Origin of the sequence: Thalassotalea piscium, assembly GCF_030295935.1 — a bacterium.
In the GTDB taxonomy this organism is placed as follows: Bacteria; Pseudomonadota; Gammaproteobacteria; order Enterobacterales; family Alteromonadaceae; genus Thalassotalea_B; species Thalassotalea_B piscium.
The window spans coordinates 1,845,484-2,076,169 of sequence record NZ_AP027362.1 but is presented as its reverse complement, the minus strand read 5'-3'; the positions used below and the strand labels follow the sequence as shown (position 1 = coordinate 2,076,169).

General features: G+C 36.5%; 192 protein-coding genes, 12 tRNA genes and 1 pseudogene (2 of these 205 running past the window's edge). 109 read left to right on the top strand and 96 right to left on the bottom strand.

What is annotated here, in order from left to right; genetic code table 11:
* Nucleotides 1–209, top strand: partial view of an aminodeoxychorismate lyase gene (gene pabC, locus QUD79_RS08985; RefSeq protein WP_184422429.1) — the 3' portion only. Its footprint begins 592 nt before the window's first position; the window shows 209 of its 801 coding nt (coding positions 593–801); its start codon lies off the left edge, out of view; it ends in the stop codon at nucleotides 207–209.
* Nucleotides 202–1,212, top strand: a complete 1,011-nt coding sequence (gene mltG, locus QUD79_RS08980; RefSeq protein WP_286287755.1) for an endolytic transglycosylase MltG — start codon at nucleotides 202–204, stop codon at nucleotides 1,210–1,212. The genes pabC and mltG overlap by 8 nt, the downstream gene beginning before the upstream one ends.
* Nucleotides 1,213–1,292: 80 nt before the next feature.
* Here the strand turns inward: mltG and QUD79_RS08975 are convergent, their stop codons facing one another.
* Nucleotides 1,293–1,508, bottom strand: a complete 216-nt coding sequence (locus QUD79_RS08975; protein ID WP_184422427.1) for a DUF1653 domain-containing protein — start codon at nucleotides 1,506–1,508, stop codon at nucleotides 1,293–1,295.
* Between the two features lie 263 nt (nucleotides 1,509–1,771).
* Here QUD79_RS08975 and QUD79_RS08970 point away from each other — a divergent pair, with 263 nt between their 5' ends.
* Both QUD79_RS08970 and QUD79_RS08965 read left to right on the top strand, forming a co-directional pair.
* Entirely contained in the window at nucleotides 1,772–2,023 is a 252-nt protein-coding gene (locus tag QUD79_RS08970) for a hypothetical protein (protein WP_184422425.1), read from the top strand.
* Between the two features lie 97 nt (nucleotides 2,024–2,120).
* Complete coding sequence (locus QUD79_RS08965; RefSeq protein ID WP_184422423.1) at nucleotides 2,121–3,152, top strand: CNNM domain-containing protein; 1,032 nt, start codon at nucleotides 2,121–2,123, stop codon at nucleotides 3,150–3,152.
* Nucleotides 3,153–3,723: 571 nt separating this feature from the next.
* Here the strand turns inward: QUD79_RS08965 and QUD79_RS08960 are convergent.
* From QUD79_RS08960 to QUD79_RS08945, 4 genes are all read right to left on the bottom strand, one after another.
* Nucleotides 3,724–3,800, bottom strand: a tRNA-Met gene (locus QUD79_RS08960).
* A gap of 157 nt (nucleotides 3,801–3,957) precedes the next feature.
* Nucleotides 3,958–4,034 (bottom strand) — tRNA-Met (locus tag QUD79_RS08955).
* A gap of 254 nt (nucleotides 4,035–4,288) precedes the next feature.
* A tRNA-Met gene (locus tag QUD79_RS08950) sits at nucleotides 4,289–4,365 on the bottom strand.
* A 235-nt stretch (nucleotides 4,366–4,600) separates the two neighbouring features.
* A protein-coding gene (locus tag QUD79_RS08945; protein WP_425506909.1) for an IS3 family transposase occupies nucleotides 4,601–5,769 on the bottom strand; the annotation gives its coding sequence in 2 pieces (ribosomal slippage) (nucleotides 4,601–5,520 and nucleotides 5,520–5,769; 1,170 coding nt in all).
* Between the two features lie 165 nt (nucleotides 5,770–5,934).
* Here QUD79_RS08945 and rlmKL point away from each other — a divergent pair.
* Genes rlmKL through QUD79_RS08925 form a run of 4 tightly spaced genes read left to right on the top strand, consistent with a single transcriptional unit; the run spans nucleotide 5,935 to nucleotide 11,982 of the window.
* On the top strand, nucleotides 5,935–8,058 hold the full coding sequence (gene rlmKL, locus QUD79_RS08940) for a bifunctional 23S rRNA (guanine(2069)-N(7))-methyltransferase RlmK/23S rRNA (guanine(2445)-N(2))-methyltransferase RlmL (protein ID WP_286287736.1): 2,124 nt from the start codon (nucleotides 5,935–5,937) through the stop codon (nucleotides 8,056–8,058).
* A 5-nt stretch (nucleotides 8,059–8,063) separates the two neighbouring features.
* A complete protein-coding gene (locus QUD79_RS08935) occupies nucleotides 8,064–8,294 on the top strand; it encodes a glutaredoxin family protein (RefSeq protein ID WP_184424110.1) in 231 nt (76 codons plus the stop codon).
* 2 nt (nucleotides 8,295–8,296) lie between these two features.
* Nucleotides 8,297–10,201, top strand: coding sequence for an ATP-binding cassette ATPase Uup (gene uup, locus QUD79_RS08930; protein ID WP_184424109.1), 1,905 nt, complete (start codon nucleotides 8,297–8,299; stop codon nucleotides 10,199–10,201).
* A 26-nt stretch (nucleotides 10,202–10,227) separates the two neighbouring features.
* On the top strand, nucleotides 10,228–11,982 hold the full coding sequence (locus QUD79_RS08925; RefSeq protein ID WP_184424108.1) for a DUF3466 family protein: 1,755 nt from the start codon (nucleotides 10,228–10,230) through the stop codon (nucleotides 11,980–11,982).
* 73 nt (nucleotides 11,983–12,055) lie between these two features.
* Here QUD79_RS08925 and fabA read toward each other — a convergent pair whose 3' ends face one another.
* Entirely contained in the window at nucleotides 12,056–12,571 is a 516-nt protein-coding gene (gene fabA, locus QUD79_RS08920; RefSeq protein WP_184424107.1) for a bifunctional 3-hydroxydecanoyl-ACP dehydratase/trans-2-decenoyl-ACP isomerase, read from the bottom strand.
* A 168-nt stretch (nucleotides 12,572–12,739) separates the two neighbouring features.
* Between fabA and QUD79_RS08915 the strand changes: the two genes are divergently transcribed.
* From QUD79_RS08915 to QUD79_RS08865, 11 genes are all read left to right on the top strand, one after another.
* On the top strand, nucleotides 12,740–13,012 hold the full coding sequence (locus tag QUD79_RS08915) for a hypothetical protein (protein ID WP_184424106.1): 273 nt from the start codon (nucleotides 12,740–12,742) through the stop codon (nucleotides 13,010–13,012).
* A gap of 110 nt (nucleotides 13,013–13,122) precedes the next feature.
* Nucleotides 13,123–13,767: a UvrY/SirA/GacA family response regulator transcription factor gene (uvrY, locus tag QUD79_RS08910; protein ID WP_184424105.1), complete on the top strand. Its 645-nt coding sequence runs from the start codon at nucleotides 13,123–13,125 to the stop codon at nucleotides 13,765–13,767.
* A 2-nt stretch (nucleotides 13,768–13,769) separates the two neighbouring features.
* The gene (gene uvrC, locus QUD79_RS08905) at nucleotides 13,770–15,602 is read left to right on the top strand and encodes an excinuclease ABC subunit UvrC (RefSeq protein ID WP_184424104.1); all 1,833 of its coding nucleotides are present in this window, start codon (nucleotides 13,770–13,772) and stop codon (nucleotides 15,600–15,602) included.
* Nucleotides 15,603–15,727: 125 nt separating this feature from the next.
* Nucleotides 15,728–16,306, top strand: coding sequence for a CDP-diacylglycerol--glycerol-3-phosphate 3-phosphatidyltransferase (gene pgsA / locus QUD79_RS08900; RefSeq protein WP_184424103.1), 579 nt, complete (start codon nucleotides 15,728–15,730; stop codon nucleotides 16,304–16,306).
* Nucleotides 16,307–16,476: 170 nt separating this feature from the next.
* Nucleotides 16,477–16,552: transfer RNA gene (locus tag QUD79_RS08895), tRNA-Gly, on the top strand.
* Nucleotides 16,553–16,607: 55 nt separating this feature from the next.
* A tRNA-Cys gene (locus tag QUD79_RS08890) sits at nucleotides 16,608–16,681 on the top strand.
* A gap of 4 nt (nucleotides 16,682–16,685) precedes the next feature.
* Nucleotides 16,686–16,772: transfer RNA gene (locus QUD79_RS08885), tRNA-Leu, on the top strand.
* An 84-nt stretch (nucleotides 16,773–16,856) separates the two neighbouring features.
* A tRNA-Gly gene (locus QUD79_RS08880) sits at nucleotides 16,857–16,932 on the top strand.
* Nucleotides 16,933–16,994: 62 nt separating this feature from the next.
* Nucleotides 16,995–17,070: transfer RNA gene (locus tag QUD79_RS08875), tRNA-Gly, on the top strand.
* A 63-nt stretch (nucleotides 17,071–17,133) separates the two neighbouring features.
* A tRNA-Leu gene (locus QUD79_RS08870) sits at nucleotides 17,134–17,220 on the top strand.
* Nucleotides 17,221–17,426: 206 nt separating this feature from the next.
* On the top strand, nucleotides 17,427–18,041 hold the full coding sequence (locus tag QUD79_RS08865) for a hypothetical protein (protein WP_184424102.1): 615 nt from the start codon (nucleotides 17,427–17,429) through the stop codon (nucleotides 18,039–18,041).
* A 345-nt stretch (nucleotides 18,042–18,386) separates the two neighbouring features.
* Here the strand turns inward: QUD79_RS08865 and QUD79_RS08860 are convergent, their stop codons facing one another.
* The 3 genes from QUD79_RS08860 to QUD79_RS08850 all read right to left on the bottom strand — a co-directional run bounded on the left by QUD79_RS08860 (nucleotide 18,387) and on the right by QUD79_RS08850 (nucleotide 22,686).
* Nucleotides 18,387–20,015, bottom strand: a complete 1,629-nt coding sequence (locus QUD79_RS08860) for a di-heme oxidoredictase family protein (RefSeq protein ID WP_184424101.1) — start codon at nucleotides 20,013–20,015, stop codon at nucleotides 18,387–18,389.
* Between the two features lie 154 nt (nucleotides 20,016–20,169).
* On the bottom strand, nucleotides 20,170–21,330 hold the full coding sequence (locus QUD79_RS08855) for an imelysin family protein (protein WP_184424100.1): 1,161 nt from the start codon (nucleotides 21,328–21,330) through the stop codon (nucleotides 20,170–20,172).
* A gap of 18 nt (nucleotides 21,331–21,348) precedes the next feature.
* Nucleotides 21,349–22,686: a hypothetical protein gene (locus QUD79_RS08850; RefSeq protein WP_184424099.1), complete on the bottom strand. Its 1,338-nt coding sequence runs from the start codon at nucleotides 22,684–22,686 to the stop codon at nucleotides 21,349–21,351.
* 227 nt (nucleotides 22,687–22,913) lie between these two features.
* Here QUD79_RS08850 and QUD79_RS08845 point away from each other — a divergent pair, with 227 nt between their 5' ends.
* From QUD79_RS08845 to QUD79_RS08835, 3 genes are all read left to right on the top strand, one after another.
* Complete coding sequence (locus QUD79_RS08845; protein WP_184424098.1) at nucleotides 22,914–23,948, top strand: extracellular solute-binding protein; 1,035 nt, start codon at nucleotides 22,914–22,916, stop codon at nucleotides 23,946–23,948.
* A gap of 14 nt (nucleotides 23,949–23,962) precedes the next feature.
* On the top strand, nucleotides 23,963–25,588 hold the full coding sequence (locus QUD79_RS08840; RefSeq protein WP_286287712.1) for an ABC transporter permease: 1,626 nt from the start codon (nucleotides 23,963–23,965) through the stop codon (nucleotides 25,586–25,588).
* 69 nt (nucleotides 25,589–25,657) lie between these two features.
* On the top strand, nucleotides 25,658–26,719 hold the full coding sequence (locus QUD79_RS08835) for an ABC transporter ATP-binding protein (protein ID WP_184424097.1): 1,062 nt from the start codon (nucleotides 25,658–25,660) through the stop codon (nucleotides 26,717–26,719).
* Between the two features lie 21 nt (nucleotides 26,720–26,740).
* On the opposite strand, the gene QUD79_RS08830 is transcribed toward QUD79_RS08835, so the two are convergent.
* Nucleotides 26,741–27,562, bottom strand: a complete 822-nt coding sequence (locus QUD79_RS08830) for an RMD1 family protein (protein ID WP_184424096.1) — start codon at nucleotides 27,560–27,562, stop codon at nucleotides 26,741–26,743.
* 198 nt (nucleotides 27,563–27,760) lie between these two features.
* Between QUD79_RS08830 and QUD79_RS08825 the strand changes: the two genes are divergently transcribed.
* Entirely contained in the window at nucleotides 27,761–27,961 is a 201-nt protein-coding gene (locus QUD79_RS08825; RefSeq protein ID WP_184424095.1) for a hypothetical protein, read from the top strand.
* 22 nt (nucleotides 27,962–27,983) lie between these two features.
* Entirely contained in the window at nucleotides 27,984–28,493 is a 510-nt protein-coding gene (locus tag QUD79_RS08820) for an MgtC/SapB family protein (RefSeq protein ID WP_184424118.1), read from the top strand.
* Nucleotides 28,494–28,547: 54 nt separating this feature from the next.
* Here the strand turns inward: QUD79_RS08820 and QUD79_RS08815 are convergent, their stop codons facing one another.
* The 3 genes from QUD79_RS08815 to QUD79_RS08805 are packed head-to-tail and all read right to left on the bottom strand — an operon-like array spanning nucleotide 28,548 to nucleotide 31,781.
* Nucleotides 28,548–29,876: an alkaline phosphatase gene (locus QUD79_RS08815; protein WP_184424094.1), complete on the bottom strand. Its 1,329-nt coding sequence runs from the start codon at nucleotides 29,874–29,876 to the stop codon at nucleotides 28,548–28,550.
* Nucleotides 29,877–29,917: 41 nt separating this feature from the next.
* Nucleotides 29,918–31,117, bottom strand: coding sequence for an endonuclease/exonuclease/phosphatase family protein (locus QUD79_RS08810; protein WP_184424093.1), 1,200 nt, complete (start codon nucleotides 31,115–31,117; stop codon nucleotides 29,918–29,920).
* A gap of 10 nt (nucleotides 31,118–31,127) precedes the next feature.
* Complete coding sequence (locus QUD79_RS08805) at nucleotides 31,128–31,781, bottom strand: TetR/AcrR family transcriptional regulator (RefSeq protein WP_246454935.1); 654 nt, start codon at nucleotides 31,779–31,781, stop codon at nucleotides 31,128–31,130.
* 690 nt (nucleotides 31,782–32,471) lie between these two features.
* Between QUD79_RS08805 and QUD79_RS08800 the strand changes: the two genes are divergently transcribed.
* The 3 genes from QUD79_RS08800 (at nucleotide 32,472) to deoA (QUD79_RS08790) (ending at nucleotide 37,755) form a co-directional block, all read left to right on the top strand.
* Entirely contained in the window at nucleotides 32,472–35,612 is a 3,141-nt protein-coding gene (locus QUD79_RS08800; protein ID WP_184424092.1) for a TonB-dependent receptor, read from the top strand.
* A 412-nt stretch (nucleotides 35,613–36,024) separates the two neighbouring features.
* On the top strand, nucleotides 36,025–36,432 hold the full coding sequence (locus QUD79_RS08795) for a cytidine deaminase (protein WP_184424091.1): 408 nt from the start codon (nucleotides 36,025–36,027) through the stop codon (nucleotides 36,430–36,432).
* A 9-nt stretch (nucleotides 36,433–36,441) separates the two neighbouring features.
* Nucleotides 36,442–37,755 (top strand): thymidine phosphorylase, encoded by a 1,314-nt coding sequence (deoA, locus tag QUD79_RS08790; RefSeq protein ID WP_184424090.1) that lies wholly within the window; start codon nucleotides 36,442–36,444, stop codon nucleotides 37,753–37,755.
* Between the two features lie 215 nt (nucleotides 37,756–37,970).
* Here the strand turns inward: deoA (QUD79_RS08790) and upp are convergent, their stop codons facing one another.
* The 5 genes from upp to udk form a co-directional block, all read right to left on the bottom strand.
* A complete protein-coding gene (upp, locus tag QUD79_RS08785) occupies nucleotides 37,971–38,600 on the bottom strand; it encodes a uracil phosphoribosyltransferase (protein ID WP_184424089.1) in 630 nt (209 codons plus the stop codon).
* Between the two features lie 47 nt (nucleotides 38,601–38,647).
* Complete coding sequence (locus QUD79_RS08780) at nucleotides 38,648–39,226, bottom strand: thymidine kinase (RefSeq protein ID WP_184424088.1); 579 nt, start codon at nucleotides 39,224–39,226, stop codon at nucleotides 38,648–38,650.
* A 5-nt stretch (nucleotides 39,227–39,231) separates the two neighbouring features.
* Nucleotides 39,232–40,011 carry a deoxyribose-phosphate aldolase gene (deoC, locus tag QUD79_RS08775; RefSeq protein ID WP_184424087.1) on the bottom strand — a complete coding sequence of 260 codons (780 nt, stop codon included), beginning with the start codon at nucleotides 40,009–40,011 and terminating at the stop codon, nucleotides 39,232–39,234.
* Nucleotides 40,012–40,033: 22 nt separating this feature from the next.
* On the bottom strand, nucleotides 40,034–41,275 hold the full coding sequence (locus tag QUD79_RS08770) for a NupC/NupG family nucleoside CNT transporter (protein WP_184424086.1): 1,242 nt from the start codon (nucleotides 41,273–41,275) through the stop codon (nucleotides 40,034–40,036).
* A 66-nt stretch (nucleotides 41,276–41,341) separates the two neighbouring features.
* Entirely contained in the window at nucleotides 41,342–41,980 is a 639-nt protein-coding gene (gene udk / locus QUD79_RS08765) for a uridine kinase (protein ID WP_184424085.1), read from the bottom strand.
* A 206-nt stretch (nucleotides 41,981–42,186) separates the two neighbouring features.
* Here udk and QUD79_RS08760 point away from each other — a divergent pair, with 206 nt between their 5' ends.
* Nucleotides 42,187–43,404, top strand: a complete 1,218-nt coding sequence (locus QUD79_RS08760; protein ID WP_184424084.1) for a phosphopentomutase — start codon at nucleotides 42,187–42,189, stop codon at nucleotides 43,402–43,404.
* Nucleotides 43,405–43,528: 124 nt separating this feature from the next.
* Nucleotides 43,529–45,751 (top strand): TonB-dependent receptor, encoded by a 2,223-nt coding sequence (locus tag QUD79_RS08755; RefSeq protein WP_184424083.1) that lies wholly within the window; start codon nucleotides 43,529–43,531, stop codon nucleotides 45,749–45,751.
* A 136-nt stretch (nucleotides 45,752–45,887) separates the two neighbouring features.
* On the opposite strand, the gene deoD is transcribed toward QUD79_RS08755, so the two are convergent.
* Together deoD and add (QUD79_RS08745) are read right to left on the bottom strand one after the other, a co-directional pair.
* Nucleotides 45,888–46,592: a purine-nucleoside phosphorylase gene (deoD, locus tag QUD79_RS08750; RefSeq protein ID WP_184424082.1), complete on the bottom strand. Its 705-nt coding sequence runs from the start codon at nucleotides 46,590–46,592 to the stop codon at nucleotides 45,888–45,890.
* A gap of 202 nt (nucleotides 46,593–46,794) precedes the next feature.
* Nucleotides 46,795–47,793, bottom strand: coding sequence for an adenosine deaminase (gene add, locus QUD79_RS08745; protein WP_184424081.1), 999 nt, complete (start codon nucleotides 47,791–47,793; stop codon nucleotides 46,795–46,797).
* Between the two features lie 356 nt (nucleotides 47,794–48,149).
* Between add (QUD79_RS08745) and aroG the strand changes: the two genes are divergently transcribed.
* Nucleotides 48,150–49,202 carry a 3-deoxy-7-phosphoheptulonate synthase AroG gene (aroG, locus tag QUD79_RS08740; protein ID WP_184424080.1) on the top strand — a complete coding sequence of 351 codons (1,053 nt, stop codon included), beginning with the start codon at nucleotides 48,150–48,152 and terminating at the stop codon, nucleotides 49,200–49,202.
* Nucleotides 49,203–49,671: 469 nt separating this feature from the next.
* On the top strand, nucleotides 49,672–50,061 hold the full coding sequence (locus tag QUD79_RS08735) for a hypothetical protein (RefSeq protein WP_184424079.1): 390 nt from the start codon (nucleotides 49,672–49,674) through the stop codon (nucleotides 50,059–50,061).
* Between the two features lie 53 nt (nucleotides 50,062–50,114).
* On the opposite strand, the gene QUD79_RS08730 is transcribed toward QUD79_RS08735, so the two are convergent.
* Nucleotides 50,115–52,697, bottom strand: a complete 2,583-nt coding sequence (locus tag QUD79_RS08730; protein ID WP_184424078.1) for an EAL domain-containing protein — start codon at nucleotides 52,695–52,697, stop codon at nucleotides 50,115–50,117.
* Nucleotides 52,698–53,607: 910 nt separating this feature from the next.
* Here QUD79_RS08730 and blaOXA point away from each other — a divergent pair.
* The 3 genes from blaOXA to QUD79_RS08715 all read left to right on the top strand — a co-directional run bounded on the left by blaOXA (nucleotide 53,608) and on the right by QUD79_RS08715 (nucleotide 55,524).
* On the top strand, nucleotides 53,608–54,399 hold the full coding sequence (blaOXA, locus tag QUD79_RS08725) for a class D beta-lactamase (protein WP_385957277.1): 792 nt from the start codon (nucleotides 53,608–53,610) through the stop codon (nucleotides 54,397–54,399).
* A gap of 202 nt (nucleotides 54,400–54,601) precedes the next feature.
* A complete protein-coding gene (locus QUD79_RS08720; protein ID WP_246454934.1) occupies nucleotides 54,602–54,904 on the top strand; it encodes a hypothetical protein in 303 nt (100 codons plus the stop codon).
* A gap of 137 nt (nucleotides 54,905–55,041) precedes the next feature.
* A complete protein-coding gene (locus QUD79_RS08715) occupies nucleotides 55,042–55,524 on the top strand; it encodes a low molecular weight protein-tyrosine-phosphatase (RefSeq protein WP_286287669.1) in 483 nt (160 codons plus the stop codon).
* 93 nt (nucleotides 55,525–55,617) lie between these two features.
* Here QUD79_RS08715 and QUD79_RS08710 read toward each other — a convergent pair whose 3' ends face one another.
* Together QUD79_RS08710 and ppsR are read right to left on the bottom strand one after the other, a co-directional pair.
* On the bottom strand, nucleotides 55,618–56,679 hold the full coding sequence (locus QUD79_RS08710) for a 3-deoxy-7-phosphoheptulonate synthase (protein WP_184424076.1): 1,062 nt from the start codon (nucleotides 56,677–56,679) through the stop codon (nucleotides 55,618–55,620).
* Nucleotides 56,680–56,816: 137 nt separating this feature from the next.
* Nucleotides 56,817–57,626, bottom strand: a complete 810-nt coding sequence (gene ppsR / locus QUD79_RS08705; protein WP_184424075.1) for a posphoenolpyruvate synthetase regulatory kinase/phosphorylase PpsR — start codon at nucleotides 57,624–57,626, stop codon at nucleotides 56,817–56,819.
* A gap of 142 nt (nucleotides 57,627–57,768) precedes the next feature.
* Here ppsR and ppsA point away from each other — a divergent pair, with 142 nt between their 5' ends.
* The 5 genes from ppsA (at nucleotide 57,769) to QUD79_RS08675 (ending at nucleotide 68,258) form a co-directional block, all read left to right on the top strand.
* Nucleotides 57,769–60,144, top strand: coding sequence for a phosphoenolpyruvate synthase (gene ppsA, locus QUD79_RS08700; RefSeq protein WP_184424074.1), 2,376 nt, complete (start codon nucleotides 57,769–57,771; stop codon nucleotides 60,142–60,144).
* A 507-nt stretch (nucleotides 60,145–60,651) separates the two neighbouring features.
* Nucleotides 60,652–62,478 (top strand): thiamine pyrophosphate-dependent enzyme, encoded by a 1,827-nt coding sequence (locus tag QUD79_RS08690; protein WP_246454933.1) that lies wholly within the window; start codon nucleotides 60,652–60,654, stop codon nucleotides 62,476–62,478.
* Nucleotides 62,479–62,614: 136 nt separating this feature from the next.
* A complete protein-coding gene (locus QUD79_RS08685) occupies nucleotides 62,615–63,802 on the top strand; it encodes an iron-containing alcohol dehydrogenase (RefSeq protein ID WP_184424073.1) in 1,188 nt (395 codons plus the stop codon).
* Nucleotides 63,803–64,000: 198 nt separating this feature from the next.
* Nucleotides 64,001–67,054 carry a D-2-hydroxyglutarate dehydrogenase YdiJ gene (gene ydiJ, locus QUD79_RS08680; RefSeq protein WP_184424072.1) on the top strand — a complete coding sequence of 1,018 codons (3,054 nt, stop codon included), beginning with the start codon at nucleotides 64,001–64,003 and terminating at the stop codon, nucleotides 67,052–67,054.
* 142 nt (nucleotides 67,055–67,196) lie between these two features.
* Complete coding sequence (locus QUD79_RS08675; RefSeq protein ID WP_184424071.1) at nucleotides 67,197–68,258, top strand: ABC transporter substrate-binding protein; 1,062 nt, start codon at nucleotides 67,197–67,199, stop codon at nucleotides 68,256–68,258.
* Between the two features lie 109 nt (nucleotides 68,259–68,367).
* Here QUD79_RS08675 and QUD79_RS08670 read toward each other — a convergent pair whose 3' ends face one another.
* The 9 genes and pseudogenes from QUD79_RS08670 to QUD79_RS08630 all read right to left on the bottom strand — a co-directional run bounded on the left by QUD79_RS08670 (nucleotide 68,368) and on the right by QUD79_RS08630 (nucleotide 76,278).
* Entirely contained in the window at nucleotides 68,368–69,411 is a 1,044-nt protein-coding gene (locus QUD79_RS08670; protein WP_184424070.1) for a Glu/Leu/Phe/Val family dehydrogenase, read from the bottom strand.
* Between the two features lie 236 nt (nucleotides 69,412–69,647).
* Nucleotides 69,648–70,109, bottom strand: a complete 462-nt coding sequence (locus tag QUD79_RS08665) for a GNAT family N-acetyltransferase (RefSeq protein ID WP_184424069.1) — start codon at nucleotides 70,107–70,109, stop codon at nucleotides 69,648–69,650.
* Between the two features lie 154 nt (nucleotides 70,110–70,263).
* Nucleotides 70,264–71,421, bottom strand: coding sequence for a cupin domain-containing protein (locus tag QUD79_RS08660; RefSeq protein ID WP_184424068.1), 1,158 nt, complete (start codon nucleotides 71,419–71,421; stop codon nucleotides 70,264–70,266).
* Between the two features lie 299 nt (nucleotides 71,422–71,720).
* On the bottom strand, nucleotides 71,721–73,091 hold the full coding sequence (gene purB, locus QUD79_RS08655; protein ID WP_184424067.1) for an adenylosuccinate lyase: 1,371 nt from the start codon (nucleotides 73,089–73,091) through the stop codon (nucleotides 71,721–71,723).
* A gap of 37 nt (nucleotides 73,092–73,128) precedes the next feature.
* On the bottom strand, nucleotides 73,129–73,752 hold the full coding sequence (hflD, locus tag QUD79_RS08650; protein ID WP_184424066.1) for a high frequency lysogenization protein HflD: 624 nt from the start codon (nucleotides 73,750–73,752) through the stop codon (nucleotides 73,129–73,131).
* Nucleotides 73,753–73,778: 26 nt separating this feature from the next.
* On the bottom strand, nucleotides 73,779–74,933 hold the full coding sequence (gene mnmA, locus QUD79_RS08645; RefSeq protein ID WP_184424065.1) for a tRNA 2-thiouridine(34) synthase MnmA: 1,155 nt from the start codon (nucleotides 74,931–74,933) through the stop codon (nucleotides 73,779–73,781).
* Nucleotides 74,934–74,996: 63 nt separating this feature from the next.
* Nucleotides 74,997–75,332: pseudogene (locus QUD79_RS08640) on the bottom strand (NUDIX domain-containing protein); the annotation flags it as partial.
* A gap of 136 nt (nucleotides 75,333–75,468) precedes the next feature.
* A complete protein-coding gene (locus tag QUD79_RS08635) occupies nucleotides 75,469–75,645 on the bottom strand; it encodes a hypothetical protein (RefSeq protein WP_184424064.1) in 177 nt (58 codons plus the stop codon).
* 9 nt (nucleotides 75,646–75,654) lie between these two features.
* Nucleotides 75,655–76,278 (bottom strand): pseudouridine synthase, encoded by a 624-nt coding sequence (locus QUD79_RS08630; RefSeq protein ID WP_286287621.1) that lies wholly within the window; start codon nucleotides 76,276–76,278, stop codon nucleotides 75,655–75,657.
* A 155-nt stretch (nucleotides 76,279–76,433) separates the two neighbouring features.
* Between QUD79_RS08630 and QUD79_RS08625 the strand changes: the two genes are divergently transcribed.
* Together QUD79_RS08625 and QUD79_RS08620 are read left to right on the top strand one after the other, a co-directional pair.
* Complete coding sequence (locus tag QUD79_RS08625; protein WP_184424063.1) at nucleotides 76,434–78,665, top strand: NADP-dependent isocitrate dehydrogenase; 2,232 nt, start codon at nucleotides 76,434–76,436, stop codon at nucleotides 78,663–78,665.
* Nucleotides 78,666–78,872: 207 nt separating this feature from the next.
* Nucleotides 78,873–78,963 (top strand) — tRNA-Ser (locus QUD79_RS08620).
* A gap of 927 nt (nucleotides 78,964–79,890) precedes the next feature.
* Here QUD79_RS08620 and QUD79_RS08615 read toward each other — a convergent pair.
* From QUD79_RS08615 to QUD79_RS08605, 3 genes are read right to left on the bottom strand one after another with little or no spacing between them, the layout of a single operon-like run.
* Complete coding sequence (locus tag QUD79_RS08615; protein ID WP_184424062.1) at nucleotides 79,891–80,232, bottom strand: YdbL family probable chaperone protein; 342 nt, start codon at nucleotides 80,230–80,232, stop codon at nucleotides 79,891–79,893.
* A gap of 8 nt (nucleotides 80,233–80,240) precedes the next feature.
* Entirely contained in the window at nucleotides 80,241–80,423 is a 183-nt protein-coding gene (locus QUD79_RS08610) for a YnbE family lipoprotein (RefSeq protein ID WP_184424061.1), read from the bottom strand.
* A gap of 9 nt (nucleotides 80,424–80,432) precedes the next feature.
* Entirely contained in the window at nucleotides 80,433–83,033 is a 2,601-nt protein-coding gene (locus QUD79_RS08605) for an intermembrane phospholipid transport protein YdbH family protein (protein ID WP_184424060.1), read from the bottom strand.
* A 202-nt stretch (nucleotides 83,034–83,235) separates the two neighbouring features.
* Between QUD79_RS08605 and QUD79_RS08600 the strand changes: the two genes are divergently transcribed.
* Genes QUD79_RS08600 through QUD79_RS08590 form a run of 3 tightly spaced genes read left to right on the top strand, consistent with a single transcriptional unit; the run spans nucleotide 83,236 to nucleotide 84,827 of the window.
* Entirely contained in the window at nucleotides 83,236–83,727 is a 492-nt protein-coding gene (locus QUD79_RS08600) for a DUF2878 domain-containing protein (protein ID WP_184424059.1), read from the top strand.
* Nucleotides 83,720–84,280, top strand: a complete 561-nt coding sequence (locus QUD79_RS08595) for a chalcone isomerase family protein (protein WP_184424058.1) — start codon at nucleotides 83,720–83,722, stop codon at nucleotides 84,278–84,280. Before QUD79_RS08600 ends, QUD79_RS08595 begins: the two co-directional genes overlap by 8 nt.
* Nucleotides 84,273–84,827 (top strand): DUF3833 domain-containing protein, encoded by a 555-nt coding sequence (locus tag QUD79_RS08590; RefSeq protein WP_184424057.1) that lies wholly within the window; start codon nucleotides 84,273–84,275, stop codon nucleotides 84,825–84,827. The genes QUD79_RS08595 and QUD79_RS08590 overlap by 8 nt, the downstream gene beginning before the upstream one ends.
* 1 nt (nucleotide 84,828) lies before the next feature.
* Here QUD79_RS08590 and QUD79_RS08585 read toward each other — a convergent pair whose 3' ends face one another.
* Nucleotides 84,829–85,734 (bottom strand): TIGR01777 family oxidoreductase, encoded by a 906-nt coding sequence (locus tag QUD79_RS08585; RefSeq protein ID WP_184424056.1) that lies wholly within the window; start codon nucleotides 85,732–85,734, stop codon nucleotides 84,829–84,831.
* A 166-nt stretch (nucleotides 85,735–85,900) separates the two neighbouring features.
* Between QUD79_RS08585 and QUD79_RS08580 the strand changes: the two genes are divergently transcribed.
* From QUD79_RS08580 to QUD79_RS08510, 15 genes are all read left to right on the top strand, one after another.
* Entirely contained in the window at nucleotides 85,901–86,470 is a 570-nt protein-coding gene (locus tag QUD79_RS08580; RefSeq protein WP_184424055.1) for an LON peptidase substrate-binding domain-containing protein, read from the top strand.
* Between the two features lie 79 nt (nucleotides 86,471–86,549).
* Complete coding sequence (locus tag QUD79_RS08575) at nucleotides 86,550–87,167, top strand: sigma-70 family RNA polymerase sigma factor (protein ID WP_184424054.1); 618 nt, start codon at nucleotides 86,550–86,552, stop codon at nucleotides 87,165–87,167.
* On the top strand, nucleotides 87,160–87,846 hold the full coding sequence (locus QUD79_RS08570; protein ID WP_184424053.1) for a ChrR family anti-sigma-E factor: 687 nt from the start codon (nucleotides 87,160–87,162) through the stop codon (nucleotides 87,844–87,846). Before QUD79_RS08575 ends, QUD79_RS08570 begins: the two co-directional genes overlap by 8 nt.
* 25 nt (nucleotides 87,847–87,871) lie before the next feature.
* Nucleotides 87,872–88,831: a YbgA family protein gene (locus QUD79_RS08565; RefSeq protein ID WP_184424052.1), complete on the top strand. Its 960-nt coding sequence runs from the start codon at nucleotides 87,872–87,874 to the stop codon at nucleotides 88,829–88,831.
* Between the two features lie 62 nt (nucleotides 88,832–88,893).
* Nucleotides 88,894–90,267: a deoxyribodipyrimidine photo-lyase gene (gene phrB, locus QUD79_RS08560; protein WP_184424051.1), complete on the top strand. Its 1,374-nt coding sequence runs from the start codon at nucleotides 88,894–88,896 to the stop codon at nucleotides 90,265–90,267.
* 73 nt (nucleotides 90,268–90,340) lie between these two features.
* Complete coding sequence (locus QUD79_RS08555; protein WP_184424050.1) at nucleotides 90,341–90,802, top strand: nuclear transport factor 2 family protein; 462 nt, start codon at nucleotides 90,341–90,343, stop codon at nucleotides 90,800–90,802.
* Entirely contained in the window at nucleotides 90,802–91,527 is a 726-nt protein-coding gene (locus QUD79_RS08550; protein WP_184424049.1) for an SDR family NAD(P)-dependent oxidoreductase, read from the top strand. The genes QUD79_RS08555 and QUD79_RS08550 overlap by 1 nt, the downstream gene beginning before the upstream one ends.
* Nucleotides 91,524–92,810 (top strand): NAD(P)/FAD-dependent oxidoreductase, encoded by a 1,287-nt coding sequence (locus tag QUD79_RS08545; protein WP_184424048.1) that lies wholly within the window; start codon nucleotides 91,524–91,526, stop codon nucleotides 92,808–92,810. Before QUD79_RS08550 ends, QUD79_RS08545 begins: the two co-directional genes overlap by 4 nt.
* A 5-nt stretch (nucleotides 92,811–92,815) precedes the next feature.
* Nucleotides 92,816–93,640, top strand: coding sequence for a DUF1365 domain-containing protein (locus QUD79_RS08540; RefSeq protein ID WP_184424047.1), 825 nt, complete (start codon nucleotides 92,816–92,818; stop codon nucleotides 93,638–93,640).
* A gap of 37 nt (nucleotides 93,641–93,677) precedes the next feature.
* The gene (locus QUD79_RS08535; protein WP_184424046.1) at nucleotides 93,678–94,904 is read left to right on the top strand and encodes a class I SAM-dependent methyltransferase; all 1,227 of its coding nucleotides are present in this window, start codon (nucleotides 93,678–93,680) and stop codon (nucleotides 94,902–94,904) included.
* An 82-nt stretch (nucleotides 94,905–94,986) separates the two neighbouring features.
* Nucleotides 94,987–96,183, top strand: a complete 1,197-nt coding sequence (locus QUD79_RS08530) for a tetratricopeptide repeat protein (protein WP_184424045.1) — start codon at nucleotides 94,987–94,989, stop codon at nucleotides 96,181–96,183.
* Nucleotides 96,184–96,301: 118 nt separating this feature from the next.
* Nucleotides 96,302–96,859 (top strand): phosphoribosyltransferase, encoded by a 558-nt coding sequence (locus QUD79_RS08525; protein ID WP_184424044.1) that lies wholly within the window; start codon nucleotides 96,302–96,304, stop codon nucleotides 96,857–96,859.
* Between the two features lie 105 nt (nucleotides 96,860–96,964).
* Complete coding sequence (locus tag QUD79_RS08520) at nucleotides 96,965–98,185, top strand: alkaline phosphatase family protein (protein WP_184424043.1); 1,221 nt, start codon at nucleotides 96,965–96,967, stop codon at nucleotides 98,183–98,185.
* Nucleotides 98,186–98,397: 212 nt separating this feature from the next.
* Entirely contained in the window at nucleotides 98,398–99,612 is a 1,215-nt protein-coding gene (locus QUD79_RS08515) for an EAL and HDOD domain-containing protein (RefSeq protein WP_184424042.1), read from the top strand.
* Between the two features lie 61 nt (nucleotides 99,613–99,673).
* The gene (locus QUD79_RS08510) at nucleotides 99,674–99,913 is read left to right on the top strand and encodes a hypothetical protein (RefSeq protein WP_184424041.1); all 240 of its coding nucleotides are present in this window, start codon (nucleotides 99,674–99,676) and stop codon (nucleotides 99,911–99,913) included.
* Nucleotides 99,914–99,955: 42 nt separating this feature from the next.
* On the opposite strand, the gene QUD79_RS08505 is transcribed toward QUD79_RS08510, so the two are convergent.
* The gene (locus QUD79_RS08505; RefSeq protein WP_184424040.1) at nucleotides 99,956–100,594 is read right to left on the bottom strand and encodes a TetR/AcrR family transcriptional regulator; all 639 of its coding nucleotides are present in this window, start codon (nucleotides 100,592–100,594) and stop codon (nucleotides 99,956–99,958) included.
* A 351-nt stretch (nucleotides 100,595–100,945) separates the two neighbouring features.
* On the opposite strand from QUD79_RS08505, the gene add (QUD79_RS08500) reads away from it, so the two are divergent.
* The 4 genes from add (QUD79_RS08500) to QUD79_RS08485 all read left to right on the top strand — a co-directional run bounded on the left by add (QUD79_RS08500) (nucleotide 100,946) and on the right by QUD79_RS08485 (nucleotide 108,026).
* Nucleotides 100,946–101,947 (top strand): adenosine deaminase, encoded by a 1,002-nt coding sequence (gene add / locus QUD79_RS08500; protein WP_184424039.1) that lies wholly within the window; start codon nucleotides 100,946–100,948, stop codon nucleotides 101,945–101,947.
* A gap of 141 nt (nucleotides 101,948–102,088) precedes the next feature.
* Nucleotides 102,089–103,060, top strand: a complete 972-nt coding sequence (gene tal / locus QUD79_RS08495) for a transaldolase (protein WP_184424038.1) — start codon at nucleotides 102,089–102,091, stop codon at nucleotides 103,058–103,060.
* A gap of 334 nt (nucleotides 103,061–103,394) precedes the next feature.
* Complete coding sequence (locus tag QUD79_RS08490) at nucleotides 103,395–107,387, top strand: ExeM/NucH family extracellular endonuclease (RefSeq protein ID WP_184424037.1); 3,993 nt, start codon at nucleotides 103,395–103,397, stop codon at nucleotides 107,385–107,387.
* Nucleotides 107,388–107,459: 72 nt separating this feature from the next.
* Entirely contained in the window at nucleotides 107,460–108,026 is a 567-nt protein-coding gene (locus tag QUD79_RS08485) for a PEP-CTERM sorting domain-containing protein (protein WP_184424036.1), read from the top strand.
* 475 nt (nucleotides 108,027–108,501) lie between these two features.
* On the opposite strand, the gene deoA (QUD79_RS08480) is transcribed toward QUD79_RS08485, so the two are convergent.
* Both deoA (QUD79_RS08480) and QUD79_RS08475 read right to left on the bottom strand, forming a co-directional pair.
* Nucleotides 108,502–109,818, bottom strand: coding sequence for a thymidine phosphorylase (gene deoA / locus QUD79_RS08480; RefSeq protein ID WP_184423017.1), 1,317 nt, complete (start codon nucleotides 109,816–109,818; stop codon nucleotides 108,502–108,504).
* A gap of 8 nt (nucleotides 109,819–109,826) precedes the next feature.
* Nucleotides 109,827–110,267 carry a cytidine deaminase gene (locus QUD79_RS08475; RefSeq protein WP_484600389.1) on the bottom strand — a complete coding sequence of 147 codons (441 nt, stop codon included), beginning with the start codon at nucleotides 110,265–110,267 and terminating at the stop codon, nucleotides 109,827–109,829.
* 354 nt (nucleotides 110,268–110,621) lie between these two features.
* On the opposite strand from QUD79_RS08475, the gene QUD79_RS08470 reads away from it, so the two are divergent.
* Complete coding sequence (locus QUD79_RS08470; RefSeq protein WP_184423014.1) at nucleotides 110,622–111,092, top strand: Dps family protein; 471 nt, start codon at nucleotides 110,622–110,624, stop codon at nucleotides 111,090–111,092.
* 94 nt (nucleotides 111,093–111,186) lie between these two features.
* On the opposite strand, the gene QUD79_RS08465 is transcribed toward QUD79_RS08470, so the two are convergent.
* Nucleotides 111,187–111,321, bottom strand: coding sequence for a hypothetical protein (locus QUD79_RS08465; protein ID WP_281401802.1), 135 nt, complete (start codon nucleotides 111,319–111,321; stop codon nucleotides 111,187–111,189).
* Nucleotides 111,322–111,542: 221 nt separating this feature from the next.
* Between QUD79_RS08465 and QUD79_RS08460 the strand changes: the two genes are divergently transcribed.
* Nucleotides 111,543–112,217 (top strand): phosphatase PAP2 family protein, encoded by a 675-nt coding sequence (locus QUD79_RS08460; protein WP_184423012.1) that lies wholly within the window; start codon nucleotides 111,543–111,545, stop codon nucleotides 112,215–112,217.
* Nucleotides 112,218–112,621: 404 nt separating this feature from the next.
* Here QUD79_RS08460 and QUD79_RS08455 read toward each other — a convergent pair whose 3' ends face one another.
* Nucleotides 112,622–113,368, bottom strand: a complete 747-nt coding sequence (locus QUD79_RS08455; protein WP_184423009.1) for an MFS transporter — start codon at nucleotides 113,366–113,368, stop codon at nucleotides 112,622–112,624.
* A 25-nt stretch (nucleotides 113,369–113,393) separates the two neighbouring features.
* Between QUD79_RS08455 and QUD79_RS08450 the strand changes: the two genes are divergently transcribed.
* Nucleotides 113,394–114,866 (top strand): phospholipase D family protein, encoded by a 1,473-nt coding sequence (locus QUD79_RS08450; RefSeq protein WP_221435136.1) that lies wholly within the window; start codon nucleotides 113,394–113,396, stop codon nucleotides 114,864–114,866.
* An 87-nt stretch (nucleotides 114,867–114,953) separates the two neighbouring features.
* Here QUD79_RS08450 and QUD79_RS08445 read toward each other — a convergent pair whose 3' ends face one another.
* Nucleotides 114,954–115,574: a MarC family NAAT transporter gene (locus QUD79_RS08445; RefSeq protein ID WP_286290789.1), complete on the bottom strand. Its 621-nt coding sequence runs from the start codon at nucleotides 115,572–115,574 to the stop codon at nucleotides 114,954–114,956.
* A gap of 627 nt (nucleotides 115,575–116,201) precedes the next feature.
* On the opposite strand from QUD79_RS08445, the gene acnA reads away from it, so the two are divergent.
* The 13 genes from acnA (at nucleotide 116,202) to QUD79_RS08380 (ending at nucleotide 137,193) form a co-directional block, all read left to right on the top strand.
* Nucleotides 116,202–118,937: an aconitate hydratase AcnA gene (gene acnA, locus QUD79_RS08440; protein WP_184423002.1), complete on the top strand. Its 2,736-nt coding sequence runs from the start codon at nucleotides 116,202–116,204 to the stop codon at nucleotides 118,935–118,937.
* 261 nt (nucleotides 118,938–119,198) lie between these two features.
* Nucleotides 119,199–120,107 carry a BrxR family transcriptional regulator gene (locus QUD79_RS08435; protein WP_184423038.1) on the top strand — a complete coding sequence of 303 codons (909 nt, stop codon included), beginning with the start codon at nucleotides 119,199–119,201 and terminating at the stop codon, nucleotides 120,105–120,107.
* 36 nt (nucleotides 120,108–120,143) lie between these two features.
* The gene (locus QUD79_RS08430) at nucleotides 120,144–120,320 is read left to right on the top strand and encodes a hypothetical protein (RefSeq protein ID WP_184423000.1); all 177 of its coding nucleotides are present in this window, start codon (nucleotides 120,144–120,146) and stop codon (nucleotides 120,318–120,320) included.
* 27 nt (nucleotides 120,321–120,347) lie between these two features.
* Entirely contained in the window at nucleotides 120,348–122,813 is a 2,466-nt protein-coding gene (locus QUD79_RS08425; RefSeq protein ID WP_184422998.1) for a type I restriction-modification system subunit M, read from the top strand.
* A gap of 2 nt (nucleotides 122,814–122,815) precedes the next feature.
* Nucleotides 122,816–124,132, top strand: coding sequence for a restriction endonuclease subunit S (locus QUD79_RS08420; RefSeq protein ID WP_184422996.1), 1,317 nt, complete (start codon nucleotides 122,816–122,818; stop codon nucleotides 124,130–124,132).
* A 12-nt stretch (nucleotides 124,133–124,144) separates the two neighbouring features.
* Entirely contained in the window at nucleotides 124,145–125,605 is a 1,461-nt protein-coding gene (locus QUD79_RS08415; RefSeq protein WP_184422994.1) for a DUF262 domain-containing protein, read from the top strand.
* 8 nt (nucleotides 125,606–125,613) lie between these two features.
* Entirely contained in the window at nucleotides 125,614–127,602 is a 1,989-nt protein-coding gene (locus QUD79_RS08410; protein ID WP_184423036.1) for a DUF262 domain-containing protein, read from the top strand.
* A 2-nt stretch (nucleotides 127,603–127,604) separates the two neighbouring features.
* Nucleotides 127,605–130,697 (top strand): type I restriction endonuclease subunit R, encoded by a 3,093-nt coding sequence (locus QUD79_RS08405; RefSeq protein ID WP_184422992.1) that lies wholly within the window; start codon nucleotides 127,605–127,607, stop codon nucleotides 130,695–130,697.
* Complete coding sequence (locus tag QUD79_RS08400) at nucleotides 130,697–131,248, top strand: hypothetical protein (RefSeq protein ID WP_184422990.1); 552 nt, start codon at nucleotides 130,697–130,699, stop codon at nucleotides 131,246–131,248. The genes QUD79_RS08405 and QUD79_RS08400 overlap by 1 nt, the downstream gene beginning before the upstream one ends.
* Before the next feature lie 29 nt (nucleotides 131,249–131,277).
* Entirely contained in the window at nucleotides 131,278–131,841 is a 564-nt protein-coding gene (locus QUD79_RS08395; protein WP_184422988.1) for a P-loop NTPase family protein, read from the top strand.
* A 1-nt stretch (nucleotide 131,842) separates the two neighbouring features.
* A complete protein-coding gene (locus tag QUD79_RS08390) occupies nucleotides 131,843–133,549 on the top strand; it encodes a YtxH domain-containing protein (RefSeq protein WP_184422986.1) in 1,707 nt (568 codons plus the stop codon).
* On the top strand, nucleotides 133,527–135,278 hold the full coding sequence (locus tag QUD79_RS08385) for a LeoA/HP0731 family dynamin-like GTPase (protein ID WP_184422984.1): 1,752 nt from the start codon (nucleotides 133,527–133,529) through the stop codon (nucleotides 135,276–135,278). The genes QUD79_RS08390 and QUD79_RS08385 overlap by 23 nt, the downstream gene beginning before the upstream one ends.
* A 673-nt stretch (nucleotides 135,279–135,951) precedes the next feature.
* Nucleotides 135,952–137,193, top strand: a complete 1,242-nt coding sequence (locus QUD79_RS08380; protein WP_184422982.1) for a tyrosine-type recombinase/integrase — start codon at nucleotides 135,952–135,954, stop codon at nucleotides 137,191–137,193.
* A 111-nt stretch (nucleotides 137,194–137,304) separates the two neighbouring features.
* Here the strand turns inward: QUD79_RS08380 and QUD79_RS08375 are convergent, their stop codons facing one another.
* From QUD79_RS08375 to QUD79_RS08355, 5 genes are all read right to left on the bottom strand, one after another.
* Nucleotides 137,305–138,864, bottom strand: coding sequence for a methyl-accepting chemotaxis protein (locus QUD79_RS08375; protein WP_184422980.1), 1,560 nt, complete (start codon nucleotides 138,862–138,864; stop codon nucleotides 137,305–137,307).
* A 374-nt stretch (nucleotides 138,865–139,238) separates the two neighbouring features.
* Complete coding sequence (locus tag QUD79_RS08370; protein WP_184422978.1) at nucleotides 139,239–140,279, bottom strand: FUSC family protein; 1,041 nt, start codon at nucleotides 140,277–140,279, stop codon at nucleotides 139,239–139,241.
* 10 nt (nucleotides 140,280–140,289) lie between these two features.
* The gene (locus QUD79_RS08365; RefSeq protein WP_221435135.1) at nucleotides 140,290–141,246 is read right to left on the bottom strand and encodes an HlyD family secretion protein; all 957 of its coding nucleotides are present in this window, start codon (nucleotides 141,244–141,246) and stop codon (nucleotides 140,290–140,292) included.
* 260 nt (nucleotides 141,247–141,506) lie between these two features.
* On the bottom strand, nucleotides 141,507–142,784 hold the full coding sequence (locus QUD79_RS08360) for a mechanosensitive ion channel family protein (RefSeq protein WP_184422976.1): 1,278 nt from the start codon (nucleotides 142,782–142,784) through the stop codon (nucleotides 141,507–141,509).
* A 214-nt stretch (nucleotides 142,785–142,998) separates the two neighbouring features.
* The gene (locus tag QUD79_RS08355) at nucleotides 142,999–144,771 is read right to left on the bottom strand and encodes a SulP family inorganic anion transporter (protein WP_184422974.1); all 1,773 of its coding nucleotides are present in this window, start codon (nucleotides 144,769–144,771) and stop codon (nucleotides 142,999–143,001) included.
* A gap of 419 nt (nucleotides 144,772–145,190) precedes the next feature.
* Here QUD79_RS08355 and QUD79_RS08350 point away from each other — a divergent pair, with 419 nt between their 5' ends.
* Both QUD79_RS08350 and QUD79_RS08345 read left to right on the top strand, forming a co-directional pair.
* Nucleotides 145,191–146,240 carry a phospholipase A gene (locus QUD79_RS08350; RefSeq protein ID WP_184422972.1) on the top strand — a complete coding sequence of 350 codons (1,050 nt, stop codon included), beginning with the start codon at nucleotides 145,191–145,193 and terminating at the stop codon, nucleotides 146,238–146,240.
* 490 nt (nucleotides 146,241–146,730) lie between these two features.
* Nucleotides 146,731–148,530, top strand: coding sequence for an alpha/beta hydrolase (locus QUD79_RS08345; RefSeq protein WP_184422970.1), 1,800 nt, complete (start codon nucleotides 146,731–146,733; stop codon nucleotides 148,528–148,530).
* A 21-nt stretch (nucleotides 148,531–148,551) separates the two neighbouring features.
* On the opposite strand, the gene QUD79_RS08340 is transcribed toward QUD79_RS08345, so the two are convergent.
* The 5 genes from QUD79_RS08340 to yejK all read right to left on the bottom strand — a co-directional run bounded on the left by QUD79_RS08340 (nucleotide 148,552) and on the right by yejK (nucleotide 153,309).
* The gene (locus QUD79_RS08340; RefSeq protein ID WP_184422968.1) at nucleotides 148,552–149,355 is read right to left on the bottom strand and encodes a substrate-binding periplasmic protein; all 804 of its coding nucleotides are present in this window, start codon (nucleotides 149,353–149,355) and stop codon (nucleotides 148,552–148,554) included.
* Nucleotides 149,356–149,391: 36 nt separating this feature from the next.
* Nucleotides 149,392–150,222, bottom strand: coding sequence for a M23 family metallopeptidase (locus QUD79_RS08335; RefSeq protein ID WP_184422966.1), 831 nt, complete (start codon nucleotides 150,220–150,222; stop codon nucleotides 149,392–149,394).
* Nucleotides 150,215–151,096: a 6-carboxytetrahydropterin synthase gene (locus QUD79_RS08330; RefSeq protein ID WP_184422964.1), complete on the bottom strand. Its 882-nt coding sequence runs from the start codon at nucleotides 151,094–151,096 to the stop codon at nucleotides 150,215–150,217. The genes QUD79_RS08335 and QUD79_RS08330 overlap by 8 nt, the downstream gene beginning before the upstream one ends.
* Before the next feature lie 9 nt (nucleotides 151,097–151,105).
* Entirely contained in the window at nucleotides 151,106–152,134 is a 1,029-nt protein-coding gene (gene pyrC, locus QUD79_RS08325; RefSeq protein WP_184422962.1) for a dihydroorotase, read from the bottom strand.
* A 125-nt stretch (nucleotides 152,135–152,259) separates the two neighbouring features.
* A complete protein-coding gene (yejK, locus tag QUD79_RS08320; protein ID WP_184422960.1) occupies nucleotides 152,260–153,309 on the bottom strand; it encodes a nucleoid-associated protein YejK in 1,050 nt (349 codons plus the stop codon).
* A 77-nt stretch (nucleotides 153,310–153,386) separates the two neighbouring features.
* On the opposite strand from yejK, the gene QUD79_RS08315 reads away from it, so the two are divergent.
* From QUD79_RS08315 to QUD79_RS08305, 3 genes are all read left to right on the top strand, one after another.
* Nucleotides 153,387–153,599 (top strand): YejL family protein, encoded by a 213-nt coding sequence (locus QUD79_RS08315; protein WP_184422958.1) that lies wholly within the window; start codon nucleotides 153,387–153,389, stop codon nucleotides 153,597–153,599.
* Nucleotides 153,600–153,940: 341 nt separating this feature from the next.
* Nucleotides 153,941–155,617, top strand: a complete 1,677-nt coding sequence (locus tag QUD79_RS08310; RefSeq protein ID WP_184422956.1) for a DUF3413 domain-containing protein — start codon at nucleotides 153,941–153,943, stop codon at nucleotides 155,615–155,617.
* 95 nt (nucleotides 155,618–155,712) lie between these two features.
* A tRNA-Pro gene (locus tag QUD79_RS08305) sits at nucleotides 155,713–155,789 on the top strand.
* A 347-nt stretch (nucleotides 155,790–156,136) separates the two neighbouring features.
* Here QUD79_RS08305 and QUD79_RS08300 read toward each other — a convergent pair.
* Nucleotides 156,137–156,775, bottom strand: a complete 639-nt coding sequence (locus tag QUD79_RS08300) for a TetR family transcriptional regulator (RefSeq protein WP_184422954.1) — start codon at nucleotides 156,773–156,775, stop codon at nucleotides 156,137–156,139.
* Nucleotides 156,776–157,042: 267 nt separating this feature from the next.
* Between QUD79_RS08300 and QUD79_RS08295 the strand changes: the two genes are divergently transcribed.
* The 4 genes from QUD79_RS08295 to pepE all read left to right on the top strand — a co-directional run bounded on the left by QUD79_RS08295 (nucleotide 157,043) and on the right by pepE (nucleotide 163,043).
* On the top strand, nucleotides 157,043–158,176 hold the full coding sequence (locus tag QUD79_RS08295; RefSeq protein ID WP_184422952.1) for an efflux RND transporter periplasmic adaptor subunit: 1,134 nt from the start codon (nucleotides 157,043–157,045) through the stop codon (nucleotides 158,174–158,176).
* Nucleotides 158,177–158,179: 3 nt separating this feature from the next.
* Nucleotides 158,180–161,311: an efflux RND transporter permease subunit gene (locus QUD79_RS08290; RefSeq protein WP_184422950.1), complete on the top strand. Its 3,132-nt coding sequence runs from the start codon at nucleotides 158,180–158,182 to the stop codon at nucleotides 161,309–161,311.
* Between the two features lie 538 nt (nucleotides 161,312–161,849).
* Entirely contained in the window at nucleotides 161,850–162,320 is a 471-nt protein-coding gene (locus QUD79_RS08285; RefSeq protein WP_246454885.1) for a type II toxin-antitoxin system HicB family antitoxin, read from the top strand.
* A gap of 15 nt (nucleotides 162,321–162,335) precedes the next feature.
* Nucleotides 162,336–163,043: a dipeptidase PepE gene (gene pepE, locus QUD79_RS08280; protein ID WP_184422948.1), complete on the top strand. Its 708-nt coding sequence runs from the start codon at nucleotides 162,336–162,338 to the stop codon at nucleotides 163,041–163,043.
* Between the two features lie 62 nt (nucleotides 163,044–163,105).
* Here pepE and bioD read toward each other — a convergent pair whose 3' ends face one another.
* From bioD to bioB, 4 genes are read right to left on the bottom strand one after another with little or no spacing between them, the layout of a single operon-like run.
* Nucleotides 163,106–163,777 (bottom strand): dethiobiotin synthase, encoded by a 672-nt coding sequence (bioD, locus tag QUD79_RS08275; protein WP_184422946.1) that lies wholly within the window; start codon nucleotides 163,775–163,777, stop codon nucleotides 163,106–163,108.
* A complete protein-coding gene (gene bioC, locus QUD79_RS08270) occupies nucleotides 163,774–164,559 on the bottom strand; it encodes a malonyl-ACP O-methyltransferase BioC (protein WP_184422944.1) in 786 nt (261 codons plus the stop codon). The genes bioD and bioC overlap by 4 nt, the downstream gene beginning before the upstream one ends.
* Nucleotides 164,559–165,698, bottom strand: coding sequence for an aminotransferase class I/II-fold pyridoxal phosphate-dependent enzyme (locus QUD79_RS08265; protein ID WP_184422942.1), 1,140 nt, complete (start codon nucleotides 165,696–165,698; stop codon nucleotides 164,559–164,561). Before QUD79_RS08265 ends, bioC begins: the two co-directional genes overlap by 1 nt.
* A gap of 7 nt (nucleotides 165,699–165,705) precedes the next feature.
* Nucleotides 165,706–166,782 (bottom strand): biotin synthase BioB, encoded by a 1,077-nt coding sequence (bioB, locus tag QUD79_RS08260; protein ID WP_184422940.1) that lies wholly within the window; start codon nucleotides 166,780–166,782, stop codon nucleotides 165,706–165,708.
* A 101-nt stretch (nucleotides 166,783–166,883) separates the two neighbouring features.
* On the opposite strand from bioB, the gene bioA reads away from it, so the two are divergent.
* Nucleotides 166,884–168,191: an adenosylmethionine--8-amino-7-oxononanoate transaminase gene (gene bioA, locus QUD79_RS08255; RefSeq protein ID WP_184422938.1), complete on the top strand. Its 1,308-nt coding sequence runs from the start codon at nucleotides 166,884–166,886 to the stop codon at nucleotides 168,189–168,191.
* 52 nt (nucleotides 168,192–168,243) lie between these two features.
* Here bioA and QUD79_RS08250 read toward each other — a convergent pair whose 3' ends face one another.
* Entirely contained in the window at nucleotides 168,244–169,122 is an 879-nt protein-coding gene (locus QUD79_RS08250) for a tetratricopeptide repeat protein (protein WP_184422936.1), read from the bottom strand.
* A 51-nt stretch (nucleotides 169,123–169,173) separates the two neighbouring features.
* Nucleotides 169,174–169,545: a hypothetical protein gene (locus QUD79_RS08245; protein ID WP_184422934.1), complete on the bottom strand. Its 372-nt coding sequence runs from the start codon at nucleotides 169,543–169,545 to the stop codon at nucleotides 169,174–169,176.
* Between the two features lie 153 nt (nucleotides 169,546–169,698).
* On the opposite strand from QUD79_RS08245, the gene asnS reads away from it, so the two are divergent.
* A complete protein-coding gene (gene asnS / locus QUD79_RS08240; protein ID WP_184422932.1) occupies nucleotides 169,699–171,099 on the top strand; it encodes an asparagine--tRNA ligase in 1,401 nt (466 codons plus the stop codon).
* Nucleotides 171,100–171,181: 82 nt separating this feature from the next.
* Here the strand turns inward: asnS and QUD79_RS08235 are convergent, their stop codons facing one another.
* Entirely contained in the window at nucleotides 171,182–171,733 is a 552-nt protein-coding gene (locus QUD79_RS08235) for an NAD(P)H nitroreductase (protein ID WP_184422930.1), read from the bottom strand.
* Nucleotides 171,734–171,962: 229 nt separating this feature from the next.
* Here QUD79_RS08235 and sppA point away from each other — a divergent pair, with 229 nt between their 5' ends.
* Entirely contained in the window at nucleotides 171,963–173,840 is a 1,878-nt protein-coding gene (gene sppA, locus QUD79_RS08230; RefSeq protein WP_184422928.1) for a signal peptide peptidase SppA, read from the top strand.
* Between the two features lie 7 nt (nucleotides 173,841–173,847).
* The gene (ansA, locus tag QUD79_RS08225; RefSeq protein WP_184422926.1) at nucleotides 173,848–174,855 is read left to right on the top strand and encodes an asparaginase; all 1,008 of its coding nucleotides are present in this window, start codon (nucleotides 173,848–173,850) and stop codon (nucleotides 174,853–174,855) included.
* 53 nt (nucleotides 174,856–174,908) lie between these two features.
* Here the strand turns inward: ansA and QUD79_RS08220 are convergent, their stop codons facing one another.
* The 12 genes from QUD79_RS08220 to lrp form a co-directional block, all read right to left on the bottom strand.
* The gene (locus tag QUD79_RS08220) at nucleotides 174,909–177,710 is read right to left on the bottom strand and encodes a DUF349 domain-containing protein (RefSeq protein ID WP_184422924.1); all 2,802 of its coding nucleotides are present in this window, start codon (nucleotides 177,708–177,710) and stop codon (nucleotides 174,909–174,911) included.
* Entirely contained in the window at nucleotides 177,707–177,985 is a 279-nt protein-coding gene (locus QUD79_RS08215; RefSeq protein WP_184422922.1) for a YeaC family protein, read from the bottom strand. Before QUD79_RS08215 ends, QUD79_RS08220 begins: the two co-directional genes overlap by 4 nt.
* A gap of 1 nt (nucleotide 177,986) precedes the next feature.
* Nucleotides 177,987–178,316, bottom strand: coding sequence for a hypothetical protein (locus tag QUD79_RS08210; RefSeq protein WP_184422920.1), 330 nt, complete (start codon nucleotides 178,314–178,316; stop codon nucleotides 177,987–177,989).
* Nucleotides 178,317–178,455: 139 nt separating this feature from the next.
* The gene (locus tag QUD79_RS08205) at nucleotides 178,456–179,949 is read right to left on the bottom strand and encodes an alanine/glycine:cation symporter family protein (RefSeq protein WP_184422918.1); all 1,494 of its coding nucleotides are present in this window, start codon (nucleotides 179,947–179,949) and stop codon (nucleotides 178,456–178,458) included.
* A 38-nt stretch (nucleotides 179,950–179,987) separates the two neighbouring features.
* The gene (locus QUD79_RS08200) at nucleotides 179,988–181,115 is read right to left on the bottom strand and encodes a M14 family metallopeptidase (RefSeq protein ID WP_184422916.1); all 1,128 of its coding nucleotides are present in this window, start codon (nucleotides 181,113–181,115) and stop codon (nucleotides 179,988–179,990) included.
* 66 nt (nucleotides 181,116–181,181) lie between these two features.
* Nucleotides 181,182–181,664 (bottom strand): TlpA disulfide reductase family protein, encoded by a 483-nt coding sequence (locus QUD79_RS08195; RefSeq protein WP_184422914.1) that lies wholly within the window; start codon nucleotides 181,662–181,664, stop codon nucleotides 181,182–181,184.
* Nucleotides 181,665–181,900: 236 nt separating this feature from the next.
* Complete coding sequence (gene serS, locus QUD79_RS08190) at nucleotides 181,901–183,181, bottom strand: serine--tRNA ligase (RefSeq protein WP_184422912.1); 1,281 nt, start codon at nucleotides 183,179–183,181, stop codon at nucleotides 181,901–181,903.
* Nucleotides 183,182–183,499: 318 nt separating this feature from the next.
* Nucleotides 183,500–183,901, bottom strand: a complete 402-nt coding sequence (gene crcB, locus QUD79_RS08185) for a fluoride efflux transporter CrcB (protein WP_184422910.1) — start codon at nucleotides 183,899–183,901, stop codon at nucleotides 183,500–183,502.
* A complete protein-coding gene (locus tag QUD79_RS08180) occupies nucleotides 183,882–185,267 on the bottom strand; it encodes a replication-associated recombination protein A (protein WP_184422908.1) in 1,386 nt (461 codons plus the stop codon). The genes crcB and QUD79_RS08180 overlap by 20 nt, the downstream gene beginning before the upstream one ends.
* Nucleotides 185,254–185,943 carry an outer membrane lipoprotein periplasmic chaperone LolA gene (lolA, locus tag QUD79_RS08175; RefSeq protein ID WP_184422906.1) on the bottom strand — a complete coding sequence of 230 codons (690 nt, stop codon included), beginning with the start codon at nucleotides 185,941–185,943 and terminating at the stop codon, nucleotides 185,254–185,256. Before lolA ends, QUD79_RS08180 begins: the two co-directional genes overlap by 14 nt.
* Before the next feature lie 5 nt (nucleotides 185,944–185,948).
* Nucleotides 185,949–188,363, bottom strand: coding sequence for a DNA translocase FtsK (locus QUD79_RS08170; RefSeq protein ID WP_184423032.1), 2,415 nt, complete (start codon nucleotides 188,361–188,363; stop codon nucleotides 185,949–185,951).
* A 177-nt stretch (nucleotides 188,364–188,540) separates the two neighbouring features.
* Complete coding sequence (gene lrp, locus QUD79_RS08165) at nucleotides 188,541–189,023, bottom strand: leucine-responsive transcriptional regulator Lrp (RefSeq protein WP_286290680.1); 483 nt, start codon at nucleotides 189,021–189,023, stop codon at nucleotides 188,541–188,543.
* Between the two features lie 131 nt (nucleotides 189,024–189,154).
* Here lrp and ald point away from each other — a divergent pair, with 131 nt between their 5' ends.
* From ald to infA, 5 genes are all read left to right on the top strand, one after another.
* Nucleotides 189,155–190,276: an alanine dehydrogenase gene (ald, locus tag QUD79_RS08160; protein WP_184422902.1), complete on the top strand. Its 1,122-nt coding sequence runs from the start codon at nucleotides 189,155–189,157 to the stop codon at nucleotides 190,274–190,276.
* Between the two features lie 530 nt (nucleotides 190,277–190,806).
* Entirely contained in the window at nucleotides 190,807–191,763 is a 957-nt protein-coding gene (gene trxB / locus QUD79_RS08155; protein ID WP_184422900.1) for a thioredoxin-disulfide reductase, read from the top strand.
* Nucleotides 191,764–191,767: 4 nt separating this feature from the next.
* On the top strand, nucleotides 191,768–192,478 hold the full coding sequence (gene aat, locus QUD79_RS08150; protein ID WP_184422898.1) for a leucyl/phenylalanyl-tRNA--protein transferase: 711 nt from the start codon (nucleotides 191,768–191,770) through the stop codon (nucleotides 192,476–192,478).
* A gap of 31 nt (nucleotides 192,479–192,509) precedes the next feature.
* On the top strand, nucleotides 192,510–193,211 hold the full coding sequence (locus tag QUD79_RS08145; protein ID WP_184422896.1) for an arginyltransferase: 702 nt from the start codon (nucleotides 192,510–192,512) through the stop codon (nucleotides 193,209–193,211).
* A gap of 393 nt (nucleotides 193,212–193,604) precedes the next feature.
* Nucleotides 193,605–193,823 carry a translation initiation factor IF-1 gene (gene infA, locus QUD79_RS08140; protein WP_011043571.1) on the top strand — a complete coding sequence of 73 codons (219 nt, stop codon included), beginning with the start codon at nucleotides 193,605–193,607 and terminating at the stop codon, nucleotides 193,821–193,823.
* Between the two features lie 59 nt (nucleotides 193,824–193,882).
* Here infA and clpA read toward each other — a convergent pair whose 3' ends face one another.
* Nucleotides 193,883–196,138 carry an ATP-dependent Clp protease ATP-binding subunit ClpA gene (gene clpA, locus QUD79_RS08135; protein ID WP_184422894.1) on the bottom strand — a complete coding sequence of 752 codons (2,256 nt, stop codon included), beginning with the start codon at nucleotides 196,136–196,138 and terminating at the stop codon, nucleotides 193,883–193,885.
* 29 nt (nucleotides 196,139–196,167) lie between these two features.
* The gene (gene clpS, locus QUD79_RS08130) at nucleotides 196,168–196,488 is read right to left on the bottom strand and encodes an ATP-dependent Clp protease adapter ClpS (RefSeq protein WP_184422892.1); all 321 of its coding nucleotides are present in this window, start codon (nucleotides 196,486–196,488) and stop codon (nucleotides 196,168–196,170) included.
* A gap of 212 nt (nucleotides 196,489–196,700) precedes the next feature.
* Here clpS and cspD point away from each other — a divergent pair, with 212 nt between their 5' ends.
* On the top strand, nucleotides 196,701–196,922 hold the full coding sequence (gene cspD / locus QUD79_RS08125; RefSeq protein ID WP_184422890.1) for a cold shock domain-containing protein CspD: 222 nt from the start codon (nucleotides 196,701–196,703) through the stop codon (nucleotides 196,920–196,922).
* Nucleotides 196,923–197,464: 542 nt separating this feature from the next.
* Here cspD and icd read toward each other — a convergent pair.
* The 3 genes from icd to QUD79_RS08110 form a co-directional block, all read right to left on the bottom strand.
* On the bottom strand, nucleotides 197,465–198,715 hold the full coding sequence (icd, locus tag QUD79_RS08120; RefSeq protein WP_221435134.1) for an NADP-dependent isocitrate dehydrogenase: 1,251 nt from the start codon (nucleotides 198,713–198,715) through the stop codon (nucleotides 197,465–197,467).
* 279 nt (nucleotides 198,716–198,994) lie between these two features.
* A complete protein-coding gene (locus QUD79_RS08115) occupies nucleotides 198,995–199,432 on the bottom strand; it encodes a universal stress protein (protein ID WP_184422887.1) in 438 nt (145 codons plus the stop codon).
* Nucleotides 199,433–199,853: 421 nt separating this feature from the next.
* Nucleotides 199,854–200,693, bottom strand: a complete 840-nt coding sequence (locus QUD79_RS08110) for a hypothetical protein (protein ID WP_184422886.1) — start codon at nucleotides 200,691–200,693, stop codon at nucleotides 199,854–199,856.
* 284 nt (nucleotides 200,694–200,977) lie between these two features.
* Between QUD79_RS08110 and QUD79_RS08105 the strand changes: the two genes are divergently transcribed.
* Nucleotides 200,978–202,099 (top strand): pyridoxal-phosphate-dependent aminotransferase family protein, encoded by a 1,122-nt coding sequence (locus QUD79_RS08105; protein WP_184422884.1) that lies wholly within the window; start codon nucleotides 200,978–200,980, stop codon nucleotides 202,097–202,099.
* Nucleotides 202,100–202,158: 59 nt separating this feature from the next.
* The gene (gene hpt, locus QUD79_RS08100; protein ID WP_184422882.1) at nucleotides 202,159–202,716 is read left to right on the top strand and encodes a hypoxanthine phosphoribosyltransferase; all 558 of its coding nucleotides are present in this window, start codon (nucleotides 202,159–202,161) and stop codon (nucleotides 202,714–202,716) included.
* Between the two features lie 193 nt (nucleotides 202,717–202,909).
* On the opposite strand, the gene QUD79_RS08095 is transcribed toward hpt, so the two are convergent.
* Entirely contained in the window at nucleotides 202,910–204,334 is a 1,425-nt protein-coding gene (locus tag QUD79_RS08095) for an NCS2 family permease (RefSeq protein ID WP_184422880.1), read from the bottom strand.
* A gap of 500 nt (nucleotides 204,335–204,834) precedes the next feature.
* Here QUD79_RS08095 and QUD79_RS08090 point away from each other — a divergent pair, with 500 nt between their 5' ends.
* Nucleotides 204,835–206,439, top strand: a complete 1,605-nt coding sequence (locus tag QUD79_RS08090) for a SulP family inorganic anion transporter (protein WP_184422878.1) — start codon at nucleotides 204,835–204,837, stop codon at nucleotides 206,437–206,439.
* Between the two features lie 154 nt (nucleotides 206,440–206,593).
* On the opposite strand, the gene QUD79_RS08085 is transcribed toward QUD79_RS08090, so the two are convergent.
* The 10 genes from QUD79_RS08085 to xdhA form a co-directional block, all read right to left on the bottom strand.
* Nucleotides 206,594–207,367, bottom strand: a complete 774-nt coding sequence (locus QUD79_RS08085) for an IclR family transcriptional regulator (RefSeq protein ID WP_184422876.1) — start codon at nucleotides 207,365–207,367, stop codon at nucleotides 206,594–206,596.
* A gap of 502 nt (nucleotides 207,368–207,869) precedes the next feature.
* A complete protein-coding gene (locus QUD79_RS08080) occupies nucleotides 207,870–209,066 on the bottom strand; it encodes a urate hydroxylase PuuD (protein ID WP_184422874.1) in 1,197 nt (398 codons plus the stop codon).
* A gap of 76 nt (nucleotides 209,067–209,142) precedes the next feature.
* Nucleotides 209,143–210,429, bottom strand: coding sequence for a guanine deaminase (gene guaD / locus QUD79_RS08075; RefSeq protein ID WP_246454884.1), 1,287 nt, complete (start codon nucleotides 210,427–210,429; stop codon nucleotides 209,143–209,145).
* A 102-nt stretch (nucleotides 210,430–210,531) separates the two neighbouring features.
* Nucleotides 210,532–211,038 carry an ureidoglycolate lyase gene (locus QUD79_RS08070; RefSeq protein WP_184422870.1) on the bottom strand — a complete coding sequence of 169 codons (507 nt, stop codon included), beginning with the start codon at nucleotides 211,036–211,038 and terminating at the stop codon, nucleotides 210,532–210,534.
* Between the two features lie 33 nt (nucleotides 211,039–211,071).
* Nucleotides 211,072–211,425, bottom strand: a complete 354-nt coding sequence (gene uraH / locus QUD79_RS08065) for a hydroxyisourate hydrolase (protein WP_184422869.1) — start codon at nucleotides 211,423–211,425, stop codon at nucleotides 211,072–211,074.
* Nucleotides 211,425–211,922 (bottom strand): 2-oxo-4-hydroxy-4-carboxy-5-ureidoimidazoline decarboxylase, encoded by a 498-nt coding sequence (uraD, locus tag QUD79_RS08060; protein ID WP_184422861.1) that lies wholly within the window; start codon nucleotides 211,920–211,922, stop codon nucleotides 211,425–211,427. The genes uraH and uraD overlap by 1 nt, the downstream gene beginning before the upstream one ends.
* A 38-nt stretch (nucleotides 211,923–211,960) precedes the next feature.
* The gene (gene allB / locus QUD79_RS08055; RefSeq protein WP_184422859.1) at nucleotides 211,961–213,316 is read right to left on the bottom strand and encodes an allantoinase AllB; all 1,356 of its coding nucleotides are present in this window, start codon (nucleotides 213,314–213,316) and stop codon (nucleotides 211,961–211,963) included.
* Nucleotides 213,313–214,293 carry a xanthine dehydrogenase accessory protein XdhC gene (xdhC, locus tag QUD79_RS08050; protein WP_246454883.1) on the bottom strand — a complete coding sequence of 327 codons (981 nt, stop codon included), beginning with the start codon at nucleotides 214,291–214,293 and terminating at the stop codon, nucleotides 213,313–213,315. The genes allB and xdhC overlap by 4 nt, the downstream gene beginning before the upstream one ends.
* 1 nt (nucleotide 214,294) lies before the next feature.
* A complete protein-coding gene (xdhB, locus tag QUD79_RS08045; protein WP_184422857.1) occupies nucleotides 214,295–216,679 on the bottom strand; it encodes a xanthine dehydrogenase molybdopterin binding subunit in 2,385 nt (794 codons plus the stop codon).
* Nucleotides 216,672–218,156, bottom strand: coding sequence for a xanthine dehydrogenase small subunit (gene xdhA, locus QUD79_RS08040; protein ID WP_184422855.1), 1,485 nt, complete (start codon nucleotides 218,154–218,156; stop codon nucleotides 216,672–216,674). Before xdhA ends, xdhB begins: the two co-directional genes overlap by 8 nt.
* Nucleotides 218,157–218,493: 337 nt before the next feature.
* Between xdhA and QUD79_RS08035 the strand changes: the two genes are divergently transcribed.
* The gene (locus tag QUD79_RS08035; RefSeq protein ID WP_286290662.1) at nucleotides 218,494–218,622 is read left to right on the top strand and encodes a hypothetical protein; all 129 of its coding nucleotides are present in this window, start codon (nucleotides 218,494–218,496) and stop codon (nucleotides 218,620–218,622) included.
* Between the two features lie 388 nt (nucleotides 218,623–219,010).
* On the opposite strand, the gene QUD79_RS08030 is transcribed toward QUD79_RS08035, so the two are convergent.
* Entirely contained in the window at nucleotides 219,011–219,724 is a 714-nt protein-coding gene (locus tag QUD79_RS08030; protein WP_184422853.1) for an NYN domain-containing protein, read from the bottom strand.
* Between the two features lie 713 nt (nucleotides 219,725–220,437).
* Nucleotides 220,438–220,528 (bottom strand) — tRNA-Ser (locus QUD79_RS08025).
* Between the two features lie 142 nt (nucleotides 220,529–220,670).
* Here QUD79_RS08025 and QUD79_RS08020 point away from each other — a divergent pair.
* From QUD79_RS08020 to QUD79_RS07995, 6 genes are all read left to right on the top strand, one after another.
* Nucleotides 220,671–221,267: a DNA-3-methyladenine glycosylase I gene (locus QUD79_RS08020; RefSeq protein WP_184422851.1), complete on the top strand. Its 597-nt coding sequence runs from the start codon at nucleotides 220,671–220,673 to the stop codon at nucleotides 221,265–221,267.
* A gap of 128 nt (nucleotides 221,268–221,395) precedes the next feature.
* On the top strand, nucleotides 221,396–222,064 hold the full coding sequence (locus QUD79_RS08015; RefSeq protein WP_184422849.1) for a Bax inhibitor-1/YccA family protein: 669 nt from the start codon (nucleotides 221,396–221,398) through the stop codon (nucleotides 222,062–222,064).
* An 84-nt stretch (nucleotides 222,065–222,148) separates the two neighbouring features.
* A complete protein-coding gene (gene tusD / locus QUD79_RS08010; protein ID WP_184422847.1) occupies nucleotides 222,149–222,520 on the top strand; it encodes a sulfurtransferase complex subunit TusD in 372 nt (123 codons plus the stop codon).
* The gene (tusC, locus tag QUD79_RS08005; protein WP_184422845.1) at nucleotides 222,520–222,888 is read left to right on the top strand and encodes a sulfurtransferase complex subunit TusC; all 369 of its coding nucleotides are present in this window, start codon (nucleotides 222,520–222,522) and stop codon (nucleotides 222,886–222,888) included. Before tusD ends, tusC begins: the two co-directional genes overlap by 1 nt.
* Nucleotides 222,889–222,896: 8 nt before the next feature.
* On the top strand, nucleotides 222,897–223,187 hold the full coding sequence (gene tusB / locus QUD79_RS08000; RefSeq protein WP_184422842.1) for a sulfurtransferase complex subunit TusB: 291 nt from the start codon (nucleotides 222,897–222,899) through the stop codon (nucleotides 223,185–223,187).
* On the top strand, nucleotides 223,187–223,516 hold the full coding sequence (locus QUD79_RS07995) for a TusE/DsrC/DsvC family sulfur relay protein (RefSeq protein ID WP_184422840.1): 330 nt from the start codon (nucleotides 223,187–223,189) through the stop codon (nucleotides 223,514–223,516). The genes tusB and QUD79_RS07995 overlap by 1 nt, the downstream gene beginning before the upstream one ends.
* A gap of 10 nt (nucleotides 223,517–223,526) precedes the next feature.
* On the opposite strand, the gene QUD79_RS07990 is transcribed toward QUD79_RS07995, so the two are convergent.
* The 4 genes from QUD79_RS07990 to gnd form a co-directional block, all read right to left on the bottom strand.
* Complete coding sequence (locus QUD79_RS07990; RefSeq protein WP_246454882.1) at nucleotides 223,527–223,715, bottom strand: cytoplasmic protein; 189 nt, start codon at nucleotides 223,713–223,715, stop codon at nucleotides 223,527–223,529.
* Between the two features lie 363 nt (nucleotides 223,716–224,078).
* Nucleotides 224,079–225,527: a glyceraldehyde-3-phosphate dehydrogenase gene (locus QUD79_RS07985; protein ID WP_184422837.1), complete on the bottom strand. Its 1,449-nt coding sequence runs from the start codon at nucleotides 225,525–225,527 to the stop codon at nucleotides 224,079–224,081.
* 238 nt (nucleotides 225,528–225,765) lie between these two features.
* Nucleotides 225,766–226,140 (bottom strand): peptide-methionine (R)-S-oxide reductase MsrB, encoded by a 375-nt coding sequence (gene msrB, locus QUD79_RS07980; protein ID WP_184422835.1) that lies wholly within the window; start codon nucleotides 226,138–226,140, stop codon nucleotides 225,766–225,768.
* 3 nt (nucleotides 226,141–226,143) lie between these two features.
* On the bottom strand, nucleotides 226,144–227,673 hold the full coding sequence (gene gnd / locus QUD79_RS07975) for an NADP-dependent phosphogluconate dehydrogenase (RefSeq protein WP_184422833.1): 1,530 nt from the start codon (nucleotides 227,671–227,673) through the stop codon (nucleotides 226,144–226,146).
* Between the two features lie 223 nt (nucleotides 227,674–227,896).
* Between gnd and gap the strand changes: the two genes are divergently transcribed.
* Nucleotides 227,897–228,892 (top strand): type I glyceraldehyde-3-phosphate dehydrogenase, encoded by a 996-nt coding sequence (gene gap, locus QUD79_RS07970; protein ID WP_184422831.1) that lies wholly within the window; start codon nucleotides 227,897–227,899, stop codon nucleotides 228,890–228,892.
* Nucleotides 228,893–229,256: 364 nt separating this feature from the next.
* Here gap and QUD79_RS07965 read toward each other — a convergent pair whose 3' ends face one another.
* Both QUD79_RS07965 and edd read right to left on the bottom strand, forming a co-directional pair.
* Nucleotides 229,257–229,904, bottom strand: coding sequence for a bifunctional 4-hydroxy-2-oxoglutarate aldolase/2-dehydro-3-deoxy-phosphogluconate aldolase (locus QUD79_RS07965; protein WP_184422823.1), 648 nt, complete (start codon nucleotides 229,902–229,904; stop codon nucleotides 229,257–229,259).
* A 160-nt stretch (nucleotides 229,905–230,064) separates the two neighbouring features.
* A protein-coding gene (gene edd, locus QUD79_RS07960) for a phosphogluconate dehydratase (RefSeq protein ID WP_184422821.1) crosses the window boundary here: on the bottom strand, nucleotides 230,065–230,686 show its final stretch. The gene runs 1,193 nt beyond the window's last position; only the last 622 of its 1,815 coding nucleotides appear in the window; its start codon lies off the right edge, out of view; its stop codon occupies nucleotides 230,065–230,067.

The window sequence follows — 230,686 nt, the reverse complement described above, 5'->3', positions numbered from 1 at the left end:
GTGTTAATGGAGTGATTAGACAACAAATTTTAGCTTTGTTTCCAGATGTTAAAGTTGTAAGTTCACCGGTAAACATTTTAGATGAGGCTTCGACAATGTTTGTCTGTAATTCGGTTATGGGAATAGTCCCTATTCGCTCGTTTAATCAACGACGGTTAATAGATGATAGCCAGATATTTATTCAGCGTTTAAGGACAGCTTGTGATTAACGGATACTCATATAAAAAAGTAATTTTTTCACTGTGCATTATTCTTGGTTTAGGTTGTGTCGGGCTAGTGACAAACGTTCAATATAAGATGGGACAGCAGCTTAATTTATCGAAAAATCAACTATTTACTATAGCGCCAGGCACCAATTTCGGTCAGTTTACCCAGCAACTTTTGCAAATAGGTGCAATAGAGTCGAGTATTTGGCTAAAAATATATGTAAGGTTTTTTCCTAAAGAAGGATTAATTAAAGCGGGGACATATCAATTAACCCCTAAGATGAACTCCAAACAATTGCTCTCTATATTACAATCAGGTAGAGAGCACCAGTTTAGTATCACATTTATTGAAGGCTCGACTTTTAAGGAATGGTTACACATTTTAAGAAGCCACCCTAATGTTTCTCAAACATTAACATCTTCTGATTACACAAAGGTGACTAAACAGTTAGCAATTAAAGAACAACACCCAGAAGGGCTTTTTTTTCCTGATACCTATTTATTTACTGCTAATACAAGCGATGTAGACATTCTTAAAAGAGCTTATCGTGAAATGAAAAGTTTACTGATGAAAGAGTGGGAGAGCAGAGATGAAAACCTACCTTATGATACACCTTATCAAGCATTGATTATGGCTTCTATCATTGAAAAAGAAAGTGGATATATGGCCGAGCATCAAATAATTTCATCGGTATTTGTTAACCGTTTATATAAAAAGATGCGTTTACAAACCGATCCTACTGTTATATATGGATTAGGAGATCGTTATAAAGGAGATATAAAGCGTACTCATTTAAAAGAAAAAACAGCTTATAACACATACAGGATTAACGGATTACCGCCAACACCTATTGCGATGCCTGGAAAGTCAGCCATATATGCCACTATGCACCCTGAGTTAACAGACTATTATTATTTTGTTAGCCAAGGCAATGGTAAACATGTTTTTTCAGCTACGTTAAAAGAACACAATCAGGCTGTCGCTAAGTATATTTTAAACAAATAATATTCTACCTTTTGCTTTTTAAGCTATAAGCATAATTACTACAATTTTTAAATGAAGTTCGTTACGTTTGCTTAAGGTGTTTAATCATTTACTTTTTTAAATCGTTGGAATTTTTTACCGTCACGGGTGATTTTTTCAGTAAACATAGTTAATGGTCTTATCCATATTTCACGATCACCATACTCTGGCTGATATACAACGAAGAACTCCTCTGTTTCACTATCTCTTGCTAGGTGCAAAACTTGATAATAATTGCCTTTGAAATGTTGGTACCGACCTAACTTAAAATCTTCCACGACGTTATCCTATTCATTTAATGATTGTTTATTAATCTATAGTTCTAACAATAGGATAAAGATCCTATAAGTTTATTATTCTAATACAATTAATATTCATTTTAAGCTTAAAGCGTATTTTTATTTGTATCATAGTAGGTATAAAAATTGCTTACTGATGAGTTCTATAAAAACGAGTTATTTAATTGACAAAAATTTGCCAGTTAAATTGATATTTAGTCTTAGCCGGGCAAAATATTACCGATTCATGATAAAGGATTAATATGACAACGTTTGCGCCATCACTTCCTAGTAAATCAAATAGTAAACATAAACTTCCAAACACCCTGAATGAACTTATTACTCAAACAAACATGACCAATGTAATAGGGTTTGGTAAAACGAAACGTCAACAGTTAGAAAGTGTATTAAATAATTTACTACAAAATAAGAGTGATGAATTTATTGAATTGTTTAAACAAGAGTTAACTAAGTATTATTCTGAATTAAACTATGATTTAACTAAAATAGGGTAAAAGAGTTAATTTACAAAATAAGTAGCACTCGATATTTTCTATAGATTATGGTTAAATCTTGTTGTTTACATTTATAAAAATGGTTAAGTCTACCTAAATGAATTTACTAATTGCATTTGTTGTTTTATCAATTGTAGTATCTTTTATCTGTTCCATTCTTGAAGCTGCACTTTTATCAATTACACCAAGCTATATTGCTCAGCAAAAGCTGACACACCCCAAGCTTTATAACAAACTTAAAATGCTTAAAGATAAAATAGATCAGCCATTAGCTGCTATTTTGACAGTAAACACTGTCGCACACACAGTAGGCGCTACAGGAGTAGGTGCTCAGGTAACAATTGTTTTTGGCGATGGCTTCCTTGGTATCGCTTCGGGCGTGATGACCATGCTAATTTTGGTGTTTTCTGAAATATTACCCAAAACAATTGGTGCAAGGTATTGGCCTAGTATCGCACCAGCTTTACCAGCAATACTTAATGTAATGATTTTTACGCTTAAGCCTTTTATTTGGCTATCTGATCAAGTGATGAAGTTATTTGGCGGAGAAGGGCATGATCATGACTTAAGGCAAGAAATAAAAGCGCTAACTATATTGGCTTGCGAATTAAATAAATTGCATGAAGGGGAGCAGCGGGTAATTTCTAATATTTTAGAATTACATGAAATTAAGGTCCGCGATATTATGACTCCAAGAACGGTTTGTGAATCGATAAAACCCTGCGAGGAGTTGTCATCAGTTGTAGAGCGTATAAAAGAACATAGATTGTCTCGCTACCCTGTAATAGATAAAAACGAAGATCCATTAGGATTAGTTTTTCGTTATGACATGCTAGATTTTGATGAAAATCAAACAGCTGCAGATATTATGAGGCCAGTTACTGTTGTTTCGGATAAGCTAAGCGCTGAACAGTTAATGTCTCAATTTATAAATGAAAGACAACATATGGCAGTAGTTTATGATGAATATGGCAGTTGGTTAGGCATAGTAACTATGGAAGATGTTATAGAGTCAATTCTTGGTCAGCCTATAATGGATGAAACAGATGATGTTCCAAATATGCGTAGGTTTGCAAAAAGGCGCTGGGAGCAAAAGCAAAAACAAATGTTAAAGAATCAAGCCGAATAATTACTGTGATCAAATAGCGCTACAAAGTTACTGTAAGCCAGTTTAGGGTTAGATTAATTCACCATATCACTACTTTTGATATAAGAAACAATTTATTGTGTCTTTGTTTAATAATTATATCAACTTATTGTGAAAAGATATGCCTCGTGTTTTATTGTTTTCTGAGTATAAAGTTGTTCCCTAATTAAAGAAATGCGTATAAGAACAAACCGATAGATTAATAGCAAAATTGTATATCCAGATAAGCTTATTTTCTAATTGGATTAAGTAGAGAATTGGTTGCGGGAGCCACTTTTTTGAAGAGAGTGAACTGACGACCTAAGGTCGTACATCCCAGTAAAGCTTTGTTTTTATTTTAAACTTACTAAAGAATTGGTTGCGGGAGCCACTTTTTTTGAAGAGAGCGAACTGACGACCTAAGGTCGTACATCCCAGTAAAGCTTTATTTTAATTCTAAACTTACCAAAGAATTGGTTGCGGGAGCCACTTTTTTGAAGAGAGCGAACTGACGACCTAAGGTCGTAAATCATAGCTAACTAGCTTAATTATATTATTTAATTTAGTAGAGAATTGGTTGCGGGAGCCAGATTTGAACTGACGACCTTCGGGTTATGAGCCCGACGAGCTACCAGGCTGCTCCATCCCGCGTCCGAATGACTTGATATAACATCAAGAAAGCCAAGTTGTTTTAATTCCAACTTAAGAATTGGTTGCGGGAGCCACTTTTTTTGAAGAGAGCGAACTGACGACCTAAGGTCGTACATCCCAGTAAAGCTTTATTTTAATTCTAAACTTACTAAAGAATTGGTTGCGGGAGCCAGATTTGAACTGACGACCTTCGGGTTATGAGCCCGACGAGCTACCAGGCTGCTCCATCCCGCGTCCGAATGACTTGACATAATATCAAGAAAGCCAAGCTGTTTTAATTCAAACTTAAGAATTGGTTGCGGGAGCCACTTTTTTGAAGAGAGCGAACTGACGACCTAAGGTCGTACATCCCAGTTAAGCTTTATTTTAATTCTAAACTTAGTAAAGAATTGGTTGCGGGAGCCACTTTTTTTGAAGAGAGTGAACTGACGACCTAAGGTTGTACATCCCAGTTAAGCTTTATTTTAATTCTAAACTTAGTAAAGAATTGGTTGCGGGAGCCAGATTTGAACTGACGACCTTCGGGTTATGAGCCCGACGAGCTACCAGGCTGCTCCATCCCGCGTCCGAATGACTTGACATAATATCAAGAAAGCCAAGCTGTTTTAATTCAAACTTAAGAATTGCTTCCTAAGTGAAAGCGAGGCGTATCTTAAGGATTGTTCTTAAAAATTGCAACCTGTTTTATAGATTTTTTTTATATTGGTAGAATAATTGCACTAAATGCTGATATTACGAACAATGCACATGTGCAACAATACAATAAAGGTGACCTGGTCAACTAAATTCAGTCACCTCAGTTAAGCAACCATTTCTAAGTCTTCTGTCGCCCGTTCAAAATCACTCGGACTTTGGTAACCCAGGTAAGAATGCAAACGACGACTGTTGTACCACATCGTTATGTAATTCAAGACATCTTGCTGTGCACCATAGCGTGTTTCATAGTTACGCCAATGAACTCGCTCTTGCTTCAAACTGCCAAAGAAGCTTTCAGCAACAGCATTATCCCAACAGCACCCCTTTTTGCTCATACTGCCAATAAAGCTATGGTCCTTTAATAACCGCCGATATTGGTGGCTTGCATATTGAACGCCTTGATCTGAATGCACGATTAACCCAGCCTTCGGCTGACGTTGCCAAATGGCCATGGTCAATGCATCACAAACCAGCTGAGCCTTCATTCTCGACCCCATACTCCAGCCCACGACTTTACGAGAGTATAAATCAATGACAACCGCTAAATATAACCAGCCTTCAGATGTCCAAATATAGCTGATGTCTTGCACCCAAACTTGGTTCGGTGCTGCTACGGTAAAATCTTGTTGAAGCTCATTGTCGTAAACGGGCTTATTATGATCACTATTCGTTGTTACTTTGTATTTCTTTTTATAGCGAACCCACACGCCCGCTTCTTTCATAAGCTTCGCTGTTTTTTGTCGACTTACAGGATAGCTAAGCGCATTAAGCACTTTTTGAATACGACGTTCGCCATAAGTATTATCGCTGAACTTTGCTATATCTTTGACCCAATCAAGCATTTCTTCATGCGTCGGATCTTCCTGTTTGTCGAGGTTACGTTTTTGATAACTATAATAATTATTGCTTTTAACACCCAGTACGTGGCACATGAGCACCACTGGCCAGATCTTCTTATGTAGGGCGATAAACGAATATTTTACTTCGTTTCTTTGGCAAAGAAGACCGTCGCTTTTTTTAACACTTCTCGCTCCATTTCGAGGCGTTTTACTTGTGCTTTTAACTGACGAATTTCTTCTTGCTCAGGTGTTAATTTACCGTTTCCTCTGAAAGCCTGACCATCATCATTTTCAGCTTCCTTGATCCACCGGCCAAGCATGTTGGGATTAATGCCCAAATTTCTCGAAGCTTCCGCCTGACTATAGTTTTGTTCAATAACTAATGCGATAGCATCGAGTTTAAATTCTTTAGAATACTTTTTACGTTTTGTCATGTTGATCTCCAGTTAAGTTTATTATCTCTTAACTGGGGTAGTCGAATCCATTAAACCACGTCAAGGGAATTTAAATGAGAGTTAATTGCAAAATGGCTATCGAGCAAAGCGCTATTTGTTTATAATCGCGTCCATTATGAAATAAAAGCTTTATTGGGATTTATAGTGCATCAATTTTTAGCGTTAACGTCGCCCGGCATTGAAATTTTACTTGCCGAAGAAATATCTACTTTAGGTGCTGAAGAAGTTGTTCAAAAACCTGAAGGGGTTTATTTTTCGGCTTCTCTAGCGTTAGGCTATCAAGTTTGTTTATACACACGTTTTGCTACGCGTGTTCTAATTAAAATTGGTGAAGGTGTATCTAATAATAAAGATGAGTTGTATCAAAGTGCATCTACAATAAATTGGAGTGAACAGTTTGATCCTAGTAACACCTTTTCAATAGATTTTGTTGGAAAAAGTGAAGAGATCAGAAATAGTCAATTTGGTGGCCTTACTGTTAAAGATGCCTTAGTTGACCATTTTAGAAACCAAGGCGTTGATCGCCCATCAGTAGATAAAACCAATCCTCATATTCGCTTTCAAGCTCGGTTATTAAGACAACAAGTTGTTTTTTATGTCGATTTTTCAGGTCGTGGTTTATTTCAACGCGGGTATCGAGAACATTCAGGTGCCGCACCGTTAAAAGAGCACTTGGCTGCCGCTATTATTAAACGATCTGGCTGGTTAGATGACATATCTAAACCTTTACTCGATCCTATGTGTGGTTCAGGAACAGTTTTAATTGAAGCGTGCTTTATGGCCGCTAAATACGCACCAGGAATCGATCGTAAACAATGGGGTTTTGAGTATTGGTTAAAACATAGTGAACAATTGTTTAATGAAGAACTTGCAAAAGCTTCAGTTGCGTCAACTAAAGGCTTGTCATCGTTGTCTTTAACGCTATTAGGCAAAGACATTGATGAAGGAGTATTAAAAACAGCTAAGCAGAATGCCAAAAATGCTGGTGTAGAGCAACATATATCCTTTGAGCATGCAGATATTAATGCGCTAACTAACCAGTTGGGTGAGAGTGGCACCATGCTATTTAACCCACCCTATGGCGAGCGTATTGGTGAGTTACCAGAGCTCGTTGAAAACTTTGTTTTACTTGGTCAAACACTTAAACGTGAATTTCAACAGTGGTGTGTCGCTATTTTTACTGGCAACACTGAACTGTTGACGATGTTAAAATTGGCTAGCTTTAAACGCTATAAATTCAAAAATGGTCCAATAGACTGTCAATTAGCTCTTTACAATATTGATGATTTACAAAAAGCAAAAGATAAAGATGCGCCTCAATTTGATCAAAAAAATTCTGACTTTGCAAATCGCTTGTTAAAAAATAAGAAAAATTTAAAAAACTGGCTCAAAAAGGAAGAAATTGAATGTTATCGTTTATACGATGCAGATATTCCTGAATATAATGTTGCTATAGATGTCTATGGTGAATATATCGTCATTCAAGAATATACAGCCCCAGCAAATATTGAAACGAGTAAAGTTGCTAAACGTTTACAAGAAGTGCTTTATTTTGCTCCAAAAATTCTTGAGGTTCCAACAGATAAAGTCGTATTGAAAACACGCTCAAAACAAAAAGGGAGCAATCAATATGAAAAGTTTAATAAAAGTAAACAATTTATTATTTTAAAAGAGTATGGCGCAAAATTTAAAATTAATTTATGGGATTATTTAGATACAGGCCTATTCTTAGACCATCGTAAAACACGACAAATTGTAGCTCAAAAAGCGAAAGGAAGGTCTTTACTGAATTTATTCGCTTATACAGGTTCTGTTTCGCTTCAAGCTGCGTTACATGGTGCAAGTTCAGTAACTACAGTTGATATGTCTAATACCTATTTAAGCTGGGGCCAAGATAATTTTGAATTGAATAATTTAACCGGTCATAAATACCCATTTATTCAAGCTGACTGTTTAAAGTGGCTGAAAGAGTGTAAACAAAAATTTGATATCATATTCGTTGACCCACCGACATTCTCTAACTCTAAACGTATGGAGGATAGTTTCGACGTTCAACGTGATCACGTATCGTTAATTGCAGATGCGTTAAAGTGTTTAGCAGAAAATGGCGAGTTAATATTTACCAATAATAAACGTAACTTTAAAATCGACGCTGAGGCAATGGACACACTCGGAGTCAAAGCTAAATCAATTACTGAATTAACGCGAGATAAAGACTTTCTACGTAACAAACATATCCACAATAGCTGGTTAATTACACGGAAATAAATAAAATGACAGCTCATTATCATTTATACAGCAGTGAAGGATGCCATCTCTGTGAACAAGCAATTGAACTATGTAGCACGGTGCTTGATATCAACAGTATTAAGGTTGTTGATATTGTTGAGGACGAAAGCTTAGTTGAACAATATGGCATTCATATTCCTGTATTAGAACGATTATCAGATCACACAAAACTATTTTGGCCATTTAGCCAACAAGATATAGAGAAACTAGAGTAACAATGGAATTAATTAGAATTACCGAAGGCGAACTTGCGTTTGGCGAAGATAAAATATTAGATAGTGCCGAGTTGCGAATAAAGCAGGGCGAGCGTGTATGTTTAGTAGGGAGAAATGGTGCAGGTAAATCTTCATTATTAAAAGTGCTAACAGGTCAACAGAATTTAGATGATGGCCAGCTTGTTATTTCAAATAATGTTCAGCTAGCAATGCTGCAGCAAGATCCGCCAGAGTCTTGTGATCTTTCTATCTTCGATTATGTTGCCCAAGGTGTAAAAGAAAATGCTGCTCTGATCAAGCGTTACCATGACCTGATTACTATTATTGGAGAGGATCCTAGCGAAAGTAATCTAAATAAGTTATCAAAAGTTCAAGAGCAGTTAGATCAAGCTAATGCTTGGCATGATGAGCAACGCATCGAAAGAGTATTGTCAACGCTTGAATTAACTGCAGACAAAAGAGTCAATGAGTTATCAGGGGGGTGGCTACGTAAGCTTGCTTTAGCTAAAGCATTAGTATCTAACCCTGATGTGCTATTACTTGATGAGCCAACTAACCATTTAGACATAAAAAGTGTGTTGTGGCTGGAACAATTTCTTAAAGACTTTAGTGGCACTATTGTATTCATTAGTCATGATAGGGCCTTTATTCGTGGGTTATCAACGCGTATTCTTGATTTAGACAGAGGTAGGTTAACGAGTTACCCTGGTGATTACGACCTTTACATCGAACAAAAACAACATGATTTACAGGTAGAAGCAAGCCAAAATGCACTATTTGATAAAAAGCTTGCCGAAGAAGAGGTGTGGATAAGACAAGGCATAAAAGCTCGTAGAACACGCAACGAAGGAAGGGTAAGATCGCTAGAAAAGTTAAGGGCTGAACGTCAACAACGCAGAGAAGTTAAGCACCAAGGTGATATAAATATTTCAACTGGTGATCGTTCTGGCAAGTTAGTCTTTGAATGTGAAAACTTGGGTGTTTCTTTTGACGATAAATCCGTGATTAAAGATCTTAATTTATTAATTACGCGTGGAGATCGACTAGCGTTAATTGGTGCTAATGGCACCGGAAAGTCTACTTTAATAAAGTTAATAATGGAACAACTGCAACCTACTAGCGGTACTTTGCGCATAGGTGTTAATTTAGATACAGCGTATTTTGATCAGCATAGAGAGCAACTAGATCCTAAAAAAACGGTACAAGATACAGTAGCAGATGGTAAACAAGATATTACCGTTAATGGCAAAACACGCCATGTACTTGGATACTTACAAGACTTTCTTTTTAGTCCTAAAAGAGCAAGAACACCGGTAAGAGCACTATCAGGTGGAGAGAAAAATCGACTATTACTGGCACGACTATTTTTGCGCCCGAGTAATTTACTTATTCTCGATGAACCAACTAATGATTTAGACATAGAAACTTTAGAGTTATTGGAAGAAGTCGTTGCAAATTATTCAGGAACCGTTATTTTAGTTAGCCACGATCGTGATTTTGTTAATAACTGTGTTAATTCATGTTTATATTTTGATGGTAGTGGCTATATTAACCAAATTTTTGGCGGCTACGACGACGTTGATGCTTATTTAGCATCAAAAGAAGAACAACGGAAATTAATAAAAGAAGATCTTCCAGTTAAAAAAGCTGAGAAAATAAGTAATACGACTAAACCGGTCGCACCACAGCGTAAACTTTCTTATAAAGAAATGAGAGAGTTAGAAAGTTTACCTGGTGAAATTGATGCATTAGAAACTGAAATCGCATTAATACAAGAGCAAGTAAATCAAGCCGACTTTTTTAATCAAGATAGCGATGCTAGTTTAAAAATATTGAACCAGCTGCAAGAATTGGAGTCGAAACTCGAGTCTTGTTATGCGAGATGGCAAGAATTAGACGAAACATAATACGTATATGAGAGTACTATAGTTACATGAAAAAATTTGCAACATCGATGTTAGCGCTTAGCTTAACAAGTGCATTCGGGTTATCTTTAGCGCAAGCAGCAACTTATCAAGTGATTGATAAAGGCGAAGCTGCCTCTTTAGAGTACACCTATGGCAAACAAGAGAACAATTCGGGACAAATGGTTATAGCAGGAACAACTATATATAATTTTCCTGTTCAATTTCAGTACTTAACAGAAGCTATGCTTAACAATATTATTACCTACGCTAATAATAACCATGAGCTTGTTTTTGACCTAAAAGATATTGAAGACGAAGCGTCTTTACGAGCAGGGGATCCTACAGCAAATGACCTTGCCTGGACAATTAAATATTTACAAAGTAACTCGAGTAATTCATTGTTCCAAAAAATTGGTAACGTAGTTGCCATGATAAACAACGGTAACGAAACGAAAGAAATTGTAGTATTTGATCAGTTTGTTACTGACACACAGGTATATACCCGCTCAACGACAGATTATGTTAATGGTATAACCGATCAAGGTTGGGTATATGGTAATGCTTCAGCGCCATTTTTGCCGATTGCTTTCACCAAAGAAGATGGCGAAGCAGTAACCCATTGGGTAAGAGATTTTAGCAACAGAGGTTATTATTCACCAGACAGTGGCGAAACAATCATTCCTCTTATGCCACCAGAAGCAACTTATGGTGGCGAATCCGCAATTCTGGATATAAGTGATAATAACATTGCTGTTGGTTATGCAAGCACTAGTGTTGATCAAGAAGCACTAGACTTTATTGCTAATGAAGATGGAGGGTGTGCTGATCCAGATAGGCTATTAACAATACCTATCGAAGTATGTATTCAGCAGATTTCAGAAGGGATGTACAATGCAGAAGCATTTAAATGGCAATTAGATGCCTCAGGTATAGTTACATCTGAAGCCTTAGGCAAGTTAGTTACACCGCACGAAGATGACCCGCGTGAATATGTCAGTTATGCTCAAGCTGTAAATATTCATGGTGTTGCTGTGGGCTATTCACATGGCTGGTGGAATGATGATGTAACAGTCCCGTCTGATAGAGAGCAGCGTAATATCTATGCTGTGGTATTTAAAAATGGTGAAGTTAAAGACTTTACCGCCGACCATAAAGAGCACTTTAATTCTCGTGCAAATGATATAAACAACAATGGTATTGCAACAGGGCATGTTGAAACTTATATCAATGGTTCTTTAAGACAAAAATTTTATTATGTTGATACCACAGTCGACGACATGAAAATGGTGTTTCCAACTGATTTCTTTACTGGTTCGTCTAGTACAGCATACTCAATTAATGAAAATAATTTTATTGTGGGTAGTGGCGAAGTAGAAACTCATAATGATACAGGTCAGAACCCTAGACGTAGACATGGTTTTATATATGACATTACTAATGATCTATTCTCTGACTTAAATACTTTTTTACCTTGTGATTCCGGTTATACCATCATTGAAGCACGTTCTATTAATGAAAATAACGAAATATCTGCAACTGCAGTAGTCAAAGCTCCACTTAGAGATGCAAAAGGTGAACTGTATTATGATGAGAATGGCACACAAGTTTTTGAAGATGTACTGCGTGCAATAAAATTAGCACCTATCGCTGGTGGTAGTGTAGAAGATTGTACTGAAACAGAAGAAAAAGTAGAGCGTCAAGGCGCTGGTACAGGTGCGATTGGATTAATTGCTTTATTAATTGCTGGCGTTAGTAGACGCTTGTTCGTAAAAAGTAAATGAGCTAATCAAACAAACCATAATTAATAAAAAAGCACTCAATGAGTGCTTTTTTTATCAGTAGGCTATTTGTTGACTAAAACTTACTTGTATCAGTAAATAACCCAACCTTCAAGTCAGTAGCTGTGTATATTACACGACCATCTACTGATACTGTGCCATCGGCAATACCCATAAATAATTTACGCTTAATTACACGCTTTAAGGTGATGGTATAAGTGACTTTTTTTGCTGTTGGTAATATTTGACCAGTAAACTTAACTTCACCAACTCCTAAAGCTCTGCCATGACCAGGCCCTCCTGACCATGCTAAGTAAAAGCCAACGAGTTGCCACATAGCATCTAAGCCTAAACAGCCAGGCATTACGGGGTCACCCTTGAAGTGACAATCGAAAAACCATAAATCAGGGCTAATATCTAATTCTGCAATAATTTCACCTTTGCCATATTCGCCACCGTCATCATTAATTGTAATGATACGATCCATCATCAGCATATTATCTGCAGGTAATTTACTATTACCTTCACCAAAATAATCAGTTGTGCCAGCTAATATTAATTCTTCTTTAGAGAATGAGTTTTTCTGTGTCATAGTAAGTGTTATTCCACTAAATATAAATTTTAAGGCGCTACTTTAGCGAACACCTGTACACTAAACAACTCCGAACAGTTAGTTTTCTTAAAAAAAACTTCATTTATTTGATATAACTCCTTATAATTAGTTACGCGTAACTTATCTTGGGGCGGGAGTAAATACTAAATGAACAATGAAAACAAAGACAAAGAGGCCAAAAGGGCATTTACTAATGCAGAAAAACAAAAACGTTACAGAGAGCGGCAAAAACTAAAAGGTAAACAGGAGCTACGGGGGTATTTATCACCAGAAGCTAAAAAATGCTATCAATTAATTGCTGAACAAACGGAGTGGTCCGATTCAATTATTCTAAGCAATGCTCTACGTTTAACTTACGCTGCTTATAAAAACGGGCAAATTAATCTATTAAATAATTGGTTAACTAAAAATAAGCTATAGTTCACACTTAGGTGAGGCTTTTCTGATTGTGTTAATCGATATTTAACTATATTCTATTGTGCGGTTACACATGAATTCAAAATATAATAAAATTGATAAGGTGAATTTCGTTGATAAATGTACTGTTAGTTGATGATCACGAGCTAGTTCGTACAGGTATAAAAAAAATACTTGACGAAGTTAAAGGGCTTAAGGTTATTGGTGAGGCAAAAACTGGAGAGGAAGCCGTACAGTTTTGCCGAAAAACTGAACCTAACGTTGTGCTTATGGATATGAATATGCCTGGTATTGGTGGTTTAGAAGCGACTAAAAAAATCATTAGATATTCTCCTGATATTAAAGTTATTGTATTAACCGTATATTGTGAAGACCCTATCCCAACAAAAGTGATGCAAATAGGTGCTGCAGGCTACCTAACTAAAGGTGCGTGCTCTGATGAAATGGTAAATGCGATTCGAGCGGTCAATAGCGGGCAACGCTATATAACCCCTGAAATTGCACAACAAATGGCCCTAAGTCAATTTAAGTCTGCGGATGAAAACCCATTCAATTGTTTATCTGAGCGTGAATTGCAAATAATGTTAATGATCACTCGTGGTGAAAGAGTACCTGACATTTCAGAACAATTAGTACTTAGCACTAAAACTATTAACAGTTACCGATATAGAATGTTCGAAAAGCTTAATGTGGGTAATGACGTTGAATTAACTCATTTAGCTATTCGTCACGGAATGTTAAAAACCGAAAAATTATAACCTTGTCTGAATTATTGCCTTTCGATCATAATGCATTTCTTGCGTCCGTCACCAATCAACCGGGTGTTTACCGAATGTATAACAGTGAGCGTACTGTTATTTACGTTGGTAAGGCTAAGCAGTTAAAAAAGCGGTTAGCGAGTTATTTTCGTAAAGATGTTGGTAGCAACAAAACCAAAGCGCTGGTCAAACAAATTACGGCCATAGACGTAACTGTCACTCACACTGAAGGTGAGGCATTATTATTAGAAAATAATTTTATTAAAAAGTACCAGCCTAAATACAATATTTTACTACGCGATGATAAATCATATCCCTACTTATTAATAACAGACCACCGCCACCCAAAGCTTGGCTTACATCGTGGAGGAAAAAAGGTTAAAGGGGAGTATTTTGGTCCATACCCAACCGTAGGAGCCGTGTGGGAGAGCTTACGCTTAATGCAAAAACTATTCCCGTTAAGGCAGTGTGAAGACAGTTATTACCGAGCAAGAAGCAGGCCTTGCCTACAATACCAGCTTAATCGCTGCTCTGCTCCTTGTGTTGATAAAATATCTGATACCGACTATCTCGAGCAAGTTCAACTTGCTAAACTTTTTTTACGAGGTAAAAACTCACAAGTAATAGAAGTGCTAGTTGGCCAAATGGAGCTTGCAAGCAATAAACTTGCTTTTGAGAAAGCCGCAAAATTACGCGATCAAATAACCACATTAAGAAAAGTTCAGCAGCAACAATTTGTAAGCGGTATTGCTTCTGATATGGATGTTATTGGTATTTACTGCCATAAAAATCAAGCATGTGTTCATGTATTATTTATCCGTGAACAGAAGGTGCTAGGTAGTAAAAGCTACTTCCCCAGTGTGCCTGAAAAAACAAATGAAAATGAAATCGCAGAAGCTTTTATTTGTCAGCATTATTTAGGTAGCGATATAAATACAGCTAAAATACCAAAAGAGTTAGTAATTAAACATGAGCTTGCTGCAAAAGAAGACTTAGTCGAACTCCTTAAAAAGCAAGCGGGTCATGAGGTCAAGATATCAACTCGTGTCAGAGTAGAAAGAGCCCAGTATTTGAAATTAGCAGAAACTAATGCTCAAAACGCCTTATTAACAAAAAATAGTCATAAAGAATCAATGCAAGCCCGTTTTCGAGAGCTGAATGAAGTATTTGAGTTGCCTCAAGGAATTAATCGAATTGAATGTTTTGATATTAGTCATACCATGGGCCAGCAAACTGTAGCTTCTAATGTGGTTTTTAACACGGAAGGCCCATTAAAAAGCGATTATCGACGCTATAATGTTGTGGGCATTACACCCGGTGATGATTATGCAGCAATGGATTTTGCTTTAAATAAACGCTACAAAAAAGCATCAACGGAAAATATGCCAGACATCATCTTTATTGATGGAGGAAAAGGCCAGCTAGGTCGAGCTGAACAGGTGTTTAGCCAGCTCAATATTGAGCCAACCCCTTTATTAGTTGGTGTTGCAAAAGGAGAATCTAGAAAACCGGGGCTAGAAACACTTATTCTTGCAGGTAGTCATCAACTTCTCTCGTTACCAAGTACTTCGCCAGCACTTCACCTTATTCAGCATATAAGAGATGAGTCGCATCGTTTTGCTATAGCAGGGCATAGAGCAAAGCGGCAAAAAGCCAGTAAAAAGTCTGTACTAGAAACAATACCAGGAATAGGGGCTAAAAAGCGGCAAGCATTGTTAAAGTATTTAGGGGGCATACAAGAGGTATTAGCAGCAGATATATCTACATTATCACAAGTTCCAGGTATTAGTGTTGTGCTTGCCAAAACTATTTATGATGCGCTGCATGACAAGTAAGCAGCTAATTGTGTAGAATAGTCTTTATAAGCTCTGCACGTCCTATTGTTTGTTTATTACCATTACTTGGTTAGTACTTGAGCAATTACTATTAATAATTTTAATAAAAGCTAAATGTGAAACCTATGTGGACTATTCCAAATCAAATTACCTTATTTCGAATTATTTTAATTCCTGTTTTTATCATTGTATTTTACTTACCTATTTCGTGGAGCCACTTTGGTGCATTTGCTGTTTTTTGGGTAGCAGCGGTAAGTGATGCATTAGATGGCTACCTAGCAAGAAAGCTTAATCAGTCTTCTTCATTCGGGGCCTTTATCGACCCGGTTGCCGATAAGCTAATGGTAGCAGCGGCGTTAATCATGATAGTTGAAGACTATCAATCTTGGTGGATAGCTATTCCTGCAATGATCATGATTTCACGTGAGATATTTATCAGCGCTTTACGCGAGTTTATGTCATCGCGAGATAAACGAGATTTAGTTGCAGTTTCAACCCTTGGTAAATACAAAACCGCTGCACAAATGTTAGGTATTATGGGATTAATATGGCAACCTACGTACGATATTCCATTAATTTTATTTGAATTTCCTCAGCAAATACTTATGTTCGCTGCTTATGGGTTTTATTTTATAGCCACTATTTTGAGTTTTTGGACAATGTTAATTTATTTCAAAGCCGCTTGGCCTGAATTAAAAGGCTAAAAAAATAAAGGAGTTGGTTGTTTTTTGTCAAGTTTTAATGTTGATTTAGTTAAAAAAACACCGTTTTAGCCGCTTTTTAACCACTTAAAATAAAATTGAAATTAAATTGTTGACTCATGAAAATATCAATGTAGAATGCGGTTCCAGTTGACAGGGAGTCAATTGATGAAGCGGCTGTAGCTCAGCTGGTAGAGCATCACGTTGCCAACGTGAATGTCACGAGTTCGAGTCTCGTTAGCCGCTCCAATTTTCTTTAATTAGAAATTCCAAAGGAATACTACTCAACTCGTAGTTTTGAAAAGGCGGGTTGGCAGAGTGGCTATGCAGCGGATTGCAAATCCGTGGACCTCGGTTCGACTCCGGGACCCGCCTCCATAATGCCCGGGTGGTGGAATTGGTAGACACAAGGGATTTAAAATCCCTCGCTTGTAAGAGTGTGCCGGTTCAAGTCCGGCCCCGGGTACCATTTCATTATTGCAGGTTGGGTTGTATAGAGTGTGTAGTGGCGTACACAGAGAGTGAAAGTCTTACGATAGTGTAAGCAAATGAAGCGGCTGTAGCTCAGCTGGTAGAGCATCACGTTGCCAACGTGAATGTCACGAGTTCGAGTCTCGTTAGCCGCTCCAATCTCTCTATTTAGGTAGAGAGTAGTAAACCAGACAAGTCTTACAATGTGTAAGCATGCGAAGCGGCTGTAGCTCAGCTGGTAGAGCATCACGTTGCCAACGTGAATGTCACGAGTTCGAGTCTCGTTAGCCGCTCCAAATTCATTTCATTTGAAATGAAAGTAGGGAACCAATCTCTACTATAAAAAGTACTTCCCTTATGCCCGGGTGGTGGAATTGGTAGACACAAGGGATTTAAAATCCCTCGCTTGTAAGAGTGTGCCGGTTCAAGTCCGGCCCCGGGTACCATCTTTTATATTTCTTTATCTGAGTTTTATTTTATCTATAGTGTTTTAGATAACTTTCAAAGAATGTTTGTTTTTCCTATTCATTACGCTTTCATTAATCCCATTATAAACCTAATTTAGATTGTTAATACTCCAGCCTTACTTGACCTTGTTAGTATTTACACTTATGGTTTACGGCGGTTAATTATTGGAATTAAATAAAATATTATGAATAAAATTAAAAGCTTATTAAAACTAACGGTTATCAGTTCAGTTATTGTTTCTACAAAATTACTGGCACAAGTCACTCCTGCACCGCTAGCTTCTATTCCCAGTCAAGATGCTTTTTTTAATAATTTAAAATCACTTTGTGGCAAATCTTTTGAAGGTAAAGTTGCTGTAGACAATGCGCCACCAAGTAGCTTCAATACGAGTAAATTAGTGATGCATGTAAGAAAGTGCTCAGATACCGAGTTACAAATACCATTTCATGTCGGAGATGATGCATCTAGAACTTGGATCATTACAAAAACGGGCAGTGGTTTGAGCTTAAAGCATGATCATAGACATAAAGATGGAAGTAATGATGAATCAACTATGTATGGCGGTCATACCGTTGATGCCGGTTGGGCACAGGTTCAATCGTTTCCTGCGGATCAATATTCAAAAGAGTTGTTTGTTAATTTACAAATGGCTCAGTCTATTACTAATACTTGGCAAATGTATATTTATCCTGATAAGTTTACCTACAGACTTACCCGTGAAGGAAGAGAGTTTCGTGTAGATTTTGACTTAACTAAAACAACGGAACAACCTGTTACCCCTTGGGGATATAAAGATTAATTATCGGTATATAAGTAGACAAATAAGTATTTATAGGTTGGGCCTTAAGAAAAAGTACATATTTGTAGGTTGGACTTTGCCGCCAAGGATGGCGGTAGTATGGTAATGCAGGAACAATTACCGATAAGCCCATCAGTTACTCTCACTATATAAGGATAGCTATTTGACGGCATAAATGCCGACCTACAATTAAAAAGGTGATGATAATCAAGTATCATGCACCGGTGGCTTTTTGATGTCTAACTTATAAGTAAGTCTTAGTTTAACGAATAAAAAATATAAGCACTTATACCACTTTTTAAAAAGGTGTAAGTGCTTTAAATTAGAGTCTTTAATACTAAATATCTATAAAGATTTAACAAAAGCAATAAGGCTGTTTCTATCAGTTTCAGTTAATGCCATAAAGCTATTTTTACTTTGTTCTGCCTCGCCACCATGCCATAAAATTGCCTCTTCTATGGTTGCGGCACGTCCATCATGTAAAAAACCTGCCGCAGGGTTTACCGCTTTAGTTAAGCCTATGCCCCATAACGGTCGTGTTTTCCATTCTTTTCCAGTTGCCATATAGTCGCGACGGTTATCAGCAAGCCCTTCACCCATATCGTGTAATAACATATCAGTAAAAGGATAAATGTGCTGGCCCTTTAGAGCTTCAGGCGCAGCAATACCACCAAGTGTTACGTTATCAGTGGCTGTTATAAAGTCTGGATGGTGGCATGAACTACATTGACTTTGCTCGAATAATTGCGCACCCTTCATAACATTGGGCGCTTCAATATTACGGCGTGCAGGGACAGCTAAAGTTTCAGCATAAAAAACTACGTCATCTGAAAACTCTTGGCTTGCTTCTGGCAAGCCATCTACACCTGTGCCTGTATCAATAAAGCCTGTACGTGTAAGGTAGCTCTGATGAAAGGCGCTGTTAGCGATACTTTCTTGTGGAAATAATGGGTTCGTTACTCCCATATCTCCTTGTAATGCCCCTAATGCTTGCACCCGAACGCTTGGAGTATTTGCTTTCCAACCAAACCGACCTAATGACACAGGCACTAGCTCGCCACTTTTGGCTTTTATTGGATCGAAGACCCAATTGGCACGACCTGAAATACCATCGTTATTAGAATCATGTTCGTCGCTTAGTGCTACAATATCTTTTTCGGGTATTAGTTCTAGTAAACCTAAACCAAATACAGGCATGCCATTTCTAGGGCTAAAATTAACGTTAGCTTGCAAAATTGCACTGTTTTGAACGTTATTGCTGCTAACGTCATGGGGCTGTTCAATGGTAAAAACAGGCTTTTTTAGGGTTACTTGCTTATTGTCACTGTAAGTAATTGTTTTATATTCATAAGCTAGGTAAACATTTGCTTGACCGATAAAAGGCATTTCTTGCCAATTTTCTCGTGCTTTAAGTACCCCACGGTGAAAAAGTTGTAAACCAAAACCGTTTACAGGTGTATTGGCACAAAAGTTATTGCTAGCGAGTGGCTCTTTACATTCGCCATCTTCTATACTCATACGTAAAAATATACCCGCCTCAGAGCCTAATAATTTTCTACTCTGTGCATCAGCTAAACTGATAGTAGATGGGCGACCGTCGCGTTGGTGACAAGAATTGCAGTTTTGATTATTAAATACTGGTCCTAAGCCGTCCAATTCTGGATGCTCATTATTAGGGGCAGTAGTGAACGATGTTTCAAAGTGTGTATCACCGTTTAAATGTTGAGTTAGTTGATTTTCTGTCAGTGTTGGTATTGGGGTTGAAAATCCATGGCCAGAGTCACTTACATTTTGAGCGGTAGTCGTGTCGGCTAAATTTTTAATATAAGCATAATCAGGGTATATCTGGGGTGAGGTATTATCATCGGTGCTATTTTTTTCAGCTGTATTACAGCCATTTATTAATAATGTACATACTAAAGTTAACGCATAGCTAGCTATTTTTTGAGGTGGAAGAGGCTTTACTCGGTTCATTTGGTTATTACTCAGGCTTTTAATTAAAGTGTTTTTGCTTATGTTTTTGCTTATGTTTTGGCTAAACTTATAATTTGGCTAAATATGCAGGGCTAAAAAGATAAGGCTAAAACACCTAAAGGCTAGTTTTAGGTGTTTTAGCCAGAGAGCAATATTATTTGCCTTGCCATTGATTTAATAGTGGAATAACTTCGCCTTCTAGTGATGTTTGTAAGTTTGATAGTGCATCAATAGATGCTTGAATTCTAATACGTGCATCGGCGTTGTTAATTGCTTGTCTAAAAGGGAGGTTATCACTACCAGCGATAGCTTTGATTGCATTAATTGCGGTAATAATTTCTTCGTCTACTCGTGTTGCTAAGTTTGAATCAGCGGCGTTTACGAAGTCAATTATCCCTATTTTGTCAGCTTGATTAGGAAACTCGCCACGATAAACGTTCTGCACACCTTGTATATTATCGGTAAAATCAGCAAGAGAGTTCCAGCTGTATTGTGATTCAACTAAAGAGGTGTCAGTTGTATTGATACTGGTGCCAAAAGGTTCAGCTATTTTGCCATTGCCTACTTCGTCTATAATGCCGATCATGCCGTTAATTAGTTCTTGAATTACACCTAATTGAGAAGAATAAACGTCATTGTTTGGTGTTAATAGTAGTTCTTGGTAGGGAGCAGAGTTAGCATCGTTTGCATCAGCTCTTACCGTCCATGCATCGTATAATGCTTGTGTATAACCTCTAAAAACTTCTGCGGTTGCACTTAAGTACTCACGTTCTAGAGCGGTCATTTCATCAATGCTAATGCTGTTGTCAGTTACACCATCACCAAAGAGTAAAAACTCCATAGTATGAAAACCTTGCACATCATCATTCCAAGTACGTATTTTATCTGCGCTAAATCCTGATTCAGACGTTAATAAAGCTTCTAAGTCGTTGGTATTAAGTGGCCATGTATCTAGGTGAGGATCGATAGAAAGTGCATCTACCGGTCCAAAAATATGCGCCTCACCTTGTTCCCAAGGAATACGTACATCTTGCCAAGCTTGTTTAGTAATAGCTAAATTTTCGGCTGTGGGTGTATTAAGTAGCGTGAGAGTTGCTAAGTGAAATGTTTCAGCTTTATTATTTAAGTTTTGGTAGCCAGCAACAATAACATCTTTAGTGATGTTAGTGATCATCTCGGTAGCTTCAAAGCTAAACCCTGTTGTAGGTGTTTCGTCAGGAATAACAACTTCTGATGAGCCGTTGCTGCTGCCGCCACAACCGGCTATTAAAATTGCACCACAAGTAAGGGCGATTAGTGTTTTATTAAATATCATATTTCTTCCTAAAAATGATTAAATTGAAAAGTAGTAGCCAAAAGATAGGCTGAAAGAGTGGGTATTAGATAAATTTTGCTGTGCGTAGTTTTGCTCTGCTAACTGTGCTTTAAATATTAAGTTTGAAGTTGGCAGGTAATTTAACCCAAAAGAGTACTCTTGTGTGTCAAAGCGAGACATAGCGTTACCGCTTTCTGTTTCTTTAACTGGGTTTGCATACTCATAAGCACCAAACAGGTATAGTGGGTGGCTTAGATTGAACATATGTTGACTGTTAAAGGCAACTTCTACGAAAGCAGACTCAGCAACGCTGCCTAATTGTGCAAAGTTTCCTGGTTTTAGTCCTGGAGTAGTTTTATTCGCTAGTGTTATTGCTTGACTGTCTTCTAATTCGCCATAGAGATATTGTCCAATAGCTGTCCAATTCCCTTGTCGCCACGCCCCACTTAAACCAATAATACTTAAGTTACCATCTGCATCAATTTTGTTAGTGTTATTTCTATTGCCTGAGGTATCGCCGTTATAGTAACTAATACCAATGCCTGTACCATTTTTAATGTCGCCATAATCTAGTCTTAAGGTAAAAGCTAGATCATCTGCATTTACACTTTCAAAACGTCTTTGATGACCAGTAGATACCCAATTATATGTTCTAAAAAATTCTGAATTTAAGCCTGTAGTAATTAAAGTTTGGGCAGTAAAGTTTTGCCACTTGGTAATAACGTTTACGCCCGTTTCATGCCAGACTTGGGGCAGCATAGAGGCTTCACTCCAATGGCGTTGAGCTGTAAAGTATTGTGAGGGTTTATGTAAGTTTGTACCTAACCCCACTGGCACAAAAATATGACCTAATTTTATAGCTAAGTATTTATTATGCGTGTATTTTGCTTGAAGCTTTTCTACTATAATTTCGCCACCCGCCTCAATTTCACTTTCAAATTCACCAAACTCTTCAAAACCATCGTATTCAAGAGCGGCACCTACACCACCATGTTCATATTCTAATTCTATTTCTACTTCCCACGTAGGATCGAAGTTATACACAAACTCAAAAACTACGCGTTCTAAATCTGTTTTTGCCCGCCTTTTGGGGTTAATGTCTTGTGTATTCCTGAAGAAATTTTCACTCTTATAGACAAGGCTGCCGTAGGAGTTTATTTGCCAATTTTTTGTAGAAACTTCTGTCGGTGTAGTTAGTTTTTGCGAAGACTTTAGTTGTTCTAGTTGTAACTCAATGTGTTGTATTTGTTCAGCTAGTTTTCTTTCAGTTGCTTTGCCATCACTCGCTATTGATAGATTAGCATTTAGCAAAAATGCAAAGCCGGAAAGTAAACAAAGTTGTTTATTTAATTTCATAGATGTCCAGATAATTTTACTGATAAGTAGATAGGTATAAATTATTTTAATTGCAACAAATGATAAAAGCAATACAAATGATAATGATTACTATTAACTTTGTCTTTATTGTTGACTGAGTCACGTTTGTTGATTAAAATCATTGCGATTCTAACTAATAGTTTTTCAGGTAATGCAGTCTGTATTGGTTCCAAACCAGCATTTTAACAAATCTAACGAGTATATATATGTCTTTACAAGCGACAAAAATTGTTAGCAATATTCATATTGTTAACGCATTATTACTGTCTTTAATATTTTCTTTTAATGTAAATGCCAATTCAGACGAGGTTAATGTATATTCTTACAGACAACCGTTTTTAGTAAAACCCTTATTTGATCAGTTTACCGATGATACAGGCATTAAAGTTAATGTTGTATTTTCGAAAAAGGGCATGTCGGAAAGGCTTGCAAGAGAAGGTAAATATAGCCCCGCAGATATTTTATTAACAACAGATATTAGCCGTTTAATAGAGTTAAAAGACCGCGATCTTATTCAGGTCAATAACTCAGAGGTATTATCGCAAGCAATACCTTCTCAATATCGTTCTTCAGATCATACATGGTTTGCATTAACTACTCGCGTTCGTAATATTTATTCTTCAAAACGGCTAGGTGACATCGCCATCAATTATGAAGATTTAGCCGATCCTAAATATAAAGGTCGTATTTGTACTAGAAGTGGAAAACATGCCTATAACGTAGCGTTAGTTGCTTCAATGATAGCAGAGCATGGTGAAGCATATACGCAACAATGGTTAGAAAAATTTAAAGCAAACCTAGCGCGCAAGCCACAAGGTGGTGATCGTAATCAAGTACAAGCAATACATCAAAACCTTTGTGATATAGCGCTTGGTAATAGTTACTACTTTGGCCAAATGTTAAAAGACGAAAATCAGAAGGCCTGGACAGACGCGGTTAACATTAACTTCCCAAATCAAAGTGATCGTGGTGCCCATGTCAATGTTTCTGGAATGGCATTAGCTAAACACTCTCCGAATGTTAACAATGCTAAAGCATTAATGGCATTTTTAGTCTCAAAACCTGCTCAACAACTTTATGCTGAAATAAACATGGAATACCCAGTGCGATCTGATGTTGCTCCATCAAAGTTAGTTGCATCATGGGGTTCGTTCAAAGCTGATAAATTACCATTAGAAACTATTGCTAAAAATAGAGCTTTAGCGTTAAAGCTTATTGATAAAGCACTCTTTGATCTTTAGATTAACGTTTTGAAGTGATAGCCAAGTCACAAAATAGCTTTTGGCGAGCTATTTGTTATCTAATTGCAATAACACTACTAACTCCGTTAGTGGTGTTATTAATTCAGGGTGGGCGTGCATCTACTTCTTTATTCTCACATTTATGGCAAACTGTTTTACCTGACTATATAGCTAATACCTTAATTTTAGGTGTAGGTGTAGTGTTATTGTCGTTAGTATTTGGTGTAATAAGTGCCGCGCTTATTGTTTATACCAATGTTAAATGGAAAAACACTCTCCGTTGGCTGCTAATGTTACCTTTAGCTATGCCAGCCTACATAGTTGCTTATTTATATACTGACTTTTTTGATTATGCTGGCCCGGTTCAACGTGCGCTTAGAACGTTATTTGAATGGAATTCACCTGCAGATTATATGTTTTTTGATTTAAGAACATTGGGTGGGGCGGTTATTATTATTACCTTTGTTCTCTATCCTTATATCTACATGCTTGCCCGCACAGCGTTTGAAGAGCAAGACCAAAATCTTCTCCGTGCAAGCAGAACATTAGGCTATTCTACTTTTCAAAGTCTCATTAAAGTGGCTTTACCACTTGCAAGGCCGGCAATTGCTGTTGCAGCAAGCCTAGTTTTAATGGAAGCCTTAGCTGACTTTGCTACAGTTCAATACTTTGCTGTTAATACCTTAACAACAGCAATTTACGACACTTGGTTAGGTTACAGCGATTTAGCTGCAGCTAATGCGTTGGCAAGTGTATTAATGCTATTTATATTTTTTGTTATCGTAATTGAGCGTAGAGCAAGAGCAGGGCAACTGCACCAGTCAAATCGTGTAAACAAAAATCAACAATTAATAATATTACCAAAATTTTGGCAAATAATAGCGAGTACATTTTGTTGGTTTTTAGTCATTGCGGGCTTTATTTTACCTTTTAGTTTATTGGTGATAATGGTATGGGAGTATGGCTCTTACGAACAATTGTTATCATTAATCCCCATGGGATCCAATAGCATTAAAATTGCTATTTGGGCCGCAAGTTTAACGGTTGTTGTCGCGTTAATCATCAGCTTGTTCAAGCGGTTAAGCAACGATAGATTTTCAGCGTTACCGTTACATATTACAGGCATGGGGTATGCTATCCCTGGTACAGTATTAGCTATGGCGATGATGTCTACATTTGCGCCCATTGATTATATGATTAATGATATTGCCGCATACTTTAACCAACCAGAACCAGGCTTACTTCTTTCTGGTTCTATCTTTGCTATTATTTTTTCTTATATTGTACGCTTTTCAGCTATTGCTAATGGTACGATTGATAGTGGTATAAGCCAAATATCTAAGTCACTTGATAATGCACCTTCAAGTTTAGGTGTGGGTTTACCTAAAATGCTGACTAAAGTACATTTACCATTATTAAAGCCTTCTATATTAGTTGCTTGGCTGTTGGTATTTGTTGAAACAATGAAAGAGCTACCCACAGTATTGTTATTAAGGCCGTTTAACTTTGAGACGTTAAGTACTCAAATTTATCAATTAATTTCAGATGAAATGTTAGAACAAGGAGCCCTTGGCGCAATATTTATTGTGATATTAGGCTTGTTACCAATTATGTGGTTAAACCGAGATCCAAAAGCGTAATGAGCCATAAAAATTTACGTACTTGTTGATGATGAAAATTGACAATGTTGAAGTTAATTAGGAAATTCTGTGATTGATGTATTAAGTATTCGTAACTTGTCTGTTGAGCTTCAAGGCAAAACAATTCTTTCTAAAATAGCGCTTAACTTGGCCGCAGGAGATATTCTTGGCTTAGTTGGACCTAGTGGTTGCGGTAAAACAACGTTACTGAATACCGTTGCAGGCTTTGTTGAGGTTAATAAAGGAGAGTTAATCATTAACAATAGTACGGTTATCACACCTGAAAATACACTCCCCCCTGAACAACGTAATGTTGGTATGATCTTTCAAGATTATGCACTTTTTCCACACTTAACGGCAGAGCAGAATATCCTTTTTGGCATAGAGCACTTACCTAAAATTGAGCGAGTTGAACGCTTAGAAGAATTACTGGAGTTACTTGCCTTAAAAGGTTTAGAAAAAAGGTTTCCACATCAAATATCTGGCGGACAACAACAACGTGTTGCCATAGCAAGGGCCTTGGCTCCACAACCACAGTTGTTATTACTCGATGAACCCTTTTCTAATATTGATGCGCGTTTGCGAAATGAACTAATGGTTGAGCTTCGTACTTTATTAAAGAAATTAAAAATTTCGGCGGTGTTTGTTACCCATAATAAAGATGAGGTATTTAGCTTTGCTGATAAAATAGCTGTTATGCACGAAGGTGAAATATTACAAGTAGGTACCCCTGTAGAGGTTTGTAAACAGCCAAAGAGTTGGCAAGTAGCTGACTTTTTACAATTAGGCAGTTGGCTAGCTATAAAGCGATTAGATTTCGATGCAATTGAGACAGCACTTGGTAAAATCGCAGTAAGTAATGATTTACAGAAGAAACTAAATGATCAGGCTCAACACACTTTTCTATTGCTTAAACCTCAGAATATTAAGGTTGTTGATGCGCTTGAGCCTAATGTGAAAATAGATCATATCTCTATAAATGAACAAGGTTATTACTATGTGTGCTCTAGTTTAGCCCAAACAGACGATAGCTTGTCATTTACCCAACTTAGATTTTATAGCGACCAATTGTTTTTACTCAATCAAAAGGTCGCTTTACAAATTAAGCCTCATGAACCGGTGATTTTTTGAATTAACCTCAACAACCTTTTGTTACTGCGCTAATTTTTTGATTTCTTCTACAAAAAATATAACAATTTCAATAGCAATTAATATAATAATAATCCATTCTAAAAAAGAAGAGTGTTGATGTTTTTGCTCATCCGCTAACATCTCAAAAAGCTCATGGATAGTTTCAAGTTTCTTCGAAAGCAATTCAACACGTTGATGAATCTCCATATAACGTGCAACTTGATTATAAACATTTTCATATTCAGGATGTGCCCAAATAAAATCGGGTGTATCAAGTAAGCCGTAATGTAATATAATCGCGCTTTTCGTACCAAATAATCGCCCTCTGATTTTTGCTACTTCTTTTCTTGTAATAGAAATTTTGCCTTTATTTGCGAGTTCCTCAGGTAAGTGAGAGTAATTAATAATTGTATTTTGCGCTTGCAACTCAAATTCAGAAAGCTTGCTTGACTGCGCTAATGCATGGCTTACAGCTAAACGAGAAAGCGTATCTGCTTTAGGTACACACACGACATCTTTATTAATTTTAACATCATCTGTAAATGTAAAGCGCAGATGCTCCTCTGCTCTTTGAATGGACTGAGTGTTTTCTTTGACTATACGATGAATAAGCGCTTGACGCTCGTCTTCATCTACGCCCCAAAAGACAACAACACCGTAGTCAAATAACCAGTACTCACCTGTTGGAACAATTATTTGTACGGCATCTCTATGGCGTATACCGTTTTCTAGTAATTTTTTATCGATGCTTGAACTTTCAGAAAGAAAATCATCTCCAAAGTTATATATTGATAATCGATCATGACTAAAAACTACATTGTCTAACAATTTTGTATTTTCCATTATGGATAAATTTATTACGTAAAGAGTTGGCTGTGAATTGTGAGGCTTTCGAAATAAAACGCTATATCATTTTTTTAATCATATCGATAAAAATTTTTCGCTTTCCTTTCAATATGAAAATGGGGACCATGCAAAATATTGTATTGGCTCAATGCCATTAATAATTTCAGTTTAATTGATATAGTTAACGAGAGAGCAATGAATACCAACTTACCATCAAACCCAAACGATGATATTGAGTTTGAATTAGCAAAAATGAGTGAACATGCTAATTCTAAACGCTTTCGTGATAGAAATAATTTGAGCTTTGCTAAAAAGCATACCGATAGAAAAGATAGAAAAAAATCACGAGATATTTTTAACGATGATCACGATGAGTATTATGACGAGTGGAATTAAGTAAGGCGTTAAGGAATTTACTATTTTTTATTATATAGATATTACGCCGTATGACTGGACAGCAGTTCTTACGGCTATTTTTTGTGGTTCCGTTATTGGCTTAGAAAGGCAATTTAGAGGAAAACCTGTTGGCATAAGAACTTCGTCACTGGTTGTATTGGGTACCTATATTTTTATGGCAACAGCAACCAGTGTTAGTACTGAAATAACCGATCCGTCGAGGATTATTGGTCAGGTAATTACAGGGGTTGGCTTTTTAGGTGCTGGTGTAATGTTGGCAAAAGACGGGGCTGTTGTTGGTGTTACCTCTGCGGCGACAATTTGGATATTATCAGCCATAGGAATTAGCATTTCTCATGCTAATTACTTTGCTGCAATTGTTTTCTCAGGCTTAGTGGTTTCGATTTTATTTGGTGTTGATTTACTTGAAGAGTATTCTCAAATGTTAACGCGAGGGGTTCATAGTAAATATCAAAGGTGGAAAGCTAAACCAAGCCGATTTATTGATAAAAAAATTAACTCTAAAGAATAAAAATGAAAAAAGCACTTCTAGAAGTGCTTTTTGACTTTATTACTAAAAGTGTATTTAAAGTAATTTGAATATTTTTTTAGCGATATCAGTGTTATCGATTTTTTTACTGAATATAGAATGCCCTTTACCGAACGCAAATACGGGTACGTCTATCCCTGTATGTCCACCTGTAGTCCATCCGGTGTAACTTTTCTCACTAATAAACTGATTTATTTTTGTATATAGCTGGCGAGTTAACTGATAGGTTTTAATATCATCCGCTTTATTTTCTTTTATCACTTGTAACTGGCTAAACTGTTCATCGGTTAAAGCAAAAGTAAGCATTTGAGCTAATTGTTCAGCTGTAATGTCTTTTTCAGCTATCGCTTGGGCAATTGAATGGCTAGATTGCTTCATACCTTTAAACACTGATGGCTCCCATTTATATTCACCATCAACACCTAAGGTAAGTCCACCAGTGCTATGATCCGCAGTTAAAACAACTAAAGTATCAGGGTGCTCTTTTACGTATTGCTCTAAATAAATAAGTGTTTCTGCTAAGTCATCCATTTCAGCCATTGCTGAAGCAATGTCATTACTATGTCCGCCCCAATCAACTTGACTTGCTTCTATTAACATAAAGTAACCATTATTATTTTCTAAGTGCGCGGTTGCAGCCTTGGTCATTGCTGAAAGTCTGTATTTGTTACTGTCATCTAATGCCCAGGGTAAGCCAATAGGCGCGAATAGCCCAATAACTGATTTGTCACTACGGATAGTATTTAGCTGATCGTAACTTTCGATATAGTCAAAACCTTTTGCTTTAAATTCGTCAATCAGGTTTCTATCTTCACGTACAAAATAGTTGGTACCACCACCAAGTAGTAAATCTATATTAATTCCATTGTCGATATAACTATCTGCTATTGCGTTGTAGTTTCTACGGCTTTCATTATGACTAATATATGACGCTGGTGTAGCATGGTTAACCTGTGAAGTAACCACTACCCCTGTTTTTTTTCCATTCTTTTTGGCTTGTTGTAATACTGTTTTTAAAGGCTTTTTGTTTACATCAACACTAATGGCACCATTATAACTTTTAACACCTGTTGCAAGCGCTGTTGCACCAGCAGCAGAGTCAGTTACATAGCCAGAAACAGGCGCAGGGTAAGTTGAACTCATGCCAACTAAATGTCGATCAAAGACTGTTTCTTCAATCTCTGGTGTATTTGGGTCGTCATTATAATAACGGTAAGCGGTAGTGTAGGCTGGGCCCATTCCATCGCTAACAATCATAATAATGTTTTTAGGTTTAATTTTATTTACTGTGGGTTGTTCATTAGCTTGTACAGCAAATGAGAAACTTAAACTTGAACACAAGAACAGCGTAAGTATTTTTTTCATATTTAATTAACTCTTAGTGATTGAATTAGTAACCATGTTATTTATTTGGTCAGTAGTAGGTCTACCCAAACTAAGCGATGATCTGACGATGCGCTTCTGTCTTTTATAAGGGAATAGGTGGTTTCCGTTTTATTTGGCCAAAAAACACCAGAGTTTTTTACTTTCCACCCATGTGCAGAGGGTAAGGTGTAATCTGCTCGCATTCGCCAATAAGCGGTGTGATTTTTTGCATGTTCGTTATCAAGAGAATGAGAGGCTCCACCCTCACTTGCAGGCACAGGGTCTTGGATTAAAGTATTTTGTAAAAGCGCACCTATACCACTGTTAATTGCATCACCGTCGACAATTGACGCATTTAAATCACCCAAAATAATAAAGCGACTGTTGTCAGCCAAACCACCATAAACATTCTTGTCATCATAAATGTAGGTAGATTTTTCTTTGTTTATATAGTCAACCCAAAAGCGAATTTCATCATGATTTCTTTTACCATTTCTATCTTCTGGTCCATCAAATACTGGAGGAGTAGGGTGGCTCGCTAGCACATGAATAATTTCGCCGTTTACATTAATAGGTAGATCCCAGTGAGACTTCGATGATAAGCGTAAATCATTCCAAGCATCTTCACTATACCAAGAAGAGTTAGTATTGGGATCAACTGGTTTTAATGCGTTGGGCATATCTTTCCATTTAAATAATTGAAAAGTACGCACAGTATCTAAGTCAATCGGATATTTAGAAAGAATTGCCATACCATATTGCCCAGGAAAGTGCCCAAAGCCATGTGTATCGCCAGGTAACGATATTTTACCGTCGTTATTCAAGTCAAATGATGTTTTAACACCAGTATTGACATTATTTTGATAAAAATACGGAAAATTAATTGGAGATTGATTGTTTTGTGATTTTTGTAAGTATTGGTTAATGAATTTGGTTAACGCTTTATCCGTAGGTCCAAGATAATCAAACTCATTAAGTAAAATAATATCAGGGTTCACACGTTGAATGATTTCAGCAATATTTTTAATCTGCGGATGTTGTGAATCAAGTGCCTGGTTAAGAGCTGAGCTTTTTAACTGTGTTGCATTATCAGGTTTACTGACTACATAATTAGACGCATCCATACTCACATTGAAGGTCGCAATTCTGAGGGTATCTTTAGTCATTGCATAAGTTGTCGTCGTTAAAATAGAAGCTAAGGTACATATTATAGCAGATCGAATCGTTATATTTTTTAGCATAAGTGAAACCTTATTTGATCCCTGTACCACGTAAAACAAACTCAGTTAAAAACTGCGTTACTTGTTCCTGGTCTTCTTCTTCGTAGTCAGCCCTATTCATTACAGATAAAATTTGCGTTTCAAAATCTGCGTAGTGTTGTGTACTAGACCAGATTAAAAAGATCAATTTTACTGGATCAATATCTTCCATTTTCCCTTCATCTATCCATTGCTGAAAAATTTTAGCTTTTTCTTTTACCCACTTTCTAAGATAAGTACGGGCAAACTCTTTTAAGTGTAAAGCACCTTGAATTATCTCCATGGCATAGATTTTTGATGCACTTGGGTGTTGGAAAGACATTTTAACCTTAGCAGCTATAAACTTTTCGATAGCAAGCTTAGGCCCATCTTCATATACTATGTCACCAATGCCTTGGTCCCACATATCAAGGGTTTCTTCAAGCACTGCATGATATATATTTTCCTTGTTTTTAAAATAATAAAGCACATTCGCTTTCGGTAAGTTGGCTCTATCAGCAATAGATTGGACTGTTGCGCCTTTATAGCCTTGTAAAATAAACTCATCAGAAGCAGCAGCTAAGATTATAGATTGACTCTTAACTCTGATCTTCCCTTGCTTTTTGTTTATTGCCTTATCAGCTTTTTTATCAAACATAATTGTCATTTTATTAGTCTTAAATTAATTACTTTTTAACAGGCAAAAGCATTTTTGTCATTAAAATGTTGGTATTTCATATAACCAAAAGGTCAATATTGATTATATTTTAATCTCAAATAACATTGGGTTTTAGCCATAGCATAGTACTTATGATACAAAACATAAATAGAAAAAGTGCTCTTTATAACTGTTTAACCAGTTTACGGTGTAAATGTTAACCTTTTGTTAGATTTATATTGGTTGTTATTATTATTTCTCATAAGTATTAAAATATTCTGTTCATAAGGTTATGTTATATGCTTTAAGGACCTTTGTTTATATATGGATATTTAGGAGTCTATAAAATTGTCTTAACCAAGTGGTCAGTATTTATTGGTTTTTATTTGCAAATTGTGTTTTAGTAAGAAAGTTCAATTTTTTTGGAATTTATTTTAAAGAGGTTGTTTCGAGTTAACGTGTTGAATTAAAATTAAAATAATAAATTTTATATGTTTTTTGCTACAAGATTTGAAGTAAGCGAACTTGTATTTTTTACTGTTCTAAAATATTGTAATAAAATTGTAAGATAAATTTGCTTTAATTTTGCTGTTGATAGAATTTTATCTGCTAAAATTAAGGTTGAATAAACAGTTATTGAACACTAATTGAACACTGAAAATATAAATATATAATACTTACACACAAGGGAAAAAAAAGATGAAAACCCATCGTCTCTCTCAACTTACTAGTGCTGTAGTTCTGGCACTTGGTTTAACCACCTCTGCTATGGCGGCTGATACCTCTTCTTCTGTAAGAGGTACAATTGTTGGACCTAACGGTCAAGCAGCACCTAATACAAAAATTATGCTAATCCATCAGCCTTCAGGTACAGTGACTGAAGTTGTTACTAACGAAACAGGCTCATTTAGTGCAGCTGGTTTACGTGTTGGTGGTCCATACCAGATTTTTATTGACTCTGATAAGTTTCAAGATATTGCTAAAGGCGATATCTTTTTGCAATTAGGTCAAACATTTCGCTTGAATGAACAGTTAGGCGAAGAGCAAAATGTTGAAAGAATTACTATTACTGGTAGTCAAAACTCATTTACTCAAAATGCGGGTAGTTCAAGCTCTTTTGGTTCAGATTCCATCGAAAACTCACCTTCTTTTGACCGTGACTTGAAAGATATCCTAAGACAAAACCCACTAGCGACATCGCTAGGTGGTCGTGACAATGGCTTTTCGGTAGCAGGTTCTAACCCTCGCTTTAACAGCCTTAACGTTGATGGTGTTGGCCTTAATGACGATTTTGGTTTAAATGGTAATGGTTATCCAACACAACGTTCACCAATTTCATTAGATGCTATTGATCAGATCTCAATTGATACTAACCCATATAATGCTAAATTTGGTGGCTTTAGTGGTGCGCGAATTAATGCGGTAACTAAATCAGGTACGAATGAATTTCATGGCGGTGTCTTCTACGAGAAAACTTCAGACAGCTGGGCTGGCGATTATGACACTAGCTATTCAGAAGATAATGAAGTTGAAGGTGTTAAAAGTGATACTTGGGGTGTGCACATAGGTGGCCCAATCATCAAAGATAAGTTGTTTTTCTTTGCTAACTATGAAAATTTTGAAAAACCAACAGTGTCAGACTATGGTCCAGAAGGTAGTAATAAACCACTTGCAACTCAATTAACTTTAGAAGAGTTTAATCAAATTGCTCAAATCGCTAAAGACCGTTATGGCATTGATGATATCGGTGGCTGGGATGGCGATCCTCAAGAGCTAGATGAAAAAGTGTTAATCAAATTAGACTGGAACATTAATGCTGATCACCGTGCTTCATTTACTTACAACAGAGATGAAAGTAATAGCATTCGTAATATTACTGGGAACAAGTACACATTAAATACGTCTACTAACTGGTATGATTATCAGCAAAATATGAATTCATACGCAATGCATCTATATTCGGACTGGAGTTCAGATTTTACTACAGAATTTGCGGTTTCGTATAAAGATGTTGAGTCTATTTCAGGCGTAGCAACACGTGATTACGGTAAAGTTACTATAGACCGTGCTATTAACTTTGGTCCAGATAATTACCGTCATGCAAACGCCTTAGAAACTAAAACTTGGCGAGCAAATTTAGACGCTGAGTATTTAGTGGGTGATCATAAGTTAGCTTTTGGTATGCAATATGAAAGAAACGATATTTTTAACATGTTCGCAGAAGCAACTTTAGGGGCTTGGTCGTTTGATAGTATTGAAGATTTTTCTGCTGGTAACGGTGAGCTATATTACGGTAACGCACCATCTAATAACCAAGACGATACAGCCGCTTCACTTGTTATGGGTACATACTCTCTATATGTTCAAGATGATTGGGCACTAAGTGCTGATATCGACCTAACGTTTGGTTTACGTTATGAGCGAATTTTCTCGAATGATAAGCCTGGATATAACCCTAAATTTGAAGAGCGTTACGGCTACGATAACCAAGAGAACCTTGACGGCACAGATATCTGGTTACCGCGCGTAGGAATGACTTGGTATGCAAGTGATGATTTAACCGTACGCGGCGGCGTTGGTTTATTCAGTGGTGGTAAGCCAAATGTATGGATTTCAAACTCATATAGCAAAAGTGGTATTAATTACGTAACAAATGAAGAAGATTATACTGGTTTAACTTCACTTGAAGTTCCTCAATCAATGAAAGATTCATTAGCAAATGTAACAGCAGATGGCGAAACAGATATAATCGATTCTAACTTTAAAACACCATCAGAGTGGCGTTATAGCGTTGGTTTTGATTATTTATTCGAAATTCCATCTTTAGGCGAAGACTGGAAATGGTCAGCTGAATATATTTACGTTGATAAGCAAGACTCTTTAGCGTGGCGTGATCTAAATCGTCAGCCAAGTGGTGAAGTGACTCAAGATGGTCGTATTATTTATGAGCCAGTAGATGCGTCAAGCCCAGATCATTATGATATTTTGTTAACAAATGCTGATAGAGATGGCTACTCTAACGTTATTACGACAAGTTTAAGTAAAACTTGGGATAGCGGCTTTGATATGACAATGTCTTATACTAACCAAGATGTTGTTGATGGTAACACTGGCACTAGCTCGCAAGCTGCTTCAAACTATAAGTATAATGTTTATGATACCGGTCGTAATATCGATACGCTAGGCGCAGGTAATTATGAAATAGAGCATAGTTTAAAAATTGCTTTAGGTTATAAAAAAGAGTTTTTCGAAGGATATAACACGCGTATTAACTTATTCTTTGAACGTAGATCTGGCCGCCCGTATGGTTGGGTAATGGGTACTTATAAAGATGGTTCATTAGGTGACCCTTACTACATGTCAAAATATAATGCTAAGACACCTTATATACCTTCTGGCGCAGATGATCCAAATGTAGCTTATGATCGTGGTATGACGTATGAACAGCTTATGGCTGAATATGTTATCCCTGCAGGCTTAGAAGGTTTTGCCGGTGGTTACGTGGACAAAAATGCTTCTAATCGTCCTTGGCTAACTACGATGGACTTGTCAATTCAGCAAGATATCCCAGGTTTGATGAAAGATCATAAAGGTACGTTAACCTTTACGGTTAAAAATCTAGCTAACTTGCTAAATAAAGACTGGGGCCATGTATATGTTCCAGAGGGTGGCTATAACAAAGAGTTTGCAAACGCTACATGGAATGATGCAGGTCAGTTAGTGTATAGCCCTAATAGCCGCAGCAGTATTGGTCCTATTGGCGCTGAGAATAGCTCTTATAGCATCGAAGGTGAAGACTCAGTTTGGTATATTAAAGTAGGTGTTAAATATACATTCTAATTTTCTATAATTAATCTGTATTTTAAAGCCGCACTATAATGTGCGGTTTTTTATTTTATACGGTTAATATACTTGTATAACACATAGATTACGGTACATTTAATACCAATTGAAATAACTATTTGACCAATTCAGAGCATCGTCAGGGAAGTTAGCACAAAGCAAATTGATGAAGGTGTAGTATTCTCCATCCAATCAATTTGTAAAGTTATCACTTTTCTGACGAGCTCCCAAGGGCGAGTTTAAAAGGCTTATACGCAGCGTTACTGATTTTGATAAGGGGATAAACCATTATCTGTAATCAGTGCCTTGCCTCTAAGCCTTTTAATTCTCGCTGAATGAACAAATATTTTTTTCAATTAGTATAATAACTATCTGGTATAAATCGACCAAACGGTCAGGAATTGATATAATGACAGAGCAATATGCCGATATACTGGCTGAAAGTGCCAAATTAGCATTTGAAAATGCTTATGCGCCTTATAGTAACTTTCATGTTGGAGCTGCGGCATTAACAGAAAGTAATACCATTGTTAGTGGTTGCAATGTAGAAAATGCCTCCTATGGTTTAACCGTTTGTGCCGAACGTAATTGTATCGCACAAGCTATTATATCGGGTCAAACCTCTTTTAAAACACTGGTTATTTATACGGAACAAGACACATTAGTACCGCCGTGTGGTGCATGTAGACAGGTGATTGCTGAATTTTTTGAGCCTAACGCTCAAATTACTGCAATCAATCATTTAGGTAAAAAAATGCACTGGTCGGTAGCTGAATTACTACCGAACGCATTTACACCTAAGTTTTTAAATAAGTAAGGAATATAAATGTTTTTGCCTCAGGAAATTATTAGGTCTAAGCGTAATGGTGAAAATTTATCACTACAACAAATTCAAGACTTCGTTAGTGGACTAGTCACAGGTGACTTTAGTGATGCTCAAGTTGGCTCTATGGCGATGGCAGTTTATTTACAGGGAATGAATACTGATGAGATTGTTAATTTAACTATGGCAATGAAAAACTCAGGTGATGTATTGGCTTGGCCTGAGCTTGACGGTCCTGTTGTTGATAAACATTCAACAGGTGGTGTTGGAGATAAAGTAAGCTTTATGTTGGCAGCTATTGTTGGCGCCTGCGGCGCTTATGTTCCAATGATTTCAGGTCGTGGTTTAGGGCATACAGGTGGTACTTCTGATAAATTAGAGAGTATCGCAGGGTTTAATCTTCAACCGAGTATTGCGTTGTTCAAAAAAACGGTTAAAGAACTTGGTATGGCGATTATCTCGCAAACAGATAATTTGGCACCAGCAGATAAGCGTTTGTATTCAATTCGAGATGTAACGGCTACTGTTGAGTCAATTCCATTAATTACTGCGTCAATTCTATCAAAAAAATTATCTGCCGGTTTAGATACTTTAGTGATGGATGTTAAAGTAGGTAATGGTGCAATGATGGCATCTATGACAGATGCGCAAGCACTTGCACAAAGCATTGTAAATGTTGCAAATAATGCAGGAGTTAACACTCAAGCCATTATTACCGACATGAACCAAGTATTAGGTACTAGCGCGGGTAACGCTTTAGAGATTTACGAAACAGTTAAGTACCTTAATAGAAAACAAAGAGAGCCGCGCTTGCATGCGGTTGTTGTTTCTTTAGCAACGGCTATGTTAATAACTGCCAAAATTGCTAAAGATAAAGATGACGCGTTAATAAGAATTAATCATGTTCTTGATACAGGTAAAGCGGCTGAGTTATTTGAAAAGATGATTTACACTTTAGGTGGCCCAATAGATTTATTGGAAAACCCATGGAATGCAATGAAAAAAGCTGATCAAATTGTTGAAATACTAGCGCCTCAGCATGGTTATATCTCTGCAATGCAGACACGTAATATTGGTATGGCGATAGTAGCAATGAAAGGTGGACGTTTAACCAATGGACAGCCTATTGATCATAGTGTTGGCTTTGATAGAGTTTTACCTGTAGGCACTTTAGTTAATAGAGGCGATGTACTTGCAAGAGTTCATGCTAATAGTGACACTGATGTGCAGTTAGCGAGTAAAACCTATATAGACGCTATAACGATCACTGATAAAGCACCTGAAGAAGCGCCTGTAATTTATCAAACAATTTCTTAAGCATGGCTTAAGCTATATTTGTTAATTCTACTTGGTTAATGAATATAGTTTTATTAGTGGGTGGATAATTTAACTTATTGTGAAAGTATGATCTTGGAATAAGTAAATTACCTTACAGATCGTTTTGTCATGTGGAAGGAAGGCTAAGCGCTTTTGCTTTATCAATATAACTTGCAAGCCAAGTTAATAAATTCTTGGCTTGCAAGTTTTTAAGCTTATTGAAGTGTACCAAATATTTTATCACCGGCATCACCCAATCCTGGAATAATGTAGCCTTTATCATTTAAGCGCTCATCTTTGGCGCCAATAATCAATTCAACGTCTGGGTGAGCTTTTACTAATGCATCTATTCCCTCTGGCGCAGCAACTAAAAATAATGCTTTAATTTCAGTACAACCACTTTCTTTTAGTAAGTCAATAGTTGCGATCGCTGTTCCACCAGTAGCAAGCATAGGATCAATTATAATCGCTAAGCGTTGATCAATATCATTAACAATATTTTGGTAATAATAATCAGCTTCTAATGTTTCTTCATTACGTTTAAAACCTACAATACTTACTTTTGCACAAGGTAGAATAGACAAAGCGCCATCAAGCATACCAAGACCAGCTCGTAAAATAGGCACTAATGTTGGTTGGTTATGCTCAAGAGTCGGCCCTGAAATTTCGCCAGCCCAACATTCAATAGTTTTCTCAACAAGTGTAAGCGACTTTGTTGCATCTACCATTAAAAGCTGTGTTAGTTCATTAGTTAGCTCTCTAAAGCTTTTTATCGAGATGTGTTTCTCTCGTAAGAGTGTTGTTTTGTGTTTTACTAATGGGTGCTCACTAATGTGGACGGTCATGATTTTTTCCTTTGTACAAGTTCGATACGACTATTAAATGAATAGGTTTATACCCAAATAAGCGCTTTAAAATGTTGTCTACATAATGACTCATATCGCTCATTACCGCCAACTTCAATTTGTTCTCCGTGTGTTACAGCATTTTCACTTGCATCTCTTCTAATGACAAAATTAGCTTTGCGACCACAATGGCATATTGTTTTAAGCTCAATAAGTTTATCGGCCCAGGCTAATAACGCAGCACTGCCTTCAAAAGTTTCACCTAGAAAATCTGTTCGTATGCCATAAGCAAGCACCGGAATATTTAAGGTGTCGACAACATCGGTCAGTTGTTTAACTTGGTGTTTAGTTAAAAATTGTGCCTCATCTATCAATACACAGTCAATATTGGTAGTTGTATGTGCTTTGACTATTTGATCAAGTAATTGAGTTTCTGAGTCAAATAGCTCGGCATGCTGTGCTAACCCTATGCGTGAACTAATTTTGCCTTGTTCAAAGCGATCATCTATTTTCGCAGTGTAAAGTAGGGTAGTTAAGTGACGTTCTTGATAGTTATAAGACGACTGCAATAGATGAGTAGACTTACCTGCATTCATGGTTGAGTAATAAAAATAAAGTTGTGCCATTGAAATTAGTAGCTTGATTTAGTTGAAGTTACGTTAGTATTTACGCCTAATGTGGTTAGGAGGTTTTCTAATAAACTGCTAGCCCCGAAGCGGAAATGATTTTTATCTGCCCAATTGGGGCCAAGTATATTGGCTGCTAGCGCTAAATATAGAGCTGCGTCCTCTACATTTTTTACGCCTCCAGCTGCTTTAAAGCCAACGTTAGTATTTAGCTCATGAATTGTTTCTAGCATTATTTTGGCTGCTTCAGGAGTGGCGTTAACTTCAACTTTTCCTGTTGATGTTTTTATAAAGTCAGCCCCCGCGTTTATTGAAATTTCACTCGCTTTTTTTATTAATACGGGTGTTTTTAAAACCCCTGACTCGATAATAACTTTTAATAATACGTTTTGTCGAGAACAGGCAAGCTTACATGCCTTGACTAATTCATAACCTACAGATTCATCACCATTAATAAGTGCTTGGTAAGGGAAAACAACATCTACTTCATCAGCTCCTAACAAAATAGCCTCTTCGGTTTGTTTTACAGCCATAGCAACATCGGCGTTGCCATGTGGAAAATTGGTTACAGTTGCAATGTTTATGTTAGGTGTATTTTGCAATGCTAACTGTTTTTTTGCTATTGGAATATAACTAGGATAAATACATATAGCAGCAGTATTACCTGCTGCTGATGCCGCTTGTTTACATAAATTAATAATGTCTTGCTCAGACTCATTATTGGTCAAACTTGTTAAGTCCATTAACGATATTGCAAGCGTTGCGGTTTGTTGCGAGGAGTTCATTTTGAGTCCTTATAGAAATTTATTATAAACTAACAAAGATACCAGCAATTGCGGCACTCATTAAGTTGGCAAGTGTGGCTGCAAACATTGCTTTCATACCTAAACGTGCAATATCTTTTCTACGCGTAGGAGCAATTGAGCCAATACCACCTAATAAAATTGCAATAGATGAAAGGTTAGCAAATCCACATAAGGCGAATGTAATTATTGCTTGGGTACCGTCTGATAAAGTGTCTTTTACTTGCATGAAATTTACATAAGCAAAAAACTCGTTTACAGCAATCTTTTGGCCAATAAAGCTTCCTGCTTGCAACATTTCATTTACCGGTACACCAATAATAAAAGCTACTGGCGCAAATATATAACCCAATAGCAGTTCAATGGTTATATTTTCGAAACCAAGTAACGAAGCCGTACCTCCAACTAAAATATTAAGTAAGGCTATAAGTGCGATAAATGCCAGTAACATTGCCCCCACATTAACAGCAAGTTTAAGTCCAGAGGCGGCACCTGTTGCTGCCGCATCAATTACATTTGCAGGTTTTTCATGTTCTTCTTCATCTATGTCATTTTCATTAAACTGCGTTTGCTCTGTTTCTGGAAGAATTATCTTCGCCATTAATAAGCCTCCAGGTGCTGCCATAAATGAAGCCGCGATAAGGTATTTTAACTCTACACCTAAGCCTGCATAACCGACTAATACACTGCCAGCGACTGATGCTAGACCGCCTACCATAATGGCAAACAGCTCTGATTGCGTCATTCTAGAAATGTAAGGTTTTATTACTAAAGGGGCTTCTGTTTGACCAACAAATATATTAGCGGTTGCTGATAATGATTCTGGCTTAGAGGTTTGTAAAAGCTTTTGTAATGCTCCACCAATAATTCTTACAACCCACTGCATAATATTTAGGTAATATAAAACAGCAATTAAAGAGGAAAAGAAGATAATAACGGGTAAAACACGAATGGCGAAAACAAAGCCAACACCATTACTAAACATAGCATCTGTGCCTAAACCACCAAACAAAAAGGCTATACCCACTTGAGCGCTGTCAATAACCTGTTGAACACCATTTGAAACTGACGTTAGTACATCTTTACCAAAGGGAATATATAAAACAAATGCGCCAAGTAATAATTGAATGGCAAAAGCAAATGAGATTGTTCGCCAGTTTATGGCCTTTCGATGATGAGAGAATAAAATAGCTACGGCAATTAACGCCACTATACCTAATATTCCTCTAATTACTGTTAAGTCCATAAATTCCTCTTATTATTGTTATGAAATTATTTAATTCATATTGTTATTAAATTTGTTGGTAGATTGCTATGAGATAATTAGCTGGCGTATTTTTGCTTTTAATAATTCTATTGCCATTCTATTTTTCCCACCTTTAGTAATAACAACATCTGCGAAGGCTTTAGCTGGCTCTATATGTTGGTAATACATTGGTCTAACCATGGTGATATATTGCTGAATAATTGATTCTATTGTTCTTTCTCGTTCAACAGTATCTCTTTCTATACGTCTTAATAAGCAAATATCGAGAGGGGTATCCATATATACCTTTATGTCAAATTGCTCTCTTAATTCGGGGTTAGAAAACAATAAAATACCTTCAACAAGTACTATAGGCGTAGGTTTTATAGTAATAGCATCTGTTGTTCTAGTGTGGGTTTTATAACAATACACAGGGCATTCGATCGGTTTTTTGTCAACTAATTGCTTAAGATGTTCGGTTAGCAATGAATGTTCAAAAGCATCTGGGTGGTCGTAGTTGTTGCGTATCCGTTGTTCCATACTTAAATGGGACTGCTCTCGATAATAAGCATCCTCTTTAATAATAGAAATACCATGCTCACCAATTTCTGAGACTAATTCTTTATATATTGTGTGTGAAAATAAAGATTTTCCAGACGCTGAAGCACCGGTTATTGCGATAATTGTTGGCTTGCTATTTTGCAAAAGATACTACCTATCTAAATATGGCTATATTGTAATAAAGTACGATTTTAGCACGCACTTCATTTTATATTTTACAACAATTTTGCTATTACGGGGCTATAATAACGACAAATTACAGAATTAGTTATTGTTGTTTTAATTAATGGTGTTAAATTATCACAACTTGACCACTTGGTCATGAAATTTATTTCAAATAAGGTAAAAAAATGGCAAGAGTAATAATTTTAGTGTTAGATAGCTTCGGTATTGGTGCTAGCCCTGATGCTGAAAAGTTTGGTGATGTAGGAGCCAATACATTCGCACATATAGCTCAACGGTATTTTGAACAAAATAATAAACAAATTTCGTTACCACACTTAACTGAGCTTGGCTTGGTCAGTGCTAGTATGTCAGCCGGCAAAGAAAAGTTTCCTACGGCATTCACTCATGCTGTTAAAGGTGGTTATGGATATGCTAAAGAAATTAGCTCAGGTAAAGATACACCAAGCGGACATTGGGAAATGGCGGGAGTTCCAGTGTTATTTGATTGGGGATATTTTCACGATAAGACCAATAGCTTTCCTAACGAGTTAATCAGTAGCATTAACCAAGCGACGGGCTTTAGTGGTATTTTAGGCAATTGTCATGCTTCTGGAACTGAGATCATCGCTCGTTTAGGTGAAGAGCATATTAAAACGGGTATGCCTATTTGCTATACCTCAGGAGATAGTGTTTTTCAGGTTGCTGCACATGAAGAGCATTTCGGGCTCGATAACCTCTATAAATATTGTGAAATAGTAAGAGAACTGCTTGAAGACTATAATATAGGCCGTGTAATTGCGCGCCCATTTATTGGTAATGATAAAAGTGACTTTACACGTACTGGTAACAGAAAAGACTATTCTTTATTACCACCTGCGCCAACAGTGCTTGATAAGTTCACAGAAAAGGGAGGGCATGTTATTAGTGTTGGTAAAATAGCTGATATATTTGCACACCAAGGGATTAGTGAAAAAACAAAAGCAACAGGCATTGATGCACTCGTTGATGCGACTATTTCGCACTTAAAATCAGCAAATGATAATAGTCTGATATTTACAAACTTAGTTAATTTTGATCAAGACTTCGGACATAGACGTGATCCTATTGGCTATGCACAGGCACTAGAAGCTTTTGATAAACGATTACCTGAAATTTATCGTGCGATGAATGATGATGATCTGCTATTGATGACAGCTGATCATGGTTGTGATCCCACTTGGCCTGGTAGCGATCACACAAGAGAATATGTTCCTGTTCTTGCTTATCATCATAATATCGCGTCTGTTGATTTAGGTGAAAGACAGTCGTTTGCAGATTTAGGGCAAACTATAGCAGATATTTTTACCCTTGAACCAATGACTTATGGTGAGAGCTTCTTAGCTAAATTAAACTTTAAAAAATAAATGTCAGATTTTTAATACTGACTATAATTGGTCTTATATAGACTCCCAGTTGATGTCAAAAAGAAAAGCAACGATTACATACTTAACGAAGTTAGTATTTTTACATGAAGCTCAAGGAAAACTAATGAAACTATTCGGAAAAAACATACTAGTGCTGAGTATTCAAGCAGCACTTCTAACAAGTTTAAGCTCATTCGCCTATGCAGAAGATGCTGGCGAAGAAGCTAAAGGACTTGAAACAATTACCGTAACGGCTCAAAAGAGGATTCAAACGGTAAAAGAAGTACCTGCAACAGTTACTGCTATTTCAAGTGATAACATTAAGGATTATTTAGGAGCAGGGGAAAATATACGTGCATTAGCTGGGCGAGTTCCTAGCTTACAAATTGAGTCTTCTAATGGTCGTCAATCTCCTCGTTTTTATATTCGTGGATTAGGCAACACTGACTTCGATGTAAATGCGAACCAGCCTGTGTCATTAGTACTAGACGAAGTTGCTCTTGAAAACTCAGTATTAAAAGGTATACCTTTGTTTGATATTGAGCGAGTAGAAGTGCTTAATGGCCCACAAGGTACGCTTTTTGGTCGTAATACGCCTGCAGGAATAGTTAAAGTTGAAACTGTAGCACCAGATTTTAATAATGACGGCTATACTCGCTTTGGTTTTGGTAACCGTGGCACTATGTTTGCTGAAGGTGCTATTAACGCTGAGTTAAGTGATACAGTAGCAGCACGTATTTCAGTTAAACACCAAGAGCGTGATGCATGGGTAACAAACCCAGTGCGCAATGAAGAGGTTGGCGGATACGAAGAACTGGCATATCGTTTACAATTTTTATTTGATAATGGTAGTGGCACTAAAGCGTTATTTAAAATTCACGGTTTTGATCAAGACGGTGATATGGCTCAGATATTTTATGGAAATGCACTAAAACTTGGCTCTGAAGGTTTAAGAGAAGGGTTTGACGAAGCAGTTATGTACCATGATAGCCCTGGCGGCTTTAATATGGAGCATAATGGCGCGAGCTTGAAAATAGATCATGAGTTTGATGAAGTTACTTTAACCTCTGTTACGGCTTATGATGCTGTAAAAAGCTGGAGCTATGCTGATATAGATGGTGCAAATACAGACTTTTCAGGTGTTCCAAACCAGTTAGGGAAGCAGTTATGGTTTAATGTTGCTTCAGGAGATGGGCTTTCAGATCACTATCAATTTACTCAAGAGTTAAGAATTTCAGGTGAATTGAACAATTTGTATTACCAAACAGGTTTATATTTCTTTAAAGAAGACTACACAGTTGATAATAAAGATCTTGATACTAACGGCGAAACTACTAATTTTTATCAAATAGATCAGGTAACCACTTCAAGTGCTATTTTTGGTCAAATTGAGTATAAAACGTCTAAGCAATTTGCGATCACTGCAGGTCTTCGTTATACCCAAGATGACAAAGAGCTTGATATAAGAAATGGTGGTTCAAGTACTATTTTATTTGAAATTGATAAAGACGACAGTTATGTAAACTGGGATTTATCAGCACGTTACATATTTAATGACGATTGGACTGGTTTTGCTCGTGTAGGAAACGCATCAAGAGGCCCCGTTACAATTGGCCGATTTGGTTTCCCAAGTGAAGCTGATACCGAAACATTAACTTCATACGAAATAGGCTTAAAAAGTGATTTATTCGATGGCAATGCCCGTTGGAATGTTACCGCTTATACCTACGATATTGAAGATCACCAGTTAACCGCAACAGGTGGTGAAGCTAACACTAACTCGCTAATTAATGCAGATAATACCTTTGGTGCAGGTGTTGAAACTTCGCTAGAAGCAATAATTACCGATAATTTTAGAGTTAATATGAATTTAAGTTATAACAAAACTGAAATTCAAGATAAAACATTGAAAACGGAACGTTGTTCATCAACACCTATTTGTACAACGTCAGATCCAATTGCTAACACTGTTCCAGGTCCGTTTGGCGATGTAACCACGGTGTACATTAATGGTAACCCGTTACCTAGAGCACCAGAATGGCTAGCAAATATTAACTTAAATTATGAAATACCCGTTGAAACAGGTTTAATTGTTTTACAAACTGACTGGAATTACCGCAGCGACTCAAATATTTTCTTATATGAATCTACTGAATTTGTTGCAGAAGCCCGTTGGATAGGTGGTATTAGAATTGCTTATCAAAACGACAGTGGTTTTGAATTGGCAGTGGTAGGAAGAAACGTTACCGATAAAGTTGTAGTAGACGGCGCGGTCGACTTTCTTAACCTGTCAGCATTTGTTAATGAACCAAGCTACTGGGGTGTTGAAGCACTGTTTGAATTTTAATACTAAAAAACCGTTAACTCGTTCGATTACGAGTTAACGGTTTTTACTGTTTTCTTAATTAAATTTTTCTTATAAGCTAAGTTTAATTGGTAAAAAGCTTGTATAAAAACTCAGCGTAGCTTATCTTTTTAAAGACTTATAGAACACTTTCTAAAGTCAGCTCCATCATATCCTTAAAAGTGTTTTCTCTTTCATCTGCAGTTGTTTGCTCACCTGTTTTAATATGGTCGCTAACGGTAAAAACGGCTAATGCTTTTTTACCTAACTCTGCGGCAACACCGTATAAACCTGCGGCTTCCATTTCAACGGCTAAAATGCCATGACCTTCCATTGTTTTAAACATTTCAGGTTGCGGTGTATAAAATAAGTCTGCAGTAAATACATTACCTACATGCACAGGTTTGTTTAAACGTTCTGCTGTATCTACCACTTTTTTCAATAAACCAAAATCTGCGCATGCGGCAAAATCAAAGTTATTGAAACGTTGTCTGTTCACATTTGAATCTGTACTTGCTGCCATACCAATAATAACATCTCGAATTTTTACATCATCTCGTACTGCTCCGCATGAACCAATACGAATTATGTTCTCAACACCATAATCTTTATACAGCTCTGTTGCATATATTGAAATAGATGGTATACCCATGCCTGAGCCCATTACTGATACTGGCTTACCTTTATATGTACCAGTGTAGCCCAGCATGTTACGCACGCGTGTTATACATTTAGCATCGTCTAAAAAGTTTTCAGCAATAAATTTTGCACGAAGTGGATCGCCAGGCATTAATACCGTTTTTGCGAATTCATTTTTTTTTGCTTCTATATGGGGTGTAGCCATGAGAGATAACCTTATAATTACTTATATTTTTATTTCCCAGTAAGTTTCTAGCCAGAGAAAAAAGCACTCGTTCTGCTATCAAGGGTTTTTTACTGAAGTTAATTAATGCACTCTGTATCGTTACAGGTGTTAATAGAGTTAAATTGTACTCTAAGTGCAATACATTTTAACTGAAAAAGTGCTCTTTAATCCAGTTAAAGCATTAGCTAACACTATTTTTTAATGCTTGCTTTTCGCTAGGTGATAAGAAGCTGGCAGTTAACGCGTTCAATTGTAATTGGTGGATCTGGTTATCGGTTAACCTAACAATTTCTTTTGCTATATTAAATTCAGTGTTAAGTTCTGTATTTTCAACTGCAGGGTCGTCGGTATTTAAACAAACAATCAACTCATTAGCTAAAAATGTTTGTATAGGATGCTGTGCTAAATTAGTAATAGTGCCTGTTTGAAAATTGGACGTAAGGCAAGACTCAATGGCTATTTCATGCTTTGCCATGTAGTCCATTAGTTTCTGGTCGTGTGCACATGCAACACCATGACCAATACGCTTAGCGTTTAATTCAGTTATTGCTTGCCATACACTGCTACTACCAGCGGCTTCACCTGCATGAACAGTTACTTGTAGGCCCGCTTTATTAACCTGCTTAAAGTGTTCAGTAAACAGCTCGCCAGGAAAGTTATATTCATCACCCGCTAGGTCAATGGCAACTAAATGTTGTTTATGCTCTAGTAGGGCATTTAATTCTATTTGGCAGTTATCAACGCCAAAGGTACGACTTAAAATTCCTATTAGGTTAATCTTAATATTAAATTTATTAGTACCTTGTTTTACCCCATCAATAACAGCTGCAACCACATCATTTATTGGTAATTGATGAGCCTTTGCCATATATAAAGGTGAAAAGCGTAACTCTGCGTAGTTAATACCTGCATTGTAAGCATCTTCGACGTTTTCAAAAGCAACGCGCTGACAATTGTCTAAACTTGATAATACATTTACACCCCAATCCAATTTTTTTAAAAAATCAATTAAATTAGCTTCGCTATTTTGTACTTGAACCAGTGGAATAAATTGTTCAAAGTTTTCTACAGGAAGTGTTATGCCATTTTCATGCGCTAGTTGCCAAATAGAAAGCGGTCTAATGTTTCCATCCAAATGTCTGTGTAAATCAATCAGGGGTAATTTATTAAATGTGGTCATCTTCTTGCTCTCAATGAAAAGTATTTAAGTAAAGCATAGGGTGTAGTAATGCTTGAAATACAAGTTTTGTACGGGTTAAACGTATCTAAAACAGCGTAAGTTGATTTTTCTACTGCTACTGTATTTGCACTCATTCATAGGTAGTAACCTCATTATATCAGTTGAGCCTGGTATGAATGGCAAATGCTCGGCTGATAAAATATACAGTAAAATTCAACCCGCTCTATTATTCATATAATTATAGGTGTTTTTTTATGTTTTATGTTGGTATTAGTATTTAACACTGATAAATTAACGACGGGATTATTCATCTAGGTGTATAGACGTACATTAATTAAGTATAAAGAGAAGCAAATATGTTTTACCAAACTGACGACGTTAGAATTGAAAAAATTAAAGAACTATTACCTCCAGTTGCTTTATTAGAGCGATTTCCTGCAACTGCTATTGCGTCAAAAACAGTTTATTCAGGTAGAACTGCAATCAGTAATATTCTCAATAATAAAGACGACCGGGTATTAGTTATTATCGGGCCATGCTCTATTCATGACCCCAAAGCAGCGCTAGAGTATGGCGAAAAGCTTAATGTCTTACGTGAAAAGTATAAAGATACGCTTGAAGTAGTGATGCGAGTTTATTTTGAAAAACCAAGAACTACTGTGGGTTGGAAAGGGCTTATAAATGACCCTTACATGGATAATAGCTTTTGTTTAAATGATGGCCTGCGAATTGGTCGTCAATTGTTGCTTGATTTGAATTCTATGGGCTTACCAACAGCTGGTGAGTTTTTAGATATGATCACCCCCCAATACATGGCTGACTTTATGTGCTGGGGTGCTATTGGCGCACGCACTACAGAAAGCCAAGTACATAGAGAGTTAGCATCTGGACTTTCTTGTCCGGTAGGTTTTAAAAATGGTACTGACGGCACCATTAAAGTCGCTATAGATGCTATTGGTGCGGCTAGTGCTTCACACCATTTTCTCTCTGTTACAAAGTTTGGTCATTCGGCTATTGTTCAGACCACAGGTAATTCTGACTGTCATATCATTCTTCGTGGTGGCAAAAAAACAAATTTTGATGAACAGAGTGTAAAGTCTGTTACTGAGCAATTAGCAAAGTCTAAGTTAAATACTAAAATTATGATTGATTTTAGCCATGCAAACTCTAGTAAGAAGTTTGAAAATCAAATGTTAGTTTGTAAGGACGTTTGCCAACAAATTGCCGGCGGCAATAATAATATTTCTGGAGTTATGGTTGAGAGTCACTTAGTTGAAGGCCGCCAAGATCTAATAGAAGGGCAGCCTTTAACCTATGGACAAAGTGTTACTGATGCATGTATTGGCTGGCAAGATACTGAAACATTACTGGCACAGCTAAGTGACGCCGTTATATCTAAACGTAGTTAGTTAAGATGAGCTAAATTACAGTTGTTAGCTTGTTTAATACATAGATTTACTGTGCTCTACCTTCATCGAGATATAAATGATAGTAGGGCATGTTGATCTTTAGAGTGCAAAGTTTGCACTAATTAAACATGATTTAATTGGGCGTAGCGAACGAAGTATAGTTTTCTATAAGAATAAGCTACAACATAAAGTAAATTATGTTGTAGTTTCTTATGGTAAGTAACCCAATTATTTAGGCTTAGCCTTGTATAAATATCACATTGTCTACTGCAAAAACTTTCAGCAAAAATCAACCTACTAACAAAACTTCTTAAATAATTGCATTGAAATTTAAGGGATTAGGTTATAATGTTATAAAAATGTGAAATCTTATAAAGTGTAACAGGAGATGCAGCCTTATTGTCTAAAGCAATTTATTTAACACAGTTGTTTAAATTCAGGTTTTAGCATTTTGTTGTCAGGAAAATATATGCAAGAACATGGTTCATTTGAGCTCGAAATAAAAAATAAAACCCTGCTTATTAAAGCGTTTGATTCGTGGAATGTTGAAACGGCCATTAGGTTTTTTAAAGAAACAAGAGCTCTAGTATGTGCGCATAAACTAAAAAATGAGCCTTGGGCTTGCTTAGTTGATTTAACACAGTGGGAATTAGGTACACCAGATATCTGGCCTGTTGTTGATGAGCTAAATACCTGGGCGAATAAAAACAACCAAAAATATGAAGCGGTTATTTGTAGTAGTTCATTACAAAAGCTGATGATCGAACGTTCACAAGAAAACCTATTTACAGTTGAAATCAACTTCTTTGATACAGTAGAACAAGCCAGAGATTGGTTGGAACAATTAAGTTTACTTTAAATTGTCGTAATACGAACATGTAAAGGCTTATTGCTTTGGTGTGCACTAATGTCTTAATTCATTTTGTCTACCGGAATGAATTCACCTTCAATACCGTTAATAATTCGACCGTGATCTAATCGATTTAACCAGTCAATATAATCTTCAAAAGCCATAGGTTTTGCGTAAAAGTAGCCTTGACCAATATCGCAACCAAATCGCCTTAAAATGTCTTCATCTTCTTTGCTATTAATGCCTTCAGCAACGACTTCAAGCCCCAAACCTTTAGCCATTTCAACTGTTGATTTAGTAATAACTTTACGCCTATGATCTGCTCCAATATTTTCTACAAATTGTCGGTCAATTTTTAATTCTTGAAAAGGGAGCTTATTAATTTGCGACATTGAAGAGTAACCAGTACCAAAGTCGTCTATGCTGATCGTTATACCTATATCCTTCAGTTTTTCTATTTGTTCAATTGTTTTAGTATTAGATGAAAAAGAAATAGACTCTGTTAATTCAAAAATAATTTTATCAGTAGGAATTCCTGACGCTTCTATAATTGATATTACATCAAGAAAAAACTGGTCTTGTGCCACGTCTTTGCCACTAATATTTATTGAAACCATATGGTTATAACCATACTCATCGATAAGATGTTTTTGCTGTTTTAATGCGGTTTTAATAACCCATAGTGTAATGCTATTAATTAAGCCAATATCTTCCGCTAAAGGGATAAATACAGTTGGCGGAATAAATTCATTATTACTACCTTTCCAACGTATCAAGCATTCACTACTGCAAACCCTTAATGTTTTTAGGTCAATTTGAGGTTGGTGGTAGAGCATTAACTCTTCATTTGCGAGTGCCTCTTTTAATCCCACAGCCATTTTCATCGCGTCGTGTTCATTTTGTACCGATTCGTTATGATATAAAGCCCATTTTTGCGAAGAGTTTTCTGCAATTTTTAACGCGATTTGTGCATTATTAATAAGCTGATGTGAAGACATTCCATCTGTTGGATAACTGGCGATACCTGTAATGCCCGTAAGTGGTAGGTGTAAATCTTTTATAAGAAAGTTTTCAGTTATCACATGTTGGCTTGATGCAATTAACTGTTCAATAGGTTGCTGGCTACGTTTGTTATCAACAAGGAATGCTAGGCATTGATTATTTAAAAAACATAATTTTTCATTATGATCAGTTAAAGAGAGAACTGCATCGTTGATAAAATACAAAGACGATAATTTATTGTAAAGATTTATAAATAGCTCGGTGTTAGTTTTATCATCAATATATAAAGCAATTCGCTCTATATATTCAGGTTTGATCACAACAACAGAAAAATCTGTATTACTGCTAATGCAATTGTTAATTGCTGTTTCTAAGTTTGATTTGCGAGGCAGGCCACTTGCACTATGATAGCGAATGTTATGCAAGCGCTCTAGTTCATTTCTTCGCATGCGCTCAGCTAAGGCAAATGCCATTAAAATAATTTCAACCATAACTGCAAATAAGAAGGCATTTCTCGTGTAAAAGCTATGACCAATAATATTCAGTAATGACAAGGGCTGAATTGCCGCTCCAATAAGTAATGGGATCCATGAAAGGATATAGTAACGCGCCCAAGAAAAATCAGTTCTTATTCGCTTTATTACTAAAAGGATACATAATAAATAAAATAAAGGTTGGATAGAAAAAAATACTTTAGCTTGGAGTGTATGAGTAAAAAATATCGCGACCAAAGCAGTGATTATTGCTATACCTAAAAAAGCGATAGATACCTTAAATAGGGGCTCTTTACGATTATTATATTGTAAAAAATAGAGTGTAAACAGTATTAAACTAACAGCTAAAGCATAATGGAATGTCAGGGTATATTCATTGAACCATTCATGGAGCGAATACGGAAAAATGTAACGACCAAAACCATTGATACTTGCCAGCACAATTAATGTTGATACTAAATAACTAAGGTATAATAAATACACTTTATCTTTAACTGAAAAATATATAATTAAGTTATATAAAGACATTAAAAAAATAACGGCAACAAAAGCAGTTGAAATAACAATAGTGAGTAAGGTTAATTTATTAAATGCTTCTGGCCCTAAAAATAAAATGGGTACCTTAGGTGCTGCATTACTCTTTATGTTAAGTAAAAAAGTACTTTTTTGCTGTGGATTAATTGTTATCGCAGTATTGGGATAAATGCTAGACATCACGTTTTGTTGATTTAATTGATATATTAGCGTTGGAGAATTAGCTGTATTTATTGGTACTTTATAAACAGTAAAAGTGTCTAAAATAAAGTTATCAGTAAATAAAACAAGGGAACGTTTACTGTTTGTATTATTAATTAAGTTAACTAATACCCAGTAACTTTGCTCGCCCACAGTAAACGGAACTTGGTTATTTGGCGCAGAAGTAAACGAAGCTATATTTTGTTCAACCCACTTTAGAGAAAGGTTATTTTTTTCATCAACCAAGTAACTAACGCTTTTGTTTATAGCTAAGGGGGGTGATTGCTGTAAAGGCCCTATAGCACCTTCTTTATAAGTATAAAGGCTATAACCAGCGAAGAACAATGCTATCAGGGTAATTAATACACTAGTATTGATAAAGCGATGTTTAATCACCGAAGAAGATAGTTGCATATGTTGATGTGTTTATTGGTGATAGATACTTTAACTCTAGCAAAATTATAGGAATAGATAAAAATTTCTTATAAATGAAGGTTAATTAAAATCGTTTAGTAAACGTTGCTCTTTAGGTTTAATCATGAAAATCGGCTAACAATAAGGCAGCTTACTATAAACTATTTTACATACAGTAGGGCATAAGATATCGGCTGTCGTAAACCTTAAGCGTTTGTTATATTTATCAACAATACATCACTGTGATGAGCATTATGGCTATTCACATAACTCTTATTAACCTAAACTCGGGTTAAGCAAAGTTACTCAGTAAGCTATTTTTAAGCCTATCTACGTTGAATTTTTTTCTAATAGCCCGCTATTGGATCAACAAATTCGCCTTGATATTCACAAAACTATCAATACTGATAAATTAAACTATTGAAAAAATAAAGTTTTATGTGAGAAAATCAACATTCATTAACCGAGTTCAGGTTAATTAGATGCTACTTTATATACTGGAAAAACAGCTCATAACAAGATAATTACATTAAGCGCTGTTGAACTTTCAGTTTATTGCTCTGTTACCGTTGAGAAAGGTTGCACTCGTAGTGGTTAATGTAATATTAGATTGTTTCAAATGCACATTAATCACATATTTTAAGCTCCATAAAAGTTCTCAGACCTACCACCTTGCAAACAACAACGAGTGACGATTTATCTAATCAAGCCAAAGGACTAGGGCAGAAGCTAAGATCATAAACCCACAGACCCTGGTTATTTGATGAGTTAATAGATAATGCTGTACTGGTTTGATTAGCAAATAAAAGATGGCACATCATTACTTAGATTGTTAATGTGCCTAATGCCATAATGATCAACTAATTAGATGACCAAACTACGAACAATGAAGCATAACTATTTACGTAAAATATTCATAAAGGTGACTACATTAACTTTAGCTATTATTGCTTTTAACGCATCTAGCGATAAAATTACAGAGCGTACCGATTGGGGACAATACTTTGAATGTTATAGTGCCAAAGGTACAATCGTTATTTTAGATGCTAGAAACAATGTGCGACAGACATATGTGTATAATAAAGATCGTGCAAACGAACAGTTTTCACCTGCATCTACATTTAAAATCCCACATACACTTTTTGCTTTAGACGCTGGCGTTGTTGAAGATGAATTTCAAGTGTTTGCTTGGGATGGCGTTAAACGAAACTTTGCAGCACATAATCAAGATCAAACATTACGTTCTGCAATGCAAAATTCAGCGGTATGGGTGTATAATATTTTTTCTAAAAAACTTGGTGAAGAAAAAGCAAGAAACTATCTTAAAAAAACCATTTATGGTAACGCTGATCCTAGTTCAGACAACGGTAGTTATTGGCTTGATGGTAAACTTGGTATCTCATCATTTGAACAAATTAGTTTTCTTGAGAAGCTCTACAGAAATACATTACCTTTTCGGTTTGACCATCAGCGTTTAGTAAAAGATATTATTATTGTAGAAGCTGGAAAAAATTGGATCTTACGCGCAAAGTCAGGCTGGCAAGGGCATTTTGGTTGGTGGGTAGGTTGGGTAGAAACATCTAATGGACCAGTATTTTTTGCCTTGAATATAGATACACCAAACCGTTTGAAAGACTTACATAAAAGAGAAGCAATAGTGCGAGATATACTCTATTCACTTAATGCATTGATAAAACGGTAGTGTCACTAAAGTTGGTCATTATAAAGATGAGATTTAATCAAAGTTTTGTTAATACCCTTTTTACTCTATTTAACGGCGTTACTCACCGTTGCCCAAATGGGGTTGATACATAACCAAAGCCTTAAGGGGAAGCCTTAATGTGTGTTTTCAATAACTAAAACTTATGCCAGATACCAACCTTCAAATACAATAGAGCTATAAAATGAAATATCAACAGAGCCACCATAACGTTCTGGGTCGAAAATCTAAAAAAAAGTGGATTTTAATTATATTGGCTATCAGTTTCTTACAAGGGTGCAGTAATATTCCAGGATATTACCGCTCGCCACCAAAGACATGTGATGGCGCGCCAGGTTGCGCAGTTTCTGCAATTTTTGATGGTGCTATTCATACAAAGAGGCCATCAACTAAATGCGCCGACATGGCAGGGAAACAAAAAGAACGATGTGATGTGCAAGTTAGCGCAATTAAAAGTGCAATAAAAAAACACAAAAAAACGAATTAAGGTGTTTAATTATTAAAAGTTATTTGTAATTATGTAGATGATGAATTCTCGTATATACGCCCAAGTGACTTGTGGCAATTATAGCTGTAACAGGGGGTTTAACTATTTAAATTTGTTTATGAAACAAGGAAAAGTAAGTGATTGATACTGAAGAATTAAAAAACATTAAAAGTATTCTTTTTGTCTGTATGGGCAATATATGTCGCTCACCTTCTGCCGAAGCGGTATTTAGACATAAAGCAGAGCAGCGCTCGATAAACTTATTTATAGATTCTGCTGGTACTACAGGTTCACATGCGAAACAAAAGCCTGACGCAAGGGCACAAAAAGTGGGGAGCGCAAGAGGCTATTCATTTGATAATATTAAAGCACGTAAAGTTACTATAGAAGATTTTGAAAACTTTGATCTTATTCTTGCAATGGATAAACACAATGTGAGTGAGCTACTTACCATTTGCCCTAGCCATTTAACAGGTAAAATAAAGTTGTTTTTAGATTATGCTAATAACTTTGAAGAAAATGAAGTGCCTGATCCATATTATGGTGGTGCAGGGGGCTTTAAGCTAGTATTAGATATGGTTGAGGATGCGAGTGATGGCTTATTGTCAAAAATTACTTAGTTACTCGTTCTGACATTTATCGTTATTAAATCGATAATACATATTGTTGGCTGATAAAGACTAACCTGTATTTTTCAACCAACAATAACACTTTTATTTATGTCTTTGACGTGACGTTGTTATCGCATCTGCAAGTGTTTTAAGCATTTTATCGCTAGTTGCTAAGTCTACACAAGCATCAGTAATACTTTGCCCGTAAACCAAGGCTTGATTTTCTATCACCTTTTGGTTACCCGGAACAATAAAGCTTTCGATCATCACACCTGAAATTTTATTTTCGCCTTCGCTAATTTGTTTAGCAATATCAGTAGCAACATCCATTTGTTTATTATGATCTTTTAAGCTATTGCCATGGCTGCAATCAATCATTATTCCTGCATTAATGTTGGCACTAGCAAGTTTTGCTTTTGTATCAATAACGTTCTCACGATAATAATTAGGTGTATTACCGCCACGAAGAATTACATGAGCGTGTGGATTACCATGAGTTTGATAAATACACATTTGACCGCTTTTATCGGGTGAGTACAACACATGTGGGACACTTGAAGCTTTTATAGCATCTAATGCTATTTGAATATTACCGTCGGTTCCATTTTTAAAACCAACCGGACACGACAATGCCGATGCTAACTCACGATGCACTTGACTCTCTGTAGTGCGTGCACCAATAGCCCCCCAACTAATAAGATCTGAGATATACTGGCCTGTAACCATATCAAGAAATTCGGTGCCTGCAGGCAAGCCAATATTATTAATTTCAAGCAGTAAATTACGGGCTAAATTTAACCCTTTGGCCACTTTAAATGATTTATCAAGATCAGGGTCGCTAATCAAACCTTTCCAACCTACCGTTGTACGAGGTTTTTCAAAGTAAACTCTCATAATAATCAACAGTTCGTTTTGATATTTTTCATGCAAAGGTTTTAATTGCTTTGCATAATCGATAGCTGCCGCAGTGTCGTGAATCGAGCAAGGGCCAATAACTACCAATAACCTGTCATCGTCACCATTTATTATTGCTTCAATTTCTTGACGACTTTTAATTATAAAATTTGCGGTGTTATCCGTTAAAGGAATTTGTTGTGCTAATTCAGCCGGTGTCACTAAATTTTCAATTAGCGTGGTTCTAAACTCATCTGTTTTTATGGTCATGACTGTCCAAATTCGTCATTAATACCCGAGATTCAATAATTACGGGAAAATTTATCGCGCTAACATAGCGAAAAAGCGGCGTTATGTGAACCGCTTTATTAAACTAACCCTAATTATTTTGATATAAAACGCTTAAATTAGTACTTATGACGATGCAAACCTGTAACTGAAAGTATTTTTGCAGTTATCTCTTCAACAGAAAACTTAGTGGTATTTAGAAAAGGTATTTTCTCTTTTTTATATAAATTTTCAACCGACTTTATTTCCATACGACATTGTCTAGCTGACGAATATTTACTGTTAGCCATGCGTCCATCCCGAATATCCATCAACCGTTGAGGATCAATGGTAAGGCCAAATAACTTCTTTTTATGAGGAATTAAAAATTTAGGAAGTTTCATATCATCCATATCGTCATCAATAAACGGATAATTTGCTGCTTTTATGCCATATTGTAGCGCTAGATAGAGTGAAGTAGGCGTTTTACCACTGCGAGATACGCCAACTAAAATAACGTCAGCATGTTCATAATTCGCAATGTTACTACCGTCATCATTTGCTAATGCATAATTAACTGCATCTATACGATAATCATAGGTGTTTTCGTGAATACTATGGGTTCTATGTGCTTTGGGCTTAGCTTTTATACCCAATTGCTGCTCAATTGGTGCTATAAATTGTTCCAAAAAGTTATAAATAACGCCATCACAGCTATCAATAATTTCTCTTATCTCATGATTAACAAAGGTATGAAAAACTAAGGGGGGTTGGCCAGAGCTCTTTGCTACCTTATTAATTATCTCTTTGGTTTCTTTCGCTTTTTTTAACGTTTCAACAAATGCAATCGTTTGATGTTCGAACTCCATGGGGAAAAGGGAAAGTAGGGCATGCCCAAAAACTTCAGAGGTAATTGCGGTGCCATCTGAGATATAAAAAGCCGTTCTCATTAAATTTAATCCTTTTTATTGCTGTAACTCTTGCTGAAAGGTTTTATAATTATCAACATCTCTAAATTTATAACAGTTTATAAAGTCTTAAGCACTAAATAAAGGCGAATCACTTTTTAAAATACATAATGAGGAAGTTGTTGTGCAAGAAAATGTACTTTGGTATGAAAATCTAGGAATGAACGATGTTGAGCGTGTAGGTGGTAAAAATGCATCTCTCGGAGAAATGATCTCAAATCTTGCTAATGTAGGCGTACAAGTACCAGGCGGCTTCGCAACCACTGCCTATGCTTTTAATGAATTCTTAGAACAAAGTGGCTTAAATAATAAAATTTATGAGCTTCTTGATACACTTGACGTGAGCGATGTTAATGCGCTTTCTGTTTGTGGTAGCACCATTAGACAATGGATTATCGATACGCCATTTTTACCAAACATGCAAACTGACATAGAAAAAGCCTACGCGCAACTTGCTGGTGAATTTTCTGCTGATGCTTCATTCGCTGTTCGCTCATCTGCCACTGCTGAAGATATGCCAGATGCCTCTTTCGCTGGGCAACAAGAAACATTTCTTAATGTCCGTGGTTTAGATGCCGTAATGATCGCTATTAAGCATGTCTTCGCCTCTTTATTTAATGACCGTGCTATCTCTTATCGTGTTCATCAAGGCTATGATCATCGCGGTGTTGCATTATCTGCGGGTATTCAGCGTATGGTGAGAAGTGACATTGCGTCATCTGGTGTTATGTTCTCAATCGATACTGAATCAGGCTTCGAAGATGTTGTTTTTGTTACATCCAGTGTGGGTTTAGGTGAGATGGTTGTGCAAGGTGCAGTTAACCCAGACGAGTTTTATGTACATAAACCAACCTTAGCGAAAGGTAATCCTGCTGTTGTAAGACGTAATATTGGTAGTAAAGCAATTAAAATGATTTACGCTGAGAACCAAGAACACGGCAAACAAGTTGAGATAGTAGATGTTGAACCAGAAGTTTCGAACAAATTTTCGTTAACTGACGATGAAGTAATGGAACTTGCTAAACAAGCCGTTATTATTGAAAAACACTATCAACGTCCTATGGATATTGAATGGGCTAAAGATGGCTTAGACGGTAAGCTTTATATTGTTCAAGCACGTCCAGAAACTGTGCGTAGCCGTGAAAATGCTAATGTAATGGAGCAATTTCAACTTCAAACGACTGCAGATGTTATTTGTGAAGGGCGCTCTATTGGCCATAAAATAGGCAGTGGTGTTGCAAAAGTATTAAGTTCGTTAGATGAAATGGATAAAATTCAGCCTGGCGATGTATTAGTTACTGATATGACAGATCCCGATTGGGAGCCTATCATGAAAAAAGCATCGGCTATTGTCACGAACCGTGGTGGTAGAACTTGTCATGCTGCTATTATCGCTCGAGAAATGGGAATTCCAGCAGTAGTTGGTTGTGGCGATGCTACTAAACTAATTGCTAATGGCGATAAAGTAACAGTTTCTTGTGCAGAGGGTGATACGGGGTTTATCTACAAAGGTATGCTTGATTTTACAGTAACAACATCAGAAATTGATTCAATGCCTGAGTTACCTCTTAAAATAATGATGAATGTTGGTAACCCTGATCGCGCATTTGCATTTGCCAAGCTTCCGCATGCAGGCATTGGCTTAGCTCGCTTAGAATTTATTATTAATAAAATGATCGGTGTTCATCCAAAAGCGTTAATTAATTTTGATCAACAATCCGAAGATCTTAAAGAAGAAATTCGCGACTACATGGCCGGTTACGCAGATCCTGTTGAGTTCTATATTGCAAAACTCACTGAAGGTGTATCAACGCTTGCAGCAGCTTATGCGCCAGAAAAAGTTATTGTTCGTATGTCTGATTTCAAATCAAACGAATATGCTAATTTAGTGGGTGGTGAGGAGTATGAGCCACACGAAGAAAACCCAATGATTGGTTATCGCGGTGCAGCTCGTTATATTTCAGAAGACTTCAGAGAGTGTTTTGCACTTGAATGCGAAGCAATAAAACGCGTTCGTAATGATATGGGTTTAACCAACGTTGAAGTGATGATACCTTTTGTTCGTACACTCGACGAGGCTAAGCAGGTTATTGATATTCTTGCTGAAAATGGACTGAAACGTGGTGAAAACGGTTTGCGTGTTATTATGATGTGTGAATTACCATCGAATGCCTTATTAGCGGATCAATTTTTAGACTATTTTGACGGTTTCTCAATTGGCTCAAATGATTTAACTCAATTAACCCTTGGTTTAGACCGAGATTCAGGTTTAATTGCGCATTTATTTGACGAACGTGATCCTGCTATTAAAATTTTACTATCAATGGCAATTAAAGCCTGTAAAGCGCGTGGAAAATATGTAGGTATTTGTGGTCAAGGACCATCAGATCACGCTGATTTTGCTGCATGGTTAGTTGAACAAGGAATCGATAGTGTGTCGTTAAACCCAGACACTGTATTACCTACTTGGTTATACTTAGCAGAGCAACACGCTAAATAACACTAGGGCGTGTTGATCTTTCGAGTACAAATTTTGTACGAATTAAACATGATTTAATTGAGGCGTAGCGAATAAAGTGTAGTATTCTACATAAATGAGCTAGAACGAAAAGTAAGTCATGTTTAAACGTATCCGTAGGACAGCGTCTCTTTGGTTTTTCTACGGCGTTTTCACTTATTTATGGGGAACAACCCCATTACATAAGTTCAGCCTTGTATAAACACCAAATAAATCGCTGCAAAAATGTACAGCAAAGAATAACACGCCCTAGCGTATTACATTAAAGCTTTTAGATAAGCTCGAACGCCTCAATACTTAGTTTAATTACACAGTGTTGGGGCGTTTTTTGTTTATAAATGATAATCATCCACTTTACAGCAGTTGTACATTTTTAATGACGGGTTTAAAGGCTTTATGAAAAGCTTGTCGCTAAAATGATGATCTCGATCATAACTAAGGCTCAACACTATCCTTATGGTAAGACATTTCACCCCATAAGGTTAAACAATGTCTACTTCATATGAACTTAATTTTGGCAATAAATATAATGAAAGCTTACCTACATTAGGTGAGGTGATGGGCGATGTTATACAGTTTTTTGGTGGCGAAAAAGTTTATGGCGTTGGGGGGGACTTTGCTGCAAATTTAATCGCAGCACTTGATACCAAGTTAAATGTCTTACCATCAAGTAATGAAATGCACGCAGGGTTTTCTGCCTGTGCTCAAGCTGAAGTTTCTGGCATGGGCTTTTGTCTAACTACTTACATGGTAGGCAGTTTACCTTGTGTAACGGCAGCCGGTTTGGCTGTTACCGAAAGTTTACCTGTTGTTTTTATTTCAGGTGCTCCAGCAGAATCAGAAATTAGTAATCAGGCTATTCACCATACAATTCACCCTAATGCTTCATGGAAAACGCAATATGATAACGCTTTGAATGCATATACTGCTTTAGGTATTAAAGTTGAACGCTTGCAAGGCGATAGAGCAAGTAGTCAACCTAATATTGCTGGTAACCGCTTTTATCATCTTGTGGCTCATGCTTATAAAACTAAGCAACCTGTTTTTATAGAAGTACCGCGAGACTTGGTATTTGCTAAAACACAACTACTAAAGCTTCCTGCTACAATTAACGATATTCGATGGGGTGAAAATGTACTATGTGGTAGTCAACTTATTGTTGAGAGTATTGTAAGTAAATTAAGAAATGCCAAAGCACCAATGCTCTATTTAGGTGATAAATTAAAACATAATCAAGTGTTAAAAAAGTTGATTATAGACTTCGCTGAGAAGTTCTCAATCCCGTTTGCTACCAGTTGGTTTGCTAAAGGAATATTTGATGAATATCATCCTTTATCTCTAGGAGCTTACAATGGTATTTTTACCCAAACCCAAGGGCGAGAATATATTGAAACCAAAGTTGATTATGTTTTAGATGTCGCAACAAGTATTTTTGCACAAGATACTAATACAGCCTTTGCAACAGGCACTCATAAAATAGAAAACTTCACAAATAAAACCTTACTAAAAGGTGGCTCAGTGTTAGAAAGGGATATTATTGAAGTCTTTGAACTGCTGATCGACCTTGATATCTCACCGTTTAGTTTTCAACCGTTAAACAACACACAATCATCAGTAAATGCAGCAAAAATCAATACATATAAAAATGTACATGAAGCGATCGATTTTAATAATTTAGCGCAAGTATTAAATGAGTTACAACAAGAAGACCAAACGCCTTACGTGTATTTACCAGAAGTTGGAAACTCATATTTTTGTAGCTATGGCTTAAGAGTACGTAAAAGTAATATTGGCAGAGGCTGGTTAACTAATCCTTGGTATGGCGCAATGGGCACAGCATTACCTTACGCAAGAACAGTTACGCAACAAATAAAAGAGCAGGGTAATAAAGACAGAGCAGTGGTCATTATTGGCGATGGTGGTTTTCACTTTCAGTCAAATGAGTTAATTCATTTTTTAAAAGATCAAACAGATGTCACAATTATTTATATGAGAAACAACGTGTTTCATCTAGGTAAGAGTGGTGACGGATTGATTTATCACTGTAATCATAGCGATTTTGATGTTCATAATTTAGTTAAAGCCTATCAGGGCATGTCATATGTGTGTCAAAGCATTTTAGACTTTAAAAAATCATTTAAAGAAGCGCTTAACCATAAAGGTATTCAATTAATTGAAATACTCGCTAAGCCTACAGAAGATAGGCAATGCAATGAGCTAAAACTATTAAATTTATATATCAAAGCAAACAATGGAAATAGTGAGGCTAAGCGTGAGTGGGCGTTATTAACGACTTACCATAAAGATAATGAGTAAGCGGTGTTGAGTAATTTCTCTTAGTGATTTATTTACTCATAGGTTAAATGAACTGTTTGTTGGTTAGACCAGTTGACCTTGAGATAAGTTTAATGCTTTACTTATGGTTTAATACTTATGGCGAACTATAAACACAATGCTGCATACTCTGATCATAAAAATACGTGCGCAGGTCAATAAATTACTTGATATTCCTTTTCCTACCTTAATATCGGGAGAGGGAAGCATTAAACAGTCGCCAACCCAGTTAATTCAACTTAAAGCGCATAAGCCGTTTATTGTGACAGATGCTGTTTTAGTAAAGCTTGGTATTGTCAAAATGCTCACTGATGCTTTAACTGAAGCTCGTATTGATTATTATATATTTGATCAAGTGACCCCAGACCCTACAACTGAAATTGTTAATAACGGCTTAACACACTATCGCGATAATCATTGCGATAGTTTTATCGCGTTAGGTGGCGGATCTGTAATGGATTGCGCCAAAGGCATTGCTGCTTCAATAACAAAAAATAAAGATATAAAACAATTGAAAGGCTTATTTCGTATTAGAGCATCGTTGCCACCGTTTATTGCTATTCCTACTACAGCGGGGACCGGCTCGGAAGCTACTCTTGTTGCTGTGATTACAGAGTCTATAAAGAAGCAAAAGTTTACAATTATCGACCCTGTGTTAGTACCTGATATTGCGATTGTAGATCCATTATTAATGGTTGGTTTACCGCCTAAAATAACAGCTGAAACTGGTATCGATGCACTGACACATGCAATTGAATCTTATAGCGGCCTTCATTCAACTGAGCTTACTAAAGCGTATAGCTGCGATGCTGTGTATAGAATTTTTAATTACTTACCGCTTGCTTATACAAATGGGAAAGATTTAGATGCGCGCAGAGAAATGTCTATTGCGAGCTTTAATGCAGGCGTAGCCTTTACACGCACTTCTATTGGGTATGTGCACGCTATCGCTCACCAGTTAGGTGGTTATTACCACATACCTCATGGGCTGGCGAATGCTGTTCTTCTACCTCATATTATGGAGTTCTCGTTTAATCACTCTATCTACAGTTATGCAGATCTTGCAATTAGTGCAGGATTAGCAACAACGACAGATACAAAGCTTTCAGCGGCTAAAAAATTAGTTAATGGAGTTAAAATGTTAAATGAACAACTCAATATACAAACGGGATTTAAAGAATTAAAAGCTGAAGATATAACTATTTTAGCTAAGCGGGCAATTAAAGAGGCTTATTGTGAATACCCTGTGCCAAGACAGATGACAGTTTCACAATGTGAAGAAATATTATCTAAACTACTCGTTTAATCAGTGTCATTTCATTATATTTGGGCGATAAAGTGTTTATTTATAATGTATTGCATAGAATACATGAGTCTATTATTTACATTGATTTTGTCTCATTAGTTTCAAAAAGTTATTAGTCTTTTTGCTTTCTACCGTCAATTTTAAAAATGAGCGTGATATACTTAACTTACTTATCATTTTTAACGCTTTTATAACTCTATGTTGCCTCGGTTAGACTCTCAAGAGCTACTCGCTCCTTTATATCAAAAGTATGCAAAAACTTTATCTTCTAGTCACTATACTGGCGAAATTAGTACAAGTTATGGTGCGCGCCTATCAGTGGCAACCGATAATAGTATTTATCAGCAATTACCCCAGTTAGTTTTACACCCAAAGTCAGTAGGTGATATTCAAATAATTTCTTCATTGGCCAGTGAAAAGAGTTATGAATCAATAAAGTTTAGTGCAAGAGGCGGTGGTACTGGAACGAATGGGCAAAGTTTAACGCCTGGGATAGTTATCGATTTATCAAAATACATGAATCGTATTTTAGAGATAAACATAGCAGAAAACTGGGTTCGCGTTGAAGCAGGTGTTGTTAAAGATCAGCTAAATGATTATCTGCGACCTTATGGTTATTTTTTCTCACCTGATTTATCAACCAGTAATAGAGCAACTATTGGTGGCATGGTAAATACAGACGCCTCAGGACAGGGGTCATTAGTTTATGGAAAAACTTCTGATCATGTTTTAGGGTTAACCTCTGTACTTGCTAATGGTGAACTATTACAAACGCAACCAATTACTGTATTAGAAGCGCAAAAAATAGCTGCTGGAAATTGCAGCTATGGCAATATACTTAAACAAGTAGTTGCAACTAGTATTGATAAGAGAGAAAAAATATTAGCTAAATTTCCACGGTTAAATCGATTTTTAACAGGGTATGACCTTGAGCATGCGGTTTCAGATGACTTACAAACGATAGATGTTTCTCGCTTAATTACCGGTTCAGAAGGTTCTTTAGCTATTGTATGTGAAGCTAAATTAAATTTAACGCCTATATCTAAAGCGAAAACTTTGATCAACATAAAGTACGACAGTTTTGATTCAGCATTACGACATTCGCCAACTTTAGTAAAAGCAAATGCTACCTCAGTAGAAACAATTGACTCAAAAGTCCTTAATTTAGCGAAACAAGACATTATTTGGCATTCCGTTAGCAATTTGATTACTGACGTTAAAGACAAAGAAATGGATGGTATCAACATTGTTGAATACAACGGTAAAGATATTGAATCGCTGGCCGAACAGGTAAGAGAGCTAACAGTACAACTTGATCACGATATTGACAATAATACTGGTGTAATTGGTTATCAAGTAACTTCTGATCCAAGCAGTATTAGTAAACTTTATGCAATGCGTAAAAAGGCCGTTGGTTTATTAGGTAATACTAAAGGCCGCCAAAAACCATTAGCATTTGCCGAAGATACAGCAGTGCCTCCTGAGCATTTAGCTGACTTTATTGCTGAGTTTCGCCAACTACTTGATAGCTACCAATTACATTACGGTATGTTTGGACATGTTGATGCAGGCGTTTTACACGTTAGACCAGCATTAGATATGTGTGACCCAGAGCAAGAAAAACTGCTCAGAATAATTTCTGACAAAGTAGTTGCGTTAACCGCCAAATATGGAGGATTAATGTGGGGTGAACATGGCAAAGGCTACCGAAGTGAATATGGGCCAGAGTTTTTTGGTGAAGAATTATTTACTGAATTGAGAAAGATTAAAACGGTATTCGATCCAAATAATAAAATGAATCCTGGAAAAATTTGCACCCCGATAGATTCTAGTGATCGTTTAGTGTCAGTTGACGATACCAAACGTGGCACCTTTGACCGTACTATTAATATAAAAGTTAAAGACTCTTTTACTTCAGTCATGGATTGTAATGGTAACGGTTTATGTTTTAATTATGACGTTGATAGCCCTATGTGCCCGTCAAGCAAGGTTACGCGTGACCGAAGGCATTCACCGAAAGGTAGAGCAGGGTTGATGCGAGAGTGGTTGCGTCTGCTGGAACAAAAAGGCGTTAACGTTTTAAATTTAGAACAAAATATTAATGGTTGGTCGGTAAAACAACTCATAGACAAAGTAAAAAATCGTTTTACTAGCACCAATGAAGATGACTTTTCTCATGAAGTCATGGAAGCTATGTCTGGTTGCTTAGCCTGTAAGGCATGTGCAAGTCAGTGTCCAATTAAAGTTGATGTACCAGACTTTAGAGCGCGCTTTGTAAACTTATATCACTCGCGATACTTTAGGCCGCTTAAAGATCATCTTGTTGCTAATGTCGAATTACTAACGCCATTAATGGCTAAATCACCAAAGCTGGTAAACAAAGTATTATCTTCTTCAATATACGACAAGCTTTCACAAGCAACTATTGGCTATGTTGATACACCGTTACTTTCTGTGCCAACATTAATCGAGCAAGTTAAACAATTAGGGTTTGAATCTTTTGAGCTAGCTAAGTTTACTGCGATGACGCCACAGCAACGAGAAAATTATGTGTTTATTGTTCAAGACCCCTTTACTTCATTTTACGATGCAGATGTTGTAGCAAATATGATGAAACTAGTTGCTAAACTTGGGGTTAAGCCTGTGTTGCTGCCATTTAAACCAAACGGTAAGCCACAGCATGTTAAAGGGTTTTTAAAACGTTTTGCGAACACAGCCACTAACACAAGTCAGTTCTTTAATAAGTTAAGTCAGCTGTCTATTCCTATGATAGGCTTAGATGCTTCACTAGTGTTATGTTATCGAGACGAGTACAAACAAATCCTTAAAGGCAACAGAGGGGACTTTGAAATCCTACTTGCACACGAATGGTTAATTACTTTACTCGATCATCAAAATGTTAAATCAATAAAGGCTAATAGCAATATTGAGTTTAAACTATTTGCCCATTGCACAGAAAAAACAGCTTTAGCCGGAAGTGAAAACCAATGGCAGCAAATCTTTAATGCCTTTGGCTTATCGTTAACAAGTGTTGCCGTAGGGTGTTGCGGAATGGCCGGAACTTATGGCCACGAAAAGGTTAATTTAGATAACTCTACTGAGCTTTATAAAATGAGTTGGCAAGATAAAATTTCACTATTACAGCCTGAACAAATTGTAGCTACCGGGTACTCATGTCGTAGCCAAGTTAAGCGCTTAGGTAATGTGCAAACTCGCCACCCGATTGAAGTTATTTTGCATCATATTGAATAATGCTTGTATCGCCCCCTTGATGTTTTACAAATTATCAAGGGGGAATCCATGGACAGCTTCGTTATTTTACCTACTTCTTTTGTATGACTGTACAATATATATGTGTTAAATTAATGGTTTTATAAGGCTAAAGATATTCGCTTTGAAATTTTTCTTTTTATTCGTATTGTTTTTCGTTTCAATACCCGCCCAATCAGCTAAATTTAAAGTGGTTTTTATTAACCCTGGTAATCCTGATCAGAATACCACGGGTGACTTTTGGTCAAACGTGACACTTTTTATGTCAGCTGCTGCGTCAGATTTAGACATAGAATTAGTGACATACTATGCTTATCGTGATCATATTTTTATGAAGTCGATAGCAGAACAAGTGCTCATTGAAAAGCCTGAATTTGTTATTTTAGTTAATGAAAAAGATCAAGCGTTACCGCTAATTAAACGCTTAACTTCAGCTAACGTCAAAATATTTTCATTACTTAATAGAATCAGTAAAAGCGACTATGCACAATTATCTAAGCAACAACAATCTAATATAAAAGGCAGTGTTGTACCAGATAACTTCGGTGTGGGTAAAAAACTGCTTAATGGCTTATTATCTACCTATAATCAAGCTTCTAACATAACCAAACCTATAAATTTATTAGCACTGCAAGGTGACTACTCTACTCCTGCATCTATCGCCCGCGAGCAAGGTTTGCTAAGTGCACTTTCAGCTAACAACAATATTAATTTGATTGATAGTACAGTTGCTAATTGGTCTAGCGAGCAGGCTTATAATAAAGTGAAGGGTATTATCAAGCGAACGCCTATTGATATAATTTGGGCTGCAAATGATCCAATGGCTTTTGGTGCTAAAAAAGCTATTTCTGAATTAGCGCTGTCATACCCAGTAGTTATTGGTGGGATTAATTGGGATGTAGAAAACCCGAAGTATCCTATCGCACTCTCTTTTGGTGGTCATGTCACGCTAGGTGCTCAAGCAATAATAATGCTAGAGGGGATACATACTAATAACCTACCCGTAGAGCAAACTAATCAAAAGCTTGATATATTTGAGTCAAGTATTTCAAGTCATCATGCTAAGTTCAGCGAACTTTTAGCCACGAAAAGTATTGATGAATACGATTTTTCACAATTTAGTTACTCTACAGATAAACCGTTAATTTTTACTATTGGAAACTTACTGAGTACCTATGGGCTTTAATACCAATTGAAATAAATATTTGACTGTAAATAAAGTAAAGCCAGCGATATAACAGATTATATCGCTGGCTTTATAATTATTTTATCACATAAGCTAAACGTGGCTTATATTACTTGTTACCTTTAGCGATAATAGCTCGTGCCATTTCATCTGCAACAATACCTGTAGGTTTGTCTTGCTGTTTAGCCGTTTCAAAAACATTCATCAGGGTATCGTAAATACGTTCTACCATCTTAGTTGCTTTATCAGCACAGTAAGTTTCAGCTTGTATTTCTAAAGATACGTTAATAATACCACCTGCGTTAATGACATAGTCTGGTACATAAAGTATTGATTTATCCTTCAACAATTGGTCATGCTTTGGTTCAGCGAGTTGGTTGTTGGCACAACCAGCAATAATTGAAGCTTTAAGTCGCGAGATGGTACCGTCGTTAATTGAAGCACCTAGAGCACATGGAGAATATACATCAACATCTTGATCGTAAATATCGTCTAAGCCAACAACCTCAGCATTAAACTCTGTAGCAGCCTTTTCTAGTGCAACAGGATTAATATCAGTAACAATAAGTTTAGCACCAGCTGCATGTAGTCGTTGACATAAACTGTAACCAACACTACCTAAACCTTGCACAGCAACCTTTATACCTGTTAAGTCATCAGTACCTAGTTTAAATTTAACCGCAGCCTTAAGGCCTAAGAAAGTACCTAATGCAGTAAATGGCGCAGGGTTACCACTTTTACCATCAAGCCCAGCAACATAATCTGTAATTTGATTAACAATGCCCATATCATCAGTATTAATATTGACATCTTCTGCGGTGTAATAACGACCAGCAAGATTATTAACTGCTTTACCAAAAGCTTTGAACAACTCAGGAGACTTTAATGACTTAGGGTCACCGATTATAACGGCTTTACCACCACCTAGTTTTAAGCCCGCCATCGCATTTTTATATGTCATGCCACGTGAAAGTCTTAATACATCGGTCAATGCTGATTCATCGTTTGCATAATCCCAAAAGCGACACCCACCAGCTGCAGGGCCTAATGCGGTACTATGTACTGCAATAATAGCTTTTAAACCAGTTTTTTTATCACTACAGTAAACAACTTGCTCGTGATCATCAAAATCTACTAAATTAAAAAATGACACTATTTATACTCCACACGTAATTTGGCTACAATTTAACTAATAATTAGGTAACGATTATACCGGTTTGGCTAGATGGTATTATTGCGGCGCAAGATATCACTTAGCGCCCTAGATATCTAGTCTTGAGAGAAAAAACTGTTGATTTACTGTAAAGCTTTCAAGGCACTGTTAATTGTTTATATTTTGAAGTTTTTGGTTTGTAATAATAGTGTGACAATGGTGTAATTTTGCCTTACTTAATGACTAAGGTATACTTTTGTGTCGGTAATATCTTCAAGCGAGCAAACCACTCTTTGTTTTGGCATACCCGCTTCCATAAAGACCGCTCCTGATGGGATAAAATTGTTATCTCTAAAATGCTGCACAGCATCTAATGGACTATATATAAAAACTTCATTTAGGTTGTGCTCTTTTGCAATGATCAGTAACGCGTTTAATATTAATTTATCAACTTTATGCTTTCTAAAGCTCGGTATTACCGCAATTCGGCTAATTTCTCCAGTAGAAAATATTCTTCCAGTAGCAATAGGCTCCTGACTATAATCGTCGCAAACAAGTATATGTGTTGCGTGGTGATCTCTGCGGTCAAATTCTACTTGTTTGGGAATGCGTCGTTCACAAACAAAGACTCTTTCTCTGATGATCTTTAAAAGAGGGGCTGCTTGCTCCCATTGCACTCTGCTAACGCTGAAGGTCATAAATAAATACCCGATTAAATTTAATCAAAAATATGTGAAACAAAAAGTATATTATTAGTTGATTCACTGTTTAAAAGGGTAAAAGTAAAGAAAGATATACCCTAGAATAATTACTTAATCGTAGATATTCGCTTCTTATACGTGATGTATTTTATTAATCTATATACCAATAACCCTTATTTAAAACATTAGTTAACAATTGATTGCTTTTCAAACAATTAATAAAAGTTTTTGCTATTAACATTGAAATGGGTTGCTTACCAGTTAATAGTTTTGCAACTTCTAACGTGTTTTCAGTAAGTTGGAACATATCACCATTGATAAATAATACTTGTTCAGGTTCAACAATTATTAACGATTTTACTCCTGATACTGGCACAAATTGGATACTGTCGTCGTCGGTAAAGGCTTTTACTTGATCATTTGTAAACGCTTCCATAGGAATAAGAAGCTCTAAAGTATGATGACTTTGCGTTAAATACTTACCAATAAATTGGTTAAAGAACGATTCATTCTGTAGTTGAGATTGCATAAACATTTTAATCTCTGAAATGTCTTTACCGCTTAGTAACTCTGGTGATAACGATAATGATCGTGTTGGATCAGCAAAACGCTGAACGCCCAAATTATCATCAATAAGTCTATCTGCAAAACCTGACCATAAATCTTGTTTACTAGGTGCTTGGAAACCAATGGAAAAATTTAAAGAATTTTCAATGGAAACACCGTTATGTGGATGGTTCGGTGGAATATAAAGTAAATCACCGGCTTCGGTTATTTCATCAATAATTGGAGTGAAGTTAGATACTTGTTTAAGATCAGGGTGTGGTAGTAATTCTGTTAAGTTTGGGTCTGGCGCACCTACTTGCCAACGTCTTTTTCCTTCTCCTTGTAAAATAAAAACATCGTACTGATCTAAATGAGCACCAACCCCTCCATTTGGCGTAGAAAAACTCACCATTACATCATCAATGCGCCAGCGTGGAATAAAATTAAATAAATCAATTAGCGCATCAGTATCTTTAGACCAGTTATTTACAGCTTGCACTAATAAGGTCCAATTTTTTTCACCAAATTGTTCAAAGTCCTCAAAAGGTCCATGGTTAACTTGCCAATTATTATCACTGTCATTAGATATAATCCGTGATTCAATTTCTTGTTCCATTGCTAAGCCGGCTAATTCATTGGCATCAATAGTTCCGTTAAAGCCTGGCAAAGCTTGCTTAATTAACAATGGTTTTTTCTGCCAATATTCGTTAAGAAATTTTTCAGGCGTTAACTCGCCCCAATTTATAGCTTGAATAGTTTGCATATTGATTAGTTCCAAAAAATCTTTTATTAATTATACCAGTTTCATTAAATAAGTGATCTATTTTATACGCAGTGAAAACGGTCAAATACAAGGCATTTATTTTCATAACTAGTTGTTCTAATTATAAAATAAATAACGCAGTAGTTGATTGTTTTAACCAGTAGAAATGATCACATAATTAGTGAGATTGGTATTATTAATAGCTGTTGGGTTTTCAGTTTACTGCGCTATTGCAATTGAAAAAGGGGAGCCGTATGGTTCCCCTTATTATGCATTATAGTGGTCGAAACAGGTTTACTTTAGTCAAGCTCAGCTATAAAAGATACTGCACGACCAATATAAGATGCTGGCGTTAATTGGCAAAGCTCGGCTTTAACTGACTCAGGTAATTCGAGAGTCATAATAAACTCCCTCATAGAATCGCCATTAACACGTTTACCACGGGTTAATTCTTTCAGCTTCTCGTAAGGCTTCTCTATTCCGTAACGACGCATTACTGTTTGAACCGGTTCTGCTAAAACTTCCCAATTTTTGTCTAGCTCTGCGAGTAAGGCTTCTTCGTTAACTTCTAATTTGCTCATACCTTTTAATGTTGCTTGATAAGCAATTAATGAATGAGCAAAACCTACGCCCAAATTTCTTAAAACGGTAGAGTCTGTTAAGTCACGTTGCCAGCGAGAAACGGGAAGTTTTTGTGCTAAATGACTAAATAAAGCATTTGCGATCCCTAAGTTACCTTCTGAATTTTCAAAATCAATAGGGTTAACTTTATGAGGCATTGTTGAAGAGCCTATTTCGCCAGCAACCGTTTTTTGTTTAAAATGACCTAGGGCGATATAACCCCATACATCGCGATCAAAATCGATAATTATAGTATTCAATCGTGCAATTGCATCAAATAGCTCGGCAATATAGTCGTGTGGTTCAATTTGTGTGGTAAATGCATTCCATGATAAGCCTAATGAGGTGACAAACTCTTCAGAAAAACCATGCCAATCTACTTCAGGGTATGCAGATATGTGTGCGTTATAGTTACCAACGGCACCATTAATTTTGCCTAAAAACTCCACGTTAGCAATTTGGTCGCGTTGACGTTTAACCCGCATATATACATTAGCAAATTCTTTACCCATTGTGCTTGGTGATGCAGGTTGACCATGTGTACGGCACATCATTGGAATTGATTTATATTCATTCGCCAACACTTTTAATTGGGCTAGAATTTCATCTACCATTGGCAGTAATACGTTTTCACGACAATCTTTTAGCATTAAGCCATGAGATAAGTTGTTAATATCTTCAGAAGTACAAGCGAAATGGATAAATTCGGTTACCGCATTAAGTTCTTCGTTAGCCGCTACTTTTTCTTTCAAAAAATACTCAACCGCTTTAACATCGTGATTTGTTGTTGCTTCTATTGTTTTAACGCGTAAAGCGTCTTCTTCACAAAAGTTTTCAACAATAGCATTTAATAGCTGATTAGCTTGCTCAGAAAACATTGGAACTTCATTAATTTCTGCTGTTGCAGCGAGCTTTTGTAACCATCTTACTTCAACAGTGACTCTATATTTAATTAAGCCATATTCACTAAAAATAGGGCGTAATGCGGTTACTTTACTGCCATAACGACCATCTACTGGTGATATTGCGCTTAACGCTGAAAGTTCCATAGTAATTTCCTGAGTTTAAAAGTTATAAGTTAATAAATTAAATTCTTTTGAGTAAGTCTTGTGCACAATTAACAATTTTGGCACGAGAGAATAATATTGTTCTGCGTTTGCCGCCAACTTGACGCCAAAGTACGGCACTTCTAATGCCTGCTAATAACAATGATCGTATTTTATGCTGGTTGATCGATTGCTTTAGAATTTCTGGATTACCAGCCACTTGAATAGGCGTGCCTAGTGGGCTGATAATATCGCTATATATACTGGCGATACTGGAAATTAGCGTTTCACTATTAATGTCATAATGGGCAAGTTGACGCTGACATTGAACAATTCGTTCACCTAGCTCTTGTAATTTTTTTGGGTGTTTGTTTAAACGCCTTTCAAGGCTCAACAAACTAACGACATAACGTGTTATTTCCGGATCTTTTTGTTTAGCATTATTACCTAGATGCAAACTGAGTGTTTCTAATCCAACTTTTATATTGGCATATTCGCCGCCATACACCTCTAGTGTATTTTCAGGCGAAGTTACCATAATACTTTTTAGTAGAAGGGTAAGTTCATCATCATTAATTTGCCCATGACGTGATAAACGCTGAACATAATGTGAAACTTGGCAAATAGCCGCTAAGGTAAGAGTTTGTTCAATAAGAGGTTGCATATAAAAATATAAATTCCGTAAATCGATTAACGTATTAGCGTATTAATAATGCCGCCACCTAAACAGGTATCACCTTGGTAAAATACAACAGACTGCCCAGGAGTAACCGAACTTTGTGCTTGTTCAAACATAACCTTGTATTCACCTTCATTCTCTGTAGGGCTTACTATACAAGCTACGTCTTGCTGGCGATATCGTGTTTTAACAGTACAAGGGAAAGGTTCAGAAATTAATTCGCGATCAACTAAATGTAATTGATCGGCTATTAAACCTTTAGAAAAAAGGCGAGGGTGGTTATCGCCTTGACCAACGATCAATACGTTACGCGTAAGGTCTTTATCTACCACATACCATGGTGCTTCTCCGGCATTAGCTAAACCACCAATTCGCAACCCTTTGCGTTGTCCTAAAGTGTGGTACATAAGACCATCATGTTCACCAATTGCTTCACCTTCGGCAGATTCAATAATACCGGGTTTTGCGGGTAAGTATTGCTGTAAAAAATCTTTAAACTTGCGCTCGCCGATAAAACAAATGCCAGTACTATCTTTCTTACTCGCGGTGACTAAATTTGCTTTCTCAGCAATGGTACGAACTTCTGGTTTTTCAATATGCCCTACTGGAAATAAGGTTTTACCTACTTGTTCATGACTGAGTGTATACAAAAAGTAACTTTGATCTTTATTACTATCTAAACCACGTAACATCGACCACTTACCGTTGATAAACTCTCGCTGAACATAATGTCCAGTAGCGATATAGTCGGCGCCCAGGTCTTCACAGGCAAACTCTAAAAAGGCTTTAAATTTAATTTCTTTATTACACATAATATCAGGGTTTGGTGTACGGCCTGCTTTATATTCCGCCAGAAAATACTCAAAAACGTTATCCCAATATTCAGTTGCAAAGTTAATCGTGTGTAGTTTTATTCCTAATTTATCGCAGACTTTTTGAGCATCAATTAAATCTTCAGCTGCGGCACAATACTCATCAGTATCGTCTTCTTCCCAGTTTTTCATGAACAACCCTTCAACTTGATAGCCTTGTTCAATTAATAAATAAGCAGAAACTGAAGAGTCAACGCCACCAGACATTCCAACGATAACCTTTTTTTCACTCGGTACTTCGCTAGGTGCTTTGGTTGACGACGGTGGTTTAGTATGTAAATTTATAGCTGACATTAAAAACGTTTAGTCTAGGAAAATGGCGCAAAATTATAACATGCTAGCTTTAGCGGGCATAGGCTAAAGATTCGATTTTACTAATGAAAGATTGATTTTATTACCTTTTAAGTACTCTTCAATGCATTCAAGCACCATAGGGCTTCTTAGTTGTTCAGACTTTTCACGGACTTCAGCCAAGCTTAACCAATGCGTTGCAATTATTTCGTTGTCTTGTGGATCGCTTTTAAGCTGTTGTGTTAATTCAATAACAAAACAAAAGCGTAAAAAGTAGAGCGAAAGTTCTGGTCGGTGATAATAATAAATACCGCTGCAGTAATTGGGCGTTACCGCTAAACCTGTTTCTTCAAACACTTCTCGTTGACAGGCTGTAATTAAATTTTCATTTGCTTCAAGATGCCCGGCAGGTTGGTTATACCAGTTTCATTAATTAAGTGATCTATTTTATACACAGTGAAAACAGCCAAATACAAGGCATTTATTTTCATAACTAGTTGTTCTAATTATAAAATAAATAACGCAGTAGTTGACTGTTTTAGCCAGTAGAAATGATCACATAGTTAGTGAGATTGGTATTATATACCGTTTTGCCATACTCTTGCTCTTCAACAAGTAAAAATTTGTTGTTACAGACAATAACAGCAGCTACGGTGGTATTTGGTTTGAATTGTTCATCTGCATGTTTATTAGCACCTTGCTGCTGGTTTTTCATTATTATTCGTTACCTTTTATTGTCTGAAATTTCACGATATTCACCATTGGCGATATTATCTATGGTGTAAGCACCAATGCTATAGCGAATTAATCTCAATGTTGGAAAACCAATATGAGCTGTCATCCGTCTAACTTGTCTATTTCTACCCTCGGTAATGCTAACACTGATCCAGGTTGTTGGGATATTAGCCCGCTCTCTTATTGGAGGCGTTCTTGGCCAAATACAGGGTTCGCTAATTACCGCAACTTTAGCAGGAAGTGTTAAACCATCTTTTAATACAACGCCTTGGCGTAATTTGGCTAAATCTGCATCGCTTGGTATACCTTCAACTTGTACCCAATATGTTTTAGCTGTTTTATGTTTTGGGTTGGCGAGCTTATGTTGCAATTTACCATCATTAGTAAGTAATAATAGGCCTTCACTGTCACGATCAAGTCGGCCGGCAGCATAAACGTCTTTTATCGGAATGTAATCTTTTAAGGTGTTGCGATTGTCGTCATCAGTAAATTGGCTAAGTACATTGAAAGGTTTATTAAAAAGGACCAACTTTTGTTCTTGCTTAACTGGTCGTACCTTTTGTTGGTTGTTTAGCTTACTGCTTGAATTATAGCGTGTTCGTTTGATTACCACGTTTATTTACCTTTAAATATTGAGACTTGTTTTGTGCTGCCTATTTTAAAACTCGGCGATTTCCTATAATATGCGCCCGCAAATAATTTTTATGATGAAATGAATTTTCATTCGTTTTATCACCAGTCCGCCTAATATTAGTAGCAGGAAAAAAAATGACTACAGAATCGTCTAAAATCATTTATACCATTACAGATGAAGCGCCAGCGCTGGCAACTCATTCTTTATTACCGATCATTCAAGCATTCACTGCATCTTCAGGTATAGATGTAGATACCCGTGATATTTCTTTAGCGGGACGTATTATAGCTAACTTTCCTAAATATTTAACCGAAGAACAACGTATTGGTGACGATTTAGCTGAATTAGGTGATTTAGCGAAAACACCAGAAGCCAATATTATTAAATTACCTAATATTTCGGCATCTATTCCTCAATTACAGGCAACAATCAAAGAATTACAAGCGAAAGGTTATAACTTGCCTGATTACCCTGAAGAGCCACAAAACGAAGCGGAAGAGTCAATCAAACTTACTTACGCAAAAGTATTAGGTTCAGCCGTAAACCCTGTTTTACGTGAAGGTAACTCTGACCGTCGCGCGCCTGCTTCTGTAAAGCAATATGCACGTAAAAACCCACACTCAATGGGCGCTTGGTCGAAAGCATCTAAGTCTCATGTTGCTAACATGAGTTCTGGTGATTTTTATGGTAGTGAAAAATCAGTCACTGTTAATGGTGACACTAGCGTTAAAATTGAATTTGTAAACGCAAATGGTGAAGTTAAAGTTCTTAAAGAAAACCTAAACTTACTAGACAAAGAAGTGATTGATGCTTCTGTAATGAGCAAGTCTGCATTGGTTGAATTTTTCGAAACCGAAATTGATAAAGCTAAAGAGCAAGACGTTTTATTGTCGTTACATTTAAAAGCAACCATGATGAAAGTGTCAGATCCGATCATGTTTGGCCATGCAGTAAAAGTATTTTATAAAGACGTGTTTACCAAGCACGCTGCAACATTTGAGCAATTAGGTGTTGATGTAAATAACGGTATCGGTGACGTTTACGCGAAAATAGGGCGTTTATCAGCAGAGAAAAAAGCTGAAATTGAAGCCGATATACAAGCTGTATATGCAACACGTCCAGAAATGGCCATGGTTGACTCAGATAAAGGTATTACTAATTTACACGTGCCAAGCGATGTAATTATTGATGCGTCAATGCCTGCAGCGCTCAGAGCTTCTGGGCAAATGTGGGGACCAGACGGCAAACAAAAAGATACCAAATTCATGATACCAGATCGTAACTACGCGGGAGTATTCTCTGCTGTAGTAGATTTTTGTCGTGAAAATGGTGCCTTTAACCCAACAACAATGGGTTCAGTACCAAACGTAGGTCTAATGGCCCAAAAAGCAGAAGAATATGGTTCACATGATAAAACATTTACCATGCCTGCTAAGGGTACAGTTAATGTTATTGACGGCAATGGAAAGACCTTACTATCGCACAATGTAGATCAAGGCGATATTTGGAGAATGTGCCAAGCTAAAGACGCGCCAATTCAAGACTGGGTTAAATTAGCGGTTACACGAGCTAAAGCAAGCAATACACCTGCAGTTTTTTGGTTAGATGAAAACCGCGGCCACGATGCCCAAATGATCAAAAAGGTGAACACCTACTTAGCTGATCATGATACCACTGGATTAGAAATTCAAATTCTTGAACCGGTTAAAGCTTGTCAATATACCCTTGAGCGCTGTGCACAAGGCCTTGATACTATTTCGGTAACAGGTAACGTACTGCGTGATTACTTAACTGATTTATTTCCAATTCTAGAACTAGGTACTAGTGCTAAAATGCTTTCAATTGTTCCACTAATGAATGGCGGTGGATTATTTGAAACTGGGGCAGGTGGTTCTGCGCCTAAGCACGTTCAACAGTTCGAAAAAGAAAACCATTTACGTTGGGATTCTTTAGGCGAATTTTTAGCGCTTGCTGCCTCGTTAGAGCATGTAGCTGTAAATAAAGGCAATGCTAAAGCACAAGTACTAGCAGACACCTTAGACTCAGCAACAGGCAAGTTTTTAGATAATAATAAATCACCATCACGTAAAGTAGGTGAGTTAGACAATCGTGGTAGTCACTTTTATCTAGCAATGTATTGGGCACAAGCGTTAGCTGAACAAACAGCTGATGACGAACTCAAAACCGCATTTACTGCAGTTGCTCAAGCATTGACTAAGCAAGAAACTAAAATTATTGAAGAATTAAACGGAGCTCAAGGTCCAGCAGTTAACATAGGTGGTTATTATTTCCCTAACCCAGAGCTAGCTTCTAAAGCCATGCGTCCTAGTGAAACACTTAATACGATTTTAACTAGCCTGTTATAAATCTTTTTTTAGAAAAAATAAAAAGGGTTAAGTACATTGTACTTAACCCTTTTTTGTTGATAGTTGTTTGTTTTATATTCGTTAAAGTACAAAACACCATCGAATTCAGCATTTACATAAAAAAAATGATGAAAAGTTCAATTATTACTTTACAAATAAGGCACTACTCTTTAATATTCGCAGCGCTTGGACAACGTACAAGCAATTGGTGAGATGGCTGAGTGGTCGAAAGCACCGGTCTTGAAAACCGGCAAGGGTTTGTAGCCCTTCTAGAGTTCAAATCTCTATCTCACCGCCACATTCTAAGAAACCGCTAATTTATTAGCGGTTTTTTTCGTTTAAAGTTTATAAAATAGTGTGGGTTTGTAGCGCTAAACCTTCGAGTAGAGTTCAAATCTCTATCTCACCGCCACATTCTAAGAAACCGCTAATTTATTAGCGGTTTTTTTCGTTTAAAGTTTATAAAATAGTGTGGGTTTGTAGCGCTAAACCTTCGAGTAGAACCAAAATAATTGTTTGCCTAAAGGCCAGCATACATCGCAATTTGTAGGTCGGTATTTATGCCGACAGAATAGTTTGTGATAAGTGATGGCCTAAAGGCCAACCTACGAGGCAATTGCCTAAAGGCCAGCATACATCGCAATATGTAGGTCGGTATTTATGCCGACAGAATAGTTTATGGTAAGTGATGGCCTAAAGGCCAACCTACAAGGCAATTGCTTAAAGGCCAGCATACATCGCAATTTGTAGGTCGGTATTTATGCCGACAGAATAATTTGTGATAAGCGATGGCCTAAAGGCAATTGCTTAAAGGCCAGCATACATCGCAATATGTAGGTCGGTATTTATGCCGACAGAATAGTTTATGGTAAGTGATGGCCTAAAGGCCAACCTACAAGGCAATTGCTTAAAGGCCAGCATACATCGCAATTTGTAGGTCGGTATTTATGCCGACAGAATAATTTGTGATAAGCGATGGCCTAAAGGCAATTGCTTAAAGGCCAGCATACATCGCAATATGTAGGTCGGTATTTATGCCGACAGAATAGTTTGTGATAAGTGATGGCCTAAAGGCCAACCTACAAGGCAATTGCTTAAAGGCCAGCATACATCGCAATATGTAGGTCGGTATTTATGCCGACAGAATAGTTTGTGATAAGTGATGGGCTAAAGGCCAACCTACAAGGCAATATGTAGGTTGGTATTATGCCAAGCATACTAAGGTTTATTTTTTAACCCAATTACCGGCGGCATTTTTAATAAAATGGCCAGATTGTGTTTTTTCAATCGCTTTTGCCCCTGCTAATGCAGTCACTTGTTGCATTGTTAATTTATTTTCGCGTGCTAAGTCAATATAGATACTTTTTCGCTTTTTGTTGATACTCTCAACTAAGCTTTGCGCTTCAGCACTATTTACTACTACACCTAGGTATCCATTTGGCATTTCACCAACTAGTCCTTGCTGTTTAGCATCATCTAAAGAGATTGCCCAAGCAGAAAAAGCCATTGCTGAAACTAAAATTGCATAGGTAATGTTTTTTAAAATGCTATTTTTAAAATTATTCATGAGTTCTCCTAAAATATGTCACTATCTTCACTAAATATGCTATCTAACTCTTTATCTACTTTTACTTTTATTTCATGATCAATTTTTAAGTTTAAATTGATAGTGATTGGCTCTTTAGCACTCACTTCCACTCTATGAGTGCAGCCGCTAACAATAAAAATAGCTAACACTAGGGTTAGTATTTTATACATAAGTACTCCTTAATGTGGTTTAAAACCTTTGAGAATGTTTTTTTCAAAACGCTCTGTTATTGATAGTGATTCAAGTAACCCTGGTAAGTCGTAACTTAAATTTAAATTTAAGTTCACATCATTATCAATATCCGGATTACGACCTTTAATTACGGTTTCTAACAGCATGTAACCGTCATCTGTCATAGAAACTTCAGAAGACAGTTGATGATAGTGTAAGTTTTGTAATGCATCAAATGCCAGTTGTAATTGAGTGTTACTTTTTTTTAGCTCTATTACAGCAGGGTTATCAATAACTTGTATTAGTCCGTTGTTAATATTATATAGTTTACCTTTTCCTATCGTATATCTTTTTCCGTCAAAGGTGATAGGTAGCATACCAGAGATATTACCGGTAACTACTATTCCTTGTTTTTTGTCTAATGCTAACACTTGTTCTAAGTCTATCGCAGTTAGCTGAACGTCAACTGAATGATTTTTTTGTATTGGCCATTGCAAGCTTGGTACTGCAAAACTTCCACCTAATACATCTGCTTTTAGCCTACTTGCATTTATCGTTATGTTTTCACTAAAACTACCGCCAATATTAACTGATAGGTTAGTCATTGGTGTAGGTGTGTCTATTAACGCAAGCGTTAAATTATTTTTAGTATTTGGTAATGAGGTTAATTTCCCAGAACTAAGTAACAGTTGTTGTTGCCAATTTAGATCTTGTATCCAAGTACCGTCTATATCCCCACTTAGTGATGAAATTGAAACATTAGCATTTAGTTGATTATTCAATAGGTTATTAAAGTCTGTTATTTTTCCGCTAACGTCATACGTGAGCAATCCATCTATTAGAGATATATCTATCGGTAGTTTAAGTTTGAGTGCGAATATATCAGTTAGCTGTAAATTATTGCGAGATAACCTTATGAATGGTGACTGTATTGATCCACTTAAGTTTAGTTCACCTAAGGTTACTTGATCTGCCATCGCGGTTGATGCCACTTCTATATTGCTTAATTCACCTGTGACTTTAGTATTTGTAGTGAAAGAGTTAAGTTGGACCATTGTTGGTATGTTTATTTGAGTTGCATTGCTATCTATGTATAACTCCAGCTTTGGTTCTTTATCACCATTGATAGTTATATTACCGTTAATGTGGTTTGTTAATGAACTAATTGCGATTAAAGGAGCTGCTTTTTTTGTCTTTATATTATTCTGATGATCAGACACCAAAATATTGTTAACTGTAATAGAAGAGGGGGCATTTAAAGTAAGTGTTGTTGACTCATTGGTTTTGATTATCGATCCCGATAATTGAACCCTTACCGGAGCCGTTGTAAATGAATTAAGCTCAGCTAATTTTAGTGAGCTATCAAAACTAAAGTTTTCTATTGAAAATTTAACCTCATTTGCAACAGACTTTAGCGACGGGACATATACCAAATTGTTCAGTGTTACTGTATGTGTTTTATCCTCATGTGCTGCGTGTAACTCTATTTTACTAAGGCTTAGTCTTTGACCAGTTGAGTTAACTATAGCGCCAGTCGGTAATGTTAGAGATAATTGTGACACAGTATTGTTTTTAAATAGCGTAACAACGTCTTTAGGTACGTTATTTTCGTCTAGTAAATTAATAAAATGAGTTGGACTAAAGTTAAGTGTAAGGGTATTGGTATTATTAGTTATTAGCTTTAACAACTTGTTGTTATCTAATGGGGTCAAAGTAAAGTCGAGTTCGCCAGTAATACTAAATGGACCGCTTTTATTTATCCCGTCTAGTGAAGCTATCGAAAGGTTCTTAAATGAATTATCTATGGCTAAACTACTATTAGTAAACTCTATCATGGCCTTTAAACTACCCGCAATATCTACTTTGCTTAGCATTTGAGTATAATTAGCTGACAGTGACAAATTGTGCCTATCTAAAAGCGTTTTTAATTGTTCAAGTTGAGTGACTGTTTCAAGCACAAAGCTGTTTTTAGTGAAGATAAGCTCAGTGTTGATAAATGTTTGATTATTAGAATCTTGCAAATCAAAAGTAAGACGATTATTTAGTAGTGTTAATGAACCCGAGTAAGGGGTTTTTGTTTGATTGTTGTTATCCGTACTATTGTGTGTTTTGTCAATTGTATTGCTAGCAGGTGGTACGTACGTTAATGAATCTATATTTACTGTTTTAGGTAAACGTAATAAAGATATTTCATCAAGGAAAGTGTTCAATTTATTAACTATGAATTGGCTATCGGTGGCAAGAGTGTCATTATTTGTTTGAGTGGTTTGGTTACTGCCAATAAACATATTGTCTGTAGCAGCAACATCTATATTATTAATGTTAATAGAACTGATCCAGGGTGTTGGTGTAAGTTGCCACTGAATAGCGGCTTTATTAATTTGAACATTACCCTTAAGGCTCTTTAAACAGAGCTTATCAATAATAATCGAATTGTCTTTAGCTATGTGAAAGTCTAAACACGTTACTTCAGCGTTAAAGCTTGTTAGTTGTGTTGCAGCGATATTATTTACAATGCTTAAACGCTGAGTAAATGCAATGAATAAAATAGCACTGAGCAAAGCAACAATTACTAAAAGAGCTATTAAACTAATCTTCAGAAAACGCACATTAACTCCATTATTTGAAATTAAGAAGAATGAGAAAATACATATTTGTTAGCTAAATTATCACATAGTAGTGGGTTATGCTTTCTTAATCCTCAAGCTAACTTATATAGCGGTTGAATTATTAAAAAATAAACAGCTGCTTATTAATCCATATGCGGCTTCTATTCGTATAGTAAAACAAATACTTTTACGTTTATGGCAAATGATAAATATTATCGGATTCAATTTTGTTTGGTTTGGCCTAGTATTTTGGGGCAATACTTTTATCCCTTTTGCTTTATTAATACTGTTTTTGCACCTTGCGTGTATTTCAAAAATAAAAAATGAAGGGGTAATTATTATCAGTATTACGCTCATTGGCGTATTTACTGACTTAATGTTGGCATATGTTGGTGTATTTATATTCGAAGAAAGTAATCAAATTCCACTGTGGTTAATTGTTTTATGGAGTTGTTTTGCTGCAACAATTTGTCATGGCTTGAGCTTTCTTAAAGAGTCAAAACTCTATCAGGCACTTGCCGGTGGTTTTATTGCACCCTTAAGTTACTTAGCTGGATATCACCTACAGGTGGTTGATTTTAGTTACTCATTAATCGCTACCTATGTAACGTTAAGTATTATTTGGGCTGGGTTATTTATTTTGTTTTTCTACTTCAGTGCTTATTTTATAAAAATTGGTGACAGCAATGATTAAAGTAATTGTGTTTGTATTATTAAACATTACTTTTATTAATTCGTCATATTGTGCGCAGTTGAAAGAGCCACAGTTAAGTACTGACAGGTTAAGTAAAGTAATAAAAAAGTATCAGTTTGTAACCATAGGTGAAGCTAGATTTACTATCTTGTTTTGGAAACTTTATCGCAGCAAGTTATTAACTACATCTGGTAACTACCCGGTTAATTTTAATGATGAGAAGTTAATCTATGAAATTAACTATTTAGCAAGCATTTCAAGTAGTGAATTAATAAATCGAACTGTTGAACAGTGGCAACATTTAAAAATACCAAAAGTTAAGTATCAGGGCTATTTATCAAGTTTAGCTAGTATTTGGCCAGACATTTCTAAAGGCGATAAATTGGCATTGTTTATCGACAAAGGCCGTAGTTTATTTTACTTCAATGATAATTATATTGGTGAAATTGATTCACCTGAATTTGGCCAAATATTTCTTGATATATGGTTATCAGAAAACACCAGCGAACCGTCATTAAGACGTGATCTATTAGGGATAAACAACAATGAATAAATTAGCGTATACCGTATGTAGTTTGTTACTGAGCTTTTTACTATCAGGTTGTTCTACTGAGTTAAAAGATTATGAACCCATTGAAAAGCCTTTTGACATCAAAGAATATTTCGACGGGAAAGTAACAGCATGGGGTGTGGTGCAAAACTTTTCTAGTAAAGTACAGCGTCGTTTTTGTGTCGAAATTATAGGCACTTGGGAAAAAAATAGAGGTACGCTGGCTGAAAAATTCTATTTTGATGATGGTGAAGTTTCATATCGAAATTGGCAGTTAATCAAACAAGCTAACGGTAATTACACTGGAACAGCTGAAGATGTTGCTGGTACAGCGATAGGTAAACATCAAGGATTTGCGTTTCAGTTTCAATATGACCTTCTGCTTACGTTAGACAACAATACCTATTCAGTATCAATGGATGACTGGATGTATCAAATCGACAGCCTGCGTGTAATGAATAAAACGGTAATGTCGAAGTTTGGTATTGAAGTGGCCGAAATTACCCTGTTTTTTGATAAAACACTCCCGATTAAAGGTTGCCAACCATAACCTATTTTGTATTCAGCAAGTTGTCTAATGCTAACTCTAGGGTTGGGTAATTAAAGTTATAACCATTTTGAACTAATTTATTTGGCACAACATTTTGTCCATAAACGATAAGCCCAGCCATTTCACCCAGTAATAAGTTTAATAATGGCGCCGGTGTTGTTAACAAGCACGGCCTATTAATAGCTTTAGCAAGATCTGCGCTAAAACTGCTATTTGAAACCGGATTGGGAGCAGTTATATTTATCGGCCCACTTAATGCATTATTTTGTTGAATGTGAACAATTGCAGCTACCATGTCTTCTATGTGGATCCAAGACATCATTTGCCTTCCATTGCCAATCTTACCGCCTAAACACAGTTTAAATGGTAGTAACATTTTAGCTAGGGCTCCTTTGTTTTTATCTAAAACAATTCCTGTACGCAAAAGTGCAACACGCGTTTTGTTTGATTTAGCTTGGTTAGCGATAGCCTCCCATTTGGCACATACATGATGAGTAAACTCTTCATGAAAATTATTAAATGTTTCATCAATTTCAGTACTGTTTTGTCTGCCATAAATACCTACCGCGCTACCAGAAATAAAAAGTGAGGGTGGCTTATTGGCAGCTTGTATAAATTCGACTAGTTGCTCTGTTAAGTTCCATCTGCTACTACATATTTTATCTTTTTGAATTTTTGACCAACGCTTATCAGCGATAGGCTCACCAGCTAAATTTATTACAGTGTCTTGATTCTCAATGTTTTCAATCGACAGACTATTGATAAAGGTAACGTTGGAGCCTAAGCCTAAGTTAAGTGCTGCTTTGGGTGAGCGTGTCAGTACAGTAATTGCTGATGCATGTTTTGCTAATTCTTTAGTTAGCGCTTTACCTATAAGCCCTGTACCGCCTGTGATTAAATAATTCATTAAGAACTCCTACTGTAAATCAACTTATTAGATACGAAGTATGTATCCATACAGATCAGTCTATTGTAAGTTTTCATAAAATAGTAAGCTTATTGATCAATTATCACTTTATATTCGTATAAATAAGCATTGAACGTAATATGTTAAACTAACTAAGTGAAAATTAATGAGTCGTACCATAGTTAACTTACCTATTTTTCCACTACCAGTATATTTGTTACCCGAAGGGATCACGCGTTTAAGAATATTTGAAGCGCGCTATATAAAGATGGTAAAAGTTGCTGTTAAAGGCCAAGGTTTTGTCATTTTCTCAACCAGTAAAAATACTCAAGTACAAAAATTAGGTTGGGGCAGTTGGGTAGAAATCATCAATTTTGATCAAGGCAAAGATGGCGTCTTAGAAATTGATGTTAAGTGCAAATCGTTAGTCGATATATTATCAATAAAACCTGATAATGATAACTTACATTTTGGCGACATCACCTTACTTGAACACTGGCCTGACAGCCAAGATAATTTACCGCTAGGAAACTTATCAACTACCTTAGAAAGTATTCTGAGTAACAATGAGCTACTCAATGAACTTTATCACAATAAGCTGTTAAATAATTTAAGTTGGGTAGTTGCTCGTTGGTTGGAGCTATTGCCAATTAGCGTTGAAACTAAAAATACTTTCATCGATAAAAATAGTTACGAAGCGGCAAAAACCTTTGTTAAATCAATTATCGAAAAATAAATTTATGATAAAGTGATCTAAATTATCTGTGTAACTGTATTACTTACTACAAACATAATTTGAACGTGGTGATGTAAGTATGCAAACACACTTGCTAGGCAAAGTAACTAATGCTAAATCTACTCGTATGAGCGATAAAATAGATCACCCCCAGCTTTGTCAGTGGCTTAGTGCAGTGGCAAACAAAAGAGATAAAAAGGCATTTACCGAGCTTTTTAAATTCTTTGCACCTAAAATTCAACGTATTGCACGGGGCAAGTTCCCTAATGAAGCGCAAGCATGTGAAGTTGTACAAGAAACTATGACAAATGTGTGGCGTAAAGCACACCTTTTTGATGAAAACAAAGGCGCTGCAACTACATGGGTTTATACCGTTATGCGTAATGTTACCTTTGATATTTTACGTAAAATTAAAGGCAACAAAGAAGATAATTTAAGTGACGATATTTGGCCAATGGCGGAAAATATGGTGAGTGATGATGAATGTTACACAGATCATCTGCAAAATAAGCAGTTATTAACGGTAATTAGCACGTTACCCGAAGCACAACAGCAAATAGTTAAAGGTTTCTATTTTATGGAAATGTCACAAGAGCAACTTGCGACCCACTTGAACCTTCCGCTTGGCACAATAAAATCTCGATTGCGTTTAGCACTCGCAAAACTCAAAGTACAATTAGGAGAAAGTAATGATTAAGCATCACCCTAAATTTGAGTTAATACAACTATTTGTTAAGGGCGATTTACCTGCATCATTATCTGCCGGTATAGCAATGCATGCAGAAATGTGCCCAAAGTGCCAAGAAAAAATTGCACAACTTACAGAACATGTAGCTGAAAACAGTTTTGAAGATGAGTCGATTAATTTTAAGGTTGATAATACTAAGAATACGCTAGAAGTAAATGAAAGCCTGAACTTTGAAGACATGATCAACACGATTACTGCATCTGATAAAATAGATACCCTCAAGCCTCAAGTTGAGAAAACTGTCGTATTTAAAAACAAAAGCTATACTTTACCAGCAGCATTACACAATATTGAATCTGGTAAAACAGCTAATATAGGTAAACTTTCACGCGCGCGATTACAGTTAAACGAAGGTGAAATACATACTACCTTGTTACACATAGAACCTGGTGGTGGCGTGCCTGAACATACACATAAAGGGTTTGAACTTACGTTACTACTCGATGGTTCATTTCATGATGATGAGGGCGAATATGTTAAGGGCGACTTTATTATGCGCGACAGCTCACATCAACATCAGCCAATATCTAAAAACGGTTGTCTTTGTTACACAGTGTCTAATGCACCATTGCACTTTACCCAGGGAATAAACAAATTACTTAACCCTATTGGTGCCTTTATTTATTGATAGTTTGTAAACTTGAGGAAAAAATATGATCCACTCTGTTAAAAAAGAAGATTTGTTGATTGGGATCAGTGCTTGCTTAATAGGTGAAAAAGTCCGTTTCGACGCAAGTAATAAGCCGTCTAATTTCTGTATTCACGAGTTAGGGCAACATGTTACTTATAAAGCTTATTGTCCTGAAGTTGCTATTGGTTTACCCATTCCTCGCCCAACGATAAGACAAATTAAACATGACGATGTTATTCGTGTTTCACGTCCAGATGGTAGTGGCGATGTAACAGATGCTTTGAAAGCGTATGGACAGAAAATAGCTAAAGTTACCGGAGAATTAAGCGGATATGTTTTCTGTGCTAAAAGCCCAAGTTGCGGCATGGAAAGAGTTAAAGTTTACAGCCCTGAAGGTCACGCGTTACCATCTCATGGTGTTGGAGCGTTCACTAAAGAAATTATGGAAGCCAATCCACTATTGCCTTGCGAAGAAAATGGCCGGTTAAACGACGCACTTATTCGTGAAAATTTTGTTGCGCGTGTTTATGCTTATAAACATTGGCAAAACCTTGAGAAATCGGGGTTAACCAAACATAAATTAACAACCTTTCACAGCCAATACAAATATACGGTAATGAGCCACGACCTTATTGCTTATAAAGCATTAGGTCAATTATTAGCACGTGCTGATTTACCACTTGAAGAAATGGCACAGCAGTATATTTTGGGGTTAATGAATGCATTAAAGAAAATCGCTACGCGTAAAAAACATGCTAATACGTTAGCGCACATACAAGGGTACTTTTCTAAGCACTTGCAACCTAACGAACGCCAAGAACTTTGTGCACAAATTAATGCCTACCGAGAGGGGCTTGTACCACTAATGGCACCATTAACCTTGATTAATCATTATCTATTGCAATACCCTAAAGACTACCTAACAAACCAGTCTTATTTAGCACCGTATCCAGACGCCTTAAGGCTTAGATACGCATACTAATACTTGTTATTTTTCATTTACAAATTGTTTAACATCGCTATATTTTCTATTAAGGATGACTTTTGATACTTTGGTTTCGTAATGATCTAAGAACACACGATAACCCCGCCTTACATTACTTTCTGAATAACACAGATTCAGACATGCCACGTAAGGCGTTTTTTTTTATTTCTGAAAAACAGTGGCAGATACACCATTGGTCAGCAATTAAAATTGACTTTGTTAAACGTCATGCCGATGCGCTAGTACAAGAGCTTTCATCGCTCAATATTGAATTAGAGCTTGTTACTGTTGATGATTTCTCTGAACAAGTTGGCTATCTAACTCAATTCTGTCGAGAGAATAAGATAAGCCAGGTTGTTGCCAATAGTGAACTTGAATTCAACGAGCAACAACGTGATCAGCAATTAATTAATGAGGGCATTGCGTTAACCTTATTTGAAGCTGATGTTATTGTGGCTAAAGGAAAAGTACTTAACCAATCAGGAAAAATGTTTAAGGTATTTACACCCTTTAAAAAAGCATGGTTGCAATATGTTCGACACAATGGTTTTGAATACCTAGGTAAACTCGCACCATCTAATGAAAAAAAAATTCAGAAAGAGTCCACAAATAAAAGTGCCTCCAGTGCATGGCCATTAGCCCAAGAATATGAAACTAATGCATTAACACGTTTTTACCAAAATAAGTTATCAACGTACGGACAAGAAAGAGATATCCCTTCAATTAAAGGCACATCAGGTATATCGCCTTATTTAGCGGCGGGTGTAATTAGCCCAAGATTTGTTTTGTTTTCTTTACTCAACCGTTATCCAGATTTGTTGCTTGCCATTGATAGCCCAGAGTTTACATGGTTAAACGAAATAATTTGGCGAGAGTTTTATCGACACCTCATGTTTCACGAACAGCGATTATGTAAAAATCAATGCTTTAATGAAAAGTATCAATCGGTACATTGGCATAATAACCAACTACTTTTTAATGCTTGGTGCGAAGGTAAAACCGGTTACCCTTTAGTTGACGCGGCAATGCGGCAACTCAATCAAACAGGCTGGATGCATAATCGTTTAAGAATGGTGGTTGCTAGCTTTCTAACCAAACATTTATTAATTGATTGGCGGTTAGGTGAGAAGTACTTTATGCAACACCTTATTGATGGTGACTTAGCATCAAATAATGGCGGTTGGCAGTGGGCAGCAAGTACCGGATGTGATGCTCAGCCTTACTTTAGAATTTTTAATCCGATCAGACAAAGTGAACGCTTTGATCCTAATGGTGATTTCATCCGTAAGTACATACCAGAGCTGAAAAGTGTTAGTGGTAAGGCTATACACTTTCCACATGAGTACATTAAAAACAACAACCTTGGTGTTTATTGGCCTGCGATAGTTGACCATAAAGAAGCAAGAGTTAAAGCCTTAGCTTTTTATAAATAACAGCTTAATTACAGGCTTGTTAAATACACTATAGCTAATGGGTTGTATGAAAACTAAAGGGTTAAGGATAAAAATGTCGAGTACTTCAGTTGAACAGTTAACATTGCAATCACCGTTATGGCTCAAGCAATTTATTGAAGGCTATCAGACACTCTCAACGGCTAATTTGGATATTCTCTCCGCTATTTATCACAAAGATGTGACTTTTATAGATCCAATTCATAAGCTCGAAGGTCTTGAGCAGCTACATTCATATTTTCAAGGTTTGTATCAAAACTTGTCTAGCTGTAAGTTTGATATTGAACGAGTAATTGCTCAAGACCACGAGGCGGCCATTTATTGGCAAATGCGTTATCAGCACCCCAAATTAAATAAAGGAAAGGTAGTAACAGTATCAGGTAATTCTCATATCAAAGGTAATGATGACAAAATTGTATACCACCGTGATTATTTAGATTTAGGCGCCATGTTATACGAGCAAATTCCCGTTTTTGGTAGATTAACTAAATGGATAAAAACAAGAGCGAGTAACTAATGACAGCTAAAAAAGTGCTCATTACCGGAGCTACATCAGGCATTGGCTTGGCGTTAGTTAACCAATATAGCAATAATGGACATCAAGTTATCGCCTGTGGCAGAAATAAAGCTAAGTTGGCTGAAATTTCTGATCAAACACATACAAATTGTATATTCGACATTACATCACCGCAGGATATCAAACAAGCAACGCACAATATTGAGAATATTGACACCTTAATTTTAAATGCTGGTGACTGCCGCTACATAGATGATGCACAACATTTTGACGGGGCGCTTTTTGCTGACATTATTGCAACTAACCTTTCATCTTTAGGTTGGTTGTTACATTATTTGTTACCTAAAGTTAAGCGTGGTGGGCAAGTGGTTTTTGTTAGTTCCAGTGCTACTATTTTACCCTTTCCCCGAAGCGAAGCTTATGGTGCATCTAAAGCTGGCGTTGATTATTTAGCCAAGAGTTTACGCCTTGATCTAATCAATGCCAATATTGCGGTAACACTTATTCATCCAGGCTTTGTTAAAACACCGTTAACAGACAAAAACACCTTTAACATGCCTTTTTTAATGACCAGTGAAGAAGCGGCTAAGCGCATGTTTAAAGGTATTGAACAACGAAAAAGCTACTTACACTTTCCAAAACGATTGACTTATATAATGAAAATATTTTCTCTTTTACCTTTACCATTATGGCAAAAAATAATAACAAGGAAGCATAACCCATGAAACATTTTGCAATTATAGGTTCTGGAATTTCTGGGTTATCTGCGGCTTATTTATTAGCTAAAAAACATAAGGTTACTGTGTTTGAAAAAAACGACAGAGTAGGTGGGCATACTGCCACCGTTGATATAGAAAAAGACAATGAGTTACATGCTATCGATACAGGTTTTATTGTATTTAATGATAAAACTTACCCTAATTTTTTAGCGCTATTATCAGAAATAGGTGTTGGTAAACAAGCCACTGAAATGAGTTTTTCGGTGCACAATTGCCATACCGGTTTAGAGTATAATGGCCACAATCTCAATACCTTATTTGCACAACGTCGTAATTTGTTTAAGCCCAAATTCTGGGGGCTGGTGAAAGAAATACTCAGGTTTAATAAACGCTGTAAAGCGATATATAACCAACAAGATTACAAAAGTGGCTATACACTTGGGCAATTCCTTAATGATAATAACTTTAGCACGTTCTTTTCTGAGCATTACATTTTGCCAATGGGCGCCGCGATATGGTCAAGTTCACTCGCACAAATGGAAGAATTTGAATTTAAATTTTTTGTCCAATTCTTTCACAACCATGGCTTATTAAACATTGCTGATAGACCTCAATGGTTTGTCATACCAAAAGGCTCTCGCAGTTATCTAGCCCCTTTATGCGAGCCATTTAAAGAGCAAATAAACTTAAATGTTAATATTACTGGTATCACACGTAGTAATAACAAAGTTCATTTACACTTTAGTGACTCACCAAGTGAAACCTTTGATGAGGTTGTTATTGCCTGCCATTCAGACGAAGCACTAGCATTACTTAATGATGCAACAGATGAAGAGAAAATGGTTTTATCAGCCATGCCATATAGTGAAAATTCAGTAGTGTTACACACTGATACAGCGCTATTACCTGATCGTGAAAACGCATGGGCTAGTTGGAATTACCAGTTGAGTCATGACCGTGAAAAACCTGCCAGTGTTACTTATAATATGAATATATTACAAGGGCTTACAAGTAAAAATACTTTCTGCGTAACGTTAAACCAAAAAGAAGCAATAGATCCAAATAAAATATTGAAAGAGTTTATTTATCATCACCCCATATTTTCATCAGAGTCGATAAATGCACAACAGCAACGTTCACTAATTTGTGGTCAACAGCATACGCATTTTGCAGGGGCTTATTGGCATAGTGGTTTTCATGAAGACGGTATTAGAAGTGCCGTAGAAGTCGCTAAACGTTTTAACTGCTATTTAAATGATTCACCTTCACATAATAAAATGAATGGTTAGCAGCTATGCCTGACGCATTTACTAACAGCAGTATTTATCTGGGTACTATATCACATAGGCGTTTTAGTCCGAAAAAACATAGCTTTAATTATCAATTGTTCATGTTAGCACTTGATGTAGCAGATGTTGAGCAAGCTAATACTAGTAAAGGTATATTTGGTTTTTCGTGGTTTCACCCACTGCGTTTTGTTGAAAGTGATTATGTGAATAATCTAGAAAATATTGATGCTAAGAATGAACCTAATTCGTTATCTCACCGTATTATCAATAAAGTGCGCTCATTAGATGGGCATAACAGTATAGAAAAAATAATTATGTTGGTGCAAGTAAGATGTTTTGGTATTTACTTTAGCCCAGCTAATTTCTATTTTTGTTATGACCAAGATAACAACTGCACTCAAATGTTAGCTGAAGTCAGTAATACCCCTTGGAATGAACGACATTATTATTTAGTTGATTTGTTAACCAAAGAGAGTGATATAACCACAGAAAAGACATTTCAAGTATCACCTTTCATGGATCTAGCAATGACCTATTATTGGTATGTTAAGCCGCCTACAACTAATAGCGATAAGTTGGTGGTAAAAATAGAAAATAAAAAGCTGAATAAACAAGCGGATAAGGCAAGTAAGAGCCAAAATGTTGATAGTGATAAAATATTTGATGCAAGCTTAATCATGCACAAACAACCATTTACTAATAAGCATTTATTCCGTATTTGGTGCCAGTTGCCAGTAATGACTATTAAAGTAGTTGTTGCAATTTATTGGCAAGCATTAAGACTTTTTATTAAACGTGTTCCATTTCTTGGGTATCAGAAAAAAAGCTAATTTTACGACAAAAAGTACAAAATTTCAGGAGTGGTAAATGGAACAAATAGAAGTTGTAGGTGTATTAACACCGGCTAACTGGCTTGATAAACGCTGTCGCGCTTTGGTTCATTCTGTATTTAACAAACTTACCTATGGCCAATTAGAAATTGTTGAGGGAGCAAGTCATCATGTATTTCCAGAAGGCTCTGCTGATATATCTCTTAAGGGTAAAATTCATATACATGACGTAAGTGTTTATCGTGATTTCGTTAAAGGTGGCAGTATTGGTGCGGCTGAAGCATTTGTCGACGGAAAATGGAGCAGTCCAAACCTTACTCAAGTGATCAGAATATTTGCCAAAGCTCAGCAGCAAACGGATACTTTAGAAGCGAATAAGTCTTGGCTAAATAAAGTTAAAAATGCGCTTACTCATTGGCAAAATAGAAATACACAGTCTGGTTCCAAACGTAACATACTTGCTCACTATGATTTAGGTAATGAATTATATACCCGTTTTTTAGATCCCGAAATGATGTACTCTTCAGCGATTTACCCGACAGAGTCTTCAACATTAGCTCAAGCACAACTACATAAGCTAGCAACTATTTGTAACCGACTCGATCTCAATGAAAGTGATCATTTGCTCGAAATAGGTACAGGTTGGGGCGGTCTTGCAATATATGCAGCACAAAAATATGGTTGTAAAGTTACCACTACCACTATTTCAGATGAACAATATAACTATGCTCAAGCCCGCATAGAGCTTCTAGGTTTAACTGATCAAATTACCTTGTTAAAAAAAGATTACCGTGATCTCAGTGGAAGCTACGACAAAGTCGTTTCAATTGAAATGATAGAAGCCGTTGGCTATAAGTATTTGCCGAGTTTTTTCAAACAATGTAATGATCGTTTAAAAAAAGGTGGCAAGTTACTCATTCAGTCAATCACTATTGCCGACCAACGTTTCAAATATTACAAAAATAACGTTGATTTTATACAGCGTTACATTTTTCCTGGCGGATTTTTACCCTCGGTGAATATTTTAACGGAACACTTAACAGAGCATAGTAATTTAGTGGTTGAACGCCTTGATGATATTGGCTTAGATTATGCCAAAACATTGGCAGACTGGCGTTCGAAATTTTTAAATGCATGGCCTGAACTTGCAACACTTGGCTACGATGATACATTCAAACGTTTATGGCTATATTACTTTGCTTATTGTGAAGGTGCATTTTTAGAACGCTCAACCAGCACAGTACATTTGGTTGCTCGAAAATAGGTGTTTTTATCATTTTATTACGCATATACGACAGTTTTAGTATATGCTTAATTTATGATCAATTAAACTTGTCGAGCTAACTATGAAGTCATTTACTTTTTGGATACTTTCTTGTTTGATCCTCTGTTCATGTACCTCTACACCGTTAATATCAAGTAAACTGCTACTTGAAAGAGAAACCTTATACTTAGATCATCGTTTTAGTGGTTTTTCTGAAATAGACATTGAATCTGAAGGTGATATTTTTAGTATCGATGACAAAATGAAAGAAATGGTACGTACCGAGTTATCATCTGAGGAAACGTCTTATAAACGCGCTAAAAAATTACTCTTACATTTATTTGATCAAAATAATATAAACTTAAGTTACGATAATCTTGCCAACTTAACTGCTACACAATCGTATTACTCTAAAAAAGCTAATTGTTTGTCTTTAACTATTATGGCCTATTCGCTGGCGAAAGAAGCCGGGCTTAATGTAGTATTTCAAAATGTGGAAGTGCCAGAGTACTGGGTAAGAAATAACGAATTTAATATGTTAACTGGGCATATCAACTTATTGGTTAAGCCTTCTGGAAATAATAACTCTTCTTTAATTTGGCGCAGCAACTCTTTACAAATAGACTTTGATCCTTTTATTCAGAAAAAACAATTTCCTGCTAAAGTAATCGATAAAAATACCATAATGGCAATGTTTTACACTAACATTGGTGCGCAGGCTATTGTAGATGAAGACTTTATAAAAGCTTATGCATATTTAAAGCAAGCGACAAAAGTATCACCGACATTTGCATCAAGCTGGAGTAATTTAGGTGTGTTATACCGTATGGTGGGCGACTTTAATTTAGCAGATAAAACTTATCGCTATGCTTTAGCACTTTCACCAGAGAACTTATCTACATTAAATAACTTAGCTGTACTTATGCACAAAATGGGAGAAGTAGAAGAAGCGGTCACTCTCGAGAAACTATTACATAAAAAAAGGCTAAATAATCCTTATTACCATGCGTTATTGGCCGATGAAGCGTATTACCGCCAAGACTATGATAGAGCAAAATTACATTATAAAAACGCCATAAAATTAAATGGTTCTCTACACGAGTTATATTTTGGCTTAGCTAAAGTATACTATCAAGTAAAAGAGTTTGAACGGGCAGAATTTGCATTAACAAAAGCAATTAGACTCAATAATAACAAGGAAAAAGATAATCAATATATTGCTAAACTCAATTGGTTAAAAGACGATGAAAATACTGTACTCCACAGTATTCATCAATAATTAAACTTATTATTAATTACTTTTCACAGGCCATAGTAAAATTTGTCTTAATGTCTAATTTCACAAACTAGGTTCTTAATGTATAATCCCTTTTTTGAATCAGACATAGAATACGACTATGCAAAAGAAATTTATTACCGCTCAAGAATTAATAGAAGATTCTTTCCGTCTTGCTGCCCAAGTTTACCAAAGTGGCTTTCGTCCTGATTATATTATTGGTATTTGGCGTGGTGGCGCACCAATTGGTATTGCAGTTCAAGAATATTTTGACTTTAAAAAAGTTGAAACTGACCATATTGCCGTTCGTACCTCTTCTTACTATGGCGTTAACAAGCAAAGTAAAGAAATAAAAGTACACGGATTACATTATATTATCGAAAATGCTAACGCTGAAGATAGCTTATTAATTGTTGATGACGTATTTGACTCAGGTAGAAGCGTGGATGCTTTAATTCAACAACTTAAGCAACTTTCACGTAACAATATGCCAGCAGATGTTAGAATTGCTTGCCCTTGGTACAAACCTCAAAATAGCAAAGTAGACATTGTACCTAACTACTATTTACATGAGTCAGATGAATGGTTAGTTTTCCCGCACGAAATATCAGGATTAACTCAAGAAGAAATAGTAAAAGGCAAAAGTGAACTTGCAAATATTATTGATTTATTTAAGTAATAACAAAATATAGCGCAAAATACTCAATTAGTTTTTATCCATTAATGATAAATCACTAATTGAGTTTAATTTTTTAAAGGCTGCTATTTTTTTACTAGGACTTGTATGAAATTTTTTATTATAATTTTTTGTTGCTTAGCCTTACACGCTAATGCTCAAACTCCTACTATCTTAATTTCAATAGATGGCTTTGCGGCACACTATTTAAACGAATATAAACCTAAACATTTACTTTCTTTAGCAAACAAAGGGGTAGTTACTGAAGGGTTAATTCCCTCATACCCAACCAAAACATTTCCTAATCATCTTACGCTTGTTACAGGAAAAGCGCCTTTTGAGCACGGTATAGTACTGAATCGATTTTACGATAAAGAAATTGATGATATTTATGCCTATGGCAGTAGTAAGAAAAATCATCAATGGTTAAAGTATCCGCCAATTTGGACCTTGCTAGAACAACAAAATATACCAACGGCAATTTATTTTTGGCCAGAGTCTGATAAAAGCTTTCAACATGTATTACCAAGTTATTATAAAAAGTATGACGGTAGTGTTTCTAATGAAACTCGCTTTAAACAGTTAATACAATGGCTTAAAATTTCTGACGAAACTAAACCTCAATTATTGATCAGCTACTTTTCAACAATAGACAGTATAGGGCACAAGTATGGACGAAATTCACCAGAATTAGCGGATGCTATAACCAAGCTCGATCAGCAATTAGGCGACTTTTTATCCGAAATATCAACGGGTAAAATAGGACCAGTAAATCTTGTAATAGTGTCAGATCATGGCATGGTAAAAACAGGTAAAGAAAACGCCTTGCTTAAAAGTACAATAATACCTTCGTGGATGGATAACTCGTTTAAGATTATACAAGACGGTACACAAATTTTTATCTACGATATTAACGGTGATCAAAGGCTTGTAGATGCCGCTTTCCAAAAACTTTTCGATGAAAATTCTAACAATACGGCTAAACGCTATGATGTGTTCAAAAAGGGAAATTACCCTAACTACTGGAAAGTAAATAATAATAAATCATTCGTACCTGATATAATTTTATCGGCGATACCACCCACTACTTTTACAACCAACCTAAACTCAGTTATTGCCGAAACACATGGCTTTGAAACTAAGTATACCAAAGATCTTAATGGTATTTTTATTGCCACAGGTCCAGATTTTAATCAGGAAATTACATTAGAGGCATTTGAAAACACCGAAGTATTTACCATTTTATCTTCTCTTCTTTCCCTAAGTGGGGCTAACAACACGCCAGTAAAAAGTGAAGTAACTGAAAAAGTATTAAGAATAAAACATTAACAAGGATCGCGCCCTCACGTTAGGGCGTTTTTAACTTTTTAAAAAATTTGTACTAACTAACCTCATTACGGGTAAACGAGTTTTATAACCATCTACCGAGCTAATAATCGTTAAAGTGAAAGCAGGTTAGTTACTCTAAAGCCTTTCTTTTTAGTAAATAAGCAGGTATGTTTTAACTTATCTAATTCATTTAACAAATTAATTACAATACAATGTATATAACTTATATTGCTCGACAAGCTATTTTAGACAGGAATTCTAAAACTATTGGTTATGAATTGTTATTTAGGGACAGCCCAGATAATAAATTTCCTGAAATAGACCCTGATGTTGCCAGCTCAAAATTAATTATTCAAAATCACCTACAAGGTGATATTCAGTCTGTTTGTCTTGGTAAACTTGCATTTATTAACTTTACTGAAAAGTGCTTAATTAATAAATACCCATTAATGTTTGACAAAAAATCAATCGTCATTGAATTGGTAGGGCATTCATCGCCGACTGACAAACTACTTAAAATTGTTAGCTTTTACTGTGAGCAAGGTTATAAAATTGCATTAACTCAGTATGATTTAAACCCCAAATGGGATTTGTTATTTCCTTTTATCTCGATGATAAAAGTAAACATTGAAGAAATTAATCCAAAACGCCTGCTACCAATCGTTAACCGCATTAAACCGTTTAATATAAAGCTTGCAGCTGAAAAAGTGGAAACTAACTTTCAATTACAAGCGTTAGCTGAAGTTGGCTTTAATTACTATCAAGGCTTTTTTTATCATGAGCCTGAAATGATAGAAGGGCAAACACTTGCGCCAATGAAAACGCAAATGTTAAACCTAATAAGTGAAACATTTAACGTACCACTTAATTATTCAGCCATTGCAGATATAATTAGCCACGACGTTAACCTAACGGTTGGCTTGCTTAAAATGGTTAATAATGTTGCTACTAGTACACGCGTTGAAATAACATCGTTAAAACAAGCTGCAGCCTACTTAGGTGAGGAAAAGTTAAAACAGTTTGTAACTATTTTAGCCTTGTCAAAATTAACTTCAGACAAATCTGATGAAGTGTCAAAACAAGCATTAATTACTGCGAAGTTAATGTCTGTAATTTCTAAACATCAAGCCTTTAGTGAAGTCAGTGATTATGCGTTTATTACCGGATTACTCAGCGCAATAGAAGTAATATTGTGTATGCCGATTGAAACTATTGTTAAAACCATGCCATTAGCCGATCCTATTGTAAAAGCCTTAGTTAAGCATGAAGGTTTATTGGGTGATTTATTAGTACTAACATCAAATTATATTGTTGGTGAAGGGCACAGCATAACGAAATTAACAGAGGTTTATGGGGTTGACGCCAATTATATTCACACAGAATTTGTTGCCGCAAGCCGCTGGTGTAAAGAGTTAGGTATATTTTAAAAAGTATTAACTCACACTTTACTCTAGGGTGTGGGTTTAGCTTTAATATTTAAGGATGAATATGAAGTATGTGTTATTACTTGCGCTTATTAGCGTACTTTCAAATGTCAGTTTTGCTAAGTCTAAGCAAATTACAATTACTAAAAAAAGTTGCGCTACAGTTACAACAAAAATCAATACGATCAATAAAAAAATGCGCAACCAGTATAGCGCTAAGCAGGGAGAGAGCTATCGTAAAAAGTTACGCAAGCTCTATAAAAAAGAGAATCAATGCCATAAAAAGCGATTTAAAACGAAGTAGCCTGAAATGTATAAATTTTCAGTGATTATCAACACGCCCTTGCTATTTAATTCCACACCCTTTTAAAATGATATGTGTTAACGTTTTAGCGGCTTGTTCAAAGTCATTATCTGTTAGCTTTTCTTTACCCATGGCGGTTGTTACTTGTGGTGCAAAATCAGCATAATGTTGTGTCGCCCCCCAAATTGTAAAAAGTAGGTGTAAGGGATCAATATCGTCCATTTTACCTTGTATAATCCATTGGTTAATGGTTTCTTTAACTTCATTTACCCATGGTTTAAAGTTGGATTTTAAGTAGTTTTGAAGCCTTGGCGCACCTTGAACAAACTCTCCTGCAAAGATACGAGAAGCCTCTGGATTGGTATTTGAATACATTACTTTCGCATAAATGTAATCACCTAACACTTTAGCTGGTTCATCGTCGCACGTTAAAATAGATGAGTCCCATAATTCTATAATTTCTGAAAGTATATCTACGTAAATAGCGTCTTTATTTTTATAGTAATAATGAACATTTGCACGAGGAATACCAGCGCGCTCTGCAATACTTTTAATTGAAGCACCTTTGAATCCATGCTCTAAAAAATCTTGCTCTGCTGCTTTCAATATTAACGTTTGATTCTTTCTTCTAACACGCCCAACAGGAGTAGGCTTTTGTTTATTGCTTTTAACTTCTGCCATATTAACCAAATGTTTATATTTTTAAAGGTTAAATATAAGCTATTTTGCTCTAAAAGTTAATACTGTCTCTGAATTACAGCAACAATCAAAACTCGTCTATCGGTTTACGTTGGTTATGTTATATATCGTCAATTTTACTATTCTAAGTCTCTAAAGCTTACTGGCTAATAACGCTGTGGTTAACATTTTTAATTCTTGCTTAGCACTTAATACAATTAATTTGCTTTTGTGCTTGTCACTCCTGTCAAGTTGTGCTTAAAATAACAACCATTCTGACCGCATGGTCAGCTTTTATTGTGTTAACAACAAGCAATAACGTTCAGCTAATTAATTTTAATAATAAGGCTCAGTATGATCGCTACAAACATTCCTTTTGTAGACTTGCACCGGCATTTAGACGGAAATATAAGGCCAAGTACCGTACTTGCTTTAGCTCAACAGCACAATATCCCATTGCCTGCAGATAATTTGAATGAGTTATTACCTCATGTACAAATTCAGGGTAAGGAAAGCAATTTAGTTTCTTTTCTTCAAAAACTTGATTATGGCGTGAGTGTATTAGCAAGCCTAGACGCTTGTAAAAGAGTTGCCTATGAAAATGTACAAGACGCTTATCTTCAAGGCCTACACTACGCCGAATTGCGTTTTTCACCTTATTACATGGCGATGACACACAAACTATCTATGAAAGATGTTGTTGCAGCTGTTATAGATGGTGTTCAACTTGCTACACAAGAGTTCCCTGTACAAATAAATTTAATTGGCATATTAAGCCGTACTTTTGGCGTTCAAGCATGTTTTTCGGAATTACAAGCGCTCCTTTATTTTAAAGATGATTTAGTTGGCATAGACCTAGCTGGTGATGAACTTGGTAAGCCGGGCACTTTATTTGTTGATCATTTTAAACAAGTTTACGACTCAGGTTTACATATAACCATTCATGCAGGTGAAGCTGATGGCGTCGCCAGTATTTATCAAGCTATCGATCAATTACATGCAACTCGTATTGGCCATGGTACGAATGCTATTAACGATGAAAGACTAATGGATTACATGCTAGATAAAAATATTGCTATTGAATCTTGCCTTACCTCGAACTATCAAACAGGCACGATCACTGATATTAGCCAACATCCGGTAAAAACATTTCTCAGTAAAGGTTTGCTTGTTTGTTTAAACAGTGATGATCCGGCGGTGCAGGGCTGTGACATTAAATATGAATATCAACATGCGGCGTTAGCTGCAGGGCTGAGCGCTGCTCAATGTCGAAAGCTACAAGAAAATGCACTAGATATGGCTTTTATTTCAAATGCCAAAAAAGTGATGTTAAAACAACAGTGTAGGGAAAAATAACCTTAATAATCTGGCGTACATCGCGTAGCTAGCAGAGTAGTTATTAAAGAAAAACTGCGCTTTAAACAGGTAAATTATTTTACCTATATTTATCCGAATTTTATTTATCTTGATAATTAGCATGATTTAACAGGAATTATAATGCAAACACAACCTTCTCAACTTGACCAACTTAAAACAATGACTACTGTAGTTGCCGATACTGGTGATATTGAAGCAATAGCAAAATTCTCACCAATGGATGCAACAACCAATCCGTCATTATTATTAAAAGCGGCTTCACTTAATGCGTATCAACCTCTTTTAATACAAGCCGTTAATTGGTCGAAAGCGCAAACACCAAGTATTAAGGAGCAAGTGAGTCTTGCGGCTGACAAGTTATCAGTATTAATTGGTTTAGAAGTGTTGAAAATTATTCCTGGACGTATTTCTACTGAAGTTGATGCACGCTTATCGTTTGATAAAGAGCAAAGTATCGCTAAAGCGCGATCATTGATTAACATGTATGAAGAAGCAGGGATCAATAAAGATCGCATTCTTATAAAACTTGCTTCTACTTGGGAAGGTATTCAAGCCGCTAAACAGCTTGAGCTAGAGGGTATTCAATGTAATTTAACTTTATTGTTTAATTTTGCTCAAGCTAAAGCCTGCGCCGATGCTGAAGTATTTCTAATTTCTCCGTTTGTGGGGCGCATTCTGGATTGGTACAAAAAAGATACTGGCATTGAACATTATAAGGCTAAAGAAGATCCAGGCGTTATTTCTGTTACTGAAATTTATAATTACTATAAACAACACGGTTATAACACGGTAGTTATGGGGGCAAGCTTTCGTAATCTTAATGAAATTATTGAACTAGCGGGCTGTGACCGTTTAACTATTAGTCCACAACTTATGGCAGAGCTTGCTGAAAATAGTGGCAAAATCACTCAAAAATTAACTCCTGCAACCAATATTCAAGTCAAACCACAGAGCATTACTGAAGCAGAGTTTCGTTGGCAAATGAACGAAGACCCAATGGCAACTGAAAAGCTTTCGGAAGGGATCCGTAATTTTGCTATTGACCAAGTTAAGCTTGAAAAACAACTTGGCTTACTTTTTAACGATAAATAAGAAAGTCTAATACCAGTTTCATTAATTAAGTGATCTATTTTATACGCAGTAAAAACAGTCAAATACAAGGCATTTATTTTCATAACTAGTTGTTCTAATTATAAAATAAATAACGCAGTAGTTGACTGTTTTAGCCAGTAGAAATGATCACATAGTTAATGAGATTGGTATAAGTGCTCAACATTGTTTTACACAATATAAACAGGCGCTGAATTGTCTATTTAGGGTCTGTTTAGTATTTATTGTTTAATCATTGATTAATTTTTTCGTAACAAATAGCAAGTATCTTAAAAAAATAATTATAACCACTAACTATAATAACTATGAAGGAAAAATGATGAGATATAAATATCCAGTCTTACTGGCTTGTGTATTCACTTCTTTTGCTAATGCAAGTGATGTAGAAAATGCCTGCTTTAATTGTCCCCCCTTAGACAAAGTTGCAGATGCTGCAACGTTCAATTCAACTAATTACTATATGGATGTACTGTCAGCTATTAGTAATAACTATACTAAAGCAGAGATAAAATCTGCCATTAGTACCACAATTAGTCAAAACCACAAAAGACTCACTTATTCTGAAGTATGGACAGCCTTAACGAAAACAGATGAAGATCCAAATAACAGCGCGAATGTTATTTTGCTTTATCGAGGAATTTCACTACCTAAAATGTCTAACGGAAGTGGCTCACAAAGTTCAAATCCAGACAATTGGAATAGGGAACATGTGTGGGCGAAAAGTCATGGTTTTTCAAGTTCAAGTTTAGAAGCATATTCCGATATACATCATTTACGGCCCACAGATATTTCTGTTAATTCATCACGTGGTAACCTAGATTTTGACAATAGTGACAATGCCTTAGCTGAATCACCCGAAAACAGGGTAGATGGTAATTCGTTTGAGCCAAGAGATTTGGTTAAAGGTGATGTTGCTCGTATGATTTTCTATATGGATACGCGCTACGAAGGGCTTGATAATACGCCAGATTTACAGGTAGTTGACAGATTAACAACCACTGGAGAACCTGCGCTTGGCCGTTTATGCCGATTAATCGAATGGCATAATGCTGATCCAGTAGATACAACGGAGCAAACGAGAAACGATAGAATTTATGAGTTTCAAGGAAACCGTAATCCTTTTATAGATTACCCTGAATGGGTAGATATTTTATATCAAGCAGATGCTTGTTCAGACGATACTGGCGGTGGTGACACTGGTGGTGGTGATACTGGCGGTGGTGACACTGGCGGTGGTGACACTGGCGGTGGTGACACTGGCGGTGGTGACACTGGCGGTGGTGACACTGGCGGTGGTGACACTGGCGGTGGCGATACTGGCGGTTCAAACAGTGCTCTCAATGTTTTCATCTCAGAATATATTGAAGGCAGCAGCTACAATAAAGCAATTGAATTATTTAACCCTAGCTTAACTGATATTGATTTAACAGCAGGGCAGTATCAACTAGGTCGTTTTAGTAATGGCGGCACTTCAGGCTCTATGATTAATCTACAGGGGATAATTGAAGCGCAAAGCACATTTGTTATTTCTCATAAATCAGCAATCGATGCAATAAAATCAATAGCGAATCAAGAAGATAACGGGATAAACCATAACGGAGACGATGCCTATGTGCTTTATAAAAATGGTGAGGTTATCGACTCGTTTGGACGCGTTGGTGAAGATCCAGGCAAGTACTGGGGAGCAGATGGCCATAAAACTAAAGATAATAGCTTAGTTAGAAAACCAGATGCAGTTAACGGTGATATTATTATTGATGATGAGTTTGATCCATCAACTCAATGGATAGGATCAAGTAATAATAATGTTGACAACTTAGGCCAACATACTGTTTTTAAATCTGAAATCTTCATTTCAGAATATATTGAAGGAAGTGGTCAAAATAAAGCCATAGAGTTGTATAACCCTTCGGTAGTCCCACTTGATTTAACCAGTGGAAACTATCAGCTTTCATTATTTGTTAATGGCCGCGACTATGCACAAGTGACTATCGATATAAATGGTGTCATACCGGCAAAAGGCACTTTTGTTATCGCGCATCAAGATGCTGATCAGTTGATCACTGAGGTTGCAAACCAACTTTCAGGTTCATTAACACATAATGGCGATGATGCTTATTTATTGTATAACAATAGTGTTGTAATTGATTCATTTGGGCGGGTAGGCGAAGATCCTGGAAGTGAATGGGGTAGTGGCTTAGAAAGTACAAAAGACAATACATTAGTCAGAAAAAGTAGCGTTACAGAAGGTGATATAATTGGAGATGATGCATTTGCTCCTGCGAATGAATGGGTAGGCTTTCCTAAAAACACCTTTACAAACCTAGGTAGTCACGATGCTGGTAATGGTGCACCACCGGTTAGTTTACTTGGCCAATGTAGTGATAATGCAACGTTAATAAGTGCTGTACAAGGTGTTAGTACACAATCGCCGTTAGTTGGTGAAACACATGTATTAGAAGCAGTAGTAAGTGCTGTTTTTCCTGAGCTTCAAGGTTTCTTTATTCAAGAAGAGTTAGCGCATCAAGACAATGATGTTGCAAGTTCAGAAGCTATATTTATTTACAACAACCAAAATACAGTTGTACCTACAGCTGGAGATATAATACGCGTGATTGGTGTAGTATCTGAGCATTATGGTAAAACTCAGCTTGTTGCTAGTGAAGATATCTTAAACTGTGGTGTTGGTAATGTGGTTGCTACACAGTTAAATTTACCGTTTAGCTCTGCTGAACAAGTAGAATCACTAGAAGGGATGTTTATTACAATTAATAACCCACTTATGGTTACTGACAACTATAAACTTGGACAATATGGTGAAGTAACTTTATCAAACGGTCGTTTATTTGTTCCAACAAATATCTACCAGCCAGGTACACCAGAAATTGCACAATTATCAGCGCAAAATGCCTTAAAAAAAATCACCCTAGATGATGGCATGAATGGTTCTTACCCAGATAACATTATTTATCCATTAGGCGGTTTATCAGCAGTAAATAGCTTACGTATTGGTGACACTGTTACTGCATTAACAGGTGTTATTGATTATAGCTTTAATAATTATCGTGTGATCCCGACAGAACAACCAACGTTTTTATCAAGTAACCCGAGAACGTCGTCACCTGACTTAGCTAACACTGGCAATTTAACCGTTGCGAGCTTTAACGTGCTTAACTACTTTAACGGTAATGGTTTAGGAGAGGGCTTTCCAACAGACAGAGGCGCAGACACTTTTGAAGAGTTTGAGCGCCAACGTGCAAAAATAATTTCAGCTATTTTAGCAATGGATGCTGATATTATTGGCCTTCTTGAAATGGAAAATGATGGTTTTGGACAACACAGTGCAGTGCAAGATCTCGTTAATGGTCTTAATGCCGTTGCGCCAAATGACGCTCATTATCGTTTTGTTGATCCTAATATACCTGCAGATGAGGTAACTGGTATAGCGCAGTTAGGCGGCGATCTTATTAAAGTAGCAATTATCTATAACGAGAAATCAGTTACAGAAATTGGTACTGCCGCTTATGTCACAGAGTTCCCATTTGAATACCATAATCGCCCACCAATGGCTCAAACATTTCAGTCTAAAGCTACCGGTGAGAGTTTAACTGTAGCAATTAACCATTTTCGCTCTAAAGGCTGTTCGAGCTCAGGTGGTGTAGAAAATGAAGATAAAAATGATGGCCAAGGTTGTTATAACTTAAGACGAGTTCAAGCCGCACAAGCTATTGTTGCTTGGTTAGGTCAAAATCCGACAGGTATTGATGAAAGTAAAGTACTCATTATGGGAGACTTAAATGCCTATAGTAAAGAGGATCCATTAAGTACTATTGAACAAGCAGGTTACACAAACTTAACGAGCTTATTTACAGGTGATAACAATTATACTTACACCTATCAAGGAGAAAGCGGCACGTTAGACCATGCATTAGCTTCTGCACAGCTAACTGAGAAAATTGTTGATGCAACTCAATGGCATATTAATGCCGATGAACCGTTAATTCTTGACTACAATACAGAAAAGAAATCAGCGGGTAACTTAGTGAATTTGTACAATAATGATGCCTACCGTGCTTCAGATCACGACCCTGTTGTGGTCAGTATTAACCTTACACCTGCTTCAGTTAAAGGTGACTGGGATAAAGATGGTGATGTAGACATTGATGATATTAATGGCCTTAAAAATGCAATCAGCTCTCGTCAAGCAATAGATATCGCCTTTGACCTTAACGGCGATGGTGTTGTTAGCGCTAGAGATATCAGACCTATGTACGCCTTATGTACGCGAAATAGATGTGCAGCTCAATAAAATAGAAATAAACGTAGGGAATATTTCACAAGGATGTGAACTTTTACAATCAATAAATAAATAGGAAATAACATGAAATTTATAACAATAATAATGTTTTATTTGTCAATTCAGTTTTCAGCTAATGCAGGTTTGATTTTTAGTTTAGACGAAAGCAACGTTAATACAGGAGATACAGTTACTGTTAACTTATCAGCTGAGCAAATTCCAAGTTTCGATGAAATGTCATTGTTTATTGAATTTGATACCTCGGCATTTAGTTACGTACTGGGTTCTTTTACCAGTGTAATTGATGATACATGTAGTGATTGTTTTATTGACGCTACTCCAGAATTTTATGGGTTAAATTTATTTTTCTTAGATTTTGCGGGTGAATTTGATACCAATGGACTAGGTTTGTTTACACTTGCGAGTTTCCAATTAACAGCAAATAACGCGGGTGATACTACCCTTGGCGTACAAGAAAATGCATTTGAAAATTACTTTTTTAATTCAGTTACTTTTGATGAGTATATTGTCAATAAGACAGAATTAACTATCAGTGTAGCTGACTCGCCAGTTTCTCAAGTTCCTGAGCCAAGCACTATTATATTAATGCTTGTCGCAGTTGGGCTGCTAGTAAGCCGTAAAACGATTTAAACTCTTGTTAATAATAAATCACGCGCTAGTGTGAGTTTTATCAGTTTTCAATCAATAAAAAAGCAATGAATAGTCTTCATTGCTTTTTTTTATCTACGATAAATTAGGGTCTGTTGATCTTTCAGTTTATAGCTCTGTTGCATTTGAAAAAGATGACAGTCGAGGCACTTAATGTAATGTTTGGTTGTTCCAAATGCACATTAAGTACAACTGCCGCGTCCTGCTCTCGTTAAGTACCTACATCCTGTAGGCAACAAAGAGTGACGCTTTTTCAAGGCAACCCAAAGGGCTATGACTATTTTTCAACCTAACATCGTTAAAAATGGTTAAAGTACGACTGCACGGATGCAGAAGGTAGAGCGACGCAGGATGCCAAAGCCGAGAATGCTACATTGCACCATTTTCGCCTTGTTATCTTAAAAAATAGTCTATAGCAGAGGCTAAAATGAAAGATCAACAGACCCTAGAGTAAATATTATTGTATTAATTGATGAATAACGGGTTCAACCTCAACTTCATTATCTGAAAATTCGATCGCTGCTAAGTATTGGTTTATGGCTAAGTTAGCTTGTGCTGCATCTTTAGCGTGTACTTTAGCAATTACATCTCCTGCATCAACTTTACTGCCTTTTGGTTTAATATGACTAAAACCAACGCTGTAATCTAAACCTTGGTTATGATCAACTCGACCACCACCCATTTCAACTAACGCCATACCAATAGCACGGGTGTCCATGGTGCCAATGTACCCAGACTTAGGAGCAATAATATCTTGAATTACATTTGCTTTAGGCAAAATATTTTCACTATTGGTTAGTAAGTCAGCCGGTCCACCCATTGCGGTGATCATTTGGCCAAAAATTTTAGCCGCTTTGCCTGAAGATAACGCTTCTTCAGCTAAGGTGGTTGCTTGTGGCAAGGTTTCAGCTAAATTACTGGTTAATAGCATAAGTGAAGCAAGGGCTATGGTAATTTCATGTAGTCTTGGCTCTTGATATTTTCCATTTAAATAATCAATTGTTTCTTGAATTTCTAACGCATTACCAACCGTTGTACCTAAGGGTTGGTTCATGTCGGTGATTAATGCTTGTGTTGGTGTGCCTGCACCATTGGCCACAGAAACAATTGAATGGGCTAGAGCTTGTGCAGATGGCAAGTCTGCCATCATAGCGCCATTACCCACTTTTACATCCATAACTAATGATTCAAGACCAGCAGCCAGTTTTTTAGATAATATTGATGCGGTGATCAACGGAATTGATTCAACAGTAGCGGTAACATCGCGAATAGAATATAAACGTTTATCAGCGGGTGCTAAATCGCTTGTTTGCGAAATAATTGCCGTAGCATAATTTTTAACTAAAGCTTGAAATTCAGGCAGGCTAGGGCGTACGTTAAACCCAGGGATTGATTCTAGTTTATCAACAGTACCACCAGTATGCCCCAAGCCTTGACCTGCGATCATTGGTACATGAGCACCACACGCTGCTACAATTGGTGCTAACATCAAGCTTACTTTATCGCCTACGCCGCCCGTTGAGTGCTTATCTACTATGGGTTTATCTAAGGCATTATTCCAGTTGATAACCGTACCTGAGTCACGCATGGCAAGCGTTAAGTCAACTACTTCCTCAGTTGACATACCGTTTAACCAAATGGCCATAGCCATTGAGCCAACTTGTGCATCGGTGAAGCTACCATTTTTAAGACCATCAACAAAGCACGCTATTTCAGCTTTAGTTAATATTTGCTTATTTCGTTTTTGGCGAATTACATTTTGAGGTAAATACATGGTTATCCTTAAGGTAGTAATTTCGGAGTAAAAGCATCAGGGAGTAACTGCTTTACTGTCCATACTTGTAAATTATTCAAATGATTTGCAGAGGCAACATGTGCACCTTGATCTAGAAATTCAGCAATAACTTGCCGACATGCGCCGCAAGGTGGAGTGAGCTTTTCTTGTTCGGTGTAAACTAATAAAGCGTTAATCTTCGCTGACTGTTGATTAACAGCAAAGGACAGGCAGTTTCGTTCTGCACAAACGGTTAATCCGTAAGAAGCGTTTTCTACATTACATCCAGAAAATATATTACCGTCGGCATCAAGTGCTGCTGCGCCAACATGAAAGTTACTATAGGGTGCATAAGCATTCTTATACGCTTGCTTTGCGTGTTTAATTAGTGGGTTCCAATCAATTAATGGTTCTTTGTTTGTAGTTAATTCCATTACTTTATTTATCACCTTTGTTTTACTAATAGTTTTATTAATACACCCATACTGTATTTTGTTGTCTTGAGTGTCAAGAATTAATTGACCACTTGGTCAGGTAAAGTAATTGTCTTATAATTCATGGCTAAAATGTAGTTGTTTAAAAGATAACAAAGTTCAAGCTAACCAATAACAACGATTCGAGCTTAAGATTAAATAATATATAAATATTTATTTGCGATTGAACTTGATTTTAGCTATTTCGACCCATATCTTAATGGTTAAGTTAAAAGATATATTTATTATGCGTGAAGCGTTTAATAATTTGAAAAATATCGATAAAACGTATTTATAAACTCACTAATTTTCACAATAAGAGGGATTAAAATGTCGAACATAGATATTGGAATTAATAAAGAAGATCGTAATGCCGTTGCCGAAGGTTTAAAAGTTTTATTAGCTGACTCTTACACGCTTTATTTACAGACACATAATTTCCATTGGAACGTTACTGGTCCACAGTTTAGAGATTTACACATGATGTTCGAAGAGCATTATACAGATTTAGCTGTAGCGGTTGACGATATTGCTGAGCGTATTCGTACGTTAGGCGTTGTTGCGCCAGGCACTTATAAAGCATTTTCACAGTTAAGTAGCATTAAAGAAGTTGACGGTGTGCCAGAGTCTTTAGAGATGGTTAAGTTGCTCCAACAGGGTCATGAAAGCGTAATTAAAACCTGTAGAGATGTATTGAAACTTGCTCAAGATGCTGATGACGAATCAACTATTGCTTTAGTTGGCGATCGTATGCGAGTTCATGAAAAAACCGCATGGATGTTACGCGCAACGTTAAAGTAAACTCATTTATGTTTTAAAATTTCACCTTTAAACGTAGAACAACTACGCTGTTATTTTTAGCAGCGTAGTTTTTTGTTTTAAAGGGGTTGTAAAACTACAGAGCAAATAAAGTTATACCAGTTTCATTAATTAAGTGATCTATTTTATACGCAGTGAAAACAGTCAAATACAAGGCATTTATTTTCATAACTAGTTGTTCAGGACAATAATGCTCCTGCATTGTCCACATAAGCTACATCCATGTAGCGATAATTATAAAATAAATAACGTAGTAGTTGATTGTTTTAACCAGTAGAAATGATCACATAGTTAGTGAGATTGGTATTATACCAGTTTCATAAATTGTAGATCAGCATTATTGCAACGATATACCCATGCCAATACAGCAGCATAGTTCTGTTGCTCTTTAGCATACTAGCTGCATATTAACCGTTAAGGGCATTCAAATTCATGAATATTACTAACAATGATAATCAACAACGCGTTATGTTTGTAACATTGTGCGTACTTTTCATTTTATTCATTTTGCTTGCAAGTATTGTAATGAGTGGATTTACAGAAGGCATAGACAAGCAAAGTATCTTACTGTTTAGAAGTGATAGCAATCTTAATAACCCTATTGGACCTAAATGGGTAGAAGAGTTAATGCGCGATATAACAGCACTTGGTGGCACTGGTATATTAGTGTTTTTCTCGCTTATGGTTACGTGCTACCTTGTATTAGTAAAACATAAACAGATGGCAATTACCTTTGCGCTGACAGTTATTACCGGTATAACGCTTAGTTCCTTATTGAAATATGGTTTTACAAGACCACGCCCTGATATTGTGCCTCATGCAAGTTATGTATATACCAGTAGCTTTCCAAGTGGTCACGCTTTTATGTCTTCACTTATTTATTTGTCTATTGCAAATATACTTGGTCAGTTTACTTTTAAGCGAACATTAAAATATTTTTTCTTTATGATCGCTATTATTTTAAGTTTAGCGATTGGTATTAGTAGAATTTACTTAGGCGTACATTATGTTACCGACGTAATTGGAGGTTGGATATTAGGCGTAAGTTGGACCTTGCTTTCTTATTTTTGCTTTAGCTATTTAAAATTAACGTATTGGCGAGAGTAATAGTTACCGCTTTAAGATCACAAACATCAATGTGAGTACGGATAAACTGTACACCTTTTGATACTTCTTCTTGAATACCCTTTAATGCGCGTTCTTTGGCACCTTGATAGGTTTGGTGCTTTTTAACGTCGTGTCATCTAGCTATTCCTGCAAAGAGGGGGCCTGTATCATTTTTTTGCTCCAGCACTGTTTCCTGTGTATACGTAATCAAGATGAAGATGCGCATCAACATAAGGCGGAACAACGAGTCGTCCTTTTAGATCAATTTATTCATCAGCAGCTGGTAAATTATGCCCAATGGCTTTAATCATACCATTTTCGAGCAAAACTTTGCTCGCATCCGCATTGCGATATATATTTGCATTCGTAAATTTTTTATTACAAAATCCTTATAAATTAGTATATTAAGAACTCAATGCTCGCTTTGCCATGAGTGCAATGATCATAGCTGGAACGAAACAAATAATTGATAGATAGCCAATACCTAAAACTCCAACATCAGGTAGGTAAACAAGAATTAAGCCACCGATCCAGGTTGCCGTCATTATTGACAGATTAAATACACTTGATTGTACTGACGTTGCAACGGCTTTAGCATGTGCAACTTGTTGACTTACCGCAGTTTGATACATAGTAACAAGCGGACCAAACGCTAAACCCCAAAGAAAGAAAGCTAAGTGAGAAATACCATTTATACTGCCAAAAAAGACAAGCATCGACATCGAAATAACACCGCACGCTAACATACTTACTATTAATGTTTGTAAATAGGTGTCGATAACTTTAGCTGACAGTACCACTGAAATTATTGAACCAATGCCAAAGATAAGTAATGCCATACCAATGCCACCTAAAAAGTCGATAGCTTCAACTAGTAAGGTGATATACGTATATGTACCATAATGTGCCATTACTGAAAGAAAGGTGAGCAAAAGTACAATTAATACTGATGGTATTTTTAGTATAGCTAGAGGTGAATTGCTTCGTGTTAATTTTTCACCTTTTACTGACGGTAAAAATTTAAGTGCTAATAATGCGATAAGAGCGCCCAATATGCCTAGGGTAATAAACGTAGTGCGCCAACCAATTTCAGTACCTATAAAGGTCATCAGCGGCAGTCCTAAGCTTACACCAAAGGTGTTACCAGCCATAATAATAGTAATAGTTTTGCCATGTTTGGATTCTCGTTCAGACTCAACATCGTTGAGTATAGAAGAGGCTCAAGAAACACTCATAGGTAAAGCGATTTATCCAATCGCAAGTCAGTACCCCAATAAAAGTGGTATACGTTTACTTGGTAACCCTAAAGATGCATTTGCAGCTCGAATATTACTCGCGCTTAGCGCGCAAAAAACACTCGACTTACAATACTATATTTGGCAAAAAGATATTACGGGAGCACTTCTCTTTGAAACAATAACTAAGGTAGCTGAGCGGGGTGTAAGAGTAAGGTTATTACTTGACGACAACGGTATTAACGGGCTTGACGACGCATTAGCCGCTTTAAATAGGCTTGAGAATGTAGAAGTTAGAATATTTAATCCGTTTATTCAACGACGGTTTAAATGGCTAGGTTTTATTACCGATTTCTCACGAGTAAACAGACGTATGCATAATAAGTCTTTTACTGTAGATAATAGCGTTACCGTTATTGGTGGCCGTAATATTGGTGATGATTATTTTGGCGCAACGGGTGGAATACTCAGACAAGATTTAGATTTAGTGGCCATTGGAAGTGTAGTTAACGACGTTTCAAGTGACTTTGACAAATATTGGGCAAGTAATTCAGCTTTTCCAATTGAAGAAATCGTGAATACCACTAAAACAAGTACATACTCAACTGATGAATACATGCCATCTCAGTTAACTAATCCCAAAAGAGACACCTATATAACCGCATTAAGAAACTCATCGCTTGTTAAAACTTTACTTGCCAAAGAGCTGTCGTTTGAATGGAAAATGGCAAAAATGATCAGCGACGACCCTGCTAAAGGCCTTGGTAAACATAAAGATGATTCTTTGCTCTTTCATAAGCTAACTGAAATAATAGGCCGACCAACATCAACCGTACTACTGGTAACGCCTTACTTTGTACCGACTAAAGAGGGTGTAAAAGCTTTTGCTGCACTTGCTAAACAAGGGGTAAAAATAACTGTTTTAACTAATTCAATGCAAGCTACTGATGTTTTACCGGTACATGCGGGTTACGCTAAGCATAGAAAAGCATTGCTTAAAGCTGGAGTTAAATTGTTTGAGTTGCGATCTGGTGCCGAGCCAATAGATGGTAATTTAAAGAAATTAGGGCCTTTTGGTAGTTCTGCATCAAGCTTACATGCTAAAACCTTTGCAATTGACTCAGAGCGTTTATTTGTTGGGTCTTTTAATTTTGATCCGCGATCTATGCACTTAAACACCGAGCTTGGCTTTGTAATTGAAAGTCCGTCGCTTGCGATTCAAGTTGAAAACGAATTTTATCAGCAATCGGCACTTACCGCGTATGAGTTAAGTTTAAATGAGGATAATAAGATTCAATGGACAGAAACAAATGGTAATATAAAAACGACTCATTCTACTGAACCAGGTATGACTATATTTTCACGCGCTGCATTATCGGTATTAAATTTGTTACCCATTGATTGGTTGCTATAACGCATTAAAATTAAGTGCTGACCTGAAAAGCGTTATGCATTCATTAACTCACTAGCAGTAAATGAATGCATAATAACAGCAGTGATATTATTTAGCTGTAAAAGAAAGTATGGTATCTAATACCATATCAACACCAATACCAATTAAGAAAAAGCCCATTACTTTAGTCATTGCTATAATGCCGTTAGTCCCCATAAACTTAACCACCTTTGATGCGCCACTAAGTACAATCCAACAAATAAACGCAGAAACAGCAATGCCACTAATAACTATGCTATAATCAAAAATTTCATCTCGTAAGGTTTCAGATGTATTAATTTGTGCTGCCATTGTGATCACAACAGATATTGCACCAGGCCCGCTCATATAAGGCATAGCTAATGGAATAAAAGCGATATCGTTAGCTGTGGTGGTTTGTTTAGTCTCTTCATGCATTTCAAGCGGGGTAGGGAACAGCATCTTAAACCCTAAGTATCCAATAATAAGCCCACCAGCTATGCGAAGTGAGGTAAATTGAATGCCGAAAAAGCTCAGTAAATGTGCGCCAAAAAGTAAAAAACAGGTTAAGAATAAAAACATATAAAATGCTGCTAATGTCGCTGTTTTTTGTCGTTCTTTTTTAGAGAAATTTGAGGTGAGAGACAAAAACATAGGTGCAGATACAAACGGATTTGCAATAGGTATTAATGTTGCAACTACCAAAAGTATATAGCCAAAATAGAGTTGTATCTATTCCATAGTTATCCTAATTAACAGGCATGTAAAATAAGTGAATTTAGTATAACCTGATCTACAATTAATTGGTTTTATAATATATTGATTTATAGTAAATATTAATAAAATATACTTAACACACTTTGAATCTTTTTAAAGCCGTTTGATTAGGCTAGGTTATATGAAGCTGATAAGTTCATTAATTTTGTTAACCCTTGATTTAAGTAATTAAACCCCCATCTTTATCTAAACCGCTATTAGTAATCATTCTATTGGAGGCAGCTATTACATTATTAACAAAAACATTGTTTTCCATTGTTAACAGAGGGAACTTTCTAAAAAACTTATCTGCGGGTTTGCATGTAAAGACTTTAACTCCCTGGTCAATCGTTAATCCATTTATTACTGCAAACAACTTCCGATCTCATTCATATAATTCCTCAATGTAATAATGGTAGAAACAATGAAAATAATAGCAATTAATCAATTAATAAAAACAAAGCCTTAACTATTTTCATTTAAAACAATATTTGACTATATTTAGAGCTATATTTAGAACAAGAATAAGATCCGATACATTTAATTATTACTATTTAAATCACGCGTAATTAAGGATAACAAATGATCCCTATAAATAAAGAAGCTTGGTGTGAAAGATACCTTGCCCAATTCGTTGATAATAATACAACTGATAGTTATTGGTCGTTAGCAAGACTTGCTGAAGACTTTAAGTTTAATTTGGAAGATCAACCTTTTATTATCAAACTGTTTTTAGAAAACGTTATGCGAAATTATGCTAATAACGACAGTGTTGAACACAACACGATTGTTAGCACAATTAAAAATTTAATTGCAACACAACCAACCGGTGACTTTGAGTTTCCATATTTTCCTTCACGAGTATTAATGCAAGACTATACAGGAGTACCTGCCATAGTTGATTTAGCCGCAATGCGAGATGCGGTAGCCGCGCAAGGTGGCAATGCTGAAAAAATAAATCCGTTATGCCCAGTAGACCTAGTCATTGACCACTCTGTTATTGTAGACCAAGCCGGCACGCCAGAGGCATTAGCACATAATGGTATGCGTGAAATGGAACGCAACAAAGAGCGTTACCAGTTTTTAAAGTGGGCGCAAAGCTCATTTGATAATTTGAGAGTTGTTCCACCTGGCCGTGGTATTTGTCATCAAGTAAACTTAGAGTATTTAGCACAAGTAGTACGCAACGAAAACGGCGTGTTATCGCCTGATACATTAGTGGGCACAGATAGCCATACCACTATGATTAACGGCCTTGGTGTTCTAGGTTGGGGAGTAGGTGGTATTGAAGCTGAGGCAGTAATGCTAGGGCAACCATTAAGTTTAGGCGCTCCTAAAGTGGTTGGAGTTAAGCTTGAAGGAAAATTACCTGTTGGTATAACAGCCACCGACTTAGTACTAACCATTACTGAAACGCTTAGAAATTATGGTGTGGTAGGAAAATACGTAGAATTTTATGGCGAGGGTGTTTTATCACTAAGTATTGCCGACCGCGCAACCGTAGCTAATATGTCTCCAGAATATGGTGCTACCTGTGGCATATTCCCCATAGACAACAAAGTAACTGACTACCTAAATCTTACTAATCGTTCGTCTGATTTAATTGAACGGGTTAAATCTTACTCACAAGCTCAACATATTTGGTACGACGGATCACACAATGATCCTAAGTTTGCTGAAAATGTAACTATTGATCTTAGCTCCATAACACCATGTGTAGCCGGACCTAAACGTCCACAAGACCGAATAGCGTTACACGCAATCAAACAAAAAACCATCGAATCAATAGAGTTAAATGTACAAGTATCAACCAATGATCAGCAGCCAAGTACACAAAAAACAATAGACTCTGGCGATATAGTGTTAGCGGCAATTACTTCATGTACTAACACTTCAAATCCACATGTAATGTTACAAGCTGGCTTACTAGCAAAAGCCGCTGTAGAAAAAGGATTAACGGTTAAACCGTATGTTAAAACCTCTTTAGCACCTGGCTCGCAAGTAGTAGCACAGTACCTTGACAGCTCAGGCTTACAACCGTTTTTAGATAAATTAGGCTTTAACCGTATTGGTTTTGGTTGTACAACCTGTATTGGTAATTCAGGGCCGTTAAATGATAATTATGAACAACAAATTAAAGATCATAATTTAAGTGTTAGCTCGGTATTATCAGGTAACCGTAACTTTGAAGGACGTATTCATCCGTCGGTAAGACTTAACTGGTTAGCTTCACCACCGCTAGTGGTTGCATTTGCATTAGCAGGCAATACTAAAATTAACTTAGACGAAGAACCATTAGGTACAGGTAGCAACGGACAACCAGTTTACCTACGTGACATTTGGCCAAGCGACACATCAATTAATGATGCTATGGCAACCATCACCCAAGAAAGCTATGCGTTATCATACAAAGACATGCTAATAGGCGACAAAGACTGGGAAAGCTTACCCATTACAAATAGTGTTTGCTATACGTGGGACGAGCAGTCAACTTATATTGTAAAACCGCCGTTTGTAGACATTTTAGCCGACAATATTAAGCAAGCTGAGCATAAAGTGGCTGCAACTCCTTCAGATGAAGCACTGATTAAGTCGGCCCGTATATTAGCAATTTTGGGAGACTCTATTACTACCGACCATATTTCACCGGCGGGTCAAATTGATAAAAGTACACCTGCAGGTAAATACCTTATTTCAAGAGGAATTGAACCAAAAGAGTTTAATAGTTACGGCACCCGCCGAGGTCATCATGAAGTAATGGTACGCGGCACGTTTGCAAACAACCGACTTAAAAACCTGATTGCAGATCCAAAAGAGGGCGGCTTTACTCGAATTTTTGGTAGCGATAAATTTGATAGCGAAACAACCGTTTCTATATTTGAAGCCAGTCAGCACTATCAAGAAAATAACACACCGTTAGTAATTTTTGCAGGTAAAGAATATGGCACAGGATCCAGCCGAGACTGGGCGGCAAAAGGCTGTCAGTTACTTGGAATAAAAGCGGTTATTGCTCAGTCTTACGAACGTATTCATCGTAGTAACTTAGTTGGTATGGGCATAATGCCACTGCAATTGCCAGATACAATGACAATAGCCGATTTAAACTTACAAGGCGATGAACAAATACACATAACGTTTGCAGAAAATAGCAATGAACAAAGCCTTAAACCTAACCAGTTATTAACGCTTATTATTTCAAAAGGTAATAATGAAAAAGTAGCAAAAATACCGCTCACTTTAAACGTTACTAATGAACTAGAGCTTAAGTATTTTAAATCTGGCGGTGTATTACCGTATGTGGCTAAAGAGTTGTTGTAATTAAATAGCTAAATAACGAAAACTTAACTCACAAAATCGCCTTACTAAGCTTTGCGGCTTACTAAGGCGATATTAATTTGGGTGAAAGTGATCAACTTTACATGTCAAAACACTTCGTTTAAATAGTTATTTCTTCATATATTCAATAACATAAAGTTATTTTTATGACAAAAGTTCAATAATGCAACTTTTACTATTGAGGTATAGCCCATTATAAGACATACTTTCTAAGTGGCTAATAAAAAAGAAAAACAACAAACAATGAACACACCACTAGAACAGTTAAGTTATGCTCAGCAGCAGCGCCTTGCCTATATCGACTTTAAATTGTATTTTACCGGCAGCGTTACCCGCGCCGAAATTGTACAACATTTCAAATTAGGCGTTTCTGCCGCTACACGCGATATCAACCTGTATAAAGAACACGCGCCTAAAAACATGGCGTACGACAACAAAGAAAAGAAATACTTTCTAACCAACAGCTTTACACCACTGTTTAAACATGATGCTAAACGCACCTTAGTTAAGCTCGCTCATCAAATATCTGACGGCTTCGACGCCATTGGCAGTGGGGAAGGCTGTGTTGAATTTCCAGTAGAGCAACCAAGCCAGCTAAACGTACCCGATATTAACGTTATTGCTAAACTTACCCAAGCAATGGTTAACGGCAAAGCAGTAAGTGTTATTTATACCTCACTTACCAGTGGCTCTAGCGCACGAGAATTAGTGCCACACACCATAGTTGACAATGGTCTGCGCTGGCATGTTCGCGCTTACGACAGAAAAACAAATTCATTCAGAGATTTTGTATTAACACGCCTTGCCAAAGTAACGGTAATTAATAACGAACCTGAAGTAAACGAAATCAAGCTTCAAGATGAACAGTGGAATACCATTATGCCACTAGAAATCGTTCCACACCCTAAGAATGTTGAATACCCAACCGCCATTAAAATGGACTACGGAATGGAAAACGGCATGCTCAAATTAAACGTTAGAGCTGCAATGGCAGGCTATTTATTAAGACGTTGGAATGTGGATTGTTCTGATAGTGCTTCACTTTCAGGGCCTGAATATCAATTGTATTTGCAGAACAGCCAAACCCTAGAAATGAATCAAGAAAACGGTGCAGAAAATCTTGCTATTGCACCTGGTTATCAGCAACATTAAAAACAAACTTAAATATATAAATTTGGGGAAGAAATCATGGCAGAAATAGATATATCGGACGTATTAAACTTAGCCCTTAAAAATTTACCAAGCAAAGACATACAACAAGCGATGCTCGATGAAGTGAAACAGCGTATGGAAAGTGGTGAAAGTGAAGCACTCGCAATCCACAACGTTTTTGGCAATAACTCACCGCTTAACAAAGCACATTAGTGCTAATCAAATATTATTGGAATACAAATGGATCACAGCGCACATAACAAACTTATCTCTTTTATCTGGTCAATTGCTGACGATTGCCTGCGTGACGTATACGTGCGTGGTAAATACCGTGACGTAATTTTACCTATGGTGGTATTACGCCGTTTAGATACCTTACTTGAGCCCACTAAAAAAGCGGTGCTTGATGAAGTTAAGTTTCAAGTTGATGAAATGGAAGCCACAGAGCTTGATGATGAACCACTTATTAGCGAGTCAGGCTATGTGTTTTATAACACTTCAAAATGGACGTTAAAAAGCTTATTCAACACAGCAACAAACAACCAACAAATACTACTTGCCAACGTTGAAGAATACCTTAATGGCTTTAGTGGAAACGTAAAAGAAATAATCGCATGCTTTGAACTGCAAAACCAGGTTAAAAAAATGGCTACAAGTGATGTACTGTTAGACGTTTTAGAAAAGTTTGTATCGCCAAATATAAATTTAACGCCATTCGACATTAAAGACCCTGACGGTAATACATTACCTGCACTAACTAACTTAGGGATGGGGTATGTGTTTGAAGAACTTATTCGTAAATTCAATGAAGACAACAACGAAGAAGCGGGAGAGCATTTCACCCCACGTGAAGTTATTGAATTAATGACTCACCTGGTATTTGATCCAATAGAAAAAGATCTGCCGTTAACGCTAACCGTATACGACCCAGCTTGTGGGAGTGGCGGTATGTTAACTGAAACGCAAAATTTTATTTATGAAAAATACCCGGCAGAAAATGCTACCAGAGATATTTACCTATATGGAAAAGAAGTAAGCCCTGAAACGTACGCTATTTGTAAGTCAGACATGATGATCAAAGGTAACAACCCTGAGAACATAAAAGTAGGTTCTACCTTATCTACCAATGAGTTTTCGGCAAATAAGTTCGATTTTATGCTGTCAAACCCACCTTACGGTAAAAGCTGGTCAGGTGAGCAAAAATACATTAAAGACGGTAAAGATGTTATTGATCCTCGATTCATTATTGAGCTAACAGACTATTGGGGAAATAAGTCATCGGTTGATGCTACGCCTCGCTCAAGTGATGGTCAGTTATTATTCTTAATGGAAATGGTTAGTAAAATGAAAGCGACTGACGTTAGCCCACTAGGTTCACGTATTGCTTCAGTTCATAATGGCTCTAGCTTGTTTACCGGTGATGCAGGCTCAGGTGAAAGTAATATACGCCGTTACATCATAGAAAACGACATGCTTGATGCCATAGTGCAACTACCAAATAACTTGTTCTACAATACAGGTATTACCACTTATATTTGGTTATTGAACAATAACAAGCCGCAAAATCGTCAAGGCAAAGTACAACTTATTGACGCAAGCTTGTTGTTTAAAAAATTACGTAAAAATTTAGGTGATAAAAACTGTGAATTCACACCTGAGCATATTGTTGAGATCACACAAACATATTTAGAATCCGCCTCAGTGGAGCGAAAACTCACCGTAGTTAACGATCCAACAGGTATTGCTTCTAAAGTATTTAATAATGATGATTTTGGTTACTACAAAGTTAACATTGAACGCCCAGACAGACGAAGTGCTCAGTTTAAAGACGAACTTATTGCACCGCTGCGTTTTGATAAAACCCTTCGTGAGCCAATGGAGTACCTGTTTGCAGAATATGGTGACAAGGTTTATCAAGCAGACTTTTTTACCGCTAACGATAAAGCCAAAGAAAAAGAAATCATCACTTGGTGTGAAGACAACGACATTAATTTAAACGCTAAAGCGAAAGCTAAGCTACTCTCAACCGATACTTGGCAAAACGGTAAGTTACTGGTTGAACTTGCTAACAAACTTGCCGAAACCATCACCAAAGAATATAACGATTACAATCTGTTTAAAGCCGATGTTGAAGCTCGCTTTAAAGACGTTTCAGCTGATGTATTAGCCGACATTAAAGCAAATAAACGCAAAGCGTTTTACACCACAGTCGTTAATGCCATGAGCTGGTACGACGAAAATGCTGAAAAAGTCATTAAAAAGGTCGTTAAATTTAAACAAGATAAGCTCGATGAACTATTACATCACTTAGGCTGTGAAGCATCTGATTTAGCTGACTTCGGCTATTACTCAACAGGAACTAAAAACGAGTTCACCACTTATGAGGCTAACTCAGATTTACGTGATGCCGAATCAGTACCGTTAACTTATCTTGAAGATAAAGTGGATAAAAACGGAGCACAAGACAATTGCGAAATTCACCAATACTACCTTGATGAAGTACAGCCACATGTTGTTGAAGCATGGATAAACCTAGATAGCACCAAAACCGGTTACGAAATCAGCTTTAATAAATACTTCTATCAACACAAACCATTGCGCTCAATGGATGAAGTAGCAACTGACATCATCAACCTTGAGCAAAAGGCAGAAGGTTTGATAGCGGACATTCTAGGTGTTGAATTAGCTAAGGTGCAAGGAGAGTAACCATGCCTGAAATAGCAACAATGCCAAAGTATGGGGCATATAAAGATTCAGGATTTGAATGGATTGGTGAAGTACCAGATTCTTGGGAGCTAACTAAATTAGGCTCATGCCTTTTCCCTGTTTCTATAAAAAACTGTCCGGATTTACCTCTATTGTCAATTACCCGTGAATTAGGGGTAATTGAAAGAGATATTGAAAATCAAGACTCTAATCATAACTTCATCCCAGACGATCTAAGCGGCTATAAAAAGTTAGAAAAAGGCCAGTTTGGTATGAATAAAATGAAAGCATGGCAAGGCTCATATGGTGTATCACAATACACAGGTATAGTTAGTCCTGCTTATTTTGTTTTTAACTTTACTAAATCTATAAATCCTGAGTTCTTTAATTGGGCAATAAGAAGTAAGTTATACGTTTCATATTTTGGAAGTGCATCAGATGGTGTTCGTGTTGGGCAATGGGATTTGTCTAAAGAACGAATGAAAGCTATCCCATTTATATTACCTTCTGAAAAAGAACAAACCGCCATAGCTAACTTTCTCGATAAAAAAACAGCACAAATTAATGAAGCGATTGCCATCAAAGAAAAACAAATCAAGCTGTTAAAAGAACGCAAGCAAATCATCATCCAACAAGCTGTTACTCAAGGTTTGAATTCAGATGCGCCAATGAAAGACTCAGGCGTCGATTGGATTGGTAAAATTCCTGAGCATTGGCAAGTTAAGCGCCTTAAATATGTGCTCGATGAACGCAATGAAAGATCTAAAACTGGTGAAGAGCCATTATTCATGATGAGCCAAATTCATGGGCTTGTGGTAAGGGCCGATTATCATGCAAAAGCAGAAGTTGCTGCTTCTAATGTAGATAATAAAATCGTGTACAAGAATGATTTGGTTTTTAACAAACTAAAGGCACATCTTGGAGTTTTCTTTAAATCAAACATTGATTTTAAAGGCTTAGTAAGCCCTGATTACGCAGTTTACAAACCTAAAGCATATATTACCGATATGCGTTATTTAGAGGTGCTTTTTAGACACCCTAGATATATCGAGCAATTCATCATCAGAGCCACTGGTATTGTTGAGGGCTTAATTCGTTTATATACAGATGATTTATTCGATATTGCAGTACCGATTGCACCTAAAGATGAACAAATAGAAATATTAAAACATATCGATTCTGAAAGTGAAAAGTTTGATATCGCAATTAAACTGCAAATTCAACAAATCGAAAAACTCAAAGAATACAAAACCACGCTAATTAACAGCGCTGTAACAGGCAAAATTAAAGTACCTGAAGTGGACTCAGTAATTAACTAACAAGGAAGTGGTATGTCGGTTGAAGTGGCAAGTTGTACCTTAGCGCAGTTATTCAGTAAACAAAGTATTGTCAGTGCTAATAACACTGAAATTCATGGCGAGTTAGCCATACCTGAATATCAGCGCCCATATCGTTGGACTGAAGCACAAATACAACGATTATTGCAAGATTTTAAAGACTATCAAATTGATGAGCGAAATCACTCTGATGGTGAAAACTGCCCGTTTTATTTAGGCAGTATTATTTTGCATCAACAAGGTAACAAGCTAAACATTATTGATGGTCAGCAACGCTTAACAACCATGGCATTAATTGCCTATTTAACTGAAGAGTTTAAAGACTTATCACTTCGCTACAAAGCTCCGGAAAGTCAGAAGCAAATTAAACATAATTTGGCCTGGCTAGCGGATAAAAAGTTACAACTTAACGACATCGATTTTTCAACTATACATATCACTTTAGTGGTGACAAATTCTGAAGATGAAGCTTATCGCTTCTTTGAAACACAAAATACCGGTGGCGTGCGCTTAAAAGGCCCAGATATTATCAAGGCGCACCATTTAAACGTAATAGATAAAAGCATGCCTAATAAAACTCGCCATTATGCCGAGTTATGGGAAAGCTTGAATGATATTAACCCCATCATAAAACTGCTGTTACGTGGACGGTATTGGGAATACTTAAATTTACGAAAAGATTTAAAAGACCCTACAAGAAAAACTATGCCGTTTCATCAACAAGAGCGGTTATTAGTTGATGCGGTTGTTGATGAGTTCTCACCAAGTGCAACAGGTAACGATTTGGCTTTTGGACGAGTGACAAGAACGTATTTAGATAATGGTGGCGAAACGTTGATGCAACCGCAAATAGGATACGAATTACGCCAACCACTCAATAGCGGTGCCAATACCATTCGTTACCTTGAGTATTTCCAAGCATTAAGGCAGAAATACTTACTCAAAAATCATAACGATGAAACGCTTTTCGCGTTTGACGAGTTTTACCATGAGCTTGTTTGCAAACTTGATGGTTGTGCTTATTTGAAGCAGTTATTTGATGCAAGTTTATTGCTTTATATCAGCCAATTTGGGCAGCACCAGTTAGATATAGCAGCGAAAAAGCTATTTAGGGTGGTTTATTCTCGTAGAGTATCAAACCAAGTTGCTGTAAAAGAAAAGTCGATCCCTGCCTTTTTAAAAGAAACCCCAGTGTTAGACTGGATAGCGAAAAGCTATACACCCGAGCAGTGCTTAGACTTGCTCGATGAGTTTGAACTTACCGTGAATGCTGATGGCATTATAGACGCTATTAAGTCGCCCACAGATCAAAAGTCGAGTACTAAACAAAACTTTATCAATAAAGTGATTAAAGCCTTTGGTTTAAACGTTGAGCGTGAAGCAACAAAAGCTGAATACGCTCAGGAGTTTGCGAGTAGCTTTAGCCAATACGTTATTTTATTAGGAGGTAAATAGTTTTGAATATGTTAACCGTACAAACAGAATTATTAACCTTAAATAAAATTTTTGAAGGTGGTTATCAGTTTTCAATTCCCAGTTATCAACGCCCCTATGTTTGGTCTGATGATGACATATTATTGCTTTTTAATGATGTTAAAACCGCTTGTGAAAATGGTGAAGAGCATTACTTTATTGGCACCGTACTTTCTTCAAAATTACAAAGCAACACAGGTTTAGTTTACGAGTTAATTGATGGTCAGCAGCGCACGACCACATTAATGTTAATTGCTATTGCGTTTAAAGCCGCAGATGTTAAGTCAGACCTCAATGAGTTAGCGGTTTATATGCCTGAAACAGGTAAAGCTATGCCTAGACTACAGTTTGCTATTCGTGATCAGGTGCAGCAGTTATTAGGTGGGCTTGAAGGGCTTAAAGGTTATGAGACACCATCGCAGGAAGTTATTGATAGTAACGAATACCTTAAACAAATAGGTATAGCTTTAAAGGTATTAAGTGAACACATAGAAGCACTTGATAAAAATGAAGCCGAAAAATTAGGACAATATTTTTATAGTAGTGTGCAATGGGTAAACAATATTGTGCCTGCGAAAATGGATTTGAACCGTTTATTTGCCACCATGAACACAGCAGGTGTTCAACTAGAGCAAGCAGATATTTTAAAAGCGAAACTGTTTAAGTATATTAAAACAGATAAAGCCCAATATGATGCCATGTGGGTTGCTTGTGAGCATTTAGAAAACTACTTTGAGCGCAACGTGCGTAAGGTATTTCCTGATATTGATTGGAATAATATAGAGCCTAATGACTTAGCGGTGTTTAAAGCTAAAACTTTTTACCATCCAGAATCACAACAACAAAGTGATGATGAAAGTGGTTATAGCATTGATGAATTAAGCCAAATGTTGGGAAGCGGTAAAGCACCTGATAGCGTAAAACAAAAAGCTTTTGAAACTTATGACTTAGATGTTGAAACCACTTATTGTCGATCAATTATTAAGTTTCCTTTATTTTTAATTCATGCTTATCGTGTTTTTTTAGCGTTAAACAATGAGTCAGATATTGAGCCAAGACTGCACAGCGATCGACTGCTAGAAATTTTTAACCCGCTTATTGAATCAGACGAAGAAACTGTTAAAGCCTTCATTGAAATGCTGTGGCAAGTTCGTTATCAATTTGATGCATGGGTTGTTAAGTGGGTCGAGCGAGACGACTCACCAGAGGCTCATCTAGGATTAACCTCTCAATCACCAAGTCAATCTAAAGGTAAACAATATATTAACCGTAGCTCCAAAGAGACTAATGCCTTGGCACTTTTGCAAAGTGTTCGTAATTTTACCGGTGAGCGAAGTGCTCAATATTGGATCACACCGTTTATTGCAAAATTGATTAAAAAAGAGATAAGTCTTAAGCAAGGCAACAAAGCATTAAAGCAACTTGAAATAATCGATAATCTGATGTCGTTAGCGACATGTTCGCAAAAAAAGGCAAGTTTCAAGCAAGCTAATTTAATAAAACCAAAAAGACTAAAGTGGGAAGAACAAAAAGAATATTTTACTGAAGCTAAAGGCACTGGATTTGAGCATTACTGGTTTCAAAAGCTTGAGTATTTACTGTGGAAAAAAATTGATAGTGCTCGCTCTAAACTAGAGACTGGAGAATTAAATAAGTTTACAAAGTTTCGTATAACCTCCAAAAATTCGGTAGAGCATGTTCATCCACAAAATGACGAGTACAAGAGCAAACTGGCTGATGAAATATTAAATGCCTTTGGCAATCTTGTTTTACTTAGCCCTGGCGAAAACTCTTCATATAGCAATCAAGACGTTGATAAAAAGCAAATTGACTTTGAACGTAAGCAACATTTTGATTCGTTAAAGTTAAGAGAAATGTTTATTCAAAAAAGCAATAACAGTTGGGATCAGGAAGAAATTGAAACGCATCAAAATCGAATGCTAGATGTTTTAGAAACGCATTATGGTGACAAGGAATAATTATGGTTAGTCAAACAAACGAACAAGCTTTAGAAGCGGCAATTGAAAAGCACTTAACTGGTACGTGTTTAGAAGATGTAAAAGCAGGAGTGCAGGAAGCTGCACCTGGCTATAACAATGCTATGTATCAGCTAGGCTATCCTGCTGATTTTGATATGCATTACGCCTTGGATACCAAGTTCTTTTGGCAGTTTTTGCAAAACACACAAGCGCAAGAATTAGAAAAACTTAAGAAAAATAGCCCTAATGATTGGCAGCGTAAAGTACTTGAACGTTTTGATAGACTGATCAAAAAACATGGTGTTTTGCATTTACTTAAAAAAGGCTTAAGTTTTGATGATGCGCACTTAAATCTTATGTTTCCAGCACCACTAGCTAGTAGTAGTGATTCTGTTAAACAGAATTTTAATGCCAATATATTTAGCTCAACTCGTCAACTAAGGTATTCAAAAACTAATCCATTACAAGAAATTGATATGGTGCTGTTTATTAACGGTATTCCGTTAATAACGCTTGAACTTAAAAACCATTGGACGGGGCAAAATGCGCGTTTTCATGGTCAAAAACAATACCGTGAAGACAGAGATATTTCGCAGTCGTTATTGCAATTCGGGCGCTGTTTAGTGCATATGACGATAGATACTGACGAAGTGTATATGACCACCAAGTTAGCAGGTAAAAGTACCTTCTTTTTACCGTTTAACAAAGGTAATAATCATGGTCAAGGTAATCCGCCCAATACCTCTTTATTTGGTGTTGGGGGTCACAAAACTAGTTATTTATGGGAAGAAGTCTTTACTAAAGCTAGTCTTGCTAACATCATCCAGCACTTTGTTCGTTTAGATGGTAGTAGTAAAGATGACTTGAAGAAACGCACCTTGTTCTTTCCCCGTTATCACCAAATGGACGTTGTTCGACGCTTAATTGATCATGCTTCAACTAATGGTGTTGGTCACACATATTTAATTCAGCACTCTGCCGGTTCAGGCAAGTCTAACTCAATTACTTGGGCTGCCTATCAATTAATTGAAACGTATCCAGCTAGTGCAGATATTCAAGGTAGCAAAGGTGTTGAACAACCATTATTTGACTCAGTAATTGTAGTTACTGATAGACGATTACTTGATAAACAGCTTAGAGATAACATTAAAGAGTTCTCTGAAGTTAAAAACATTGTTGCCCCTGCATTTAAATCATCTGAGCTTAAATCAGCCCTAGAAAATGGTAAGAAAATAATCATTACCACTATTCAAAAATTCCCATTCATTATTGATGGCATTAGTGATTTAAGTGATAAACGTTTTGCAGTAATTATTGATGAAGCGCATAGCTCTCAGTCTGGCTCTGCACACGACAATATGAATAGAGCCATGGGTAAAACTGAAGTAGAGGAAGCTGAGGATGCGCAAGATAAAGTACTGCAAGCTATGCGCTCACGCAAGATGCGTGGCAATGCTTCATATTTAGCTTTTACGGCAACGCCTAAAAACAGCACGTTAGAAAAGTTTGGTCAAAAACAAGAAGACGGTAGTTTTAAGCCATTTCATTTATATTCAATGAAACAAGCCATTGAAGAAGGCTTTATTCTTGATGTTATTGCCAATTACACCACCTATAAAAGTTATTACGAAATAGAAAAGTCGATTCAAGATAACCCTGAATTTGATACTAAAAAGGCGCAAAAACGTTTACGTGCATACGTTGAAACTAGCCAACAGACCATAGATACCAAAGCTGAAATTATGCTTGAGCATTTTATTCCTCAGGTGGTAAATGCCAAAAAACTACGTGGTAAAGGCAAAGGTATGGTTGTTACGCAAAATATTGTGACGGCTATTCGTTATTACAAAGCATTAAAGCGAGTGATAGAAGCTCAAGGTAGCCCATTTAAAATAGCGATAGCATTTTCTGGCACCAAAGAAGTGGATGGTATTGAATATACTGAAGCCGAAATGAACGGCTTTGCCGAGAGTGATACCAAAGACTATTTTGATGTTAATTATAAAAGAAAAAATTCTAGTGATCCTATCCCAAAACACATCAACCAAGATGAATATAGGTTACTGGTTGTTGCTAATAAATACCTAACGGGCTTTGATCAACCTAAACTGTGCGCAATGTATGTAGATAAAAAGTTAGCGAGCGTACTTTGTGTGCAAACATTATCTCGCTTAAACCGTTCAGCACCTAAGCTTGGTAAAAAGACAGAGGACTTATTTGTACTCGATTTCTTTAATAATGTTGATGAAATAAAAACGGCATTTGACCCATTTTATACATCAACGACTTTATCTGAAGCAACTGATGTAAATGTATTACATGAGCTAAAAGATGCGATGGATGATATTGGCGTTTATGAATGTTACGAAGTTGAAGATTTTGTTAAGCGCTACTTTGATGATGAAGATGCGCAAACCTTAAGCCCAATAATTGACACTGCGGCAAACCGTTTTAATTTTGAGTTAGATCTAGAAGATGACGATAAAGTCGATTTTAAGATCAAAGCTAAGCAATTTGTGAAGATTTACGGGCAAATGGCTTCAATAATGCCTTATGAAATTGTTGCTTGGGAAAAGCTATTTTGGTTCCTTAAGTTCTTAATTTCAAAGTTAATTGTTAAAGATCCTGATTCAGAAAAACTTGATGCATTGTTAGATTCCGTAGATTTAAGTTCTTACGGCTTACAGCGTGTAAAACTTAATTACGGCATTGGTTTAGATGACGGTGAAACTGAGTTAGACCCACAAAACCCAAACCCTCGTGGTGCTCACGGCGGTGATGATGAAAAAGATCCATTAGACGAGATAATCAAAAACTTTAACGAAAGATGGTTTCAAGGCTGGAGTGCAACACCTGAAGAACAGAAAGTTAAATTTATAAACATTGCTGAAAGCGTAAAAAGCCACCCTGATTTTGAAGCTAAATACCAAAACAACCCTGATCCACATAACCGAGAATTAGCGTTTGAAAAAATGCTTAAAGAAGTGATGCTAGCAAGACGTAAAGATGAGCTAGAGCTGTATAAGTTATTTGCTGGAGATAGTGCATTTAAAGCCTCTTGGACACAGAGCATGCAGCGCAGTGTTGGGTTGTAATGACAGAGCTTAAAAGAGCCGAGGTTCTGTTATACAAGCAATTGCCAATCACAAAGCTTTTGATAGGAAGTTGGTATGTTGGTCGAGGGCGTAATGGCAATGTTGGTCGCTGGAATGGCAATAGTTTTGAAGTGATTACCAATTACTTAGTGTATAACGGAAGCTTCAGAACAAAACAAAAGACCAAACCTGGTATTAAATTTGAACCATATTTTACAGCCGAAGAAGGCTGTTTTCAGCCGTTTAAAAAAATATCACTGAGTCAGACTGAATTACCGATTAACCACGTTGCTATTAAGCAATTAGAACTCGGGCGCTTTTATGTAGCTGATAATCACCAATTGTTAATAGGTCGTTGGGAAGGAGACTATTTTAGCATGTTTAAAAATACTGATGTTCAATCTTACGCAGAAATTGAATTTAACAATCATTGTGATTTAAAGGGGAGCTTTCGTCCTCTTCTGTTGATTAACGAAGGCGAAGTAATTGAGCCATATATTGAAAATGGTAGAAAACATTTGGTGTATGCATCAGTGATGAATTTTAAGTAGTTAAAAGTATTTATTAATAAGGGAAAAACATGGAGCAAGCAGTACAGTTTAATAGGTTATACAAGGATATTTCTGACAGCTTAGAAAGTACCCAAGGAGATCTTTCCTCTCTAACGTTAGATAACCAAGAAGGTAAAGAAAAACTCAGTGGTATTGTTGCTCAACTAGCATCAATCAAAAGCCACTTTGATAGTGAGCTAGGGCTATTGCAAGAAAATGCCGAATGGGAAAACTTTGTTATTGCATTTTTTGGTGAAACTAATGCTGGCAAAAGTACAATTATTGAGTCTCTTCGCATTCTGTTTAATGAAGAATCTCGTCAAAACTTAATCAATTCAAACATTAATGATTTAAATGAAGCAAAGCAAACATTAGAAGAACATGTGGTGGTTGTGAAAAACTATATTGAACAGGTTGCCCTAACACAGACTACACAGTATCAATCTTTGCAAAATGAAGTTATTAAAATAACCGATATCATTCGACTAGAATCTTCTCAAAGAGTTAAGAAAAAAAATATTATCAGCCTTTTTGTGGGAGCTTTATTAGGAACTGGGTTAACTAGTTTGTGTTGGATTATGTTTGGAGGCTAATATGAATTTCGCTACAGATGCTTCAATGGTCACGCCTTCTGATACCTCAAAGATTAGTGATGATGAAAAAAAATTAAATAAAAAAGATTTGGTGAATGAAACCTTTACGAAAATTGATTTGCTTGTTGACTCTTTCAAGGATGTTATTGATTCACATAGCATGATGTTTAGAACAGATGGAACTATCATTGGTACAGGTAAAGCTGACTTTACTCAAGGCAATACAACTTATGTGTTAAGTAATTCAGGTAAAAAATTTCATTTGATTGACGTTCCAGGAATTGAAGGTAACGAATCAAAATATGAAACGATGGTAAAACAAGCTGTAGCCAAGGCCCATTTGGTTTTTTACGTTAACGGAACCAATAAAAAGCCCGAAAAAGTTACAGCAGAAAAGATTAAAAGCTATTTAAATCGTGGAACACAGGTTTGCCCTTTATTGAACGTAAGGGGTAATGCTGACTCTTATGAGTTTGAGGAAGATAGAATATCTCTGAGTAATGAGCATAACAATACAGGTCTATTGCAAACCACCGAGGTGTTAGAGCAATGTATTGGTGAAAAAAGGCTTTTACCAGCTCATTGTGTTCAAGGTTTATTGGCATTTTCTTCATTGGCTAAAACAGAGCAAAATATATCAACAATTCATCCCTCTAGACAAAATGACCTTATAATCCAACAACGAAACTTTCTTAAGCACTTTCATAAACATGAAGCCATGCAAGAATTTAGTGGCATTAAAAATGTTGCTAATGTTTTAGAGAATAAGGCTGCAACTTTTCGTGAAGACATCGTTGAAAGTAATAAAGAGAAAGTAAAAGAATTACTCAACGAAAACTCATCGATATTGAATAGCTTGTTGTCAGATTACTACTCGTTCTCTGAAAAGATCAAACCCGAATTCTCTGCTTGTGAAGCCTCTATCAATGATAAATTTACCTCATTTAAAACAAGTTTATGTAATGGCAGGAAAGTTTTACTTGAGCAGTTTTTTTCTAATCTTGCAAATAAGGCCGATGATATTGTTGAAGATAACTTTGGAGATGAAGACACTATATCTAGACAATTAAAACGAGCAAGCGATGAAGGCCAAAAAAACTTAGAAAATGAGTTCTCCGAGCACTTCAAAAATTGCGTTGATGTTTTGCTAGAGGACTTAAAAACTGCAATGGTCCGTCTTATCGAAGACATTCAAAGAGTTGAATTTCAAACTGATGTAGAAAAAATCAAATCTCTAAATAAAGTAAACTTTCAAACTTCTGAAATAGAAATGGGTTTTGATTTAAAAGACTTCGGTAAGTTTGCTTTTAATATTGCATCTTATGCTTTATCAGGTTTTGCCATTGGTACAGCATTTCCGGGAATTGGAAATATTGTGGGTGCTATTGCTGGAGCAGTTGTTGGGATACTTTCTAGTTTGTTATCAGTTTTCACAAGTAAAGCTAAGAGAATTAGAAAAGCCCAGTCTAAGGTTCAAACTAGAATTGACGATGCTCGCGATCCAGCCCTAAATAAGGTGACTGAGGATCTTGAGCAAGTTGTTAATGATGTCAGTGACAACATAATATCTCCAATTAAAGAACAGGTTGATCTTCTTCAAAAAAGTGTTAATGACCCTATTGAAATTATTAATCAACAAATAAAAATAATGACTAATTTATCAGAAAAAGTGGAAGTGATGCCGTATGGAACAATTCAAGCAATTTAATATAGAAAAACAGGCAGTTATTGAGAAGCTGGGAGAATTAGAAAGTATTTTGAAGGAACTGTCATCTTTAGGGATGGATGTAGATGATGGGTTTGAAAAAATTAAGTCAGCTTTAAATTCAATTAATGATGATGTGCTGAAAATAGCATTATTAGGTGCTTTTTCTGATGGAAAAACCAGTGTGATAGCTTCTTGGCTTGGCCACATTATGGATGATATGAATATAGACATTAACGAGTCTTCAGATCGTATAGCTGTATACAAACCTGAAGGCTTACCGGAAAAATGTGAAATCATTGATACTCCTGGTCTATTTGGTGATAAAGAGAAAGAAGTAAATGGCAACCAAGTTATGTACAGCGATCTTACAAAGCAATATATATCTGAAGCTCACATTGTATTGTATGTGGTTGATGCAACTAATCCCTTAAAAGAAAGCCATAATGGTATAGTTAAATGGGTCTTACGAGACCTAAACAAACTCTCATCCACTATATTTGTGATTAATAAAATGGATGAAGTAACAGATTTAACTGAACAAGTTATGTTTGATCAACAAGCAGAGATAAAGAAAAGTACACTAGGTGAAAAACTTGTTCGAGCTGCAAACTTATCTGTCGATGAATTAAGCAATACACGTATGGTGTGTATGGCCTCGAACCCTGGCGGACGAGGATTAGAGTTTTGGTTCTCAAAACCTGAGCATTATGAAAGTCGCTCAAGAATAAATCACCTTAAATCAATGACAACTGACGTCCTCAGCAGTAATTTACCACAAGCTCTCATTGCTAAGACCGGTATGGATGTCGTGAGTGACCTTATATCAAACAAAGTAAAAGATGCTAGCCAGGAATTAGATACTCTTGATGCATACTTTAAGCAGAACAAACAAGAAACAGAGCGAATAGCACAAGATATTATTAGCGGTAAGAAACAAGTAAAACGCCTATCTAGTGAACTGTATGAAGAGCTCAATGTTATTGAAAACAAACTACTTTCAAAATTACGAGCACTATCATTAGAAGATATCAAGCCGTTTTTAGAGGATGAGATTGGCTATAACGGGGACGATATTGGCTACAAGCTGAACTTGAAAATCAAAACGACAATTGATCGTTATTTTGAACAATCCGCCCAAATCACAAACCAAATTGGTAGTGATATAAGAAGGCATTTAGACACAAGTGAAACCTTTATTAATTCACTATCGAAAAGCTCACTAAATGCAGCAAGCGGCGTAGCAAAAAGTATATCAAAAATTCCCGTAGACTCGATTAAAACAGCTATTTTTACTGCAAGAGATATTTTAGGTAACTTAGGTGTAGTTATTAAATTCAAACCTTGGGAAGCATCTAAACTTGCTGCTAATTTAAGCAAATGGTCAGGTCCTATTGGCGCAGCGATTAGTGTTATTTCAGACCTTATGAGTGCCTATCAAGAGCGAGAGCAAGAGCAGAAACTTCAAGATATTAAAAATGATATTGGAGATATGCTAAAAGGTACATTTAAAGAGCTATATGAGTTAATGAGTGATGACGAAAAAACTTTTGATTTCTTTGCTCCTCAGCTCAAAGAGTTTGAAAAGATACTCGCTGAAATGGAATTAGGCTCTAATGATTTAGAAGAAAATCGAAAGCAATTAGCCATTATTATTACCAAACTTAACACGGTATATTCGAATGTAAACAATAAGGTAGAAGCTGGCTTAGAACCTGAACTTACACTTTAAGAAATGTATTTTATGGCACCCATTCAGTTATTGGGGAAAGGGGGGATATGGATTATTTATTGTTAAAATACAAGCAACGAGAAATTAGAGCGGTCTTTCGGAAAATTTAATTTTCTGTGATTTTATTAATTGTTCACCAAAACCTGAACAATGCAATGACGATCGAGGTAGTCAATTTTATGGATTGCATACAGGCTATCCCTTAAAATTATTAATATACCTAATAAGTGTCAAATGCTACGTAAAATCTTTGAGGAAATATAACCAAAATAAATTTCATGAACGTAGTAGAGCATGAATTAACGCAAAAGAAGATCTAGTTGTTAACGTGCAAACGATAAAATGTTAGTAAGCTAAAACATAAAATAACTTAACTAATTCAATAATATGGATTACCAGTGAAGACGGGATCCGATCCAGTGCTTAATTGGGATTAACCAAAAGATAAGGTAAGTGCTATTTCAATAAATACACCTCACTATGTCCGATACTCTTCAGTATTGGACATAGTATATAGAATCAATTAAACTGCGCTTAATGCCTAAATACTCGCTAAAACTAAAACAATCTGTTTTATATGTGGTGATAATTTTAGGTTTTGCTTCATAAGTACATGCTTTGTGATTATGAGTTGTGTAGTTTTCTATTTATTATGTTTTAAGGTATTTAATTAATGTCGCTTAAAAAGCCAGTTCCTTTGTATCCAACGTACTTTGATCTACGTGATTTCGATCTTGAAGATTATCCTGAACTTGCGAAGATGTTCTCCAACAATGAACCTTGGTGGCTTGAACAGTTTGGTTGGGGAAAGTTATTTCTCGATTATATTGGTCGTAATAAATCTGAACACACTTATGACCGATTTAGGAATGACGTTGAACGTTTTATTTTATGGTCGTTTATTGTTAAACAAAAACCTATTGATCAATTACGTAAATCTGACTTTTTAGAATACGCTGATTTTTGTTGGCAGCCACCAGTTACTTGGATTGGCACATCAAACCAAGAACGTTTTCATATTACTAATGGTTACTCGGCAGCTAATGAGCTTTGGTTTCCCTTTAAAATTCAAGCGCCAAAAAGTTTAAAAGCTAACTATATTATTGATAAGAAAAAATATCGACCATCTCAGCAAACGCTAACATCAATGTTTACCGCTATTATTGCATTTTATAATCATTTAATGGCTGAAGATATTTGTATTGGTAATCCTGCTCAAATTGCTAAAAAAGATTGCCGTCACTTTATTATCGACTCGCAAGTTAAAGAGATTAAACGCTTAACAGCTACTCAATGGCAATATGTACTAGATACGGCTGTTGAAATGGCTGATGAAAATGCTATTTTTGAACGTAATTTGTTTATAATTGCCTGTTTAAAAACGCTTTTTTTAAGGATTTCTGAACTGTCAGAACGTTCTTCTTGGTCGCCATCTATGGGACATTTTTGGCAGGATGACGATCAAAACTGGTGGCTTAAAATATTTGGTAAAAGCCGTAAAATTCGTGATATTACTGTGCCTACTGACTTTTTACCATTTTTAGAACGCTATCGAGCTTCACGCGGATTATTAGGCTTACCATCAAGTAATGAAAACACAGTATTAGTTGAAAAGGTACGTGGCCAAGGTGGCATGACGTCACGGCATTTACGTCGTTTAGTACAACAAGTTTTTGATCAAGCCTATAATAATATGCGAATGAGTGAAGGCCCTGCGAAAGCATTAAAACTTAAAGAGGCTTCAGCTCATTGGCTACGTCACACTGGTGCGAGTATGGAAATAGAGCGTGGCCGCCCTCTTAAAGATATTTCTGAAGATTTAGGGCATGCCAGTATGGCAACTACCGATACGGTTTATGTTCAAAGTGAAAACAAAAAACGTGCTGAAAGTGGTAAAAAGAGAAAGGTTAATTAATAACTTCTCTCTGTAAATCTGGAATTAAAAGCTCAATAACTTAAACCCTGAATAATCTAAGCTACTCATTATTGCTACTTCATTGACGAATTAGGTTATCCTGAATTAAACCTAGCGTTTGAATTGTTTTATTAATGCCTCTTGGCTTGATAGCTTGTTGAGTAGTTCAGAAGTTAATGCGCTTGACTCTTTTCCGCTTTCTTCACAAGTAACAGATATATCATTTATTCGTACTATATTTTGGCTCATTTGTTCTGAAACAACCGATTGTTCTTCAATTGCAGTTGCTATTTGAGCTGTTGCATCAGATATCGAAGAAACTGCTCTATGAATATTATAAAGAGCTTCACCTGCTTCATTTGTTAACGAAACACAGCTAGCTGACAATGTATTGCCCCTATTCATAGCTTCTACAGTATTATCAGAATCTGATTGTAAAAGGGTAAGTAAGTTTCTAATTTCCTCGGTTGATTGCTGTGTTCTCATTGCTAAAGCTCTCACCTCTTCAGCAACGACAGCAAACCCTCTTCCTTGTTCTCCTGCTCTTGCTGCCTCAATGGCTGCATTTAATGCCAGTAAATTTGTTTGATCAGCGATACTGCTTATTTCTGATAAAACAGTATTTATTGTTTTAGTTCCTTGAGAGAGCTTGGTGATCATGGTATCAACTTCAGAAAGTTGTACCGATAACTCATTAATAGCATCAACACAGGTAACAATAGTACTTTGCCCTAACTTGGTTATTTCGTTACTTTGTTCAGCTGCTTCAGCTGTTTCATTAATTGTTTTGGCTAAGTCTAAAATAGTAGCAGACATTTCGTGGATTGCTGTCGCGATCTGTGCTGATTCATTTTTTTGTTCACTTAGTTTATCGGATACTAACTCACTTTGTGCTGCCGTAATTGCTCCGTTGGCTCTAACGTTAATTGATACATCAGATACTCTACCAACAACAGCATTTACCTCAGCTTTTCTCATAGCTAAAGCAAGGTGAACTTTCCCAATCGCATCATTTGTGCCTGAATATAAATAACTCATTAGGGGGTTATCAAACGTATCATCTGCTGCATTTAAAACACTTTTATATTTTCGCCTCCAATTACTAAAAATCAACGAGGTACAAAGAGATATAATAAAGAGTGGACCTGTGACAAGCAGATGGATTGCTGTATATATCATTAATGCTAAACTTACAAACGTAAATAAGATTAATACCAATTGAAACCATAAAGTTTGATCTGATTGAAGTTTTAGTATTGAGGGCGACTTTCCTTTTCTTAATTTAGCATATAGTGTGTTTGCTCGTTGTTTTACATTATCGTCTAGTTTTGTTCGTACAGACTGGTATTCTATGCTTTTACCTGATGAATCTTTGATTGGGGTAACATAAGCATTCACCCAATAATAATCACCATTTTTACATTTGTTTTTTACCGGCCCCATCCATGGCTTACCTTTTTGCAAAAAAGACCACATATCTTTAAATGCAGCTTTAGGCATATCTGGGTGTCTGACAAGGTTATGTGGTTGTTGCTCCAATTCGGCTTGGGTATAACCGGCTATTGAACAGAATTCGGGATTTGCATATTGTATTTTGCTTTCCAAATCTGTAATCGAGAGTAACATATCTGATTCACTTAAAGGCATTTCTTTACTTGAAGTCGAATTCATGTTTTATTCCTAGAAGGTTATATAATCATCCATAGTGCTTTACTGCCTTCCGTGAATTTTTAATATAGCATTACAATTTGTTTACATTTATTGATCTAGAACAATATATTACATACAAATTTTGGCGGTGAATTTAAAAGAAAAGACCATCTAAAAGAGTAAATAAATTAAGTTTAGTTTACTATATCAGGCACCTATAGAACTTAAGCACAATATAGATTTAACATTGAAACAAATAGAATTATAAGCACGGTTTATGTTCAAAGTGAAAACAAAAAACGTGCTGAAAGTGGTAAAAAGAGAAAGGTTAATTAATAACTTCTGTTAATTTATATAAACAGAAGTTATTTGATGATAATAGGCTAAATACTGCGTTAATTTAACGGAGAAGCCGTTGTGTTATTGTTTATTGTTGGCGCCCAGTTAAATATCCAATCGAGTATTGCAACAAGGCCTGCGGCACTTAATGCACCGGTAATTGTTAATACAAGTCGTGTAAATGTTGCGTAGGCTGGATCTTGTGCTGATATCGCTCCTGCTATTAATGCCAGCGCTACTGAGTAGCCGTATTGATAAACCATACTTGGTCTATTGCTATCTAGCATTTTTGTGCCAAGCCATAAACCACCAAGAAATACTAAAGCTAACAATATCGGTAAATGAGGCGATATAGTGAATATCATCAATATAGCTAGTGCCAGGCTAGACCCGTAAAACGTAGCTCTGATCCGTTGATAGGCTTCGAAAAACATTGAGTTACGTGTTGGAAAAACGATCACCATAGTGGCAATAACTGCTAGCATCATGTCTGATGGCTCCATAACGGCATAAAGCCAGAAGCTTAATCCAATTAACACTGTAGCTCTTATCAATGCGCCAACTACAATATTTCCTTGATGTGGTTGGGGTTCATCAACATGTTTTTCTTTGGTTTTAGCCGGGAGTAGGAAGTAGACTAATGGACCAATAATTAATGCCACTAATGATGCTTGTATAAAACCGTCGCGCATTACAAGTAACGTTGTACTTCCGTGCATTCCCATTACAGACATTAATACAGCAGTAACAATAATTAACATACCTGCTTGCGCCCCACTTTTAAGAATTAAATAAAAACCAAAAAAGTAAATAAGCCATACAGACAACACGTAAACAACAGGTAACGGTCTAAGGTAGCCAACAATTTCGCTCATAATCAATACCATTACTATCATGGCAATAGGTCCGGCAACCGCTTTAATTAGGTTAAAAGCTTTACGTTGAGCTGCAATTAACCCTATTGGCAATGCTGCAATAATAGGCGGAAGTGCTGGGTCTAAAAGTACTACAGCGATAAATACAAATATACCTGTTAATGCTAATCGAATGGCATAAAGCGGATCATCTTCTCGTTTAGGTGAAGGTGTTACATACATAGTTTATTACTCAATACAAATAAGATGTCCACGATCGCATTTTTTGTAGCAGTTTAGCGCTCCAGCTGAAAAAGTTATTTGTTCCTTTTGCGTGAACAATTGCGTGTGCTTTTCCTCCAACTTTTACTGTTTTAGGCCAGTTTTCTACACCGTCGATCAACTCTACTTTTACAGGGATCCGCCTTGCTGGTTCAAACCATTTACTTTCAGGTTGGTTAACAACTAGTCCATTCTGTGTTGAGCGGCCTGCACTAATACCCCATGCAATACTCGCTACTTTTGCTTTAAAAATTTTTCCGGGTAAAGCGTCAAAAAGTACATCGACTGGATCATCTTTATTAACGTATCTTAGTTGATTCTCTCTTAAATCGAGTGTGATCCAAGCGGCGGTTGCATCAATAAACGTTACTGCTGGGCTACCGGCTCCAATAAATTGACCTTGAGATAGCCTAACATTGGTTATTACCCCTTTATGTGGCGCTCTTACGGTTGTCGAAGCTAAGTCATATTGTGCTTTTGCAAGACCTGCTGAAGCTGCTGCTATGGCTGGGTTATCTTTACCTATTGGGCCTAGTGAAGCTTGAGCACTTTGTAAGTTTGCTTTTACGGTATTTAACCGTGCTTCTGCATCCGCTATAGATAAACGTGCGTTGTCTGCCTGAACTTGTGAAACTAGCCCCCTACTTTCTAATCTTTCAATTCGTTGTAACTCTGCTCTAGCATTATCTCTAAAAACACGGGCTTGAGTAACAGCTGATTGCGCAGCAACTATAGAAGCACTAGAAGCGTTTATATTTTGCAAAGCAATAGCTAAATTTGCTTCTGCTTGCTTTAGAGCAAGTTCATAAGGGTACGCATCAATTGAAAACAATGCTGTGTCTTTTTCAACTACTGCGTCATCAACAATGTGAACCTTTATTACTTGCCCGGAAACACGAGGAGAAAGCTCAACCACATGTGCTGACACTACACCACGTGATGAACTTGGCGTGTAAGCATCGCTAAATGCATATAAAAATAGAAAAATAACAGCAAGATAACGGTGGCAAAAGCAACATACCTAGATTTTAATAACGACATATAAAAGCTTCTTTTTAAATAGGGTTAAGTTAGATAAAGAGCACTTTTTCTTTAGCTATATCATCTAACGCGCGAGGATTATTTAATTACGTTAACTTTTCAGTTTAGCTTATATTAGCTGATAACATGAAAAGTTAACTCATTTTCTTAATTTGTCGATTTAGCAAGCAAACGAATATCATTGCCCGTTGGAGATTCATGGGCTCTAAGTGAAAATGCTGGCAATATTGCTAATACATGATCAAATAGATCAGATTGAATTTCTTCATATTCATTCCAGTTGGTGGTATTGGTAAATGCATATATTTGAATAGGTAAGCCATCGCTGTTAGGTTCAAGTTGTCGAACAATTAATGTCATTCCTTGATGAATATGAGGATGTTTCTTTAAAAGCGATAATAAATAATGTCTGAATGTACCAACATTAGTCAGTCGTCGACCATTTAGCATATTAGACATATCTGCTTTTTTGGTTGAATTTTCTTTCTCTATTACAGTTAGTTTTTGTGTTAAATAATCAGACAATAAATCTGCCTTTTTTAATTCAGCTATTTGCTCATTACTCAAAAAACCAACCGTATTCATTTCTATATGTATGCTACGTTTTATTCTTCGCCCACCTGATTCAGACATGCCCCGCCAGTTTTTAAAAGAGTCTGATATCAGTGCATAAGTAGGAATTGTGGTTATTGTTTTATCCCAGTTTCTAACTTTTACGGTTGTTAGTGCAATATCAATAACATCACCATCAGCGCCATATCTTGGCATTTCTAGCCAATCACCTACTGCAAGCATGTTGTTTGCTGATAATTGAATACCAGCAACTAGCCCTAAAATGGGGTCTTTAAACACTAGTAACATTACTGCCGATAATGCACCTAAACCACTTAATAAAATAAGTGGCGATTTATCCATTAATAATGAAACAGCTAAAATTGTAGTTAACACGCTCGCAATAAGTTTAATGGTTTGCAACAAGCCTCTTATTGGAAAGTGAGCACGCTTCGCTCTTCTATCAGAAACTGCTTGGAAAATATCCAACAAAGTAAATAGTGACAATAAGGCAAATAGAATTATGCATTGATTAACCACTACTTCTACAAAATGTAGAAAAATGGTGCCTTCAGCAATCCAAAGCTTTGCTTGTATAATAACTATCGCGCCCTGTAGAACATAAGATAAACGCTTAACAAGTTGAAAGGTTAACTCTGTTGCGGTGTTGTTAAGTTTAACGTTTGATTGATCAAGAAAGTTTTCTTTTAAAAACTTATTAGCAACTCGTCTTAAAATAAAATGTAACACAATAGCAAACAGTGCAATCCAGCAAATCACTAGCGTGTCGTACCATAAAAACACATTACCTGGCATATATTGCTCAAACCATGCGAGTAAAAACTCTCTAACTTGTGCTCTTGTTCCTGTCATTACACTATTTACCTTAAATTAAATAAAACGATAATAAAAATATCTTAAATTGATAAGTCTGTTGTGACGTAAGCTGTTTGCTGAGAAATATGAAATATCAACAGACGCTCTTATGAACATATACTCGTATACAACAAGCTCGATTATCTCATATCAAAATTTTTACCTCAAAGGTCATTATGCCCTAACCCATTATAAATTAATGTGTTTATAATTATTCTGCCGTTATTGCATTATTGTGAGTACTTTCTTCCTCACTTTCTTCCTCACTTTCTTCCTCACTTTCTTCCTCACTATGTTGTTGCTCGGCTATTTTTCTTTGATTAATGCGTAGCGCCAAATATAAGTCAGAATGTACATAAATCCCTTCAGTGCCAGACTTTATGTCTGTTATTTCAAACCAAGCTAATAGCTGACGTTTTCTTCCTGCTATTTCTAGCCGTACACCACGCTTTCTAAAAATAGTATTTAAGTCAGACAACATCGCCATAACACTTAAATCTAAATGGGTAAAACAAGGCACGGCATCAATAATTACACATTGAATATCATCTTTTTGCCTAGCATACTGTTCAAGTAATCTACGTTTAAAGTAGCTAGAGTTAAAGTAAGTTAACGGGGAGTTGAATCGATAAATAAAGATAGAATCTACCGACTTAGCTTTATCACTTGAATCTAATGTTCTCACTACACCATTTATGTCTACACCCAGTATGTGGTCTGTAGGCCGCATAACTGTTCTAATAAACTGAAATAACCCAAGCAATACCGCAAGTGTAATACCAGGAATAACACCAATAAATAATACAGCCAGCAAAGTGGTTAAGGTTAAATAAAATGCTTGTCGGTCGCGTAATCTTAATTTCCATACCGCTTTTAAATCTAAAAGATGAATTGATGCGATAATTAATACTACACCTAATGCGGCACTTGGTATAAATTCAAGTGGATCTGTTAAGAAAATAGCAATAACGGCAATAATACTAGCTGCAATTATCGATACTAACTGTGTTTTACCCCCGTTTGAATCATTAACTGCGGTGCGAGAGTCAGCGCCACTAACAGCAAAACCTTGCGATAATGCCGAAGTAATATTAGCAATGCCTAAAGCCATAAATTCTTTATCTGCGTCTATATCATAGCCATTTTTTGATGCAAAACTACGTGCTGTAAGCATCATGCTAACAAAGCTAACAATAGCTAAGTTTAGTGCAGGAATAACTAGTTCACGTATTATACCTACATCAAAACTTGGTGTTTGAAATAAAGGTAACCCGCCATCAACAAGGCCTATAGTTTTAACGTCAAACTGCTCTAAATTAAAAAGCCATACAAAAACTGCCCCTAAAGCAATTGCAAACATTGAAGCTGGCCATGTAGGTTTAATGCGTTTCATGCCAAGGTAAATTGCTACAGTACTTAATGTCATTATTATGGTTGGAATATGGGCTTGCGCTAAATAAGTAGGTATTCCGCCCAAGCGCTCAAGTAGGTATTTTTCGTCGAAAGTAAAACCGAAGACTTTAGAAAATTGACCTACAATAATTGTAATTGCTACGCCGTTTAATAATCCCATTAAAATGGGTTTTGATAAAAAGTCAGCTAATACACCAAGTTTAAATCGGCTCGCAATAATACACCAAAATCCTGTCATCGCTGTCATGGTAATAACTAACTGCCAATGCTTAACGCTATCGCCTGCGGCGAGTGGTGTTACTACTGCGGCAATTACTGCACAAGTAGCAGCATCGGGGCCAACAATTAATTGTTTTGATGTGCCGAACAAGGCATAAACCATCATGGGTAATATGCAAGAATACAAACCAACTGCAGCATTTACACCAGTAAGTTGTGCATATGCAATAGCAACAGGTAATGCAACAGCAGCAACTGATAGAGCGGCTTTAACATCATCTGCAAACCATTTACGCTCATAGTTAAATAAGGTATTTAAGCCCGGCATAAAAGCAAATAAACGTGATAACAAAGACTTTCCTTATAAAGTGTTAATTTCGGATTGAGATTAAGGTCATAATATTAATAAAAATCGTACTTTATCGAGTAAAATTTAATGTATAATCTGCAAAAAGCATTTTAACATTTGCTGATAACTATTTTATATCAGTTTGATTAATTAGGTGATCTACTTTATACGCAGCATAAACAGTCTAATACAAGGCACTTATTTTTATCACTAGTTTCTCAGGACAATTATGCTAAAGCATTGTCTCCATAAGCTACATGCTTTAGTGATAAATAGTAATTAAATAACGCCGTAATCGATTGTTTAGATTCGTTTAAAATTGACTTGCATACCTGTTGCACTTTGTACAGTAAAACTCTACATACCCTAATAAATACGATCTAATATAAACTCTCTGAATCAAGAAGATAAGATTTATTTACATGACTTTAAAACGCTTTACCCTTTCACTGTTTACACCATTAGTTGCTATTTCCGCCCCTGTTCTCGCTGAGCAAGCTGAGGTTAAGCAAAACCCACTGAGATCATGTGTAATGGAAAGGTTTGAAAACGCCAGAGGTGATCTAACATTAAAAGAACTACGGGTTTTGTGTAATAAAGATCTACAGTTTAAAGATGAGTTAACTAAAATTAGCGTCCAGCAAAATAAAGATATTAAGTTAGGTGTTATTTCTCGGCGAATTCTCACAGAGAAAGAAACTGAATTTAATCCTTATGTAATAACACCACATAAAATAAACTATATTTTACCTGCCTACTCTACCAGTGCGATAAATATTAGAGCTTATGACTCAATAGAAAGCTATGAAGATAACTTAAGTGACGTTGAAGCTCATTTTCAGCTGAGTTTTAAAGTGCCACTTAATCATCGCAAGCTATTGATTCCTGGCGATGGCCTTTACCTAGGCTTTACATTAAAAGCATGGTGGCAAATATACTCTCGTAATATTTCAAAGCCCTTTAGAGAAACAAATTATAAGCCCGAGCTTTTTTATTTAGCGCCACTTGATTGGCACCCTTTTGGTGGTAATACAGGCTTTACTGTTGGTATTGAACATGAGTCAAATGGTAAATCAAAAGAATACTCTAGAAGCTGGAATCGCATTTTTGGTAGCTTTCTTTTTGAAAAAGACCAGTTTGCCTTATCTTTTAAACCTTGGATAAGACTGGCAGAAGACAAAAAACGATATCCTCTAGACCCTAGTGGCGATGATAACCCTGACATAGAAGACTATTTAGGAAAGTTTGAACTTGGCATGGTATATAAATGGGACTCTATTGAGTTTAGTGTTTTAGGTCGTCAAAATTTTAAAACAAAATATGGGGCTGCAGAGCTTGGAATAACGTTCCCGCTTTGGGGCAAACTAAGAGGTTATGCTACAGCATTTACCGGTTATGGTGATAGTTTGATTGATTATAACTACCGTCAAACCAGGTTTGGCTTGGGTGTAGCACTAACAAACGTTTTGTAATGTAAACAGGTACTTAACTCGTTTTTAGCTGTAACGCGTTACAGTTTTACGCCGTGTTTCTAGGCATTATTAAAGCATATTAAATATATTTATAGGTAAAGCCTTCAAGCTTCAGCTTAAGCAATAAATGCTTATTATGTAAGTAACAAGCCACACTAAAGATTTACTCTAATCAGTCGTGTTTATCTTAAGTGGTCAATTATTATTGGCCACAAACCACTTCCATTACAGCCTCTTTACCCAAATAAAAACTAAACCATTAAGCGATAGAACTTTCCGTTTTTATTGCTTTGGTCCAATTTGACGTTTTTTGATTTTAAAAAGAGAAAACCTTCAAAACTTACTAAATGGTACATGTATTTCAATTTGTTATAACTTCATTATTAAAGCATTATATAAAAATCATAATAATATCAGCTGTTCATGTGTTTCTATTAAGCCATATTTGATTTAATCAGGCAGTATTGTTTTTAATAACGAGAAAAATAAAATGCGTTTGAATTTAATTATCACTTTAGCGTTCACATTATCAGTGGTTGCTGGCTGCAATAGTATTGAAAAAAAGTCAGGTATAAACTTTTATCCAAACAACCTACATCAAGTAGAACTAAATAGTCGTAGTTATTTCTTTGCTGAGCCTAACAAAGGCTTTAATAAAAATAAATCATATAAACTTCTGCTTGCTTTTCATGGCGCAAAGCAAAATGCAAAACTCATGGCTGCCTTATCCGCCTTTGAATCAGCCTCTAGTAATTATATTGTTGTATACCCGCAGTCTGAGTTAGATGAATGGAATGAAGGCTGCAACTGCAATAAACCCTATAGATTAGGGGTTGATGACCTTGGTTATATTGAAAACTTAGTGGCTGATATAAAGTCTAAGTACAATATTATTGAAGATGAACTGTATGCTGCTGGTTTTTCTCAAGGCGGCTTATTTGTGCAGAATTTGATGTGTAATAGCAAATTAAAATTTACTGCGATAGCTTCAGTAGCATCTTCAATGTCTGAGCCATTATCAAAAAACTGTGCTCCTAAATATAATACAAATTATTTAATGATACATGGCACTGATGACAAAACATTTCCTTACTCAGGCTTAAATAATGTTGGCTTTGGTCTTATACCCAGTCAATCTGCGATTAAATTAATTGCTAAAAACAACCAAATCAATAGCAAAGCTGTTATTAAAGAAAATGAAATTGCTACTAAATATACTTATAAAAATAATAAGCATAATATTCAACTTGTTGCAATTAAAGCTGGTACGCATAGTTGGGAGTTTGAACACTTTAATACCACAAATGAAATTGTAAACTTCTTTGACTCAGTAAGTACCAAAAAGCTTGATAACTTTTCTAGCCTGTATCGTATTGAGCACAATAAAGACGTTCATGTAAGAAGTATGGGCCTTGAACATTCTGGTCCAGCCATTATTTTACTTTCTGGTTTTAATAAAAACTATCATAGTGACAGCGCATGGTTTGCGCTATTACAGCCATTAATTGCTAAATCTAATCGAGTTTACGCAATTGAGCGATTTGGTAACGGCTTTAGCAGCTCCGTTGAACAGCCGTCTTACCGCGCTTTTGCCCAACCGCTTGATAACATAATGCAATTACTTGATGAAAAAGAGTTAATAATCGTTAGTTTTGCTAGTGCTAATATTACAGCGCTTAATTGGCAAAGCTTACCCAATGCTAATATGACTAAGCATCTAAAAGGTATGGTGTGGATTGACCCAGATATACTGTTACCTCATTCAATTAGCCTTTATCAAGATTGGCCTGTGACATGGTATCGACAAACCGGTGAAAAATTACTTTCTCATATTGCCCAATCTGGTTGGACTGCGAGAACGGTTGAAAAAATAACAAATGAGCGCACGACAGTGAGTGCCTTAATACCTGAAAAATATGAAAAGGACATGGATTGGACATACTTTGATTTAATCAGTCAAGGCCGTGTTGATATAAATAAACAACTTACACGAGCAAAAGAAGTTATTAATTATCATGATGACTTAGTTAATATAGACAATACCGTTATATCAACGAACGTCCCTATTACCGTTATAGACTCAGATTTTGAGTCATACGATATTGAAAAGGCAGAACCAGAAAATATCAATTCATTGAAAAAATGGCAACAAGAAGGGACACAGTGGAGTAAGTTGATTAGCCAACAATCTGGAGGGCAATATATTCCATTAATAAGCAGTGATCATATGGTGGTGTTTCAACATCCAGACATAATAATTAAAGCAATAGCTGACATTACAAAAAAATAGTATTTGTGAGCGCTAAGCTGATCATTGCTGAGCAATACTTTGACTATTAGAGCTGACTAGGCTATTCCAGCTTTTAAAAAATTGATCTAATGTGCCATCTTTTTTCAATGATAATATCGCTCCATTAATTTTTGGCATTAAATTTTTAAATTTAGACTTTTTACTTATCATAATATGAATATCATCAGCATAAATATGTAGTTTATGTTGCTCAAATTCATTAAACATTTTATATTTATTAATGAAGGCCTGCATAGTGAAAGGATCTACTAAAACGCCATCTAAGTGCCCTTTCATTAATAAATCTATATTTTGCTCTAAGTCTAAAACCTCTGTGATGTGCGAGCGAAAAGCGGCTTGTTTAATAAGTTTTTCATAGTCTTTACCATAATAATAACCGCCTTCAACACCGATCATAAAATTACTATTACTCAGATCTTTTAAGTGCTTAAGTTTAATTTTACCAGCAAAGCCTTTGCGAACAAATAACTTTACAGTTTCAATGCGATAAGGTTCAGAAAATAAAGCATACTTAGCACGTTCCTCGTTGAAAGACGCACCCATGGCAATGTTCATATCACCTGTTTTGATATAGTTTAAGTGACGCTTCCAAGGGATCTCTGTGTAGTTAACTTTGTAGTTAATTCGCTTAATAATTTCATTGAAAATATCAAGGTCTAAGCCAATTAGCTTTTGCTGTGCATCTCGGTATTGATAGGGATACCATAGCTCCCAACCAACCGACAATGTTTTATCATCGACTGTATTGGCCACTATAGGTTGAGATGAAAGCACTAATAAAAAAACAATTAACAACTTTTTCAAAAAACATTCCTTATTCTTTAATATGGGTTATATTGATTACTTTATTGGTAAGGTAGCTAGCACTAGCTGAGGATCTAAGCGTACATTGAACCAATTAACCCGCCAATCAAGATGAGGCCCAGTGACTCGACCACTAGCGCCAACTTCTGCAATAACGTCGTTTTTTTGCACAACATCCCCTACTTTTACATAAGAATCGCTTAAATGCAAAAACGTTGAGTTAATCCCATGCCCATGGTCAATAATTAATGTGCCACCAGAATAGAACATATCAGGTACCCACAACACAACTGTGCCACTCGCAGGGGCTTTAACCGGTGCTCCAATATTTCCGCGGTAATCAAGTCCAAAATGCGTACTTTTTAACACGCCATTAAATAAACGTTGGCTTCCAAAAACTCCTGTAATTTTACTGTTTCTTGGGGCGCTAAAGCCTTCTGCGAAATGGGTAAAATCACTATCGTTAGCTCTGGCCTGTACCGTTAGTTTTCTGTCAAGTGCCGAGCGTTCAACATCTGCAGGGGCTGGATTCATAATTTTTTTAGCAATACCTTTGATATTGCTTTGTTTATATTGTCTGGCTTTAGGCGTAAATGTTTTTTGCTCATTATTTCCTGTTTCATCGGTAACGGTTAAGGTATATGTTGTTGTATCGTTCCAACTGAAACCAAAGACAAAATCACCGTTTCTAGATACTTTTAATATGCGCTCATTAAGTTGTACTGAATTGCCAGGCTCTGTTTTACCAATAATCAGCCCGCCTTGGGTAAAATTTCCTGACAACTTTATTTCAGCATGGCTTGCAGAACTAACTAACGTTAATAAGGCTAATACACAGCAACAATAAGGTGTTATGCGCCTAAACATTCGCTATAGCCCCTTTGGCAACACCTTCATACGCTACTACTTGATAACTATTTTCTGGCTTTGCTTTTTTTAATTGTCGGGCAATATAGTCAGCTAACAACTCAACAGTAGAGTCGCAATCAACCACTTCTAATTTATTAGAGGGCACAGCTATATCAAATCTGCCTTGGGGAGCATGGTAAGCAAAATACTGATGATTATCAGTAAGGCTTTGCATTGCATTTGGTGAAAGCTCAATGCTTTCTTTCGCCACTCTATCTGACTCGCTAGCAATATAAATATCTTCCCAACGTTGGCACCAAAAATGCTCTAATGTTTCTGAGCGCTTGTCGTTTTCGTAAAGCTTAATTTTGGATCGATGACCATGCGCAATACGCTGGCAATTACCGTCATGAAGCTTTAAACCATGAGTATAGTGATAAAAATCACTAGGAATAACTTCAGCCCTTAACTTCAATACCAAACCTTGAACATTCTTAGGTAGCTCAGCAAATATAATATTAGTTAAATGTTCAGTAACACTTTTTATGGTAATTTTTTTATCATTGATATGTGCAAAAGCACAAGATGGTGAATGTAAAAAGTAGTTGCCTACCTTTGATGTGATATCAATATATTCATGACCATCCCTATGTTTAGAAGTAGTCGCAGTAACACTTTCACACAATATAGGTAATAACAGTTTATGATCAACTGCTGCATCTATAATCGCTTTAATTTGTTTTTTTACCACGCCAAAATCAAGCACCATGCTTTGTTCGTTTAAGTCACCTTTTAATAATACATCTACAATCCAACTTTCGCCTACTATGCCTCGGTTGGGGCATGCGTACGAAAAGTCTATTACGGTTAAATCATCTACAAAAAGTTGCATTGCTTTTCCTTAAATTACTTGCCAGGCAATAGTTTCACTTGCTCTAACAGGTACAACATTATTATGACCGAAGGCCATAGTTGCCGGTACCGACCACGACTTTTTACTTAGGGTGATTTTATCAGTATTTACAGGTAGGTTATAAAATGTTGGTCCATTAATACTTGCGAAAGCTTCAAGTTGGTCTAGTGCATTTTCTTGGTCAAATACTTCAGCATATAACTCGATAGCTGCAAAAGCAGTATAAGCCCCGGCACAACCACAAGCTGATTCTTTCGCGTGTTGAGGATGCGGTGCTGAGTCAGTACCTAAAAAGAATTTACTATTACCACTGGTAGCGGCTTCTATTAATGCTTGTTGATGAATATTTCGTTTTAAAATAGGTAAACAAAAATAATGTGGTCGTATGCCCCCTACTAACATGTCATTACGGTTATATAATAAATGATGTACCGTAATTGTAGCGGCAACATTTCTGCCTGCACTTTTAACAAAGTCAACTGCTTGCTTGGTCGTTATATGCTCTAACACAATTTTAAGATCAGGGAATTTGGCCACTAACGGCGCTAAAATTGTTTCAATAAAAATATGCTCGCGATCAAAGATATCAATATCGTGCGTTGTCACCTCACCATGAATTAACAACGGCATACCAATATTTTGCATCGCTTCAAGTACTGGATAAATATTATCTATTTTAGTTACGCCAGATGATGAATTAGTAGTGGCACCTGCAGGGTAAAGTTTTGCCGCATATACAATGCCTGACGCTTTGGCTGCCTTAATATCTTCTACAGTAGTGCTATCAGTTAAATAGATTACCATTAATGGAGTAAAATGAGCTTGAGGCGACTGTGCCATTATCCGTTGGTGATATTCTTTTGCTAGCGATGCGTTAGTTACTGGAGGCACTAAATTTGGCATAACAATCGCTCTACCAAAATAGCGGCTAATATCTTTAACTGTAGTGGTGAGTGCATCACCATCTCTTAAGTGAACATGCCAGTCATCTGGACGAGTAATGGAAATTGTAGTCATTTGAAAACCTTACTTTTCTACATAAAAAATTTTATGTCTGTTAATTTTTAGGGCTATGCTATCTTTCAACTTAACTACGTTAAAAATAGTTCATAGCAGAGCCTAAAAGGAAAGATCAACAGACCCTAATATTCTGTATTGTCGTTATCGTTCGAAGATAACAACGCTAATAATTGTTCTTTCAAGTTTGGTGGTACTTTATAGATTGTTAAGCTGTCATTTGCCTTATTATAAACAATATCTTGGCCAAAGTGACTGCGCTCAAAGCTAATACTGATACCATTTCCGTAGCCTGAGTATTTAGTGACCTTATTTACAATTGCTTGATCATGTGGAAACTGTTCTTCTAATGGGTAAGCTTGTTCTTGACAGAATTGATAAAAATCTTTTTCTTGATCAGTTGAAACAACTTTACCTACCTCCTTTAAAGATACTTCTTGAGCTGACTCCTTTTGCTCTTTACAGTAATTAAGCAACTCTTTACGGGTTTGTTGTTTTTCTTGCGGGTCAAACTGGTTAACAGCAACAAAGTCTTCAACCGCTTGTACTAATACCTGAGTTTGTACTTTTGAGTCCATTCCTTCTTCACAGCCTAAAAAGTCTAGAAAGAAATCAGATACTTTTCTACCAGCTCTCCCTTTAATAAAAGAAACATAACGATTGCTATCAGGGTTTTGTTGATAATCAAATAAATCAATTCTTACGGCTAATTGCAGCTTAGCAATATCTAAATGCTTAGCTGCTGAAATAGTTAATTCTTGATCAACCGAATAATGCTCTGAAACAGGAATGACTGCCACTAATAAATAGCGCCCACCCATGTATTCATAATGTGTTAACACTAAATAGCCAGTTTCTGCTAAATCATATTTAGTTAGTTCATTTGCTAAACCTTTGGCAGCCTGCTGTGAAAAATCGTTAAATGAAAGTTGCTCGTTAAAATACGATTCCATTATATCAACAAAGCGTGGGGTTTCACTTGGTTCTACTTGATCGGTAAACCTTCCATACCCTTTACTTCCTTTGCTGTTATAAAGGGTGTGTAAACCATTAGTGAAATCTTCGATTTTTGGTGTGATCGCAATTGACTCAGGGCCGAATCGTAATTCTACCTCACCTGTTTCGGTTTTTTGTGACAAAAAATGTAATGCAATATTAGAAATTATTAAGCTCATAGTTAATGGTCAGTATTATCTTGCGGTGGCTTTTGGTAAACTTGCGTTTTTATAAAGCCAACTATTAAAGTAAATTTATGCCTATTGTATCTAAGTATTCCAACGAACGTGTAGAAAAAATCATTCAAGCATTATTAAATGTGTTAGTTGAAGAATCAGCAACACCCGATTTAGCTCTGATGTGCTTGGGCAATACTATCACTGACATTCTTAATAATGAAGTGCCACAAGCCCAACGTGAAACAATAGTAAACAACTTTACTAATGCATTAAAACAATCTATAAAATAGAATATAAATAATAAAAACAATAACTAGGGCGTGTTTGTCTTTCAATGTTTATTTTGCAGCGGTGTGTTTATACTAATCTCACTAACTATGTGAACATTTCTACTGGTTAAAACAGTCAACTACTGCGTTATTTATTTTATAATTAGAACAACTGGTTATGAAAATAAACGCCTTGTATTTGACTGTTTTTACTGCGTATAAAATAGATCACTTAATTAATGAAACTGGTATTAGTTTTTAATCTAAACAAAGAAAAGCACAGTTAGCAGAATGGTAAATACGCCGTAATGTACTTATCTGTATAAGATAAGGCACAAAAAATATGAGAATTATAATTTATAATGGTTTCTTCTAGCGCTTCAACTTATAGCAAACGACTGCTTCATTTAATTAGCTGGGGACATTGGTTCACTTTCTTCAATATTGTCGTCGCTATCATTTTATCTTTAACCTATCTTGTTGCTGAACCATTACCAGAAACAATACTTGGTAAGTTGTATTTATTTTTTACATGGATCAGCCATATTGGTTTTTTAACCTTTATTGCTTTTTTGTTAATAATATTCCCGATCACCCTAATTTATCCTAAAACACGTTTAATACGTGGTGTTTCAAGCGTGTTTTTTACTATTGGCTTATTGCTACTGCTTCTAGATGCCTATGTTTATAGTCAGCTAGGCTATCATTTAAATGCGTCATCAAGTGACCAAATTATTGAGCTAATTGCTAATTTAATTAGTCATAACTCACGTTTATTTTGGTTTATCGCATTGTTAACAACAATGGTGATTTTAAGTGTTGAACTCGTTGTAAGTAATTACGCTTGGAAACACTTAAGAGATTTGCAAAAAACAGTTTTTGCTAAATACTTTGTGCTTGGCTTGGTATTTTCATTCTTCTTTAGTCACATTACCCATATTTGGGCCGATGCTAACTTAGAATATGATATTTTAAGGCAAGATACTGTATTACCGTTATCTTACCCAACCACAGCTAAAACATTACTGACAAAATACGATCTATTTAATAAAGCTGATTATTTTGAGCGTAAAAATAGTCCTTTAACCTTTACTAAGTTAGCTCCTCAATATCCGCTGCTAACTCAACAATGCCAAATGCAGCATACACAGCGTTCAACTTATATTGTGCTAAATGAAGAGATGTTAACAGAGCAGCAAATATTACAATTTAGCCAACGCTCTGGTACAGGAAAAGCCAATTTAGCTCACCATATTGATAACGCGTTACCAAACGATGCGTTGTTTAATTTATTTTATGGCCTGCCAACTATCTATAAAAATCAATTGGTTAAGAAAGAAAAGTCGCCTCTTATTTTTCAAGCACTTGAGCAAAACCAATTAGCTAGCTTTTTACACGTTATTTCCGATGAATCATCACCTGCGCAACTACCAAACTGGTTTAATTCGCTATTTAACGAAGTAGAAAGTCACACAAATATTGGAAAATTTATTACCAATAAAACCTTTGATAAAAAGCAAGCTGGTTTACATGTTTACTACTTTAAGCAAAAAGACCGCTATCAATTTGAATTATTTATTGATGCATTATTACTTGCACAAAAAGCAAGCAAAGACAAAGATATTATTTTGATCAACTCTATTGGTAACCAACAACCAATTAATCGTTTTGCTATAAAACCTGGCATTTTTATACATCCAGAGATTAAAAACAAAAACATTAATTATTTAACAAGTCAGTTCGATATATCACCAACACTACTTAAACACTGGTTTAACTGTAACTTATCGTCAGATATGACGATTAATGGTACAGATTTTATAGCGCTTTCACACGATCGAGTAATCGCTAATACCATTGATGAAGGTGTAATGGTTTTTAATAAAGACAAATCAGTATTTATTGATCAAAACAGTAATTTTCAAAGTTATTCAAGACAATTACAATCACCTATTACGGTGAAATCAGACTTCCCATTACTAATAGATGGTGTGAATTTTATTAAACGATTTAGCCAAAACACTAGTAATGACGAATAAATAAGCAGTTAGTAAGCCTTGGGTACGTTAATTATTGCAAAGTGGGGATTATTCATTATTATACCCCTTGCTTGAAAGAGCAAAGAAAGATTAATCGGGATATAGCGCAGCTTGGTAGCGCGTGCGTCTGGGGGACGTGAGGTCGCAAGTTCGAATCTTGCTATCCCGACCAATTTTTCATTATCAAACCTTGTTCATACAAGGTTTTTTTGTATCTACAATGTGTAAATTTTTACACTACCCTGTATCATTAATTTATCTAGCATTTAAAAATTCATGTTGCTCTACTCTGAGTAAACGACTTATACCAATCTCACTAACTATGTGATCATTTCTACTGGTTAAAAATAATCAACTACTGCGTTAATAATTTTATAATTATCGCTACATGGATGCAGCTTATGTGGACAATGCAGGAGCATTATTGCCCTGAACAACTAGTTATGATAATAAATGCCTTGTATTGAACTAATTTTACAGCGTATAAAATAGATCACTTAATTAATGAAACTGGTATTATTAGGTTTTTATTCTAAGGTTTGGACAGTTGTGTAGTAAGAATATATAACTATCAACTAATGGTTCAATCATAGAGCCTAAGTCAAAACTTTCAGGTAAGAATAACCAGTTATTAATTAACCCAGCGAAATAAGCATGTTTTACAATTGCAGCTTGGTGAACATCAAGGTCTTTTGGTAATTGCCCTTTGTTCATTGCATTTTTTAATGCTCGTTCAATACGGTTAGTACTGTCGATAAAAGACTTTATTTGCCTTTTTTCTAACTCTTCAGCTTGTCCATTCATTTCAAACTTATGAAATAATATAGAAAACACACGTTTTTTTCTTTCATCTTGGCTAATTTGGCGAAGGAATAATATTGAAAAGTCACGTATTTTACCTAAAGGATCAGGTTCATTTTCATCAGCACACTCTTCGCCTAACATTTCTAATGGCGATCTCACACGTTCGATCATTGCTTCAAATAGGTCAACTTTGTTTTTAAAGTGCCAATAAATAGCACCGCGTGTCATACCTACATGCTCTGCCACATCCATTAATGTGGTTTGAGAATAGCCTTTTGTGTAAAAAACAACTTCCGCTGCTTCTAATAAAAGGTTTCGAGTTTCAATTGCTTCTTCTTTGGTTTTTCTTGCCATATAACACCCCAAATACTGCTAGGTTAAATGAAATTATTCACTTAACAAAAAGTTCATACCATTAGTTTGTTATATCAAGTTACAAATAGTTTTAATCTAACGGAATTAATGGTTGATATTGTAGTGAATATCCTTTTAAAATACAAAACATTCACGAATGTATGTTTATATACTTTCATTAATCAACTATTTATTCAAGTGTGTAATCAAATAGCATAAGCACAAATTTATTTATTTAGTTTTGAATTTAAAACACTAGAGGTTTGTATGAAGTTTAAAATCAGCACATTAATGCTGTCATCAGCACTTGCTGTATCGTTAGTAGCATGTCAACCAAGCGATGCGGCTAAAGCACCGCAAGCAAGACCTGCTCAGCAGGTTGATGTAATTACATTAAAAGCTGAAAACGTACCATTTATTGATACCCTGCCCGCACGAGCAGTCGCTTCAAAAGTTGCAGAAATACGCCCACAAGTTACTGGCATTATTTTAAAAAGACATTTTGTTGAGGGTAGTTATGTAGAGGCTGGCCAAACTTTGTATCAGATAGATGATGTTATTTATCAAGCTAATGTTGCTTCAGCCAAAGCAAAGCTTGCCCAAACACAAGCAAACTTAGTTACTGCAAAAGCTGAGCTTAAGCGTTACCAAACGTTAATTAAAGATAATGCTGTTAGCCAACAAAACCTAGACCAAGCACAAGCGCAATATAAAGCTTATCAAGCAGAGCTAGCAATGAATAAAGCTGCATTACATAAAGCAGAGATTGATTTAACTTATACTCGTGTGCTCGCTCCTATTTCGGGAAAAATTAGTAAATCAAATATTACTGAGGGTGCACTAGTATCTGGTGGTCAAAGTAATGCACTTGCTACTATTACCCAATTAAACCCTATATATTTTGATTTAAAACAAGCGAGTTCACAAATTAACCAACTTCAACAACGCCTTAGCTCTGGTGAGTTATCTGAGCTAGAGCACAGTAATGTTCAATTGAAATTAGGTAAGAAAATTATTCAAGGTAAATTGTTATTTAATGAAGTACAAGTTAACCCAAGTACTGACACCGTAACGATGCGTGCAGAGTTTGATAACTCAGATAAAAATTTAATGCCTGGCATGTTTGCACGAGTTGACGTGTCACAAGCCGAGCGTTTAAATTCTATTTTAGTGCCACAAAAAGCCGTAATGTTTAACCGTAAGGGTGAAGCAAGTGTATATTTGTTAACCAGCGAAAATACAGCTGAACTTCGTCAAATATCATTAGGCCGCTCAATCAATGAAAACTGGTTGGTGCTGTCAGGTGTAAATGAAGGAGATAAAGTAATTACCGTAGGCTTGCAAAAGATTAGGCCAGGCGCACCTGTATCTCCAGTTGAATCAAATGTTGGTACGGAGTAACGAATGGCTAAAATTTTTATAGACCGCCCTATTCTTGCATGGGTTATTGCAATAATGATCATGTTGGCGGGTTTACTCTCTATTAACCAATTACCTATTGCTCAATACCCTGACGTTGCTCCCCCTTCTGTTTCTGTTTCTGCAAATTACTCAGGTGCTTCAAGTGAAGTCGTTCAAGATACGGTTGTTCAAGTAATTGAACAAAGCTTAACAGGTATTGATAACGTTCAATATATTAGCTCTTCATCTGACTCTAGCGGTAATGCAAACATCACGTTAACATTTACTGCGGGTACTGATCCAGATACAGCGCAAGTTCAAGTACAAAACAAACTACAAACAGCAATGCCGCTATTGCCGCAACAAGTTCAACAAAATGGAATCAGGGTCGCTAAATCTAGCTCTGGATTTTTAATGGTTATCGGTTTTTATTCGACCGATGAAGATACTACCCGTTATGATATTTCAGACTTTATTGCAGCAAATATTCGTGATCAAATTAGTCGTGTAAATGGTGTTGGTGATGTTCAGTTCTTCGGCTCTCAGTACGCAATGCGTATTTGGCTAAACCCCGTTAAAATGACTCAGCATAGCGTTACAAGTAGCGATATTACTAATGCAATAAAAAGTCAAAATGCACAAATTGCAGCGGGCGAGCTTGGTGGTGCACCTGCGATAAAAGGACAGCAAATTAATGCCAGTATTATTGTTGAAACTGGCTTAAAAACGGCCGAAGAGTTTGGAAATATATTAGTAAAAGTTAATCCTGATGGTTCAACAATTAGAGTAAAAGATGTCGCTCGTGTTGAGTTAGGTGGCGAAAGTTACCAATTATTAACAGAATTTAATAATCATACATCTGCAGGGTTAGGTATTTCACTGGCATCAGGCTCAAATGCACTTGAAACAGCAGCCGCAATTCGCAAGCGTATGGATGAATTAAGTGGTTTGGTTCCTGATGGAATAGAAGTCGTGTTTCCATACGACACAACGCCTTTTGTTGAATTGTCTATTGAAGGTGTTGTTTATACATTAATAGAAGCCGTTATTTTAGTGTTTCTAGTAATGTACTTATTTTTACAAAATTTTCGTGCAACCTTAATTCCAACCATTGCTGTTCCAGTAGTTTTATTAGGCACTTTTGCTATTTTATGGATGTTTGGTTATTCAATTAACACCTTAACAATGTTTGGCATGGTACTTTCAATTGGTTTATTAGTGGATGACGCTATTGTTGTTGTTGAAAACGTAGAACGCGTAATGCATGAAGATAATTTATCACCGAAAGAAGCAACGCGAAAATCTATGAAACAAATTACCAGCGCGCTAATTGGTATTGGATTAGTATTGTCAGCAGTGTTTGTGCCCATGGCCTTTTTTGGTGGTTCAACCGGTGTTATATACCGACAGTTTTCTATTACCGTTGTATCATCAATGTTACTTTCAGTAGTCGTTGCATTAATTTTAACGCCAGCGCTGTGTGCCACAATGTTAAAACCTGTAGATCAACATAAAAAACCTGAAAAAGGCTTTTTCGCATGGTTCAATAACCTTATGGATCGTTCAACTAAACGTTATCAAACAGTGCTTGGTAAAATACTGACGCAAACAGTTCGTTATATGTTGATTTACGGCTTATTAGTTATAGGTTTGATCTTTTTGTTTAGTCGTTTACCCACTTCATTCTTACCTGATGAAGACCAAGGTACGATGTTTACGCAAGTAATATTACCTCAAGGTGCTAGCCAAGAGCGATCTTCTGAAGTGATGAATAAAATAGAAAAGTTTTATTTAGAAGATGAAGCTGAAAACGTTGAGTCAATTTTCACCGTTATTGGCTTTAGTTTTAGTGGCCGTGGACAAAACTCTGGCTTAGTGTTTGTTAAACTGAAAGATTGGGAAGAGCGTAGTAAACCAGAGCAAAATGTTAAAGCGATTGCGGCGAGAGCTATGGGAGTGTTTTCACAATATAAAGATGCCATTGCATTTGCTTTTGTCCCCCCTGCTATTCGTGAACTTGGGAACTCATCTGGTTTTGATTTTCAACTACAAGATATGTCTGGCCTAGGACATGAAGCATTAATTAATGCACGTAATCAATTACTAGGCATGGCAGCACAAGATCCACGTTTAGTAGGTGTTCGTCCTAATGGTCAAGAAGACACAGCTCAATTTAAAATTGACGTTGACCAACAAAAGGCAATGGCTTTAGGTATATCACTTGCTGATATTAACCAAACCTTCTCTACAGCATGGGCTTCTAATTACGTTAACGACTTTGTTGATAATGGCCGTATAAAACGTGTTTATGTACAAGCTGATGCACCCTACAGAATGATGCCTGACGATCTTAAATATTGGTATGTTCGCAATAATAAAGGTGAAATGGTGCCATTTACTGCGTTTAGTACCACTCGATGGATTTATGGTCCGTCTAAACTTGAACGTTATAACGGTGTTTCTTCTGTGCAAGTATTAGGACAAGCAGCACCAGGATTGAGCACAGGTGACGCTATGCAAGCAATGGAAGAAATCGCATCAAGCTTGCCTAACGGTATTGGTTTTGAATGGTCAGGCATGTCATTACAAGAGAAAGAGTCGGGTTCACAAGCCCCTATGCTTTATGCTCTGTCAATTCTAGCGGTGTTTTTATGTTTAGCCGCGTTGTATGAAAGCTGGAGTATTCCGTTCTCAGTAATGATGGTTGTACCGCTTGGTGTTTTAGGTGCATTGTCGTTTGCACTTGCTAGAGGCTTATCTAACGATGTTTATTTCCAGGTTGGTTTATTAACAACGATTGGTTTAGCCGCTAAAAACGCTATTTTAATTATTGAATTCGCGCGCACCTTATATGAAGAAAACGTTGGTAAGAAAACCTTAATAGAGTCAACTATTGAAGCCGCTCGACTACGCTTACGACCAATTATAATGACATCGCTCGCGTTTATGTTGGGTGTAACCCCCTTAGTATTAAGTACAGGAGCAGGCTCAGGCAGCCAAAACGCGATTGGTACGGGGGTTTTTGGTGGAATGTTTTCAGCTACCGTTTTGGCTATTTTCTTTGTTCCATTATTCTTTGTTGTCGTTTATAAGCTTTCTGAAAAGCTGGCTAACAATTCAGCTAAGATGAAATAAAGTAGTTTACTATACCGCAACCGATAAAGCGCCTTTGATGATTTTGTGAAGTAACGCTAAAAAGCTCAGCATTTGCTGAGTTTTTTTATTTATAACTTATGACCCATCCTAAATAAAGTTTTAGATTCTAGGTCCTTTCCATGTTTTGTAAGTTGTGCCTTGCCACCAAAGATCCTGATAGTAAGATAATGCAAGAGTAAATACCTATAACCGCAACAATAACCGCTTATTCTGTTAAAAGACAACCTCTGTTCTAAAAGCCTGTTATATAAATTCCTACTACCTTTCCCCTTATAAACAACCCTAACAACCCTTAATTCAACTACTCAGTTGTAATACACACCTTGCGCCTAAAGACATTATTTATTTATAAATTTATTAACTAATTTAATTTCTCTTTACTGTTTATAGTGATTAATTTAAATAGTGACCAATTACACACTCATCAAATCAGAGTTATTAGGGTTGCCATCAACCCCAAACCTAGAGTTACTGGAGTTACCGCAATATCTAATGAAAGGGTTGTCAGGGTTATTATATGATTGCGTACGCAGGGTTGTTAGAGTTATACTTACAAGGGCTGATAATTGGAGGTTTTATGAAGTACCCTGTGAAAATAATTAAGTTAATCAGTGATGATAACTTTGAACTAACTGTGCCCGACTTACCTGGCTGTAAGTTAAAAGGTCATTCAATTGAAGTAGTGATGGACGGTATTACTGAGGTGATTGCCAACCATTTAAGTATTTTGGCTGAGTATGGTGAAAATATTCCGCATGCTTCTTCAATTGATTCGTTAATGGCAAATCAACCCAATGTTATCTGGGCGGTAATAGATTTTGATATTGTTCCCTACTTGGGAAAAAGTCATAAGATTAATGTTACTTTACCTGAGCTGTTAATTAATCGAATTGATGATCGGGTAAGTAAAAGTGCAGACTATAAAACCCGCTCAGGCTTTATTGCAACAGCTTGTATTGAATTGCTAAATAAAAATAGAACAAACTAGAACAGAGGTTTTAAAATGTCATCAACGAAAAATTTATTATTGCTAAGTAGCTCTCGTGTTGGAAATACTGATTATTTAACCCATGCATTAACTATGATCAAATCTCATTTGGGAGATGTAAGAGCGATTTTATTTATACCCTACGCGGGCGTCACAGTATCGAATGACCAATATACTGAGATGGTGACTAATGCCCTATCGTCAATAGAAATTAATGTGACGAGTATTCATCAATATACTGATCCCGTTGAAGCGATAATGTCTGCTGAAGCTATTGTGATTGGCGGAGGAAATACTTTCAGATTGTTAGAATTACTTTATGACAATGATTTACTCACAGCCATTAGCACTAAAATTGGTCAAGGTACCCCTTATATTGGTTGGAGTGCAGGGTCAAACGTTGCAGGATTATCAATCAAAACAACAAATGATATGCCAATTGTAGAGCCGAAAAGTTTTAACGCACTGAGCTTAGTTAATTTTCAATTAAACCCTCATTACACTGACTTTAATCCGCCAGGGTTCAACGGTGAAACTAGAGAGCAGCGTTTAAAAGAGTTTATGGTGGTATCTCCAACAACAACTATCATTGGTATTGTGGAAGGCACAGCACTTAAGTGTGTGGATGATAAAGTCACATTAATTGGTGAAAATGATGGGTATATATTTAAAGCAGGCAAAAAGTTAACGTTTAAGGCTGGCGATACGTTAACTTTTAATTAATATACAGTAATACCATTTCGTATAAAGAAGTGACTACTTTCTGAAACAAATTGGTATCAGCTTTATTGCGGCAGCAGAGAAAGGTTTATTTTCTTTGCTGCTGATTCAATGCTCTCATTTTCTACAAAAGTAGCGAGTAAGGGAGCCGGAAGTAATGCCATCAACTCATTGATATTATCGGTTAAATATGACATTGGCTGCTGACAGTTAGCAACCCAACCTACACAATTAAGTTGGTCATTTTTAATGGCTTCATAGGTTAGCAAAGCATGGTTTAAACAACCTAACTTCATATTGATGACTAAAATAACATCTTGATTAGTTTTTATGGCAAATGAAGATAAAAATTGGTTGTTACCCAAAGGTAAACGCCAACCTCCTGCACCTTCCGTAACAATGATGTCTGCCCCTGACTGCTCAACTAGTTGATACCCGATCACACAATCTGCTACAGATAACTTAATATGTTTATTTTGTGCTGCAATATGAGGTGCTATAGGTGCTTCAAAGGCAATTGGATTTACCTGATTAATGGTTTGATCACAATTTACTTCAGCTAGTAAAAGACGAGCATCTTCATTGATCAATTGTTTACCTTGCCAATAACAACCTGCAGATATAGGTTTATACGCCGCTACTTTTTGGTTAGATAATACTAATGCACGGATGAACGCTCTGGCAAAGTGAGTTTTACCTGCATCTGTGTCTGTTGCAGTAATAAAGTAGTTTTTCATGATGATGTCTTAATAATTAAAGCTGAATAAACACTATACGTTGCAGGATAAATACCGCTAGGCTCTTGAAAATTCTGATAACTTTCGATCATTTTCTTCCACTTTTCTTTACCAGCGAGTCCTTTACTTAATTTTTTAGGGACTTGATTAGCACCAAGCCCTTTTAATTCGATAGCTAAGTGTTTAACACTTTCATACTCTAAAACAATATCTTTACTTAGATGTTTTACTTTATTTGCTGCCCCTATATTAAATAGTTGGTTAAGTTCATCTTCTGTATGAAAATCAATAACGTGTTTGTCGTTATCAACTTGGGCCCATGATGCTTTTAATTCTTGTAAAGTCCCGTCAATTAGCGTTGATACAACAAATAACCCACCAGGCTTTAAAATACGCATTACTTCTTGCAACGCTTTATCAATAGGCTCGCACCATTGGATCATTAAATTGGAATAAACAACATCTATACTCCCGGTTTGGTATGGAAGTTTGAAAGCGTCACCTTGAGCCCAGCGTATATTATATTTTCTACTTTCTTTTGCATACTTTAGCATTTTAAATGAGATATCGGTGCCTACAACACGCTCATACCGAGTTGCTAACAAATCAGAAAAATATCCTGTTCCACACCCTAAATCTAACACAGTGATATTTTGCTTTTCTGGTAACCAAGGTAGTAAATGTTTGCCAGTGAAGCGTTGTAGCCTCGCAGAAATATCATAAGACTTGCTAGCATCACCGAATGAACGCGCTATTTTTATTCGGTTTTTTACATCGGGCATTAAATTACAACCTCATTAATACTTTGAGCTAAGTATTTGATATCTTGCTCATTATGGTGAGCACAAATAGTAACACGTAACCGAGAACTGTTTGTTGGTACTGTAGGCGGACGTATTGGTGTTAACCAAATCCCCTTTCTTTTTAGTTTTTGTGCTGCCATCAATGTTTGTTCTGCATCACCAATAACAATTGCATGAATTGAAGACGATGTTGGTACAAGTGTTATATTATCGTTGAGCATTTTAATAAATAATTGGCTTAACTGATTTATTTTTTCTCTTCGCCAAGTTTCTTTTTGAATCAATTCAACACTCTTAATTGTTGCCCAAGCAACTGCTGGAGACATTGCTGTAGAATATATGTAATGACGAGAAAAATTTACTAAAAATTGATACATATCTTCATCACAGGTGACAAAAGCACCATTAGTAGCAATGGCTTTACCAAAAGTTGCCATGGTTAAGTCACTTTCACAATAATAGCTACTGCCTTGACCTTTATCGCCTACTACACCAATTGAATGGGCATCATCAATATAAGTTTTAGCATTATACCTTTGTGCTAATGTATTTAATTGTACAATGTCAGCACTGTCTCCATCCATACTAAATACGCCTTCACTGATAATAAGTTGATTATGATCATTTTGCGTTGCCATTATTCTAGCTAACTGTTCATAATTATTATGTGCAAAACGTTTAAAAGATTGTTTATCATTAATAACAGCGTCAATTAATGAAGCATGACTGAGCTTATCTAAAATAAATTTAACGTTATTTTGAGCTAATGCTTGAATAACACCAGTGTTGGCGGCAAAACCACTGGCATATAACAAGCATCTAGGTTTGTTTAACCACTGACATATTTTTTCTTCTAATGCTTGATGAGCATAATTAAAGCCAGTGACTAGACTTGACGCACTAGCGCATAACCCAAAGCGATCAACACCTTCGATTAAGGCTTTATTAATGTCTTTGTGTTGGTTCAAACCAAGGTAATCGTTAGATGAAAAGTTTAGATATTTCTCCCCATCGACAATAATCTCTGTGCCTGTTTGAGCGGTAATTAAAGAACGCTCACGAAACAACGACAAATGTTGTTGCTGTCTCACTTGTTCTTTTAGAAATTTAAAGCTCATCAAGCCATTACTGCGCAGCGTTATAAAATAAATCGCTATGTTGGTTATTGATCACCTGATGAGTTAATTTTTCTTGCACTTGCTCGTCATCAATATCGTGTTTAATGGTTTCGGTATTTATACCAAGTTTTTTAAATAACATTACATCAGCATTAGTTTCAGGATTAGCCGCGGTTAATAACTTGCAGCCAAAAAAGATAGAGTTAGCTCCCGCAAGAAAGCACATTGCTTGCATTTGTTCGTTCATTGCTTCCCTGCCAGCTGAAAGTCTTACATGACTTTTTGGCATCATAATACGCGCAACAGCAATACAGCGGATAAAGTCGAAAGAATCTAAGTCATCTACATTAGCTAATGGCGTGCCATCAATTTTAACAAGCATGTTAATTGGTACACTTTCTGGTTGTGGTGATAAGTTAGCAAGTTGAGCAAGCAACGACGATCTATCTTCGGCTTTTTCCCCTAAACCTACAATACCGCCTGAGCATACTTTCATTCCTGAATTTCGCACGTTTGCTAATGTGTCAAGCCTGTCTTGGAAGGTCCGCGTTGTAATAATTTGGTTGTAATGCTCAGGTGATGTGTCTAAATTATGGTTATAATAATCTAAGCCTGCATCTTGTAGTTCGTTCGCTTGGTCTTTATCAAGCATGCCTAATGTCATGCACGTTTCTAGTCCTAAAGACTTTACCCCTTTTACCATTTCTACCACATAAGGCATGTCGCGAGCTTTAGGGTTTCTCCAACCAGCGCCCATACAAAAACGTGTAGAGCCCTGTTCTTTAGCTTTTTGTGCCGCTTCAAGGACTTTTTCAACCTCCATTAAGCGCTCTTTATCAATGTCCGTTTTATATCGGGCGCTTTGAGAGCAATATTTACAGTCTTCTGGGCAAGCACCTGTTTTTATTGAAAGCAATGTGCTTACTTGAACTTCATTAGGGTTAAAGTTTTCACGATGCGCTACTTGTGCTTTAAACATTAAATCATTAAATGGTAAGTCAAATAGTGCGTTGACTTCTTGCTGTGTCCAGTTATGGCGAACTTGAAATTGAACATTTTTTGAATTGTTGGCATTTAAAGACATGTTAACGACCTAGAATAATGGAATTGAATAAGTAAACTTTTAGCGGTAGTCTATGCATCACAACGAATATGTCAACAACCACTCTCAAACTAAGTTTACTAATGACCAATAAACATACAGATGATTTAGCCTTTGATCGCCAACATATTTGGCACCCTTATACATCAATGAGTAAACCGTTACCTTCTTATCATGTTAAATCTGCCAGTGGCGTTACCATTGAACTTTCAAGTGGCGAGCATTTAATAGATGGTATGTCTTCATGGTGGTCGGTGCTTCATGGCTATAACCACCCTAAGTTAAACCAAGCACTAATAGCTCAAAGCAAGCAATTTTCTCATGTAATGTTTGGTGGATTAACACACCAACCCGCTATCGACTTATGCCGTAAACTTGTTGATATATCGCCTAAAATACTAACTAAAGTTTTTTTAAGTGATTCGGGATCAGTTGCCGTAGAAGTTGCATTAAAAATGGCGTTTCAGTATTGGCAAAGTAAAGGGGTTAATACTAAAAATCGTTTAATGACCGTTAAAAATGGCTATCATGGTGATACATTTGCGGCAATGTCAGTATGTGACCCTGTAACCGGAATGCATCAAATATTTGATAAAGTATTGATGAAAAACATTTTTGCTCCACAACCTCAGTGCGACTTTAATAATGATTGGGATGAAAGCTGCATTGATGAGCTGTCTTTATTATTTGAACAACATCACACAGAAGTTGCAGCGTTTATTATAGAGCCCATTGTTCAAGGTACTGGTGGTATGAATTTTTATCACCCTGAATATTTAAAAGCCTGCCGGCAGTTGTGTGATCAATACGATATTTTATTAATTTGCGATGAAATAGCGACCGGATTAGGCCGTACCGGTAAATTGTTTGCAAGTAACTGGGCTGATATATCACCCGATATTATGTGTTTAGGAAAAACTTTAACTGGTGGTTACCTTACCTTGGCCGCTACATTAACTACTGAGCACATTGCTAATACGATCAGTGACGGGGAAGCAGGATGTTTTATGCATGGCCCAACTTATATGGGAAACCCATTAGCCTGTGCTGTAGCAAATGCTAGCATTGATCTCTTAATATCAAGTGATTGGCAGACAACTGTAACGCAAATAGAGCAACACTTAACTAAACTGATACTACCACTGGCAAACCACTCAAGAGTAGAAGCTACACGCGTATTAGGTACCATTGGTGTAGTAGAAGTTAAACAAAATGTTAATGTGGCGACGATACAAAAACGTTTCGTTGAATTAGGTGTATGGATCCGCCCTTTTGGTCGGCTTATTTATATAATGCCACCGCTAATTATTAAAGCTAATGAACTTGCACAACTTGCTAAAGCCATATCTATTGTTCTTGATGAAGACAATTGCTTTGATAAGGGCAAGTAAGTATTAACCTTGACCTAATACTTAATGCAGAACTTAGCTTTATCCTTATCCTTTATTTATCAAGGGTAAAGTCTAATTTTCTCACTTTGATATTAACACCAAAGTTTGTTAGCCCATGGTAAAAATCAGCTAGATTACAAGTACTCACTTGTTTGCAAATTATGCCGTATTTTAAAATTGCAGGTTTATAGCTTTGTAATGATGCTTGTTCAAGCCAAAAGAGTGCTTTTTTGAAATCTATTTCTACATAGCGACCATTAATATACATTTCGGCTAGGTTAACTTGCCCTTGTGCATAACCTAGCTCTGCGGATTGTTGAAAGTATTCAAAAGCAGATGCTAAATTAGTTTCACTAAAGCGTTCATTTAAATAAGACTCACCAGTAATATTTTCTTTTTTCCCATAAATTAAATGACTACTAACAGCCCTAGGCTTTTCTGGTCCAACTAAATTCCCAAATAACTTTTTTCTAACTGGTCGTTTTGCTAAATATATTACGTTGTTGTAATACATATTTTTAATTTCACTTAGAGGTAAATTATACCGCTTAGTTTCAAAGGAATCGCTATATCTTAGTTGCCCATAAGAAATGCTGTTAATAGCGGCATTTTGGCGTTGGTACAAGAGTGCGCTATAGACTAGCGTTACTATATCACCGGTTATATCAACAACCTTTGCGATACGATATTTTTCTGTTGGTCTTAACTTATCACTGAGTAACCGATAATCTACAAAGTAGATGTCATTTATTTTGGGATTTGAAATAACTGCTAAGCTTTGATTTTGCTCGGCTTTAGTTGTTTTATATTGGTATAAAACTATTAGTAGCAGTATCAGTAGCAATACAATAGCAACAATGCTTTGTATATAACTTGGTTTTATTTTTGGTACTTTAAAAGACTTAATATTAAGTGCTTCATTAAATGTCATAAAAGTTCATCCTTATACTTTTTCTATTCACTACAATGATAAATATAATAACTAACCCGATCCCTTTGTAACAATTTGCACCAATATATATACGATCCACGCAACAGATACGATAAAAAGTAGTAACGAATTAAAGTATTTGTGATCTGTTTTTCTACGAGAACGAAATCGGTTTAATATAATGCTCACATAACTTATCAAAGCACTTAGCCATAATAAAATATAGAGATACCCTGTTAAAGGCGTTAACCAAAATTTTCTTACCTCAATGCCATGATACCGAAGTACACCATATTGGTTATCGGGAGCAGCATAGTAAGACATGACCAAAGCAAAGGTGAATAATAACCAACTAATAATAGCTGAACCTTTAAGGATCAGGGTCCAAATATCCATTTGTTTACGGCGCTCTTTATCTTGCATTTTACTAGCAACCTTTAATAAATTTTATTTATAGCAAGTTTTTTAACTTTTACGGCCTATTATCGTCAATTTTTACTTGTTAAACACAATAAGCAAGGTAACATATCATCCCCAAAATATAGAAGAACATTTAACAAATAAAGAGGTTGATAAATGTCAGTTATAGCAATTACTGATGTATTAACGGGTAAACACCCAGTTGATCAAGAAATTACTGTTCACGGATGGGTAAGAACTCGTCGTGACTCAAAAGCAGGTATTTCATTTTTAGCCATTCATGATGGCTCATGCTTTGATGCTATACAGGCTATAGTGCCAAGTGAATTAGACAATTATCAATCAGATATACTCAAAGTCACAACGGGTGCGGCTGTTGTTGTTACTGGCACATTAGTAGAGTCTCCGGGGCAAGGTCAAGCATTTGAGATCCAAGCAACTAAAGTAGAGGTTCTTGGCTTTGTTGAAGATCCTGATACTTACCCAATGGCAGCTAAACGCCATAGTATTGAGTTTTTGCGTGAACATGCCCATTTACGTGCTCGTACCAATTTAGGTGGTGCTGTTACTCGCGTTCGTAACTCTCTTGCACAAGCGATACATCGTTTTCTTCACGAAAAGGGCTATTTGTGGATCAGCACACCCCTTATCACTGGCAGCGATTGTGAAGGTGCTGGTGAAATGTTCCGTGTTAGTACACTTGATTTAGAAAACTTACCTCGTACCGATAAAGGTGAAGTTGACTTTAACCAAGACTTCTTTGGTAAAGAAACATTTTTAACCGTATCTGGACAGCTTAACGTTGAAACTTACTGCTGTGCTTTATCAAAGGTGTACACTTTCGGGCCTACTTTTAGAGCTGAGAATTCAAATACAAGCCGTCATTTAGCCGAGTTTTGGATGGTAGAGCCTGAAATCGCCTTTGCTGATCTTTCTGATGCCGCAGATCTTGCTGAAGAAATGCTTAAATATGTATTTAAAGCGGTACTGGAAGAACGTGCTGACGACCTCGCTTTTTTCCAACAACGTGTAGATAAAACAGTTATTGATCGTTTAAATTCGGTTGTTAATTCTGATTTTGTTAGACTTGACTACACAGATGCTATTACTATTTTAGAAAACTGCGGTAAAACATTCGAAAACCCAGTATCTTGGGGTGTAGATTTAAACTCAGAGCACGAGCGTTTTCTAGCTGAAGAACACTTTAATGGCCCTGTTGTGTTAAAAAATTATCCGAAAGATATTAAATCATTTTACATGCGTTTAAATGATGACGGTAAAACAGTTGCTGCAATGGATATTTTAGCACCAGGCATTGGTGAAATTATTGGTGGTAGTCAACGTGAAGAACGATTAGATGTATTAGATCAACGTTTAGCTGAAATGAATTTAGACAAAGATGATTACAGTTGGTACAGAGACCTGCGTAAGTACGGTACTGTGCCTCATTCAGGTTTTGGTTTAGGCTTTGAACGTTTAGTTGCATACGCAACGGGCGTATCAAATGTTAGAGATGTGATCCCATTCCCTAGAACACCAAATAACGCATCGTTCTAAATCGCGATATCGTTTAAAAGCCCGCTAAAAAATTGATTATGAGCGGGCTTTTTTATGTGTAATCTTAACTGTAATATGATTACTATAGATAGCTCACTATGCCTTCGGTCGATTTTGTACCTTTTACTAAATAATCTTTTGGCATACTGCCTATATAGAGAAACCCAACAATATCGTTTTCTGGTGACACATTAAGTGCTGTCTTAACGTCTTCATTGTAACTTATAGCACCTGAACGCCAAATAGCACCATATCCTAATGCAACACAAGCCATTTGCATTGCATGACATGCACAACCAGCAGCTAAAAACTGCTCTTTTTCAGGCACTTTGTCGTGAGACTTATAATCAGTGCTAACAACTATTATTAGCGGCGCTCTAAACGGCATTTTAGCGGCCTTATCCAATTTTGCTTGGTCTGTCTCTGTTGTTGAGATAGCCTTTACAAAAATATCACTTAATGTATCTAACCCTTCGTTTTGTACAACCGTAAAATGCCATGGCGTTAAACACCCATGATCAGGTGCTCTCATACCTGCGGCAATAATCTTGTCTATTTCGTTACTAATTGGTGCTGGCGGACAGAGTTTTGCCGTAGACTGGCGAGTTAATAGCAATGATAAACTATCGTTCAAAATAATTTCCTTTAAAATATGTATAAGCGACCTAAGTTTATATTGCTAATTATATAGAATATAAAGCAAATTAGTAGTCACCTTGGTTCTGCGTTAAATTATGCATTGTGATCGAAATACCTGCCGAGTAAATACATGTTTAAGATTTATTTACAAAAGAAACTACTCAGCACGACAAATTTTCAGTAGCATAGCTAATAAATCGACTTACAAAGAAAAGCACGTAAATATGAATGAACAAACGAGTACAAATACAAGTAAAAAACCTAGCCGTATAGGTAGGTTATTCTCATCAATTTTTAGCCTATTAAATACGTTACGTAAAACGATAGTAAACTTAGTTTTTTTTACCATATTACTCGTTTTTATTTTGGCTTTAACTTCAGACAACGACAAAATTATCGTACCAAACGAAACTGCACTTGTATTAAATATAAGAGGCGATGTAGTTGAACAAAAGCAATTAGTTGACCCGCTTGATAGCTTTGTTAATGAAGCATTTAATCAAACGCCACAAAACCAAGAAGTATTACTCAATGATATTGTTGATGTGATCAAACATGCTAAAAATGATGATCGGGTTAAAGTATTAGTTTTAAAGCTAGAACGAATGACTGGTTCAGGATTAACGAAGCTAGATGTGATAGCTAAGCAACTTATTGATTTTAAAGCATCAGGCAAGAAAATAATTGCTACTGGCGATCAATACGATCAAAACCAATATTATTTAGCAAGTTTTGCTGATGAAGTTTGGTTGAACCCCAATGGTTACTTATTACTAGACGGCTATGGTCGCTATCAACTTTACTTTAAGTCTGCATTAGACAAGTTAGAGATTAGCCAACACATTTTTAGAGTAGGTACTTATAAATCAGCTGTAGAACCTTATATGCGTGATGATATGTCAGACGCCGCAAAAGAAGCTAATAAAGCATGGTTAGATGAATTATGGGTTCATTACAAAAACAATGTAGCAAAACAGCGCGGTTTTTCAGTTAATAATTTCGATGAAAGCCTGTCAGATATTATTACTAAATTACGTGCTGTAGACGGTAAAATTGCTGATTACGCCTTGAATAACCAATGGGTTGATCACCTAAAAACTCGCGAACAAGAGTTGTCAGATTTAACCGCGTTAGTCGGTACCGAAAAATATCAACATATTGGTTTCGAAGACTACTTAAAAACAATAAAACCTATTTTCCCAATTGTTAATCCTACAACAGCCAAAGTGGCAATAGTTGTTGCTAAAGGGACCATTTTAGATGGTAAACAAAAACCAGGTACAATTGGTGGCGACAGCACAGCGGCATTACTTAAAAAGGCGCGTGAAAACAAACAAGTAAAAGCGGTTGTTTTAAGAGTTGATAGCCCTGGTGGTAGCGCGTATGCCTCTGATATAATTAGGCAAGAAATTGAATTACTGAAAAAAAGTGGTAAGCCTGTGGTGGCTTCTATGGGGACTTACGCTGCTTCTGGTGGGTATTGGATCTCAGCTCCTGCTGATAAAATAATTGCAGCCCCAACTACTATAACAGGCTCTATTGGCATCTTTGGTTTTTTTATGACCTTTGAAAATACACTCAGTAAATTAGGTATTCACACTGATGGTGTAGCTACTACAGAGTTTGCCGGTGTTGGTTTAACGCGAGAAATTACCCCACAAATGCATGAAATATTTCAAATGGGTATTGAGCGTGGCTATAAAGACTTTATTACATTAGTTGCCAATAATCGTAACCTAACATTAGAAGAAGTAGATACTATTGCCCAAGGCAGAGTATGGACAGGTTCAAAGGCAAAAGAGTTAGGGTTAATTGATGATCTTGGCGATATGAATGACGCCATTAACATTGCTGCTGAACTCGCTAAATTAGATAGTTTCGATACGCTAATTGTAGAAAAAGAATTATCGCCAAGAGACCAATTTTTAGAAAGTCTTGTTGGACAAGCACTAGTCTATTTGCCCGAAGAAACAGGCACTTCGCCCTACTCAACGGGACCTATTAAAAAGTTACTTAACAAGCTTGCTGCTGAATTTAGCGCTGTTGAGCAATTGAATGATCCACAAGGAATATACTCACTTTGTTTGACCTGTGAGATATAAGAATATAATGAAAAAAAGAATATATATAGCATATACCGGCGGAACCATTGGAATGAAGGCCAGTAAAGAGGGGTTCGTTCCAATAAAGGGCCATTTAACTGAATCAATTATGAAAGTACCCGACTTTCATCGCTCAGAAATGCCAGAATTTACAATTAATGAGTATTCACCATTAATTGATTCTTCTGATATGACACCTAATGACTGGCAGTTAATCGCTAATGATATTGACAAACATTATGATGATTATGACGGGTTTGTAGTTTTACATGGCACAGATACCATGGCCTATACTAGCTCTGCTCTGTCATTTATGTTTGAAAACCTATCAAAGCCGATAATTGTAACAGGGTCGCAGATCCCGTTTAGCCAATTACGCTCCGATGGGCAGGAGAATTTATTAAATGCTTTATATATAGCAGCTAACTACCCTATTAACGAAGTTGGCTTGTTTTTTAACAATAAATTATTTAGAGGCAACCGAAGCATTAAGGCTTATGCTGATGGCTTTGATGCTTTTGATTCACCAAATATGCCTGCGTTACTAGAGGCAGGTATAAATATTCGCGTAATTGCCGGTAAATTAAGTGATGGAATAAGTAAGCGTCCCCGCTTACATCAAATGACACCACAACCTGTTGGTGTTGTTCATCTTTACCCTGGTATAAGTGCTGAATTAATTGAAAATATTATTAAACAACCAGTTAAAGCGTTAATTATAAAAAGTTATGGTGTTGGCAACGCGCCTCAAAGTAAGGCGTTATTGTCTTGCTTAAAAGCGGCAATTGACAATGGTATTATTATTGTTAATTGTAGCCAATGTATTAGAGGTACCGTTAATATGGGTGGCTATGCTACAGGTTCGGCATTAAGCCAGTGTGGTGTAATAAGTGGTGGAGATATGACGTTAGAAGCGGCTTTAACAAAGTTACACTTTTTACTCAGTAGCGACTTATCAATCGCACAAATAAAACTACAAATGGGTACTAATTTGCGCGGCGAAATTACCGATTAAACGAGGTAACAACAAATGGCTTTTAACTAAAAGCTAAAAGCCATTTATTAACCTTATATCAAAAACAAAGGTCGAATTCGTGAAATTAGTGGCAAGTCTTCATGAGTTAGTTTTCCTAGCATTAACCACTCGCTGAATATACCTTCTAATGAAACAACTTGTTTATTAGTAAGTTGTTGCTGCATTAATTCTACTTGTACTTTCATCGTTAGTGCGTGATCAGATTCCGGGGGTTTAACCCCTGCAATTAGCTCTAGCGCAACAGTCATTTCTTTGCGGCGATCTGAATCTGCTTCGGTTTTTGGTATCGCTTTAAGTTGTTTTTTCCATTTTGTGTCTAGCTTAATAAACTGATCATCAGCGTCATAATCTACTTCATTTTCTATTGCATTATTAATAATTGCAAATAGTGTATGCCAGGTAGCTTCTTTTTTATGTTTAACTAGCGCACTTTTTTGATTATTTAATTTAGTAGTAATAGCAGCTACCTGAGCTAACATATCATTACTTTGTGGCTTTAATACTGTTAGCTGTTCTTTTAATAGATCAATCTCTTCAATAAACGACTTTATTTGCACTAAAGAGTTTTGACCTTCAGCCTGAGCGTCTAAATGAGTAAGCTGTATTGATAATTCATTCAGTTTTAGTTTATTACTTTCAATTGTAATTTCCTGCTGCTGACTACGCATAGCAAATATTTGATCATTAAACACTCTGAATGCTTTCCACAGTTTATTTTCTTCTTTCGGTCCACTGTAGCCAATATCTCGCCATTGTTTCTGTAATTGTTTAATAGCATGAGATGCTTGCTCTTTATCATCTAGCTTTAATAAAGATTCTGCTTCACCAATCAATGCTCGCTTCTTTTGTGCATTAGTTTGATGAAACTCGTTTATCGAATGTTTAACTGGTTTAATTGCAAGCGTAAACTCTTTATTTAAGCGATGATATTGTTGTTTATCAACTTCTCCTGCATTGCGCCATTTTTGTAATAACTTATTTAAGTCACTGTCCAATTGTTTCCAATTAATATCGCCTTGTTCTGTCACTCTCATTGCTAAAGCTTTGCTTTGAGTAATGAGTTGTTCGCGATCTGATCGGTGTTGCTCTCTCAGCTTCTCTTGCTCGCTATAAAACAAACGACAAGGTGCAAATGCTTGTTCACATGCAAGATTAAACGCAGTATTAAGCTCATCATTAAGATCAGCTTGTGCATGACCAAAAGAATTCCATAATTTACGAAAACTTTTAACTTTATCAGCTTGCTCCAAAGGGCTAGCTAAAGGTGTTTCAGCTATTGCTTGTGCTTCTTTCAACAGTGCTAGTTTCTTTGGTGTAGCTACATAGCTTTCCCAGTCGCTCAGATCATTAATTTTATCTTGGCAAGCTAAGTAGTCTTTCGCTAAGTGCTGCTGTTGTTGCTCAGTTAATTGTAAATATGACTTTTCAGCTTTTTTGAATACACCAAACGACGCATTAAATTTACCACTGTTGATTAACCGTTTTACATCAGCAAATTTATTTTTTACATGTTTAAATTGAAGTAAAAGCGCTCGTTCAAACGGAGAGTTAGCTTCATTCCACTGTGTTGTTAATTCCTGGTACGAGTCTGTAATACTCTTAGGTAATAAATAACAAGAGTCTTTATTAACTTTACGCCATTGTTTTTGCCAGTTTTTGTAGAAATTAAGTTTGTCAGTATATTGTTCAACTGATTGAGGTATAGCCACTTGCGATAACTGAGAAATTAAATGTGTAGCACTAGTAATTGACTCCGCAATTAAATCTAATTGTAGGAGCTTAGTTTGTTCTTGTTTAAATAATGCGCTCAACCGTGCTTTTGCAGAGTCATCTAAGATCGATGTTGATAATGCATTAAGTTGTTGATCAATTAACTGCTCAACTTGTGCCTTATCAATTTCAGTATTTTCGTATATTGCAGTGGTGATTTTTTGGTTCAGTTGGGTAACATTGTCATGAAAAGCTTTTGATTGTGCTAACTTTTCCTGAGCTAACTTTAATTCAATTTGTTGTTGCTTGTAATCTTCGGCTTTAATTGCAAAGATTTTTGATAATTGTGCTTCAATAGTCTGCCACTTAAGATTAAAGCTAGTGACCTCCTCTTCAGAGAGAAGACTAAAATCTGCTTTTAATTCATTCCATTGACCAATTATTCCATCTTTTTTAACTATCATATCCTGATAGATAGGAATATCTTTAAGCGCTAAATATTTAGCTAATATCAGTTGCGCTTGCTTAGCTAATTTAATCGGCTTTTCTTTAGCTTCAACTAATGCCGCTATTTTATCGTTTATAGCAGAGGTAACTTCATTAAGCTCTGTTTTCTTAGCTAATTTTTCTAATAAAGCAATATCATCAACGTGTTCTACAATATAGGTTTGTAATTTACTATTATCACTTTTATTAAATAGCTTTACCGCGAGTTGCGGTTTATTAAGCAATTCATAAAGCGTAATTTGCAAATTAGAATTAGTCTCTTGGAAAAGCCATTTTTCAAGTAACTGTTGGTTAGGTTGTTGTTCTAAAAATGCAAATTTTTCTTTGTTATCAAGTGTTATGGCATCGAGACCAAGCACAATGTCTTCTACTTTTTGCTGAGCAAGTGCCTTAACATTCTGGTTATCATTATTATTGCTAGCATCTAACCATGTTGAAAACTGATTAACTTTTGCCAACGCACTTAGACGAACATCTTTACTTGGATCTGATTCAATTAATCCAACCAAAATATGTTTGTCTGAAGGCTCCGATACATTAAGTTCGGTTAAAGCTTGGAGCCTTACTTTAGCATTTTTGCTCTGCCATTTTTCTTTGAATAATTTAGAAAAAATCATAAATCTGTGAACCTTGCGATTGCTTCATTTTGTTTAGCAAAACTAGCTTTAAGCTCTCGCTTAGTTTTCGTAACAATTTCACCATTTGAACCTACAGTTAATATTTCATCTGAATTTAAATGCTTAGCTTGATAAGCCATAATTAACTGTAATGCATTTTCTTGTTGCTCTTTGCCTACTTCATTTCCTTCTGGCCATTTACCCGTTTCAGCAGCATGCTTTAAACGCAAATACATATCTTCAGACATGTTTTCAACAACGTTGATGAGATCCATATTATTTACTACTACGCTTTAATAAGATTAATCGAATACGTGTGGCTATGTACCAAACGAAGCCAACCAGTGCACAAACCACTGACAATGCATATTCTACAGTTCCAGGCTGCACATCTTGCCAGTAAAATAACAAAAAGCCACCACAAAATAGCAACATTGCAATAAATGAATGTGTCATTAATCGTTGAGACTTGTTAATAACATTTACTTTCGACAATGTTTGCAGCTTTTCTTCATCTAAATTTTGAAGATCAATTGCGCAATGAGAACAAGTTTTTGCTTTATCAGATATTTTCTTTTTACAACTTGGACAATTTATTACAGCCATAATTACCTCGTTAAAAAATTTTGGGGTTATTCTACAAAAAAAAGCACCACATTGGGCGCTTTTTAATAAATTATTTAACATCTATTGATCTAAACAGAAGTTATATCCTTATTGATTCAACTTCTGATAGAAAAACTTGTTAAGGTGCGTTTTTATTAATTCGGTTTTCCCAGAAAGTCGCATTTTTAATGCCAAGTTTCTTAGGATCAAATGTATAAACCTCAACATTATCTTTTTGCTGACGTTCATAATCTCTTAATGCTTTAATTGCTGGTTTCGACATAAAGAAGATAATAAGAATGCCGATAATATTTAACCAAGCCATTATACCAACACCAACATCACCCATGCCCCAAGCAACATCAGCAGCTTTTATCGTGCCATAAAAAACAGCAACCATAATAAGCATTTTAAGCGCAAAAATTAGCCCTGGAATTTTTACAGTACGTCTTATATAAGCGACATTGTTTTCAGCAATAAAGTAGTATGCAAGAATAGTAGTAAAGGCAAAGAAAAATAACGCTAATGCGATAAATGGCTTACCAAAACCTTCAAGTACACTTTCTACAGCAATTTGTGTAAATGCAGGACTATTAGCTGCAATATCACCAGCGATATTTTGTACAATAAAGTTAGCCTGACCTTCTAACTGTACGTTATACGACTGTGTGATAATAATCATAAAGGCAGTAGCAGAACAAACGAACAAGGTATCAATGTAAACTGAAAAAGATTGCACTAAACCTTGTTGTGCCGGGTGCTCAACCTCAGCTGCAGCCGCGGCATGAGGACCAGTACCTTGACCAGCCTCATTAGAATACACACCACGTTTAACACCCCAACCAATTGCTGCACCAACACCTGCCATAGGTGAAAACGCATCACTAAATATTAAGGCAATTACACTAGGTAATCGGTCGAAATGCAGGGCAATAATTGTACATGCAATAATGATATAAGCTAAAGCCATAAATGGTACAACTACTTGTGTAAAATGAGCAATACGCTTTACACCACCAAAAATGATAAAACCTAGAATTAAAACAATAAAAACAGCGGTATACACTTTAGTTAATGCTAATTCACCAAAAGCAGTATCAATGTAGTCGCCGCTACCAAATACCATAACGACCGCTTCACCAATACTATTTGATTGTACTGTTGGTAATAAAGCGCCACAGGCAATAATTGTTGCAATAGCGAAAATCCAAGCGTACCATTTTTGTCCCATTGCTTTTTCTATATAGTAAGCGGGACCACCTCGGTATACACCATCACTTTCTTCTTTATATATTTGCGCATTAGTAGACTCTATATATGCAGTTGCTGCGCCAAAAAATGCAACTACCCACATCCAAAATACAGCGCCAGGTCCGCCAAAGCCGATTGCAGCAGCAACACCTGCGATATTACCAGTACCAACACGACCTGATAGAGAAACGGCTAGTGCTTGGAATGAAGAAATCCCTTGTTTGGAACTTTTACCTGATAAAAGCAGACGCCACATTTCACGAAAGTGACGTATTTGAACAAAACGTGTAATCACTGAAAAGAAAAGACCTGCACCTAAACATAAATAGATTAATGCTGGACTCCAGATAAAATTATTGAGTGTATTTACTAACTCTTGCACTGTTTAACTCCTAATTATTATTTTTATTATTGGTTGTTTTATCTTAAGTCATCTACCACATGATAAATTGCAGACAATACGTCTCTACCCAACAAACTACTACGATTATCTGACCAACCAACGTTTAGATCAGGTAATAGCTCATTATCTTTAAATGGCATTTCAACGGTATAAGATAGACACTTAAACTCTTCTCCAACCCAATTAGCAGCGAGAGTTAAATTTGCTTTGCCAGGTTCATCTTTGTCGTAACCTTTATCATCTTGAAACTCAGGCGTGATATTTAATAGTATTGATTTGAATTTTTCTTCTAACGACTTTAATTTATCGTTGTATGAAGGGTTACCTTCACAACCTGCCACAAAGTTTACAGGTAACGCTTCATCACCATGAATATCTAAAAACATATCTACACCTGTTTGGCGCATTTTTTCACGTACTAAATATACTTCAGGGCTATTCTCTATAGTTGGTTGTGCCCATTCTCGATTAAGGTTTACACCTGCAGCATTTGTTCTTAAGTGCCCTCTTACAGAACCATCTGGGTTCATGTTAGGAACTACATAAAAAACGGCTTTGTTTAATAAAGCACGAGCAGCGCCGTCATCTTCGTCGAGTAAACGATCTAAAAAGCCTTCCATAAACCATTCAGCCATCGTTTCGCCTGGATGTTGGCGAGCTGTTAACCAAATTGTTTTTTTACCTTCACCCTCTTCACCTATCTTCAACAAAGAGATGTCTCTACCATCGATTGTTTGCCCTAATACTTGTAGTTGGCAGTCAATGTCGAGTTGGGCGTTATGAATTAAATCTTGATGGCGTTCGTAGCTATAAGGAGCAAAATATGCGAAGTATGTTGAATCATACTCTGGCGTAAATTTGATGGTTAAATGTTGTCCATCAAATTCTGTTGGCACTCTAAACCAATGTTCTCGGTCATAAGAGGCAACTGCTTGATACCCTGGCCAACCGTCTGTATACGCAGATTGGCCAGCATTAGTTATTTTAAGCGTATGCTCTATGTGCTCAAGGTTATGTAATTTAAAATGAAACCACTGAAAATAATCTGATTGATGATCTTTTTTTATTTCTAATTGAATATCATCAGCACGCTCTGCGGCAACAACATGAATATTACCACTATCAAAATTTGATGTTATTTGCATGAAAAGAGTTACTTGTTGTTAAAATGAAAGGCTAAGTGTACACAATCGTTATCAAGATCAGAAGACCTAAAATGATCTTAAATACAGCCCTAACTCTGTTGAATAACCAACAGATTTAGATTTGATGGAATTATGTTCATCAATAATATAATAACTAGGGTATGCGTAAACTTTAAATTGTTGTTTTATTTGTTCATTACCGAGTGCTATTGGAAATGTTAGTTGGTGTTGTTGAACAAAGTCATAAATTTCTTGTTCTGATGTGTAATCTAAACCTACCGCTATAACATCTAAATGTTCATTTTTTTCATAGAGTTTTTGTAAGTTATCAATGCTTGCATGACAAATACTACACCAAGGAGCGAAAAAATACAGAACAAGGTTTTTATCCTTTGCAACTAAGCGTATTTCCTCTCCGGCAGTCGTCATTAACACAGGTGAACTTTCAACTGCTGAATCAGTTGAGAGCATATCACTGGTTTTATACCATGAAAGTAGTTGAAAAATTAAAAAGAAAACAGTGACTTGAATTAATAAATTTTTGATCAATGATATGTCCTTTAAACGGCCTTATGATAATAATACCAATCTCACTAACTAAGTGATCATTTCTACTGGCTAAAACAATCAACTACTGCGTTATTTATTTTATAATTAGAACAACTAGTTATGAAAATAAAAGCCTTGTATTTGGCTGTTTTAACTGCGTATAAAATAGTTCACTTAATTAATGAAACTGGTATAAGACCGTTTAATTGAATAAAAAATTCTTTAGGAGACAGGTCTTAACTGATATGTGTAGCACCCTTCATATATGGTTGTAGCACTTTTGGAATTTCGACACTGCCATCGGCTTGTTGATAGTTTTCTAAAATTGCAACTAAGGTGCGCCCTACCGCTAAACCTGAGCCGTTTAAAGAATGTAACAACTCAGTTTGTTTAGTTTCATTATTTCTAAAACGTGCTTGCATTCGGCGGGCTTGGAAGTCACCCATATTCGAACATGAAGAAATTTCACGGTACGTATTTTGGGCCGGCAACCACACCTCTATATCAAATGTTTTAGTCGCACTAAAACCTATATCGCCGGTACAAAGAACAACGGTACGATAAGGTAATTCTAATAATTCGAGAATTTTTTCAGCATGCCCTGTTAATTCATCAAGTGCATTGAAGGAATCTTCGGGTTTTACTAGTTGTACCATTTCTACTTTATCAAATTGATGTTGACGAATTAATCCACGAATGTCTCGTCCTGACGAACCAGCTTCACTACGAAAACAAGGCGTGTGAGCACACATCTTTATTGGTAGTTCATCTTCTTCTACTATTTCATCTCGAACTAAGTTAGTTAATGGTACTTCAGCAGTTGGAATCAATGAAAATTGACGGTTAGCTAAGTCTGTATGAAATAAATCTTCGCCAAACTTTGGTAACTGCCCTGTTCCATAAAGTGATTGATGATTAACTAAATAAGGAACGTACATTTCTTGGTAACCATGTTGCTCGGTATGAATATCAAGCATAAATTGTGACAATGCTCGATGAAGCTTTGCAATTTGCCCACGCATTACGGCAAATCGTGTACCTGCGATTTTAGCGCCGCTTTCAAAATCAATACCTTTACCTAGAGAAGCACCAATATCAACGTGATCTTTAATCTCAAAGTCAAACGTTCTCGGAGTCCCCCAACGTTTAACTTCTACGTTATCATCTTCACTTTCACCTTGTGGTACAGACTCGTCGATTAAATTTGGAACAGCACTAACAATAGCATCAATTTTTGCAAGTACATCGTTTTGTTCATCTTTTGCTGATTCAAGTTCAGCACCGAGCTGGCTTACTGCAGCTAACAAAGGTGCAATATCTTCACCACGAGCTTTAGCTTGGCCGATAGACTTAGATTGAGTATTACGTTGATTTTGCAACTCTTGGGTTTTAATTTGAATTGCTTTACGTTGCTCTTCTAATAGATTGAAGGCTTCTATATCTAAAGAAAAGCCTCTTTTTGCTAAGTTTTCAGCTACGGTAGTTATATCTGTTCTAAGTTGTTTTGGATCAAGCATGATGAATTACGTTTCTTATTTAGTTACTTTTAAAAATATTGGCAGTTATGCCAATGGGTATTATTTAATTGTTTTGTCTAGGGGCTGTTGATCTTTCGATTTACAGCTCTGTTGCACTTGAATAAGGTGTCAATCGAGGCGCTTAATGTAATATTTGGTTTTCCAAATGCACATTAAGCAACAAAGAGTGACGCTTTTTCAAGACAACCCAAAGGGCTATGGTTATTTTTCAACCTAACTACGTTATGTTATCTTAAAAAATAACCAATAGCAGAGCCTAAAAGGAAAGATCAACAGACCCTAAAGTATTTAGGTTGTTCATTTGTTAAAAAATGTCACTAAATACAATCCTACTCCTGAGGCAAAAACACATAAACTCACGTTTAAAATTACATTAAGCATCGCCTTTAATAAATCACCTTGCTGAATAAGCAGCAAAGTATCCATTGAAAAGGTTGAGAATGTCGTAAATGCGCCAATAAAGCCGATACCTATCAAGGTTCGATAAATACTAACCTCAATTATTCCTTGGTCAATTAAGCCATAAAGCGTGCCCATAACCAGTGAACCGCAAATATTAACTGCCAACGTAGCAAAAGGGAAACCTTTTCCTAGCCAATTTAGAATTAACTGGGAAAAGTAAAACCTCAAACTAGCGCCACAGGCCCCACCAATGGCAACTGTGAAATAAAGTGTTGCGTTACTTATAGCGTTGCTCATCACTCTGCCTGTTCAATTGTGCTAAATAGTTTTGTTTTTCTTTTAATTGCTTTTCTAACCCACGTTCTGTGGGATGATAAAGGTAAGTTTGAGCAAGTTCTTCAGGGAAATAACACTCTCCTGCTGCAAAGGCATTAACCTCATCATGTGCATACCTATATTCTTGACCATGACCAAGATTCTTTGTGATCTGACTCGTTGCGTTTTTCAAGTGAAATGGAACATCTAAGTGGGATGTTTGCGCCGCTAATACCTTAGCTTGTTTAAATGCAACATAAACTGCGTTACTTTTAGGCGCTAATGCCATATAAACAGTTGCTTGAGCAATTGCCCTTTCACCTTCACTAGGGCCTACACGTTGAAAAGTATCCCACGCATTAATTGCAAGTTGCATCGCTCGTGGATCTGCATTGCCTATATCTTCACTTGCTATAGCCAGTAAACGACGAGCTACGTATAGCGCATCGCCCCCACCTGCTAATATTCTGGCATACCAATATAATGCAGCGTCGGGATCTGATCCTCTCACGGATTTATGAAATGCACTTATCAGGTCATAAAATGCATCGCCATTTTTATCATAGAGCGCAACTTTACTGCCTGCTACTTCGGCGATCCGTTGTTCTGTCAGGACAACTTCTTGGTTCTTTTCCTTTGTAGCAGAGGTGGCATTACTATCTTTGTCGGCGAAAGTGATACAGGTTTCAACCAAGTTTAACAACCTACGTGCGTCTCCATCGGCAATTGCAATAAGTTGAGCTTTACTTTTACCTTGAAGTTTAACGTTAATCTGTTGAGTTTCAGCAATATGATTTATGGCCCTGATGAGCACATTTTCAAGGTTTTGAGTCGTTAATTTTTTTAAGGTAAATACACGTGCGCGAGATAAAATAGCCTGATTTAATTCAAATGCAGGGTTTTCAGTTGTAGCACCAATAAAAATAATGGTGCCGTCCTCTATGTGAGGTAGAAAAGCATCTTGCTGACTTTTGTTAAAGCGGTGTACTTCATCAACAAAAAGTACCGTACGTTTTTGTTGATGGATTATACGTTGCTTGGCATTTTCAATTTCAGCTCTAATTTCTTTAATACCACTTGTTACCGCGGAAACCCTTGCTATTTCTGCATCAGCATGACTGGCAATAATTTCTGCTAAGGTAGTTTTGCCAGTACCTGGCGGTCCCCAAAATATAACCGATTGACATTTACCTTGCTCAATCGCTTGAGTGAGTGGCATACCAGGAGCGAGGATGTGTTCTTGACCAACATATTCAGCTAAAGTATTGGGCCTTAACTGTGCAGCTAATGGTTGAAACTGTTGATCAGCAGTAAAAGTTAAATCTAACGTACCATTACCGCTGGTCATCTAAATCAGCCCCGTCAGGTAATGTGAAAATGAACGTGTTATCGTTTAATGGGGTTTTACTATCGATGTTATTCAACGATATTTTACTTATTTGACCAGTTGAATCAATAATATCAAAGCCAACGAGTTGATTCGCAATAGTTTCACTAAAATATAAGGCTAAAGATTTAACTTTACTATTTTCATCTTTTGAATGGATGAGATAATGGGTGTCACTTTTTTTAATTACTTGATAGTGCTGCCATAATTCTTCATTACTATTACTTAATAATAATATCGGTGTGTTAGCTATCGATTGATTAATGCCATAAGCACTTGCCTGTTCAATAAAAGGGTCATAAAACCATAGTGTTTCACCGTCAGATACAATTAGAGATTCGTTAGGCTCTTCAGTAAACCAATAAACTAAATTTGGCTTGCTTACCTTTAATTTCCCTGTTGCTTCTTGAAGTAGGTTACCTTCTTCATCAAGTACTTGTTGTACAAAACTAGCACTAAATTGATGCACTTTCGCTAACATTGCTTTGAGCAATTGTTTTACCGTATTGTCATTTTCAGCACTAACTGTATTTAGTGCGCTAGCCTTGGTATTAGCTGTTGCTTCAGTTGAATAAACATTTGCTGAGAAGCTAAGTGCTGTTGTGATAATTAATGAAATAGTTGTTTGCTTTAACACTCTGATTAATCCTTAATTGGCGGTGGAGCTAGCACTTCTCTAGCGCCATTATTACCTGGAGTAGATACGACTCCTTGAATTTCCATTTGTTCAACAATACGTGCAGCACGGTTATATCCAATACGAAATTTTCGTTGAACACTAGAAATAGAAACCCGTCTAGTTTCAGTTACAAATTGTAGAGCTTCATCATAAATCGTATCTAATTCTTCTTCATCTCCTTCTGAGCTTTCCCCTGGCAGTAAAATATCTTGTTCGTTTTCACCAGATAATATTTCATCAACGTAATTAGGTTCACCTCGAGACTTCCAGTCTTTAACCACGGCGTGAACCTCATGATCGTCAACAAATGCGCCATGTACACGCGTGGGTAAACCTGAGCCAGGTGGTAAATAAAACATATCGCCATACCCAAGAAGTTGTTCAGCTCCTTGTTGATCTAGAATTGTTCTAGAGTCAATTCTAGATGAAACTTGTAATGCCATTCTCGTTGGAATGTTAGCTTTAATTAATCCGGTAATCACATCAACCGATGGTCGTTGTGTAGCTAAAATTAAATGTATTCCTGCTGCTCGTGCTTTCTGGGCAATACGGGCTATTAGTTCTTCAACTTTTTTACCAACAATCATCATCATGTCGGCAAATTCGTCAACAATAACAACAATGCTTGGTAATTTTTCAAGTAATGGTGGCGTTTGATCTAGTCCACTTGTAGGTTGCCACAGGGGGTCGATAATCGGGTCCCCTGCTTTAATTGCATTAGCAATTTTTACATTGTAGCCTTTTAAGTTACGCACGCCTAATGCAGACATTACTTTATAACGTCTTTCCATTTCACCTACACACCAACGCAATGCATTTGACGCTTGTTTCATATCGGTTACCACCTCAGAAAGTAAATGTGGTATTCCTTCATAAACAGATAACTCTAGCATTTTAGGATCGATCATTATCATGCGCACATCTTCTGGAGAAGATTTATAAAGTAAACTTAATATCATAGTATTAATAGCGACAGACTTACCTGAGCCAGTTGTACCAGCAACTAATAAATGTGGCATCTTAGCTAAATCTACAATAACAGGTTCTCCTGCAATGTCATGACCAATTGCCATGGTCAATGATGATGACGCTTGCTCAAATTTTTCGCTGGCTAATACGTCTCTTAAATATACAATTTCTCTATGTTTATTAGGTAGTTCTAGCCCTATTACTGACTTACCTGGAATAACTTCGACAACACGTACCGCCTTAGCTGATAACGAGCGTGCCAAGTCTTTTGAAAGGTTAGAAATTTTACTTACTTTTACACCTGGTGCTAAATCAAGTTCAAAACGAGTGATAACAGGACCTGGGTAAACACCAACAACATTGGCTTGAATACCAAACTCAGCTAACTTTGCTTCAACCAGTCGACTCACTTGTGTTAATTGCTCTTCATCGATAGGGTTTTCGGCTTTATCAGGTCGGTCGAGTAAATCAATTGAAGGCATCACCATTTGTTCATGCGCTTCGGGGTTTACTATCACTTTCTTGTGTGTGTTGTGTGAAACGTCAATTTTTTCAACATTTTCAAAAGCTGCGTTGATCTCATCATCACTGACATGTTCTTGAACATTAATCGCTAACGGCTCCCCCATTAAGTCATCAATATTAATAAAAGGCTCTATTTCATCGTCTAATTGAAATGGGCTATCATTTTTACTTGTTGAGATAATTTGTTGATTCTCTCGTGGGCTTAAAGAAGAGAATGCTTGATGAACATCTTCCTGATCAACATCGCCTACATTTCCAGCTAATGGTTTAGCTGACGTTAATGTGTTTTTATCAATTTTAGACTTTTTAATTGGCGAGTTTTCGTTTTCATTATTATCGGGTCTGCTATCAAACCTCGTTTTTATCCATAGTGGTAATGCGGTTGCTTTAAGTGCGAGTTTAATTATTGTTTCACCTAAAGCATCAATTAATTTTAGTAGGGAAATTCCTGTTACTAATACAAAACCAGATAATACAAAAGTTAAAAAAAGCAGCGTACTACCGACAAACGAAAAGTAAGGTAATACAGAGTTACTCAAGACATCCCCAAGAATACCACCAGCAGAAAAATAAAAAATATCATCAAAGTTCATACTAGCAATCGAAGTAATGCCGATATAAAACATGATAAACCCAATGAACTTAAGCCCTAATGTTAAATAATCAAGCTGAACAAGTTTGTAATATTTTTGAAAAAGTAACCAACCAACAATCGCTATTACAAAAGGTAGTGTATAAGCGACCATACCAAACACATTGAGAAGCATATCTGAAATATAGGCACCAACAGCTCCACCCAAGTTTCGAACAGGTGTTTGGTAACCTGTTTGTGACCAGCCGGGGTCTGCAGCATCGAAACTAAACAACGCTAGCATTATATACATAGCTAAAACACACGAAACTAATAAACCAGCCTCGAGCAGACGTTGTACACCATTAAGTTTTACCGGGGGAGAAATATCAGACAAATGTGTCACCGAATCCAAATTTTCATTATATATGTGTGTAAAGTACCAAACAATGCCATGCAATAAAATGCTTTAACGGTTAATTTAACTGCGTTAACGCTTAATTGGCAAAATATTCGACGATTTTACTTCTTCCATAACTACATAAGTTCGACTTTCGCTAACAGCAGGAAGCCGAAGAAGTGTATCACCAAGTAATTCTCGGTAAGCATTCATATCTGCTACCCGGGTTTTTAACAAAAAATCAAACTCACCCGAAACCAGGTGACATTCTTGAATGACGTCTAAACCATGTACGGCTTTTGAAAAGTCGTCAAATACATCTGGGCTTGTTTTGGTTAATGTTATTTCTACAATAACAAGTAATGCAGCATCAAGTAATTCAGGATTTAAAATAGCCTGGTAGCCAAGGATGTACTTTTCTTTTTCAAGTTTTTTTACGCGCTCTAAACAAGGTGTTGGGCTTAACCCTACACTTTTTGATAATTGGACATTAGAAAGCTTCGCATTTTTTTGTAACTCAACTAAAATGTTACGATCGATTCTATCTAACGATTTATTTGAATGACCTTTCACTTTATAAAACACCATAAAAAGCAGGTTGTATAGAATAATATATCGTAGTTTGAAAAAATTCGATAGGTTAATCCGTATATTTTTAATTATACTAGGCGCAAATATTACAACAAGTTAACAGAGATTATTTTATGATTATTGGTGTACCAAAAGAAATTAAAAACCACGAATATCGCATAGGCATGACTCCAGCTGGCGTTAAAGAGTTAATTGTTAATGGCCACGAAGTTATTGTTGAAAATAATGGTGGTGCTTCCATTGGCTTTGATAACGATCAATACATCGCAGCAGGCGCTAAAATTATTGATACGCCTGAAGAAATATTTGCTACAGCAGATATGATAATTAAAGTAAAAGAGCCACAGCCTAATGAATGTAAAATGCTTCGCCCTGGCCAAATATTATTTACGTACTTACATTTGGCTCCAGACCCAGTACAAACTGAATTATTAATTGCTTCAGGCGCAACTTGTATTGCATATGAAACAGTTACAGGCGCTACAGGCGGATTACCATTGTTAGCGCCAATGTCTGAAGTTGCAGGCCGTATGTCTATTCAAGCTGGTGCTCATGCATTAGAAAAAGCACAAGGCGGCTTAGGCGCATTATTAGGAGGTGTACCAGGTGTTGCACCAGCTAAGGTTATTGTTGTTGGTGGTGGTGTAGTAGGTACCCAAGCAGCTCGTATGGCTGTGGGTATGGGCGCAGACGTTACTATTTTAGACCGTTCTTTACCTCGTCTTCGTCAGTTAGACACTGAGTTTGATGGCCGTTTAAAAACGGTATATTCAACTGCTGATGCTATGGACCAACTTGTTGTTGATGCTGATTTAATTATTGGCGCAGTACTTATTCCTGGTGCAGCAGCACCTAAGTTAGTAACAGCAGAACACATCAAAATGATGAAAAAAGGCTCAGTAATAGTAGATGTTGCTATCGACCAAGGTGGTTGTTTTGAAACATCTAGAGCCACTACGCATCAAGATCCGACATATGTAGTTGATGGTGTTGTTCATTACTGTGTTGCCAATATGCCAGGCGGTGTAGCAAGAACGTCAACACTAGCATTAACTAATGCAACTATGCCATTTACAGTAACTATTGCTAATAAAGGCGCTAAGAAAGCGCTCTTAGACGATGTACATTTAATGAATGGATTAAATGTATTGGGCGGTAAAGTGACATACAAACCAGTAGCTGATGTTTTAGGTTATGAATTTGTTGAACCTGCAGTAGCACTAGCCACTTTATAATTAATTCAAAAACTACTTATTTAGCCGTTATCCGTGATAACGGCTTTTTTGTAGGTGCGGTACCAATCTCATTAACTATGCGATCATTTCTACTGGCTAAAACAGTCAACTACTGCGTTATTTATTTTATAAATAGGACAACTAGTTATGAAAATAAACGCCTTGTATTTGGCTGTTTTCACTGCGTATAAAATAGATCACTTAATTAATGAAACTGGTATTACTTTTCGTTGCTTACACGGAAGTAGATACTTAGCGTGAGCAGGACGCGGAAGCTGTCTAGCTCATTTATGTAGAATACTACACTTTATTCGCTACGCCTCAATTAAATCATGTTTAATTCGTACTCGAAAGATCAACACGCCCGAGTACAATAAGTAACCAATTTTTACCTTTTCGTAAAATTAATTGTGCAATTTAGGCATTTCGCTGATATTTTTAATGAAAACTTATTGTACCCACTTGAGTTTATTACTTAGAATCCCAATCAACTAGATATTGTTTATCATTTCCTTACTTTGGAGTAATTCATGAGCGAAGCAAGACATTGCCCGTTACTCATATTGGGCTCAGGACCAGCTGGTTATACTGCAGCAGTTTATGCAGCCCGCGCAAACTTAAACCCCGTAATGATCACAGGCATGCAACAAGGTGGACAACTTACTACCACAACTGATGTAGAGAATTGGCCCGGTGATGCTGATGACTTAACTGGCCCTGCATTAATGGACCGTATGCAAAAGCATGCCGAAAAATTTGATACTGAAATAATTTTTGACCATATAGAATCGGTTGATCTTACACAACGCCCGTTTAAGCTTACTGGCAGCAGTAATTATACTTGTGACGCGTTAATCATTTGTACAGGTGCATCAGCTCAGTATATTGGATTACCTTCTGAAGAAGCTTTCATGGGTAAAGGTGTTTCAGCTTGTGCTACCTGTGATGGATTTTTTTACCGCAATCAGAAAGTCGCCGTTGTTGGTGGTGGCAATACTGCTGTTGAAGAAGCACTGTATTTATCGAATATAGCGTCAGAAGTTCATCTGGTGCACCGTCGTGATACATTCCGCAGTGAAAAGATACTAACTGATCGTTTAATGGATAAAGTAGCAAATGGTAACATTACCCTGCACTTAGATCGCACGTTAGACGAAGTGCTTGGTGATAACATGGGCGTTACAGGAGTACGTTTAAAAGAAACAAATTCTGATGCAACTGAAGAATTAGCGTTAAGTGGTGTGTTTATTGCTATTGGCCATAAGCCTAATACCGATATTTTTAAAGGCCAACTTGATATGAAAGATGGCTACTTAACTATTAATAGCGGTACTAATGGTAATGCGACGCAAACAAGTATTGAAGGAGTATTTGCTGCCGGCGACGTAGCCGATCATATCTATCGCCAAGCAATCACATCTGCTGGTGCCGGCTGTATGGCTGCATTGGATGCAGAACGTTATTTAGACGCTAAACAGTCTAACTAAGATAATGTCTCAGACTCTCCAATGGCTAGAGCAGGAAAGTCTGAACTTCCCACCATACGATAGCGCTTTGTCCGACCCTAATGGATTACTTGCTATCGGTGGTGACTTATCAGTACAACGATTAGTCAAAGCATACTCTAACGGAATATTTCCTTGGTACAACGATCAGCAGCCCATTTTATGGTGGTGCCCTACTCCTCGTGCAATCATAAAGACTGATCAATTAATAATTAACCGCACTACTCGAAAGTTTCTTAATAAAACACATTATACGACTTCTGTAAATTTGGCTTTTGAAGCAGTTATCACCTTATGCGCAAATGCACCTTTTAGAAAAGAAGGTACATGGATCACAGAAGAAATGAAACAAGCGTATATTGATTTGCACCACGCAGGGTATGCACAATCAATTGAAGTGTGGGATGAACAAGAACTGATTGGGGGGTTATACGGTATTGCTATTAATGGCTACTTCTCTGGTGAGTCTATGTTTTATACTAAAGACAACGCGTCAAAAGTTGCATTAATCACACTTAATGAGTTATTAGCGTCTCAAAATATAACGTTTTTTGATTGCCAAATTGAAAACCCTTTCTTAAATGCTATGGGATGTATTGAAATTTCTCGTGATCAATTTATGTTAATTAAGAATAAAGCAATTAAAACGACTTTACCTAAAGACTTTTGGTTACCAAGAAAAGTTATTATTAAATAACATGTCCAAATAATTAACCGGCATAGAATCTATGAGTGAAAATTATCAACTTGGCATAACCGAGAGCTTTACTTGTAATTATCTACCTGATAAACAGGAACGTTTACTCGTTGCGACTGACTCTCGATTACACAATACTGAAAAGTATTCATGGTTGATGAGTGAAGGATTTCGTCGAAGTGGTGACCAAGTATATCGCCCTTATTGTTTAAACTGCCGTGCATGTAAGTCATTAAGAGTGATAGTTGACCAGTTTACACCATCGAAGAGTCAAAAACGTGTGTTAAAGAAAAACCAATCATTTAACATAAAAGTATCTTCAAACGTCTCAGAAAGTTATTACCCACTTTACGAACAGTATATCAACACACTTCATAGTGATGGCAGCATGTTCCCTGCAAATTTACAGCAATTTAATAGCTTTTTGGGTAACAATATCACTCAACAATTATTTATTGAAATTTATAGTAACGATACTCTTGTAGCTGTTGCTGTTACTGACGTTCTGCTAGATGCACTTTCTGCTGTATATACATTTTACCAACCAAAATTACAGTCATCTAGCCTAGGGGTTTTTGCTATTCTCAAACAAATAGAGATTACTAAGGTAATGGAGAAAAAACACCTTTATCTAGGTTATCAAATAGACGAATGTAAAAAGATGAATTACAAAAATCGCTATTACCCACATCAAATTTTGCAAGATAATTGTTGGCAAACTGTAAATAAATAGACTGATTGCTTTACATTAGCCGAACATTTCGGCATGATCTGCGCAGTTTTTTATTTATAGTAAATGAATTAAATAATTAATCTACTTAGCGCTACTTATAGCGAGCTTAATACAAACTAAATTTTTCAAGTATAGTCAATTCTATTTTTTGTTAATTTAATTCAGTCATCAGTTCGTTAATGCGCCAAAACAAAGCGAGTTTAAAAGGCTTATATGCAGTGTTATAGCTTTTGAGGAAGTTACTATTCCCCCTAAATTATGCATACCCATATGGTCCTAGTTTGTTAATTTTATATATTATCAAATTATGCCTATAAGCCTTTTAAATCTAGCCAAGTAGGTAATGAATTACTTCACTTAATATTATGCACACTTATAGAGGTTTAACGCCCAATGGCGAAAGAAGAAAATATTGAAATGCAAGGTACGGTTTTAGATACCTTACCAAATACTATGTTTCGTGTTGAATTAGAAAATGGACACGTTGTTACAGCTCATATTTCAGGTAAAATGCGTAAGAACTATATTCGTATTTTAACCGGCGATAAAGTTACGGTTGAATTAACGCCATACGATTTATCTAAAGGCCGCATTATTTTCCGTGCTAGATAACGATTAAGTTATAAAAAAAACCTGCTATCTAGCAGGTTTTTTTATATTCTTAATAACGTTTAGTGCTCAACAAGTTCTTTTTTGTTTTCACACGTTAAAACAAGCTTATCTTTTTTAACAGAAACTTTGGCTACACCACCATTTTTCAGCTCACCAAATAATAATTCATTAGCAAGCGGCTTTTTCAACTGCTCTTGAATTAATCGTGCCATAGGTCTAGCGCCCATTGATTTATCGTAGCCATGTGTTGCTAACCATTTTTTCGCATCTTTCGATAACTCTAACGACACACCTTTATCATCAAGCAATGCTTGTAATTCAACAAGGAATTTATCAACCACTTGGTATATTACTTCTGTACTTAAATGGTTAAACCAAACAATGTTGTCTAAACGGTTACGAAACTCAGGAGAGAAAATTTTGTTAATTTCATCCATAGCATCAATACTATGATCCTGTTGCTTAAAGCCAATTGATTGACGAATAGTTTCAGTAACTCCCGCATTAGTGGTTAACACTAAGGTGATATTTCTAAAATCAGCTTTACGGCCGTTATTGTCAGTTAATGTACCGTGGTCCATTACTTGAAGTAAAATATTGAAAACATCTGGATGTGCTTTCTCTATCTCATCAAGCAACACAACGGCATGTGGTTGCTTAATTACCGCATCAGTTAATAGTCCGCCTTGTTCATATCCTACATAGCCTGGAGGAGCGCCTATAAGCCGGCTGACCGCATGCTTCTCCATATACTCAGACATATCAAAACGTAATAACTCAACACCTAATATTTTTGCTAATTGTTGAGTTACTTCTGTTTTACCAACGCCTGTAGGCCCAGCAAACAAAAATGACCCAACAGGTTTCTTTTCATTACCAAGGCCTGCACGAGATAAACGAATAACTGATGATAGTTCATCAATGGCATGATCTTGCCCAAACACCACAAGTTTTAAGTTTCTATCTAAAGTTTTAAGACTATCAATTTCGGAGCTTGAAACCGACTTCTCAGGAATGCGCGCCATTTTAGCAACAATAGTTTCTATATCTGTATTGTTGATTACTTTCTTACGTTTAGACGCTGCAATTAATTGTTGCTTCGCACCAGCTTCATCAATAACATCAATGGCTTTATCGGGTAAGAATCTTTCATTAATGTATTTTGCTGACAACTGTGCAGCAGCTCTTAATGCCTTATTTGTGTAACGTATACCATGGTGTGACTCGTACTTTTCTTTCAATCCGATCAGTATTTTAGTTGTATCATCAACACTAGGCTCAACAATATCAATCTTTTGAAAACGGCGTGCAAGTGCACGGTCTTTTTCAAAGATTGTTTGATATTCTTGATACGTAGTTGATCCTAAGCACCGTAACTTACCTGAGGATAACAACGGTTTTATTAGATTTGATGCGTCCATCATGCCACCAGATGCAGCACCTGCTCCTATGATGGTATGAATTTCATCAATAAATAAAATGGCGTTACCTTCTTCCTCAAGCTCTTTTAATAATGATTTGAAACGTTTCTCAAAGTCGCCACGATACTTAGTGCCAGCAAGTAGTGCGCCCATGTCTAACGAATAAATTGTAGTATCAGCTAAAAACTCAGGTACTTTATCTGAAGTAATTAAATTAGCTAATCCTTCGGCGATTGCGGTTTTACCAACACCAGCCTCACCAACAAATAATGGATTATTTTTTCTTCGACGACCTAGAACCTGCAGGGTACGCTCTAACTCACTGTCTCTGCCAATTAGCGGATCTATTTTGCCTTTAAGTGCCTCTTCATTGAGGTTAATAGCAAAATTTTCAATTGTGCGTGGTTCATCTTCAACTTGGGGTGATATCTCATCTTGATTTAGACCATCTTGTCGTTCTATTTTTGCTATTCCATGAGAAATATAATTGACGATATCTAAGCGGCTAATATCAGATTTTTTCAAAAAGTATGCAGCTTGAGACTCTTGTTCGCTAAAAATAGCAACTAAAACGTTCGCTCCGTTTACTTCACTTTTACCTGATGATTGCACGTGAAAAACAGCTCGTTGTAATACGCGCTGAAAACCTAATGTTGGTTGAGTTTCTCTTTCCTCTTCACCTTCAGGAATAACGGGGGTAGTTTCACTAATAAAGCCAAATAGCTCCTTTCTGATCTTAACCATATCTGCACCACAAGCTTTTAATGCGTCAATTGAAGACGGATTATCGAGTAATGCAAGCAATAAGTGCTCAACGGTCATAAATTCATGACGCGACTCTTTAGCTTGACGAAATGCCAAATTAAGGGAAACTTCTAAATCTTTGTTCAACATAGGCTACTCCAACTATAAACCTCGTGAAATTACGCTTTTTCCATCATACACTTTAGCGGGTGTTGATGCTCTAAGGCGAAATTGCAAACTTGACTAACTTTTGTTTCTGCAACTTCTGCAGTATACGTGCCACAACGCGCCTTACCCTTATAATGAATGTCTAACATAATGTCAGTAGCTCGCTCTTCATTCATTCCAAAAAACTTACGTAAAACCTCAATGACAAAATCCATCGGCGTATAATCGTCATTCAGTAACATAACATTATACATTGGGGGCTTTTGGTGTTTTTCAATCGTCTCTTCATCAAGTACTACCTGATTATCGACTAACTCTTTCCATTTACTCATAATTATATATTAGTATCGACCTGATAATTTTGCTTTAAAAATTTAAATTATATTTTTATTAATTTCGTAAAAATATGGTGATTATGCTTGACTATTTCAAATATCCATCTACGATTTAAGGTGGTGTTTAAATTTTAGACATCATTATAGCTTTAATGCTTTTTTTGGGGAAGCATACCTAAATACCGAGAAATAGAGAAGGAAGTTGATGTATGGCTCACGGTACAGTTAAGTGGTTTAATAACGCAAAAGGTTTTGGTTTTATTCGTCCTGAAGATGGTGGTGAAGATATTTTTGCCCACTATTCTACTATCCAAATGGATGGTTATCGTACATTAAAAGCGGGACAGGATGTAAACTACGAATTAAATGCAGGTCCTAAAGGACATCATGCAGCAAGTATAACACCCTCTGAAATCGATGATATAGAATAAACCTTCAGATACTAACGCTCATGAAAAAACACAGCATTTGCTGTGTTTTTTATTGTATCAAGTATATCAGCCTACAAAGCAGGTGATCATTTCTACATGCTAGAACAATCAAGTAATGCGTTATTCATTTAATACTTGTCCTGAACAACTAGCTATAAAAATTAATACCTTCAACTTTACTGTTTTTCTTGCCGCCAAAGTAGAGTACTTAATTCATAACACCAATTAAAAAAAGTTGTTCATTCAGCGAGATTTAAAAGGCTTAGAGGCAAGGCACTGATCACAGATAATGGTTATTTTCGGTAACTGCTCCTGCGTTACCCTATTATCTCACTTCCATGTGGGACCTTATTTAAGTCAGTAACGCTGCGTATAAGCCTTTTAAACTCACCCTTAGGAGCTCGTCAGAAAAGTGATAACGTTACAAATTGATTGGATGGAGAATACTACACCTGCATCAATTTGCTTTGTGCTAACTTCCCTGACGATGCTCTGAATTGGTCAACTATTTATTTCAATTGGTATAAGACCGCTTTAAGCCTTTACATGTGATCAACAATACAATCTCCAAACTCTGAACATGTAACTAACGTTGCACCATCCATCAAACGTTCAAAGTCATAAGTTACTGTTTTTGCTTTAATTGCACCAGACATTCCTTTTAAAAGTAAATCTGCAGCTTCATACCATCCCATATGTCGTAACATCATTTCAGCTGATAATATTACTGAACCAGGATTAACCTTATTTAAACCCGCATATTTAGGAGCAGTACCATGTGTGGCTTCAAATATAGCTATTTCTTCACTGATATTCGCGCCAGGCGCAATCCCTATACCACCAACTTGTGCGGCTAAAGCATCAGATAAGTAATCGCCATTTAGGTTTAACGTTGCGATCACGCTATACTCTGCAGGTCTTAATAATATTTGTTGTAACATTGCGTCGGCAATAACATCTTTTATAATAATATCTTTACCCGTTTTAGGGTTTATTAGTTTACACCAAGGACCGCCATCTAGTGTTACAGCACCAAATGCTTCTTTGGCAATTTCATAACCCCATTCTTTAAAAGCACCCTCGGTATATTTCATAATGTTACCTTTATGAACCAAGGTAACCGACTCTCTGTCGTTATCAATAGCGTATTGAATAGCCTTCTTTACTAAACGTTGTGTACCTTCTTTAGACACAGGTTTAATGCCAATACCACAGTTTTCTCTGAAGCGAATGTTATTAACACCCATTTCATTAATTAGAAAGTCGATAAGTTTCTCAGCTTTTTCTGTACCTGCTTTATACTCGATACCGGCATATATATCTTCAGAGTTTTCCCTAAAAATAACCATATCAACTTCTTGAGGTTTTTTAACTGGACTTGGTACACCTGTAAACCATTGTACCGGACGTTGACATACAAAAAGATCAAGCACTTGTCGTAAGGCAACGTTTAACGAACGCATACCACCACCAACAGGGGTAGTTAATGGCCCTTTTATTCCAACTTTATATTGTTTGAAAGCCGCTAATGTTTCATCGGGTAACCATGTTTCGCTGTCATAAACTTGGGTCGCTTTTTCTCCAGCATAAACTTCCATCCAATGAATTTTTCGGTCTTGGTTATATGCTTTATCTACAGCGGCATTCACTACAGTGATCATTGTAGGCGTTACATCGACACCAATTCCATCGCCCTCAATGTAAGGAATAATAGGATTGTGAGGAACAATTAAGTTTCCATTTTCTAACTTAATCTCATTACCATTTTGGGGGATTGTTATGTTTTTGTACATAATAGCGGCCTCTTTTATTGCGACAATACGTAGAGCGAATAGCCCGAACTTAATTCTTAAGCTAATCGATCACGACTTATTAGACTAATACAGTATTGGTGATAGTCGGTATTAATTCCATGAATAATCGAACAAAGTTTATGTCAAAAAATAATTAATACCATATTATATACAACAAAAAGGGCTATTCGAATGAATAGCCCTAATACCTGATAACCTTCAATTTATAGCGGTGTAGCACTAAAAAGTAATCAAGTAAGATAATTTTCTATGTTTTAATTAAGGGACTAAAACAACCGGTATGCCACTATAATGTGCAAGTTTATTAGCAACGCTACCTAACACTAAGTCTGCTATTCGTGAGCGCCCTCTTCTACCAACAAAAAGCATTGATGCTTTTGTCTCTTTAACATAGTAATGAATTTTTTCTACCGGCTCACCCCATAATACAACACAACTAGCCTTTACACTTGGGGTAGCGGCACTTTCAACCATAGGTTGAAGTATGGTGTCAATGATGTTCTTTTCTTCTGCTACTTTATCTACGCTATCTGGAATAATTCCCTTAGTGGCCAAAGGATTACCAGAAGTATACTCATACGCATAAACTAGGTTAACATCTGCGCCAGTTTCAGCGGCTAATGAAATAGCTCGATTAACTGCCCTTTTACTCCATTCACTGCCATCTACACCAACTACATATAACTGCTTTGCCATGATAACTTCCTTAATAAATGATTTTACTAAACAATATAGAAATATAATACACGCTTACATGATAATAGCTAACGTAAAAACTGATTTAAAGATTTGATTCACCTTCACTTGAGCTAAATCAATAACCCGAACAACATTTAGACAACGCTATAGGAAAATAATATTTAAAACGGAGTTAAATTAGAGTTGCTTAAAAGCAATAATAGCTAGCTGCAGACCATTAACACACTGATAATCTCTGTTATTTTATAAAAATAGCCGGTTAATAACACTTTATCTATCTCGGAAAAAAGTCAAACGATTAAAAAAGGTAGCTGAATTTTAGCAACAGCTACCTTTAAACAAAAATATTAATACTTGAAGTTTCTTGTTTAAAAAACTCTGCCCATCCAACAAGTGGAGTGGGTATATTCAGTGTAAATTAGAAACGCCATACGGCTAAAAACTGTGCTGCATTATCATTAGTACCTTTCTCTCCTAGTTTATTTTTCCAGTACTGATATTCTATACCTACAAATAATCTACCAGCTTTATTACCTAACACTTCACCTAAATCTAAACGCACTTGGGGTTGGAATAAAATCCAGGATTCAAGTTCAGTTGTACCAAAATTGTTCGTTTGAGTGCGACCATCAATATATTCTAAGTGACCTTCAATACTCCAGCTTGTTGAGCCTACTTTAAACGGGTAAGCCCAAGCAAAATCAATCATAAAACTAGTATCTTCATCAACAACCGTAAATACTGAAGAGTCTGCGCTTCCACCACCTTGATGTATATAACTTGTTACATCAACTTGAGCAAAAGCAAAACCAGTTAGATCTAATGAAAACCTAACACCCGGTAATACCCAAACACTATTAACTTCAGGTGAAAAGTTCGCACCAGCGACCAAACCTATATCTTTTACTGGGCCAAATGCTATTTTATTACCCGTAATCGCGCCAAGGCTAAAGTGCGAATACCATTCTCCATAAAGTTCACTGCTATCAGTAACAGGAAAGTTTGCATCATCATTAACGCTATAGCGCGAATGGTCGATAAAGAAAAAGTTATCACCATACTCCCAACCACCTGCATGCTGAAAAGTAATAATGGTTGTATCGGCAGTACCACCAGTGCCAACTCGCTCTAATTCACCAAACGCTTGTAATTGTACTTCAGTAGTGCTCCAAGTTTCTGCTTGAGCCAAGTTGCTGATCCCTGCAGTTACTACTACAGCACTAATAGCTGCAGCATTTAACGTGTTTTTAATACTCATATAATACCCTTACTTACTTTATTTATGTTGTTATAAAAATTATTATCATAATTGTTATTAATTTATGCTTGTCTTTAAAATGAGCAAACACGACTAAGTAACTTTGTTTTTCCCATCAATGTAAAATTGCAAATCCTGACATCACTGTCAACTTTTATTTTAAGCATCAGAATAAACTTACAGAAAAAGAGAAAACTTGGAAAACAACATTTGTTGACACCTCTGATAGGGTTTGTTACTAGTTGTAAAACTAACTAAACTTTAACTTTGTAAGGTAAAAAATAATGAGCTTTCAATCTTTTAACCCACCAAGACGAATATTAATGGGACCTGGTCCATCGGACATTAGCCCACAAGTTTTATCATCTTTATCAAGACCTATTGTAGGTCACTTAGATCCATTGTTTATTGGCATGATGGATGAAGTAAAAGCTTTACTACAGTACGCATTTCAAACAAAAAATGAGTTTACAATCGCATTGTCTGCACCAGGTTCAGCGGGCATGGAGGCTTGTTTTGTGAATTTAGTTGAGCCGGGAGATAAAGTAATTGTTTGTCGCAATGGCGTTTTTGGCGACCGTATGGTTCAAAATGTTATTCGTGTAGATGCCGAACCAATAATAGTAGACACAACTTGGGGTCGAGCGGTTGAAATTGACAAAGTTGAGCAAGCTCTTATTGATAATCCCGATGCAAAGTTTGTTGCATTTGTTCATGCAGAAACAGCAACTGGAGCAGTTTCAGATGCAAAAACACTTTGCGCACTTGCCCATAAACATGACTGTTTATCTATTGTTGATGCAGTTACATCACTTGGCGGTATTGAGCTTAGAGTAGATGAATGGGGAATTGATGCAATCTATTCAGGTTCACAAAAGTGTTTATCTTGTGTACCTGGTTTATCACCACTTTCATTTAGTGAAAAAGCAGTAAGTGTTATTAAAAACCGAAAAACATTAGTTCAAAGCTGGTTTTTAGATCAATCTTTAGTGATGAGCTATTGGTCTGGTGAAGGCAAGCGTAGCTACCATCACACAGCACCTGTAAACTCATTATATGCGTTACATGAATCATTACTTCATTTGCATAATGAAGGCCTAGAAAATAGCTGGGATCGTCATAAAGCACAACATGAAGACTTAGCTAGAGGCCTTGAAAAGCTTGGTATAAAGTTTATCGTACCAAAGGAAGAGCGCTTACCACAGTTAAATGCTATTTATATTCCAGATGGCGTAGACGATGTTAAAGTTAGAAACTATTTACTTAATCATTACAACCTAGAAATTGGCGCAGGTTTAGGCGATTTTGCAGGCAAAGCATGGCGAATAGGTCTAATGGGTTATGCCGCAAGAAGCGAAAATGTTGCATTATGTTTAACTGCACTTGAAGATGCATTAAACCAATAAGCTTATCGCTAATTCAATCATATAACAGTTTTCACATTGTGAAATAAAAAGAAGTAATTATGAAGCACAAAATTGAGGTAATGATCTCAGAACAAACCATTAAAGAAAGAGTAGCTCAACTCGGTAAAGAAATATCAGCCCATTATCAAGACAGCGAAAATTTGGTAATGGTTGGTCTATTAAGAGGCTCGTTTGTTTTTATGGCTGACTTGGCACGAGTTATAGAAGTGGGTCACAGTGTAGATTTTCTCACTGCTTCTAGCTACGGGAATAATATGGAAAGCTCTAGAGATGTTCATATACTGAAAGATTTAGATGACAATATTGAAGGTAAAGACGTATTACTCGTTGAAGATATTATTGATACCGGTAATACCTTAAGTAAAGTCTTGCAAATATTAAATCTACGTGCACCGAATTCTATACAGATTTGCACTCTATTAGACAAACCAACTCGACGTGAACAACACGTAGACGTAAAGTGGGTAGGCTTTGTTATTCCCGATGAATTTGTTGTAGGTGTCGGGATAGATTATGCTCAACAATATCGCCATCTTCCCTATATTGGAAAGGTTGTTCCAATTGAAGAAGATCCAACACCTCCTAGTGCAGATTAAGCATATCATCGGTAAAGTATACAGACTGTATGAAGTATATTAGCTGGCAAGCGTTAAGCTTGCCAGCCTTTATTATTTTTAACCCAAATTATACTGGTAGCCAATCAATAAGGCTTGTTCTTATATTTAAATAAAAAAGCCTTTCTGATGAAAGGCTTTAACAATAGCGCGTTTATAAGGTTCAGCCTATTAGCTAACCTAAGAACATAAACTTAGCAACGAACAGAGCGGTAAGCGCCCATACACCGCCAGATATTTCATTAGACTTACCAGCACCTACTTTCAATACTGTGTAGGTAATAAAACCAAAAGCGATACCGTTAGCAATAGAAAATGTAAATGCCATCATGACCGTGGTAGCAATCGCAGGAGCAAATTCAGTTAAATCATCCCAGTTTAATGCTTTAAGCGAGCTCATCATCAACATTGCTACATAAATAAGCGCTCCGTCAACGGCAAACCCGGGTAACATTTGTGCAAGTGGTAGAAAGAACATACCGGCAAGAAATAAAAGACCGATAGTAATTGCTGTTAAACCTGTTCTTCCACCAACAGCAACACCAGCAGCAGATTCAACGTACGAAGTAACAGGAGGACAGCCAAACGCTGTGCCAATGACAGATGATACAGAGTCGGCTTTTAATGATTTACCTAAACCTTTAATTTTTCCATTTTCATCTTGAAGTTTAGCACGCTCGGCAACTCCCATTAATGTACCTGCAGTGTCAAAAATATTTACAAATAGAAAGGTAACAATTACCGGAATTAATGCAACTTCTAAAGCACCAACGATATCTGCTTTCCAAAAAATTGGCTCTAAGGCAGAAAAATTAGGTATAGCAAGCATACCATTGTAGCTAACAAAACCAGTAGCAGGAGCAAATGACTTAGCACTTTCAGCAACCACAAAAAATTCGGTGGGCAGTACCCACGTCATTGCAAATGCGATAAACGTTGTGGCAGCAATACCAATAATAACGGCACCAAATACTTTGCGGTAACTTAATACAGATATTAACAAAAAGCTTAAAAAGCCCAGTGCTGGTGCTTCTGCGCCGAAGTCGCCAAAACCAAAGTGAGTGAGATCTGCAAGTGCGACTACGTTGTCAGGATCAGGCACAACAATACCTGTGAAACGTAATCCAAGAAAGCCTAAAAACAATCCGACCCCTGCAGTCATAGCAAGTCTTAAGCTGAGGGGAATACTGTCTAACATCCACTCACGAAGCTTTGTAACACTCATAAAAACAAAAATTACCCCTGACAGAAATACTGCACCGAGGGCGACTTGCCAACTATAGCCCATACCTCCAACAACTGAGAAGGTAAAAAAAGCATTTAATCCCATACCCGGTGCCAGTCCAACTGGCCAATTAGCATAAAGCCCCATCATAATGGTAGCTATTGCAGCTCCTAAGCATGTCGCTAGAAATAGGCCATCAAAAGGCATACCTGTTTTCGACATAATTATAGGATTTAAAAACATAATGTAGGACATGGTCACAAAAGTAGTCAGACCTGCCATTAATTCGGTTTTAATATTTGTTCGATGTTCGGACAGCTTAAAAAATCGTTCTATTAAACCTAGCCCTTCCCCTTTCTTGGTAACTTGTTCCATAACTACAGTTCTCTCATCAATTGATTATTAAGGTCGTTTGTTCTTATCTTTATTAAATGGTTGACCTATTAGGTTGCCTTGCTACTAATACAGATAGTAAGACTGTACTGATATTAAAAAGAGGCTGTGTTAAAACCCTCCTTCATTTTTACGCATTAAATAAAATACAAGTAAAATATAAATAAAATCAAAGTAAATAACTAAAACACTATACAAAGTTCACATTGTGGAACCAATATGAGATGCGATAGTTATGGTAAATCGTTTAGAGTTATAATATACCAACGTTTTTATTAACATTTTGTTTTTATAATTATATTTATGTTTTATATATCTATAATTATGCTTGTTTATTTTATGCTCAGCGCCTTAATCCTATACTTAAACATCAAAACTTGTCAATAGTGTCAAGTAATTGTATTTTGGTGTAAGATCAGTCTGGTATTTTAGCGGATAATAATATTAAAAAAGTACATTAAAAATTTAACAATCAGGTAGCTATGCTTTCTTTATCACATTTTAATAAACATACCATTAAAGGCGACATATTTGGCGCACTTACATCAACTATTGTTGCACTCCCATTCGCACTTGCTTTTGGCGTTACTTCTGGCGCTGGTGCTAGTGCGGGTATTTACTGTGCAGTAATAACAGGTTTATTCGCTTCAATTTTTGGTGGCACAAATCAACAAATTTCTGGCCCTAATACCGGTTTAACCGTTGCTATGGTAGCCATTTTAACTAGTTTTATTGCTCAATTTCCTGAAAACGGTGTTGCATTAGCCTTTACTGTTGTCAGCTTGGCAGGGGTATTACAAATACTTTTTGGATTCTTTAAGTTAGGCAAGTACTTTATTTTGGTTTCATACCCGGTGATATCAGGATTTACTTCAGGAATTGGTGTATTAATTATTCTGTCTCAAATAGAGCCCTTATTTGGCGTATCGCTTGATGACGTTAATTTAGCAATCAATTCGCTGCTAAATCCAACTATGTTTCTTGGCACTATGTGTTTATTAGTACTTTTCTTTTGGCCACAAAAATATAGCAAAATTGTGCCAGCCAGTATTATTGTTGTTATAGGTGCTACAGTATTTTATATTTTAACAGGAGTTAACCTCCCCGTTGTTGGTGCTATCTCTAGTGAACTTCCTGATTTTAATATGCCCGTATGGGAAAGTAGTTTAGCAAGCGAAATGATTAAATCCGCTTTATTACTTGCCACATTAAGTACCTTAGATTCATTAATGACTTCTTTAACAGTTGATAGTATCAGTAATGATTTACATGACTCAGACCAAGAGTTAGTTGGCCAAGGTATTGGTAATGTTGTCGCAGGGCTTTTCGGCGCGCTTCCTGGTGGTGGTGCAACAATGCGTACCGTTACAAATTTAAGGGCCGGCGGGACAACCCCCTTATCTGGCATTTTACATGCAGTTTTTATTCTATTAATTGTGTTATGGGCTGGTGAATATACTGCCTATATTCCAGTGGTTGTTTTAGCGGCGATACTTACCCATGTTGGCATTAGCATAATTGATTGGAATTTTCTCAAACGGCTTCATCAAGTTCCGTTATTCAGCGCATGTCTAATGATCTCTACCATGGTTATGGCGGTGGTTTTTGACTTAGTTACTGCCGTATTGATCGGCGTTTTTATTGCTAATCTTGTTACTATTCGACGATTATCAGAAATCCAATTAGATAATATAAATTTATCTACGGCAAAAGATGCTGATTACCTTTCAGCACCTGAAAAGCAAATGCTAGAATCAATTGAAGACAGTGTCTTAATATTGAATATCTCTGGCCCTATTGGTTTCGGAGTTGCTAGAGGTTTAAAGCAGAGTGTAACAAGGGCTAATCAAAATAAAATACTGCTGATCGATTTTACTGATGCTTTATTCGTTGGGATCACTAGTACAATAGCTATTGAGGAAATTATTTTAAGCTATCAAAAGCAAGGACGCGAAATTTTATTATCTAGTGTATGTCAGCGGGTAAGAAATGATTTTGACAAGTTAAATCTATTTAAAAATATACCAGAAAATCATGTATTTAATACTAGATTAGAGGCGTTGACCTATATTAAAAACAATTCTTAACATAAAGTACGAACGTAAACAAAAGGTTGATTAATCAGCAAGTGAATAAGCTGTTTTTTAATGCTTGTAGCGCGCATGCTTGAGCTCACATCTACTTTGTAAATACGGCTGAAATAACAGCTATAAAGGTATTCGCTTTTAGGGTTTCAATCTATTAGGGTTTTGGGCTTTCTATATAACCTAGCGCTGTTGATATTTGCTTACCCGTTTTAACTATATCTTTGATCCATGTGTTTTTTCGCCGCTCAATTGGCGCAGAAACTGACAGACCAGCAACCACTTCGCCATACCTATCGTATAGAAGAACGCCTATACATCCTACGCCTATTTCTGCTTCTTCATTATCTAAAGCATACCCTTGATTAATCGATCGGCTACATTCAACGGCTAAGTTCTCTAAAGTAGAGTATGTATTTCGCGTATAAGAAGGTAAATTTGTTCGCTGAGCATATCGCTCTATCCCCTGCCTACCTTCTAGGCCTAACATCATTTTTCCGACGCCTGTTACGTGTAGTGGTGCACGACTACCTATAATTTGTTGTATATGCATCATTCTATTAGGAATCGATTTTTCAAGATAAATGATAACATCGCCTTCTCGTACTGTAAGATTAATGGTTTCACCAAACTTATCTCTTAATTTATCCATGAAAGGCATTGCAACTTTACGATAGTCAACTCCTTCTATTTGATAATTGCTTGCACGCATTAATCGTCCAGTCAAACGATATCTACCTGAGCAATCTCTTTCAACAAAGTGATTATCTATCAATGAGTGTAATATGCGAAAAGCAGTTGAAGGTGCCAAATTTGTATCAGCACTTAGTACTTTTAACTTAACTGACATGCTATAGCGAGATAAGGCATCAAGTAATAATGCCGCTCTATCAATTACCTGTATTCTAGATTCTGGATGTCTTTTATTCATAAAGTTAATGGCCAATACTGTTGCTCAAAGGTAATAAAAACCAAACCTCAATAATGTTGAAAATAATGCAGTATGCATTTGCTTTAATGCTGCGAAAATGTCACTCGTTGGTGCAAACAACAACAAGCTACTTACCGCTAGCTGGGGCGCTATCGAGCGAAAATTCAGCAGCCCCTAATAATCGATTCTGCTATTGAGGACGTTTTGAACTTTGCTGTACAGTTTGCAGCGATTTATTTGGTGTTTATACAAAGCTGAACTTATGTAATAGGATTGTTCCCCATAAATAAGTGAAAACGCTGTAGAAAAAGCAAAGGGGTGCTGTCCTTCGGATACGTTTAAACATGATTTACTTTTTCCTACATAGAACTAGATACTTAGCGTGTGCAGGACGCGGTAGCTTTCTAGCTAATTTGTGTAAAATAAATACACTTTTCTTGCTACGCCTCGATCAAATCAAGTTAAGTTCGTACAAATTTCGTACTTGAATGTTCAACACGCCCTAGTACAAAGATGCATTAGTTAACCAAATAGCTAGTGTATTACGCTCTTCTTCTGTCATTTGGCTCTTATTCATAAATGGCATATCTTTCGCGTCAATGACTCGTGCTTTGATCCTAGGAGCCCATTGTTCAATAGAAGCTATATCTTTAAAGATAACCCCTGCCTGCGCTGTTTTAAAAACATCATCAGTATTATTATCGGAATGACAAGAGCTGCAACGTTGTTCAATAATTGAGAGTACTTGTTTAGACGAAACTACTTGATGCTTTTGCGCTTTTGTTAATTGTGTCGTCTTTGGTGCTATGAGAAAAGCAAGAATGATAGTGGCAATTACAGCACCCACAAGAACAAGAGGCTTTTGTTTGCCAAAGTGGCGTAATACAAAATACTGACGGACCAAAGCGGTGATTAAAATAATTGCAATTAGCACTAACCAATTAGCATGATGATTAAACGTCATAGGGTAATGATTTGAGATCATAATAAAAATAATAGGAAGTGTAGTATAGGTATTATGAGTTGATCTAACCTTAGCGTTAAGTCCATAAGCAGGATCAGGCGCTCGCCCTTCGTTAACCGCTTTAACAAGCGCGCGTTGTGACGGCATAATACCAAAGAACACATTGCCAGCCATTATTGTACCGATAATAGCTCCCATATGCATGTATGCCCCTCGCGCACTAAACACTTGTGTAAGACCATAAGATAACGCTGTGGCAACAGCAATCAAAATCAACCCTAAGATAATGCCATGATTACGCAACTTGGTTCTCACTAGCAGTTCATAAACGCCTACTCCAATCACAATTGAGCCTATACCCATTATTATGGCTTGAAACTGTGTTAAATCGGCCACTCGTTTATCTATTAAGTATGATTCAGCGCCAACATAATACATTAATGAAAGTAACAAAAAACCAGTTATCCAAGTTGTATAGGCTTCCCATTTAAACCAATGCAAGGTTTTAGGCATCTCTTCTGGGGCGAGTTTATATTTGGCAACTTCATAAAATCCGCCACCATGAATTGCCCATAAGTCTCCGCCTACCCCTTTATCTTTTTTCCATTGTGGTGGTGTTTCTAGAGAATTATCTAACCACACAAAGTAGAATGAAGCACCAATCCACGCGATTCCAGTAATAAGATGTGCAAAGCGAATAACTAAGTTAAGCCATTCATTAATATATGGATCCATAATATCCCTTAATTGTTTATTGATTCGCTTCTCTTTATGAAGCATTTTTATTGTTATAATTTTTGCTTTAATATCACTATACTTTTTCACCCATGATATAGGTCGACTTAATATGCCGTTCATCGCCTATCATGCTTAGAATAAATAGCTTTTCAGAAAGTGTTTTACAGTGCTTCATTCTTCTAGCAATCAAAGGTGTTGCGAAGTAGTCAAGTACTATAAAATCAGCTTCAGCACCTTTGGTGAAATTGCCAATAGTTCCTTCTAAATCTAGCGCAATTGCGCCACCTAAAGTTGCCAAATAAAAAGACTGAAATGGATCGAGCTTTTCAGCACGAAGTTGCTGTGTTTTGTATGCTTCATTTAGGGTACTTAGCATAGAGAATGTTGTACCAGCGCCAATATCAGTACCATAACCAACATTAACATCAAACTTTTGTGCCTGTTGTAGATTAAATAACCCACTACCTAGAAATAAATTAGAGCTTGGACAAAATGCAATGGCTGAGTTAGTTTCGCCTAAACGCTTGCATTCACTGTCATGCAAATGCACACCATGTGCAAATACACTTCTACGCCCAAGTAACTTACTTTTGTCGTAAACATCTAAATAACCATCACTATCAGGGAAAAGTGCTTCTACCCAAGCTATTTCAGCTTGGTTTTCGCTTAAATGCGTATGCAAATAAACTCCTGGATTTTCCCTTAACAACTGCCCTGCTTTATTCAATTGCTCGGTAGAGCACGTTGGTGCAAAACGAGGAGTGATCGCATATTGTAAACGATCAACGTTATGCCACTTTTCAATTAATGCTTTACTATCGTCATAACCTGATTGTGCAGTATCTGATAAATAATCTGGGCAGTTTTGATCCATTAAGACTTTACCGCAGATCATACGAAGCTTTTTCTGTTGTGCAATTGTGAAAAAAGCTTCAACCGATTCTTTATGCACAGTACCAAACACTAAAGCGGTTGTTGTACCTGCAGCAAGTAATTGTGTTAAAAAGAATTCAGCCACCTTCTTACCATGCGCCAAATCAGAAAATTGACGTTCAAATGGAAACGTATAGTTTTCTAACCACTCAAGTAACTGTTCACCATAAGAGGCGATCATTTCAGTTTGAGGATAATGGACATGAGTATCAATAAAGCCAGGCATGATCAACCCACTTTTGTAATGAGTAATGTCTACGTTTTCATCCAAAGTGGGTAATAAGTCAACAGCTTTACCAACCTCGGCTACAAGGCCGTCTTTAATGATCAGCAAGCCATCTTCAATATATTGGTAGCTGTCTTGCAGAGATACTTTTGCTGGTTCAGCTAAAAAGTGTAATAACTCTCCGCGAAATACTTTTAACATTGTTTCACCTATTTTCATTATTTATGTACTGCTAGTTTTTTGTATTTGCTAGCCAATTAGCCACTATGAACAGATAACTATTCTTAGGACCATTAAGATCGTTTAACTTTTTGCGATTACTAGTGAGCCTTCTAGCTTTAATACATCACAGTTATCACCATCACCACCCCTATCAACCACTAAAAAGTCACTTATACTACCCAAAGCTAAACAGAAGTGATGCCAAGTGCCTTTGTGATAATTAACCCCTTGGTTTGCCTGTGCAATAAAGACTTCAATATTATTTATATTGAAGTCTCCAGCAGGCGCAACTACTACTAAATAAGGGTTTTCACCCATAGGAATAAATGCCTGACTACCGAGCGGGTGTCGTTCCATCATTCGAATTGCGATAGGCTGCTCTAGTGGAGTAGACCTAAATATACTAATTAATGGGTGACCATTGTTATCGCTAACATCCACCTTTGCCAGATCATGATAACGCTGGGTAAAACCATCATTAATTGAAAAACTTTTTACCTGTTCACTGGCTTCGATTACATCGCCAAAAGCACTAAATGTATCTTTCGTCAGTGGTTTTGGTGTTATAACGTTCAACATGTTTGTCATTATATAGCCTTATAAAATGCACATAGGGTTGGTTTAACTACCACGGTATGTTGAATAGCCAAAAGCAGTTAAAAGCAAAGGAATGTGATAGTGGCTATTACGATCGTGTGAAGCGCTATCAAGCTCAAATACAATATCTACGTACGGGTAAAAACCTGTTTCGTTATTGTTTTCGTAGTAAGTAGCTGTCTGAAAGTGCATACGATAAATACCAGCATCAAGAACACGTTCTTTGTCGAGTAGGTTTGCAATCCGCCCATCTTCGTTAGTAACGCCAGAGGCGATTTCTAGCCAACCATTAGCTGTTTGTGCAAATAAGGTGATCGGTAAGCTTTTTGCAGGTTTGCCGCGCGTAGTATCTAGTACATGTGTTGTTATTTGACTCATTATAGCTTCTCCAATCGAAGGTTAAATATCTTTCGTTGTTCTTCTGCTGCGTTTGCTAACTCTATTGCTTTGTCGTTAGGTAAACGCGCATCTAACAACGCAAGCATTTCTGCAGCGCTTTTACCTGTTGCACAGACAATAAAAATAAAACCGAATTTTGCAAGATAGTTAGCATTACCTTTCGCTAAATTTATCAGTACCTGTTCAGAAGCATCGTTTACCGCGCTTTGTTCACCACTGGCTAATTCTTTTGTGTTAGCATATTTGGCACGTAATGTGTCTACATTACCTATTTGTGGGTGTCCTTCAAAAGCTTCCAAATAGTCTACTTCTGCTAAGTTTTCCCACACTGTACTTGCTTGCTTAATTACACTGTCACGGTCAGCATAAGGCCGGCCTGCCACCATTGCTTCAACCCAGGCACTTGATGTACAACATTGCATAAAACTATGGGTTGCTTGTTCTTTTGTAGCGCTATTTAAAATATGTAAGTTCATTAATTTTCTCTTGTGTCAATATTGCTAACTAATTCGACTTAGAGCTGCCCTTTTAATAAAGGACGACCTATTGGAGTATTGATAAAATTATCTTGTTGACAAACATGGTGCCCCCTTACAAATGTATGCTGAACTTGCCCTGTAACAGAGCGTCCTGCATAAGGTGTAATGTTATGGCGATGTTTTATCATTTCATTTGTAATAACAAACTCTGCATTAGGATCAAATACTAAAAAGTCTGCATGATTACCTACTTTAATTTCTCCCTTAATTGAGTCTAAGCCTGCAAATTTAGCGGTTTCTGTCGACATTAAACGGCTAATATCTACTAAATTAAAACCTCGTTGTTTTGCTTCCGTCCAAATTAAAGAAATACCAAATTGTAATGCTGAAATTCCGCCCCAAGCCTTTTCAATATCACCGGTATCAATATGTTTTAATTCAGGCGTACAAGGTGAATGATCGGAAACAATAAAGTTTAAACGCCCGTCGGTGATCGCTTGCCATAAATGCTCTCGATTCTGATTTTCCCTTATTGGTGGACAACATTTGAATAGTGTTTTGCCATCTGGGATACTCTCAGAGGCTATGGTTAAATAGTGTGGGCAAGTTTCAGCAGTAAAACGCAAGCCTTCTTTTTTTGCCTGTTCGATTGTATCTAACGCTTCATCAGACGATAAATGTACAATATGTACTTTACAGTTATCACCTTTATCTTTCGACTCACGCGCCAAATCAACCATTAATGAAATCGCATCGTTTTCCCATTTTTTTGGACGTGACGCTAAAAAGCTATTATATTTTTCGTTAATTACAACATCGTTAAAGCCACCACAATCTAATTCAGCATGAATTAGGTAAGGTACGTCGTGTTTTGATAAAATAGGCATTGCCGCACGGATGTCTTTCGCTTCAACATTAGGAAACTCATCAATACCTGAATCAATTAAAAAAGACTTTACACCTAATACTCCAGCATTTAATAAATCATCTAAATCATCAATGTTTTGAGGAATAACCCCTCCCCAAAAGCCACAATCAACCCATAACTTATCATCTACAGAGTCTAGCTTCTCTTGAAAGGCAGCCTTAGTTGTTGTTACAGGTATACAATTTAGTGGCATATCAACCAATGCTGTTATACCACCGGCTGCTGCTGCTTGTGTAGCTGTATTAAAACCTTCCCATTCAGTTCGACCTGGTTCATTAATATGTACATGGGAGTCGACTAATCCAGGCATTATTACGTAGTCACCAAAATCTTTAGTCTGACAATCTACCGAGTGATTATAGGCATGTATCGCGTGAACAAAATCTCCTTTAACTTCAATTAATGCAGGTTTTATTTGATCTTCAATAATGACATTTTTACTTTTTAGTGCAAAATGTTTCACTTGTGTACTCCACTTGCCGTCTCTGTTTGTATTTTGTGCTCTATTGTTTGCTTAAGAAGTTGCTCAAGATTTTGTGACGAAAGCAGAGCCTTTACTTCTTTCCAAGCGATACCCTTGTTTAAATTTTTAGCGCGTTTACCTGACAGTTGCATGTTTGGTAATAGTGACTGATATGATTGTATTATTTCTCCTGCGACACTGACCGCCACTTCCATTGGTAATTTACCAGCGACTTGGTCAAGACCTATAGGGCAGTTCATTTTTTCAACAAGCGAGCTTTTTATTTCTCTGTGTTTATAGCGTTGTTGAAAGCGACGCCATTTGGTGTCTGAAGCAATCAAACCCAAGTAGTGAAAATCTTCACGTTTTAATACTTCAAGACTTATATCAAAGTCGAGTTGGTGATTGTGTGTCATTACTATATAAAGTGTATTAGTTGCCATATTAGCCACTTCACTACTTGGTTCATCAGTAATAACCTGGGTAACGTTGCCATAGTGTTCAACATTACTAGGAAATTGTGCCTCGCGGTTATCTACCCAGGTAATATGGCATGGCAATTGTGCCAATATAGGAATTAAGGCTTGTCCGACATGCCCTGCACCAAAAACCGCAATATGAATGGCATTAGCAGCAAAGCATTCAAATAATATACTCGCGCTGCCACCACAACATTGCCCTAATTGGCTGCCTAATTGATAATGCTCAATTAATTGACAGTCTTTATTTTGAGCTAACAGCTTGTGTGCTTGTTTTATAGATTTATACTCTAAATGACCACCACCTATGGTATCGAAAGCCTCACCTTGACAAACCACCATTTTAGTACCGCTATTGCGAGGGGTAGAGCCACTTACACCAATAATGGTAATTAACACATACGCTTTACCCTGTTGACTAAATTTCAGGCTTGCCTGGTTCCAGTTCATTGTTTCACTGGTATGACGATGATATTTATTGTTGTTAGCGCTATTCATACTAACGATCCTTACTTACTTCTTTTGCTTTAATGGCCTGAACCGCCCAAAGTACGCGCTCGGGGGTTGCAGGTGTATCAAGTATAGGACTTTGTTTATAGTCTGCGATGCTGGCAATTGCATCTTTTAATGCTGACCAAACAGATATCCCTAACATAAACGGAGGTTCACCTACTGCTTTTGAGTTATAGATTGTATGTTCACGATTAGGGGCATCGGGTACTAATGCCACACGAAAATCTGCAGGTGCATCATTAATAGCAGGGATTTTATACGTTGCAGGGTTATTTGAAAGTAAGCGCCCTTGCTCATTCCATACTAATTCTTCAGTTGTTAACCACCCCATTCCTTGAACAAATGCACCTTCTATTTGGCCAATGTCAATTGCAGGGTTAATTGAGTGTCCAACATCTTGTAATATGTCTGTTCGTAACGTTTTATATTCACCGGTTAGTGTGTCAATAATAACTTCAGACACAGCAGCACCGGTGGCAAAATAAAAAAATGGTCGCCCTGTTGCTGTTGCCCGATCAAAATGAATTTTTGGTGTTTTGTAAAAACCAGTAGAAGATAAAGACACTCTTTCCATATAAGCAAGCTGTATAAACTCAGCAAAGCTAAAACGTTGTTCTCCAGCAATAATATGATTATTGTCAAACTTAACTTGCTTGGCATTTATTGCGTATTTTTCACATGCAAAATCAATTAAACGCTGTTTAATAGTTTTTGCTGCAGCTTCTGCCGCTTTACCATTTAAATCAGTGCCTGATGATGCTGCAGTTGGCGATGTATTGGGTACTTTATCTGTACGTGTAGATGAAATAGCAACAGTATCCACATCCACTTGAAATTCATGAGCTACAATCTGGGCAACTTTGGTGTTTAGCCCTTGCCCCATCTCTGTTCCACCGTGATTTAAATGAATAGTACCGTCAGTATAAATATGGATGAGAGCACCAGCTTGATTCAAATGTTGAACGGTAAATGAAATACCAAATTTAACTGGTGTTAACGCAATACCTTTTTTCAAAACTTTATTATTAAAATTAAATTCTGTTACAGCTTTACGGCGCGCTTGGTAATCTGAGGTTTCTTCTAATGTATCAATTATTTCTGCAAGATTGTTGTGTTCAACATCTTGATGGTAATGAGTAACATTGCGATCATCTTTCCCGTATAAGTTAATTTTACGAATAGCTAAGGGATCTTTTCCTAAATGACGGGCAATATCATCCATTACCATTTCAATCGTCATCATACCTTGAGGTCCACCAAAACCACGATAAGCCGTATGTGACACAGTATTTAGCTTACAGCGATTGCCAGTTACACTGGCTTGATCTAAAAAGTATGCATTGTCTGAGTGAAACATAGCTCTATCAACAATTGCATCCGACAAATCAGGTGAGTAACCGCAGTTACCATTAACCTCAATATTAATCCCTTTAATTTGACCATTATTGTCAAAGCCAACAGTATAGTTATTTTCAAATGGATGACGCTTACCTGTCATTATCATGTCATCCATACGACTTAATTTAAATTTAACGGGTCGCTTAGTGATATTAGCAAGTAAAGCCGCAATGCATGCCCAAGGTGCTGCTTGAGTCTCTTTACCACCAAAACCACCACCCATACGGCGCATATCAACAAGCACCTTATTTAATGGAATAGCTAATACCTCTGCGACCAGTTTTTGTACTTCGCTTGGGTGCTGCGATGAACTATAAATATTCATGCCACCGTCTTCAGTAGGTTCAGCTGTAGAGACTTGACCTTCAAGGTACATATGCTCTTGGCCACCTACAAGAATACTACCTGATAGTTGATGTTCAGCATTTGCAATAGCTTTATCAGAATCACCTCGTTTCATGGTAAATGGAGGACGAACATAATTCTTTTTAGTCAATGCTTCCTTGACTGTTAATACAGCATCAAGGACTTGATATTCAACTTTTGCTAACTTAACCGCTTTACGCGCTAAATCATAACTGGTCGCTGCCACAGCAAACAACGGTTGACCGACATACTCAACTTTACCAAGCGCAAGTACAGGGTCACCAGGAAAAACCGGACCAATATCTGTATGCCCTGGTACATCATCAACAGTGATAACAGCAATAACACCCTCTGCGGCTTTTACCTCAGATAAGTCCATAGAAACTATTGTTGCGTGGGCGTGTTCAGACTGCCCAACAGCAGCATGTAGCTCGCCCCGGGAAGATGGCCTGTCATCTATATAAATAGCTTCACCAGACACTTGCTTATCTGCACTTTCATGTTTTTTTGAGCGCCCTACACCACCTAAACCTACATTATTACTTTCGCTATGAAGGCTTTCGTTACTATTTGAATTTGCTTTTTTTACATTAATTAGACTACGCATAATTTACCACTCGTGTTTCTATCGTTTTACTTTGAAGCTCTAGGTAACATTTCTCGATCAAATTTTGAGCGACAGTCATGCGGTATTTGTCAGATGCACGAACATCTGACATGGGTTGAAAGTCTGTAGTTAACGCTTCTTTTGCTTGCTCTATTAATGTTTGCGTTAATACATTGCCTTTTAAAACGGCTTCAGTTGACGGTGAGCGTTTGGGTATTGCCGCCATTCCTCCGAAAGCGATACGGATTTCTGTAATAGTATTATCTATGCAGCCTGTAGCGTTTTGAGTTTTTTGTTCAATAAATATTGCAGCTAATACTGCTGAAATATCGTCGTCGAAACGTTTAGAAATTTTGTATAGCTTTAAAGTTTGACCTGCTAGAGGCTTAGGAATTTGTATTGATTTAATAAACTCAGAAGGTTTGAGTAATGTTTTTTTATAATCAATAAAGAAATCTTCCACTAACATGGTACGCTCAACTCCATTTCGATGTAATGTCATTGTAGCACCAAGTGCTATAAGCGCTGGAGGCATATCACCAATTGGTGACGCGTTACCAATATTGCCGCCCAATGTACCATTATTTCGTACTTGCTTAGAGCCAATACGCTCTATCATTTCGCCTAAGTCAGGATAGTAATGATGTAAAGTATCAATAAATTTACTGTAGGGTAATGCTGAGCCTATGATAATTTCACTATCAGATTCTTCAATCTTAGCAAGCTCTTTAACACCGCCCACATAAACCAGTGAGTTAATAATGGCTAAATTTTGTGTTACAGATAACGCTAAATCTGTGCCCCCTGCCAATAATATTGACTTAGGTTCGTTAATTAATTCATGAGCGAGTTCACCAATGTCTTTAGGTGCGATATAACGATTGCCATTACCAATTAAGCAAGGTGTGGGTAGTTTTTGTAGTTCAGTAAGTGCAGAAACTGTTTGCTCATAATGTTGCGCAAAAGTATCCGATTCAACCGCTACACTTTCAGTAAGGGCGGCTTCAATAATAGATCGATAGCCCGTACATCGACAAAGGTTGCCAGCTAGCGCTTCAAGGACCTCTGCCCGCGTTGGCTTTTTATTATGTTTATGCAGCGCAAACGATGACATAACAAAACCAGGTGTACAAAACCCGCACTGTGTTCCATGATTATCTATAAGGGTTTGCTGTGCATGATGTAGTTTAGCTCCGTCTTTTAAATCTTCTACCGTAATTAATTGTTTGCCATGTAGACTTCCAACAAACGTTATACATGAATTTATAGACTGATAATTAAGTTTAGTGTTATCTGTAGCATCTAGCTCTGCAAGTACGACAGTACAAGCTCCGCAATCACCAGATGCACAACCTTCTTTTGTGCCAGTATTAAATTGTATTTCACGAAGATATTGAAGAATTGTTAAATTCGGATCAATGTTTTCTATGGTCACACGTTTATTGTTTAGTAGAAAATGAATTGTGCTGTTTGTCATATTTAGGTCCGTTATCGTTCTTGCTAGTCTCAAAGCACTTAACTTTCGATACGATTAATATAACAGACTTGAAAGTTGACACAAGTGTCAGATTTATATTTCTTAATTGAAAAGAAAAAAAAGATAGGCACAAAAAAAATTAAACATAACGATCTTTTTTCATAACCCACTGTTATAGCGTCAAATTAATAAGAAAAGATAGTTTTGTTTTTAGCTAATAGAAAGCTTCACATAGTAAGTAATACCAATCTCACTAACTAGGTGAACATTTCTACTGGTTATAATAATCAACTACTGCGTTATTTATTTTATAATTATCGCTACAAGAGTGTAGATTATGTGGGTAATGCATGAGCATAATTGCCCTGAACAACTAGTTATTAAAATAAATGCCGTGTATTTGACTGTTTTAACTGCGTATAAAATAGATCACTTAATTACTGAAACTGGTATAAGTTGTTTATAACATCAAACAGCATTGCTGTATTCAAAACAGTATTAGATATACTAAGTTGATGAAAGAAACTAGGTAGAAAGGTAGTAAATGAGTTATGGATAAGCTGTTCACGTCAATATCACAATTTTTGAAGTTATCTGCATTAGCTACATAGACGCAAGCACTTGGTTTTTATCTGGAACCAAAAAACGTAAATTAACTACTAATAGCTTACTATTAAGTATCCAAACTTGCCTTGATTCACTAATCAGATAGATATATGACCAATAAGAAATACGATTAATTGACAGTAAGCAAATGAAAAATATAGCCTTATAGGTATTACTCTTTCATCTGTTATCTAGGGCTCAGGTTCAATAAAGTTCACTCTCGTGGTTAGATTATTTGATCAACCTATTTAAGCTGACTTATGTTTACGTTTGTCTTTTACCCATGTGACAGATCCATTAGTACGCTTCATTTCAAATAAATCGATCGCTGCGAACAGATCACTTAGCTTTTTAAAACCATAGTTACGTTGATCAAAAGATGCATGGTTAGAGATATGTTTACCAATTGGCCCTAATTGTGCCCAACCATCATCCTCTTCTGATGCTTCAACTGCCTGACGTAACATGTTCATTAAGCGTGTATCGCTTTTAATACTCGGTTTACGTTTTTGAATTGGCTGTTCCGTTTGCTCTATATCATCAAGGTACAAAAATTTAGAACAACTATTAACAAACGCACTTGGTGCTTTTCTTTCACCAAAACCTATAACGAACTTACCATCAGCAAGCGCACGCGTAACTAGAGGGGTGAAATCACAATCAGAAGAAACTAAGCAAATAGTATCGACATCTTTGGTGTAAAGAATATCCATTGCATCAATAACAAGCGCAATGTCAGTGGCATTTTTACCTTTAGTTAAATCAAATTGCTGAATGGGTTGAATGGCATATTCGTGAAGAACATCTTCCCAAGGCTTAATACATTGGCTTTTCCAATTACCGTATGCTTTACGAATGTTGACCACACCATAACGAGCAAGCTCAGACAATATTACATCTATTTTTGCTGCAGGTGCATTATCTGCATCTATAAATAATGCAATTTTTTCCTTCTCTTTCAAAGACTAACTCAATTCAATAGTTTAAATATTCGTTATTTATGACATAACCACATAAAATTACAATACTTTTGATGTACACACGTTTATTTTTATCACTAAATACAATTAATTTACAATAATCACTAACAATATTTAAAAGATATTTAAATTGTAGGAGTGTGTTTAGACCACCACAGTTGATTATTTTTCTAAATATGGCGGTGAGATAGATATTTGAACTCTACTCGAAGGTATTGCACTACAAACCCACACTACTTTATAAACTTTAAACGAAACTTCATATTACCTTGTAGGTTGGCCTTTAGGCCATCACTTACCATAAACTATTCTGTCGGCATAAATACCGACCTACATATTGCGATGTATGCTGGCCTTTAAGCAATTGCCTTGTAGGTTGGCCTTTAGGCCATCACTTATCACAAACTATTCTGTCGGCATAAATACCGACCTACATATTGCGATTTATGCTGGCCTTTAGGCAAACAATTATTTTGGTTCTACTCAAAGGTTTAGCGCTACAAACCCAATTATATTGTTTAGTAAATTTTAGACGAAAAAAAACCGCGACTCGTTAAAGTTGCGGTTTCTTAGAATGTGCGGTGAGATAGAGATTTGAACTCTACTCGAAGGTTTAGCGCTACAAACCAAATTATACTGTTTAGTAAATTTTAGACGAAAAAAAACCGCTAATAAATTAGCGGTTTCTTAGAATGTGGCGGTGAGATAGAGATTTGAACTCTAGAAGGGCTACAAACCCTTGCCGGTTTTCAAGACCGGTGCTTTCGACCACTCAGCCATCTCACCAATGGTTAAAAAGCGATTTGCTTTTGAACGAGGCGAATATTAAAGTGTCGAAATTATCTTGTAAAGAGTAATTTTAAATTTTTAGTGCGTTTGCTATTTTTTTAAGCACTTTGGTGTTGATTCAATCAGTTTTAAGGTTTTTATGAACGATAACAAATTAATAAGGTGCTCTTGGCTTGATATAAAAAAAGCTGATTATGTTAAATACCACGATAACGAATGGGGTATTCCCACACATGATGATAAAGTTTTATTTGAAAATTTAATTTTAGAGTCTGCACAGGCTGGATTAAGTTGGTACACGATATTGAAAAGGCGTAAAGGCTACCGAAAAGCATTTTACAATTTTGATATCGAAACGGTTGCCCAGTTTGATCAAACAAAAATAGATGCGCTTATGCTTAATAGTGAGATTATTAGAAATAGGCTAAAAATTACCTCGACAGTTAATAATGCTAAACAGTTTATTGTTGTTCAATCAGAATTTGGCTCATTTAGTAATTACCTTTGGCAGTTCGTAGGTAATAAAACGTTAGTAAGCAATATTGATGACAGTACCGCCGCACCTACTACATCTGTAATTTCTGATATCTTAAGTAAAGATTTGAAAAAACGAGGGTTTAAATTTGTAGGCTCAACAATTTGCTATGCATACCTTCAAGCTTGCGGCTTAATTAATGGGCATAGTATATCCTGTTACAGACGGAAACAAATTATTGATCAGTTTAAGCAACAATAGCGTAGTAATTTGAAATATCGCATGCCATAATATGTCACAAGGTATTAAAGTAATGTTTGAAAGCACTTGAACTTTACTTAAAAGACCTTATCTTATAATTATATAATGAAGTTCTTAGAGGAATGTTTATGCAATCAAATATGGGTTTTCAAACAGCGAGCCAAAGCTCTGCAATTGAAATCAATAAAGTATTAAAAAATACATATATGCTTTTGTCGATGACATTAGCATTTAGTGCTGTTACTGCAGGTATCTCAATGGCGATGGGTTTATCTCATATGGTAGCCCTTGTAATGACATTAGCCGCTTTTGGTTTATTATTTGTTGTTAATAAACAGGCAGATAAAGCAAGCGGTATTTTCTGGATATTTGCATTTACTGGTTTGATGGGTGCTTCTCTAGGGCCAATGCTTAACTATTATGCTTCGTTACCCGGTGGCGGCTCTTTAATAATGCAAGCACTTGGCGGAACTGCCCTTATCTTTTTCTCATTATCAGGTTATGCGTTAACCAGTAAAAAGGACTTCTCGTTTATGGGTGGTTTTTTAATGGTTGGTTTAATTGTGGTAATAATTGCAGCTATAGCAAATTTATTTTTCCAAGTTCCTGCTGTTTCATTAGCAATTAGCTCTGCGATTATCTTAATAATGTCAGGTTTGATCTTATTTGATACAAGTCGCATCATAAATGGTGGCGAACGTAACTATATTCGCGCAACTGTATCTCTATACTTAAACATCTATAATATATTCACTAGCCTGTTGCATTTATTAGGCGCTTTCGGTGGTGATGATTAAACATTTACAGTAAATTGATTTATAATAAAAAGCCTCGTTTAGCGAGGCTTTTTTATTATCTTAAATTTATAAAGGTATTTTAGATTGACTAAATCACTCGCTTTAATAGTTACTAGTTCACCAACAGCTAATATAACTCATACTGCTTATAAACTAATTGAGCAGGCGATTAACAATAACATTACTATTTCTGGTGTATTTTTTTATCAAGATGGCGTATTAAATGCCAGTAAGTTTTTATCTGTGCCAAGCGACGAATTACAATTAACAGCGTTATGGAAAGCACTTCACCAAGAGCATAGTATACCATTACATTTATGTGCAACTGCTGCAGAAAAACGCGGGTTAATTAACCCTGCAGAAGAAACGCAATTATTACATCATGAATTCACCCTTTCGGGCCTTGGTGAATTAGTAATGTTAACGAGTCAAGCCGATAGATTGGTGCAGTTATAATGAGCGTAAAATCTAAAACAGTCGCTATTGTAAATACAAAAGCTCCTTTTGCTAAAACGATAGCAAAAGAGGCACTTGATGTAGCGTTAATTTATGGTAGCTACGAACAAGAAACGAGTTTATTTTTTCAAGGCGATGGTGTATACCAATTAATAAGTGGACAGCAGCCCGAAATAATTAATGTAAAAAATTTTCTAAAAACATTCTCAGCATTTGAGTTTTATGATCTAGAAAAAGTATACATTTGTCAGCAAAGTCTAGCGGATCGAAATATCAAAGCTGACTTTCATATAGGTAACGTAAATGTGATAACTACTCATGAGTTTTCTCGTTTACTCCATCAACATGATGTACTACTAACCTTTTAAGGCTGCTAATGACTACCCTACACTTAATTAGAGACTCTGTACTCATAAACAACACAATTACACTAGCTTTAACTAACTTAGCCCCTGACGATGTTATAGTGCTGCTAGATGACGGGTGTTACAATGTTAACCAAGACTTTATTAAAGAAATTCAAATCAAAGTGCCATACACTCAATGTTTTGCAATAGAGCCGCACATGCGAGCGAGGTCGTTGCCAACAACTAATTTAAACTTAATTAGCTACAGTGATTTACTTGATTTATTATTTAACCACAACAACGTGATCACTTGGCAATAATGATTATATTCAACGACAAGACTTTTGAAACAGATGCACAGGGCTATTTATTGGATCATACTGTGTGGAATGAAGCGTTGGGATTAGTACTTGCAGAGCAGGATAAAATAACGCTAACCGAAGCGCACTGGGAAGTTATTCGATTTGTACGTGAATTTTATCTCACCTTTAACACCTCACCTGCTATAAGGGCATTAACCAAGGCGATGAAAGCAGAGTTTGGGGAAGAAAAAGCAAGTAGTCGGTATTTATACCGTTTATTTCCAGAAGGACCAGCAAAACAAGCCACAAAATATGCAGGTTTACCCAAACCTGCTCGATGTATTTAGTACTACTATTTTAAGCCGTTATGTTGATAATATGGCCCTTATGTCCCACGGGTGCTGGAGCAGCTAACTGGGTATTAATATTTGCAGATTGTATTAAATCTAAGGCCATTTGGCCTTCGACTTCAGTTTGATCCTTAACTAAGTTAGCCGTTTTAATACCGTGTGCTGTTTCAGTGTTAACTGGGGTTGTTGTATTCATACTTAACGCCATTTTTTGCCTCCTATATTGATCAGCTGACTCTTGAACATGTTATACCAGTTTCATTAATTAAGTGATCTATTTTATACTCAGTGAAAACAGTCAAATGCAAGGCGTTTATTTTCATAGCTAGTTGTCAGGGCAATTATCTCCTGCATTACCCACACAAGCTACATCCTCGTAGCGATAATTATAAAATAAATAACGCAATAGTAAACTGTTTTAGCCAGTAGAAATGATCACATAGTTAGTGAGATTGCTATTAATAGTTTATCGGCATTATTCTGTAAAGCTTTAGAAGTTTTTAAAATTTCGCTAATAAAAAAGGCGCTACAAGCGCCTTCTTAAAAACAAAATAAAGAACTAAATAACGGGTAATGTAGGCACTTGAATTCCCGCCATTTCTAACATTACACGCACTACTTGGCAGCTATAACCAAACTCATTATCATACCAAACATAAAGTACAGCACGATCACCATCTACAATTGTTGCTTGTGAATCAACAACACCTGCGTAACGTGAGCCAACTAAATCTGTCGAAACAATTTCAGTTGAGGCTGTATAGTCTACTTGGTTTTGTAAGTTTGAATTTAATGAAATATTGCGTAAATAATCATTTAACGCTTGCTTGTCAGTAGCTGTTTTAAGGTTTAAATTCATTATCGCCATTGAAACATTAGGCGTAGGTACTCGGATTGCGTTACCTGTTAACAAGCCTTTAAGCTCAGGAAGTGCTTTAGCTACAGCTTTTGCTGCACCAGTTGTACTGATCACCATATTTAATGGTGCGCTTCTACCACGGCGAGGTGCTTTGTGATAATTATCAATCAAATTTTGATCGTTAGTATACGAATGAACGGTTTCAACATGACCATTACGTATACCAAACTCATCATTTATCGCTTTAAGTACCGGCGTGATTGCATTTGTAGTACAGCTAGCTGCAGATATAATTTTATCTTCAGATAAAATCATATTTTCATTTACGCCATAAACAATATTTTTAATATCGCCTTTTGCAGGTGCTGTTAGTAATACTTTATCAACACCTTTTGATTGTAAATGCTGTCCTAAACCTTCTTCATCGCTCCAAATACCAGTATTATCAACGACTAAGGCATTGTTAATACCATATTTTGTGTAATCAATATCAGAAGGTGATTTGGCGTATATCACCTGAATAAAGGCACCATTAGCTTTTATTACGCTATTCTCTTCATCAATAGTAATGCTACCGTTGAATGCACCATGTACAGAATCTCGTCTTAGTAAACTAGCACGCTTTGCTAAGTCCCCTTCACTGCCTGGACGAATAACAATAGCACGTAAATTAAGCTTTGAACTTGGTCCCGCACGCTCAATTAATAAACGAGCAAGTAATCTACCAATACGGCCAAAACCATATAAAACAACATCTTTAGAGGTAGGTGCTGTTGCAGACTTTCCAATATCAGCAAGTTCTTTTTCTAAATATTGTTCAATTGAAAGTCCATTTGCTCCGCCTTGAAATAAATAGCGGTAAGCAAGCTTACCTACATCAATACGTGCAGGGGCTAAATCCATTTTGCTTAATGCTTCAACAAAAGGAAAACTCTCTCGCAAACGAAGCTTGCTTTCTTCATGCAATGCAACTGATTTATGTGCTTTGATAATATCAATTGAAGTAGCCGTCATTAATGGACGACCATATACCGAAATTTCAATGCCTTTATTTCTAAAAAGCTGTCCAATAATCGGCTGCATATTTTCAGCAAATGTTTGGCGCTCTTGCCAACTAATTTGATACTCTTCCTCGAGATGAGACGTCATTACGTAAACCTTTTTATTTCAGTCAAATGAACGGTAAGCTATTTTTATCCTGTTATAGATAAAATAACAAAATGCGGCGCTATTGTAATAGAACATGAAATAATTCTCTACAGGTTACAAAGAATTAATTTACAAGTTTTTACTCACTTCCATCGTATTGCTTTGGCTAAATTGTAAACATTTTGCTACTTTATAATACTTCGAACGCAAAACTTCCTAGTGCTCTAGGGATAAGCACTTATTTTGCAACAAAGGTTAAACTCAATGAGTTTACACAGTAGCGTTTACCCGTTGGTTTAGGCCCGTCATCGAATACATGACCTAAATGTGAGTTACACTGTAAACATTCTATTTCTGTTCTCACCATATTGTGTGAATGGTCAGGTAAATAGTTAACGTTTCCTTCAATTGCCTGATAAAAGCTTGGCCAGCCACAACCGGCATCAAACTTTTTCGAAGACTGAAATAATGGTTGGTCGCAACAAACACAATGGTATACGCCATCTAACCAGTGATCGTTGTATTTTCCTGAGAAAGGTTGCTCTGTTGCAGCTAAACGACATACACGATAAGCGTCGTCACTTAATTTATCTTTGTAGGGATCTTTAGTCATAGGTTATAGTTCCTTCATTTCTTTTTTAGCTGTTGCCCATTCAATGTGGTATTTCTTACCTTGTACCTGATCTACCCTTTCAAAAGTATGCGCACCAAAGTAATCACGTTGTCCTTGTAATAAATTAGCCGGTAGAACATTACTACGCATTGAATCAAAATATGCTAACGATGATGACAGAGCTCCTACTGGTATACCAAGTAAGGATATAGAAGCAATAGCGCTTCGCCAATTAAGCTGATGCTTATTCAGTTGTTCTACAAAATAAGGATCAACTAATAAGCTTTCTAATGTAGGCTCTCGCTCAAACGCCTGTGTGATTGACTGTAAAAAGACAGCACGTATGATACAACCTGCTCGCCATATTTTAGCTATACTCGAAAAATTAAGTTGCCAGCCTTGCTCTTTCTGAGCATCTTTCATTAATTGGAACCCTTGTGCATAAGCACATATTTTTGAACAATAAACAGCGTCATGGAGGTTTTCTATAAAAACAGCTTTTTCTTGTTCTGTTAACTCATTAACGTCAGGGCCTGTTAATAATGAAGAAGCTTTTACTCGTACACTTTTCATCGCTGACATTGAGCGTGCATAAACTGCTTGCGCGATGGTAGGTGCAGGGGTACCGAGCTCTAAACTACTAATTGCTGTCCATAATCCCGTGCCTTTTTGGCCTGCCTTATCAATAATTAAATCAACAACAGAAGTTAGCTTACCATTAACTGTTAATTTATGACGTAATACATCGACTGATATTTCCATAAGGTAGCTTTCTAATGGGCCTTTATTCCATTGTTCAAATATATTTGCTATTTCGTCAGCAGATAATTGTAATCCATCGCGTAATGCTTGGTAAGCTTCACAAATTATTTGCATATCAGCATATTCAATACCGTTATGCACCATTTTTACAAAATGCCCTGCACCTGCAGGGCCAATGTAAGTAGTACATGGTTCTCCATAGTTGACAATTTCACCAGGATGATTACGATTAATAGGTTTACCAGTTTCTGGGTCAACTTTGGCTGAAATAGCTTCCCAAATTGGTTTGATCCTTGTCCAAGCATATTCAGAACCACTAGGCATTAACGAAGGACCAAATCTCGCCCCTACTTCGCCACCAGAAACAGCTGATGAAAACAAAATAAAATTATCTTTATATTTTTTTTCACGTTCAACGGTATCTGTCCATAGGCTATTACCTGTATCTATGACAATATCGCAAGGTTCGATACCTCCATTAATAAGACACTCACAAACTTGATCCACAGGATATCCGGCAGGAACAGATAATACGATTAAATGGGGTGATTTAAGACTAGTCAATAACTCAGCGTAAGAAGCACAACCAACAACACGTACTTTATCTTGCTTACTTTCATATTTCTCTTGGATTATTGTTGTTTTTATTTTTTCATTATCAAGGTCAAAAGCTGCAACAGTATATCCGTTATCGGCTAGGTTTAGTACGAGGTTTTTCCCCATGACACCCAAGCCAACAAACCCAATATCGCACTCAGTGTTTTGAACCATAAAAAACATCCAAAATTTTATTTTAAATTTTCATTATTTTAACACGGATTTGAGCTATTTTATACCAACGGGCATTGTGCCATTACTTTAAACAACAACAATACGTAACAATACTACATCCAATCAAAAAAAACTGCTTAAACAAAGCATAAACCTTATTTTTACTTGATATTTTTATTAAATGGTGTAATTTTACTACAACAGTATTTCCCATGGAGTTTTTATGACTATTAAAGTTGGTATAAACGGTTTTGGTCGCATAGGCCGTTTTGTTTTTAGAGCAGCAACAGAGCGCACAGATGTTGAAGTTGTAGGTGTTAATGACCTGATAGATATAGATTACATGGCCTATTTGTTAAAGTATGACTCAACTCATGGCCGTTTTAATGGTACTGTCGAAGTAATTAAAAACAAGTTAGTTGTTAATGGTAAACCTATCAGAGTTAGTGCCGAACGTGACCCCAAAAACTTGAAATGGGATGAAATAAACACTGACGTGGTGGTTGAAGCTACAGGTTTATTTTTAAAAGACGAAACAGCACGGCAGCACATTACGGCTGGTGCCAAAAAAGTTGTACTTACTGCACCTTCCAAAGACAACACACCAATGTTTGTAATGGGGGTTAATAATATTGAGTACAAAGGACAAGATATTGTATCAAATGCTTCTTGCACTACTAACTGTCTAGCGCCTATCGCAAAGGTTTTAAATGATAACTGGGGAATAAAAGTCGGTTTAATGACAACTGTGCACGCTACAACAGCGACACAAAAAACAGTTGATGGACCATCCGCTAAAGACTGGCGAGGTGGCCGGGGTGCTGGGCAAAACATTATTCCTTCATCAACTGGAGCTGCAAAGGCTGTAGGTAAAGTAATACCTGAATTAAATGGTAAATTAACAGGTATGGCATTTAGAGTACCTACACCAAATGTTTCTGTTGTTGACCTCACGGTAAATCTAGAAAAACCTGCAAGTTATCAACAGATCTGTGATGCAATGAAATTAGCTTCTCAAGGCGAGCTTCTCGGTGTATTGGGATACACAGAAGATAACGTTGTATCAAATGACTTTATTGGGGAGACATGTACTTCTGTTTTTGACGCAGGTGCAGGAATAGCACTCACAGATACTTTCGTTAAGGTTGTTTCTTGGTATGATAACGAGATAGGGTATTCAAACAAAGTATTAGATTTAGTCTCTTATATTTCTAAATAGCAAGCAACGCTTTCAATACCCAACTAACCTGAATTCGGGATAAGCTAAGTACAGCAAGGCTACAATTATTATGCGTATCTGCGTTCAATTTGCTTCTTATAGCCGGACATTAAATGTACATCCATTATCCCGAGTTCAGGTTAATACCAGTTTCATTAAATAAGTGATCTATTTAATACGCAGTGAAAACAGTCAAATACAAGGCATTTATTTTTATAACTTACTGACAGCATTCTCTTATGGATAAGCATTGCTACTAGTAAAGGAAAACGGCAACACAAGTTGCCGATTTTTTCACTGTTGAATCAAGCCATGTAATACCTAACAGCTTACTTGGCTTGATAGATATTATCTATTTGTTTAGTTAGTTAACATGCGATAACACTTGTTTTGAAAGTGCGCTTATTGCCTTCCAATCTTTATTAGCAATAATTTCGTCTGAAACTAACCAAGAGCCACCACAACATATTACATTATTCAATGCTAAATAATCACGTATATTGCCAATATTAATACCGCCGGTTGGGCAAAATTTAATATGCGGAAATGGACCACCTATAGATTGAATTGCTTTTACGCCACCAGAAGCCTCAGCTGGGAAGAACTTAAAATGATCATAACCTAAATCGATACCATCCATTAATTCAGAAATTGATGAAACACCTGGTATTAATGGTATTTCGCCTTCGTTCGCTGCTTGTAACAAATCTTTTGTTAAGCCAGGACTAATAGCAAACTTTGCACCAGCATCAATTGAACGTTGTAACAATTCCTTATTAGTTACAGTGCCTGCACCAACAATAGCGTCAGGAAGTTCCTGTGCTATCTTTTTGATTACAGCAAAAGCTGAAGGAGTTCGTAAAGTGACTTCCAAGACTTTGATCCCTGCAGATAACAAAGCTTTAGCAATAGGTAGTGCGTCTTCAACATTCTCAATTACAAGTACAGGGATAACCGGCCCCATTTCAAACAGGTCTTTTGGGGAAACCTTCCAATTTCTAACTACAGTCATAATTCCTCTTTATTATATTGGCGATGAAAATCGAAATATTTAACACATATAGAAGTGGCTCAATAATCACAATGGCTGAGATAATTAATTAGACTTAAAGCCCTTCTATTTACATCGATTTTCACTTCACGATTTATTTATTATCTGCTCATCATTTAAATTAGTGATCAAATAAAGAACAGGCTCCAGTTTCAGCTGAGCTTAAGCTTCTTCGCATAAAACCAAATAGCTCCCGGCCCATCCCTTCATGATGGCCATTAACTTGAAATTTAGATGACACTCTTTCTTCAAGTACTGTTTCATCCACATCAAGTATTAGCTCTCCTGTTTCGCCATTTAACGTTATCATGTCTCCATTACGTACTTTTGCGATCAAACCGCCATCTAATGCCTCTGGGCATAGGTGTATCGCTGCAGGAACTTTTCCTGATGCACCTGACATACGACCATCGGTTACTAAAGCAACTTTAAAACCTTTGTCTTGTAGTACGCCAAGTGGTGGGGTTAATTTATGTAACTCAGGCATACCACGAGCCTTAGGACCTTGAAACCTTACTACGGCGATAAAATCCCTATTAAGTTCACCAGCATTAAAAGCAATATCTAATTCATGCTGATCTTCAAAAACAACTACCGGAGCTTTTATAATTAAGCTACCATCGCGTAAAGATGAGGTTTTCATCACTGAAACCCCTAAGTTACCTTTAAGTACTTTTAGACCACCATCTGCTTTAAAAGGTTTTTCTGTAGTCGCAATAACAGCAGGATCACCAGATTGATCG

Bases quoted from the DNA above. Each gene is read 5' to 3' on its own strand.
- serS (WP_184422912.1), bottom strand. From the start codon at position 183,181: ATGCTTGATCCAAAACAACTTAGAACAGATATAACTACCGTAGCTGAA.
- QUD79_RS08690 (WP_246454933.1), top strand. From the start codon at position 60,652: ATGTCTACTTCATATGAACTTAATTTTGGCAATAAATATAATGAAAGC.
- QUD79_RS08265 (WP_184422942.1), bottom strand. From the start codon at position 165,698: ATGAGCTTTAAATTTCTAAAAGAACAAGTGAGACAGCAACAACATTTG.
- QUD79_RS08020 (WP_184422851.1), top strand. From the start codon at position 220,671: ATGAACGATAACAAATTAATAAGGTGCTCTTGGCTTGATATAAAAAAA.
- QUD79_RS08850 (WP_184424099.1), bottom strand. From the start codon at position 22,686: ATGAAATTAAATAAACAACTTTGTTTACTTTCCGGCTTTGCATTTTTG.
- QUD79_RS07985 (WP_184422837.1), bottom strand. From the start codon at position 225,527: ATGACGTCTCATCTCGAGGAAGAGTATCAAATTAGTTGGCAAGAGCGC.
- icd (WP_221435134.1), bottom strand. From the start codon at position 198,715: ATGTACAAAAACATAACAATCCCCCAAAATGGTAATGAGATTAAGTTA.
- QUD79_RS08315 (WP_184422958.1), top strand. From the start codon at position 153,387: ATGCCTATTGTATCTAAGTATTCCAACGAACGTGTAGAAAAAATCATT.
- QUD79_RS08810 (WP_184424093.1), bottom strand. From the start codon at position 31,117: ATGCTAAAAAATATAACGATTCGATCTGCTATAATATGTACCTTAGCT.
- QUD79_RS08830 (WP_184424096.1), bottom strand. From the start codon at position 27,562: ATGGAAAATACAAAATTGTTAGACAATGTAGTTTTTAGTCATGATCGA.
- add (WP_184424081.1), bottom strand. From the start codon at position 47,793: ATGACCACATTTAATAAATTACCCCTGATTGATTTACACAGACATTTG.
- pgsA (WP_184424103.1), top strand. From the start codon at position 15,728: ATGTGGACTATTCCAAATCAAATTACCTTATTTCGAATTATTTTAATT.
- QUD79_RS08610 (WP_184424061.1), bottom strand. From the start codon at position 80,423: ATGTATAAAATACTAACCCTAGTGTTAGCTATTTTTATTGTTAGCGGC.
- ppsR (WP_184424075.1), bottom strand. From the start codon at position 57,626: ATGAGAACGGCTTTTTATATCTCAGATGGCACCGCAATTACCTCTGAA.
- QUD79_RS08200 (WP_184422916.1), bottom strand. From the start codon at position 181,115: ATGCAAATAACATCAAATTTTGATAGTGGTAATATTCATGTTGTTGCC.
- QUD79_RS08550 (WP_184424049.1), top strand. From the start codon at position 90,802: ATGACAGCTAAAAAAGTGCTCATTACCGGAGCTACATCAGGCATTGGC.
- QUD79_RS08170 (WP_184423032.1), bottom strand. From the start codon at position 188,363: ATGTATATAATGCTAGCGTTGTTTAGTTTCGATGCTGCAGACCCCGGC.
- ald (WP_184422902.1), top strand. From the start codon at position 189,155: ATGATTATTGGTGTACCAAAAGAAATTAAAAACCACGAATATCGCATA.
- QUD79_RS08410 (WP_184423036.1), top strand. From the start codon at position 125,614: ATGTTAACCGTACAAACAGAATTATTAACCTTAAATAAAATTTTTGAA.
- QUD79_RS08350 (WP_184422972.1), top strand. From the start codon at position 145,191: ATGACTTTAAAACGCTTTACCCTTTCACTGTTTACACCATTAGTTGCT.
- tusC (WP_184422845.1), top strand. From the start codon at position 222,520: ATGAGCGTAAAATCTAAAACAGTCGCTATTGTAAATACAAAAGCTCCT.
- uraD (WP_184422861.1), bottom strand. From the start codon at position 211,922: ATGAACTTACATATTTTAAATAGCGCTACAAAAGAACAAGCAACCCAT.
- QUD79_RS08720 (WP_246454934.1), top strand. From the start codon at position 54,602: ATGAAATATCAACAGAGCCACCATAACGTTCTGGGTCGAAAATCTAAA.
- xdhA (WP_184422855.1), bottom strand. From the start codon at position 218,156: ATGACAAACAGCACAATTCATTTTCTACTAAACAATAAACGTGTGACC.
- QUD79_RS08090 (WP_184422878.1), top strand. From the start codon at position 204,835: ATGCTTTCTTTATCACATTTTAATAAACATACCATTAAAGGCGACATA.
- tusB (WP_184422842.1), top strand. From the start codon at position 222,897: ATGACTACCCTACACTTAATTAGAGACTCTGTACTCATAAACAACACA.
- QUD79_RS08375 (WP_184422980.1), bottom strand. From the start codon at position 138,864: ATGAATTCGACTTCAAGTAAAGAAATGCCTTTAAGTGAATCAGATATG.
- QUD79_RS08080 (WP_184422874.1), bottom strand. From the start codon at position 209,066: ATGGATCCATATATTAATGAATGGCTTAACTTAGTTATTCGCTTTGCA.
- pepE (WP_184422948.1), top strand. From the start codon at position 162,336: ATGTCATCAACGAAAAATTTATTATTGCTAAGTAGCTCTCGTGTTGGA.
- pyrC (WP_184422962.1), bottom strand. From the start codon at position 152,134: ATGACTACAATTTCCATTACTCGTCCAGATGACTGGCATGTTCACTTA.
- QUD79_RS08865 (WP_184424102.1), top strand. From the start codon at position 17,427: ATGAATAAAATTAAAAGCTTATTAAAACTAACGGTTATCAGTTCAGTT.
- QUD79_RS08015 (WP_184422849.1), top strand. From the start codon at position 221,396: ATGCAATCAAATATGGGTTTTCAAACAGCGAGCCAAAGCTCTGCAATT.
- QUD79_RS08435 (WP_184423038.1), top strand. From the start codon at position 119,199: ATGAACACACCACTAGAACAGTTAAGTTATGCTCAGCAGCAGCGCCTT.
- QUD79_RS07990 (WP_246454882.1), bottom strand. From the start codon at position 223,715: ATGAATACAACAACCCCAGTTAACACTGAAACAGCACACGGTATTAAA.
- QUD79_RS08755 (WP_184424083.1), top strand. From the start codon at position 43,529: ATGAAACTATTCGGAAAAAACATACTAGTGCTGAGTATTCAAGCAGCA.
- QUD79_RS08220 (WP_184422924.1), bottom strand. From the start codon at position 177,710: ATGATTTTTTCTAAATTATTCAAAGAAAAATGGCAGAGCAAAAATGCT.
- QUD79_RS08035 (WP_286290662.1), top strand. From the start codon at position 218,494: ATGTGGGTAATGCATGAGCATAATTGCCCTGAACAACTAGTTATTAAA.
- QUD79_RS08855 (WP_184424100.1), bottom strand. From the start codon at position 21,330: ATGATATTTAATAAAACACTAATCGCCCTTACTTGTGGTGCAATTTTA.
- QUD79_RS08070 (WP_184422870.1), bottom strand. From the start codon at position 211,038: ATGACAAACATGTTGAACGTTATAACACCAAAACCACTGACGAAAGAT.
- QUD79_RS08245 (WP_184422934.1), bottom strand. From the start codon at position 169,545: ATGCAAGATAAAGAGCGCCGTAAACAAATGGATATTTGGACCCTGATC.
- yejK (WP_184422960.1), bottom strand. From the start codon at position 153,309: ATGAGCTTAATAATTTCTAATATTGCATTACATTTTTTGTCACAAAAA.
- QUD79_RS08660 (WP_184424068.1), bottom strand. From the start codon at position 71,421: ATGCAAACTATTCAAGCTATAAATTGGGGCGAGTTAACGCCTGAAAAA.
- purB (WP_184424067.1), bottom strand. From the start codon at position 73,091: ATGGAACTTTCAGCGTTAAGCGCAATATCACCAGTAGATGGTCGTTAT.
- infA (WP_011043571.1), top strand. From the start codon at position 193,605: ATGGCGAAAGAAGAAAATATTGAAATGCAAGGTACGGTTTTAGATACC.
- QUD79_RS08430 (WP_184423000.1), top strand. From the start codon at position 120,144: ATGGCAGAAATAGATATATCGGACGTATTAAACTTAGCCCTTAAAAAT.
- aroG (WP_184424080.1), top strand. From the start codon at position 48,150: ATGTTTTACCAAACTGACGACGTTAGAATTGAAAAAATTAAAGAACTA.
- QUD79_RS08595 (WP_184424058.1), top strand. From the start codon at position 83,720: ATGATTAAAGTAATTGTGTTTGTATTATTAAACATTACTTTTATTAAT.
- trxB (WP_184422900.1), top strand. From the start codon at position 190,807: ATGAGCGAAGCAAGACATTGCCCGTTACTCATATTGGGCTCAGGACCA.
- QUD79_RS08290 (WP_184422950.1), top strand. From the start codon at position 158,180: ATGGCTAAAATTTTTATAGACCGCCCTATTCTTGCATGGGTTATTGCA.
- QUD79_RS08095 (WP_184422880.1), bottom strand. From the start codon at position 204,334: ATGGAACAAGTTACCAAGAAAGGGGAAGGGCTAGGTTTAATAGAACGA.
- QUD79_RS08425 (WP_184422998.1), top strand. From the start codon at position 120,348: ATGGATCACAGCGCACATAACAAACTTATCTCTTTTATCTGGTCAATT.
- QUD79_RS08310 (WP_184422956.1), top strand. From the start codon at position 153,941: ATGGTTTCTTCTAGCGCTTCAACTTATAGCAAACGACTGCTTCATTTA.
- QUD79_RS08710 (WP_184424076.1), bottom strand. From the start codon at position 56,679: ATGACCATAAAAACAGATGAGTTTAGAACCACGCTAATTGAAAATTTA.
- QUD79_RS08570 (WP_184424053.1), top strand. From the start codon at position 87,160: ATGATTAAGCATCACCCTAAATTTGAGTTAATACAACTATTTGTTAAG.
- QUD79_RS08330 (WP_184422964.1), bottom strand. From the start codon at position 151,096: ATGCAACTTTTTGTAGATGATTTAACCGTAATAGACTTTTCGTACGCA.
- QUD79_RS08815 (WP_184424094.1), bottom strand. From the start codon at position 29,876: ATGAAAAAAATACTTACGCTGTTCTTGTGTTCAAGTTTAAGTTTCTCA.
- tal (WP_184424038.1), top strand. From the start codon at position 102,089: ATGCAAACACAACCTTCTCAACTTGACCAACTTAAAACAATGACTACT.
- deoA (WP_184423017.1), bottom strand. From the start codon at position 109,818: ATGTATTTACCTCAAAATGTAATTCGCCAAAAACGAAATAAGCAAATA.
- ydiJ (WP_184424072.1), top strand. From the start codon at position 64,001: ATGTTGCCTCGGTTAGACTCTCAAGAGCTACTCGCTCCTTTATATCAA.
- QUD79_RS08085 (WP_184422876.1), bottom strand. From the start codon at position 207,367: ATGAATAAAAGACATCCAGAATCTAGAATACAGGTAATTGATAGAGCG.
- deoC (WP_184424087.1), bottom strand. From the start codon at position 40,011: ATGAACTCCTCGCAACAAACCGCAACGCTTGCAATATCGTTAATGGAC.
- QUD79_RS08965 (WP_184422423.1), top strand. From the start codon at position 2,121: ATGAATTTACTAATTGCATTTGTTGTTTTATCAATTGTAGTATCTTTT.
- QUD79_RS08730 (WP_184424078.1), bottom strand. From the start codon at position 52,697: ATGCAACTATCTTCTTCGGTGATTAAACATCGCTTTATCAATACTAGT.
- QUD79_RS08805 (WP_246454935.1), bottom strand. From the start codon at position 31,781: ATGACAATTATGTTTGATAAAAAAGCTGATAAGGCAATAAACAAAAAG.
- xdhB (WP_184422857.1), bottom strand. From the start codon at position 216,679: ATGCGTAGTCTAATTAATGTAAAAAAAGCAAATTCAAATAGTAACGAA.
- QUD79_RS08540 (WP_184424047.1), top strand. From the start codon at position 92,816: ATGCCTGACGCATTTACTAACAGCAGTATTTATCTGGGTACTATATCA.
- mnmA (WP_184424065.1), bottom strand. From the start codon at position 74,933: ATGTCAGCTATAAATTTACATACTAAACCACCGTCGTCAACCAAAGCA.
- QUD79_RS08105 (WP_184422884.1), top strand. From the start codon at position 200,978: ATGAGCTTTCAATCTTTTAACCCACCAAGACGAATATTAATGGGACCT.
- QUD79_RS08520 (WP_184424043.1), top strand. From the start codon at position 96,965: ATGAAATTTTTTATTATAATTTTTTGTTGCTTAGCCTTACACGCTAAT.
- QUD79_RS08295 (WP_184422952.1), top strand. From the start codon at position 157,043: ATGAAGTTTAAAATCAGCACATTAATGCTGTCATCAGCACTTGCTGTA.
- QUD79_RS08210 (WP_184422920.1), bottom strand. From the start codon at position 178,316: ATGGCTGTAATAAATTGTCCAAGTTGTAAAAAGAAAATATCTGATAAA.
- upp (WP_184424089.1), bottom strand. From the start codon at position 38,600: ATGACCGTCCACATTAGTGAGCACCCATTAGTAAAACACAAAACAACA.
- QUD79_RS08795 (WP_184424091.1), top strand. From the start codon at position 36,025: ATGACAGAGCAATATGCCGATATACTGGCTGAAAGTGCCAAATTAGCA.
- QUD79_RS08110 (WP_184422886.1), bottom strand. From the start codon at position 200,693: ATGAGTATTAAAAACACGTTAAATGCTGCAGCTATTAGTGCTGTAGTA.
- QUD79_RS08145 (WP_184422896.1), top strand. From the start codon at position 192,510: ATGAGTGAAAATTATCAACTTGGCATAACCGAGAGCTTTACTTGTAAT.
- QUD79_RS08625 (WP_184424063.1), top strand. From the start codon at position 76,434: ATGACTACAGAATCGTCTAAAATCATTTATACCATTACAGATGAAGCG.
- QUD79_RS07995 (WP_184422840.1), top strand. From the start codon at position 223,187: ATGATTATATTCAACGACAAGACTTTTGAAACAGATGCACAGGGCTAT.
- hpt (WP_184422882.1), top strand. From the start codon at position 202,159: ATGAAGCACAAAATTGAGGTAATGATCTCAGAACAAACCATTAAAGAA.
- uraH (WP_184422869.1), bottom strand. From the start codon at position 211,425: ATGAGTCAAATAACAACACATGTACTAGATACTACGCGCGGCAAACCT.
- acnA (WP_184423002.1), top strand. From the start codon at position 116,202: ATGATCCCTATAAATAAAGAAGCTTGGTGTGAAAGATACCTTGCCCAA.
- QUD79_RS08345 (WP_184422970.1), top strand. From the start codon at position 146,731: ATGCGTTTGAATTTAATTATCACTTTAGCGTTCACATTATCAGTGGTT.
- deoD (WP_184424082.1), bottom strand. From the start codon at position 46,592: ATGGCTACACCCCATATAGAAGCAAAAAAAAATGAATTCGCAAAAACG.
- ansA (WP_184422926.1), top strand. From the start codon at position 173,848: ATGAAAAAAAGAATATATATAGCATATACCGGCGGAACCATTGGAATG.
- add (WP_184424039.1), top strand. From the start codon at position 100,946: ATGATCGCTACAAACATTCCTTTTGTAGACTTGCACCGGCATTTAGAC.
- QUD79_RS08615 (WP_184424062.1), bottom strand. From the start codon at position 80,232: ATGAATAATTTTAAAAATAGCATTTTAAAAAACATTACCTATGCAATT.
- QUD79_RS08685 (WP_184424073.1), top strand. From the start codon at position 62,615: ATGCTGCATACTCTGATCATAAAAATACGTGCGCAGGTCAATAAATTA.
- QUD79_RS08735 (WP_184424079.1), top strand. From the start codon at position 49,672: ATGCAAGAACATGGTTCATTTGAGCTCGAAATAAAAAATAAAACCCTG.
- xdhC (WP_246454883.1), bottom strand. From the start codon at position 214,293: ATGAATAGCGCTAACAACAATAAATATCATCGTCATACCAGTGAAACA.
- QUD79_RS07965 (WP_184422823.1), bottom strand. From the start codon at position 229,904: ATGACTGTAGTTAGAAATTGGAAGGTTTCCCCAAAAGACCTGTTTGAA.
- QUD79_RS08285 (WP_246454885.1), top strand. From the start codon at position 161,850: ATGATTGCGTACGCAGGGTTGTTAGAGTTATACTTACAAGGGCTGATA.
- QUD79_RS08565 (WP_184424052.1), top strand. From the start codon at position 87,872: ATGATCCACTCTGTTAAAAAAGAAGATTTGTTGATTGGGATCAGTGCT.
- clpA (WP_184422894.1), bottom strand. From the start codon at position 196,138: ATGTTGAACAAAGATTTAGAAGTTTCCCTTAATTTGGCATTTCGTCAA.
- QUD79_RS08215 (WP_184422922.1), bottom strand. From the start codon at position 177,985: ATGGATCTCATCAACGTTGTTGAAAACATGTCTGAAGATATGTATTTG.
- QUD79_RS08400 (WP_184422990.1), top strand. From the start codon at position 130,697: ATGACAGAGCTTAAAAGAGCCGAGGTTCTGTTATACAAGCAATTGCCA.
- QUD79_RS08455 (WP_184423009.1), bottom strand. From the start codon at position 113,368: ATGGCTGGTAACACCTTTGGTGTAAGCTTAGGACTGCCGCTGATGACC.
- QUD79_RS08555 (WP_184424050.1), top strand. From the start codon at position 90,341: ATGTCGAGTACTTCAGTTGAACAGTTAACATTGCAATCACCGTTATGG.
- asnS (WP_184422932.1), top strand. From the start codon at position 169,699: ATGTCAGTTATAGCAATTACTGATGTATTAACGGGTAAACACCCAGTT.
- QUD79_RS08390 (WP_184422986.1), top strand. From the start codon at position 131,843: ATGAATTTCGCTACAGATGCTTCAATGGTCACGCCTTCTGATACCTCA.
- QUD79_RS08545 (WP_184424048.1), top strand. From the start codon at position 91,524: ATGAAACATTTTGCAATTATAGGTTCTGGAATTTCTGGGTTATCTGCG.
- gnd (WP_184422833.1), bottom strand. From the start codon at position 227,673: ATGGTTCAAAACACTGAGTGCGATATTGGGTTTGTTGGCTTGGGTGTC.
- QUD79_RS08845 (WP_184424098.1), top strand. From the start codon at position 22,914: ATGTCTTTACAAGCGACAAAAATTGTTAGCAATATTCATATTGTTAAC.
- hflD (WP_184424066.1), bottom strand. From the start codon at position 73,752: ATGCAACCTCTTATTGAACAAACTCTTACCTTAGCGGCTATTTGCCAA.
- deoA (WP_184424090.1), top strand. From the start codon at position 36,442: ATGTTTTTGCCTCAGGAAATTATTAGGTCTAAGCGTAATGGTGAAAAT.
- QUD79_RS08360 (WP_184422976.1), bottom strand. From the start codon at position 142,784: ATGACAGGAACAAGAGCACAAGTTAGAGAGTTTTTACTCGCATGGTTT.
- QUD79_RS08300 (WP_184422954.1), bottom strand. From the start codon at position 156,775: ATGGCAAGAAAAACCAAAGAAGAAGCAATTGAAACTCGAAACCTTTTA.
- QUD79_RS08380 (WP_184422982.1), top strand. From the start codon at position 135,952: ATGTCGCTTAAAAAGCCAGTTCCTTTGTATCCAACGTACTTTGATCTA.
- bioB (WP_184422940.1), bottom strand. From the start codon at position 166,782: ATGTCTTTAAATGCCAACAATTCAAAAAATGTTCAATTTCAAGTTCGC.
- QUD79_RS08180 (WP_184422908.1), bottom strand. From the start codon at position 185,267: ATGACCAGCGGTAATGGTACGTTAGATTTAACTTTTACTGCTGATCAA.
- QUD79_RS08525 (WP_184424044.1), top strand. From the start codon at position 96,302: ATGCAAAAGAAATTTATTACCGCTCAAGAATTAATAGAAGATTCTTTC.
- fabA (WP_184424107.1), bottom strand. From the start codon at position 12,571: ATGACACAGAAAAACTCATTCTCTAAAGAAGAATTAATATTAGCTGGC.
- QUD79_RS08935 (WP_184424110.1), top strand. From the start codon at position 8,064: ATGACAGCTCATTATCATTTATACAGCAGTGAAGGATGCCATCTCTGT.
- QUD79_RS08420 (WP_184422996.1), top strand. From the start codon at position 122,816: ATGCCTGAAATAGCAACAATGCCAAAGTATGGGGCATATAAAGATTCA.
- uup (WP_184424109.1), top strand. From the start codon at position 8,297: ATGGAATTAATTAGAATTACCGAAGGCGAACTTGCGTTTGGCGAAGAT.
- QUD79_RS08470 (WP_184423014.1), top strand. From the start codon at position 110,622: ATGTCGAACATAGATATTGGAATTAATAAAGAAGATCGTAATGCCGTT.
- QUD79_RS08600 (WP_184424059.1), top strand. From the start codon at position 83,236: ATGATAAATATTATCGGATTCAATTTTGTTTGGTTTGGCCTAGTATTT.
- QUD79_RS08530 (WP_184424045.1), top strand. From the start codon at position 94,987: ATGAAGTCATTTACTTTTTGGATACTTTCTTGTTTGATCCTCTGTTCA.
- QUD79_RS08535 (WP_184424046.1), top strand. From the start codon at position 93,678: ATGGAACAAATAGAAGTTGTAGGTGTATTAACACCGGCTAACTGGCTT.
- QUD79_RS08665 (WP_184424069.1), bottom strand. From the start codon at position 70,109: ATGACCTTCAGCGTTAGCAGAGTGCAATGGGAGCAAGCAGCCCCTCTT.
- QUD79_RS08395 (WP_184422988.1), top strand. From the start codon at position 131,278: ATGGAGCAAGCAGTACAGTTTAATAGGTTATACAAGGATATTTCTGAC.
- clpS (WP_184422892.1), bottom strand. From the start codon at position 196,488: ATGAGTAAATGGAAAGAGTTAGTCGATAATCAGGTAGTACTTGATGAA.
- QUD79_RS08780 (WP_184424088.1), bottom strand. From the start codon at position 39,226: ATGGCACAACTTTATTTTTATTACTCAACCATGAATGCAGGTAAGTCT.
- QUD79_RS08635 (WP_184424064.1), bottom strand. From the start codon at position 75,645: ATGAAAAACCAGCAGCAAGGTGCTAATAAACATGCAGATGAACAATTC.
- QUD79_RS08250 (WP_184422936.1), bottom strand. From the start codon at position 169,122: ATGACATTTAATGAAGCACTTAATATTAAGTCTTTTAAAGTACCAAAA.
- QUD79_RS08580 (WP_184424055.1), top strand. From the start codon at position 85,901: ATGAGTCGTACCATAGTTAACTTACCTATTTTTCCACTACCAGTATAT.
- QUD79_RS08925 (WP_184424108.1), top strand. From the start codon at position 10,228: ATGAAAAAATTTGCAACATCGATGTTAGCGCTTAGCTTAACAAGTGCA.
- crcB (WP_184422910.1), bottom strand. From the start codon at position 183,901: ATGAGCAACGCTATAAGTAACGCAACACTTTATTTCACAGTTGCCATT.
- bioD (WP_184422946.1), bottom strand. From the start codon at position 163,777: ATGAAAAACTACTTTATTACTGCAACAGACACAGATGCAGGTAAAACT.
- aat (WP_184422898.1), top strand. From the start codon at position 191,768: ATGTCTCAGACTCTCCAATGGCTAGAGCAGGAAAGTCTGAACTTCCCA.
- cspD (WP_184422890.1), top strand. From the start codon at position 196,701: ATGGCTCACGGTACAGTTAAGTGGTTTAATAACGCAAAAGGTTTTGGT.
- bioA (WP_184422938.1), top strand. From the start codon at position 166,884: ATGACCAATAAACATACAGATGATTTAGCCTTTGATCGCCAACATATT.
- QUD79_RS08335 (WP_184422966.1), bottom strand. From the start codon at position 150,222: ATGTTTAGGCGCATAACACCTTATTGTTGCTGTGTATTAGCCTTATTA.
- sppA (WP_184422928.1), top strand. From the start codon at position 171,963: ATGAATGAACAAACGAGTACAAATACAAGTAAAAAACCTAGCCGTATA.
- QUD79_RS08860 (WP_184424101.1), bottom strand. From the start codon at position 20,015: ATGAACCGAGTAAAGCCTCTTCCACCTCAAAAAATAGCTAGCTATGCG.
- QUD79_RS08505 (WP_184424040.1), bottom strand. From the start codon at position 100,594: ATGGCAGAAGTTAAAAGCAATAAACAAAAGCCTACTCCTGTTGGGCGT.
- msrB (WP_184422835.1), bottom strand. From the start codon at position 226,140: ATGACTAAAGATCCCTACAAAGATAAATTAAGTGACGACGCTTATCGT.
- QUD79_RS08385 (WP_184422984.1), top strand. From the start codon at position 133,527: ATGGAACAATTCAAGCAATTTAATATAGAAAAACAGGCAGTTATTGAG.
- QUD79_RS08515 (WP_184424042.1), top strand. From the start codon at position 98,398: ATGTATATAACTTATATTGCTCGACAAGCTATTTTAGACAGGAATTCT.
- QUD79_RS08970 (WP_184422425.1), top strand. From the start codon at position 1,772: ATGACAACGTTTGCGCCATCACTTCCTAGTAAATCAAATAGTAAACAT.
- QUD79_RS08915 (WP_184424106.1), top strand. From the start codon at position 12,740: ATGAACAATGAAAACAAAGACAAAGAGGCCAAAAGGGCATTTACTAAT.
- QUD79_RS08575 (WP_184424054.1), top strand. From the start codon at position 86,550: ATGCAAACACACTTGCTAGGCAAAGTAACTAATGCTAAATCTACTCGT.
- QUD79_RS08590 (WP_184424057.1), top strand. From the start codon at position 84,273: ATGAATAAATTAGCGTATACCGTATGTAGTTTGTTACTGAGCTTTTTA.
- QUD79_RS08485 (WP_184424036.1), top strand. From the start codon at position 107,460: ATGAAATTTATAACAATAATAATGTTTTATTTGTCAATTCAGTTTTCA.
- QUD79_RS08370 (WP_184422978.1), bottom strand. From the start codon at position 140,279: ATGTATGTAACACCTTCACCTAAACGAGAAGATGATCCGCTTTATGCC.
- guaD (WP_246454884.1), bottom strand. From the start codon at position 210,429: ATGTTAAAAGTATTTCGCGGAGAGTTATTACACTTTTTAGCTGAACCA.
- QUD79_RS08115 (WP_184422887.1), bottom strand. From the start codon at position 199,432: ATGGCAAAGCAGTTATATGTAGTTGGTGTAGATGGCAGTGAATGGAGT.
- QUD79_RS08490 (WP_184424037.1), top strand. From the start codon at position 103,395: ATGATGAGATATAAATATCCAGTCTTACTGGCTTGTGTATTCACTTCT.
- QUD79_RS08460 (WP_184423012.1), top strand. From the start codon at position 111,543: ATGAATATTACTAACAATGATAATCAACAACGCGTTATGTTTGTAACA.
- QUD79_RS08825 (WP_184424095.1), top strand. From the start codon at position 27,761: ATGAATACCAACTTACCATCAAACCCAAACGATGATATTGAGTTTGAA.
- QUD79_RS08510 (WP_184424041.1), top strand. From the start codon at position 99,674: ATGAAGTATGTGTTATTACTTGCGCTTATTAGCGTACTTTCAAATGTC.
- QUD79_RS08465 (WP_281401802.1), bottom strand. From the start codon at position 111,321: ATGTGGACAATGCAGGAGCATTATTGTCCTGAACAACTAGTTATGAAA.
- QUD79_RS08405 (WP_184422992.1), top strand. From the start codon at position 127,605: ATGGTTAGTCAAACAAACGAACAAGCTTTAGAAGCGGCAATTGAAAAG.
- QUD79_RS08800 (WP_184424092.1), top strand. From the start codon at position 32,472: ATGAAAACCCATCGTCTCTCTCAACTTACTAGTGCTGTAGTTCTGGCA.
- QUD79_RS08585 (WP_184424056.1), bottom strand. From the start codon at position 85,734: ATGAATTATTTAATCACAGGCGGTACAGGGCTTATAGGTAAAGCGCTA.
- QUD79_RS08770 (WP_184424086.1), bottom strand. From the start codon at position 41,275: ATGGACTTAACAGTAATTAGAGGAATATTAGGTATAGTGGCGTTAATT.
- bioC (WP_184422944.1), bottom strand. From the start codon at position 164,559: ATGCCCGATGTAAAAAACCGAATAAAAATAGCGCGTTCATTCGGTGAT.
- gap (WP_184422831.1), top strand. From the start codon at position 227,897: ATGACTATTAAAGTTGGTATAAACGGTTTTGGTCGCATAGGCCGTTTT.
- QUD79_RS08415 (WP_184422994.1), top strand. From the start codon at position 124,145: ATGTCGGTTGAAGTGGCAAGTTGTACCTTAGCGCAGTTATTCAGTAAA.
- QUD79_RS08760 (WP_184424084.1), top strand. From the start codon at position 42,187: ATGGCAAGAGTAATAATTTTAGTGTTAGATAGCTTCGGTATTGGTGCT.